Source organism: Simiduia aestuariiviva, assembly GCF_014192475.1.
Taxonomy (GTDB): domain Bacteria; phylum Pseudomonadota; class Gammaproteobacteria; order Pseudomonadales; family Cellvibrionaceae; genus Simiduia; species Simiduia aestuariiviva.
In genome coordinates this window covers 173015-403700 of the sequence record NZ_JACHXZ010000003.1, presented here as the reverse complement: position 1 = coordinate 403700, position 230686 = coordinate 173015, and the positions used below count along the sequence as shown (strand labels likewise).

206 protein-coding genes, 1 other RNA gene and 1 riboswitch (2 of these 208 cut by a window edge) are annotated in these 230686 nt (G+C 53.4%); of the genes, 116 read left to right on the top strand and 91 right to left on the bottom strand.

Going from position 1 to position 230686, the window contains the following annotated elements; translation table 11 throughout:
* The 5 genes from petA to FHS30_RS11500 all read left to right on the top strand — a co-directional run.
* Window positions 1-451 carry the 3' portion of a ubiquinol-cytochrome c reductase iron-sulfur subunit gene (gene petA / locus FHS30_RS11520; protein WP_183910627.1) on the top strand. 143 nt of this gene lie to the left of the window's left edge, so only the last 451 of its 594 coding nucleotides appear in the window; its start codon lies off the left edge, out of view; the stop codon is at window positions 449-451.
* A gap of 4 nt (window positions 452-455) precedes the next feature.
* Window positions 456-2510 carry a ubiquinol-cytochrome c reductase gene (locus FHS30_RS11515; RefSeq protein ID WP_183910626.1) on the top strand — a complete coding sequence of 685 codons (2055 nt, stop codon included), beginning with the start codon at window positions 456-458 and terminating at the stop codon, window positions 2508-2510.
* 82 nt (window positions 2511-2592) lie between these two features.
* Window positions 2593-3237 (top strand): glutathione S-transferase N-terminal domain-containing protein, encoded by a 645-nt coding sequence (locus FHS30_RS11510; protein WP_183910625.1) that lies wholly within the window; start codon window positions 2593-2595, stop codon window positions 3235-3237.
* A gap of 85 nt (window positions 3238-3322) precedes the next feature.
* Complete coding sequence (locus FHS30_RS11505; RefSeq protein WP_183910624.1) at window positions 3323-3739, top strand: ClpXP protease specificity-enhancing factor; 417 nt, start codon at window positions 3323-3325, stop codon at window positions 3737-3739.
* Window positions 3740-3805: 66 nt separating this feature from the next.
* Window positions 3806-4672 carry a CvfB family protein gene (locus FHS30_RS11500; protein ID WP_246341291.1) on the top strand — a complete coding sequence of 289 codons (867 nt, stop codon included), beginning with the start codon at window positions 3806-3808 and terminating at the stop codon, window positions 4670-4672.
* Window positions 4673-4695: 23 nt separating this feature from the next.
* Here FHS30_RS11500 and cysK read toward each other — a convergent pair whose 3' ends face one another.
* Window positions 4696-5664 carry a cysteine synthase A gene (gene cysK / locus FHS30_RS11495; RefSeq protein WP_183910623.1) on the bottom strand — a complete coding sequence of 323 codons (969 nt, stop codon included), beginning with the start codon at window positions 5662-5664 and terminating at the stop codon, window positions 4696-4698.
* 305 nt (window positions 5665-5969) lie between these two features.
* On the opposite strand from cysK, the gene FHS30_RS11490 reads away from it, so the two are divergent.
* Window positions 5970-6587 (top strand): Yip1 family protein, encoded by a 618-nt coding sequence (locus FHS30_RS11490; RefSeq protein ID WP_183910622.1) that lies wholly within the window; start codon window positions 5970-5972, stop codon window positions 6585-6587.
* 76 nt (window positions 6588-6663) lie between these two features.
* Here FHS30_RS11490 and ilvC read toward each other — a convergent pair whose 3' ends face one another.
* The 3 genes from ilvC to FHS30_RS11475 are packed head-to-tail and all read right to left on the bottom strand — an operon-like array spanning window position 6664 to window position 9967.
* Window positions 6664-7689 carry a ketol-acid reductoisomerase gene (ilvC, locus tag FHS30_RS11485; protein WP_183910621.1) on the bottom strand — a complete coding sequence of 342 codons (1026 nt, stop codon included), beginning with the start codon at window positions 7687-7689 and terminating at the stop codon, window positions 6664-6666.
* 53 nt (window positions 7690-7742) lie between these two features.
* A complete protein-coding gene (ilvN, locus tag FHS30_RS11480; RefSeq protein WP_183910620.1) occupies window positions 7743-8234 on the bottom strand; it encodes an acetolactate synthase small subunit in 492 nt (163 codons plus the stop codon).
* Window positions 8234-9967, bottom strand: coding sequence for an acetolactate synthase 3 large subunit (locus FHS30_RS11475; protein ID WP_183910619.1), 1734 nt, complete (start codon window positions 9965-9967; stop codon window positions 8234-8236). The genes ilvN and FHS30_RS11475 overlap by 1 nt, the downstream gene beginning before the upstream one ends.
* A 416-nt stretch (window positions 9968-10383) precedes the next feature.
* Here FHS30_RS11475 and FHS30_RS11470 point away from each other — a divergent pair, with 416 nt between their 5' ends.
* Window positions 10384-10836, top strand: a complete 453-nt coding sequence (locus FHS30_RS11470; protein WP_183910618.1) for a DUF4124 domain-containing protein — start codon at window positions 10384-10386, stop codon at window positions 10834-10836.
* A gap of 77 nt (window positions 10837-10913) precedes the next feature.
* Here FHS30_RS11470 and clpB read toward each other — a convergent pair whose 3' ends face one another.
* The 3 genes from clpB to rluD all read right to left on the bottom strand — a co-directional run bounded on the left by clpB (window position 10914) and on the right by rluD (window position 15344).
* The gene (clpB, locus tag FHS30_RS11465; RefSeq protein WP_183910617.1) at window positions 10914-13508 is read right to left on the bottom strand and encodes an ATP-dependent chaperone ClpB; all 2595 of its coding nucleotides are present in this window, start codon (window positions 13506-13508) and stop codon (window positions 10914-10916) included.
* A gap of 119 nt (window positions 13509-13627) precedes the next feature.
* Entirely contained in the window at window positions 13628-14386 is a 759-nt protein-coding gene (pgeF, locus tag FHS30_RS11460) for a peptidoglycan editing factor PgeF (protein ID WP_246341290.1), read from the bottom strand.
* Window positions 14370-15344, bottom strand: coding sequence for a 23S rRNA pseudouridine(1911/1915/1917) synthase RluD (gene rluD, locus FHS30_RS11455; RefSeq protein WP_183910615.1), 975 nt, complete (start codon window positions 15342-15344; stop codon window positions 14370-14372). Before rluD ends, pgeF begins: the two co-directional genes overlap by 17 nt.
* Before the next feature lie 167 nt (window positions 15345-15511).
* Between rluD and FHS30_RS11450 the strand changes: the two genes are divergently transcribed.
* On the top strand, window positions 15512-16429 hold the full coding sequence (locus tag FHS30_RS11450; RefSeq protein WP_183910614.1) for an outer membrane protein assembly factor BamD: 918 nt from the start codon (window positions 15512-15514) through the stop codon (window positions 16427-16429).
* 65 nt (window positions 16430-16494) lie between these two features.
* Here FHS30_RS11450 and FHS30_RS11445 read toward each other — a convergent pair whose 3' ends face one another.
* Both FHS30_RS11445 and FHS30_RS11440 read right to left on the bottom strand, forming a co-directional pair.
* Window positions 16495-18396, bottom strand: coding sequence for a M48 family metallopeptidase (locus tag FHS30_RS11445; RefSeq protein ID WP_183910613.1), 1902 nt, complete (start codon window positions 18394-18396; stop codon window positions 16495-16497).
* 57 nt (window positions 18397-18453) lie between these two features.
* Complete coding sequence (locus FHS30_RS11440; RefSeq protein ID WP_183910612.1) at window positions 18454-19050, bottom strand: LemA family protein; 597 nt, start codon at window positions 19048-19050, stop codon at window positions 18454-18456.
* Between the two features lie 280 nt (window positions 19051-19330).
* Here FHS30_RS11440 and FHS30_RS11435 point away from each other — a divergent pair, with 280 nt between their 5' ends.
* Entirely contained in the window at window positions 19331-20512 is a 1182-nt protein-coding gene (locus FHS30_RS11435) for an acetyl-CoA C-acyltransferase (RefSeq protein ID WP_183910611.1), read from the top strand.
* Window positions 20513-20603: 91 nt separating this feature from the next.
* Here FHS30_RS11435 and FHS30_RS11430 read toward each other — a convergent pair whose 3' ends face one another.
* From FHS30_RS11430 to FHS30_RS11415, 4 genes are read right to left on the bottom strand one after another with little or no spacing between them, the layout of a single operon-like run.
* Window positions 20604-21179 carry a BON domain-containing protein gene (locus tag FHS30_RS11430; RefSeq protein ID WP_183910610.1) on the bottom strand — a complete coding sequence of 192 codons (576 nt, stop codon included), beginning with the start codon at window positions 21177-21179 and terminating at the stop codon, window positions 20604-20606.
* Window positions 21179-21766, bottom strand: coding sequence for an SIS domain-containing protein (locus tag FHS30_RS11425; protein WP_183910609.1), 588 nt, complete (start codon window positions 21764-21766; stop codon window positions 21179-21181). The genes FHS30_RS11430 and FHS30_RS11425 overlap by 1 nt, the downstream gene beginning before the upstream one ends.
* A 34-nt stretch (window positions 21767-21800) precedes the next feature.
* Window positions 21801-22148, bottom strand: a complete 348-nt coding sequence (locus FHS30_RS11420; protein ID WP_343049078.1) for a YraN family protein — start codon at window positions 22146-22148, stop codon at window positions 21801-21803.
* The gene (locus FHS30_RS11415; protein ID WP_183910607.1) at window positions 22138-24027 is read right to left on the bottom strand and encodes a penicillin-binding protein activator; all 1890 of its coding nucleotides are present in this window, start codon (window positions 24025-24027) and stop codon (window positions 22138-22140) included. The genes FHS30_RS11420 and FHS30_RS11415 overlap by 11 nt, the downstream gene beginning before the upstream one ends.
* A gap of 43 nt (window positions 24028-24070) precedes the next feature.
* Here FHS30_RS11415 and rsmI point away from each other — a divergent pair, with 43 nt between their 5' ends.
* Window positions 24071-24907, top strand: a complete 837-nt coding sequence (rsmI, locus tag FHS30_RS11410) for a 16S rRNA (cytidine(1402)-2'-O)-methyltransferase (RefSeq protein ID WP_183910606.1) — start codon at window positions 24071-24073, stop codon at window positions 24905-24907.
* A gap of 68 nt (window positions 24908-24975) precedes the next feature.
* Here the strand turns inward: rsmI and FHS30_RS11405 are convergent, their stop codons facing one another.
* Entirely contained in the window at window positions 24976-27636 is a 2661-nt protein-coding gene (locus tag FHS30_RS11405; RefSeq protein WP_183910605.1) for a TonB-dependent receptor, read from the bottom strand.
* A gap of 322 nt (window positions 27637-27958) precedes the next feature.
* Here FHS30_RS11405 and FHS30_RS11400 point away from each other — a divergent pair, with 322 nt between their 5' ends.
* A complete protein-coding gene (locus FHS30_RS11400; protein ID WP_183910604.1) occupies window positions 27959-28849 on the top strand; it encodes an LOG family protein in 891 nt (296 codons plus the stop codon).
* A gap of 62 nt (window positions 28850-28911) precedes the next feature.
* Here the strand turns inward: FHS30_RS11400 and FHS30_RS11395 are convergent, their stop codons facing one another.
* Complete coding sequence (locus FHS30_RS11395) at window positions 28912-31293, bottom strand: TonB-dependent receptor (RefSeq protein WP_183910603.1); 2382 nt, start codon at window positions 31291-31293, stop codon at window positions 28912-28914.
* 209 nt (window positions 31294-31502) lie between these two features.
* Here FHS30_RS11395 and rnpB point away from each other — a divergent pair.
* The 21 genes from rnpB (at window position 31503) to FHS30_RS11290 (ending at window position 56592) form a co-directional block, all read left to right on the top strand.
* Window positions 31503-31845: RNase P RNA component class A (gene rnpB / locus FHS30_RS11390), an RNA gene on the top strand.
* 322 nt (window positions 31846-32167) lie between these two features.
* A complete protein-coding gene (gene mraZ / locus FHS30_RS11385) occupies window positions 32168-32611 on the top strand; it encodes a division/cell wall cluster transcriptional repressor MraZ (RefSeq protein WP_183910602.1) in 444 nt (147 codons plus the stop codon).
* A gap of 12 nt (window positions 32612-32623) precedes the next feature.
* Window positions 32624-33544 (top strand): 16S rRNA (cytosine(1402)-N(4))-methyltransferase RsmH, encoded by a 921-nt coding sequence (gene rsmH, locus FHS30_RS11380; RefSeq protein ID WP_183910601.1) that lies wholly within the window; start codon window positions 32624-32626, stop codon window positions 33542-33544.
* 41 nt (window positions 33545-33585) lie between these two features.
* The gene (gene ftsL / locus FHS30_RS11375; protein WP_183910600.1) at window positions 33586-33888 is read left to right on the top strand and encodes a cell division protein FtsL; all 303 of its coding nucleotides are present in this window, start codon (window positions 33586-33588) and stop codon (window positions 33886-33888) included.
* Window positions 33885-35597 carry a peptidoglycan D,D-transpeptidase FtsI family protein gene (locus FHS30_RS11370; RefSeq protein ID WP_183910599.1) on the top strand — a complete coding sequence of 571 codons (1713 nt, stop codon included), beginning with the start codon at window positions 33885-33887 and terminating at the stop codon, window positions 35595-35597. The genes ftsL and FHS30_RS11370 overlap by 4 nt, the downstream gene beginning before the upstream one ends.
* Complete coding sequence (locus FHS30_RS11365; protein ID WP_183910598.1) at window positions 35597-37087, top strand: UDP-N-acetylmuramoyl-L-alanyl-D-glutamate--2,6-diaminopimelate ligase; 1491 nt, start codon at window positions 35597-35599, stop codon at window positions 37085-37087. The genes FHS30_RS11370 and FHS30_RS11365 overlap by 1 nt, the downstream gene beginning before the upstream one ends.
* Window positions 37084-38481, top strand: coding sequence for a UDP-N-acetylmuramoyl-tripeptide--D-alanyl-D-alanine ligase (locus FHS30_RS11360; RefSeq protein ID WP_183910597.1), 1398 nt, complete (start codon window positions 37084-37086; stop codon window positions 38479-38481). The genes FHS30_RS11365 and FHS30_RS11360 overlap by 4 nt, the downstream gene beginning before the upstream one ends.
* Window positions 38481-39563, top strand: coding sequence for a phospho-N-acetylmuramoyl-pentapeptide-transferase (gene mraY / locus FHS30_RS11355; RefSeq protein ID WP_183910596.1), 1083 nt, complete (start codon window positions 38481-38483; stop codon window positions 39561-39563). Before FHS30_RS11360 ends, mraY begins: the two co-directional genes overlap by 1 nt.
* Window positions 39564-39574: 11 nt before the next feature.
* Window positions 39575-40918, top strand: a complete 1344-nt coding sequence (gene murD, locus FHS30_RS11350) for a UDP-N-acetylmuramoyl-L-alanine--D-glutamate ligase (protein ID WP_183910595.1) — start codon at window positions 39575-39577, stop codon at window positions 40916-40918.
* The gene (ftsW, locus tag FHS30_RS11345) at window positions 40915-42186 is read left to right on the top strand and encodes a putative lipid II flippase FtsW (RefSeq protein WP_183910594.1); all 1272 of its coding nucleotides are present in this window, start codon (window positions 40915-40917) and stop codon (window positions 42184-42186) included. The genes murD and ftsW overlap by 4 nt, the downstream gene beginning before the upstream one ends.
* The gene (gene murG / locus FHS30_RS11340) at window positions 42179-43252 is read left to right on the top strand and encodes an undecaprenyldiphospho-muramoylpentapeptide beta-N-acetylglucosaminyltransferase (RefSeq protein WP_183910593.1); all 1074 of its coding nucleotides are present in this window, start codon (window positions 42179-42181) and stop codon (window positions 43250-43252) included. The genes ftsW and murG overlap by 8 nt, the downstream gene beginning before the upstream one ends.
* Entirely contained in the window at window positions 43245-44666 is a 1422-nt protein-coding gene (gene murC, locus FHS30_RS11335; protein WP_183910592.1) for a UDP-N-acetylmuramate--L-alanine ligase, read from the top strand. The genes murG and murC overlap by 8 nt, the downstream gene beginning before the upstream one ends.
* 6 nt (window positions 44667-44672) lie before the next feature.
* Window positions 44673-45620: a D-alanine--D-alanine ligase gene (locus tag FHS30_RS11330; RefSeq protein ID WP_183910591.1), complete on the top strand. Its 948-nt coding sequence runs from the start codon at window positions 44673-44675 to the stop codon at window positions 45618-45620.
* Window positions 45617-46369 carry a cell division protein FtsQ/DivIB gene (locus FHS30_RS11325; protein WP_183910590.1) on the top strand — a complete coding sequence of 251 codons (753 nt, stop codon included), beginning with the start codon at window positions 45617-45619 and terminating at the stop codon, window positions 46367-46369. The genes FHS30_RS11330 and FHS30_RS11325 overlap by 4 nt, the downstream gene beginning before the upstream one ends.
* Window positions 46370-46447: 78 nt before the next feature.
* Complete coding sequence (ftsA, locus tag FHS30_RS11320) at window positions 46448-47680, top strand: cell division protein FtsA (RefSeq protein WP_183910589.1); 1233 nt, start codon at window positions 46448-46450, stop codon at window positions 47678-47680.
* 85 nt (window positions 47681-47765) lie between these two features.
* Window positions 47766-48932 carry a cell division protein FtsZ gene (ftsZ, locus tag FHS30_RS11315; protein ID WP_183910588.1) on the top strand — a complete coding sequence of 389 codons (1167 nt, stop codon included), beginning with the start codon at window positions 47766-47768 and terminating at the stop codon, window positions 48930-48932.
* Window positions 48933-49347: 415 nt separating this feature from the next.
* Window positions 49348-50259, top strand: coding sequence for a UDP-3-O-acyl-N-acetylglucosamine deacetylase (gene lpxC, locus FHS30_RS11310; RefSeq protein WP_183910587.1), 912 nt, complete (start codon window positions 49348-49350; stop codon window positions 50257-50259).
* A gap of 282 nt (window positions 50260-50541) precedes the next feature.
* On the top strand, window positions 50542-51474 hold the full coding sequence (locus FHS30_RS11305) for a M23 family metallopeptidase (RefSeq protein ID WP_183910586.1): 933 nt from the start codon (window positions 50542-50544) through the stop codon (window positions 51472-51474).
* Between the two features lie 97 nt (window positions 51475-51571).
* Complete coding sequence (gene secA, locus FHS30_RS11300) at window positions 51572-54268, top strand: preprotein translocase subunit SecA (protein ID WP_183910585.1); 2697 nt, start codon at window positions 51572-51574, stop codon at window positions 54266-54268.
* Window positions 54269-54398: 130 nt separating this feature from the next.
* Window positions 54399-55619, top strand: coding sequence for a bifunctional glutamate N-acetyltransferase/amino-acid acetyltransferase ArgJ (argJ, locus tag FHS30_RS11295; protein ID WP_183910584.1), 1221 nt, complete (start codon window positions 54399-54401; stop codon window positions 55617-55619).
* Window positions 55600-56592 carry a Nudix family hydrolase gene (locus FHS30_RS11290; RefSeq protein WP_221197263.1) on the top strand — a complete coding sequence of 331 codons (993 nt, stop codon included), beginning with the start codon at window positions 55600-55602 and terminating at the stop codon, window positions 56590-56592. Before argJ ends, FHS30_RS11290 begins: the two co-directional genes overlap by 20 nt.
* Window positions 56593-56608: 16 nt before the next feature.
* On the opposite strand, the gene FHS30_RS11285 is transcribed toward FHS30_RS11290, so the two are convergent.
* From FHS30_RS11285 to pilB, 5 genes are read right to left on the bottom strand one after another with little or no spacing between them, the layout of a single operon-like run.
* Complete coding sequence (locus FHS30_RS11285) at window positions 56609-56818, bottom strand: DNA gyrase inhibitor YacG (protein ID WP_183910583.1); 210 nt, start codon at window positions 56816-56818, stop codon at window positions 56609-56611.
* Between the two features lie 40 nt (window positions 56819-56858).
* Window positions 56859-57473, bottom strand: coding sequence for a dephospho-CoA kinase (gene coaE, locus FHS30_RS11280; RefSeq protein WP_183910582.1), 615 nt, complete (start codon window positions 57471-57473; stop codon window positions 56859-56861).
* 1 nt (window position 57474) lies between these two features.
* A complete protein-coding gene (locus FHS30_RS11275; protein ID WP_183910581.1) occupies window positions 57475-58359 on the bottom strand; it encodes a prepilin peptidase in 885 nt (294 codons plus the stop codon).
* The gene (locus FHS30_RS11270; protein ID WP_183910580.1) at window positions 58359-59591 is read right to left on the bottom strand and encodes a type II secretion system F family protein; all 1233 of its coding nucleotides are present in this window, start codon (window positions 59589-59591) and stop codon (window positions 58359-58361) included. The genes FHS30_RS11275 and FHS30_RS11270 overlap by 1 nt, the downstream gene beginning before the upstream one ends.
* A 5-nt stretch (window positions 59592-59596) precedes the next feature.
* Complete coding sequence (pilB, locus tag FHS30_RS11265; protein ID WP_183910579.1) at window positions 59597-61327, bottom strand: type IV-A pilus assembly ATPase PilB; 1731 nt, start codon at window positions 61325-61327, stop codon at window positions 59597-59599.
* A gap of 338 nt (window positions 61328-61665) precedes the next feature.
* Here pilB and FHS30_RS11260 point away from each other — a divergent pair, with 338 nt between their 5' ends.
* The 5 genes from FHS30_RS11260 to FHS30_RS11240 all read left to right on the top strand — a co-directional run bounded on the left by FHS30_RS11260 (window position 61666) and on the right by FHS30_RS11240 (window position 66790).
* Entirely contained in the window at window positions 61666-62097 is a 432-nt protein-coding gene (locus tag FHS30_RS11260; protein ID WP_183910578.1) for a pilin, read from the top strand.
* Window positions 62098-62160: 63 nt separating this feature from the next.
* The gene (locus FHS30_RS11255; RefSeq protein WP_183910577.1) at window positions 62161-64029 is read left to right on the top strand and encodes a tetratricopeptide repeat protein; all 1869 of its coding nucleotides are present in this window, start codon (window positions 62161-62163) and stop codon (window positions 64027-64029) included.
* A gap of 4 nt (window positions 64030-64033) precedes the next feature.
* Window positions 64034-64882, top strand: coding sequence for a glycosyltransferase family 2 protein (locus tag FHS30_RS11250; RefSeq protein ID WP_183910576.1), 849 nt, complete (start codon window positions 64034-64036; stop codon window positions 64880-64882).
* A gap of 32 nt (window positions 64883-64914) precedes the next feature.
* Window positions 64915-65679: a methyltransferase domain-containing protein gene (locus FHS30_RS11245; RefSeq protein WP_183910575.1), complete on the top strand. Its 765-nt coding sequence runs from the start codon at window positions 64915-64917 to the stop codon at window positions 65677-65679.
* Window positions 65651-66790: a glycosyltransferase gene (locus FHS30_RS11240; protein ID WP_183910574.1), complete on the top strand. Its 1140-nt coding sequence runs from the start codon at window positions 65651-65653 to the stop codon at window positions 66788-66790. The genes FHS30_RS11245 and FHS30_RS11240 overlap by 29 nt, the downstream gene beginning before the upstream one ends.
* Here FHS30_RS11240 and FHS30_RS11235 read toward each other — a convergent pair.
* From FHS30_RS11235 to FHS30_RS11225, 3 genes are all read right to left on the bottom strand, one after another.
* Window positions 66779-67690: a lysylphosphatidylglycerol synthase transmembrane domain-containing protein gene (locus FHS30_RS11235; RefSeq protein ID WP_183910573.1), complete on the bottom strand. Its 912-nt coding sequence runs from the start codon at window positions 67688-67690 to the stop codon at window positions 66779-66781. The two genes, FHS30_RS11240 and FHS30_RS11235, sit on opposite strands and share 12 nt — an antisense overlap.
* Complete coding sequence (nadC, locus tag FHS30_RS11230) at window positions 67687-68550, bottom strand: carboxylating nicotinate-nucleotide diphosphorylase (RefSeq protein WP_183910572.1); 864 nt, start codon at window positions 68548-68550, stop codon at window positions 67687-67689. Before nadC ends, FHS30_RS11235 begins: the two co-directional genes overlap by 4 nt.
* A 61-nt stretch (window positions 68551-68611) precedes the next feature.
* Complete coding sequence (locus FHS30_RS11225; RefSeq protein WP_221197262.1) at window positions 68612-69127, bottom strand: retropepsin-like aspartic protease family protein; 516 nt, start codon at window positions 69125-69127, stop codon at window positions 68612-68614.
* A 217-nt stretch (window positions 69128-69344) separates the two neighbouring features.
* Between FHS30_RS11225 and FHS30_RS11220 the strand changes: the two genes are divergently transcribed.
* The 3 genes from FHS30_RS11220 (at window position 69345) to ampE (ending at window position 73175) form a co-directional block, all read left to right on the top strand.
* A complete protein-coding gene (locus tag FHS30_RS11220; protein WP_183910571.1) occupies window positions 69345-71663 on the top strand; it encodes a DUF1631 domain-containing protein in 2319 nt (772 codons plus the stop codon).
* Between the two features lie 85 nt (window positions 71664-71748).
* Window positions 71749-72303 (top strand): 1,6-anhydro-N-acetylmuramyl-L-alanine amidase AmpD, encoded by a 555-nt coding sequence (ampD, locus tag FHS30_RS11215; RefSeq protein WP_183910570.1) that lies wholly within the window; start codon window positions 71749-71751, stop codon window positions 72301-72303.
* A 2-nt stretch (window positions 72304-72305) separates the two neighbouring features.
* Window positions 72306-73175, top strand: coding sequence for a regulatory signaling modulator protein AmpE (gene ampE / locus FHS30_RS11210; RefSeq protein ID WP_183910569.1), 870 nt, complete (start codon window positions 72306-72308; stop codon window positions 73173-73175).
* Here ampE and FHS30_RS11205 read toward each other — a convergent pair.
* On the bottom strand, window positions 73150-74118 hold the full coding sequence (locus FHS30_RS11205) for a hypothetical protein (RefSeq protein ID WP_183910568.1): 969 nt from the start codon (window positions 74116-74118) through the stop codon (window positions 73150-73152). The genes ampE and FHS30_RS11205 overlap by 26 nt on opposite strands.
* A 112-nt stretch (window positions 74119-74230) precedes the next feature.
* On the opposite strand from FHS30_RS11205, the gene FHS30_RS11200 reads away from it, so the two are divergent.
* Entirely contained in the window at window positions 74231-74713 is a 483-nt protein-coding gene (locus tag FHS30_RS11200) for a YajQ family cyclic di-GMP-binding protein (RefSeq protein WP_183910567.1), read from the top strand.
* Between the two features lie 12 nt (window positions 74714-74725).
* Here FHS30_RS11200 and FHS30_RS11195 read toward each other — a convergent pair whose 3' ends face one another.
* Window positions 74726-75697: an ABC transporter permease gene (locus FHS30_RS11195; protein WP_183910566.1), complete on the bottom strand. Its 972-nt coding sequence runs from the start codon at window positions 75695-75697 to the stop codon at window positions 74726-74728.
* A 4-nt stretch (window positions 75698-75701) separates the two neighbouring features.
* Window positions 75702-76583, bottom strand: coding sequence for an ATP-binding cassette domain-containing protein (locus FHS30_RS11190; protein ID WP_183910565.1), 882 nt, complete (start codon window positions 76581-76583; stop codon window positions 75702-75704).
* Window positions 76584-76680: 97 nt separating this feature from the next.
* Between FHS30_RS11190 and FHS30_RS11185 the strand changes: the two genes are divergently transcribed.
* Window positions 76681-77940: an AmpG family muropeptide MFS transporter gene (locus FHS30_RS11185; RefSeq protein ID WP_246341288.1), complete on the top strand. Its 1260-nt coding sequence runs from the start codon at window positions 76681-76683 to the stop codon at window positions 77938-77940.
* Here FHS30_RS11185 and FHS30_RS11180 read toward each other — a convergent pair.
* Window positions 77909-78220 (bottom strand): MGMT family protein, encoded by a 312-nt coding sequence (locus FHS30_RS11180; protein ID WP_183910564.1) that lies wholly within the window; start codon window positions 78218-78220, stop codon window positions 77909-77911. The two genes, FHS30_RS11185 and FHS30_RS11180, sit on opposite strands and share 32 nt — an antisense overlap.
* Before the next feature lie 64 nt (window positions 78221-78284).
* On the opposite strand from FHS30_RS11180, the gene FHS30_RS11175 reads away from it, so the two are divergent.
* The gene (locus tag FHS30_RS11175) at window positions 78285-79304 is read left to right on the top strand and encodes a DUF481 domain-containing protein (protein WP_183910563.1); all 1020 of its coding nucleotides are present in this window, start codon (window positions 78285-78287) and stop codon (window positions 79302-79304) included.
* A gap of 66 nt (window positions 79305-79370) precedes the next feature.
* On the opposite strand, the gene FHS30_RS11170 is transcribed toward FHS30_RS11175, so the two are convergent.
* Complete coding sequence (locus tag FHS30_RS11170) at window positions 79371-80138, bottom strand: SDR family oxidoreductase (protein ID WP_183910562.1); 768 nt, start codon at window positions 80136-80138, stop codon at window positions 79371-79373.
* 125 nt (window positions 80139-80263) lie between these two features.
* Here FHS30_RS11170 and FHS30_RS11165 point away from each other — a divergent pair, with 125 nt between their 5' ends.
* The 6 genes from FHS30_RS11165 (at window position 80264) to FHS30_RS11140 (ending at window position 86816) form a co-directional block, all read left to right on the top strand.
* Window positions 80264-80683 carry an FxsA family protein gene (locus tag FHS30_RS11165; RefSeq protein WP_183910561.1) on the top strand — a complete coding sequence of 140 codons (420 nt, stop codon included), beginning with the start codon at window positions 80264-80266 and terminating at the stop codon, window positions 80681-80683.
* 176 nt (window positions 80684-80859) lie between these two features.
* Entirely contained in the window at window positions 80860-81153 is a 294-nt protein-coding gene (locus FHS30_RS11160; RefSeq protein ID WP_183910560.1) for a co-chaperone GroES, read from the top strand.
* A 47-nt stretch (window positions 81154-81200) separates the two neighbouring features.
* Window positions 81201-82841 carry a chaperonin GroEL gene (gene groL / locus FHS30_RS11155; protein WP_183910559.1) on the top strand — a complete coding sequence of 547 codons (1641 nt, stop codon included), beginning with the start codon at window positions 81201-81203 and terminating at the stop codon, window positions 82839-82841.
* A 163-nt stretch (window positions 82842-83004) separates the two neighbouring features.
* Window positions 83005-83691 carry a hypothetical protein gene (locus FHS30_RS11150; RefSeq protein WP_183910558.1) on the top strand — a complete coding sequence of 229 codons (687 nt, stop codon included), beginning with the start codon at window positions 83005-83007 and terminating at the stop codon, window positions 83689-83691.
* 73 nt (window positions 83692-83764) lie between these two features.
* Window positions 83765-85267 (top strand): succinylglutamate desuccinylase/aspartoacylase family protein, encoded by a 1503-nt coding sequence (locus FHS30_RS11145; protein WP_183910557.1) that lies wholly within the window; start codon window positions 83765-83767, stop codon window positions 85265-85267.
* Window positions 85260-86816: an alkaline phosphatase family protein gene (locus tag FHS30_RS11140; protein ID WP_183910556.1), complete on the top strand. Its 1557-nt coding sequence runs from the start codon at window positions 85260-85262 to the stop codon at window positions 86814-86816. The genes FHS30_RS11145 and FHS30_RS11140 overlap by 8 nt, the downstream gene beginning before the upstream one ends.
* Here the strand turns inward: FHS30_RS11140 and FHS30_RS11135 are convergent.
* Complete coding sequence (locus FHS30_RS11135; RefSeq protein WP_183910555.1) at window positions 86813-87493, bottom strand: GGDEF domain-containing protein; 681 nt, start codon at window positions 87491-87493, stop codon at window positions 86813-86815. The genes FHS30_RS11140 and FHS30_RS11135 overlap by 4 nt on opposite strands.
* A gap of 757 nt (window positions 87494-88250) precedes the next feature.
* Here FHS30_RS11135 and FHS30_RS11130 point away from each other — a divergent pair.
* Window positions 88251-90743, top strand: a complete 2493-nt coding sequence (locus tag FHS30_RS11130) for a hypothetical protein (protein WP_183910554.1) — start codon at window positions 88251-88253, stop codon at window positions 90741-90743.
* A 103-nt stretch (window positions 90744-90846) separates the two neighbouring features.
* Here the strand turns inward: FHS30_RS11130 and FHS30_RS11125 are convergent, their stop codons facing one another.
* Both FHS30_RS11125 and FHS30_RS11120 read right to left on the bottom strand, forming a co-directional pair.
* Window positions 90847-91650: a pirin family protein gene (locus FHS30_RS11125; protein ID WP_183910553.1), complete on the bottom strand. Its 804-nt coding sequence runs from the start codon at window positions 91648-91650 to the stop codon at window positions 90847-90849.
* A gap of 23 nt (window positions 91651-91673) precedes the next feature.
* Complete coding sequence (locus tag FHS30_RS11120; protein ID WP_246341287.1) at window positions 91674-92255, bottom strand: FMN-dependent NADH-azoreductase; 582 nt, start codon at window positions 92253-92255, stop codon at window positions 91674-91676.
* Window positions 92256-92364: 109 nt separating this feature from the next.
* On the opposite strand from FHS30_RS11120, the gene FHS30_RS11115 reads away from it, so the two are divergent.
* From FHS30_RS11115 to FHS30_RS11105, 3 genes are all read left to right on the top strand, one after another.
* Entirely contained in the window at window positions 92365-93291 is a 927-nt protein-coding gene (locus tag FHS30_RS11115) for a LysR substrate-binding domain-containing protein (RefSeq protein WP_183910552.1), read from the top strand.
* Between the two features lie 103 nt (window positions 93292-93394).
* Complete coding sequence (locus tag FHS30_RS11110; protein ID WP_183910551.1) at window positions 93395-94597, top strand: alkane 1-monooxygenase; 1203 nt, start codon at window positions 93395-93397, stop codon at window positions 94595-94597.
* 11 nt (window positions 94598-94608) lie between these two features.
* On the top strand, window positions 94609-95133 hold the full coding sequence (locus FHS30_RS11105; protein ID WP_183910550.1) for a DUF4124 domain-containing protein: 525 nt from the start codon (window positions 94609-94611) through the stop codon (window positions 95131-95133).
* A gap of 49 nt (window positions 95134-95182) precedes the next feature.
* On the opposite strand, the gene FHS30_RS11100 is transcribed toward FHS30_RS11105, so the two are convergent.
* Window positions 95183-96016: a choice-of-anchor L family PEP-CTERM protein gene (locus FHS30_RS11100; protein WP_183910549.1), complete on the bottom strand. Its 834-nt coding sequence runs from the start codon at window positions 96014-96016 to the stop codon at window positions 95183-95185.
* A gap of 202 nt (window positions 96017-96218) precedes the next feature.
* On the opposite strand from FHS30_RS11100, the gene FHS30_RS11095 reads away from it, so the two are divergent.
* On the top strand, window positions 96219-96662 hold the full coding sequence (locus FHS30_RS11095; protein ID WP_183910548.1) for a group II truncated hemoglobin: 444 nt from the start codon (window positions 96219-96221) through the stop codon (window positions 96660-96662).
* Window positions 96663-97011: 349 nt separating this feature from the next.
* The gene (locus tag FHS30_RS11090) at window positions 97012-98463 is read left to right on the top strand and encodes a pectin acetylesterase-family hydrolase (protein WP_183910547.1); all 1452 of its coding nucleotides are present in this window, start codon (window positions 97012-97014) and stop codon (window positions 98461-98463) included.
* A gap of 68 nt (window positions 98464-98531) precedes the next feature.
* Here FHS30_RS11090 and FHS30_RS11085 read toward each other — a convergent pair whose 3' ends face one another.
* The 10 genes from FHS30_RS11085 to mobB all read right to left on the bottom strand — a co-directional run bounded on the left by FHS30_RS11085 (window position 98532) and on the right by mobB (window position 106509).
* A complete protein-coding gene (locus FHS30_RS11085) occupies window positions 98532-99206 on the bottom strand; it encodes a hypothetical protein (protein WP_183910546.1) in 675 nt (224 codons plus the stop codon).
* Between the two features lie 27 nt (window positions 99207-99233).
* Window positions 99234-100538, bottom strand: a complete 1305-nt coding sequence (locus FHS30_RS11080; protein ID WP_183910545.1) for a DSD1 family PLP-dependent enzyme — start codon at window positions 100536-100538, stop codon at window positions 99234-99236.
* A 9-nt stretch (window positions 100539-100547) separates the two neighbouring features.
* The gene (locus FHS30_RS11075) at window positions 100548-101909 is read right to left on the bottom strand and encodes a D-arabinono-1,4-lactone oxidase (protein ID WP_183910544.1); all 1362 of its coding nucleotides are present in this window, start codon (window positions 101907-101909) and stop codon (window positions 100548-100550) included.
* A gap of 2 nt (window positions 101910-101911) precedes the next feature.
* Entirely contained in the window at window positions 101912-102265 is a 354-nt protein-coding gene (locus tag FHS30_RS11070; protein ID WP_183910543.1) for a c-type cytochrome, read from the bottom strand.
* Window positions 102266-102442: 177 nt separating this feature from the next.
* Window positions 102443-103066: a TetR/AcrR family transcriptional regulator gene (locus FHS30_RS11065; protein WP_183910542.1), complete on the bottom strand. Its 624-nt coding sequence runs from the start codon at window positions 103064-103066 to the stop codon at window positions 102443-102445.
* Window positions 103053-103952: an MOSC N-terminal beta barrel domain-containing protein gene (locus tag FHS30_RS11060; protein ID WP_183910541.1), complete on the bottom strand. Its 900-nt coding sequence runs from the start codon at window positions 103950-103952 to the stop codon at window positions 103053-103055. The genes FHS30_RS11065 and FHS30_RS11060 overlap by 14 nt, the downstream gene beginning before the upstream one ends.
* 8 nt (window positions 103953-103960) lie before the next feature.
* Entirely contained in the window at window positions 103961-104272 is a 312-nt protein-coding gene (locus FHS30_RS11055) for a DUF1244 domain-containing protein (RefSeq protein WP_183910540.1), read from the bottom strand.
* Window positions 104269-105465 (bottom strand): molybdopterin molybdotransferase MoeA, encoded by a 1197-nt coding sequence (locus FHS30_RS11050; protein WP_343049067.1) that lies wholly within the window; start codon window positions 105463-105465, stop codon window positions 104269-104271. The genes FHS30_RS11055 and FHS30_RS11050 overlap by 4 nt, the downstream gene beginning before the upstream one ends.
* Entirely contained in the window at window positions 105462-105974 is a 513-nt protein-coding gene (moaB, locus tag FHS30_RS11045) for a molybdenum cofactor biosynthesis protein B (protein WP_183910539.1), read from the bottom strand. The genes FHS30_RS11050 and moaB overlap by 4 nt, the downstream gene beginning before the upstream one ends.
* On the bottom strand, window positions 105967-106509 hold the full coding sequence (mobB, locus tag FHS30_RS11040) for a molybdopterin-guanine dinucleotide biosynthesis protein B (protein ID WP_183910538.1): 543 nt from the start codon (window positions 106507-106509) through the stop codon (window positions 105967-105969). Before mobB ends, moaB begins: the two co-directional genes overlap by 8 nt.
* Before the next feature lie 194 nt (window positions 106510-106703).
* On the opposite strand from mobB, the gene dnaX reads away from it, so the two are divergent.
* The 7 genes from dnaX (at window position 106704) to FHS30_RS11005 (ending at window position 112236) form a co-directional block, all read left to right on the top strand.
* Complete coding sequence (dnaX, locus tag FHS30_RS11035; RefSeq protein WP_183910954.1) at window positions 106704-108899, top strand: DNA polymerase III subunit gamma/tau; 2196 nt, start codon at window positions 106704-106706, stop codon at window positions 108897-108899.
* Window positions 108900-108966: 67 nt separating this feature from the next.
* Window positions 108967-109290 (top strand): YbaB/EbfC family nucleoid-associated protein, encoded by a 324-nt coding sequence (locus tag FHS30_RS11030; protein ID WP_183910537.1) that lies wholly within the window; start codon window positions 108967-108969, stop codon window positions 109288-109290.
* 26 nt (window positions 109291-109316) lie between these two features.
* A complete protein-coding gene (recR, locus tag FHS30_RS11025; protein WP_183910536.1) occupies window positions 109317-109910 on the top strand; it encodes a recombination mediator RecR in 594 nt (197 codons plus the stop codon).
* Window positions 109910-111085 carry a ribonuclease D gene (gene rnd / locus FHS30_RS11020; protein ID WP_183910535.1) on the top strand — a complete coding sequence of 392 codons (1176 nt, stop codon included), beginning with the start codon at window positions 109910-109912 and terminating at the stop codon, window positions 111083-111085. Before recR (FHS30_RS11025) ends, rnd begins: the two co-directional genes overlap by 1 nt.
* Complete coding sequence (locus FHS30_RS11015) at window positions 111078-111374, top strand: YcgL domain-containing protein (protein ID WP_221197261.1); 297 nt, start codon at window positions 111078-111080, stop codon at window positions 111372-111374. Before rnd ends, FHS30_RS11015 begins: the two co-directional genes overlap by 8 nt.
* Before the next feature lie 3 nt (window positions 111375-111377).
* Window positions 111378-111827, top strand: a complete 450-nt coding sequence (locus FHS30_RS11010; RefSeq protein WP_183910534.1) for a YcgN family cysteine cluster protein — start codon at window positions 111378-111380, stop codon at window positions 111825-111827.
* 43 nt (window positions 111828-111870) lie between these two features.
* On the top strand, window positions 111871-112236 hold the full coding sequence (locus tag FHS30_RS11005) for a hypothetical protein (RefSeq protein ID WP_183910533.1): 366 nt from the start codon (window positions 111871-111873) through the stop codon (window positions 112234-112236).
* Window positions 112237-112386: 150 nt separating this feature from the next.
* On the opposite strand, the gene FHS30_RS11000 is transcribed toward FHS30_RS11005, so the two are convergent.
* Together FHS30_RS11000 and FHS30_RS10995 are read right to left on the bottom strand one after the other, a co-directional pair.
* Window positions 112387-117573: an AAA domain-containing protein gene (locus FHS30_RS11000; RefSeq protein WP_183910532.1), complete on the bottom strand. Its 5187-nt coding sequence runs from the start codon at window positions 117571-117573 to the stop codon at window positions 112387-112389.
* Window positions 117566-118873 (bottom strand): M48 family metalloprotease, encoded by a 1308-nt coding sequence (locus FHS30_RS10995; RefSeq protein WP_183910531.1) that lies wholly within the window; start codon window positions 118871-118873, stop codon window positions 117566-117568. Before FHS30_RS10995 ends, FHS30_RS11000 begins: the two co-directional genes overlap by 8 nt.
* Window positions 118874-118974: 101 nt before the next feature.
* Here FHS30_RS10995 and recR (FHS30_RS10990) point away from each other — a divergent pair, with 101 nt between their 5' ends.
* Together recR (FHS30_RS10990) and FHS30_RS10985 are read left to right on the top strand one after the other, a co-directional pair.
* Window positions 118975-119454 (top strand): recombination mediator RecR, encoded by a 480-nt coding sequence (recR, locus tag FHS30_RS10990; RefSeq protein WP_183910530.1) that lies wholly within the window; start codon window positions 118975-118977, stop codon window positions 119452-119454.
* Window positions 119454-120122 carry a ribonuclease D gene (locus tag FHS30_RS10985; RefSeq protein WP_183910529.1) on the top strand — a complete coding sequence of 223 codons (669 nt, stop codon included), beginning with the start codon at window positions 119454-119456 and terminating at the stop codon, window positions 120120-120122. Before recR (FHS30_RS10990) ends, FHS30_RS10985 begins: the two co-directional genes overlap by 1 nt.
* 116 nt (window positions 120123-120238) lie before the next feature.
* On the opposite strand, the gene FHS30_RS10980 is transcribed toward FHS30_RS10985, so the two are convergent.
* The 8 genes from FHS30_RS10980 to FHS30_RS10945 all read right to left on the bottom strand — a co-directional run bounded on the left by FHS30_RS10980 (window position 120239) and on the right by FHS30_RS10945 (window position 127954).
* Window positions 120239-121321 carry a HupE/UreJ family protein gene (locus tag FHS30_RS10980; RefSeq protein WP_183910528.1) on the bottom strand — a complete coding sequence of 361 codons (1083 nt, stop codon included), beginning with the start codon at window positions 121319-121321 and terminating at the stop codon, window positions 120239-120241.
* Complete coding sequence (locus FHS30_RS10975; RefSeq protein ID WP_183910527.1) at window positions 121318-122415, bottom strand: tetratricopeptide repeat protein; 1098 nt, start codon at window positions 122413-122415, stop codon at window positions 121318-121320. The genes FHS30_RS10980 and FHS30_RS10975 overlap by 4 nt, the downstream gene beginning before the upstream one ends.
* A gap of 67 nt (window positions 122416-122482) precedes the next feature.
* On the bottom strand, window positions 122483-122965 hold the full coding sequence (locus FHS30_RS10970; RefSeq protein ID WP_183910526.1) for an Ig-like domain-containing protein: 483 nt from the start codon (window positions 122963-122965) through the stop codon (window positions 122483-122485).
* Window positions 122966-122976: 11 nt separating this feature from the next.
* Window positions 122977-124557, bottom strand: a complete 1581-nt coding sequence (locus tag FHS30_RS10965) for a DUF4331 domain-containing protein (RefSeq protein ID WP_183910525.1) — start codon at window positions 124555-124557, stop codon at window positions 122977-122979.
* 139 nt (window positions 124558-124696) lie between these two features.
* On the bottom strand, window positions 124697-125368 hold the full coding sequence (locus FHS30_RS10960; protein WP_183910524.1) for an anti-sigma factor: 672 nt from the start codon (window positions 125366-125368) through the stop codon (window positions 124697-124699).
* The gene (locus FHS30_RS10955; RefSeq protein ID WP_183910523.1) at window positions 125365-125910 is read right to left on the bottom strand and encodes a sigma-70 family RNA polymerase sigma factor; all 546 of its coding nucleotides are present in this window, start codon (window positions 125908-125910) and stop codon (window positions 125365-125367) included. Before FHS30_RS10955 ends, FHS30_RS10960 begins: the two co-directional genes overlap by 4 nt.
* 797 nt (window positions 125911-126707) lie before the next feature.
* Window positions 126708-127523: an OmpA family protein gene (locus FHS30_RS10950; protein WP_183910522.1), complete on the bottom strand. Its 816-nt coding sequence runs from the start codon at window positions 127521-127523 to the stop codon at window positions 126708-126710.
* Entirely contained in the window at window positions 127520-127954 is a 435-nt protein-coding gene (locus tag FHS30_RS10945) for a DUF4398 domain-containing protein (protein WP_183910521.1), read from the bottom strand. The genes FHS30_RS10950 and FHS30_RS10945 overlap by 4 nt, the downstream gene beginning before the upstream one ends.
* A gap of 148 nt (window positions 127955-128102) precedes the next feature.
* Between FHS30_RS10945 and FHS30_RS10940 the strand changes: the two genes are divergently transcribed.
* The 4 genes from FHS30_RS10940 to FHS30_RS10925 all read left to right on the top strand — a co-directional run bounded on the left by FHS30_RS10940 (window position 128103) and on the right by FHS30_RS10925 (window position 130346).
* Window positions 128103-128249 carry a lmo0937 family membrane protein gene (locus tag FHS30_RS10940; protein ID WP_183910520.1) on the top strand — a complete coding sequence of 49 codons (147 nt, stop codon included), beginning with the start codon at window positions 128103-128105 and terminating at the stop codon, window positions 128247-128249.
* A 1-nt stretch (window position 128250) separates the two neighbouring features.
* Window positions 128251-128469, top strand: a complete 219-nt coding sequence (locus FHS30_RS10935; protein ID WP_183910519.1) for a hypothetical protein — start codon at window positions 128251-128253, stop codon at window positions 128467-128469.
* A gap of 277 nt (window positions 128470-128746) precedes the next feature.
* A complete protein-coding gene (locus FHS30_RS10930; protein WP_183910518.1) occupies window positions 128747-129502 on the top strand; it encodes a Crp/Fnr family transcriptional regulator in 756 nt (251 codons plus the stop codon).
* A 163-nt stretch (window positions 129503-129665) separates the two neighbouring features.
* On the top strand, window positions 129666-130346 hold the full coding sequence (locus FHS30_RS10925) for a Crp/Fnr family transcriptional regulator (protein WP_183910517.1): 681 nt from the start codon (window positions 129666-129668) through the stop codon (window positions 130344-130346).
* 29 nt (window positions 130347-130375) lie between these two features.
* Here the strand turns inward: FHS30_RS10925 and FHS30_RS10920 are convergent, their stop codons facing one another.
* From FHS30_RS10920 to FHS30_RS10905, 4 genes are all read right to left on the bottom strand, one after another.
* Window positions 130376-131032: a GGDEF domain-containing protein gene (locus FHS30_RS10920; RefSeq protein WP_183910516.1), complete on the bottom strand. Its 657-nt coding sequence runs from the start codon at window positions 131030-131032 to the stop codon at window positions 130376-130378.
* Window positions 131033-131035: 3 nt separating this feature from the next.
* Window positions 131036-131725 (bottom strand): Fe-Mn family superoxide dismutase, encoded by a 690-nt coding sequence (locus tag FHS30_RS10915; protein WP_183910515.1) that lies wholly within the window; start codon window positions 131723-131725, stop codon window positions 131036-131038.
* A 122-nt stretch (window positions 131726-131847) separates the two neighbouring features.
* A complete protein-coding gene (locus tag FHS30_RS10910) occupies window positions 131848-132690 on the bottom strand; it encodes a BON domain-containing protein (RefSeq protein WP_183910514.1) in 843 nt (280 codons plus the stop codon).
* Between the two features lie 415 nt (window positions 132691-133105).
* Window positions 133106-133924, bottom strand: a complete 819-nt coding sequence (locus FHS30_RS10905; protein WP_246341286.1) for a polysaccharide deacetylase family protein — start codon at window positions 133922-133924, stop codon at window positions 133106-133108.
* A 60-nt stretch (window positions 133925-133984) separates the two neighbouring features.
* Here FHS30_RS10905 and FHS30_RS10900 point away from each other — a divergent pair, with 60 nt between their 5' ends.
* A complete protein-coding gene (locus tag FHS30_RS10900) occupies window positions 133985-134950 on the top strand; it encodes a sodium-dependent bicarbonate transport family permease (protein WP_246341285.1) in 966 nt (321 codons plus the stop codon).
* A 33-nt stretch (window positions 134951-134983) separates the two neighbouring features.
* Here the strand turns inward: FHS30_RS10900 and mobA are convergent, their stop codons facing one another.
* The gene (gene mobA, locus FHS30_RS10895; protein ID WP_183910513.1) at window positions 134984-135598 is read right to left on the bottom strand and encodes a molybdenum cofactor guanylyltransferase MobA; all 615 of its coding nucleotides are present in this window, start codon (window positions 135596-135598) and stop codon (window positions 134984-134986) included.
* 72 nt (window positions 135599-135670) lie between these two features.
* Between mobA and pdxH the strand changes: the two genes are divergently transcribed.
* Window positions 135671-136303 (top strand): pyridoxamine 5'-phosphate oxidase, encoded by a 633-nt coding sequence (gene pdxH / locus FHS30_RS10890; RefSeq protein WP_183910950.1) that lies wholly within the window; start codon window positions 135671-135673, stop codon window positions 136301-136303.
* 4 nt (window positions 136304-136307) lie between these two features.
* Here the strand turns inward: pdxH and FHS30_RS10885 are convergent, their stop codons facing one another.
* Window positions 136308-136958, bottom strand: coding sequence for a hypothetical protein (locus FHS30_RS10885; RefSeq protein WP_183910512.1), 651 nt, complete (start codon window positions 136956-136958; stop codon window positions 136308-136310).
* 161 nt (window positions 136959-137119) lie between these two features.
* Between FHS30_RS10885 and FHS30_RS10880 the strand changes: the two genes are divergently transcribed.
* The 6 genes from FHS30_RS10880 (at window position 137120) to ggt (ending at window position 143748) form a co-directional block, all read left to right on the top strand.
* Complete coding sequence (locus tag FHS30_RS10880) at window positions 137120-138103, top strand: NAD(P)H-quinone oxidoreductase (protein WP_183910511.1); 984 nt, start codon at window positions 137120-137122, stop codon at window positions 138101-138103.
* A gap of 8 nt (window positions 138104-138111) precedes the next feature.
* Window positions 138112-138600 carry a TIGR00645 family protein gene (locus FHS30_RS10875; RefSeq protein WP_183910510.1) on the top strand — a complete coding sequence of 163 codons (489 nt, stop codon included), beginning with the start codon at window positions 138112-138114 and terminating at the stop codon, window positions 138598-138600.
* Window positions 138601-138622: 22 nt separating this feature from the next.
* Window positions 138623-139822, top strand: a complete 1200-nt coding sequence (locus FHS30_RS10870; RefSeq protein WP_343049064.1) for a CaiB/BaiF CoA transferase family protein — start codon at window positions 138623-138625, stop codon at window positions 139820-139822.
* A 442-nt stretch (window positions 139823-140264) separates the two neighbouring features.
* Window positions 140265-140900 carry a hypothetical protein gene (locus FHS30_RS10865; RefSeq protein ID WP_183910509.1) on the top strand — a complete coding sequence of 212 codons (636 nt, stop codon included), beginning with the start codon at window positions 140265-140267 and terminating at the stop codon, window positions 140898-140900.
* Between the two features lie 86 nt (window positions 140901-140986).
* Window positions 140987-141844, top strand: coding sequence for a hypothetical protein (locus FHS30_RS10860; protein ID WP_183910508.1), 858 nt, complete (start codon window positions 140987-140989; stop codon window positions 141842-141844).
* Between the two features lie 164 nt (window positions 141845-142008).
* Complete coding sequence (gene ggt, locus FHS30_RS10855) at window positions 142009-143748, top strand: gamma-glutamyltransferase (RefSeq protein ID WP_183910507.1); 1740 nt, start codon at window positions 142009-142011, stop codon at window positions 143746-143748.
* A 207-nt stretch (window positions 143749-143955) separates the two neighbouring features.
* On the opposite strand, the gene FHS30_RS10850 is transcribed toward ggt, so the two are convergent.
* The 5 genes from FHS30_RS10850 to FHS30_RS10830 all read right to left on the bottom strand — a co-directional run bounded on the left by FHS30_RS10850 (window position 143956) and on the right by FHS30_RS10830 (window position 151616).
* Window positions 143956-145443 (bottom strand): ice-binding family protein, encoded by a 1488-nt coding sequence (locus FHS30_RS10850; RefSeq protein ID WP_183910506.1) that lies wholly within the window; start codon window positions 145441-145443, stop codon window positions 143956-143958.
* Between the two features lie 812 nt (window positions 145444-146255).
* On the bottom strand, window positions 146256-147116 hold the full coding sequence (locus tag FHS30_RS10845; protein ID WP_183910505.1) for an HDOD domain-containing protein: 861 nt from the start codon (window positions 147114-147116) through the stop codon (window positions 146256-146258).
* A 14-nt stretch (window positions 147117-147130) separates the two neighbouring features.
* The gene (locus tag FHS30_RS10840) at window positions 147131-147988 is read right to left on the bottom strand and encodes an HDOD domain-containing protein (protein ID WP_183910504.1); all 858 of its coding nucleotides are present in this window, start codon (window positions 147986-147988) and stop codon (window positions 147131-147133) included.
* 103 nt (window positions 147989-148091) lie between these two features.
* Complete coding sequence (locus FHS30_RS10835) at window positions 148092-150269, bottom strand: M3 family metallopeptidase (RefSeq protein ID WP_183910503.1); 2178 nt, start codon at window positions 150267-150269, stop codon at window positions 148092-148094.
* A gap of 141 nt (window positions 150270-150410) precedes the next feature.
* Entirely contained in the window at window positions 150411-151616 is a 1206-nt protein-coding gene (locus FHS30_RS10830; protein WP_183910502.1) for a dipeptidase, read from the bottom strand.
* A gap of 173 nt (window positions 151617-151789) precedes the next feature.
* Here FHS30_RS10830 and FHS30_RS10825 point away from each other — a divergent pair, with 173 nt between their 5' ends.
* The 3 genes from FHS30_RS10825 (at window position 151790) to FHS30_RS10815 (ending at window position 154786) form a co-directional block, all read left to right on the top strand.
* Window positions 151790-152323: a GbsR/MarR family transcriptional regulator gene (locus FHS30_RS10825; protein ID WP_183910501.1), complete on the top strand. Its 534-nt coding sequence runs from the start codon at window positions 151790-151792 to the stop codon at window positions 152321-152323.
* 64 nt (window positions 152324-152387) lie between these two features.
* Entirely contained in the window at window positions 152388-153788 is a 1401-nt protein-coding gene (locus tag FHS30_RS10820; RefSeq protein WP_183910500.1) for a cytochrome ubiquinol oxidase subunit I, read from the top strand.
* Window positions 153785-154786 carry a cytochrome d ubiquinol oxidase subunit II gene (locus FHS30_RS10815; protein ID WP_183910499.1) on the top strand — a complete coding sequence of 334 codons (1002 nt, stop codon included), beginning with the start codon at window positions 153785-153787 and terminating at the stop codon, window positions 154784-154786. Before FHS30_RS10820 ends, FHS30_RS10815 begins: the two co-directional genes overlap by 4 nt.
* Window positions 154787-154947: 161 nt before the next feature.
* Here FHS30_RS10815 and FHS30_RS10810 read toward each other — a convergent pair whose 3' ends face one another.
* Window positions 154948-160404, bottom strand: coding sequence for a PKD domain-containing protein (locus FHS30_RS10810; RefSeq protein ID WP_183910498.1), 5457 nt, complete (start codon window positions 160402-160404; stop codon window positions 154948-154950).
* Window positions 160405-160908: 504 nt separating this feature from the next.
* The gene (ilvB, locus tag FHS30_RS10805; RefSeq protein WP_183910497.1) at window positions 160909-162777 is read right to left on the bottom strand and encodes a biosynthetic-type acetolactate synthase large subunit; all 1869 of its coding nucleotides are present in this window, start codon (window positions 162775-162777) and stop codon (window positions 160909-160911) included.
* A 174-nt stretch (window positions 162778-162951) separates the two neighbouring features.
* Between ilvB and FHS30_RS10800 the strand changes: the two genes are divergently transcribed.
* From FHS30_RS10800 to FHS30_RS10720, 17 genes are all read left to right on the top strand, one after another.
* Complete coding sequence (locus FHS30_RS10800; RefSeq protein ID WP_183910496.1) at window positions 162952-163623, top strand: YEATS-associated helix-containing protein; 672 nt, start codon at window positions 162952-162954, stop codon at window positions 163621-163623.
* 16 nt (window positions 163624-163639) lie between these two features.
* Entirely contained in the window at window positions 163640-165670 is a 2031-nt protein-coding gene (locus FHS30_RS10795; protein WP_183910495.1) for a VWA domain-containing protein, read from the top strand.
* A gap of 265 nt (window positions 165671-165935) precedes the next feature.
* Window positions 165936-166436, top strand: a complete 501-nt coding sequence (locus FHS30_RS10790) for a protein tyrosine phosphatase family protein (RefSeq protein ID WP_183910494.1) — start codon at window positions 165936-165938, stop codon at window positions 166434-166436.
* Window positions 166429-166731 carry an ArsR/SmtB family transcription factor gene (locus FHS30_RS10785; RefSeq protein WP_183910493.1) on the top strand — a complete coding sequence of 101 codons (303 nt, stop codon included), beginning with the start codon at window positions 166429-166431 and terminating at the stop codon, window positions 166729-166731. The genes FHS30_RS10790 and FHS30_RS10785 overlap by 8 nt, the downstream gene beginning before the upstream one ends.
* Window positions 166732-166752: 21 nt before the next feature.
* Window positions 166753-167265, top strand: coding sequence for a rhodanese-like domain-containing protein (locus FHS30_RS10780; RefSeq protein WP_183910492.1), 513 nt, complete (start codon window positions 166753-166755; stop codon window positions 167263-167265).
* Window positions 167265-168098, top strand: coding sequence for a sulfite exporter TauE/SafE family protein (locus FHS30_RS10775; protein ID WP_183910491.1), 834 nt, complete (start codon window positions 167265-167267; stop codon window positions 168096-168098). Before FHS30_RS10780 ends, FHS30_RS10775 begins: the two co-directional genes overlap by 1 nt.
* Window positions 168099-168119: 21 nt before the next feature.
* Window positions 168120-168806: an MBL fold metallo-hydrolase gene (locus FHS30_RS10770; protein ID WP_183910490.1), complete on the top strand. Its 687-nt coding sequence runs from the start codon at window positions 168120-168122 to the stop codon at window positions 168804-168806.
* An 84-nt stretch (window positions 168807-168890) separates the two neighbouring features.
* Window positions 168891-169736 (top strand): AAA family ATPase, encoded by an 846-nt coding sequence (locus FHS30_RS10765; protein WP_183910489.1) that lies wholly within the window; start codon window positions 168891-168893, stop codon window positions 169734-169736.
* Window positions 169736-170911, top strand: a complete 1176-nt coding sequence (locus FHS30_RS10760) for a vWA domain-containing protein (protein ID WP_183910488.1) — start codon at window positions 169736-169738, stop codon at window positions 170909-170911. Before FHS30_RS10765 ends, FHS30_RS10760 begins: the two co-directional genes overlap by 1 nt.
* 208 nt (window positions 170912-171119) lie before the next feature.
* On the top strand, window positions 171120-171539 hold the full coding sequence (locus tag FHS30_RS10755; RefSeq protein WP_183910487.1) for a hypothetical protein: 420 nt from the start codon (window positions 171120-171122) through the stop codon (window positions 171537-171539).
* 78 nt (window positions 171540-171617) lie between these two features.
* Window positions 171618-175526, top strand: coding sequence for an ATP-dependent RNA helicase HrpA (gene hrpA / locus FHS30_RS10750; RefSeq protein WP_183910486.1), 3909 nt, complete (start codon window positions 171618-171620; stop codon window positions 175524-175526).
* 226 nt (window positions 175527-175752) lie between these two features.
* Entirely contained in the window at window positions 175753-176163 is a 411-nt protein-coding gene (locus tag FHS30_RS10745; protein ID WP_183910485.1) for an HvfA family oxazolone/thioamide-modified RiPP metallophore, read from the top strand.
* Window positions 176164-176177: 14 nt separating this feature from the next.
* Complete coding sequence (locus tag FHS30_RS10740; RefSeq protein ID WP_183910484.1) at window positions 176178-177068, top strand: HvfB family MNIO-type RiPP peptide maturase; 891 nt, start codon at window positions 176178-176180, stop codon at window positions 177066-177068.
* Window positions 177065-177805, top strand: a complete 741-nt coding sequence (locus tag FHS30_RS10735) for an HvfC family RiPP maturation protein (RefSeq protein ID WP_183910483.1) — start codon at window positions 177065-177067, stop codon at window positions 177803-177805. The genes FHS30_RS10740 and FHS30_RS10735 overlap by 4 nt, the downstream gene beginning before the upstream one ends.
* A gap of 235 nt (window positions 177806-178040) precedes the next feature.
* Entirely contained in the window at window positions 178041-178958 is a 918-nt protein-coding gene (locus tag FHS30_RS10730; RefSeq protein ID WP_246341284.1) for a porin, read from the top strand.
* An 89-nt stretch (window positions 178959-179047) separates the two neighbouring features.
* Window positions 179048-179482: a hypothetical protein gene (locus tag FHS30_RS10725; RefSeq protein WP_183910482.1), complete on the top strand. Its 435-nt coding sequence runs from the start codon at window positions 179048-179050 to the stop codon at window positions 179480-179482.
* 101 nt (window positions 179483-179583) lie between these two features.
* Complete coding sequence (locus tag FHS30_RS10720; protein WP_343049060.1) at window positions 179584-180321, top strand: MlaA family lipoprotein; 738 nt, start codon at window positions 179584-179586, stop codon at window positions 180319-180321.
* Window positions 180322-180402: 81 nt separating this feature from the next.
* Here the strand turns inward: FHS30_RS10720 and FHS30_RS10715 are convergent, their stop codons facing one another.
* On the bottom strand, window positions 180403-180708 hold the full coding sequence (locus FHS30_RS10715) for a PilZ domain-containing protein (RefSeq protein ID WP_183910481.1): 306 nt from the start codon (window positions 180706-180708) through the stop codon (window positions 180403-180405).
* 317 nt (window positions 180709-181025) lie between these two features.
* Between FHS30_RS10715 and FHS30_RS10710 the strand changes: the two genes are divergently transcribed.
* Both FHS30_RS10710 and FHS30_RS10705 read left to right on the top strand, forming a co-directional pair.
* Window positions 181026-182228: a SpoIIE family protein phosphatase gene (locus FHS30_RS10710; RefSeq protein WP_183910480.1), complete on the top strand. Its 1203-nt coding sequence runs from the start codon at window positions 181026-181028 to the stop codon at window positions 182226-182228.
* A complete protein-coding gene (locus FHS30_RS10705; protein ID WP_183910479.1) occupies window positions 182221-182706 on the top strand; it encodes an STAS domain-containing protein in 486 nt (161 codons plus the stop codon). The genes FHS30_RS10710 and FHS30_RS10705 overlap by 8 nt, the downstream gene beginning before the upstream one ends.
* A gap of 4 nt (window positions 182707-182710) precedes the next feature.
* Here the strand turns inward: FHS30_RS10705 and FHS30_RS10700 are convergent, their stop codons facing one another.
* Both FHS30_RS10700 and dusA read right to left on the bottom strand, forming a co-directional pair.
* Window positions 182711-183145, bottom strand: coding sequence for a TerB family tellurite resistance protein (locus tag FHS30_RS10700; RefSeq protein ID WP_183910478.1), 435 nt, complete (start codon window positions 183143-183145; stop codon window positions 182711-182713).
* The gene (gene dusA, locus FHS30_RS10695; protein ID WP_183910477.1) at window positions 183142-184116 is read right to left on the bottom strand and encodes a tRNA dihydrouridine(20/20a) synthase DusA; all 975 of its coding nucleotides are present in this window, start codon (window positions 184114-184116) and stop codon (window positions 183142-183144) included. The genes FHS30_RS10700 and dusA overlap by 4 nt, the downstream gene beginning before the upstream one ends.
* A gap of 174 nt (window positions 184117-184290) precedes the next feature.
* Here dusA and FHS30_RS10690 point away from each other — a divergent pair, with 174 nt between their 5' ends.
* The 3 genes from FHS30_RS10690 to fadA all read left to right on the top strand — a co-directional run bounded on the left by FHS30_RS10690 (window position 184291) and on the right by fadA (window position 188344).
* Window positions 184291-184782, top strand: coding sequence for a GNAT family N-acetyltransferase (locus FHS30_RS10690; protein ID WP_183910476.1), 492 nt, complete (start codon window positions 184291-184293; stop codon window positions 184780-184782).
* Between the two features lie 226 nt (window positions 184783-185008).
* Window positions 185009-187156, top strand: coding sequence for a fatty acid oxidation complex subunit alpha FadB (fadB, locus tag FHS30_RS10685; RefSeq protein ID WP_183910475.1), 2148 nt, complete (start codon window positions 185009-185011; stop codon window positions 187154-187156).
* Window positions 187157-187168: 12 nt separating this feature from the next.
* Window positions 187169-188344, top strand: coding sequence for an acetyl-CoA C-acyltransferase FadA (gene fadA / locus FHS30_RS10680; RefSeq protein WP_183910474.1), 1176 nt, complete (start codon window positions 187169-187171; stop codon window positions 188342-188344).
* Window positions 188345-188543: 199 nt separating this feature from the next.
* Here the strand turns inward: fadA and FHS30_RS10675 are convergent, their stop codons facing one another.
* Complete coding sequence (locus tag FHS30_RS10675; protein WP_183910473.1) at window positions 188544-190523, bottom strand: S9 family peptidase; 1980 nt, start codon at window positions 190521-190523, stop codon at window positions 188544-188546.
* 138 nt (window positions 190524-190661) lie between these two features.
* The gene (locus tag FHS30_RS10670; protein ID WP_221197259.1) at window positions 190662-190961 is read right to left on the bottom strand and encodes a transposase; all 300 of its coding nucleotides are present in this window, start codon (window positions 190959-190961) and stop codon (window positions 190662-190664) included.
* 289 nt (window positions 190962-191250) lie between these two features.
* Between FHS30_RS10670 and FHS30_RS10665 the strand changes: the two genes are divergently transcribed.
* Entirely contained in the window at window positions 191251-191709 is a 459-nt protein-coding gene (locus tag FHS30_RS10665; RefSeq protein WP_183910472.1) for a hypothetical protein, read from the top strand.
* Window positions 191710-191993: 284 nt separating this feature from the next.
* Here FHS30_RS10665 and FHS30_RS17455 read toward each other — a convergent pair whose 3' ends face one another.
* A complete protein-coding gene (locus tag FHS30_RS17455) occupies window positions 191994-192404 on the bottom strand; it encodes a transposase (protein WP_221197258.1) in 411 nt (136 codons plus the stop codon).
* Window positions 192405-193177: 773 nt separating this feature from the next.
* Between FHS30_RS17455 and FHS30_RS10655 the strand changes: the two genes are divergently transcribed.
* Together FHS30_RS10655 and FHS30_RS10650 are read left to right on the top strand one after the other, a co-directional pair.
* On the top strand, window positions 193178-193516 hold the full coding sequence (locus FHS30_RS10655; RefSeq protein ID WP_183910471.1) for a tRNA-binding protein: 339 nt from the start codon (window positions 193178-193180) through the stop codon (window positions 193514-193516).
* An 88-nt stretch (window positions 193517-193604) separates the two neighbouring features.
* Entirely contained in the window at window positions 193605-193841 is a 237-nt protein-coding gene (locus FHS30_RS10650) for a DUF2789 domain-containing protein (RefSeq protein WP_183910470.1), read from the top strand.
* An 85-nt stretch (window positions 193842-193926) separates the two neighbouring features.
* On the opposite strand, the gene FHS30_RS10645 is transcribed toward FHS30_RS10650, so the two are convergent.
* From FHS30_RS10645 to FHS30_RS10630, 4 genes are all read right to left on the bottom strand, one after another.
* Window positions 193927-196731 carry a valine--tRNA ligase gene (locus FHS30_RS10645; RefSeq protein ID WP_183910469.1) on the bottom strand — a complete coding sequence of 935 codons (2805 nt, stop codon included), beginning with the start codon at window positions 196729-196731 and terminating at the stop codon, window positions 193927-193929.
* A gap of 73 nt (window positions 196732-196804) precedes the next feature.
* Complete coding sequence (locus tag FHS30_RS10640; RefSeq protein WP_183910468.1) at window positions 196805-197785, bottom strand: hypothetical protein; 981 nt, start codon at window positions 197783-197785, stop codon at window positions 196805-196807.
* 21 nt (window positions 197786-197806) lie between these two features.
* Window positions 197807-198226 carry a DNA polymerase III subunit chi gene (locus FHS30_RS10635; RefSeq protein WP_183910467.1) on the bottom strand — a complete coding sequence of 140 codons (420 nt, stop codon included), beginning with the start codon at window positions 198224-198226 and terminating at the stop codon, window positions 197807-197809.
* Entirely contained in the window at window positions 198226-199704 is a 1479-nt protein-coding gene (locus FHS30_RS10630) for a leucyl aminopeptidase (protein ID WP_183910466.1), read from the bottom strand. Before FHS30_RS10630 ends, FHS30_RS10635 begins: the two co-directional genes overlap by 1 nt.
* Window positions 199705-199920: 216 nt before the next feature.
* Between FHS30_RS10630 and lptF the strand changes: the two genes are divergently transcribed.
* Window positions 199921-201045: an LPS export ABC transporter permease LptF gene (gene lptF / locus FHS30_RS10625; protein WP_183910465.1), complete on the top strand. Its 1125-nt coding sequence runs from the start codon at window positions 199921-199923 to the stop codon at window positions 201043-201045.
* A complete protein-coding gene (lptG, locus tag FHS30_RS10620) occupies window positions 201038-202114 on the top strand; it encodes an LPS export ABC transporter permease LptG (RefSeq protein WP_183910464.1) in 1077 nt (358 codons plus the stop codon). The genes lptF and lptG overlap by 8 nt, the downstream gene beginning before the upstream one ends.
* A gap of 65 nt (window positions 202115-202179) precedes the next feature.
* Here lptG and FHS30_RS10615 read toward each other — a convergent pair whose 3' ends face one another.
* From FHS30_RS10615 to purM, 4 genes are read right to left on the bottom strand one after another with little or no spacing between them, the layout of a single operon-like run.
* The gene (locus FHS30_RS10615; protein ID WP_183910463.1) at window positions 202180-202668 is read right to left on the bottom strand and encodes an FKBP-type peptidyl-prolyl cis-trans isomerase; all 489 of its coding nucleotides are present in this window, start codon (window positions 202666-202668) and stop codon (window positions 202180-202182) included.
* A gap of 56 nt (window positions 202669-202724) precedes the next feature.
* Complete coding sequence (locus tag FHS30_RS10610; protein ID WP_183910462.1) at window positions 202725-203528, bottom strand: DUF3108 domain-containing protein; 804 nt, start codon at window positions 203526-203528, stop codon at window positions 202725-202727.
* 10 nt (window positions 203529-203538) lie between these two features.
* On the bottom strand, window positions 203539-204198 hold the full coding sequence (gene purN, locus FHS30_RS10605; protein ID WP_183910461.1) for a phosphoribosylglycinamide formyltransferase: 660 nt from the start codon (window positions 204196-204198) through the stop codon (window positions 203539-203541).
* On the bottom strand, window positions 204198-205247 hold the full coding sequence (purM, locus tag FHS30_RS10600) for a phosphoribosylformylglycinamidine cyclo-ligase (protein ID WP_183910460.1): 1050 nt from the start codon (window positions 205245-205247) through the stop codon (window positions 204198-204200). The genes purN and purM overlap by 1 nt, the downstream gene beginning before the upstream one ends.
* Window positions 205248-205448: 201 nt before the next feature.
* Here purM and FHS30_RS10595 point away from each other — a divergent pair, with 201 nt between their 5' ends.
* From FHS30_RS10595 to FHS30_RS10585, 3 genes are read left to right on the top strand one after another with little or no spacing between them, the layout of a single operon-like run.
* Window positions 205449-206534, top strand: coding sequence for a DUF2066 domain-containing protein (locus tag FHS30_RS10595; RefSeq protein ID WP_183910459.1), 1086 nt, complete (start codon window positions 205449-205451; stop codon window positions 206532-206534).
* Window positions 206531-207265 carry a DnaA regulatory inactivator Hda gene (hda, locus tag FHS30_RS10590; protein ID WP_425502369.1) on the top strand — a complete coding sequence of 245 codons (735 nt, stop codon included), beginning with the start codon at window positions 206531-206533 and terminating at the stop codon, window positions 207263-207265. The genes FHS30_RS10595 and hda overlap by 4 nt, the downstream gene beginning before the upstream one ends.
* Before the next feature lie 44 nt (window positions 207266-207309).
* Complete coding sequence (locus FHS30_RS10585) at window positions 207310-208020, top strand: 2OG-Fe(II) oxygenase (protein WP_183910458.1); 711 nt, start codon at window positions 207310-207312, stop codon at window positions 208018-208020.
* An 8-nt stretch (window positions 208021-208028) separates the two neighbouring features.
* Here FHS30_RS10585 and FHS30_RS10580 read toward each other — a convergent pair whose 3' ends face one another.
* From FHS30_RS10580 to FHS30_RS10550, 7 genes are all read right to left on the bottom strand, one after another.
* Window positions 208029-208484 (bottom strand): Lrp/AsnC family transcriptional regulator, encoded by a 456-nt coding sequence (locus tag FHS30_RS10580; RefSeq protein WP_183910457.1) that lies wholly within the window; start codon window positions 208482-208484, stop codon window positions 208029-208031.
* An 83-nt stretch (window positions 208485-208567) separates the two neighbouring features.
* Complete coding sequence (locus tag FHS30_RS10575; RefSeq protein WP_183910456.1) at window positions 208568-210037, bottom strand: bifunctional hydroxymethylpyrimidine kinase/phosphomethylpyrimidine kinase; 1470 nt, start codon at window positions 210035-210037, stop codon at window positions 208568-208570.
* Window positions 210034-210828, bottom strand: a complete 795-nt coding sequence (locus FHS30_RS10570; RefSeq protein ID WP_221197257.1) for a thiazole synthase — start codon at window positions 210826-210828, stop codon at window positions 210034-210036. Before FHS30_RS10570 ends, FHS30_RS10575 begins: the two co-directional genes overlap by 4 nt.
* Complete coding sequence (gene thiS / locus FHS30_RS10565; RefSeq protein ID WP_183910454.1) at window positions 210825-211028, bottom strand: sulfur carrier protein ThiS; 204 nt, start codon at window positions 211026-211028, stop codon at window positions 210825-210827. Before thiS ends, FHS30_RS10570 begins: the two co-directional genes overlap by 4 nt.
* Window positions 211009-212094, bottom strand: coding sequence for an FAD-dependent oxidoreductase (locus FHS30_RS10560; RefSeq protein WP_183910453.1), 1086 nt, complete (start codon window positions 212092-212094; stop codon window positions 211009-211011). Before FHS30_RS10560 ends, thiS begins: the two co-directional genes overlap by 20 nt.
* A 1-nt stretch (window position 212095) precedes the next feature.
* Window positions 212096-213940: a phosphomethylpyrimidine synthase ThiC gene (thiC, locus tag FHS30_RS10555; protein ID WP_183910452.1), complete on the bottom strand. Its 1845-nt coding sequence runs from the start codon at window positions 213938-213940 to the stop codon at window positions 212096-212098.
* 80 nt (window positions 213941-214020) lie between these two features.
* Window positions 214021-214140: riboswitch (TPP riboswitch) on the bottom strand.
* Between the two features lie 160 nt (window positions 214141-214300).
* Window positions 214301-214783 carry an Lrp/AsnC family transcriptional regulator gene (locus FHS30_RS10550; protein ID WP_183910451.1) on the bottom strand — a complete coding sequence of 161 codons (483 nt, stop codon included), beginning with the start codon at window positions 214781-214783 and terminating at the stop codon, window positions 214301-214303.
* 503 nt (window positions 214784-215286) lie between these two features.
* Here FHS30_RS10550 and FHS30_RS10545 point away from each other — a divergent pair.
* Window positions 215287-216264, top strand: coding sequence for an NAD(P)-dependent oxidoreductase (locus FHS30_RS10545; RefSeq protein ID WP_183910450.1), 978 nt, complete (start codon window positions 215287-215289; stop codon window positions 216262-216264).
* A 20-nt stretch (window positions 216265-216284) separates the two neighbouring features.
* On the opposite strand, the gene FHS30_RS10540 is transcribed toward FHS30_RS10545, so the two are convergent.
* Entirely contained in the window at window positions 216285-216779 is a 495-nt protein-coding gene (locus FHS30_RS10540; RefSeq protein WP_183910449.1) for a GNAT family N-acetyltransferase, read from the bottom strand.
* Between the two features lie 147 nt (window positions 216780-216926).
* A complete protein-coding gene (putA, locus tag FHS30_RS10535) occupies window positions 216927-220091 on the bottom strand; it encodes a bifunctional proline dehydrogenase/L-glutamate gamma-semialdehyde dehydrogenase PutA (RefSeq protein WP_183910448.1) in 3165 nt (1054 codons plus the stop codon).
* A 154-nt stretch (window positions 220092-220245) separates the two neighbouring features.
* Between putA and FHS30_RS10530 the strand changes: the two genes are divergently transcribed.
* The 3 genes from FHS30_RS10530 to FHS30_RS10520 all read left to right on the top strand — a co-directional run bounded on the left by FHS30_RS10530 (window position 220246) and on the right by FHS30_RS10520 (window position 222798).
* On the top strand, window positions 220246-220734 hold the full coding sequence (locus FHS30_RS10530) for an Lrp/AsnC ligand binding domain-containing protein (RefSeq protein WP_183910447.1): 489 nt from the start codon (window positions 220246-220248) through the stop codon (window positions 220732-220734).
* Window positions 220735-220839: 105 nt separating this feature from the next.
* Window positions 220840-222003, top strand: a complete 1164-nt coding sequence (locus tag FHS30_RS10525) for an acyl-CoA dehydrogenase family protein (RefSeq protein ID WP_183910446.1) — start codon at window positions 220840-220842, stop codon at window positions 222001-222003.
* 18 nt (window positions 222004-222021) lie between these two features.
* Window positions 222022-222798 carry an SDR family NAD(P)-dependent oxidoreductase gene (locus FHS30_RS10520; RefSeq protein ID WP_183910445.1) on the top strand — a complete coding sequence of 259 codons (777 nt, stop codon included), beginning with the start codon at window positions 222022-222024 and terminating at the stop codon, window positions 222796-222798.
* A gap of 56 nt (window positions 222799-222854) precedes the next feature.
* Here FHS30_RS10520 and FHS30_RS10515 read toward each other — a convergent pair whose 3' ends face one another.
* From FHS30_RS10515 to FHS30_RS10505, 3 genes are all read right to left on the bottom strand, one after another.
* Window positions 222855-225236: a putative bifunctional diguanylate cyclase/phosphodiesterase gene (locus tag FHS30_RS10515; RefSeq protein WP_183910444.1), complete on the bottom strand. Its 2382-nt coding sequence runs from the start codon at window positions 225234-225236 to the stop codon at window positions 222855-222857.
* 76 nt (window positions 225237-225312) lie between these two features.
* On the bottom strand, window positions 225313-226527 hold the full coding sequence (locus tag FHS30_RS10510) for an MFS transporter (protein ID WP_183910443.1): 1215 nt from the start codon (window positions 226525-226527) through the stop codon (window positions 225313-225315).
* A gap of 129 nt (window positions 226528-226656) precedes the next feature.
* Window positions 226657-227961 (bottom strand): metal-dependent hydrolase family protein, encoded by a 1305-nt coding sequence (locus FHS30_RS10505; protein ID WP_183910442.1) that lies wholly within the window; start codon window positions 227959-227961, stop codon window positions 226657-226659.
* Between the two features lie 264 nt (window positions 227962-228225).
* Here FHS30_RS10505 and fabV point away from each other — a divergent pair, with 264 nt between their 5' ends.
* From fabV to FHS30_RS10490, 3 genes are all read left to right on the top strand, one after another.
* Window positions 228226-229416 (top strand): enoyl-ACP reductase FabV, encoded by a 1191-nt coding sequence (fabV, locus tag FHS30_RS10500; RefSeq protein ID WP_183910441.1) that lies wholly within the window; start codon window positions 228226-228228, stop codon window positions 229414-229416.
* A 134-nt stretch (window positions 229417-229550) separates the two neighbouring features.
* Window positions 229551-230432 carry an MBL fold metallo-hydrolase gene (locus FHS30_RS10495; protein ID WP_246341283.1) on the top strand — a complete coding sequence of 294 codons (882 nt, stop codon included), beginning with the start codon at window positions 229551-229553 and terminating at the stop codon, window positions 230430-230432.
* A 41-nt stretch (window positions 230433-230473) separates the two neighbouring features.
* Window positions 230474-230686, top strand: partial view of an NADP(H)-dependent aldo-keto reductase gene (locus FHS30_RS10490; protein WP_183910944.1) — the 5' end (the start) only. Its footprint extends 831 nt past the window's final position; the window shows 213 of its 1044 coding nt (coding positions 1-213); the start codon lies at window positions 230474-230476; its stop codon lies off the right edge, out of view.

Here is a 230686-nt window from a genome sequence, read left to right as displayed (position 1 = left end):
GCCGGTTCGGGCTAATGTATCCAAGCTCGAGCCCGGTCAGATGATCGTTGTTGAGTGGCGCGGTAAGCCGGTTTACATCGTCCGTCGGACCGAGGAGACGTTGCAATCTTTACCTGGCATGGCCGATCAGCTGCGCGACCCAGAGTCGATCGAGCAGCAGCAACCCGCCTATGCACAAAATGAACATCGTTCGATTAAGCCAGAGTTCTTGGTGTTACTCGGACTGTGTACGCATTTGGGTTGTGCGCCAATGTATCGCCCCGATGTGGGTGCTCAGGATTTGGGTGGCGACGAATGGCTGGGCGGCTTCTTCTGCCCTTGTCACGGTTCTAAGTTTGATTTGGCCGGTCGCGTATACAAAGGCGTTCCCGCACCGATTAACTTGGAAGTTCCACCCTACACCTTTGAAACCGATTCAGTGGTACTGATCGGCGTAGATCAGGAGGCTTAAAAGAATGAAAAATTGGCTCACAGGTCTATGGGGTTGGGTTGACGAGCGCTTGCCCGTGCAGCGCGCTTGGGACACCCACATGGCGAAGTACTATGCGCCCAAAAACTTTAACTTTTGGTATTTCTTCGGTGTCTTGTCGATTCTGGTGTTAGTCAACCAGCTGCTGACCGGTATCTGGCTCACAATGAGCTACACGCCTACCGCCGAAGGTGCTTTTGCCTCCGTTGAATACATCATGCGTGATGTAGATTTCGGCTGGATAATTCGCTACATGCATTCCACCGGCGCCTCGGCGTTTTTCTTGGTGGTGTATCTGCACATGTTCCGCGGCTTGATGTATGGCTCTTACAAGGCGCCACGCGAGCTGGTGTGGATTTTCGGTATGACCATTTACGTTGCCCTGATGGCCGAAGCCTTCATGGGTTATGTGTTGCCCTGGGGCCAGATGTCCTACTGGGGTGCGCAGGTGATCGTATCGCTGTTTGGTGCAATTCCCGTGGTGGGCGACGACCTGGTACAGTGGATTCGCGGTGACTACCTGATTTCGGGTATTACCCTGAACCGCTTCTTCGCGTTGCACGTGGTGGCACTGCCCATCGTGTTACTGGCGCTGGTTGTACTGCATATTCTCGCGCTGCACGAAGTGGGTTCAAACAACCCCGATGGCGTTGAGATTAAAAAGAACAAAGATGAAAACGGTATCCCCCTTGACGGCGTGCCTTTCCATCCGTTCTACACAGTGCACGATCTGGTGGGTGTAACGGTATTCCTGTTTGCCTTCTGCTTTGTGATTTTCTTCATGCCAGAAATGGGCGGCTTCTTTTTGGAGTACGCAAACTTTGAAGAAGCGAACAATCTGAAGACACCACCTCACATTGCGCCTGTTTGGTATTTCACACCGTTCTACGCGATTTTGCGTGCGGTGACCTTCGATATTGGGCCGTTGAGCTCCAAGTTCTTGGGTCTGATTGCCATGGGTGCCGCAATAGCCATCCTGTTTGTGCTGCCTTGGTTAGACAAGAGCCCAGTAAAATCCATGCGCTACAAAGGCACCTTTAGCCGCGTTGCGTTGATCGTGTTTGCGGCATCTTTTGTGATCTTGGGTTACTTGGGTGTTAAGTCACCTACCCCAGGTCGCACGGCGCTGGCGCAGATTTGTACGATTATCTACTTCGCCTATTTTATTGGTATGCCGTTCTGGACCGTGCGAGAAAAATGCCAGCCTGAGCCAACGCGAACACAGGCGAAAGGTTTGAGCGCAGGTTTAGTGTGGGGCGGTTTCTTCCTGTTCTTGGCGCTGACCATCGTGCCCATCAAGGCGGTGGGTGCCGAGGGGCAGTACGCCTGTGGCAGCATTGAGTGTGATGTGATGGTGCCCGACTTGGAGAACAAGGAATCCCTGCAGCGCGGTGCGCAATTGTTCACCAACTATTGCATGGGTTGCCACGCCGCCAGTTTCTCACGCTTCGAGCGCGTTGCAGATGACTTGGGTATTCCGCATGACGTGATGCAGGAAAACCTGGTGTTTGGAGATCGCCGCATTGGTGAGTTGATGACCATTTCCATGGATCCAGACAAGTCCAAGGCTTGGTTTGGTGCAACGCCACCTGATTTAACACTGGTGGCTCGTGCTCGCAATCCCGAATGGCTCTACACCTATCTGCGCAATTTCTACAAAGACGATACGCGGCCGACCGGTGTCAACAACCGAGTATTCGACAAGGTGGCAATGCCCCACGCGATGCTGGAGCTTCAGGGCTTGGCGGAGTGTGCTCCCGGTCCTCGCTACGAGCATGGCCGCCCCGTTCGCGACCCTGTGACGGGTGCTGTGATTGCGGATGATCCCTGCGGTAGCCTGAAAGTGGGCGAGCAAAAGGGCACCATGAATACTGAAGAGTTTGATCAAGCTATCTATGATCTGGTGAACTTTTTGGAGTATATCGCCGAACCCTATGCGCTTGATCGCGAGCGCATCGGTGTGTATGTCCTGTTATTTTTACTAGTGCTGTTTGTGTTTGTTTTCCTACTTAATCGTGAGTATTGGAAAGACATACATTAATTGCATGCACGGCTTGGGCGGCCTGTGGTAACACAGAGCCGCCCTTGTTTATTACTGAATTGATAAAACTGAGGTGAATCCAATGGGTGCAGTCGCTAAGCGATCATCTATGACCTATTTTTCTGACGCAAGTGACCACTATAGCCATCGTGTGCGCATAGTTCTGGCAGAGAAGGGGGTAACCGTAGATGTCGAAGACATAGATCCTGAGGCCAAGCCTGCTGAACTCGCAGACCTGAATCCCTACAATTCGCTACCGACTTTAGTCGATCGCGATCTTGCGTTGTATGAAACCAAGGTCATGATGGAATATCTAGATGAGCGTTTTCCGCATCCGCCGTTGCTACCGGTTTACCCAGTGGCGCGCGCGCAAAGCCGTCTGTGGATGTATCGCATTGAGCGCGATTGGTGCCCGTTAATTAATGTGATTCTAGAGAACTCCAGCAAAGATGCAGTGACTAAAGCACGCAAAGAACTGCGTGAAAGTTTCACCGCCATAGCGCCAATTTTTGCCGAGATGCCGTTCTTCATGAGTGAAGAGTTCACCTTGGTTGATTGTTGCTTAGCGCCTATTTTCTGGCGTTTGGATGACTTGGAAATTAATATCCCACAAACCAAGGCGACCAAGCCTTTGTTTGATTACATGGATCGACTGTTCGCGAGAGAGTCTTTCCGTGAGAGCCTGACTGAGCTTGAAAAAGATATGCGCTCAGGTAAAAAGAAGTAGAAATCCAAAGGGGGCTTGGCCCCCTTTATATGTTGGCGCTGCCCTAGGGCGCCATACACGTAACACCTGTAGGAGTTCTTCCAGCATGGCAATGACGTCCAGTCGGCCTTACATGATTCGCGCGCTCTATGAGTGGATTGTGGACAACAATTGCACACCCTATATTTTGGTGGATGCTCAAGCGCAGGGTGTTGAAGTGCCCCAGCAGCATGTAAACAAAGATGGGCAAATTGTCCTTAACATCTCGCCAGGCGCGGTGATGAGTTTAAGTCTCGATAATCAGGCCATTAGTTTCAATGCCCGATTTGGCGGAATTCCTACGGATATTTATGTGCCAAGTCGAGCCGTGCTGGGTATTTACGCCCGTGAAAACGGTCAGGGCATGGTGTTTGAGCCCGAGTTGGAGCCTGAGCCAACGCCGCCGGAGCCGTCTCCGAAGAAGCCCAAGCCTGTGGCCAAGCCTGAACCGGCGGGTCGACCCAGTTTACGGGTGGTGAAATAGCGCTAGACTGTTTCGATCGGGGGCTAAGGCCCCCGTTTTTATTCCGCCACTAGGCGGTGACTATCGATGATTGCAGAGAATACCAGCATGAAAGGATTGGGGCAGTTTCACACTTTGCCAGTGGCTAAATTGTCGGATTTCGGTGCTTTTTTAGCATTGCCAGATGGCGGAGAGATTTTATTGCCCCGCCGCTTCGTTACCGATGCCCTGCAAGTGGGTGAATTTATTCGGGTCTTTGTATATTTGGACTCTGAAGATCGGCCTGTGGCCACCACGGAAACGCCAAAGGTACAGGTCGGCCAATTCGCACTATTGGAGGCGAGTGCGGTGACGCGTGTAGGCGCCTTTTTAGATTGGGGGCTCGGCAAGGAATTGCTGGTGCCGTTTGCAGAGCAACAGCGCCCAATGGAGGCGGGCCGTCACTATCTCGTGTACGTCTATGTGAATGAGCACGATGGACGCATAGTGGCGAGTTCAAAAATAGATAAGTATTTGGACAAATATCAGCCGCGCTATAAGGTCGGCCAATCAGTGGATTTGATTGTCGCCAATTCTACCGATTTGGGCTTCAAGGCTATTATTAACCACGCTCATTGGGGCGTGCTGTTTTCTTCTGAGGTGTTTCAACGGCTAAGCTTTGGCCAGCAAATCCAAGGGTTTATCAAGCGCGTGCGGCCTGATGGCAAGATCGATCTCACCTTGCAAAACAAATCTGTTCAGCGTGATCAGCTGGCTGAAAAAGTCATGGCCTATGTGGCTCGCCAAGGTGGTTTTGCGCCGCTGCATGACAAGTCAGATCCCGCTGAAATTACCCGCGCGCTAGGAATGAGTAAAGCGGCCTTTAAGCGCACCATAGGCAGCTTGTATAAAGCGGGCGAGCTTGAGCTGGAGTCCAATGGCATTCGCAGCACCAAGGATTCCGACGCCGAGTAACCTGTTCGGCGCCGGCCTTGGCGTTATTGTTGGGTTTCGCGTTCGCCAAACTGCCCTTCAAACAAGGCGCTCGATAAGTAGCGTTCGCCTGAATCGGGCAGTATGACGACAGTTGTTTTGCCGGCGTTTTCGGGTCGCTCGGCAATTTTAAGCGCCGCTGCGGTGGCTGCGCCACAGGAGATGCCGGCGAGTATGCCTTCCTCTTTCATAAGTCGATGAGCCATGGCAATGGCCTCTTCGTTACTCACCTGCACGGTATCGTCCACAAGGCTCAAATCCAAGTTGTCGGGCACGAAGCCTGCGCCTATTCCCTGAATTTTGTGGGGCGCCGGCGTGATTTCGGCCCCCGACAGTGTTTGACTGATGACGGGGGAGTGGCTGGGCTCAACAGCCACCGTGCACAGCGCTTTGCCGCGCGTAATTTTAAAATAGCGCGATACCCCGGTTATGGTACCGCCCGTCCCAACACCGGCCACTAGAATGTCTACATTGCCCTCTGTGTCGTTCCAAATTTCGGGGCCGGTGGTGGCCTCGTGAATCGCCGGATTGGCAGGGTTGGAAAATTGCTGAGGCATGAAGTGGGCTTGTGGGTTTTCTGAGGCGATGGCGCGTGCTTTTTCCATCGCGCCTTTCATGCCGAGCTCGGGTGGCGTTAGCTCTAAGTGTGCGCCAAGCGCTTTAATCAACTGGCGTCGCTCAAGGCTCATGGAGCTCGGCATCGTCAGTATTAATTTATAGCCCCGAGCCGCACAGACGTAAGCTAGCGCAATGCCGGTATTGCCGCTGGTTGGCTCTACAACCGTCATGCCTGGTTTAAGCAGCCCCTGCTTTTCTGCCTCCCAGATCATATTTGCGCCTATACGGCACTTGACGGACCCTGCGGGGTTGCGGGATTCAAGTTTGGCCAACACGCGGTGCTCTGTTAACCGGTTCAGTTGTACCAAGGGGGTATTGCCAATGGCTTGCGAGTTGTCTTGATGAATCTTTTGCATTGTATCCGTTCCCTGTTGCATTGGTATTAGTGTGTGCCCCATAGGTTTAGGGGTTAAATGCGTCTAATAATCTGTAGTGTCGCTTAAATTCGTCCAAAAACCGCTATTGGTTGTTTTTGTGTCCTGAATGAGATCAATTGCTTATATCATCACAGCATTATAATGACTATTTACATAGCGAATTCTTATTGGTGCTGTTCGACCGCCTCCTTAATACTGAGGGTGCTTCTGGTTATTGCATACCGGCCTAAAGACCGTGGCGATAGTCAGAGATGTAGCCAAAAATAAATAAAGAAGGAGGCTCTATGGCCATTTTGGAGCATACACTCGGTATTCTGCTGCACCCTGACAGTGAATGGAAAGCCATTCGCAATGAGCGCCACTCGTTTGCTCAGGTATTTTTAAGTCACGTTCCTTTTCTCGCACTTATTCCTCCAGTTGCCGCCTATTTTGGTGTGACTCAGGTTGGCTGGACCGTTGGCGATGGCGACGTGGTGAAGCTGACCGCCGAATCGGCCCTGTCTCTTTGTGTGATGACCTATTTTGCGCTTATTGTGGGCGTTTATGTACTGGGCGAATTCATTAATTGGATGGCCAAAACCTACGGCGTCACAGATTCTGCAGAGCAGCGTCACTATGAGGGCACTGCACTTGCGGTTTACATAACCACTCCCGTGTTTTTGGCGGGCATCGTAGGTGTCTACCCTGAGTTGTGGCTCAATGCCGCGGCCACCATTATTGCGGCTTGTTACGCAGTGTATTTGGTGTACGAGGGTATTCCAATTTTGATGAATATCGATAAAGAGCGCGCTTTTATGTATGCGACCTCAGTGGTGACCGTGGGATTGGTCATGCTCGTTATCGTTCGCGTCGGTACCGTTATTGTGTGGGGGATGGGTATTGGCCCCGTCTACGCGGACTGACGACGCCTAGTAACCACAATAAAAAACCCCGCTTGTGCGGGGTTTTTTATTGGCTAAAGATATTCGGGGTGGGGCATCAATTATTGCCTTCCGTTTTATCAATGATCTTATTGGCTTTAATCCAGGGCATCATCCCGCGCAACTTGTGACCGACTTGTTCAATTCCGTGTTCACCGGCAATGCGGCGCTTGGCTTTCATCACGGGGTAGCCTGCTTGGCATTCCAAAATAAAATCTCGCACAAAGCGCCCCTCTTGAATGTCCTTCAGCACGCGTTTCATCTCGGCTTTAGTTTCTTCCGTAATGATGCGCGGGCCCGTGGCATAGTCACCGTATTCGGCGGTGTTGGAAATGGAGTAGCGCATGTCGGCGATACCACCTTGGTACATGAGATCGACAATAAGTTTCAGCTCGTGTAAGCATTCAAAGTAGGCCATTTCGGGTGCGTATCCGGCTTCCACCAGTGTTTCAAAGCCTGCTTCAACCAGCGCAGAAGCGCCACCACATAACACGGCTTGCTCACCAAACAAATCCGTTTCAGTCTCTTCGCGGAAATTGGTTTCGATAATGCCAGAGCGACCGCCGCCATTAGCTGAGGCGTAGGACAGGGCCAGATCTTTAGCTTTGCCCGTTGCATCTTGATAGATCGCGATGAGCGTGGGAACTCCACCGCCCTCTAAATAGGTAGAGCGCACGGTGTGGCCTGGGCCCTTAGGGGCAACCATGATGACGTCCACATCTGTGGGTGGCTGAATCAATTGAAAGTGGATGTTCAAACCGTGGGCAAAGGCCAGCGCTGAGCCGGGTTTCAAATGAGGGCCGATTTCATTGGTATAGATCGCCGCTTGATGTTCATCCGGGCACAAGATCATTGTGACATCGGCATCTTTTACCGCATCGGCAATTTCAGCGACTTTTAAGCCGGCTTTTTCTGCTTTGGCCCAATTTGAAGAGCCTTTTCGAAGTGCCACCACAACGTTGGCAACGCCAGAATCCTTCAGGTTTTGAGCGTGGGCGTGACCCTGTGAGCCGTAACCCACGATCGCAACATTCTTTCCCTTGATGATGGAAAGGTCGCAGTCTTTGTCGTAGTAAACTTGCATGGCTAAATCCTATAGTAATGTTGCATTGGAATATGTTTTTTAGTGTTGCGTGCTTAAAGGCTCAACACCTTTTCTCCGCGGGCGATACCCGATACGCCTGTGCGCACCACTTCGAGAATGGCGCTTTCTCCAACAGACTGTACAAAGGCATCGAGCTTGTCAGAGGTGCCGGCCACCTGCACGATATAAACGCTGGGTGTGACATCGACAATTTGGCCGCGGAAAATATCTACGCATCGCTTCACCTCTTCGCGTTGATTACCGATGGCCTTGACTTTAATCAGCATCAATTCGCGCTCAATATGCGCACCTTCTGTTAAGTCCACCAACTTGACCACATCGATTAATTTATTGAGGTGCTTAGTGATCTGCTCAATTTTGTGGTCATCGCCAATAGTGGTCAAAGTTAATCGTGACAGGGTGGCGTCCTCAGTGGGGGCAACCGTCAAGCTTTCGATGTTATAGCCGCGCTGTGAAAACAGGCCAACGACCCGTGACAGCGCGCCAGGTGCGTTTTCCATCAGCACTGAAATAATCCGTCTCATTATGTGCGCTCCGTCTTACTTAACCACATGTCACGCATAGTGCCTGGCGCGATCTGCATGGGGTAAACGTGTTCGGCGGGGTCAACTTGAATGTCCATAAAGACAAGGCGGTCTTTCATGGCGAAGCATTCTTCCATCTTTGCTTGCAGCTCATCTTTGCGTTCGACGCGTATACCGACATGGCCATAGGCCTCGGCTAGCTTGACGAAATCTGGGAGCGAATCTTCATACAGTGATTCGGAGTAGCGACTGCTGTATTGCATGTCCTGCCATTGTTTCACCATGCCCAGGGCTTGGTTGTTTAAACAAATTATTTTTATGGGCAGGTGATATTGCGTGCAGGCAGACAACTCTTGAATGCACATTTGAATAGAACCTTCACCGGTTACACAGGCCACGGTGGCATCGCGGTGTGCCATCTGTACGCCCATGGCGGAGGGCAGGCCGAAGCCCATGGTGCCCAAACCGCCCGAATTGATCCAGCGGCGCGGCAGGTCGAAACCGTAGTATTGGGCCGCAAACATTTGATGCTGACCAACATCGGAGGTGATATAGGCGTCGCCACCGGTAACTTTGTGCAGCGTTTTGATCACATCTTGCGGTTTAATTAATTCGCTGCTGATGTCGTAGCGAGGCTCAATGAGAATGCCGTGACGCGCACGCCAATCTTCGATTTGCTGCCACCAGTCACCCAGCATTTTGGCATCGGGGCGCTCACTAATTTCATTGAGCAGGCCCAGCATATCTTTCATTACGCTGCCAACGGAGCCCACGATGGGGATGTCCGCAGACACGGTTTTGGAAATCGACGCGGGATCTATATCGATATGAATAATTTTCGCCTGCGGGCAGAATTTATTGGGCGTATTTGTAACGCGATCATCAAAGCGCGCACCCACGGCCAAAATGACATCGGCGTGGTGCATGGCCGTATTGGCCTCGTAGGTGCCGTGCATGCCGAGCATGCCGAGCCAGCGGCTATCCGATGCCGGAAATCCACCCAAGCCCATCAGTGTGGTGGTCACGGGAAAGTTCAGCGTGCGCGCGAATTGCGTCACGAGTTCGGAGGCGTTGCCTTGCACGACACCGCCGCCCGCATAAATGACTGGACGGCGCGCACCCATTAATAATTGAACGGCTTTGCGAATCTGCCCGCTGTGCCCCTTTTCAATGGGCGTGTACGAGCGAAGTTTGATTTTTTTTGGGTAGCTATATTCAAACTTTTCGTACGGATTGGTGACATCCTTGGGTAAATCCACAACGACGGGGCCCGGACGACCGGTCGCGGCGATGTAATAGGCTTTTTTTATGGTGGCCGGAATTTCGGCGGGATCCTTTACCAAAAAGCTGTGCTTTACGATGGGCCGCGACACGCCCACCATATCGGTTTCTTGAAAGGCATCTTCACCAATCTTATCCGATGGTACTTGGCCGGAAATGACCACCATGGGAATGGAGTCCATATAAGCCGTGGCAATACCGGTAATGGCATTGGTGGCGCCGGGGCCAGATGTGACGAGTACAGTACCGACTTTCCCGGTCGCGCGCGCATAGCCATCAGCGGCATGGGTTGCCGCCTGCTCGTGTCGCACGAGTATATGTTTAACCTTTTTCTGGCGGAAAATTGCGTCGTATATGTGCAGGGCTGATCCACCGGGATAGCCAAATATAGTGTCTACGCCTTCGTCTTGAAGTGCGCGAATTAACATGTCGCCGCCGGAAAGCAGTTCCACTTCGTTCCCCTTTTAGAATTTGCATTAATCTACGCTAAATGCGCCACTGGGCACCCATCCATACAGGTATGCCCTAACTCAATGCTGAATTAGCTTCTGATTAACCAGTACCTACGCGCTTTTAACGCTGCAGGGGCTGGAATAAGATGGCGTCGGTGGACGCATCTTCGCAACTCTGGATGGTGAGGCGGGTGGTTGACCTGCCGGGGTAGAAAAGAACTGGGTTTACCAGTATGTCTATAGCCATCTAGCGAACCAGCAATTCTGGCAATTTAGCAAATAATGTCAAGTAGCTGGCCTAAAAAGTAGCAAACGTATCGTTTTAGGCGGGTTTTGTGAGGTGCTTGGTAGGTTTTATTGCTAACAGGTAGTATAGTCTTATACTGATACCGCAACTTTGGAGTATGGATCTCGTCATGCGTATTTTGTTTCTGGCCAGTATTTTAATGATTGGCATCGCAACCTCAGACAGCGTTGTGGCTAAAGAATTTTATAAATGGGTCGACGACAATGGCGCGACCCATTACACCGTCACCCCCCCTAAAGATCGCCCATCAACGCGTGTGAATACACAGGTTGGCGGTTCAGGCGGCAAGGGCAAAAGCAATGCGATCCCCACAAGCCGCGTGCTGCCAGGTGACGAAGCAGGCTCAGCTCCCAAAGTGCCGAGCCCTAAACAAGCCCAAGCGGCTGCGGCGCCAGTGGATCCCCAGCGCTGTCAGGTGGCGCAGTCAAACATTGCCACGTTGCAGAATAATGCGCGTGTCAGAGTGACTGAACCCGACGGTAGTATCCGCTATCTTTCGGAAGCTGAGCGCAATGAAAAGATGATGGAAGCGGAAGCCGCGATGCGGGAAAGCTGCAACTAGCGCAGTAACCGCACACTAAAAAAGGCGCCTAAGGGCGCCTTTTTTAGTGCTTGCTGAATTGGCCCTTTGGTCGCGCGTTACTCGGCAATTGAGCCGCCGCTGAAATGGATTTGCTCATTGACCAGTTGGGTGATTATCGTGTCTCCCGGCGCAAACTGCCCCTCTAAAATTGCCTGGGCCAGAGGGTTTTCGACGATGTGCTGGATGGCACGCTTAAGCGGGCGAGCGCCGTACACAGGGTCGTAGCCCGCTGCCAAGATTTTTTCCATTACCTCGTCCGAGAGCTCCAGATGCAATTCTCGCTCTTTCAAGCGCTTTTCTAGCAGTGCCAGCTGAAGTTGTGCAATGCCGCGTATTTGATCGCGCCCCAGTGGGTGGAAGACCACGGCCTCGTCTATACGATTGATAAACTCGGGGCGAAAGTGTTGACTGACAACCTCCATGACCGCGTTTTTCATAACTTCATATTGGTCGTCGCCAGCTTCTGCCAACGCTTGAATGCGATCTGAGCCCAAGTTGGATGTCATGACAATCACGGTGTTGCGAAAATCCACCGTGCGACCTTGTCCGTCCGTCAACCTGCCGTCGTCCAGCACTTGCAGCAAGATATTGAATACATCGGGGTGCGCTTTTTCCACTTCATCCAGCAGCAGTACGGAGTAGGGTTTGCGCCGCACGGCCTCGGTCAAATAGCCGCCTTCTTCATAACCCACATAGCCGGGCGGCGCGCCGATCAACCTTGCGACTGAGTGCTTCTCCATAAATTCCGACATATCGATGCGCACCATGGCCTCGGGCGTGTCGAATAAAAACTCTGCCAATGCTTTGCAAAGTTCGGTCTTACCTACACCCGTCGGCCCTAAAAACAGAAAGGAGCCGTTGGGCCGATTCGGGTCGGAAAGCCCCGCGCGTGAGCGGCGCACTGCATTGGCGACGGCATTTACGGCCTCCGCTTGTCCGATAACTTTCTTATGCAGCGCCGCCTCCATTTTCAGCAATTTTTCACGCTCGCCTTCGAGCATCTTGCTAACTGGAATGCCTGTCCATTTGGAAACGACTTCGGCAATTTCTTCCTCTGTTACCTTGTTGCGCAGCAGTTTCATTTCCATCATTTCGGCTTGGCTAGCCATGTCGAGCTGCTTTTCAAGCTCGGGAATAATGCCGTATTGCAGCTCTGACATGCGGGCTAGGTCGCCCGCGCGTCGCGCTGACTCCATGTCGAGGCGCGCTTGCTCTAAGCTGCTCTTGATATCTTGTGAGCCACTTAACGCGGCTTTTTCGGTGCGCCAAATTTCTTCGAGGTCTGCAAACTCGCGCTCTACTTTGTCAATTTCGCCGTCGAGCATTAACAATTGTTTTCGGGCTGCATCAGTTTCATCTTTTTTGACGGCCTCGCGTTCAATTTTCAATTGAATGAGGCGACGTTCGAGGCGATCCATCTCCTCCGGTTTCGAATCGATTTCCATACGAATGCGGCTAGCGGCTTCGTCCACTAGGTCGATGGCTTTATCGGGTAATTGCCGGTCGGTAATGTAGCGCTGTGACAATTTGGCGGCTGCGATGATGGCTGAATCAGTAATGTCGACGCCATGATGGACTTCGTAGCGCTCTTTTAAGCCTCGAAGTATAGCGATGGTGTCTTCTTCGCTGGGTTCGTCAACGAGGACTTTCTGAAAACGCCGTTCTAAGGCGGCATCCTTTTCTATAAATTGACGATATTCATTGAGTGTGGTGGCGCCGACACAGTGCAGCTCACCGCGCGCCAGTGCGGGTTTTAACATGTTGCCCGCATCCATGGCGCCCTCTGCTTTCCCTGCACCCACCATGGTGTGTAATTCATCTATAAATAGAATGATGCGGCCTTCCTGCTTGGCCAGTTCATTCAATACATTTTTAAGTCGTTCTTCAAACTCGCCTCGAAATTTGGCGCCGGCCAGTAGTGAACCTAAGTCTAAGGAGAGTAAGCGTTTATTTTTCAGCCCCTCTGGCACTTCTCCGTTGATTATGCGCTGAGCCAACCCTTCAACGATTGCGGTTTTACCCACGCCCGGTTCACCGATAAGTACGGGGTTGTTCTTTGTGCGACGTTGTAAGACTTGAATGGTGCGTCGAATTTCATCGTCGCGACCAATCACTGGGTCGAGCTTGCCGGCTTCTGCGCGGGCGGTGAGATCGATGGTAAATTTTTCCAGCGCTTGACGGTTGCCTTCGGCGTCGGGACTTTCAACAGTTTCACCACCACGGACACGATCTACCGCGTCGCGCAATCGTTTGAGGTCACCAAATTGATTGAGCATGGTGGCCATTTCACTGCGGCCTTCTTCCATGGCGGCGAGCAATAGTGTTTCACTGGAAATAAATTTGTCGCCCGCTTTTTGCGCGTGTTTGTCGGCCAAATTTAAAAGTCGACCAAGCTCGGGTGACATGTGGACATCACCGGTCGGGTTTTGAATGCGCGGTAAGTGGTCCAGCCGTTTGGCCAACTCATTGCGCAAGCCAGTGACATCAAAACCTGCCTGTGCCAGGAGTGGGCGAATCATGCCCCCTTGCTGATCCAGTAAGGCCAACAGCAAGTGGCTGGGCTCTAGGTGCGGGTGGTCGCGGCCAACTGCCAGCGACTGGGCGTCGGACAGCGCGATTTGCAATTGGTTTGTCAGTCGATCAATGCGCATGGCTAACCTCAAAGATGATTGCACTTACCATAATAGGTGAGGGTAGCAGTCAGAGAATTCAAGCGTGGTGCGATTGTCACTCGATATTTTAGTGGCGCCCGGCTTTTTACGTGTCCGGTTTACCGGCGCCAAATTAAACTGGCCATGCGCCCGGTGGTGCCATCGCGGCGATAGGAGTAAAAATGCTCAGCGTCTGTAACGGTACAAAAATCGCCGCCGTATACTGCGTGCACGTGACTTTGACTCAGTGCTAGGCGCGCCAATAGGTAGAGGTCGGCGAAAAATTTTAGTGGCTTATGCGCCGGTATAAATGCGGCGGCAATGGCGTCTGCGGCTTCGGCGGAGGCGGCGAGCTCAAAAAAGGCCTCTAACACGTCTACGCCCACTTCAAATTTTTGGCTGCCGATGGCGGGCCCGAGGTAGGCCAGCAGTTGATCTGCCTGCGCATCAAATTGCGCGACTGCCTTGGCTACGATGCCCTTGGCGAGCCCGCGCCAGCCGGCGTGCACGGCGGCGACCTGATGGCCATCGCGGTCACACAGTAAAATCGGTAGGCAATCGGCGGTGAGCACGGCACAGGCTAGCCCGGTTTCCGTGGTCGTTGCACCGTCGGCGGTGCGGGTGAGCCCGTCACTGGCGGCATGGACAATATCGGTGCCGTGGACTTGCTCAAGCCATTGAATGTGCTGGATATTTAGTTGTTGGGCCAAGGTCGAGCGGTTGGCCTGTACTGCGTCAAGTTGGTCGTCCACATGCAACCCGAGGTTGGCGGAGGCATAGGGCCCGCGACTGGCGCCGCCCACTCGGGTGGAGATGGCCGCACCGATATTGGCCGGTGCGGGCCAGTCGGGTGTGATGAGTTTAATGTCCTTGGCCAAGACCATCCTCCTGCGACAATTGCGTGAGCAGCGCTTCGAAGTCAGCTGGCCGGGGGGCCTGCCACTGCATGGGTTCGCCGCTGGCGGGGTGCAGTAGCCCCAGTTGCGTTGCATGTAAGGCCTGACGAGGGAAGGCCAGTAACGCTTCGCGCATGTCGCTGCTCAAGCCCGCCGCCAATTGTCGGCCCCCTGCGTAGGTTTGATCGCCCACCAACGGATGCTTTAACCAAGCCATATGGACTCTAATCTGGTGGGTGCGACCGGTGGCGAGCTGGCAGCGCACGAGGGTGTAATGTAAAAACCGCTTTTGAATACTGTAGTGGGTAATCGCCTCTTTGCCGTGTTCGACCACCGCCATTTTGGTTCTTTGGGTGGGGTGGCGGCCGATGGGCTGCTCCACGGTGCCGCCGGCAATCATCCGGCCGAGCGTCAGGGCGTCGTATTCGCGCTTGACAGTGCGGGCCTGCAGCTGGGCCACCAAATCAGTCTGTGCTGTTAGCGTTTTGGCCACCACCATGAGCCCCGTAGTATCTTTATCAAGCCGGTGCACAATGCCTGCTCGGGGGATGTTTTGCAGCGCTGCGCAATGGTGGAGCAGCGCGTTAAGCAGGGTGCCATCGGCGTTGCCCGCACCCGGATGCACAACCAGCCCGGCGGGCTTATTGAGCACCAGCAGGTGTTCATCCTCGTACACAATGTCCAGATCCATGGCCTGGGGTGCCCAGTCGCCAGCGGCCTCAAGTGTGGCTTGTAGGCTGAGCGTTTCGCCGCCGTAGCACTTGTCTTTGGGTTTACAGACCTTGCCATCTAGGCGCAGGGCCCCTGTTTTTATCCAGCTCTGCAGGCGCGAGCGGGAGTAGTCGGGGAAAAGATCACTGGCCAGGGTATCTACCCGGGCACCACCGGCGCTGACGGGGACGCGGGCTTCTAGTTGGATTTGTTGGCTATCCGTTGACATGGGGGTTTGGTATCTTGTGCGGCTGTGTTTAAATGGCTGCCTAGTTTACGCGCTGTGGCCCAATAACCCTAGCATCAGAGGGCGTTGTCGGATCACCCGCCATGGTGCAGTGGCACTCCATAGGCCCCATGCTTAATAAGATTAAAGACGCTTCCAAGAGTAGTAACATGACCTTCCGTCTCATTTCTGTTTTAGCGCTGCTGACAGCGCTGTTCGTGACTGGCTGTTCCAGTACCGATGACACGCCCAAGCACACCACTGAAAAAGAGTTTTATGACGCTGCCCAACGGATGCTGAACAGCAGCCAATGGGACACCGCCATTCGCAATTTGCAGCTGCTCGAGGAGAACTTTCCATTCGGTGCCTATGCAGAGCAAGCCCAGCTCGAGCTGATCTACGCCTATTACAAGAGCAATCAGCCCGAAGCTGCTATCGCTGCGGCTGATCGTTTCATTCGATTGCACCCGCAGCACCGCAACGTCGATTACGCCTATTACATGAAGGGGCTCACCTCGTACACGCAAAATCAGGGGTTGATAGAGCGCTTCCTGCCAACGGACCTCACCGATCGCGATCCGGGTGCTGCGCGGGATTCATTCGCGCATTTTGCCCAGTTGTTGGCGCGTTTCCCCGACAGCCAATATGCCAGCGATGCACGCAAGCGCATGGTGCATTTGCGCAACCTGTTGGCGCGCTATGAAATCCATGTAGCCAACTATTATTTTAAGCGCGGTGCCTATTTGGCGGCGGCCAATCGCGGTCGTTATGTGGTGGAAAATTTCCAGCAAACCCCCGCTGTGGCAGACGCCTTGGCCGTAATGGCGCAGGGCTATCATCTCTTAGGTATGGATGATCTGGCCGAAAGTGCAGTTACCGTACTGCGGAAAAACTTTCCCGATTACCCAAATTTTGCCGCAGATGGGTCGTTTAATTACCAGTACAGCGTGGACATTAATGAGCGCAGCTGGGTGAACATGCTGAGCTTCGGCATGTTCGATAAACAAGAGTTGCGAGGATTTGATACGCGCAAGCAATACAATCCGGCTGTGGCAAAGTTCGAAGCCCCGGAAGATGTAGCGCCCTAAGCGAGATTACAAAATAAAAAGCCCGCAGATGCGGGCTTTTTTTATGGCGAGTGTATAGCTGTTGTTCAATGCAGTATGGGCATGGGGCAATCGAGCGAGTCGGCGATGACCCGCAACAGCTCGTATTCGGCGGGCTGCACCTTGCCATCGGTTTGCAGTGTCAGCATCAAGGCTTTCAGCAATTGAGGCTTTTGAAGCGGTTTCAGGCGCCGCAGTTGGGCCAGATGACGGTCGATCACAGGATAGGAGTCTGGCTCGGGCAACAGTGGAGCGTGGGGCAAGTCGAGCGCCGTTAGGCCGCGCTCGTACGCCGTCTGCTGCTGCGCGAGATCCCCCTGCCGAGCCATCAAACACAGCAGACTGCGGCAGGCCTCCGCGCAGGACGCCAGTGTTACTGCTGGACTCGATCGGTATTTAGGCGGGAATAGATTGTGTTGCAGCATTCGGTAGACGCACCATTCGCCAAGGCTTAAATGTTGATCCGCTTTGATAAGTGCAATTAAGTTGCGTTGGAATTGTTTGAGTTGCTCGCCAGAAAGAGATTTTAGTGCGGGTAGGCACAACTCGATAATGGGCATGCGATGGTTGACGGGCAGGCCCACCAATTCGGGGAGCAATTGGTGGTACAGCTTCGCCACCGAAGCCGGTGCATAATCTGCCAGGAGCTTGCGCTGCTCATCCGCGACTTTTTCCGTGAACAATAAGCCGTAGATAAGTGCCATGGCACTGGCAGTGTTGTGGGTGGCGTCAAGTATTGATGCGGGTAATTGCGCTAACGTCGTGTGGGCTTGCGCCAATGCCTCGGGGGCGGGGTTGCCCATTTCGGCGATGATGCTGTCGGCGTTGATGGCGACCCCAGCGACGGCGCCTGCAGCAGCAAAAGCAGCGGCAGCCTGATTGGGCTGTGTCGATGTTGTTTCAGTATCACGGCCATCGTCGGCGCCAGCGTTGGGCGGCGTCAACTCGCCCTGCCAACGTGGATCAATGCGCTTTATCCGCTCTGCCAGTGGCGGGTGCGTGGCCATCATCCCTCCGAGCCAATTCGTTACCCCGTTGGCGAAATAAAAATGGCTGTATTCCGCGGCATTGGCCACCTCAAGTTGGGAGCCCGCGGGAAATCCGCCGATGCGTTTAAGTGCACCGCTAATGCCCGTTGGGTTGCGAGTAAATTGCACGGCGGAGGCATCGGCTAAAAACTCGCGTTGCCGGCTCACCGCAGATTTAATTAAGTTGCCAAAGAATGTGCCCGCGTAGCCGATGATCAGTAGCCCCAACCCAAACAGCAGAATACCGCCGCCATTTTTACGGGAGCGACGCCCCGAGCGCATGAGTATTTCACCGACTAAGCCAATTAATAAAATACCGTGTAAAACGCCCACCAAGCGCAAGTTAAGGCGCATATCGCCGTGCAAAATATGGCTGTACTCATGCGCGATCACACCTTGCAATTCATCCCGTGAGAGCTGTTCGATACAGCCGCGGGTCACGCCAATGACCGCGTCTTTGGGGTGATAGCCGGCGGCAAATGCATTAATACCGGGCTCATCGAGTAGGTAGACGGGCGGCACGGGTACGCCTGCTGCAATAGCCATCTCCTCGACCACGTTGAGCAAGCGCTTCTCTTTAACGTCGCACATGCTGACGTTCAACAGCCGACCGTTGAGCGATTGCGCCACCGCATCGCCGCCCTGTGACAGCTGCGATAATTTGTACAGGCTGCCGAGTCCGACGAGCACCAGCACCGCAATGCTCACCATTAGCACCAAATGCCAATCAAGTAGTGAGAAAAAGTTGTGCCAATAGTAACCCTGTTCCGGGCTTGGTACGGCCGCGCCTTGCGTGTAGTGGATCAGCAGCGCCGTGAATAAACTCGTAATGGCAATCAGCGCTATCACCGCCAGTCCAAACAAAAAAACCAACCGCTTAGTTTGTGCGCGCGCCTGATCTTGGTGTTCAAAGAAATTCATAGTCACCGTCCGTGAGTGAAAAGGCCCCGCGTGGAGGCCGTGTCGGAGAGAATGGCGTTAGAAAGCCACTTTAGGGGCGGCCTGAATTTCGGCGCTATCGGCAAATTCAAGCAGACTGGCATCTTGGCCGTGGCCGAACATGCCCGCAAACACTACGGGAGGGAAACTCTGCTTGTAGCTGTTGTAGGCGGTGACCGCATCATTGAACGCTTGACGGGCAAATGACACTTTGTTTTCGGTGGAGGTAAGTTCCTCCGAGAGCTGCATCATGTTTTGATTCGCTTTCAAGTCTGGATAGGCTTCGACAACCACACTCAGCTTGCCCAGTGCTTGCGACAACATGCCTTCAGCTTGATTCAATTGCGCCACGCTACCGGCATCGCCAATCTGACCCGCCATGCCTTGCAGTCCAGCCATTGCTTGATTGCGTGCGGCGATAACCGCTTCCAGGGTTTCGCGCTCGTGTTTGATATAGCCCTTAGCGGTTTCTACCAAATTGGGAATGAGGTCGTAGCGCCGTTTTAGCTGTACTTCAATTTGCGCAAAGCTATTTTCAAAGCGATTTTTAAGTGCCACCAATTGGTTGTAAATACCAACGATGTAAAACACCAACAGCGCTAAGATAACCAGTGTGACAATGGCAGATGTGCCCATAGTGTGTCCTCCTTGAATGAAGCGTTCATGTTAGCACGGGGCGTTGGGGTCGGCATCTGGGCGGTGCCAGGTTCCCGCTCCTTCAGGGGCAGGCATTCATTTGATCGGGGTGCGACTCTGGTATACTGGTGGGTCTGCGCTGCGGCGCCTTAATCAGACAGAGGCCATCAGGCGGCGCACAGGCGTCACCTCGCAAGGGCCCAGTAATCATGTGCGGATGGATAGCCTCTAGATTTAGCAGGCGAGCGCCTTGGGCGCACTACCGTTGAGGAATTGAGATATGAGTGATCCGATTGTAATTGTGGGCATTGCCCGTACTCCCATGGGTGGTATGCAGGGCGCCTTGAGTGGCATGACTGCACCCGAACTCGGCGCAGAGGCCATTAAGGGCGCGCTGGCTGATGCGAAGGTCAATGCCAGCTTGGTGGATGAAGTGCTGATGGGTTGTGTATTGCCCGCCGGTGTAGGGCAAGCGCCCGCGCGACAAGCTGCACTTAAGGCAGGGCTGGCAACCGCCGTGCCTTGTACCACGGTCAATAAAGTGTGTGGCTCCGGCATGAAAACCGTGATGATGGGGGCAGATAGCCTGGCCGCGGGTAATGTTGATGTGGTGGTAGCCGGCGGTATGGAGAGCATGTCCAACGCGCCCTATTTGTTGGCCAAGGCGCGCGCGGGTTACCGCTTAGGTCATGGCGAACTGCTGGATCATATGTTTTTAGACGGCTTGCAGGATGCCTACGAAGGCGGATTGATGGGCAACTTTGCTGAGGTATGTGCCAGTAAATACAGCTTCACGCGCGAACAACAAGATGCCTATGCGCTGGAGTCATTAGCGCGTGCCAAGCGCGCCATTGAAGAGCAGCGGTTTACCCGTGAAATTTCGCCGGTGACTTTTGCCACCCGTAAAGGTGAGCAAACGGTAGCGGTTGATGAGCAACCCGGCAATGCGCGCCCCGACAAAATTCCACAGCTTAAGCCTGCCTTCAAAAAAGATGGCACGGTAACCGCGGCAAATGCCAGTTCCATTTCAGACGGCGCGGCGGCCCTTGTACTGATGCGACAGTCCACTGCCGAAGCGCAGGGATTGAAGCCCTTGGCGGCGATTCGCGGCGCTACACAGCACGCCCATGAGCCCGAGTGGTTTACCACTGCGCCCGTTACCGCCATGAAAAAACTGCTTGAGCAGGTGAGCTGGAGTGCGGCTGACGTCGATCTATGGGAAGTGAATGAGGCCTTTGCCGTGGTCGCCATGGCTGCCATGGCTGAACTCGAATTGGACCACAGCAAAGTAAACGTCAACGGCGGTGCCTGTGCACTAGGCCACCCACTGGGTGCTTCGGGCGCGCGCATTATTGTGACTTTGCTCGCGGCTCTGGAGCATCGGGGGGCACGTAAAGGCGTTGCCTCCTTGTGCATTGGCGGTGGCGAAGCGACCGCCATTGCTATCGAGCGATTGGGTTAGTCTACTAGCTGGCTTGATCGCTGAAAAAAGCGCAATAAAAAAGGGCAACGTAAGTTGCCCTTTTTTATTGCACAGATGGTGGTGTGAAAGATTAGTCGATGTACTCGACAATTTTGACCACTTTTTGCACGCCGCCGGTATTGCGAGCGATGTCTGCTGCACGATTGGACTCTGCTCGCGTGAGTAGGCCCATGAGATAGACTACGCCGGCCTCGGTGACAATTTTGACCCGGCCACTTTCTAGATTCATGTCCGCGATCATTTTGGTTTTGACCTTAGAAGTCAGCCAAGTATCACTCGTGGCGGTAAGTAACGAGGCATTGCCTCGCACGGAGAGTTCATTGTGGACTTCACGAACTCGATGAATTTTTTTGACTTCCTGCTCGGCCAGCATTTTCAAGTCGGCCGCGTGCACTTGCCCTGTCAACAGCACAATGCCATTGAAACTGGTGGCGGAAATGTTGGCGCCTTCGAGTAGCGGGGAGGCCTTGCGAATATTGACCAAAGCGGCGATCTCTATTTTTTCGTCGTCAATGGCCGCGCCCAGGCTTCGTGTGCTGCGGTCTTGTGCGACCGGTTCTTCAGATGCAACGCCAACAACATGGCTACAGCCGCTGATTATGGTCAGCGTGGAACATAAAACTAAACACAGTGCAGGGAAACGCATCAGGCGTAACCTCCAAATAATTGTCGATCGATTAAATCACATAGGCAGAATACACTGAGCAAGTGCACCTCCTGAATACGTGCAGATTGCTCCGCTGGTACGCGCAGCTCAATGTCTTGGGCGTCCAAAATGGCAGCGGTGTCGCCCACGTTTTGACCGGTAAAGGCCACTACAGTAATTTCCTTATCGTGCGCCGCGCTGACGGCCTGTACCAAATTGCTGCTGTTTCCACCCGCGGCAAATACTACCAATATGTCACCCGCGTTGCCCAGTGCCCGAATTTGTTTTGCGTAAACATCGTTGTAACTGGTTTCGTTGGCGATGGCATTTAAAACGGTTGCATCACAACCCAATGTCATTGCCGGCAGGCTCGGACGCTCCTGCTCAAAGCGGTTAACGAGACAGGCCGTTAATACTTCAGCGTTGGAGTGGGCGATACCATTACCGCACACCAACAATTTACGCTCTTGAAGTAGGGCGTTGACGATTAATTGACTCGCATCGACCAGCAGCGGCGCAAACAGTTCGCCCGCATTCATGGTGGCCTCGATGCTTTCGTGAAACAGTTGGATAACACGCTGTTCCATAATTAAACGAATTCCTTTGAAAAAGTGGGCCGAACTAGTTGAATGCCGCTTGCAGCCACTCGGGCTGTTGTGCCAAATCGGCAAAGGCAATGACATCAAATCGGCAGGGGGTGTGTTGACGTTGCGTAAACTGTGCCAAATAGTGTTGGGCTGCGTGCTGCAATTTTTGTTGTTTGCTGGCGGTGACCGACTCTAATGGGCTTGCAAAGCGGCGGTTAGCACGCAATCTCACTTCCACGAACACCGTGGTGCCTTGGTGATCCATTACTAAATCAATCTCTCCGCCACGCACGCGGAAGTTGCGGGTCAATACCGTTAAACCCTGTTGGCACAAATATGCTTCGGCTAAAGCCTCCGCTTCATCGCCGCGCTTAGCTCCCACTGAGTTTGGCTTCATTGGAGATAACAGTGGGAAGTGGTTGAGCAAGACCGCGGCGGATTTGCGCCCACATTTGTTCGCGCTGAATGTGTCCCTCTGGCGTGAGCTGCAAATTACCTGTTGCGCCGAATACCGTGGCGTTGGGGATTTCACGCAATTGGCGCAATCTGGGATAGAGGTGGTAGGCGTCGACGCCCATAGCGTACAGGCGATTGAATGCTGGGTCGTTTGAAAAGCGCTCGATGGCCTTCTTCTCTTCGCTCTGTTGATCGAAAATCCAAGGCAAGGTGCTAAAGCGAATGCCATTCAAATCGCTGTCGAGCTTGGCGTCGGGTTCTCCAGCGTACACGTGGCTAGTGGCGAACACGGGGATGTCACTGGCTTGGTGGAATTTTAACGTTGGTTTGAGTTGGCGCGCTTGGTTGGGCAGGGCAGTGACAAAAATCATGTCGATGTCCTGCCTGCGGCGCGGTTCAAACTCCATGGAGCGGCCGAGAATGTTGCGCACATTGGCGGCACGCTGATTGGAGTGGTCGATTAGGAGCCCACGTTGAACCACTTTGGAATAATCGGCTTTACCTGTGAATTTTGAATACTCCACTACGGTGCCACCGAGTGTCTGCCATTCGTTGATAAATGCCAGCGCCGAGCGATCCGCCCAGCTGGCGTCAACGGCGACCACCATGGCCAGTCGATGGCCTTCGATCCACGCGCGCTGTGCGGCCTGCCGGGCTTCATCTTCCGCAGCCAGTCCAAATTGCACGAGATTTTGTGTAGGTAGCAGTCCTGCGGGTTGCTCGATGCGATTGAGCGCGAGCGTGGGCACCGGCAGCGCTGGCATTAGCGCTAGCTCGGCAACTTTGTCTTTGTCCAGTGGGCCAATAATTAATTCGGCGCCGGCGTCTACTGCTTGTTGGTAAAGGCTTTGAACGTCGCCCAAATTGGTGTCGTAGAGACTAATCCGGCCCGCGGGGCTGCCCGCTTGCACGGATTGGTAGTGGGCTGCAAAAAATCCGTCGCGAATGGCGCGGCCTGCACGGCCTAATTTGCCACTGACGGGCAGTAGTAAGGCGACGTGTTGGGGTTTTTCTTCAATCAGTTGCCGTAGCAGTTGCAAGTCGCGCGGCAGGCGATTGGCGGCAGGATGGCCAGGCCAGCGCATCAGCCAGTCGTCCACACCGCGTAGCTGGGATTCGAGTTGATGTTGATTATTTTTTGAAAGGGCCGCCAGTTGATACCAGCCTTGCTGCTCGCGATCGTCGCTTAGGCGGGCCAGTGCCTGCAGTTGCTCATGGGGTTGATTCATTAAGGTTTGCCAGAGCGCATCTTGATTTTGGCTCTGCTGTTCAGCCGGTAGGTTGGCGTGATCTAAGGCGATGTACTCTTGCACCGATTGTGCGGTTTCGCCCAACTTGGCCAACAACTCAGCGCGGCGTAAGCGCAGGTCCACATAGGTCGCCTTGGGCATCAGCTCCCATTGGGCGGTTAGTTGGGGGTTCATCAAGACGCTTTGGGCGAGGAAGTAGGCTTCTTGTTCGAGCAGCAAGTCGCTGTATTGACGGGTATAGATCCAAAGGTCTTCGGGGGGCAGCCGGTCGGGTTCGATGGAGCCCAGTAGGTTGCGCGCCCAGTCCTGATCGCCCAGCAGATATAGCTGTTCGGCGGATTTGATGAGTAATTGTTCTTTGCGCGGTGATTCGGCCACGCGCGCTTCCAGCAGCAGTGCTTGTACCGTTTCGAGAGAGTAGCTGGGCAGTGGCGCCGCCGCGTCGATATCGGTCTTTTTAACGGGTGCAGAACAGGCTGCTAGCCACAGGCACAACAAGGCCACAACGGCCTGAGATTGCCTAGGTAGCCTGCATAAAGTGTTGCTAAGTATCATGTTATGATCCGGTTCCTACCAAAATGTCGCCAAGCTATAGCCCATGAATGAACCCGCTTTGTATGTCGTCGCCACGCCCATTGGCAATTTAGGCGATATGGTACCGCGAGCCGTTGAGACTCTTCAAACGGTGGACGTAATAGCCGCTGAGGATACACGTCATAGCGCTAAACTGCTGGAACATTTTCACATCGAGACACCGCTGGTGGCCTATCACGACCACTCTGACGCGCAGCGGACCCTGCAGCTGGTGGCGCGCATTCAGGCCGGCCAGAGTGTGGCTCTGATCAGTGATGCCGGCACGCCGCTGGTGTCGGATCCTGGCTATCAGTTGGTGGCGGCCGCGAGGGCAGCGGGCGTGCGAGTGGTACCTGTGCCCGGCGCTTGTGCCGTAATTGCCGCGCTATCGGCTTCAGGGCTGCCCTCGGATCGGTTTAGCTTCGAAGGTTTTTTGCCCGCAAAACAGGTGGCCCGCAGTAAGCGGTTGGCAGATTTGGCCAGTGAAACCCAGACATTGATTTTTTATGAGGCGCCGCACCGGATTCACGCCACTCTCACGGATGTGGCGGAGATTATGGGCGCGGATCGGACCGTGGTTGTGGCGCGCGAACTCACAAAAACCTTTGAGACGTTTCTGTCGGGCAGCGCAGAAGCGGTACTCGCTAAGGTGGCGGCAGATAGCAATCAACAGCGTGGCGAAATCGTCCTGTTGGTGGCCGGTGCGCCCAAGCAGCAGTTGGTGGAGCTGGACGGTGATGCGCAGCGGATAATGAGCTTACTGGCAGCCGAATTGCCGCCTAAGCGCGCCAGTGCGCTGGCGGAACAAATCACCGGCGTGAAAAAGAAAGTGCTCTATCAATGGTACGTCGATCAGCAGTAACGCACGCTTGCGCTAGAAGTAAAAGGCCCGCACTTGGCGGGCCTTTTTGATTGCAGAATGCCTGCGGCTTAGAAGGTGTAACTGCCTTTTACGTAAAAGATGCGACCGCGAGGGTCGTGGTGTTTAGGGTCATAACTGAAGTTGGCGCCATCCACGACGAATGGGGGTTGCTCATCAAACAGGTTGATAGCACCCACACTTATTGTGGCTGTGGCGTCGTTTAAATCCATGGCGTATTGGTACTGCAAGTCCACGGGCGCAAAGCTGTCGACGGTGTCGTCGTCATTTTTGTAGCTGGCGGTGTAGTTCACCCGCGCATACAAGCTGTGTGCGCTGCTTTGCCAGTGGGCAGACAAATTACCTTTGGTTTTAGGCATGGAGCGCGCAAAGTTGCCGCGGTTAAATTGGCCCGAAACATCGGTCAATTCACCATTGATTGGGATTTCATACTCGAGGTAATGAGACAGACCTAAGCCCAGTGTTAACTGGCTGTTATCCCAAGTGAAGTTGTAGCTGGTTTCTGCATCGATACCGCTGGCATTGATGGTGGCGGCATTGAAATAGTTGGTTGAAATTCCACCCAGCTCGCTGTTGGGATCGTTCGGGTCCAGACGCTCAATGTCTGGGCCATCGGGATCGGCCAGCAATTTACCTTGGGCATCTTCGATGGTGATCACGTCTTTATAGTCAACGCGCCAGTAGTCTAAGCGCGCATCTAGCGCATCGCCTACCCAAATTACACCGAGGTTATAGTTGGTGGCCTGCTCTGGTTCCAAATCTGGGCTGCCGGTGGTGGCTCGTCGAATAAATAGCGAACCGCCTTTGGCGATTGGTTGGCCGTTGCCATCGAGTACGAGGTTGCCATCGGGAGAGACTTCGTAATCCTGTACGTTCAGCGTGCTGACGGTATCCGCGTAAAATTGCGACAGCGATGGCTCGCGGAAGGAGGTGCTGGCCGAGGCGCGCAGCATTAACTTATCGGTGGCTTGGTAGAGGAGTGCAAGCTTGGGGTTTAAGCTGCTGTCTTGGCTTAAACGCTCGTAGCGCAAGGCGGCGTTGACGGTAAAATCCTCGCTTAAGGGCACTTCAACTTCGGTGAAGAGCGCACTCACATTGCGGGATTCATCAACTGCGTTGACGCCACCTAAAAAGATAAAATCGGCGCGCGAGTTGATGCCGGTGACCGGATCAGGGCTGATGGTGCTTGCCTCGTTGGGGTCGACGTTGTAGCTCTCTGTGCGCACGTGGGCGCCCACGGCCATATTTACTGCGCCCGCACTGGTCTGCGCTATTTCACCATTAAAAACGGCGTCTAGGGTGAGCAGTGAGGTCTCGGTGGTGGAGCCAAATGAGGTCTTCAGCCAGTCCAGCATTTCGGGGCTGTTGGCGGTGGGATCAAAGGGGTTTAAGTATTGATCGCCACTGGGGCCGCCGGTGCCAGCTAAGCCTGCATTGATGCGCTCAATGGACATTTCTGGTTGCACGATGGTGTAGGCGTTTTGGCTGTAGGACAGAGCAGTCAGCCAGTCCCAGCCATTGCTAAAGCCGCCATTAAGGCTCATTTCGATGCGCGCGGTTTCATTGTCGCGCGGCGCCGCAGGCGATTGTGCGGGGTCCAATGTGGGGTTGATGCGGCCCAGGTAGGTTACCGGCGAGCCAAAGGGGTTATCTGGATGGTCGGCGGCGATAGTGGGGAATGTCAAAATGGGGTAGGCGGGTACTGTGTAGTTATCGATGATGCGATAGTTGCTGTAGAAGCCTTGTACCTTGCCCTCGGTGCCATTGCCGAAGTCGTGTGTCACGCTGGTGTAGTACTGTTCGCGCTCTTCTTCATTGACGATGTTGTAGTGCAAGCCATAGGCAAAGCCGCAGCGGTTGCCGTTGTCGCCGCGGTCGATTACCACGCCGTTAATTTCGCCTTCACACTTGGGGTTGCCCACGTTGTCACCGGCGCTGTAGCTACCGGCCCAATCGCCAGAGGCAACCACAACATCTTCAGACATAACAAAGCTGGTGCCGAGGCTGCTGACGGCGGCACCTACTAGCTCTGGGCGTTTGCGCGCGTTCAGGTTTGAGCGCCGTAGGGCAGAGGCGGCGAACACCAGATGGGTATCGCCAGAGGCAAAGCCTGCCATCACGCTAAAATTCTTATCAGTTTGTGAATCCTTGGCGGTGCTCTGCCAAGAGCCATCCAGTTTGATGCCTTCAAAGTCATCTTTAGTGACGAAGTTCACAACACCCGCAACGGCGTCTGAGCCGTAGGCCGCTGCAGCGCCTTCTTTGAGCACGTCGATGCGTTCGATGGCAATGGCGGGAATGGACGCTGTGTCCACGAAGGTACTACCGTCCTGCGCCTTGGCGCCACTGATGGTTTGGCGCTTGCCGTTAATGAGCACCAGCGTTGAAGACAGGCCAAGACCGCGTAAATTGACGTTTGAAGTCCCCTGAGAATAAAAGCTGGTGAAGGTATCCGGGCGATTCTCTGCCCCGCTATTGACGGACAACATGTTGATCATGTCGGTGACATCGGTGGCGCCGGCATATTGCATTTCATCGGCGTTAACTACGGATACGGGGTTGGCTGCGGCGGTATCGGTTCCGCGAATGTAGGAGCCCAGTACTTGAACTTCCTCTAAGGTTTCGGTTTGTTGAGCCTGGGCTGGCAAGTAGACGCCGCTGCCTATTAAGGCAATGGCCAGTGCCAGTGGATGGGGTTTAATCGCTCTCATGTTGCACCTCTATTATTGTCAATTATGGAATCTTGGCTATGCATGGCCCAGCGGTACATCTGTCCAGTATCGTTCTGGGCGCGGGCCAGTGTAGAGAATCGGCGCCGGTAAATAACTGCGACCTAGGTCGTGCGACTTTAGTCGGATGGGGTTTAGTGCGGTCTTGCAGTGCTCTAATGCGGAGGGGCTGCATTGGCAATCGCGGCTGGTTATCGTTGCATTGGTGCCTGAGCGCAATAGGTATAGGATGATCTTCTTGGGCCGCTGGCACCCTCACATGTCTTATGTGGAGGACTATCGGCAATCAATACCGGAGTTCACTATGGATCGTAGAAAGGCCAATAAACGTCAGCACCTTTTTAACAGTGCCGCAGATGATGTTCAGCATGCGCGCGACATGGATCGGGAGGTGCAGACCCACCCGCTTTTGCAGGCTCCTGCGTATCGGCTGGCGTTTACCGACGAAGACTATTTGCTCAGTGAAGAAATGCGCGCGGTGCGGCTAATGCTTGAATTGAGCAAGCCAGAGTCTGAACTGCGGGCCAACGGCATTCAGCAAACGATTGTTATGTTTGGCAGTGCGCGCACCATGAGCCGTGAAGACGTGGCCGCACAGCTGGCTGAATTACCTGATTCAGAGGCGGGTAGAAAAAAGGGCGAGGCGCTGAAAAAAGGCGCAGCTTACTATGAGGAGGCGCGCACCTTGGCTGGCCTCATTGCCAGAGAATCCCCCAGCAGTAAATACGGCGAAATGCATGTGATAACCGGCGGTGGCCCAGGTGTTATGGAAGCCGCAAATCGCGGCGCCCAAGAGCAGGGCGCAAAATCTATTGGATTGAATATTGTGTTGCCCCACGAGCAGTTTCCCAACCCGTACATTACGCCTGAGTTGTGCTTTCGCTTTCATTATTTTGCCATACGTAAAATGCATTTTTTGATGCGGGCAAAGGCCTTGGTGGTTTTTCCCGGTGGCTTCGGCACGCTGGATGAGTTGTTTGAAACCTTGACCTTGGTACAGACCAACAAGATAAAACCCTTACCCATTTTGATTTTTGGTAAAGAGTATTGGTCGCGGTTGCTGAACTTAGAGGTAATGGTTGAGGACGGCATGATTAGTCCAGAGGATGTCTCTCTGTTTCGCTATGTGGATACCGCGCAGGAGGCGTGGCGTTTGATTCAGGAGGGGCTAGATGAGCTTTCGGAATTTGATTGATGCGGATAATTGGTGGAAATAAAAAAGGAGAGCAATGCTCTCCTTTTTTATGTTGCGTTGCGTTAAAAACGCATGGTGCCCTGTAGTGCAATACTTCTAGGTCGGTCGAAAAAGCTGTAGTAGGCCGTTCCCGTGCCGCTGGTTAGGGCGGTCGATACCGGCAGCTGGTTGCCAAAAGTGGCAACTTTTTCGTCGGTTAGGTTTTTACCCACTAATGCTACTTCCCAGTCGCCATCTGCGGAGCCTACTGCGAACCGTAAATTCAGTTTCGCGTAGGCGTCTTGCTCAAGGTTGGGGTCCAAGGTTGGCGATGTAAAGTAGCTGTCACTAAAGTTGATGTCGCCAGTTACGCGCCACTCCATGTCATCGCCCAGCGCGCGGTTGTAGTCCGCGGATAATGTGCCTTGATATTCGGGCGCGAACTCGCGGGTTTTACCTGAGAGGTCGCACAGGCCTGGATAGTCAGTACTGTTAGGTGTTTGGCCAAAGTAGCACTGGCTGTTGGGAAAGCTGTCAAATTGGAAATCTAACATTCCCACTGAGCCGCTCAAAGTTAAGCCTTCAGCAACTAACCAGCGGCCGTCCAGCTCTATACCTTGGGTAGTGGCTTCACCGGCATTGGTGACATTGAAGCCAAGCTTGCCATCAAACTGTGACGTTTGGAGATCGGTGTAATTGGTGTGAAATAGCGCGACATTTAATTCAGCTGCGCCATCGGCCAGTGTCATTTTGCTTCCCAGCTCAAAACTGGTGGCCTTTTCTTCTTCGTACTCAAACACTCCCGGTGCAAATCCGTAGGTGTTGGACGTTTGGATGATCACCAGCGGTGATGGGTTGGCAATAATATTGACGCCGTAGGCCGGATCTGGATGCGCATTCGAACGCACGTCAAAGCCACCTGCTTTGAAACCTTCGGTATAAGTGGCGTACACCATCATATCTTCTGTGGCGTCCCACTGTAATGTGACTAACGGCGTAAACGCCGCTTCGGAGCGTTTGTCCTTAATTTCGCTATAGGGTTCAATCAGAAACGCGGTGAATACGGTGTTGAGCAGTGCATCGCTACTACCTACATCGGCGCCAAGAGAATTGGTGTGATGCTGTGTGCGCGTAGCTGTTTTGTCTTCGCTGGTGTAGCGACCGCCAACGGTAAGGCGCCAATCGGTATCAATATTCCAGGTTGCCTGTGCAAAGCCGGCCCAAAGAGTGGAGTCTTGCGTGAAGTCCCGTTGCGAGGCAGTGCCAAGTAGTGACGTTGAAAGCACACCAAGAACACTTGTGGCAGGTACGCGAATGGCATCGTCAAAGGTCATGTCGCTAGATTGATAGAACAATCCGCCAATGTAGTCGATGGTTTCGCCCTGTGGCGAAGCAATGCGAATTTCTTGGCTGTATTGATTGAAATCTTCACGGCTGTCCGCGGTGAAAATGGTGGCACCAGTAAAGTCGCAATCACAGATTTCTTCATAGTTATACGCGTTGTAACCGGTGACCGCCGTCAGGGTGTGATCGCCCAGCGCGTAATCGATTGTCAGTGTCGCATTTTTAGTATCATTTTCCGAAGAGTCGCCATTGGATTGCCGTTTAAAGTCTTGATCGGTATCCAGTACAAAAGCGCCGCCAGTGGTGGCGAGTAGCGCTGTGGCGTAGGGCAGACCGCCGGTCGTTTCAATGGGATTTATCGGTTCTAAAAAACGCCCTTGCGTATTAAATGAGCCACTCTCTATTTTTAAATTCATCGACAAGTCGTCGGAGGCATCCCAGCTCAACTGGCCGCGGATAACGTGCTCTTCCTCGGCAGATTCATCGCGATTGAGTGTTGTATTTTCATAGTAGCCATCGATGTCGCGACCTAAAACAGACAGGCGCCCGCGCAGTGAGTCCGTTAGCGGGCCTGATACCACAACGCGCACATCCTTTTCGCCGTGGCTGGGTTCATACAGCGCGGTGACTTGACCTTCAAATTCTTCGGTGGGCTTGGCGGTAACCATGCTGATGGCGCCAGCGATGGAGTTTTTGCCAAACAGGATACTTTGTGGGCCGCGCAGTACTTCAACGCGCTCTAAATCCATAAAGGGCGCACGTGCCAGCTGAGAGCGACCATAATAAACGCCGTCGACATACTGGCCGACCGATTGTTCGAAACCTTGGTTGATGCCGGAGCTGATGCCGCGAATGGCGATGATGGTGCCAATGCCCGTTTGGTTCATGGTCAAATTGGGAACGTAGGCGGTCATACCTTCAAGATTGGTAATGCCGGCCTCGTCCATTTTGGCACCAGACACAGCGTTGACTGAAATTGGCACGTCTTGCAAGCGTTCAACCCGCTTCTGCGCGGTGACCACCACTTCCTCCAATATCAGGTCAAAATCTTGCGACCAAGCTTGTGTGCTCAGCGTGGCACCAATGGCCAAGGGCAAAAGTGATTTCATCATTTTATTCATGGTTTGCTCCGTTTTGTCTTTATTCTTTCGGGCTTGCATCCGCATACCTCTGGGTCGCAGCTGATCAGAGTATGGCCGGATTGGCGCTATTTGACTACAGGCGTTAGTGTCAAAAGATAGTCTATTTATCGCGCACTTTGCAGCGCTATGTTCGCACTGCTGTCGCAAAAGAAGGTTGAATTGTGGAGGGCGGTCGATTATCGTTGCCGCGAGCCAACTAGACAGTCGCTCCCGCAAGGGGGAGGAAAGTCCGGGCTCCACAGGGTAGAGTGCCAGGTAACGCCTGGGAGGCGCGAGCCTACGGAAAGTGCAGCAGAAAATATACCGCCTAAGCGCGCAAGCGCCGGTAAGGTTGAAATGGTGCGGTAAGAGCGCACCGCGCAGCTGGCAACAGTCTGTGGCAAGGTAAACCCCACTCGGAGCAAGACCAAATAGGCCTTCTATGGTGCGACCCGCACTGAAGGCGGGTAGGTTGCTTGAGGCAGATGGTGACATCTGTCCCAGATGAATGACTGTCCACGACAGAACCCGGCTTATCGGTTGGCTCATTCAATTTTCACTGCACGGTATTTACTGGGCAGTTTTCTGTAAAAACGGTTATATCCCACACCCTTATTAGCCTGATTAGTTCTCACACTTAAAGTATTACTTTAAGTGTTGGTGCTATGTGTCTGTAATTCATAGATTTCCTGCTTTTTTTTTGCATTGCTTTTGTCAACATGCCGACCTGTTCGCGGCTAAATCACTGATTTTGCTAGCAAGTTCGCGTCACTTCTCTTGACTTTAAGGGGCGCGGATTTATAGTGTGTCAATGTGGTAAAAAGTGGGTAAAAGTGGAATTTAGTGGTATGAACAGCAAGGTGAGTGGGAAATAGTGTTCCTCGGAAGCCATTCCATCAGCATGGACGCCAAAGGGCGTCTGGCCATTCCAGCGCGCATTCGCGAGTCGCTGATGGAGTTGTGCGCCGGAAAATTAGTGATTACGGCCCACACAGAGGAGCGTTGCCTGCTGGTTTACCCAGAGCCGCAGTGGCTCGACATTCTGCCCAAGATAGAAGCCTTGCCCAGTTTTAATAAAGTTGCACGTCGCACCCAGCGGCTACTGATTGGTTATGCCACGCCGCTGGAGGTGGATGCTAATGGTCGCGTACTGCTGCCGCCGACACTGCGTGAATACGCTCAGCTAGACAAGAAGCTGATGTTGATTGGTCAGGGCAAAAAATTAGAGCTGTGGAGTGAGGCAAGTTGGGCGACTTGGCTTGATTGCGATGACGATGACGGAGAGATGCCCGATGAAATGCAATCTTTGTCGTTGTAAGGCGAGTGCAACATGATGCAGTCGGCGCACTACAGCGTCTTGCTGCAAGAGGCGGTCACCGCGTTGATCACGGATCCCGGTGGGCGATATGTCGACGGTACTTTTGGTCGCGGTGGGCACAGTCGGGCAGTCTTGGCGCAATTGTCAGCGGATGGCGCCTTGCTGGGTATTGATAAAGACCCGCAGGCCATTGAAGTGGCCAATGCGCTGGCGCAGGAAGATGGTCGATTTTCAATTCAACATGGCTCGTTTGCGAATCTGCTCGATTGGGTGGAGGCGGGGTCATTAGATGGTGTGTTGTTGGATTTGGGTGTGTCGTCCCCGCAGCTGGATCAGGCTGATCGCGGGTTTAGCTTTATGCAAGATGGCCCGCTCGACATGCGAATGGACACAACCCGCGGGCAGAGTGCCGCCGATTGGTTGGCGCATGCGGACGCCGAAGATATTGCCTTTGTTTTGAAAGAGTTTGGTGAAGAGCGCTTCGCCAAACGCATGGCATCTGCCATCGTTCGCGAGAGGGAGTTGGCGCCTATTGTCACCACGGGTCGGCTGTCACAGATTGTAAAAGAGGCCAATCCTGCGTGGGAAAAGGGCAAGCATCCAGCTACTCGTGCATTCCAAGGTATCCGGATTTTCATCAATAGCGAATTGGATGATTTGGAGCTTGTGCTGAACGCTGCGCTGGAGGCGCTAAAGGTTGGCGGTCGGTTGGTGGTAATCAGTTTTCACTCGCTCGAAGATCGATTGGTGAAGCGCTTTATTCGCAACCACGAGCGCGGCCAGCAGCTCCCCAAAGGGCTGCCGGTGATGGATAAAGATTTAAATAAACGGCTAAAAAGCCTGGGTAAAGCGGTGAAGGCCGGCACCCAAGAGCTGGCAGAGAACCAGCGATCGCGCAGTGCAGTAATGCGTTGTGCAATGAAGTTGGCTTAGGTCAACGAAAATTAGCTAACACAATAAAATAGGGGCCCAGAGTGCAATCAACACTTGCAGTCAAGTCGCAGCCCGGCACCACGCTAACGGTTTTAACTGTGGCATTGTGGTTGCTGGTGGTTGCGTCTGCGCTTTTGGTGGTAGATACCACTCACGGCGCTCGGCTGTCTTATTTTCAGTTGGAGTCATTGCGCCGTGAGGCCGCTGAGCTTGAAGTTCAGCGCGGCCAGTATTTGTTGGAGCAGAGTACTTGGGCAGCCTATAGTCGCGTTGAAAAACTGGCTCAAACTAAGTTGTCGATGCGCGTGCCGGAACCCGCTGAAATTATCATGGTGGCGCCATGAAACGCGTAGCGAAAACATTTCAGCTGGCTGCGTGGCGCTTCTATTTTTCCACGTGTGTTTTGATTGCATTGGTGCTGCTTTTGATTTGGCATCTTGCCCGCGTGCAAGTGCTGCCGGGCGAGGAGAAGGGATTTGAGTTTCTTCAGCACCAAGGTGAGGCCCGGTCTGTTCGAGAGGAGCGCATCGCGGCCTATCGTGGCGTTATCACTGATCGCAACGGCGAGCCTTTGGCGGTAAGTACACCGGTGCAGTCACTGTGGGCGAATCCGCAATTGCTTCCACCCCATGAAGTGCCGCGCTTGGCGAAGTCGCTTGGCATGAGTGCTGACGCGCTGCAAAAGCGCATTGCTGCTCACAGTACAAAAGAATTCATGTATTTAAAGCGTCACTTGCCTCCGCAAGATGCGGAATCCGTGCTGGCGTTAGACATTGCCGGTGTGAGCGCTGAGTTGGAGTACCGTCGCTATTATCCCGCCGCGGAAGTGACTGCGCATTTGGTTGGTTTTACCAATGTCGATGAGCGAGGCCAGGAGGGGCTGGAGTTGGCCTACGATGAGTGGCTGGTCGGCAGTGCGGGCGCTAAACAAGTGCAGCGCGATTTGCGCGGGCGCAACATTAAAGAATTGCAGCTTTTGCGAGCTGCCAAGCCGGGCAATGATTTGGCTTTGAGTATTGATTTGCGATTGCAGTATTTGGCGTACCGTGAATTAAAGGCAGCAGTTCAGGCACATCAGGCGCGGGGCGGTTCACTGGTTGTGGTGGACGTTTCAACGGGTGAGGTGTTGGCCATGGCAAACCAGCCAAGCTACAACCCGAATGATCGCGCCAATTTAAAGCCAGCGGCAATGCGCAACCGCGCTATGACCGATCAGTTCGAGCCGGGTTCGACCATGAAGCCGCTCACCATCATGGCGGCACTCGAGGCGGGTCGAGTGCAGTCGCATACACCCATAGAGACTTCGCCTGGCTACATTCGCGTCGGTAAAAAAACATTGTTAGATCCAGTCAATTACGGGCTCATCGATGTCACGAAGGTGATTACTAAATCTAGTCAGGTGGGTCTTACCAAAGTTGCTTTGAAGATGGATCCGCAAGAAATTCGCGACATGTATGTGCGCCTTGGATTCGGTCAAACATCTGAGTCTGGCTTTCCGGGGGAAAGCGCTGGGCTGTTGCCTAATTACACCAAGTGGCAGCCGATCGTGCAGGCTAATTATGCATTTGGTTACGGTTTAACGGTGACCGCCGTGCAGTTGGCACAAGCCTACTCGGTGGTGGCCGGCGGCGGTGTTAAGCGCCCTGTCTCATTGTTGAAAATGGATGCGCAGTCCGAAGGGAAGCAGGTTGTTGCAAACGCCTTTACCCATGCGCTAGTGCGCATGTTGAAGACGGTAGTTGAGCCTGGTGGCACCGCGACCCGTGCCAAACTCGATGGCTATACCGTGGCTGGGAAAACCGGTACCGCTCATAAAGTGGGTCCCAATGGTTATGAAGCAAGTCGCTATCGCTCTTTATTCGCGGGCATGGCGCCTGCTGATGATCCGCGGCTTGCGATTGTTGTGGTTATTGATGAGCCAGGTGCGGGAAAATATTTTGGCGGCGACGTAGCGGCACCCGTTTTTGCGCGAGTTACTGAGGGTGCGTTGCGCATGTTGCAAGTTCCCCCTGAGCCGAAGGCGCTCATTGCTGCTCGTGGAGGTGTTCGCTAATGCTATCTCTTCCATTGCGCGCCCTTTTACCTGAATTAAATTTGCCATCTGCGTGGGCTGGAACATTGATTTCCGGCGTGAGTCTCGATAGCCGAAAAGTGCGTCCTGGCTACTTGTTTCTGGCGGTAGACGGGTTGGAGCACAAGGGCAGAGATTTTTTGCCGCAGGCGTTTGCTGCAGGTGCAGTGATTGCAATCACAGAGAGCGAGCAGCTCGAGTTGGCGTTGGATGATCCGCAGGGCGCGCGCATCGGATTGCCGTCACTCAAAGGCAAGTTAAGTGAGATCGCAGCGCGTTTTTATGGCTTGCCCGGGCAGCATATGAATATCGCGGGTGTCACGGGAACTAATGGCAAGACCACCTGTTCGCAACTGCTTGCGCAGCTTTATTACGCGCTCGGTCGGCGCAGTGGTGTGCTGGGCACCTTGGGCTATGGCGCAGTTGCTGGCGCGCTAATTGATACTGGTATGACCACGCCCGACGCCGTTGAGCTGCAAAGAATTTTGCGTGAAATGTACGATCAGCAAGTTGAATTCGTAGCGATGGAGGTGTCTTCCCACTCATTGACGCAGGGGCGTGCCGCAGCGGTGCCGGTGCGAACTGCGCTGTTCACTAACCTTACCCGAGATCACCTCGATTACCACGGCACTATGGAGGCCTATGGCGCCGCCAAGTTGTCGTTATTTCACCACTTGGGGTTGATGCGCGGCGTCGTCAATTTGGACGATCCTTTTAGCGCGGAAATAGTCGCAAAGGCCCCCAAAAATATTGCGCTATTTACCTATGGCGTAATTAATGCTGATGCGGACGTGCACGTCACAAAAGTGGAATACCTGGATACTGGTATTCAGGCTCAGCTAGTTACTCCTTGGGGGCGCGGCGAATTGCGCGTGGGCCTGCTGGGAGAATTTAATCTATCGAATTTATTGGCCGTGGTCACAGCGGCTTGCGCAGACGGCTTCTCATTGGCTGAAGTCTTGGCCGCGGCGGCGACGTTTGTGCCAGTGCCTGGGCGCATGGAGCGCATTGCTATTGATGCAGATGTGCAGGTTCTTGTGGACTATGCCCACACGCCAGACGCGCTGCGTGCAGTCCTGGTGGCGGCGCGCGTGCACTGTAAGGGCGCGCTCTGGTGTGTTTTTGGCTGTGGTGGTGATCGGGATGCCGGCAAGCGGCCTGAAATGGCGAAAGTTGCAGAGCAATTGGCGGATCGCTGCGTCGTAACCAGTGACAACCCCCGCACGGAAGCGCCCGAGCGAATCGTGGCTGATATCGTGGTGGGCTTTGAGCAGCCACAAAATTGCACGCAACTTGTGGATCGCGCCGCGGCAATTGCCTTTGCCGTCGATGCGGCGCAAGCGGGCGATATGATTATTATTGCCGGCAAGGGCCATGAAGATTACCAAATTGTCGGTGTGGAAAAGCGCCAATTTAGCGACAAGTTGCACGCGCAGGCTGCATTGCAGCGCCGCATGGAGGTCGCTCCATGATGACGATTACGCTGGGTCAGCTGCGCCAACGATTTGGTGGTGAAATTTGTGGCAGTGAAGACGCTGTATTGGGTCCAATTGTTACCGATAGCCGTGCGGTTGTAAGTGGCGATACCTTTGTTGCTCTGGTGGGCGATCGCTTTAACGCACATCAATTCATCGCGGATGTCATTGGGCGCGGTGCGCAGCTTGTGGTGGTCTCTCATGACTGGGCGACAGCCAATGGCGAGTTACTCGATGGGCGTAATGCTTGGCGAGTGAGTGACACCAATGCGGCATTGGGCCAGATAGCCCAGTTAGCGCGGGAAGCTTTTACCGGTCCATTGGTCGGCATTACAGGCAGTTGTGGTAAAACCACCGTCAAAGAAATGTTACTCGCTATTGCCACCCATGTTTATGGTGGCGATGCAGTGCTTGCTACACAGGGCAATCTCAATAATCACTTTGGCGTGCCGCAGACGCTCCTGCGATTGGCTCCCGAGCACCGCTTTGCCATTGTTGAAATGGGTGCGAGTGGTCCAGATGAGATTTCCTATTTAGCCAATATGGCGCAACCCACTGTATCGGTAGTGAATAATGTCATGGCCGCCCACGTCGAAGGCTTTGGCAGTTTGGCGGGTGTTGCCACAACCAAGTCCGCTATCTACGACGGCCTAGGTGACGATGGCGTAGCGGTCATTAATGTAGATGACGCATTCGCGCCGCAGTTTCAGCAACAAAACACCCATAGAGCCAGCGTTACATTTTCCCTTGAGCAGGTCTCTGCAGATTTTTATGCCAAAGATGTGCGTGTGCAGGAGACTGGATCACAGTTTCAGTTGTGTGCAGGCGAGCAAAGTTTTGCCGTAACGCTACCCATCACTGGATTGCATAACGTGCGAAATGCACTTGCGGCCGCTGCATGTGCGCATTCGGCTGGAGTGCCATTGTCGGCGATTGCAGAGGGTTTGACTCAGGTAAAGGCGGCAAAAGGACGGATGAACAGTGAGCGTTTAACGCCACAATTAACGCTCATTGATGACACCTACAACGCGAACCCAGACTCTACGCGTGCAGCAATCGACGCGTTGTTGGCATTTGAAGGCGACAGTTGGTTGGTGTTGGGCGATATGGGTGAGTTGGGGCCGGACGCTCGCAAGCTGCATGCTGAAATCGGTGATTATGCAAAAGCTGCTGGTTTGGCGGCTGTAATTGGCGTAGGGCCACTCAGTGCTGACGCTGTTCAAGCGTATGGGGCTAGCTCGCAGTTCGACGATCACGCTGGTGCCGTTGCACATATTCTGCAGCAACTCGAGCGCCAGGCTGGGCGTATCAATATTTTAATTAAAGGGTCTCGCAGTGCACGCATGGAGTTGGTTGTGCAGGCCATAAAAGACCAAGTGAGGACCGCCTAATGTTACTTTGGCTCGCAGATTTTCTTCAGCAGTGGATAAATGCATTTGGGGTTATTAACTACCTGTCTGTGCGTGCGATTTTAGGCGTGTTGACCGCCTTGGGAATTTCGCTGTTGGTGGGCCCTTGGATGATTCGCCGATTGAACTATTTGCAAATTGGTCAATCGGTTCGAGATGACGGTCCGCAAAGTCACTTGAGTAAATCAGGTACGCCGACCATGGGTGGCACGCTAATTTTAGCCGCCATTTTTACCAGTGCATTGCTGTGGTCAGATTTAAGTAACCGCTATGTTTGGGTGGTTCTTTTGGTCACCTTGGTTTTTGGTGCCGTGGGCTGGGTAGACGACTACCGCAAAGTCGTCGAGTCAAACTCGAAGGGACTGCCGGCAAGATGGAAGTACTTTTGGCAGTCGGTGGGTGGCTTGGGCGCCGCTGTATTTTTATATCAGAGCGCCGTGCTACCGGCAGAAACCCAGTTGTTTGTTCCTTTCTTTAAAGACGTTGCGATCACCATGGGCCCTTGGTTCATCTTGTTGACCTATCTCGTTGTTGTGGGTTCGAGCAATGCAGTGAACTTAACGGACGGGTTGGACGGCTTGGCCATTATGCCGTCTGTGATGGTGGGCGGAGCGCTGGGCATTATCGCGTACCTGGCTGGGCACGTTGAGTTTGCCAACTATCTGCATATTGGCTATGTCCCGGGTGCCGGGGAGTTGGTGGTATTTTGCGGTGCTCTGGCTGGCGCAGGCCTTGGTTTTCTCTGGTTCAACACTTACCCAGCACAGGTGTTCATGGGTGATGTGGGTGCGCTGGCGCTGGGCGCCGCACTGGGTGTGATCGCTGTAATCATCCGCCATGAAATTGTGTTTTTCATTATGGGGGGCGTGTTCGTTATGGAGACGGTCTCCGTTATTTTACAGGTTGCATCCTTCAAGTTGACAGGTCGCCGAATATTTCGCATGGCGCCGCTGCACCACCATTTTGAATTGAAAGGCTGGCCCGAGCCGCGCGTGATCGTGCGCTTTTGGATTATCACCGTCATGCTCGTGCTGGTGGGCTTGGCAACGTTGAAGTTACGGTAGCGGAATAATTAATGTTAATCGCGAAGAGTAAAATAACCGCTGTGATTGGTCTGGGTGTTACCGGCCGGTCTGTTGCGCGTTTTCTTACCCGTCAGGGCAGCCCTTTTGCGCTGTTCGATTCGCGTATGGCCCCAGCGCAATTAAAAGAGTTCGAATCAGAATTTCCCAATGTCGAAATTCACCTTGGTCCTTTGGATGAAAATTTGCTCGCACAATTTGATGAAATTGTGTTGAGTCCCGGCTTGTCCCTTAAATTGCCGCCGATACAAGCCGTGATCAGCAAAGGTGTGCAAGTTATTGGTGACATTGAACTGTTTGTGCGTCACGCCAAGGCACCTATTGTGGCCATTACCGGCTCCAATGCCAAAAGTACGGTAACTGTCTTGGTTGGCGAGATGGCAAAAGCCGCGGGGGTAAACGTCGGGGTGGGTGGCAATTTGGGAACTGCCGCATTGGACCTGCTGGATGATGATATTGAACTCTATGTGTTGGAGCTTTCGAGTTTTCAGCTTGAAACCACACAGCGTATCGGCGCCAAGGTCGCAACTGTTTTGAATATCAGTGAGGACCATCAAGATCGATACGACAATATTGCCGCCTATCACGCCGCCAAGCAGCGGATCTATTTTGGTGCGAGCAATGTAGTTGTCAATCGGGATGATCCGCTGACTCAGCCACCACTCACAGACGCGATGCAGGTGTCGAGCTTTGGGTTGGGTAAGCCGGATTTTAATGAATTTGGCATCATGCGTAAGAATGGTGTTGATTATCTGGCGTATCAATTTGAGCCTTTGTTAGACGCGGCTGAATTAAGAATTCGTGGGCGACATAATTTAGCTAATGCATTGGCTGCCTTGGCTATCGGTAAAGCCGCGGGTTTCGAAATGAAATCCATGTTAGCAACCTTAAAAACCTTTAGCGGATTGCCGCATCGATGCGAGTGGGTTGCTGAGGTGCGCGGAGTCACATATATCAATGATTCTAAGGGTACCAATGTTGGCGCTACGCTCGCGGCAATCGAAGGCTTTGCAAACGAAGACTACAAGTTGGTGTTGATTGCGGGTGGCGACGGTAAGGGTGCGAATTTTGCACCGTTGCAAGCGGTAATGAAGCGTCATTTGCGCGCGTTAATTGTGATCGGAAAAGATGCAAAGGCACTGGCTGCATTGGCCGGCAATCATGTCCAGGTAGGATTTGCCAGCGATATGTGTGACGCGGTATCTCAGGCACATAGCTTAGCTCAGCAGGGCGACAAAGTGTTGTTGTCACCGGCTTGTGCTTCGCTTGATATGTTTAAAGGTTACGCGGATCGCGGTGAGCAATTTATCGCCGCTGTTCGAGGGTTGCTAGCATGAGTCTGGCAGCGGCCATCAAGCCCATGTTGGGCGCCCAGTGGCAGCCAGATTTGCTGGCTCAGCTGCGTCCAGATGTGATGCAATTATTGTCGTCGCGCTTAGTGTTTATCTGGCTGGCACTGCTTACCTTTGGCGTCGTGATGGTGGCGTCATCGTCGATTGGATTTGCCGATACGGTCTATGGTGATGGCTGGTATTTTGCGCGCCGTCATCTCATTTTTTTATGCATGGGGCTGACGCTTTGCACTGGCGTTGCATTAGTGCCGTTAATGGTTTGGCAAAAGTATGCATGGGTATTGTTGTTGCTCGCATTTCTATTGTTGGCCTTTGTGCTGGTGCCAGGTATTGGTCGGCGCGTGAATGGTAGTCAGCGGTGGCTGGTGGTGGGGCCACTGACGCTGCAGGCCTCAGAGGTGGCAAAGTTTTGTTTGCTGGTATTTTTTGCGAGCTATCTCACCAAGCGCGCACAAGAATTGAGTCAGCAAAATAAAGGGCTTTTGCGTGCGTTGTCGATCTTAGGGGTTTTTGTCGTACTGTTGTTGTTAGAGCCGGACTTTGGCAGTTCGGTGGTAATTGTTGCCATGGTTATGGCGATGTTGTTTTTCGTTGGACTGCGCTTATGGGTGATGTTGGCATTGTGTTTGGTGGGGGGCGGATTATTTACCTCAGTCGCGCTTCTATCACCCTACCGATTGCAGCGTTTGGTGACTTATTTGGACCCATGGGCCGACCAGTTTAATACTGGGTACCAGTTAACCCAATCCTTAATTGCATTTGGCAACGGCCAATGGTTTGGCCAGGGGTTGGGCAACAGTATTCAAAAAATGATGTACCTGCCTGAATCGCATACGGACTTCGTTTTTGCAGTTGTCGCGGAAGAGTTCGGATTAGTCGGTGGCGTCGTTGTCATCGCCTTTTTTGGTGCCTTGATAGTGGAGCTGTTGCGCCGTTGCAAGCAGCGTATGGCGCACAATGATTGTTTTGCCGCTTTATTGATGTTCGGTATCTCCGTGTTATTTGCTGTGCAAGTTTTGATTAATGTCGGCGTCGCCTCGGGTTTCTTGCCAACTAAAGGGTTGACGCTGCCCTTCGTCAGCTACGGCGGCAGCAGTTTAATGTTGTGCTGTGCACTCATGGGGTTAGTGTTGAGGGTAGATTGGGAATCCGAAGTGCAGGTGGTTCGCTCTACGGTCAAAACGGCCAAGCGTCGCGCAACAAAAGCAGTGGCCAAACCCGCAAAAAGAGCGATAGGGGGAATGAATGACTAGCCCCATTGCATTATTAATGGCCGGAGGTACCGGTGGTCATGTGTTTCCCGCATTGGCAGTGGCCGAGGTGTTACGCGAGCGCGGCTTTGAGGTTCAGTGGTTGGGAACTGCGCGTGGCATTGAGTCCCGTCTAGTACCCGCTGCGAACATAAAGCTCCACACAATCCAAGTCGAAGGCTTGCGCGGCAAGGGCTCTTTGCAACTGTTGCTCGCACCGTTCAAATTGTTGTTGTCATTCAAGCAGGCACTGTCCGTGTTGCGGCAGGTCGATCCCGCGATAGTGTTGGGCTTTGGCGGCTTTGCATCTGGGCCGGGTGGATTGGCCGCGCGCCTGCTTGGCAAACCACTGGTTATACATGAACAAAATGCGGTTGCAGGTACGACCAACCGCTGGCTTGCGCGCGTGGCAAGCCAAACCTTAGAGGCATTTGACTCGGGCTTGGCCAACGCCGAGCGAATCGGTAATCCCGTGCGTGCACAAATTGCCGCGTTGCCCACACCCGTTGAACGGTTTACAGAGCGCGCCGGTCCTTTGCGCGTGTTGGTATTAGGCGGCAGTCTAGGTGCACAGGCAATCAATGAAACAATGCCTGAGGTCTGCAAGCAATTGCCTGCGAAAAGCGTGGAAATTAGGCATCAGTGCGGTGAGAAAAACCTGGCGAGCTGTCAACAGGCCTATGCAGAAGTTGTGGAGCAATCAGTGCAGATCACCGCCTTTGTGGAGGATATGGCGGAAGCCTACGGCTGGGCTGATTTAGTGGTGTGTCGTGCCGGTGCACTAACGGTTTCGGAAATCGCGACGGCTGGTTTGCCCGCAATTTTTATTCCATTTCCCTACGCAATTGATGACCACCAGTCGGCGAATGCTCAGTGGTTAGTCTCTGTTGGTGCCGCTTGGTGCTTGCCTCAAGCTGATCTGTCAGCGGCGCGCTTGAGTGAAATTATTCAGTCTCAATTGGGTAATCGTGCAAGGTTACTCGAAATGGCAAACAACGCACGTGCTCAGGCAACACCTGACGCGGCTGAAGCGGTAGCAGATGTCTGCCAGGAGCTACTTAATGGTTAAGTCGAAGGTGTATCAGATTCCGGAGATGCGCCGAATTCGCCGCATCCACTTTATTGGTATTGGCGGTGCTGGCATGAGTGGTATTGCCGAAGTGCTCATTAATATGGGGTACCACATTTCGGGTTCTGATATGCGTGAATCAGATACCACACGCCATTTGGTGGCCAAGGGAGCACAAGTGGCTATCGGTCATCATGCGGCGAATGTGATGGGCGCAGATGTGATTGTTAATTCAACCGCCGTTAAAGCTGACAATCCCGAAATGGTGGCTGCTAAAGAGCAGCGTATACCTATCGTCCGCCGCGCGGAAATGTTGGGTGAACTCATGCGTTATCGGCATGGCATTGCCATCGCAGGCACCCACGGTAAAACGACGACTACGAGCCTTATGGCCTCTGTATTGGCAGCAGATGGCAAAGATCCAACGTTTGTTATTGGTGGATTGTTAAACAGTGCAGGCAGCAATGCCAAGCTGGGTGAAAGCCGATATTTCGTCGCAGAGGCAGATGAAAGTGATGCCTCCTTTTTACACCTACAGCCCATGGTGTCGGTGGTTACCAACATAGATGCCGACCACATGGATACATACGGCGGTGATTTCAACGTATTGAAGAAAACGTTTATCGAATTTTTACACAACTTGCCATTTTATGGGTTGGCGGTTTTATGTGGCGATGATCCGATTATTCGGGAGTTGCTGCCACAAGTGTCACGCTCTGTATTGACCTATGGGCTGAGCGAAGACTGTGACGTGCGCGCGATTAATATCCGACAAGATAAGATGAATACATCGTTTGATGTTGTACGCGTCGGTCAGGATGCAACGCTGCCGGTAACCGTTAACCTGCCCGGTGAACACAATGTGTTGAACGCGTTAGCTGTCATCGCCGTCGCCACTGACGAAGGTGTAGCGGATTCGGCAATTCAGGCTGGTTTATCTGGCTTTGAGGGTGTGGGTCGTCGTTTTCAAGTTTATGGCGATATGCCCGTCGGTCAGCAGGGTGCTGCAATGTTGGTGGACGACTATGGCCACCACCCGCGGGAAGTTGGAGCAACGATTAAAGCAGTACGAGAGGGCTGGCCTGAGCGAAGGCTCGTTATGGTTTATCAGCCGCATCGCTATAGCCGAACCCGTGATCTCTACGAAGATTTTGTCGACGTTTTAAGTGGAGTTGATTCCTTAATATTGCTCGAGGTTTATGCTGCAGGTGAAGAACCAATTCCAGGCGCGGATGGGCGTAGTTTAAGTCGCAGCATTCGAACGCGCGGTGTTGTCGACCCGGTATTTGTAGAGTCGGTAGAGGATGTGGCTCAAGCGCTGCGTCATATCATCAAGCCCAACGATATTGTAATTACTCAGGGGGCCGGCAACGTTGGCCAGCTGTCTGCAGAATTATCGACGGTAAAGTGGTAATAATTTATGAATAGCAAAGTCGCCAAAAGCTCAAATGCTTTGCCAACACAAATTGGTCGTGTGGGCGTTTTGTTGGGTGGCAACTCGGCTGAGCGTGAAGTAAGCCTGCGTTCGGGGGAGGCGATTTTTCAAGCGTTGCTAGCCAACGGCGTGGATGCAATAAAAATCGATACCGCTGGGTCGGCAATCGACAAGATACGCGCGGCAAATTTGGATCGCGCATTTATCGCTTTGCACGGCCCTGGCGGTGAGGATGGTCGAATTCAGGCGCTTTTGGAGTATCTCGCCATTCCATTTACGGGCAGCGGTGTTCAGGCGTCGGCCATCGCCATGGATAAATGGCGAACCAAGCAAATTTGGCGGGGTGAAGGCTTGTCGACACCAGAGTATGTCGTGGTAGAAGACAGCACAGATCTTGCGGCGTCATTTGCTGCATTGGGTGGCAAAGTCATGGTCAAGCCGAGCCACGAAGGCTCCAGTATTGGCATGTCCAAAGTTGAAACTTTGGCTGCGCTAGGGGACGCCATCGAGCGTGCGAGTGCACTAGACACGACTGTAATTTTAGAGCGTCTAATTGAGGGCCCTGAATACACAGTGGCAATTTTAGGTGATCAGGTCCTGCCACCCATTCGACTGGAAGCGGCCAATACTTTCTATGACTACGATGCCAAGTACCACTCGAATGAAACGCGCTATCTGTGTCCGTGTGGATTGCCAGAACAGCAGGAGTCGGAATTAAAAGCACTGGCCTATGCTGGCTTCCAATCAATCGGATGCAAAGGCTGGGGTCGCGTAGATGTTATGGCAGATTCAGCAGGTAAATTTTACATGCTTGAAGTCAATACGGTGCCGGGGATGACCGACCATAGTTTGGTGCCAATGGCCGCTAAAGTGGCAGGCTTGAGCTTTGATCAATTGGTGATGCAGATTTTAGAAGGTTCGTTAGCGTCATGAGTAGAAATCGTGGCGCACAAAAAGCTGAGTTGGCGCCTGCGCGCCCAGGCTTAATTCGTCGCAGCTTAATGCTTGTAACGGTGATTGGGTTGTTGGTTTGGCTATCACCAATGATTGTTAATCAAGCAGTGACCCTTTGGGATCGGCCGGTTCAAGAAGTCGCTATTGAGGGTTCATTTAGTTTGGTAACTCGGGCGCATATTGCGAACCTGTTGGCGGACAACATTCACACCGGGTTTTGGAAAATTGATATTCAGGCGCTGCAGCGGGAATTGGAGCAAGATCCCTGGATCAAGACCGTATCGATTCGCCGGCGCTGGCCAGATCGTTTAATGGTCGAAGTGCAAGAGCAGACGCCTATTGCGCGCTGGGGCGATAGGGGCTTCGTTAATAATACGGCAGAGCTCATATTGGTAGACAATTTGGGTGAGGCATTACAAAACTTGCCTCGGTTAGACGCTGAAGACCGCGCGCTAGGCAAGTTAATGCAGAATTATCAAACTATTGCCGAACTGATGGGGGCTAGAAATTTAAAGTTGGCTCATATTGAGCTCGATAGCCGCGGCAGTTGGCGGGTTACGTTAAGCGACGGAGTGAAAATTGTTTTTGGGCGTCATAGGTTACAGGAGCGGATGCGTTTATTTGCCAAAATCTACGACGTTAAGCTGGCAGAACATTGGCAAGATGTCGCTAGCGTAGATGTCCGATATAACAACGGCGCGGCAGTGGGATGGCGTGCAAAAAGTTAGCATTATGTTTCAGGAAGAAGCGAATACAACAGGTAGCGTGATCATGAATGAACGAATGGACAAAATGAGGTTAAGACTATGCCACCGGTGAACGAAAGCCGCATGATAGTTGGCCTAGATATTGGCACTTCGAAGGTGGTGGCAATAGTGGGGGCAGTATCTGGCGACGGCGAGCTGGAAATAGTAGGTATTGGCTCACACAAGTCCATTGGGCTGAAGAAGGGCGTGGTTGTAAATATTGAATCCACGGTTCATTCCATTCAGCGTGCGGTCGAAGAAGCTGAGTTGATGGCTGGCTGCCAAATCGATTCTGTGTATGCAGGCATTGCTGGGAGTCATATAAGCAGCTTGAATTCTCATGGCATTGTGGCGATTAAAGATCGTGAAGTGTTCAATCAGGATGTCGATCGCGTAATTGATGCGGCGCAGGCGGTCGCTATACCAGCAGACCAGAAGATTCTGCATATATTGCCGCAGGAGTACCTCATTGATAATCAGGAGGGTGTGCGCGAGCCCTTGGGTATGTCCGGCGTTCGGTTAGAGGCCAAGGTGCATCTAGTAACCTGCGCGGTAAATGCGGCGCAGAATATTGAGAAATGTATCAAGCGATGTGGTCTAGAAGTGGACGACATCATTCTTGAGCAGTTAGCTTCCAGTTACGCTGTGCTAACAGATGATGAAAAAAGCCTGGGCGTTTGCCTTGTTGATATAGGTGGCGGTACCACGGATATTGCGATTTTCACTGATGGCAGTATTCGTCACACCAAGTCGATTCCCATCGCGGGGGATCAGGTTACCAATGACATCGCTATGGCGTTGCGTACCCCGACCGCTCACGCCGAAGAGATTAAGATTAAGTACGCTTGTGCATTGGCGAAATTAACAGGTGCTGATGAAACCATCAAAGTGCCAAGTGTGGGCGATCGGGAACCACGGGAACTGTCACGCCAAGCGTTAGCTGAAGTGGTGGAACCTCGTTATGACGAATTGTTTACCTTGGTACAGGCCGAGTTACGACGCAGTGGCTATGAGGATCTTGTCGCAGCGGGCATCGTACTTACGGGAGGCACTTCCAAAATGGAAGGCGTAGTCGAGCTTGCAGAAGAAATTTTTCACATGCCAGTGCGCTTAGGTGCGCCACAAAATATTCGTGGTTTGAGCGATATTGTTAACAATCCCATCTACTCCACGGGTGTGGGATTGTTATTTTATGGAATGAAACAGCAGGAAGGGAGGTCTATGCAAATGCAACGAAATCAGGGCGCAACTTGGTGGACCAAAGCCAAGGCGTGGCTGGCTGAAAATTTTTAGGGTGATATGTCAATGATACAAATAGTTGATGTGCACGAATTGAATTGGATAGATTTGGAAATCGCTACAATAGAGGGGATAAACCATGTTTGAACTAGTCGATAGCGTACCGCAGAATGCGGTGATTAAAGTTGTTGGTGTCGGTGGCGGTGGCGGTAATGCCGTTAAACATATGATTGCCAGTGATATTGAAGGCGTTGAGTTTGTGTGTGCAAACACCGATGCACAAGCGCTTAAAGATGTCGATGCTAAAACTGTGTTACAGCTTGGCAATTCGATGACCAAAGGTTTGGGTGCAGGCGCTAATCCCGATGTGGGTCGTCAAGCTGCCATGGAAGACCGCGAGCGCATTGCCGAAATTTTGGAAGGTGCCGATATGGTTTTTGTTACCGCAGGCATGGGCGGCGGTACAGGAACTGGCGGTGCCCCAGTGGTTGCGGAAGTTGCGCGTGAAATGGGAATCTTAACGGTGGCGGTCGTCACCAAACCGTTTCCTTTCGAGGGCAAGAAGCGCATGGCGATTGCGGATGCCGGTATTCGCGAATTATCTGAGCGCGTTGATTCATTAATCACCATTCCCAATGAGAAATTACTGTCGGTCTTGGGGACTAAGACGAGCTTGTTGGATGCGTTTAAAGCAGCTAACAATGTGTTGCTGGGGGCGGTACAAGGCATCGCTGATCTGATTATTCGCCCCGGTATGATCAATGTCGATTTTGCGGATGTGCGCACGGTTATGTCAGAAATGGGCATGGCTATGATGGGTACAGGTGTCGCTTCTGGAGAGAATCGAGCCCGTGAAGCCGCAGAAGCGGCGATTCGCAGCCCGCTGCTTGAAGATGTCGATCTACAGGGCGCACGCGGTATATTGGTTAATATCACCGCGGGTATCGATCTGTCGCTGGGTGAATTTACCGAAGTGGGCGATACCGTCGGTGAATTTGCTTCAGCAGATGCTACGGTTGTAGTAGGTACGGTAATTGATCCTGAGATGAAAGATGAGCTCCGCGTCACGGTGGTTGCCACGGGATTGGGTCCAGTCGTGAAGGAAGAGGCGCCAAAACCTAAGGCGTCAGTAGTCGTGGATAATACGGCGCGTCAAAAGGTCGGTTCACCGGAAGATTTTGATACGCCCACCTATCAGCGCCGCAAGCAAGCGGCCGCGGGTGGTGGTGCTACCGCCGTCGCGGCTCAAGAGAAGGATATGGAGCTGTTCGATATTCCCGCATTTTTGCGTCGTCAGGCTGATTGAACGGGTGAGAAGTGAATATTGGCTAAATAGGATTTGGAACTTAAGTGTTGGTTTAAGTGTCCTATTTTTGGTAATATTCGCCGCTTTCCAGAGAATTTGGGCTGTTTGGCCGATTTGCCAAGATTAATTGGCCAATTACCAAGGGTCTGGAGCGGATTTCTCATCAGGCTTTGGCTATTTAGCGTGAGTGCTGGCCACTCAAGTTGAATGGCGGGCTTGAATGCCGGAATTCATTGGCCTTAAGCGGGCAGCGGCAGTGCTGATTGGCTCTTTTGTCCCCTCTATATATAGAAGGGCCAGCAGTGCTAACTGCAAATTAACCGCACATAGGGGTGGAATTTACCCCGATAGGTATGGATTTCGGCGCCCGTGCGAAATGGATGCGCCATCAACACTTTTATAGACACGGTGAAATATGATCAGACAGCGCACTTTAAAGAACCCCATTCGAGCGACAGGCGTGGGCCTGCACACGGGTGAAAAGGTTTACCTCACGCTGAAACCCGCGCCAATTGACACGGGCATTGTATTTCGCCGTACCGATTTAAACCCTGTGGTTGAAATCGAAGCCAAAGCGGCCAATGTGGGAGATACCACGCTGTCCACATCTTTGGTGAAGGGCGATGTGCGTGTGTCGACCGTTGAGCACTTGCTTAGCGCCATGGCGGGTCTCGGTATCGATAATGCCATTGTGGAAGTATCGGCGCCTGAAGTGCCTATTATGGACGGTAGTGCTGGCCCCTTCGTCTTTTTAATCCAGTCTGCAGGTATTGAAGAGCAAAAGGCGGCTAAGAAATTTATTCGAATTAAACGCCCTGTTGTGGTGAAAGATGGCGATAAAGTCGCTTCTTTTTTGCCGTTTGATGGCTTTAAAGTAACCTTTAGCATCGATTTTGATCACCCAGTATTTAACGGTCGCACCTTAAATGCGAGCTTGGACTTTTCTAGTACTTCTTTTGTTAAAGAAGTGAGTCGCGCCCGCACATTTGGTTTTATGCACGAAATCGAATACCTGCGCTCGAAAGGCTTGGCTAAAGGTGGCAGTGTTGATAACGCGATTGTGGTCGACGATTATCGCGTGGTGAATGAAGACGGCTTGCGTTACGAAGATGAGTTCGTCAAACACAAAGTATTGGACGCCATTGGCGATCTCTATTTGCTGGGCAATAGCCTAATCGGCGAATTTAAAGCACACAAATCTGGGCACGCATTAAATAATAAATCTTTGCGTCAATTGATTGCGCAAGAAGATGCCTGGGAAGTGGTGACCTTTGAAGATGAGAAGGCGGCACCTATTTCTTACATTAAGCCTATTTTGGCCATGTAAGCAATTAAGGTTGTTTGTTTCTTATCGTTGGTAATTCCTTGATTTATATGCCATATTTCAATTGATCGTTGTTGGAATGTGGTGCTTTGGGCGCTTCATCTCGTACTTTAGTTGCGGCGTCTGCGGTGATTGTGATGCCATAGACGGAAGTCTGGCCGTTAGGCGCATAGAATGCGCTGGTCTCGGCGAATAGCTGAGTAAATGTGCTTAACTTGCTTTATAGGCCATCGACCCATAACAACAAGTAAACTCACCGTTGTTTAATCAAACCAAGTAGGCCCGATGAAAGTAATTCTGGTCAGTCAACGTCACGGAAGCACCCGCAGCTTTACGCTGGGTGGGTGGACGCGTGCGTTACTGTCTGCCTGCTTAATCGGATTGCCCGCCGGGGTTGGTGTTGTTGCGGGCCTAGAGTGGGCGCGCGGCGATGGCGCAGATCTATTTACCGCGGACACGGCCAAGACTTGGAATCAAGGCTTGACCGAGCAAAAAGAGCAAGTAGCGCAAACGCGCCGCCATGCGCAGCAGCAGTTAGCCGCAATCACTTTGCGGATGGCAGAGCTACAAGCCAGGCTCGTTCGGCTTGATGCGCTTGGTGAGCGGCTGACAACCATTGCCAAACTGGATGAGGGCGAATTTGACTTTAGCCAACCGCCCGCGCTGGGTGGCCCAGAGTCAGCCTCACTCGGCGACGCCTTTGCCGCGCCCGAATTTCTTGAGGCGATCGATCAGCTGACAGACCAAATTGAAAGCCGTGAACAGCAACTGGAAATACTTGAGGCGTTGCTGGCCAAGCGGAAAATTCAAAACGATGTATTTCTTGCTGGCCGGCCCGTTACCAAAGGCTGGATGTCTTCTCGTTACGGGCGCCGAACTGACCCGTTTACTGGGCGTGTAGCTTGGCATTCAGGTGTTGATTTTGCCGGTAAATTAGGCTCAGACGTTATCTCGGTTGCGGCTGGAGTGGTTACTTGGGCGGGCAAGCGCCATGGCTATGGTGATTTGGTCGAGATCAACCACGGCAACGGATTCTCTACTCGCTACGCACATAATTCAGATGTGAAAGTGAAAGTTGGCGATATCGTTAAAAAGGGCCAAGTCATTGCTCTGATGGGCACTAGCGGCCGGTCAACCGGTCCGCACGTTCATTTTGAAGTATACAAGCACGGTCGCCCTGTCGATCCAGCAGCTTATATCCATCGCGCGGCCCGCTGAGGCCTGCCAGCCCTTGCGTTCGCGGGCTCCTTTCTGTTTACTTGTCACCCTTTAACTGCCGGCTGGCGGAAAACCTGTACGTACTATCGGAATTATCATGATTAGCAAGATGCTAAAGGCCATTTTTGGCACAAAAAACGATCGCGAACTTAAGCGAATGGGCAAGGTTGTTAAGAAAATCAATGACCTGGAAGAAGGGCTAAAGCAACTCGACGATGTGCAGTTAGCTGCAAAGACCGAAGAATTCAAACAGCGCCACGAGCAGGGCGCAACCTTAGACGACCTATTGCCTGAAGCTTTTGCTGTGTGTCGCGAAGCATCTCGACGCGTTATGTCCATGCGTCATTTCGATGTTCAGCTGATCGGTGGTATGACATTGCACGAAGGGCGCATTGCCGAGATGCGCACAGGTGAAGGTAAAACCTTGATGTCTACACTGGCGGCCTACTTGAATGCTATTTCAGGCAAAGGCGTTCATATCGTTACTGTTAACGATTACCTCGCCGCCCGTGACGCCGCATGGATGGCACCGCTATACAACTTTCTAGGCCTTTCGGTAGGTGTTATCCGCTCCATGCAGGACGCAGAAGAAAAGCGTAAGGCTTATCAAGCAGATATTACCTACGGCACCAACAACGAATTTGGTTTCGATTACCTGCGCGACAATATGGCATTACGCTTGGAGGATCGTTTTCAGCGTGAGCTGAATTTTGCGGTAATCGATGAAGTTGACTCGATTCTTATCGATGAAGCGCGTACCCCGCTGATCATTTCCGGCGCGGCTGAAGACAGCTCCGAGCTTTACCGATTAATGAATGGCTTGATTCCCAAGCTGCAGGCGCCTACCGAGGAAGAGCCGGGCCATTATCAGTTAGATGAGAAAGCCCGTCAGGTCGAGCTCACGGAAGATGGCCATCAGGCCATTGAAGACATGCTGATCAAGGCCGGAATGCTGCAGCCAGAAGACAGCCTTTACGCTGCAACTAATTTGAGCTTACTGCATCATGTGCACGCAGCGCTTAAGGCCCACACCCTCTTTCAAGCGAATGTGGATTACATTGTGCAAGACAATCAAGTGGTCTTGATTGATGAGCATACCGGCCGCTCAATGCCGGGTCGCCGCCTTTCCGAAGGATTGCATCAGGCGTTAGAGGCCAAAGAGGGGGTGAATATTCAGAACGAAAGCCAGACACTGGCGTCGATCACCTTCCAGAACTATTTCCGCCTGTATTCCGGGTTGTCGGGTATGACCGGTACTGCGGATACTGAAGCATTTGAATTCCGTCAAATTTACGGTTTAGACGTCGTCGTAATCCCCACCAATAAGCCCATCCAGCGAAAGGATTTAAACGACCTAATTTTCTTAACTGTCGCTGAGAAGTACGATGCCATTGTGGAGGATGTGAAGTCCTGCATAGAAAAAAACGCTCCGGTTTTAGTAGGTACAGCCTCAATTGAAACATCAGAAATGATGTCGGCGCGCCTTAAGCAGGCAGGTATTCCCCACAAGGTGCTAAACGCAAAGTTTCACGAAAAAGAAGCTGAGATCATTGCACAAGCTGGACGCCCCGGCGCCGTCACCATCGCCACCAATATGGCTGGCCGAGGCACCGATATTGTACTGGGCGGCAACTGGGAAGCAGAGCTGGCAGCCTTAGATAATCCATCGGAAGATCTTGTTAACACGTTGAAGGCCGACTGGCAGAAGCGCCACGATCAAGTGATTGAGGCAGGTGGTCTGCATATTATTGGTACCGAGCGACATGAGTCCCGCCGTATTGATAATCAGCTCCGCGGCCGTGCTGGTCGTCAGGGCGATCCGGGCATGTCGCGCTTTTACCTATCCTTGGAAGATAGTTTGATGCGAATTTTTGCATCGGACCGCGTGCGAAACTTCATGAAAGCGCTGGGCATGGAAAAAGGTGAGGCCATTGAACACCGCATGGTGACCAATGCGATTGAGAAAGCGCAGCGCAAGGTTGAAGGGCGCAATTTTGATATTCGGAAACAATTGCTTGAATACGATGATATTGCCAACGACCAGCGACAAATTGTGTATCAACAGCGCAATGGGTTGTTAGAGGCCGATAATATTACCGATACCATAACCGCCATTCGTGGTGATGTTGTGAACGATATTATTGACGGATTTATCCCACCGCAAAGCATGGAAGAGCAGTGGGATATCGCTGGTTTAGAGTCTAACCTCGATGTTGAGCTGGGTTTAAAGTTGACCATCCAGCAATGGTTGGATGAAGATAAAAGCGTACATGAGGCCACCATACGTGAGCGTGTCTTAGAGGCAGCGCAAAAGGCATACGACGAAAAGTCTGCGCGAATTGGCGAGGTTATCAAAGATATTGAACGCCAAATCATGCTGCAAGTACTGGATATGCAGTGGAAGGAACACTTGGCGTCCATGGATCATCTTCGCCAAGGTATTGGGTTGCGTGCCTATGCGCAGCGCAATCCAAAGCAAGAATACAAACGTGAAGCCTTTGAATTGTTTCAGAGCATGCTCAACACGATTAAGCTGGAAGTCATCAAGATTCTCGCCCGTGTAGAGCCAATTACCCAGGAACAGATTGATGAAATGGAGCGTCGCCGTGCAGAGGCGCTGGCCAAGCAAAAGCTGCAATTGCAGCATGCTGAGATGAATGCAATGGGAGAAGCGCCGCAATCACCAGAGCAAGCGCAACCCTTTGTGAGGCCTGGTCAGAAAATTGGGCGAAATGATAACTGCCCATGCGGATCAGGAAAAAAATATAAGCAGTGTCATGGTAAGTTGACGTAACACTGCAAAGTGACAAAAAAGGCTGCCTAGTGCAGCCTTTTTTGTTGTAAGAAGTGCCTGTTGCCACTGGGATTGCCATAGAGTTACGGTACACTAAGTCCTTCTATTACTGTTTTCATGGGTGAGCGTTATGGCAATAGGTGAAGCAAGATTTCCCAAAATGTACTCGGTTCCTGGCTTTAAGTTGGGCGTCGCAAGTGCGGGTATAAAGCGCCCCGGTCGCCGTGATCTAGTGATTATGGAGGCCGCCCCTGAGTCAACCATAGCGGGTGTATTTACCACCAATGCATTTTGTGCGGCCCCTGTTACGCTGTGTAAGCAACGACTTGCTGAGGGTAATCCCCGCTATTTAGTAACCAATACCGGCAATGCCAATGCGTGTACTGGCCAAGCAGGGCTGGGTGATGCGGAAACCGTATGTAAGGCTGTTGCAGAATCGGTGGGCTGTGCGCCGAGTGATGTTTTGCCCTTTTCAACGGGCGTTATTGGCGAACCACTGCCGGTGCAAAAGATTTTAGCGGCTTTACCTACAGCGACAAGTGGCTTAGCTGAAGACCAGTGGGAAAATGCCGCCCATGGTATCTTGACGACCGATACTCGACCTAAAGGGGCCAGTGTTTCCTTTAGTTATTTAGGTGAAACCATTGTCGTCACAGGTATAGCCAAAGGATCGGGCATGATAAGGCCAAATATGGCAACCATGCTGGGCTATGTGGCCACCAATGCGCGCGTTGAAAAGCCGATATTGCAGGCACTATTGCGCGAAGCCACTGATCTCTCCTTTAATCGCATTACCGTAGACGGTGATACGTCTACAAATGATTCGGGCGTCTTAATTGCCACCGGACAGACGACTTTGCCAACTGTTTCTGATCAGGTCTGTGAGCTCTATCAATTATTGCGAACCGCCGTTATTGAGGTGCATCAATCGTTGGCAAAGGCGATTGTTGAAGACGGCGAAGGTGCAACGAAATTTGTAACAGTTGAAGTGACGGGCGCACGCGAACGTTCAGATGCAACTAAAATTGCCTACGCCGTTGCACACTCGCCGCTCATAAAAACGGCACTGTTTGCGAGCGATCCAAACTGGGGTCGCATCGTGGCTGCAATTGGCTATGCGGGTGTAGCTGATCTGGACGCCGAAAAAGTTAGGGTGCATTTGGGTGACGTACTAATTGTTGAATCTGGTGGTCGTGCGGCTGGATATACCGAGGCGCAAGGGCAGGCGGTTATGAACGAAGTGTATATTGAAATTAAGATTGATTTGGGAATGGGGCAAGCAAAAGATACCGTTTGGACCACAGATCTTTCCTATGACTATATAAAAATAAATGCAGATTACCGGAGCTAAGGTTTTGGCGAGTGTCATTCATGTTGCGGCGGCGGTTATTCGCGATTCACATGGACGTATTTTAATCGCTAAGCGGCCAGCGCATGTACATATGGGAAACCTGTGGGAGTTTCCCGGTGGCAAGTTAGAGGCTGGCGAATCGGCGCGCGATGCGCTGGTGCGGGAATTGCGTGAAGAGTTGGATATTGAAGTGACCGACGCTGAGCCACTCATTCAAATTCATCACGACTACACTGACAAATCGGTTCGATTGGATGTTTGGACCGTCAGCGAATTTACTGGCAATGCATCGGGGCGCGAGGGGCAGGAGGTTCGCTGGGTGGCGGCTGCAGAACTTATAAACTATTCATTCCCAGCGGCCAATTACCCGATCGTCAACGCGGCGATGCTGCCTGATCAATGCTTTATTACTGGCGGCGGTAATTCCGTAGATGAGTATATTGCGCGTATTGTGCGAGCGTCGGAGCTGGGTGCCAAGCTATTTATATTGCGACCGCTAGCAGTGTCCTGCAGAGTAGAGTTGATTCAGCAACGTCTTGACGAGCTCGAGATTCTAGATTCTGTGCATTTGCAGTGGCATTCGGACTGGTTCGAGGGCGACCTAGAGAGCGCGCTGGCATTTGCAGGGCGCAAGCCGCATTACGGAGTGCACTTTCAAGCGGCTTTCTTGAGCTCACTGCTAAATGCTAAGGCGGAGTTTCAAAAAGGCAGTTGGATCTCGGCATCTTGCCATGGCTCTGATGAAGTGCAAATGGCCGCCCGTTCGGGCTTAACCTTTGCGCTCTTATCACCCGTAAAGGCGACGAAGGAATACTTGCCGGAGCAATTGCTGGGGTGGTCTGGTTTCACTCAAATAGCTGAGCCTGCGGGATTACCGGTGTATGCGCTGGGTGGTTTGACTGCCAGTGATACAGCTCGCGCGAAGCGAGGCGGTGCTCAGGGTGTGGCTTTTGTTAAACACTGGTGGGCTTAGTATTCTGATTGCGTGTCTAGTGCAGCTTGCCTTCCAGATCATCACTCATGAGATCGTCAACAACAGGGTCGCCAGCAATGCGATGGGACTCAGTGGCCCAGTCGCCTAGATCAATAAGTCGGCAACGCTCTGAGCAAAAGGGGCGGGCAGGAAAGTCCTCGGTCCACAATACTTGTGATTTACAAATTGGGCAGGCTAAAGATGTCGGTTTTTTGGGAGTATCCATAGTGTTGAAGTGTGTTCTAGTGCAGTAATGGACCGTTAGCTTAATCGCCTTGGCCAGTGGCTACAAGTTGTGTATGTAACGCAGTCACTTCATTTAACAGCGCTTGCTCGCTGCCTTCATTGTCGAGCACGAAATTTGCTAGCTCCAGTTTTCGCTCTCTGGAAAGTTGGCTATCGATAATCGCTTCAATTTGGGCTTGGCTACTGTTGTCTCGAGCCATTGCCCGCTGCAGTTGCGTATTTCGCGCAACATCCACCAAGATCACCGCCTCTACGAGTTGATGTTGATTGGTTTCCAATAGGAGCGGGGATTCAAGCAGGCGGTAGGGCGCATCTGTCGGTTCAGAGAGCCGCGTTTGCGTTGCCGTGCGAATCAATGGGTGTAGCAGATTCTCGAGCCAAGATTTTTCTGCGGCGTTATTGAAAACGATGGCTCGCAATGCCTTTCGATCTAATTGGCCGTCGGGCAATAGGATATCAGCCCCAAAGTGGTCTGCAATGGAGGACAGTGCGAGGGTGTTCGGTGCCACAACATCGCGGGCAATTTGGTCGGCATCAATGACAGGGATGCCTAGATCTCGGAAAAATTTGGCGGCGGTGCTTTTCCCGCTGCCAATTCCACCAGTCAATCCGTAGACAGGTACATGATTGTTCATTCTACTGGCCGGAAATCCCCGAGGCCGCCAAATAATAGGCGGTAATTTGGTCGCCCCACATCATCGCAATCCAGCCGGCAATGGCGAGGTAAGGGCCGAAGGGTATTGGAATTTGTTTATCTTGGCCGCGGAGCATAATCATGCTGATACCGATTACAGCGCCTACTAGCGACGATAATAGAATAACCAGTGGCAGCGCCTGCCAGCCTAACCATGCGCCCAATGCCGCCAGGAGTTTAAAGTCGCCATAACCCATACCCTCCTTGCCTGTGACGAGTTTAAATAACCAGAACACAGACCAAAGCACACCGTAACCCAGTACGGCTCCCCAAAACGCGCTTTGAAAATCGGTAATCCAGCCAAAACTATTAATTATCAAGCCCGCCCAGAGCAGAGGCAGTGTGATGTCGTCCGGCAACAGCATGGTGTCGGCGTCAATCATCGTTAAGGTAATTAAGGCCCAGGTAAATGGCAGCATTACCAGCATTTCGAGGCTGGCGCCAAGGTGCCAGGCCACCGCAAGGCTCAGCAGCGCCGTAGTAAGCTCAATCAACGGATATCGAATGGATATTGGGTTTCTGCAAGCGTGGCATTTGCCGCCCAACACTAAGTAGCTAATGATAGGAACGTTATGCAGTGGGCTAATGGCCGCCTTGCATTGAGGGCAGTGAGAATTTGGAAATGCGAGATTGAAATCTTGAGGTTGTTCGGCAGGCTGGGTGCCCATCAATTCGCAACATTCCGCCTGCCAATTGCGTTTTAACAGCAGTGGCAAACGGTAAATTACCACATTTAGGAAGCTGCCAATCATCAGCCCCAAAACAGTGATGGCAGGAATATAGAGCCAAGGCTCTTGTAGTGCATTTAGAAAGTCGTTTTGTGGCATTAAACAACTTGTCCAATTTGGAAGATGGGAAGGTACATGGCAATCATCAAACCGCCAACCAATATGCCCAAAACAGCCATAATCATGGGCTCCAAAAGCGACGTTAAGTTGTCTACCATGTTGTCGACAGCGTCTTCGTAAAACTCGGCGACTTTGTCGAGCATGTCGTCCAGCGCGCCCGATTCTTCGCCGATTGCTGTCATTTGAATGAGCATTGCGGGAAACATTTTAGACGCGCGCAATGAAGTATTTAGCTGAATACCGGTGGATACTTCCTCACGAATTTTAAGTACAGATTCCTTGTAAAGAATGTTCCCTGTAGCACCAGATACCGATGTTAGTGCGTCGATTAACGGTACGCCGGCGGAAAATGTTGTGGAGAGAGTGCGCGCAAAACGGGCAATGATTGAGTTGTATAAAATTGCTCCCACAATAGGGAGTTTTAGTGACATTTTATCAACTTGATAAGCAACGGCCTCTGATCGAGCGATCGCTTCTTTAAAGAGAAAAACGGCTACCACCACGCAAATAACCATTATTAGCCACCACTCTTGAACCATTTCGGACAAATTGAGTACGAATAATGTGAAGGCAGGTAGATCGGCGCCAAATGAGCTAAACGTTTCGGCAAACTGCGGAACTACTTTTACCAGTAATATGCCGGTTACGATAAACGCAACGACAAGTACCGCAATAGGGTAGGTCATTGCTTTTTTGATTTTGGCTTTAATTTTTTCCGTCTTTTCTTTATACGTGGCAATGCGATCAAGCATTGTTTCTAGCGCACCGGACTGTTCGCCCGAATCGACAAGGTTACAAAATAGCTCATCGAAGTATTTTGGGTGCTTTGTGAGCGCAACTGCAAAGCCATTACCCGCGGCAACTTCCTCTCTGATGGCCAAAATTAGGTCTCTCAAAGCAGGATTTTCCTGCCCGTCCGCTACGATCTCAAAGCTTTGTACCAATGGCACACCGGCTTTCATCATGGTCGCCATTTGGCGAGTGAATATAGCAATATCTTGCGGGACAATTTTCTTCTTGCCGCCACCGAGTAAAGGCTTTGGTTTTTTTCTAACCGTTGTTGCTTTAATGCCCTGTTTGAGCAACTGTGCCTTTACTAGAGCAGCGCTGCTACCATCAACTTCGCCTGAAATTTTCTGCCCTTTCCTATCCGTTCCCTTATAAATGAAAACTGTAGGTTTAGTTTGTGCTGAGGCCTTTGCCGTTGCCATAGTGATTAGTCCTTGGTAACGCGGTTTGCTTCTTCCAGACTGGTAACACCCCAGGCTGCTTTACGAAGTGCTGAAATTCTTAAATTATTGAAGCCTTCTGCTTTGGCGGCTTTGGCAATATCAATAGAGTTGCCGCCCTCCATTATAATGCTGGAAATCTTTGGGGTTATGCGAACCACTTCATATACACCCACACGGCCCTTATACCCGTTGTTGCATTGGGCGCAGCCCACCGGGTGGTGAAGCTCAAATTCACTGCGTGGAATGCCGATTTCGTCAAAGCCTTCTTCAGTTAATATTTCATCGGGAATATCGGTTGCGGGCTTCTTGCAGTTACTGCATAGCCGACGTGCCAGTCGTTGAGCAATAATAATGCTCACCGTGGTGGCCACGTTAAAAGCTGGCACGCCCATGTTTAAAAGGCGTGTCAGGGTTTCTGGCGCACTGTTTGTATGCAAAGTGGACAGTACCAAGTGGCCGGTTTGAGCCGCTTTGATACCGATTTCGGCCGTTTCCAAATCTCGAATTTCACCGACCATTACAACATCCGGATCTTGACGCAGAAATGAGCGCAATGCCTCGGCAAACGTTAGGCCTACCTTGGTATTCATTTGAACCTGATTAATGCCTTCTAGGTTGATTTCTACGGGGTCTTCCGCCGTACTAATGTTAATCTCTGGGGTATTTAAGATATTTAGGCCGGTGTAAAGGGAAACCGTTTTTCCGGAGCCCGTGGGCCCTGTCACCAAAATCATGCCTTGTGGCTGCGCCAGCGCATCCATGAAGATCTTTTTCTGTGCATCTTCGTATCCGAGGGCATCGATACCCAGTTTCGCAGACGAAGGATCAAGAATACGCAATACAATTTTCTCTCCGAATAGCGTTGGCAGCGTATTCACACGGAAATCGATTGCGCGGCTTTTGGAGATTTTCATCTTGATGCGGCCATCCTGTGGCACGCGTCTTTCGGATATATCCATTTGAGACATGACTTTTAGGCGTGCGGCCAGTCGGGTGGATAGGTTGACTGGAGGTCGTGCCACTTCCTGAAGTATGCCGTCGGTACGAAACCGGACGCGATAGGCTTTCTCGTAGGGCTCAAAGTGGATGTCAGATGCTCCGCCTTTAATGGCATCAAGTAAAACTTTATTTATGAATTTAACGATCGGGGCTTCATCGGCTTCTTTTCCGGAGCCGTCGTCCTTTGCTCCATCCTCATCGACTGCCTGAATGTCAAGATCTTCTAACGCTTCATCATCTAGGTCGCCGAGAGCATCGCCAATGGACTCTTCCTGAGCGTTTAAAAATTTATCGATGGCAATGCTGAGCTTGTCGCCGTGGACAAGTATGGCCTCAGTGCTACAGCCAGACTGGAATTTTATTTCATCTAAGGCATGTAGATTAGTGGGATCCGCCATTGCCACAAAAAGTCTATTACCCCTGCGGTACAAGGGCAGCGCTTGATGTTTATTGATTAGTTTGCGGTCTATGGAGTCTTGAGGGATAGACTCAACATTTAGGCTTGCCAAGTCAAACAGTGGGGTACCAAACTCTTCAGACGCAGCATTAGCAATCGCGTCTGCATCTACAGTTCCCCCGGCAATCAAATATTGTACCAGTGGCTTTTTTTCCTTGGCGGCTTGGCCAATGGCGTTTTTCGCCAAGTCCTCCGTAAGGAGCCCATCTTTGACTAGCCTTCTTGCGAGGCCACTAATCTGGGGTGAGGGTGCATTCATGGATTTGGATCGCCCTAGAAATGACTTAACTGTGAAGTGAACTTTGGCTTATAAGTGACTGTAAAACAAGCCTATTCCTATTTCTGATGCTTTAATTTACATCTGATCCTACATTATAGGTGGCGTCACAGATACTGCAGCGACAAAAATTGTCACTTTTTGACTCTGCAGAGCATCTGTGGCGTTGATATGCTATGTCCCCGGCACCAAGCTAGGTTGGCTTTTTGTAGGTTTAAGCTAGTATTGCTAAAGGTTTGCTACGTATTGCTTAAATGCTGGCATGCTCATTGCTAGAGTATTTATACCTTTTCCCGTATACAAGTCTGTGGAGACATTTTATGAAAAGCGTACAAAAAGGTTTTACCTTGATTGAATTGATGATCGTGGTTGCGATTATCGGTATTTTGGCTGCGGTTGCACTGCCTGCATACCAGGATTACACCATTCGTGCAAAGATGTCAGAAGTCATTGGTATGGCTGCTGCAGCTAAGACCACTGTGTCTGAGTACTATGTATCCATGGGTAGCATGCCCGCTACTGCAGGCCCTGCAGGTGTTAACACTGCGACGGCCCAAAGCACTTACGTGAGCGCAATTACATACACTGGTACCACGACTGTGGGCACCATTACTTACACAATTACCAATTTAGACCCAGCAACAGGTAACTTGGTGTTTGTGGGTACTGGTTCTGCGAATGGCGTTCAGTGGGCGTGTAATACTGCAGCGACTACCATCCCTGACAAGTACCTGCCTGCTAACTGCCGTTAGTAGTTAAGTCTTGTAGTTCTTAAGGCCTCCCATTGGAGGCCTTTCTATTTTGTGGGGTGAGATTTGCAAAAACAATCAGCCGAAATCACAGTATTTGTGGTGCTTGCAACAGTATTAATAGCAGTAACCTCGTGTTACTGGTTTGGTTTAAGCGGCCCATTTTTGCTGGATGACTATCATAATCTTGAGCCCATGGCTGTCTATGGCGGCGTGGAATCAATGCAGGACGCGTTACGGTATATCTTTGGGCAGGATGGATTGCAGTGGGAGCGATCATTTGCCCGCGCAACTTTTCTGCTCAGCGATCAATATTGGCCGTCCTCTCCTTATGGTTACAAGTTGGTAAATCTCGCGCTGCATATAGTGTCCGCGCTGTTACTATTTTGCGTAATTTTTGTATTTCTCGGTCGTACTTCAAGTGCGCTGGTGAAGGCTGGCGGTGTGAGCATTTTATGGGCTCTCTTGCCGATGCATGTGACCACCGTGCTTTATGTGGTTCAGCGTATGACGATCCTAGTGGCGCTACTATCGCTCTTGGCACTCTATTTTCTGCTTATTGCGGCATCAGCTAGACGTGTTTTTACTCGCTACTGCTGTTTGGGCCTAGGCGTTATTGCATCAATCTTGGCGCTATGTGCCAAAGAGAACGCTGCAGTGCTTTTGCTTTTGGTGCCTTTGATTTACTTTTATAGAGAGAGTGCGACTAATTTTATTGCACGCTGGCAGAGTGGGTTTATAGCTATATTGCCGCTGCTATTTGTCGCCTTAATGGTAGTGACAGCTTGGGTAACGTGGGGGCAATACGAGGGGCGAGAGTTTAGTGGCCTGGATCGTTTGCTGTCGCAGGGCCCAATTTTATTCTTCTATGTGTTCCAAACCTTTTGGGTGTTTGATAGCTACACGTTATTTCATGATGGCGACTGGGTGGCTAGTTTGCCGTGGTATATCGGTGCGATAGCTTGGATTCTGCATGCGTGGGTGGTTAAGCTTTCTTTGGATAAGCTGTCTAAAGGCAATTTGTTGGCCGTTGGCATATTATGGTTTTACGCTGGGCACGCAGTAGAATCGACAATAATACCTTTAGAGTTGATGTTTGAGCACAGAAATTATTTGCCTGCTGTTGGCATAGTGATGTGCTGTGTCCATGTAATAACTGTGTGCTATGCAAAAATTAGATCCAAGGGGTTCAGTGCTTTAGTTGCACTTGCCATGCCGTTAGTGGGCGGCCTGATAGCCATTCTTGCTTTAATCTACCAGTGCGCGATTTGGTCAGACTATCGTGTGCTGAGTTCTAAGTGGGCCGCCGACCATCCCAACTCTATTAGGGCTCAATCCTATTTCGTTGCCATGCTAGATGAAAATGGATTGACGCCTATGGCGTATGACAAGTTGGAAGAGGTTATAGCGCGCAATAAAGAGCCATCACTCCTAATGCGGCGATACTATTTTGGGTGCAAGTTGTCTTTAAACAATAATTCACTAGATTTAAAAGTTTTAAGTGCTATGAATTTTACAACGGGAGTGCTTTTTGAAACTAAAAGGATTTTAGAGTCGGGAGACCCGTGTTTGATGAGCGGAATACCCGGTGGATACAGTGCTCTAATCAAGACTGTGGAAGGTATGCCATTGTTGGCGGGCAGAAAAAACTACTACGCCAGCTTTAACGATATCGCGGCATCAGCATTCATTAAACATGGGAATTACAGCGCAGCGGTGCGCGCGCGAGAGGCGGCCTGGCAGTTGCAGCCAAGTGTGCCTACCGCGCTAAAGCTGGCAGAGCTTTTCATATTGGGTGGTGACCCCGATAATGCTTCGATTTATTTAAATGCGGCGGTAGATTTAGATCGCGCGAGATGGTTTTCTGACGATGATACGCGCCAGAGTATCGTGCGATTGGTGGAGCTACTTAGCACCCAGAAAGGAGTAAATTAAACTAATGATTTTCTCTATTGTGATTCCTGCTAAAAATGAAGAGGCGGGTTTGGCCATTGTTTTACCAAAGCTGAAATCCCTGGCGCCTTTGGAAATTATTGTTGTCAACGATGGGTCTACAGACAATACGTCAAAGATATGCAAGGAAAATGGTGTTATAGAGCTTAAACACCCATATTCCAAGGGAAACGGTGCGGCCATTAAATCTGGTTTGAGGGCCGCCAGTGCAGATTATGTGTTATTTATGGATGCCGATGCCCAGCACGATGTCTCCAACGTTACTAGAGTTCTGGATGCTTATCGGTCAGGCGATGACATGGTGGTTGGTGCTCGGTCTTTCAAGCATCAGGCGAGTGTGGGCAGGGGGGTTGCTAATGGTTTTTATAATTGGTTCGCAAGTACAATAGTTGGCCATAAAGTGCAGGATCTAACATCTGGGTTGCGCCTAGTCGACCGGAAAAAAATGCTGGAATTCATCCACCTTTTGCCGAATGGCTTTTCGTATCCAACGACTATCACGATGGCATTTTTTAGAGCAGGTTATTCCGTCAAGTATGTCCCTGTTGAGGTTTTTGAGAGGAAAGGAAAAAGCCATTTGAGACCATTTTCAGATGGCGTCAGATTTTTGTTGATTATATTCAAAGTTGCAAGCCTGTACTCCCCACTTAAAATATATTTTCCGGCTAGCTTGCTTATGTTTTTAATGGGGGCGGGTTACTATCTTTATACGTATTTGTTGGAGCAGCGATTTACGAATATGGGAATGTTGCTTTTCTCTACTTCGATAATAGTTTTTTTCATCGGGCTTGTATCTGAGCAAATTACAGCTCTAAATTATCAGCGGCGAGGTTAAATTAAAGGGTGAGGAGACGTGACAGCAAGTTGGTGAACTATTATAAGTTGATAAAAGGGGTCAGCTCCCCTGCGCCAAGATACTTGCTTCGGCTTGCGGCACTTGTTGATTTAGGGTTGCTTGATGTCGGCAGTACGCGGTTTCAGTTAGCTGAAATTGGGCCCGGTTCCGGTGATGTGTGCGAGTATTATTTGGCGCAAGATGAGTGTGCTAAGGTTTTTGCAGTTGAATTTTCTGAGCAGGCTGCGAAAGGGTTAGTGCAACGATTTTCTGATCATTCAAAGTTCACGCTGTATCAGGATGATGTATTCAGTATCCCGGATGAGTATGTGTTTGATGTGGTGTTGGCCTTTGAGGTCTTTGAGCACATTGAGGCTGATAGAAAGGCGTTTTTGAAAGTTTTTGATATGCTAGCGGGTGGGGGACGATTGATTCTGTCTGTGCCAGCTTATATGAAAAAATGGCAGGCGCAGGATGTGTATTCCGGTCATGTTCGGCGCTACGAAAAATCAGAAATAATAGAAAAGCTGCAAGGCGCCGGCTTTGTCGACGTGCAAGTCTATGATTATGGATTTCCGCTAACGGCCATCATGTACCCATTTCGAGAGTTTTTTTACCGCAAAGATGAATCGGTAAGCAATGAAGTAAAATCAAAAAGAAGTGGGGTGGATCGGCCGCTGATATCAAGGGTTTTCTTTATATTCATGGTGCCGATTGTTTGTGCATTCGCATTTGTACAAAGATTTTTTTATCGCTCAGAGTATGGGGATGGCTTCATTGTTTGCGCCAAAAAATAGTGTTGCATTGTTGTTGGTGGGAGAAGATGAGGAAGCCTACCCCAACAGTGTAATCAAGGTGCGTGGTTTGCATCGCTGTTTTGAGGGTCGGTCTAGGCTTTATGTTGTTGGGGTGGACTGGAGGTCTTTGGGAGGTTTTAGAAAAAAATATTACACGCTTCTTTTGTGTATTTTAAAGTCTTTCCTCACAGCTATAAAAATTATTTTGGGGCGACATAAAGTCGTGTATATCTCATACCCAGGATATTTTGTCGCTTTTTTTCTTTGTTTGTGTCCAAGAGTTTTTCGGCCGGTACTGGTGCTCGATTACTTTTTGAGTATATATGACACGGTTGTAGTAGATAGAGAGTTGGTGTCCTCGCGATTCTTGCAGAAAATAATAAAAGCTTTTGATAGGTGCTTGCTGCTCAATGCGCGATTGGCAGTGGTAGATACTGCCGAGAATGCAGATTATTACGCAGCTCTTTTTGGGGTGAGCCCTGGAAAATTTATAATTTCCAATCTTGCCATCTCATCAGTAAAGTTGGTGGAGCCAAGGTGTCAGGCGGCGCCGAACGAGAGGTTTCAATGTCTTTTTGTTGGAACAATGGTGCCGCTTCAGGGAGTGCAGGTTATCGTCGAAGCGAGTCGAATTTTGTCTAACCTAGATCAGCAAGTGCAATTTTTGGTGGTGGGGGATGGGCAGGATGGTCATTGGCTTAACGATGCACCGTCAAATGTTTCGTGGAGATCAAGTTGGGCGAATTCTTTACAGTTGGCGGAATACATGTCTGAAGCTGATTTGTGCTTGGGGATATTTGGTTCGGGCAATAAAGCCGCAAGAGTGTGGCCGCTGAAAAACTATATGTATATGGCAGCGGGTAAGGCTTTTCTAACTGTAGATTCGCCATGTGCGAGAACAATCTTAGGAGAAGCGGATGTTATGGGTCAATATTTGGTGCCTGCCGGAGATCCTGAGGCGTTAGCTGCAAGAATACTAGCTTTAAAAAATAACCCCAAATTGGTTAATAGTATGGAGATGGCATCAAGAAGAATATATGACACGCAAATGCAAAATCAACATTCGATTTCTGCGCTATATGCTGAGCTTAATAAGTACCTAGATAGCTAGTTTTTTTCTTACAGAGTAGTAGCTGTAGAGCGACGTTAATGTAAGAAGCGTAATAATTCTAAGTGTGAATGCCAGTGTAATGGCATGGGCTATTGTGAGTCCGTGATTCTCGAGATGGTAGATGTAAAGAACCTCATTGACACCTATTCCTTGTATTGATATCGGAAGGAGCGCGCTCAGGTGTACGGTGATAATGCTCGCAAGCGTAGGCAGGGTAGGTATGTCAAGATTCATGGATTTTAATAGAAGTAACGTGCCGGCTAGGGTGAATCCTAGGCGTAGTATTTTAATCCCAATTGCAGCGGTCAGCTTTGTGTTTGGTGTCTTGTCGAGTGAGGCAAGCTTTTTTTGCAGAAATGTTAATAGTGTTTGTGCTGCCGGTGCTGAGGATTTTCGCTGACTAAAGTAGGTCAGGGTGAAATGGAGGAGTGCGGTGCATATGAGTATCAAAAGGCAGGTGGTTGCAAGTGTCAGATTGTCCAGCAGTAAGAATGTGATTGTACCGCAGCCACCAAACACACTAACTGTCAGTAATTTGTCCTTGATGACGGATGCTGTGGCTTGTGTTTTTGAAGTGATTTTTGAGAGCATGAGTGCAATCGAAAAGTCGCCAACTCGCCCTGGTAGCGCCAGTCCAATCAAGTTGGATAAATAAAATGCGCTGTAGAATGTCAGCCTATTATTTGGTGAGACTTCACTGTTGGGGGTTAGCTTTAGCAGAGACATTGCGCCTAGAACCATGCTGCCGTGAATAAAAAGATAGCCTAGTAGAAAATATTTGATGTCCAGTGATGTAAAAATCGATCTATAATTTTCAAGCTCTGTTTGGCTTAATAGGAAAGCAATTAGAAATAAAGACGCTGCAGATTTTAGATAGAGTGAAGCGTTTTTTTTGTTCAATGTTCCACTCTCATGGAAAGATCCACAGCGCGGCAATTTTTAGTAAAGGCGCCGATGGAGATGTAGTCGATGCCTGATTTGGCGTGATGCTCTAAATTTTTAAGTGAAATCGATCCTGATGCTTCGATCTTGGCTGGTTTTCCGATTTGGCGATTCAGGGCTATCGCCTTCAAAGTGTCGTCTCCCGTAAATTCATCCAGCATAATAATATCTGCACCTGCATTAAGTGCAGTGCTGAATTCTTCAAGGTTTTCTACCTCTACTTCAACAGGTTTTCCTGGCGCAATTTGGCGTGCAGCGGCAATTGCTTGTTGAATCCCGCCGCAGGCCATAATGTGATTTTCTTTAATGAGAAACGCGTCGTATAGGCCGATGCGGTGGTTGTAGCAGCCACCGCAGGTGACCGCGTATTTTTGGGCGGTGCGTAGGCCGGGGATGGTTTTGCGGGTATCGAGTAGCTTGACGCCTGTGCCTGCGACCAGATCGGCGTACTCCCTGCATTTGGTGGCCACGCCAGATAACAATTGTAAAAAATTGAGGGCGCTGCGCTCGCCGGTCATCAGGGCGCGGGCATTGCCGGACAATTCGAACAGTAGGTCGTTGGCGCTGGCACGATCGCCGTCCTGAACGTGCCAACTTACCTGAACGCTGGGATCGAGCTGTCGAAACACTTCATTGACCCATTCGGCGCCCGCCACGACGCAATCTTCGCGAGTGATGATGCGCGCGCGTGCCGTTTGATCAGCAGGAATTAGCTGGGCGGTAATGTCGCCGGTGCCGATATCTTCTGCGAGTGCTTGGCGCACGGATTCGATGCGGTCTTGGGCGATTTGTTGAGCGAGTTGTTCGGGAATGATCATAGCGGCCTACCAGTTATCTGGGCGCATTGTACCAGCATCTTTCACTGCGGTGTCAGTGAGGCTAGTGGTGTTGAATGAGGGTGAGGGTATCGCCTTTTTGGCGGATTTCCAGTTGCTTTAGCGCGCTCATGCCAAGTAGAACCTCATTGCCGGTCATGCCGGGGTTTAGGGCGCCTCTGAGATTTTCCAGCGTGATATCACCGAGTGAAAGCTGTGCAATGTTGGTGGCGTAGACGGTGATGTTGCCATTGGCTGTCTGCGATGTCATGGGGCTGCCTCGCTGCAGCCCTAAGGCGGGCGCGAGGTGTGCCGGAACAGAGACGTGCGTTGCTCCGGTGTCCAGTAGAAAAACAACCGATTGGCCGTTGATGCTGCCATTGGCGATATAGTGATGTTGCCGGTTGGCTTGCAGGATAACCTGGGTGCTTGTCAGCGAGCGTTGGCTATTCGGGTCTTGGTTGGGGTTTATCTGGAGGCTCTCCCAGCGGCCGAAAATAAGGGTCAATAGGCCTAGCGCCACAACCCAACAGAGGGTCAGCATGGTGCGGCCCATGGGTGCAGTTGAAGAATAGGGCATGGTGGCTGTATTTCCTGACGTTATAGCCCAGAGGTAGCTTGATCCACTTCCACTAGGGACTTTAGTTCTGATAATAGCGAATACTTATAACACGATGTGATGGATTTCTCGAAGTCGGCAGTCGCCACTAGGTAAGTTGCTAGGGTTGATTATACTAGGATTCCGCTGAATTTCGGATTCAGCAAGTTCACAGCGCCATCCATAGTGGAGTGCAACCATGTCGACGGGACCCCAAGGGGCAAATGTAGTGCCGTTAAAGCCAGATTCCAAAGCGGACGCCAAGCGCTTAGATCGCGCCTTGTTGGCTCGTCTGCCGGCACCGGTGCACGCCGTTCAGCTGAAGGGGAAGCAGGTGATTGCGGGCCTGCTGCGAACCCTGTTCGACAAGGCCGATGACTCATTGTTTGAGCTTGCCGATCGCGCGGTCAACAACCAAGATCAAAACCTTTTCTTCGAATCTATGCGTGAAGTTCGGCTCAAGCGCCGCACCGTGGAGACGGGTTTTGCCGACCATATTGATGCCGCTTTTGCGCGTTTAGCGTCCTCTGACGCGCCGCGCGCTGAGCAGGACGATATCTATGCTGGTGAACTGTCTATCGACAGTCTTTCGCTTGTGCAGAACGACGAATTGGAAGAGTTGGTGGCGACGGATTCAATGATCCAAAAAGCCAACGAGCGTTTTGCCGAGCCAATTCAACATGTGGCTATTCGGCTGGACAGCCTAGTGCCGGTGAAGGTGTACCAAAAAAACAATCCGCTTGGTCCTGATACGCTGTGTGAAGGTTTTGTGGCGGCTACTGGCTGCATGACGCTGGACATTAAAGCGCGACTCGTATTGTTTAAATTGTTTGATCGTTTAGTCGTGACGCAACTTGGTAAGTTGTATGAGGACGTTAACAAAACCTTGATCGAACACAATGTACTGCCTTCCTTAAAAGGTCCACAACGCCCACAACGGCAAGCCCGAGCGCCTGCCGTTGCAAGCTCAAAGGCGGGTGGCGTGGCAGCGTCTGGTGCAGACAATCGCACGCAGGATGCCGGTGGTGGCGAGAGTGAAGTGCTATCGACGCTGCAACAATTACTTGCCGAGCAGCGCGGCGAGCAGAGCGCAAATGGCGATCTGCTCGGCACCGATTTTTCCGGTGATACTATCGGCACTACTGACGTCATGCGCTTGTTGTCTCAATTACAGCATCGCGAATTACCCAGTGGGCAAAGTAATATCAAATCTGTGCTCGACCACGTTTTACGCGCACGTGATGACGGTAAAAAACTGGGCCAACTGGACGACGACATCATCAACCTTGTCAACATGATGTTTGAGTTCATTCTCGACGATCGCAATCTAGCTGCGCCTATGAAAGCATTGCTGGGGCGCTTGCAAATCCCTTTGTTGAAAGTTGCCATTGCTGATAAAACGTTTTTTAGCAAGGGCGGACACCCTGCACGGCGGCTACTTAACGAACTCGCTACGGCCGCTTTGGGTTGGCAGGGCGATGGCGGTGAAAAAGATACACTGTTTAAGAAAATCGACGGCATTGTTCAGAAGCTAATCACAGACTTTGATAGCGACGTGTCGATTTTTGGCGAAATGCTCACCGATTTTGTCTCCTTTATTGAAAAAGAAAAACGAAGAGCGTCCATTTTAGAGCAGCGCACATTAGATGCTGAAGATGGCAAGGCCAAGTCTGAGCGGGCGAGGGCGTTGGTTAATCAAAGTATTTTGACTTTAATTGACGGTAGGAATTTACCCGCACCGGTGTTGACCTTGCTGCAGGAAGCTTGGGGTAACGTGCTATTTTTGATTTGTCTAAAGCATGATACCGACAGCGATGAATGGAAGGAGGCTTTGCAGACCGCCGCTGACTTGGTGTGGAGCGTGTGCGCAACCTTAGACAAGGAGGCGCGCGCACGCATGTTGCAGTTGGTGCCTGACTTGCTAAAACGATTGCGCACGGGGCTTGAGAGCGTCTCCTATAACCCATTCGAAATGACGCAACTGTTTAAGCAATTGCAGGCGGTACATCTACAGCGGTTAAAGGCGCCGGTTGTTGTGCCCACTGTCAAAGATGCACCTGCGGCCAATGAAACGCCTGCAGCGGCTATTGAAGAGTCTGTACCACAGGCGACTGAGGCCCTGACTTCCACTGCGGCCGACGAGCCGCGTGCGGTAGATCCAACACCTCAGGCTATGGTGGAAACGGTGATTGCTGCACTGCCGGAAGAACCTAGCGCGGAACCAACCGCGCAGGCAGACAATCCCTTTCTTGCCCAGGTGGCGCGCATGTCTCCAGGTTGCTGGTTTGAGCATCACGATGAAGGGCAGCAGTATCGGTGTCGACTGGCGGCCATCATCAAAGCGACGGGCAAATATATCTTTGTTAATCGCTCGGGTATGAAGGTTGCGGAAAAGACCGCCGCTGAATTTGCCGACGCCCTGCGCGATGGAAAATTGCAGTCGCTCGACGATGGTATGTTATTCGATCGCGCGCTCGAAGCGGTAATCGGCAATCTGCGTTCAACTCGTGGTCGTTAAAGGCCGCGTTTCTTAATATACTCTCCTGCTTGGGCCCCAAGATATACTGCTTGGGGCGCGGTTTGTTCGAGCAGGAACGCCTTCGATGCACACAGACTCATCACCCGATGTTTGGCTGTCTTCTGCCAGACGCTGCCCCTCGCCTAATTTTAATGAGCGACCTGCGGGCGCGGACATCTCATTGTTAGTCATTCACAATATTAGTTTGCCGCCGGGACAATTTGGTGGGGACGCCGTGGAGCAATTGTTCTGTAATGCCCTCGATTGCTCTGCGCATCCCTATTATCAGAAGCTCAAAGGTTTACGGGTTTCGTCCCATCTGTACATACGAAGGTCGGGCGAGTTAGTGCAATTTGTACCGCTCAACCTACGGGCGTGGCACGCGGGTGAGTCGTCCTTTGAGGGCCGGCCAAATTGTAATGATTATGCGATCGGTATTGAGCTGGAGGGTACCGATGAAACCCCCTATAGTCAGTCACAATACGATGTTTTGGCGGTTGTGACGAAGGAGCTCTTACGGAGGTACCCCATGCTTATGCCTGAGCGTATCGTGGGCCATTCTGATATCGCGCCAGAGCGAAAAACTGACCCTGGGCAAGCCTTTGACTGGGCTTACTACACATCCTTATTGGGGGCATAGCAATGGGTTTTCTCAGTCTTTTGTGTGTGTTGCTGTTGGTGCAGCTGTGGGGCTCGGGTGGGCCGCTGCAGCAGGACGGCTTATTTGTAAGTGGAACCAAACGTGTGGCCAATTGGGGCGGGGCGTTGGTGCAACTGCTGTTACTGGTGTTTTTGCCCGTAGTTATCCTGTTTGGCGTGTGCCTAGTGTTGCAGTACCAATTGTCATCGCACTTGCTATTGGTGATTAATATCCCTGTGTTGCTGTACGCGCTCGGGCGTGGTCGGCTCGATGCTCTGGTGCAGAATTACCGCGATGCTTGGCAGGATCAAGACAAGGCCGCCGCCTGCGAAGCGGTGGACGCGTTGCGTTTGGATGGTGAGGCCTCCTGTCAAACCGATGGTCGCTGGGAGGGCGTGCATGCTGAGGCTTTCCAAGCCGTGAGCTACCGTGGCTTTGAGCGGATGTTCGCAGTGCTTTTTTGGTTTGCAGTACTCGGTGCGCCGGGGGCGCTGTTATATCGACTGGCGGCACAGGCAGCCCGTGCGCCTGAACTCGCCAGTGAGACCCGTGGGCTGAGTCATCGCCTGCTGTGGATCTTAGAGTGGCCGGTGGCGCGCTTGTATTACCTATCGGTGGCCGTAGTGGGGGATTTTGTGGCCAGCGCCGAGCGCTGGCGAGTGCTTGGGCTCTGTATGAAAAGCCCGACGCCCATGGTAGTGGAGGCCTTTAATCGCGGCGCCTTGAGTCTGGACGGTGCGCTAATTCGCGAGGTGGCAGCCGGTGATGCCGCGGCCTTAAAAGAGATTGATCAGTTGGTCAGTTTAATGGGGCGCGCGTTGATATTGTGGGTTTGTGCTGCCGCCCTTATCGCTCTGTTAGTGGGGGGCTGATATCCGTTCGCTCGTCAGCTGCCAAGCCAATGAGGCCCGTGAGGTTAAACGGGTCGCGTTGCTCCAGCGCAAGGGATGCATCGGACGAGTTATTTAAATAGGGGCTTCTTGGGAGCCCCGTCATTATATAGTCGCCCAGAGCATTTCCAGTTTGGACAATATATTGACTGTGGTTGCGGCTCGCGCTGCGCGCTAAGGCATCGATATCTTCCCTCGGTAATCCAAAGGTTGTCTCCAGCGTGGGCAGTGCGACGTCATACATGCCCATGTACGCACAAATGGCGGCAGTTATCCCCGCCAGCTCTGTACGCCTACGCCGCATGCGTGTTTGCTGCAATTGGGTGAGCGTAACCCCGTAGGTTTCGAGCACCTGATCAATGACGGTGTTGGCGTTGCAGCGTTGCGTACAGTGTGCAGCCCCAATTGTTTCCGCAAGCGCTTGACTGGGCGCTTGTGACTTGTCTAGAAATGCACTGTAGGCGCGGGTGCGACCGTGCTGGCCAACATTTAATGCGCGCCAAACACTTTCGCTTGCTAGCCACGGTGAGATGGCCTGCGAATGCGCATAGTGAGCGTGGCTGCACCATGGGTATACGTCGGCATTGGCCACTAGGCCGAAGGTCACAGCGAGTTGGTGTACATGGAGGAGCTGAGGTAATAGTTGCTGGGCGGGCAGAGACCGATACTCACACTGGTCCAGCAAGGGGTGATCTGCCTCGCCGGTGAGGGCCTGCAACAGCGAGTTCATTAGGTTTTTCGCACTCGCCGCATCGCCTGCCACCAACAGGTGAACTTCGTGTTCAAAGAGTGCATAGGCCAAAACGGGGTATTTAAGGGCCAGTGGAGCAAGTGCTGATAAGCAGCTGCGGTAGTCCGCTGCGCCGCTAAACAGTGCATCTGAGTAGTGCAGCTGGAGGTAGGTAAGCTTTTGATTGTTATCCATTACAGGGTCTCCGCCTTAACCCTAAAAATAGCTCAGATTGCGATGATCGCAAGTGAGCCGCACCAAGCTTCTGGTATTATCGCGCCCTTCAATCCCGTGGAGCCCAAATACTATGCCTTCTTTTGATATTGTGTCTGATGTCGACAAGCAAGTACTCACTAACTGTGTAGATCAGTCTAGCCGGATTATTACTACCCGTTTCGATTTTAAAGGTGTGGACGCTAAATTCGAACGCCAAGATTATGTGGTTACCTTGGTGGCCGAGGCGGAGTTTCAGGTACAGCAAATGCTCGACATTTTTCAGGGCGCGCTACACAAAGCTGGGGTCGATATTGCCTGTCTGGAGGTGGGCGCCCCCACCATGAGCGGCAAGTTGACGCGTATGCCGGTGACCGTGCGCACTGGGCTTGAAACTGAGTTGGCGAAAAAGATCGTCAAAATGATCAAGGATAAGAAGCTGAAAGTGCAGGCGCAAATACAAGGAGATCAAGTGCGCGTAACCGGCAAAAAGCGAGACGATTTACAATCGGTCATTGCGATGCTGCGCACGGCAGATATCGAAATGCCTCTGCAATACGATAATTTCCGCGACTAAAATAGTGGCGCATTAAGGTTGCCAGCGAAACAGCTTTGCGGAGCAGGCCAGTAGTACCGCCGACATAACCAGTAGTGCCACTATGTGATCGCTGACCTGCCAGAGGTTAGCGCCGTCCACCATGATCGCCCGCGCCGCCTTAACCATGTGGGTGAGCGGGCTAAAATTGGACACCTGAATTAGCCAATTGGGGGCACCATCGAGCGAAAACCAAACTTCGGAGACCATTAATAGCGGGAAGCTTATAAAGTTGAGCAAGCCATTGGCGAACTCTTCGCTGGTGATGCGGGCGGCCACCACTAGACCCAAGGCGAGCATACTTAGATTGCCTACGATGGCCACGATCAGTAAATCCACATAGCTGCCGAGCATCATAAAATCTAAAAAGGCGTCGCAAGCGAGATAGACGATGCTGCTCACCAGTAACATGATCACCATGCGCGAGATCAATTGGGCGCCTAAAAATTCTAGGGGTCGGGTGGGGGTGGCCTGCAGGCGTTTGAGTACGCCGTTTTTACGATACCGGACGATGACATAGCCGATGCCCCACAGCCCGGAAAACATCAGATTCATGCCGAGTATTCCCGGCACTACCCAGTCCACATAGCGCACCGCTCGACCAGCGACTTCATTGCGGGTTAACGGTTGTGTGAGCAGCGCTTCAAGTACTTTGCCTTTTTGGCTATTGGGATTAATCCAATAATTCGGCGGTGCTACCAGCATGTCGAGCTGGTGGTGGGCCACGCGCAATTGCCCGTATTTAGTGTCGTCAATGGCAATGGATTGCACCAAGTCGGGATCGAAAAAGCGCTCGGGTGCGGTGTCAATGAGCCCCACTTTAAACATCGGTTGGCCGCCAGCACTGAAGGCGAGCGCCACTAGGCCAATAATGAGTGGCGGCATGATAAAGGACCACACGAGCGAACTTCTATCGCGGTAGTACTCTTTATTGCGTGCGATGAACAGTGTGAGTAATCGTTTCATAGGTTTACTCGCGCAGGCTGTGCCCGGTCAACTTTAAAAATAAATCGTCCAGTGTGGGCGGGCGAATTTGTAGGCTGGTTAGACACACATCGGCAGCCATCAGGTCAGCGAGGGTTTGCTGTACGTCATTTGACGCCAGTTGCCATTGGTCGCGCACGCGCTCGGCTTGAAATCGCGTGGCCAGATCAGAGTTCAAAGCACCGGCTTGCAAGCACACAAAGACTTCATCAAAGTGCTGGTTGAGCAGTGCATCGGGCGTGCCCTGCGCAATGATTTTCCCGCGATCCATGATGACTAATTGATCACAAAGGTGCTGGGCCTCATCCATGTAGTGCGTGGTCAGTACAATGGTTTTGCCCTGTGCCTTAATGGTTCCAACCAACTCCCAAAAATTGTGTCGTGACTGAGGATCGAGTCCAGTGGTGGGTTCGTCGAGAAACACCAGTTCTGGGTCGTTAATTAACGCCAGCGCTAGGAGTAATCGCTGGCGTTGACCACCAGACAATTTTGCAGCATCGCGGGTTAGAAATTCGCCAAGCTGGCATTGCGCCACCAGTGCATCGATGGGTTGAGGCTGAGGGTATAAGCCGGCAAACAGTGCCAAGACTTCATCTACTGTCAAATAATCCATCAGTGCGGTGGACTGAAACTGAATGCCAATTTCCCGTTTAAAGGTCTCATCACGCGGCTTGCCGCGATAGGTAATCACACCGCTAGACGGATTGACGATGCCCTCGATCATTTCGATGGTGGTTGTTTTGCCCGCGCCATTCGGTCCCAGCAGGCCAAAGCATTGCCCGGCTGGAATGCTAAAACTGATGCCATCTACGGCGGTGTGGGCTCCGTAGCTTTTGCGCAGTTCGTGTACTTGCAGAAGATTTGTCACGCTGTCCCGTCCCGTGCGCTGTTTAGCGCTGCAGTATAACAACTGGCAGGTGGCTGTGTGATTCTGTTACCGTGCAGCCAGCGCTAATGGGGGAACTATGGACTGGAATTACTACCGCAAAGCCATTTTCAATCGACGCATGATGGTATGTGTCTGTACGGGCTTCGCCTCGGGCATGCCTTTGTACATCTTGATTCAGTTGGTACCTGCTTGGCTGCGCTCTGAGGGAGTGGGGCTGGCGGAAATTGGTCTCTTTGCGTTAATTGGATTTCCCTACACGTGGAAATTTATGTGGGCGCCGCTACTGGACCGCTACGCGCTGCCATTTCTTGGGCGCCGTCGAGGTTGGATGTTGGTCACACAACTTTGCCTGTTGGTATCGATTGGTGCGCTGGGGTTTATTGATCCCATTGCGTCCTTGGGGTGGGTAGCGGCCCTGAGTGCAGCGGTGGCATTTTTTAGTGCCACGCAAGACATTGTGCTAGACGCCTACCGGAGGGAGATTCTGCCCGATGCGGAGTTAGGGTTGGGCTTGTCTATCAATGTGCAGGCCTATCGCCTGTCGAGTTTAATCCCGGGATCGCTGGCGCTGATTCTGGCCGATCAACTGCCCTGGGGGCCGGTGTTTGGCATCGTAGCGGCATTTATGGGTGTAGCTATTTTATCGACCTTTTGGTTTCAGGAGGCTCCCACGAACAACGCGGTGGCGCGCTCTTTTACCGACTCCGTTCTGGCGCCCTTCAAAGAATTCCGGCAACGCATGGGTTGGCGGGGCGGTTTGCTGTTGTTGCTGTTTATGTTGCTCTACAAATTGGGCGACAACATGGCCACCGCACTGTCGACGCCGTTTTATATTGATATGGGCTACAGCCTGTCCGACATTGGGTTGGTGGCGAAAAATGCGGCTTTGTGGCCCGCCATTATTGGTGGACTATTCGGCGGACTGCTGATGTTGCGCTGGGGAATTAATCGCGCACTCTGGATATTTGGCGTGGTGCAAATGCTAACCATACTGGGTTTTGCTTGGTTGGCGTTGCAGGCACCTAACCTCTGGTATTTGGCGTTGGTAATTGGTGCAGAGTATTTGGGCGTGGGTTTGGGAACCGCCGCCTTTACTGCGTTTATGGCCCGAGAATCGAGTCCGTTATTTGCTGGCACGCAGTTGGCATTGTTTACTGCTTTGGCGTCCTTGCCGCGCACTTTTGTGAATGCGAGTACGGGCTGGCTGGTAGAGCAGTTGGGTTGGTACCCGTTCTTTTTAGTGTGCGCGCTGGTGGCATTGCCGGGCATGGCGCTGTTGGTCAAGGTAGCGCCGTGGCGCGCACCTATGGTTGCCAGCCAAACACCTTCAAGTTAACGCGTGCGCCTGCGAACACCACACCCTCAGCCTCCAGTAAGCCCTTTTGTTGGTTGAATGCGTCGCTCCCAGCGGGAAAAGCCGGTTTACCGCTGGCGGTGACGACGCGGTGCCAAGGTAGATGTGAGCCCGGTGGCAAGCGCCGCAGTATCGCGCCTACCATGCGGGCTCGACCCGCGTGTCCGGCCATGGCAGCGAGCCCACCGTAGGAGGTCACGCGGCCTGCGGGAATGGCGTGCAGAAGGGTGTAGACCCTGATGGTAAAGTCATCTGTTTTCATTTTGATACGTATATCGTCTAAAATTCGCCGCACTAAAGATATTTAAAGAGAAAAGGAAATAGGTATGAAGTGGTTGGTCCCCGTGCTGATGCTGATAGTGACGCAGTCGGCTGCAGCTGGCAAATTGACACTCAAAAATGGCGACAGCTTGGCCGGCGAGATTAAAGGGATGGACGCCGAAAACGTGGTCTGGGTATCCGATGCTTTGGGTGAAATGATCATCGCTAAGTCTAACGTTGATAACATAGAAAGCAGCGTACTGGTGAAAATCGACGGTCATGAGGAGGCCTGTGCCATTGTCGGCATGGATGGACCAAAAGTTAATTTCAGCTGTGCCGGCGGTAAGACCGGCGACGTACCGTTGCTGACCATCAATAAAGTGGAGCCCTATGAGGCGTTTTTGCTGGGATCTTCTACCTATACAGGCAAAATTAGCCTGACAGGGTTCCAAGATCGGGGTAATAAAGTCGAAGATACTTGGGTGCTGGATGCCTTCAACGAATACCGTCGAGGCGATTACCGGCACGGCAGTAAAATTCAATTTGATTCCAAATATAAAAAACCTGAACCCAAGCAGGAGCGCGCGCTTCTGGAATACCAGTTTGATTGGTTTTTTGCGGAGCGTTGGTTCTGGAGTAATACCCTGGGCTATGGTTTCGACGATGCCAAAGCCATTGAGACTAAGTACCGTGTCGGTAGCGGGTTGGGTTATCAGTTTTGGGAAAACGATATCACGGCATTATCTCTACGTGGCGGCATCAGCTACGTAGATGAACAATTTGAGACCCCGGCAATTGTGACTCCGGATTTTGAAGCGCGCGATAAGCGCATGGCGTGGACTGCTGGATTGAATTACCGACACAAATTTGGTTTTGGGGCAGAGTTTTTCCACAGTTCCAATTACGTGGTCTCAAATGAAGACAACGCCAATTGGCAGTTGGACGCCGACACAGGCATTGCCATGCCATTGGTGGGCGGTATCTTTGGCGAACTGAAGCACGAGTATGATTTCAACAATCAGCCGCAACCTGGCAAAGATAAGTTGGATACGCGTATCACTGTGGGGGTGGGGTACCAGTGGTAATTTTTGCCGCCGCATAAAAAAAGCCCGGTAACAGCCGGGCTTTTTTTATGCGGATTAAACGGCGTATTAAATACGCAAGCCTGCATCCACTTCAATGGTACGCCCTGAGAGGTAATCGTTTTCAAGAATAAACTGTGCTGTTTGAGCAATATGGTCGGGCTGCCCCATACGACCTAGGGGCACGGCCATGCGAATTAAATCCAGCGCCTCGGGCTTCATGCTTTGGGTCATTTCTGTTTCTACAAAGCCGGGGGCGATGGCCATAGCGCGAATTTTGTAGCGCGCCAGCTCTTTTGCCCAGGTCACAGTTAACGCCTCGACACCGGCCTTGGCGGCCGCGTAATTGCTTTGCCCCACATTGCCGGCGCGCGAAATGCTGGCCAAATTGATGATTGCGGCATCGTCATTGGCTTGCAGCGCCATGATCGACGCCGCCTCTCTGCCACACAAAAAGACGCCGGTCAGATTGACGTCAATCACCTGCTGCCACTGATCAAGCGCCATGCGTTTGTCAATTTTTCCGTCCTTGACCTTCAGCAGCATGCCATCACGGGTGATGCCGGCATTATTGATCAGTCCGTCTAGGCGATCGAAGGATTGCGCGATAGTGGCAAAGGTGTCGATCACGTCTTGCTCGCGGGCCACGTTGCAGGTGAGTGCGAGGGCTTTTGGACTGCCGGCGGATTGACAGGCGCTTGCCACCTCCTGCAGCGCGTCTGCGTTGACATCAAGCAGGGCAAGATTGGCGCCCTGTTGGGCTAGGCGCAGGGCGATGCTTTTGCCAATGCCCTGACTGGCACCGGTAATCACAAGGTTAGATGCTGATAATTTCATGGGTTCCTCTGGTGTGACCAGGCAAATGTATTTCTGGGCTCAAAAGTCTACCATGGGGCTAGCCAAGCGCCGCAAGCTTGAAAAAAGCAAAGTTGACGCCATTAAAGGGGTAAAAAGGAGGCCTCATGCCATTGCTATTGATATTCATACTGCTCCCCATGCTCGAATTGTGGCTCATGATCAAAGCGGGGGGCGTTATTGGCGCACTGCCGACCGTATTGCTTGTAATTGCCACTGCCGTGCTGGGGTTGGCTTTGCTCAGGCACCAAGGTCTCAGTGCATTGATGCGCGCCCAGGCGCGTATGCAGGCCGGGGAATTACCTGCTGAAGAACTCGTGCAGGGGGTCTTTTTAGCTCTGGGTGGCATGCTGTTACTGGTGCCGGGTTTCTTTACCGACGCGATCGGATTTTTGTGCCTGACACCGGGCCTCCGCCAAATCTTGGTTGCGGCGCTCTTGCGCCGGGTTCAGGTGCGCAGTTTTCACACCGGTGCCGGTAGGCCCGATCCCGATGTCATCGAGGGCGAATACCGTCGCGATCGCTAATTTTTTTACGATAGGGTGTTGAAATCCAGTTTCAGGCCCCCATTTACCCCTCACGAAATAAAACCGTTTGTTGGTTGCAGCCCTTGAAAATGTGTTGAAAGGCACTATTTGAGAGGTCGGGCCGGCAGGCCAGCATTAATCATTGTTTAGCAACGCTAAATTTGGAGACAAAATCCATGAAAATCCGTCCATTGAATGACCGTGTAGTGGTTCGCCGCAACGAAGAGGAAGCCAAATCTGCAGGTGGCATCCTGTTGGCTGGCGCCGCTAAAGAAAAACCCAATCAGGGTGAAGTGGTTGCTGTAGGCACCGGTAAGGTTTTGGACAATGGTGATGTGCGCGCACCTTCAGTCAAGGTGGGCGACAAGGTTGTGTTTGGTCGCTACGCCGACAGCAACACCCTGAAGGTGGATGGCGAAGAGCTGATCATCATGAGCGAAAGCGAAATTTACGGTGTGATGGAAGACTAAGTTTTTCTGTCACCGACCTGTAATCACTAATTTTTGAGGAATTTAACATGGCTGCAAAAGACGTAAAATTTGGCAATGACGCCCGTCAAAAAATGCTTCAGGGCGTGAACATTCTGGCTGATGCCGTAAAAACCACGCTGGGTCCAAAGGGCCGCAACGTTGTGCTAGAGCGATCTTTCGGCGCGCCTACCGTCACTAAAGATGGTGTGTCCGTGGCAAAAGACATCAACTTGGAAGACAAGTTTGAAAACATGGGTGCGCAAATGGTGAAAGAAGTGGCTTCCAAAGCCTCTGACGACGCCGGTGATGGCACCACCACTGCTACCGTTTTGGCACAGGCTATCGTCAACGAAGGCTTGAAGGCCGTTGCTGCGGGCATGAACCCCATGGATCTGAAGCGCGGTATCGACAAAGCCGTAATCGCCGCCGTTGAACACGTAAAATCCATCGCTCAGCCTTGCACCGACAGCAAAGCTATCGCCCAGGTGGGTACCATTTCTGCCAACTCTGACGACTCCATCGGCGGCATCATTGCCGAAGCCATGGAAAAAGTCGGCAAAGAAGGTGTGATCACCGTTGAAGAAGGCAACAGCTTGGAAAACGAGCTGGACATCGTAGAAGGTATGCAGTTCGACCGCGGTTACCTGTCGCCCTACTTCATTAACAACCAAGACAACATGATCGCCGAGCACGAGAGCCCCTTCTTGTTATTGGTTGACAAGAAAATCTCCAACATTCGCGAGTTGTTGCCCGTATTGGAAGCCGTTGCAAAAGCCGGCAAGCCTCTGATCATTGTTGCCGAAGACGTTGAAGGCGAAGCGCTGGCCACACTGGTTGTGAACAACATGCGCGGTATCGTTAAGGTAGCCGCTTGTAAGGCGCCAGGTTTTGGCGACCGTCGCAAAGCTATGCTGCAAGACATCGCCATCCTGACTGGCGCCACCGTGATTTCTGAGGAAGTCGGTCTGGAGCTGGAAAGCACTACACTTGAGCACTTGGGCAGCGCTAAGCGCGTGACCTTGAGCAAAGAAAATACCATCATCGTTGACGGTGCCGGCAATGCAGACGACATCAAAGCGCGCGTTCAGCAGATCCGCGTTCAAATCGAAGACACCAGCTCCGACTACGACCGTGAAAAGCTGCAAGAGCGCGTAGCCAAGTTGGCTGGCGGTGTTGCTGTAATCAAGGTTGGTGCGGCCACCGAAGTTGAAATGAAAGAGAAAAAGGCGCGCGTTGAAGATGCCCTGCACGCTACCCGTGCTGCGGTTGAAGAAGGCGTTGTGCCTGGCGGCGGTACTGCACTGCTGCGCGCTGTTGAAGCGATCAAAGATTTGGTGGGCGACAACGACGAGCAAACAGCGGGTATCAATTTGGCCCGTCGCGCAATGGAAGCACCGCTGCGCCAGATCGTTGCCAATGCCGGTGAAGAGTCATCAGTCGTGGCTGACAAAGTGAAAGCCGGTTCTGGTAACTTCGGTTACAACGCGGCCAATGGCACCTACGGCGACATGCTGGAAATGGGTATTCTCGACCCTGCGAAAGTCACCCGTACTGCGCTGCAGGCCGCTGGCTCAATCGCTGGTTTGATGATTACCACCGAAGCCATGGTTGCGGACAAGCCCGAAGATAAGGCTGCACCTGCAATGCCAGACATGGGCGGCATGGGTGGCATGGGCGGCATGATGTAATTTGCCAACCGCATAAAAAAACCCGCCTGTTGGCGGGTTTTTTTATGGCTAGCGTTTGAGCGTAGATGGTTGGCGGTAAAGCATCAGGTTGAACTCTACCCACCGCACCAATGTCCAAAGGGGCATTCGCAATATTGCCGCCCGAGGATTAAAGACGCGTATGGTGAGCGACAGGTACGTTATTGCTCGGCGCAAGCTAGCGGCGGGTTTATCCTTGGCTGAGGTGCGCCGCTACCATCGGGAACGCCTAGTGACTGAGACCAAACTTGCCCGCAGTGATTGGGTTTGGCTCTTAGTAATGATCTCCGTTGGTGGTTGCTTTTGGTTGGGAATCACGGTGACGGCTCCGCAACCTGTGTCGACGACAAACACACTGCGCGTGACGCTCCTCAGCGCCGTGCGGGACAATTCGACGAGCGCGACAGCGACATCCGTTGAGACGCCCGAGGATTCGCAGGTAAGCTCGTTACCCAGCGTGGACGATTCCCCGCCCACATCCATACCCCAAGCCGTCACCACACCACCACGCAGTCTGCGGCAAAGCCGCGATCGAATTCTGTCGGAGTGGCAGGCCAGCGAAGCAACGGAACCGCAAAACCGCAGAGTGTTTAATCCACAGTTTGCGGAAAAGCTACGGAACGCGCCGCCCCCGAAAGCCCCGGTTGAGCCCATTGAACTGTCGCCGGATGCCTTTGGGCGGCAGGCGGTGGTGCTGGGTGATAAATGCTTTCGTGTGAGCAAATTGGATGATCAGGCTATGCGCGGTATGGCCACCTGGGAGCCCGTAAGTTGCCATCCGGGGCGCCGGCCCGCCAATGAAATTCGACTTGGAAAATTGCGGTCTAATTAACATTGGCGGGGTTTGCATGTTGCCTCTAGGGCCAGCACAATAGTGACACTTTTTCTTAGGCCATGTTGCTCTTATGCCGATCAATAGACTTGTATTCGTGGCGATGCTGAGCGCCTTGATCTCGGCGCCGCTATTGGCACAAACCGAGGTGGATGAAACGGTGCAGCCGTCCGAACTAGAGGGGCAGGCAGTTGCATCACCATCGGACGCACCGGCTCATCGGCGGGATGGTGCCCCCTTGGATTCGACAGCCGGAGGCTTCAACTCAACTCCCGAGACGCTCTTAGAAAGTTCGTCGGGCACCGAATCAATCCAATCGGAAACGCACCGCGATGCCGCCCCCACAGCCGCCAATATCGATCTGCGTGATGTCGTGGACTCGCCGGTGGCAGACGAGTTGTTTGCCCCAGCGGCGGGCGATGCAGTGCAGGAGCAGGAAGCACTGGCTGGGGCGGTGAGATTGAGCGCGGTAGAAGAAACCCGAGTGCCCAATCGTGTGCGCCAATTACTGGGCGTCGATGTGCCGCCGGGCACCACGACCCGTTTGGATTGGACGCCCTCTAAGTCCTTTAGTGGCATGGCCGTAGATACGCCCGTGCTCGTGGTCAACGGCGCTTGGGATGGCCCCACTTTGTGCTTAACTGCCGCCATTCATGGCGACGAATTAAACGGCATCGAAATGGTTCGCCGAGTGCTGTACGACCTTGCGCCAGAAAAATTACACGGCATGGTGGTGGGCGTGCCGATCGTCAATTTGTTGGGCTTTTCCCGAAATTCTCGCTACCTGCCTGATCGCCGCGACCTGAATCGCTATTTTCCGGGTAATCCCCGCGGCAGCGTAGCCTCGCGTTTGGCGCATGCATTTTTTCAGGATGTGATTCAAAAATGCGATGCCTTGGTGGATTTACACACGGGCTCTTTTTACCGCACGAACATCACCCAGTTGCGCGCCGACATGCGCAACCCCAAGGTGGCGGAGTTTGCGAGTTTATTTGGTGATATCCCCGTATTAAATACCGGCGGTAATGGGAGCTCCCTCCGCGCGGCCACGGTGCGCGCGGGTATTCCGGCGGTAACGCTGGAGGCGGGCGAGCCCATGCGCATGCAAGTGAGGGTGGTTGAGGAAGGGGTCAAGGCTATCAACACTTTGTTGGAAAAAAATGGCATGTACCCGAGCTTCAGTCTATGGGCTAAGCCGTCGCCTGCGTATTACCGCTCAGCCTGGGTGCGTGCGAATGCCTCAGGCATTTTATTTAGCAAGGTCAAACTGGGTGGGCGCGTCAAGAAAGGCGATGTCCTTGGTGAAGTCATCAATCCGGTTACCAACGAAAAAAAACTCATAGAGTCGACCTATGAGGGGCGCGTGCTAGGCATGGCGCTCGATCAATTCGTCTTGCCAGGCTTTGCTGCTTATCACATCGGTATCCTCGAGCCCCGAGCCGCGGCCGCGGCCGCTTCCACCGGTGACGAGGAAGCTGATACCGATGATGATGGCCAACTTGAAAGTGAAAATAAGCCCACCGTTCTTGAAGAGCCAAAACCACTGTCACCTGAGGAAGAAGGTTTTGATGATTAAAAAGTGTGCCTTGGCCATGGGTCTCGTGGCTGGGTTGAGCATTTCGATGGCTGCCACTGCTGAATCGCCTGAGCAGTGGTATGCCGACGGGCAAGCCACATTGAAAGCGGCGCTCGCAATGCAACCCAATACTCGTCGCGCAAAGAATGTCATTTTATTCGTGGGCGATGGCATGGGCATTTCCACCGTGACCGCGACGCGCATTTTTGACGGTCAAAGCCGTGGCGAAACCGGTGAGGAAAATCGCCTCGCCTGGGAGCAACTGCCTTATGTTGCGCTATCAAAGACCTACAACACCAATCTGCAAACGCCAGATTCTGCGGGCACTATGAGCGCCATGATGACCGGCGTGAAAACTGATTATGGTGTCATTTCTGTCAATCAGCATGTGCAAAAAGGCAATTGCAACAGCAGCAAAGGCAACGCTGTGGTTACGTTGCTAGAGCAAGCTGAAGACGCGGGTTTGGCCACAGGTATCGTCAGCACTGCGCGCATTACCCATGCCACGCCGGCGGCCACCTATGCCCATGCGGCCAGTCGCGATTGGGAAAGTGATGCGGATCTACCTGCAGCCGCTAAAGCCCAAGGTTGTAAAGACATAGCCAGCCAGTTGATGGATTTTTCACACGGTGATGGGGTCGATGTGGTGCTCGGTGGCGGGCGGCGCAATTTTTTACCCGTACAAAGCGTGGACCCAGAGTACCCCGATCAAACCGGAGTGCGCACCGATGGTCGTGACTTAATCGCGCAGTGGTTGCGCACGAAAGGCAGCGCCTTTGTGTGGAGTGGCGAACAACTTTCCGACCTGGTGTCACAGGGCAAAACCAGTAAGATTCTAGGCTTGTTTAGTCCCTCGCATATGGCCTTTGATGCGGATCGAATGAGTGAACCCCATGTCGAACCGTCACTCGGCGACATGACTGAGGCCGCCATCGGTGTGCTGCAGCAACGTGGCGCAGGCTACTTCTTAATGGTGGAGGCGGGGCGCATTGATCTTGCTCATCACGCGGGCAATGCAGCACGCGCGCTGGCGGAAGGTCAGGCTTTAAACGAAGCGGTTGCGCGTGCGCTAGCGATGGTCGATTTAAACGAAACGCTGGTTATTGTTACCGCCGATCACAGTCATGTATTTACCATCGGGGGCAATCACGCAGTGCGGGGTAATCCAGTGCTGGGATTTGTCTATGAGCCGAACGCCGACGGCCGCCCACGAACTGAGCCAACCCTAGCAAAGGACGGTAGACCCTACACTGTATTGGGTTACAACAATGGTAAAGGTTTTGCTGCTCGGAAAGGCTTGGCGGAGCGTTGGGCCCAGGCGCCCACGGCTGGACGCCATGTCACCGTTAAGACGGATACCACGCAATTGAATTACCACCAAGAAAGTCTTGTGCCACTGGATTATGAAACTCACGCGGCCGAAGATGTGGCCATCTATGCCGGCGGTCCTTGGGCGCATTTGTTTCACCAAACCCACGAACAAAATTATATCTATCACGTCATGCGCCACGCGCTTGGGCTTGATTCCCAGGCGGTCAACAAGCGTTAAGATTTCTTATCGGTGCTGCGAAAGGCGTCCGAAAGAGCGGCCTTTTCGTCGGCGCTGATGTGGGTATCTACGCGCACATCGGTGATGCCGTGCACCACACAATTGCGTCCTGCAGCCTTGGCTTGGTACACCAACTTGTCTGTGCGGGCGATAAATTGTTCGGCGGAATCTGAATCTGAGTGCCGGTAGGTATCGATTCCGATGCTTGCAGTAATGTGCAGCGGCCCTGTCTCCAGCGCCACTGGGCTTTGTGCGAGTTTTTCGCGCAATCGCTCGGCCACAAAGCGCCCAGTGAACAGATCGGTGCCGGGCAAAATGACAACGAATTCTTCGCCGCCGTAGCGGCAGGCCACGTCCAGCCGGCGCAAATTTTCCTGCAGTAATTTTGCTAAGTGAACCAGCGCAAGATTGCCCGCCTCGTGTCCATACTGGTCATTGACCCGCTTGAATAAATCTAGATCAATGAACATCAGACTCGTGGGGTTAAACGATCGCTGCGTGCGCTCCATTTCCTGCGCCAATGCGTCGCGGAAGTGGCGTTGATTAAACAGTTTTGTGAGGCCGTCGGTGCGCGCTAGCTCCCGCAGCTGCCGCAATTCGATGATCAGCGGGCAGTCGTCATCGCCAGCGGGACAGGAGGGTTTGGGGCACTGGCTGGTGTCCGGCGACGTTTTCATGCGGTAGCTTGGCATCCGATGCATTGAAGATTTGGGTATAAGTGTAGGCTTATAAGCCCCCTTGTGTGAATAGCCTTATTTTCCACTGGTGTCGGCTTTGCCGGAGAGTTTGGCGAGTGCAGGCGTCGCTATGACAGGGCGCAATGGCGCTCTATTGGGCCGAACGGGTAGCCTGTGGACAGATAGATCCATCCTCAAGGCGCTTGGTCCCACTCCTTGAAGACTGTGCGTTAATGCCCAAATAGATTTTCTTTTGATAGCTACATACAGGTTTCGTGACGCAGAGAGATGGCCGCCTGCGGTGTCAATGATTGTGCGAAATCACGCTCAACAGGGGCGTTCGATATCGATTCATCCCAACACTAATCGGCCGGTATCAGGGCCGAATGAGTCCCTGCCCCCACTCTACTGATAACCATTGGTTTCTAGCCCAAGCTGTCTTTAGCTCGTTAGGTAATTAATCGTCGATTTTTCACGTGTCGCTAGTGTCGTGCACGTAATTTTTTTACGCTGTTTTTAAATCAATGTGTCATTAAGCATGCTTACCTGTCTAACCTGCCGTTCCTAAAGGGGCCTTAATGGGACTCATTCGTATTTGATATTCGCAATAGTTATTATGAGGCTAAAAGTGTGCGATTCCTATTCTGTTTTGTTATTAAAACTGCGCTACAGTGTTTCTGCCCACGCAAATTGGATTGGGCGGCGACAGTGGCAGTCGAATTCCCTAATTGAGCACAGACTCGCGGAGCGTTAACAGATGACAAATTCACGCATTTTCCCAACCCTTGGTGTTTGTTCGACCTTGGCCATTTTGGCCGCTTGCGGTGGCGGTGGTTCCTCTGCCCCTGAAGCTATTGTTGAAACTGTGGTGCCGAACCCTGAGCCCACCCAAACCGTCCAGACAACTGAATCCTTGGTGCTACCGGAAACCTTGCAGGTAGTGAGCGCCAATGGCAGTGGCCCGGCCACATTCCGTCAAATTTCCAGCAAAGGTGTCATGGCTGGCGTGCAAACCTTAGCGAGTGACGCCGGTACCGATTACACCTTGGCACCGCAAAAAATTCACACGTGGGTTGAGGCCCTAGAACCCGTAGAAATGGTAAACAGCATTCTGTGCTTTGCGGGCAAATTGAAAGCCAACGAATTCGTCAACGAAGGTGCCTATTTGGCGCTGGTGGATGAGGGGCAGTGTTTTAACGAAGAGGGTGGTGAAACGCAGCTGGGCGAAAATGGTCAGGCGCAAAGTAGTGATTCAGGTAAAACATTTATCAATGCTGTGGTAAACGCTACCCGTGAAGACGACACCTCGCCATTAATTGTTGAGGCGTGGATTAAGGACGTAGCCGGTGATGGGCCAGAAGGCGCCATGTCCGTCAAGATGCGTGCAGTTATCACCGAGGGTGCGAGCGATGATAGCCCCTTTGGCAAGTTTTCGTTTAGCTGGAAAATGGTTGATACCTTGGTGGGGTCTGCCAATGAATTCGGCGGTGGCGAAATTTTAACAGTGGATGCGCTCGACGGTTTTACAGGCTTTACGCTCTATGAAGAAAATAGCATGGGCGAGGGCGAATTTGCGTTTTCGAGCGAGCAGATGGCCAGCGTGGTTATGCGCAATGACATGAGTGATGGTGTTGCATTAACGGGCTACAGCGAAGCCAGTTCATTTTTTACCGGCGGCAATACCTTTGCGTTGTCTTTTGACGAATCAAACGTCTTGGTGCAAACGGCGGAAGACTTCGACAGTCTGCCCTACAAGTCTGGCGAAAACAGTGCGGGCGAGTGCTTAAGTCGAGAAAATTTTGATGAAAATGTTTGGCGTTATGATTTATTTGATGCTGACTCTGGCGACCGTGTAACCATTAATTCTGGCTTCCCAATCCGTTACGACTCCGATGATGATGGCACGTTCGATCGCCACGGTTATGTGGGTTACCACGGCGTGTGGGTTGATGGCGGTGAAGGGCTGGCCAGCGGCACTGTTGTGCAGCGCGAAACATTTGGTGATAGCAATAGTGCGGCGCAGCAATACACAGTGCAATCTGCGCCGGGTCGCTTGGTGCAGTTCCAAATGGAAAGTTTAGCCTTGGCTGATGCGCGCGGCACTGACTTAATGTACTGGGATGATTCCGCTAATTCAGCGGGTTACGACCAATGGGTTGTGCGCTACTTGACGGTGGCCGAAGATAGTGCCGACACTGATGGCTTTTACAAAGTTGCGGGTATGACCTTCGGTGGGCAGGACGATACCGGTGTAGCTTCTTCAGGCCCGACCCGAGAAGAGCTGAATACTCCGGTCGCGTTGACTGCAGTGAATGACTGGGATGTGTTTAATTTCTGGTCCAATCAGCTGGGCGGTCAGGTGCGTTACAAGGCTGGTGCGACCACCTTAAAGTTCTACAAAGAAACCGTTTTAACGGGCGCAGAGGCGGACGTTTTTGGCGATGGCGACCTCTCACTGGTGTGCTTATTTGATTGCCCTAAAGGCGAAATTACTGACAGTCTCCTAGGCGACTGGGGCGCAGAGAATAGCCCGCTATTCAATCCGGATACCATGGGCGCTGCGCCAAGCTACAGCTTTTCTACGGCGGGTGATAACAGTATGACCTTGGTCCGTACATCCAATAGTGAAGCTGTGGTATTTGCCGATACCGTGACAAAGGAATCCCTGCAATCCGCTAACTTGCCCTGGGCGTGGGGCCTGCGCTCCGGTGCCATGGTGCTGCCTGCAGATGCCGCGCTGTTGACCAATGTTTGGGATATTCATGACTCGGAATTAGTGACCACCTACTACCAGTGGGAAACCGGCTTCGATCAATGGCAGCGTCAAACCAGCTTGGTTGACAATAGCACCGGAGAATTGGTGGGCTTCGATCGCCCCATCAACTTTAGCTATCGCCACACCGATGCCAACGATCGCAGCGGCGATGCTGGCTCACGCGACGGTCAAACGTTCCAGATTCATTATGGCGGCAAGGGTGATTTCGGTGGCATTCCGCATCAACAAAATGGCGATCGTTGGAATCCCGCCTTCAGTATTGCCGATGGCGTGAGCATGGGTGGCGACAATCAATATGTCATAAAGGCGCGCGACATCGAGCGCCAGATGGCAGAGGACGCCAACGGTTGCGGTGATTTGGTGGCCAACGATCCCGCCGCGCCACTGCCTTCGGAAGTGACCCTGGTCAATGAAATGGGTGATATGCCAACAGTAGACGGCGCGCCTGCAGTCATCGACGGCGAGGTGCAGTAATGTGAATGTGATGAAGAAAACCCTTCGATGACTTCCTCTCGGTTTTAATGCAGTTGTCATCATTAGCCCGGCTTTGCCGGGCTTTTTTTATGGGGACATGTGGCTAGCCGAACTGACCCGATTGGTAGTCTTCAAAGGCGCGCATCAATTGCTCGCGGGTATTCATTACAAAGGGGCCATGTCGCGCAATGGGTTCGTTTAACACATCGGCACCAAATACCAGCGCCTTGGCATTGCCTGTCATAGTTAGCGAAGATTCTTCGGACAGTACTGCCAATTGTTGCGCTCGCGCGGTTTGCTCGCCAATAGTCAGTGCGCCTTCGTAGACATACAGCAAGGTGCGAGGTGGCAGCGTCAGGTTCAGTTCGCCATCGAGATGCACATCGAGCAGTGTTGGCCGTGTGACTATGTCAGTTACCGGTCCAGTGTGATTGTGCACTGTGCCTGCCATAACGCGCACCTGTGCGCCGGGAAAATTAACTACGGGTATTTCTGCGGCTTTGATGTCTTGGTAGCGAGGCGACATCATCTTGTGCTCCGCCGGTAAATTGACCCACAGTTGAAAGCCCCACAATCGCCCTTCGGATTGCTCCGGCATTTCAGAGTGCACGATGCCACTGCCCGCCGTCATCCATTGCACGCCGCCTGATTCAATCACACCCTCGTTGCCGCGGCTGTCGCGGTGGCGCATTTTGCCATCGAGCATGATGGTCACCGTTTCAAATCCCCGGTGCGGGTGTGATGGAAACCCCGCTAAATAGTCACTGGCCTCGTCGGCGCGAATTTCATCGAGCATCAAAAACGGGTTCAGCTCCGGCAACAGGTGAGTGCCTAACGAGCGAAATAATTTGACCCCCGCTCCGTCCTGCGTGGGTTGTGCTTGGATGATCTTGACAATGCTTTTCATGGTGCCTCCCTAGATGGCGATGGCTATGCGGCTGCAATGACCGAGCGCGCCGAGGCCAGCACGTCGTCGCGCTGTGCCGAGGCCAGCGTTTCGGCGTAAATGAAGTTTACGTTTTTCAGCCCGATGAATCCCAAAAACTGCGCGACAAAGGGCGCCTGATGATCGTGTGGCGTGTCGGCATAGGCACCGCCGCGCGTGGCTAACACCGTGACCGGTTTATCGGCGAGCAAGCCCTTAGGCCCCTGATCGGTGTAGCGAAACGTGCGGCCTGCGCGCGCTAGGTGATCCATCCACGCCTTCACCTGTGACGGCACGCCAAAGTTGTACATGGGCAAGCCGATTACGATGGCGTCAGCGCGTTCAATCTCGGCAATCAGTTCATCGGAAAGCGCTTGAATGGGTGCCTGAGTCGCGTTGGGTTCCGACGCGTTAATGGCAGCAAAGCGCTCGCCGTCGAGGTGGGGAATGGGATCGGCGGCAAGGTTCCGTTCGATCACGTGGCTGGGTCGATGTTCGGCTATCCAATGATCAATTAATTTGTTCGAGCTGGATTGATCCCCTAAAATACTGGTTCTGATGACAAGTAGCTGCATATTTGACGACATTTTTTGGCTCCAATTTCACACTGAACGATGATGTGGTGACTATAAAACCGGAGAATACGTTTAAAAAGCGGTATATTTTGAGCTCATTAATCAAAAAAATTGAATGGTGGTGAACTTGCTGACCTTAGAGGCCCTACACGTATTGGATGCCATCGACCGCAAGGGCAGCTTTGCGGCGGCGGCGCTAGAGCTGCATAAGGTGCCTTCGGCGCTGTCGTACACGGTTAAGCAGTTGGAGGACTATTTGCAGCTACAACTTTTCGATCGCTCTGGCCAGCGCGCGGTCATGACCGAAGCCGGCCGGCAGGTGCTAAAACGGGCCCGCCGTCTACTCGACGGTGCCGAGCAGCTCACAGTTGAGGCCCGCCAATTGGCCACCGGCTGGGAGCCGCGGCTGCGACTCGTGGTTGAGTCCATTCTGCCCATGGCGCCCTTGTGGCCAGCGATCGCACGCTTTGCAGAGCTGCAACCCAACGTCGAAATAGATGTTCGCGAAGAGGCGTTGAGCGGCAGTTGGGAAGCCTTGGCAGATCAGCGAGCCGACCTGTTGATTGGCGTCTCAGAGCATCCGCCCACGGATCTCAAGGTGCAGCAATCGCCCTTGGGCTCTTTGGCCTTCCGCTTGGTGTGTGCGCCAACGCACCCGCTGGTGAACCGGCGCCGTAAATCGCTCGCGCAATCGGACCTAGCCTGCCATGCGCAAATAGTCTTGCGCGATTCGGCCCGGCGGCTGGCGCCGCGCTCGGTGGGGCTGTATGAGGTGCGACGTCAAATACTGGTGGACCACTACTACGCTAAAGAGCAGGCAATTGTGGCGGGCTTGGGTTTTGGCTTTTTGCCACAGGGGCGCGTACAGGCCTTGATTGAGCAGGGTGCGCTCGTCGCGCTAGATGCGATCAAGCCCAGCTATCAGGTGCCGCTCTATCTCGCCTGGGATGAGGCACGCAGTGGGCGTGGTGTGCAATGGTTTTGTGAGGTTATTCAGGCCGACGGGCTATTTGCGCAATACCTGGAATCCGACAAGGTCGCCCGATAGCTGTTGCCGTGGGCGCCCTTGCGTGGATTGGTGCGCCAAACATTGCGCCTACTGAGTTATTGGCAGATTATTGATAACACATCCATTGGGCGAGATTGCACACATGCGTTGGTTAAATCACACTTACTGTGCCCTAGACGCGCACGGGCAAACCATTGAATACCGTGATGGAAAGCGTTGGGCCTGGGCTTGGTCGGTCATTAATCCGCTGTTTTGTTGGATCGGAATCGGCCTTTATATGCTCACCGATCTAGAGGTTTTGTTGTGGTATCCGTTGTTGCAGGGCTATGTGATTTTTCCGCTGTTGGATTGGTGGATTGGTGAAGATACCAATAATCCGCCGGAAGCGGTGGTGCCACAATTGGAGCAAGATCGCTATTATCGCTGGCTCACTTACTGGGTGGTGCCGGTGCACTATCTCGCGTTTATCGGGGCGGCTTGGTGGCTGGCAACTCACGAGGTGAGTGTTTGGGGCTATTTGGCGGTGAGTATGTCGGTTGGGCTCGCAGCCGGCTTGGGTATAAATACCGGGCACGAGTTGGGGCATAAAACCCGCAGCCTGGATCGATGGCTGGCAAAGTGTGTGTTGGCTGTGCCGTTCTACGGACACTTTTGGATTGAACACAATCGCGGTCACCATCGTCACGTGTCGACGCCAGAGGATGTGGCGTCCTCGCGCATGGGGGAGAGCATCTACCGCTTTGCTCTGCGCGAAATGCCGGGTGCCCTAGTGCGGGGCTGGCAATTGGAAGCGCAGCGATTGGCGAAGCAGGGGCGCGCTCCGTGGAGTATTCACAATGAAATTTTACACTCCTATGCAATATCAATCGTGCTGCAGGGTGGCATCCTGGTGTGGTTGGGTTGGCAGATGCTTCCCTTTTTATTGATCCACAATGTGCTGGCTTGGTGGCAGCTCACCAGTGCGAATTATATTGAGCACTATGGCTTGCTGCGCGCGAAGCGTGACAACGGGCGATACGAGCCCTGTGCGCCGCACCACTCGTGGAATTCGAACCATAAGCTCACCAATCAAATACTGTTTCATCTGCAGCGCCATAGCGACCACCACGCCAACATGGCGCGCGCTTATCAGTCGCTGCGCGATTTTCCCGATTTGCCGCGTTTGCCCAATGGGTACTATGGGATGTTTTTAGTTGCATATTTTCCGCAGCTTTGGTTCAAAGTGATGGACCCTCGATTGTTGTCTCTCGGCCACATTCAAGGTGATTTGTCGAAGGTCAACATAGATCCCGCCAGCCGCGCGGCATTGTTGCAGCGTTACGGCAGTGCGCCTGTTGGATCCTAATGGAGAAATAGATGTTTGGTTACATGGGTAAATGGATACTTAAAAGTCTGGTGATGAGTGTCTTAATGTTGAGTGTGAGCAGCTATTTGTTGTACTTGCGCACAGGCCATACGCCCTGGTCGCTGCTGGGCATAAATAGCTGGTCTGATGCCACCACTCGCGTTGCACCCGATCTCAGCGTTGATCAAATGGCGGCAACCGTGGCGCGAACCTTGCAATCGGCCAAGCAAGCCACCTTATCGGCTACTGATTCTGCCGCCGATATATTGCCTGACGCCATGACGGTGGATTCCAGTGGCGCCACACACGTGTATCGCTGGGTTGACGCACAGGGTGTGACGCATTTTGGCGAGGCGCCGCCTGCGGGGGTTGATGCGGAGGCTATCGCATTGGAACCCAACCGAAATGTTATTGGCGGCATCCAGTCTGAAAATGAAAAAGACAACGCTAATAACGATCCGGTAACGAGCACTCAAGAAATGGTGGATCGGATAAATCGCGAGCGCAATGCAGCGCTGTCTGGGGCAGGAGAGTGATCGGCAACAACTCCAGTGCGAGTTGCCGCCGATCCTTCAAGTTGGGCGATTAGGTGTTTGCGCGTTTACGAGCGAAGCCTAGACCAATTAAACCAAGTGATAGCAGTAGCATAGGCGCTGGCTCTGGCACATCGGTTGGCGTATCAGAGAAAGAGCCGGCTTGAATAAATATCCCGGAATCCCAAGCAAAGTCGGTGCCGTCAGCGATTGCGAATTTCATCGTGTGTAAACCTGCGGAAAGACCCTTCATAGAAACACTGAGCGATTTGGTAAAGCCATCGTACTGAATGTTGTGCGTGCCAGCGGCATTGTCGTTGAAGTAGGCTGCATTGCTGGTGTTATTCACATTGTTGATGGTGACGGGAGTGGTGTCCGGTAAAAGCGCGATATTTGTGCCATTTACAAAAAGTCCAAACACATCGTTGTAGGTTGATCCCACATACTCGTTGTATTCTTCAGAGGCAAAAATAAAGTTAAAAAAGATATCTCCGCCGCTGCCGCCGTCGAATTCAAAGTCGAACGATAAGCTAGTGGCATCGTTAGTCGTAACACCAGACAGGCTATCTAAATCGCTGTCTCCGGCCATGCTGTTATTGACGCTGTAATTGCTTACATTATTGGGCCCCACTGCGCCTGCCGCAGAGCCTGTCGTAAGTAGTACCCCTGTATCAAATCCAAGGCCAGAACTCAGCCCATCTGTAAATAATCCCGACGCGCCGGATGCACCAATGTAATTTACATTGCTAATGGTAATCCCACTGCCGGCAATATTATTGGCAAGCAGATTTGCGTCGCTTTCAGGGGTGACGACCAATGCTTGCGCAGCATTTCCGCATAAAAGTGCGCAGGCGGTAAGAGCTGAATAGATGAGATTCCTTTTCATCGTATGTTCCTTTGTTGCTGTTTATAGAGTTTTTCATAGCCTCTACTGAGGCGCTTCCAAAATCAGCAATGGATGTGCCATTTGCCGTGTTTTTTGATGGGTTTAATGCCTTAGTTCAAATGGGCTTGAGGCAGCGTTTGCTTGCTGAACAAAAGTGTGAACCGTATGATGGACGACCGCCTAAACACCCAGAGTTAACACGATGTTTGCAGCTAAAAAGCCCTTTGGCTTGATGGATAATTCTTTTCAAAGCGCTGGTAAGTACGAGGGTATCAAGCAACTTGTCGATTATTTTTACGATGCCATGGCCGAGCAGTCCGTGGCGCAAAAAATCCACGCCATGCACACGGACGCGGACCTGGTGCGGCGCGATAAGCTCACACGATTTTTGTGTGGTTGGCTGGGCGGCCCTCGACTGTTTGCCGAGTCCTATGGGCCCATCAACATCCCTAAAGTGCATGCGCATTTAAATGTGACGGAATCGGAGCGCGACGCCTGGTTGTTTTGTATGCAAAAGGCCCTAGAGCGGATGCCCTACGATGAAGAATTTAAGGTGTATTTGCTCGACCAGCTGAAAGTCCCCGCTGAACGCATTCGGCAGATGTCTCAGGTGGCACGCGAGCAGCGCAGCCACACAGCAGATTAGGGATTTCTACTAAAAACGAAAAGCTAGCTAGTACTATTGTTTGATATTTCTGGCGGCTATGTGACCCGTGAGTCGCATGAAGAAACAGTTCTGGACGCCCCACCTACCGCTGGCTAGGCTGCAATCAACCTTTGTCGAGGGATGGCTGTGTGTCGGCCTGCTGGGGTAGCTGCGTGCAGTGCTGCGCACTACTGTTCGATGTGTAGGTTTTCACGGTCTGGCATGCCTTGTTTGATATTGTCCGCTTCGGCTAGTGCTTAGCTTGCGCGGTCTAGTCTTCCCGCTGTTCGACAATTGTCGCCGCCGCAATGGGTGGCGCTTTCGAATAATTATGAACAGGGGCAAGACAATGAAAACACTGCGTTTCGTGCTGTTGTGTTCAATGGCGATGGTTTTACTACCGGTGCAGACCGTTCAGGCCGAACCGGGTGACTATGGCTTTTGGAAAACACTGAGTAATCTTTTCTATCCAGAATCCGCAAATGACCCGGTGACTTTTTCCGAAACGCAGGGGATGTATCCACTGCAGCAAAAAGTGGCGGGTTTTAACGATGGCTTTAACCCCGGCAATTATGACAATTGGCAGAAGGTCGATGTGCCGCTGAGCAGTGGCGCCATGTGTGGCAATGGCTCGCCGTTCAAATTTTTTGTTTATCGAGTGCCAGATACCAACAACACGGTGTTCTATTTCGAGGGCGGTGGCGCGTGTTGGGACTATGCCAGTTGTTCTGGCCAAGCGGGTATTCGCGGTGCGCGCAATCCGAACGGCATTCCCGATAACTATGTTCAAAATATCAACCTTTTGGATTTCCAAAATTCGGCCAACTTGGGTACAGCCGCGGCATCACCGATAATTTATACCCATCATCCCTACAACCAGTTTAAAACTGGCGAATGGAACATTGTGTATGTTCCCTATTGCACCGGTGATATTTACGTGGGTGATAAAACTGTGGTTTACGAAGACCCCGCGGGCCAAAACGAAGACTTGGTTTGGCACCACAATGGCTTGCGCAATGTGCAGGCTGTGACCTCCTGGGTTAAAAACAATTTGAAAAAGCCAACCCAAATGGCGGTGACGGGCTGCAGTGCGGGCAGTATTGGAGCGTTGCTAAATTACTCCAAGTTGCGGGGTCATTTTGAAAGCAGTTATGGCTATCTAGTGGATGACTCGGGCCCTTTGTACGATGCTCCGCTAACAAGTACGGACAATGAACGCTACCCATCGCTGCCACTGCATCGCGAAGTGTTGAGTTCGTGGACTATGTTTAGCCCATCGGGCAATCCCGCAGACGAAAACCCTATCAATATGCTGCGCGAAATCACCCCGGGATTTGACACTAACCGCTTGGCGAGTTTGTACGGCGGTTTATCGGCTAAATTCCCAAGTGATCGACTTGGCATAACGCACTTTCTTGCCGATGGAAACTTCAGCTCCTATTCCTATGAGCGCTTCTACGACGACATCCAAAATGAGCCGGACGCCAACGAAAAGCTCAATAAATTGCGGGCCAAGTGGCAACAGGATACGGCGGATAATTTAATTCCCCAATTGGCGGCGACAGGAAATTGGAGTTATTACTTCCCCATGTACCGCGACTTTAATGAAAGCCACTGCACCACGGTATTGGACTTCCGCTATGGTGAGATTGAGGAGTTGGGATTGTCGCTATATGACTTCATGAACAATGTGGTGAATTACCGAGGCGGCGCACCAATACGCGCGGTGGAAACGGACAATAGTTCAGACTTTATCAATAATCACGATTGGTTTTACGATTTAGTTGAAGGCCTGTTGTAGGGGCTAGGTAAAACTAAAAGTAAATTGATAGGAAAAGTTAAGTATAAGCGACTGGCAGGCGTTGCCTGCTAGTCGTCATCATCGTCGTCAGTAGCGCTGTTTGCGTTAGTCTCACCTTGATAGGCATCCATGCGCGCCTCCAGCAGCCGCTGGCGCAAGTAGGCCTGTTGAGTCATACCGTCGGGAAATGACGTCATATTTTGTACTTCAGCCACAATGGCCTTTTCCTGCTGTTTATAGTTTTTAAACTCAGGGGTGTTTTCTGGATTGTATTTCGCCGCACTCGCATGAGCCTCGCGTCGAAATTTATCCATCAGCTCGGTTGTGCGGGTTTTAAACTCCTCTTCCGATGCGCTGTTTTTTTCCAGCCATGCCATCTTTAAATGCAGTGCTTCAAAGCCCATCACCGCATTGCTTTGCTCCAGTGATTCAATGTAATCCCACATGGCCTGCGCCTGTTCAGGATCATTGTCGTCACTGTTGAAGTAGGCGCGCATTGCATCTTTATCGGCCTGACGCTTTAAGTAGGCCTGCACTTGGGGATGTTGTAACCAAGGGTGTGAATTCTCGGCGGCGGCAGAGGTTTTTGTGAGCTCATTTGCGGGTTGCTCTGGTGCAGTGCTCTGTGGTCTCAGTTTATGATTGGCGACGCTATTGGGTGCATCCTGCACCTGCATTAATTTGCCAGCGGCTATGGCGATGGCGACGGCGAGTGGAAATCCCCAAACCCATTTTTTATTCACAAAAGCCTCCTGCTATTCAAGGTGCGGCTATGCCGCCGAAGCGTGTGCGCTTAGTATGGGCCAAAAGTGCGATTCCTGCTCGGCATCGATGACGACGAGATCGCCAAACTGTAAAAACACGAATTCACTTTGTGTGGGGCGCAGGAAAATCCAGTCATCAACATTTAATTGCACGCTGTTTGAGCCATTTAACAGGTCTTGATTGGTGGACCGGCCGTAGAGTGCGTTGTAGCTTAAACCCCGTGGAGATTCTGGATGCGCTTTCCAATAGCCGCCATAGGTAAAAAAGCTTTGTGCTTTATTCGGGTCCCAGAGCGCTTGTAGCTTGCCGAGATTAATGCCGGGAATGCGAGTTTCATGGAGCTTTTTCAATACTGGTGTGGCGATAAAGCAAGCGGCGCGGTGGTCTGACAGGGTGGGTAGATCAAAATCCGTAGGTTTGACTAGACAGGAGCCAGCGGCCAATTCGTTAAATGCCCAATGGCCCTGGTTGTAGAGCTGGTAAGTCGGACTGCCGCCGCAATTGAAGGTCATGGTTTCCATCGTCTCGCTGTTGCAATAGTGCGCGATACGTTGCATGGCAGCCCGATAGTGTTGGTGGGCCTGTTGCTGCCAGTGGTGCACTGATCCAGGCAGTTTAACGATGTGCGGCTCATAACCCATGAGCCCGGATAACCGCAACAGCGGGTGTGCATTGATGCGCTCAATCAGAGCATTCAGAGTGTCGAGGTGTGACACGCCGCCGCGATGCAACCCAATATCCAGTTCAATATTGATCCGCATGGGTTGGTGTAATTCATCGGCCAAGGCGGCGTAGGCAGCTAAACGTTCGGGAGAATCGATGAGCCATTGCAATTGCAGGCTAGGGTTAAATGTACTGGTCGAGGCGTGATGAATGCGGTAAAAGTTTTTTGCGGCCTGCACCGGCATGGGTTTGCCCATGAGCACGTCCGCATGGGGCAGTTCGCGCGCAACTTCGTTTAAAAAGGGTTGGTGAAATACCATGAGGCGATGACTGTTGGCCCGCGCCATGACATGCGCAAGCAACGCAGTAGATGGCAGGGATTTGGCAACAATGCGGTAGTTAAAGCGCGATCCAACGTGGTGTGTTAATCGATCAATGTTGTGATTGAGAAGCTGTTTATCGATGATTAACCGCGGCGTTGCCAACGCTAGCTGGTTGAGCTTGGCGCTCAGTTGTTCATAGTAGGGAGTGTGATTGGCGCCGCGATCGTTCGGTTTGATCAGCCAAGCACCCAGCCCGGCGAGGGCGCCTGCGGTGAGTAATTTTCGGCGCGCCAGCAAGGGCGGTTTGTTACGGCGCTCGTCCATGGTGCACTCCTAGCCAAATAGGCCGCGCAAGTAGGGGTTTAAAAATTTTCCCGTGGGATCCAATGCTGCACGCACATCGCAGAAGTCCTGCCAGTGTGGGTAGCGTTGACGCAATTGGTGGCGATCGAGATTGTTCAGTTTGCCCCAGTGTGGGCGGCCACCGTGTTTTATCAGAATGGGTTCAACGGCGTTGAAATAGGGCCGGTAGTCTTCGCTGAAAAAACGGTGTACGGCAATGGAAATACTGTCTTGCTGGTGGAAGGGGCTCAGCCAGATGTCGTCGCCTTTGACGAAGCGAACTTCAATGGGAAAAAACACCTCGGGAAAATGTCGCTCGAGCACCGCGCGAATTTCCGCAACGGCGTTTAGCCCCGTGGCGCGCGGTAGGTGATATTCCATTTCGTTAAAACGCACGTTGCGCTCGGTGGCATAGTTTTGCCAGCTGGGTGCAACGCTGACTTCTTTGTCGAGCGATTTCATGTAGCTGCTCAATACCAATTCGCGTATGCGGGGCGTGGCGCTTAGCCAGTCGCGGATTTGTTTGAGTGTTTCTGCGCCATCGTTTTGATCGAGCTTATCGGTACTGCTGGTGTGCGCATCGGTGATGTCTTGTACATCGGTAAAGCCCATGCCGGAAAAGGGAATGTAGTAAAACTCAACATTGCGATGTCGATCGGCAAGGCCGTCGATGGTCGCCAGAATGTCTTCTATGGGGCGCCATTCGGTGGTGCGTACGAGGTGGTAGGGCTGGGTGTTTTGCAGACGAAAGTCCGTCACCAAGCCCAGGGCGCCCAAATGTACCCGCGCCGCATTAAAAATGTCAGGCTGCTCGGTGGCGCTGCATTGCAGAAGCTCGCCGTCGGCTTTGACTAGGGTCAGGCGTTGGATAAAGCTCGACAGGCAGCCGATAGTGGCGCCGGTGCCGTGGGTGGCCGTGGCCAGCGCGCCGGCCAAGCTTTGCTCGTCAATGTCGGGCATGTTAATGAGCGCCTGACCCTGTTCGGCCAGGGGTGCGCCTAGATCGCCGAGTCTGCTGCCGGCGCTAATGGTGGCGCTCCCGTCGGCGTGGCAATTGACGAATTGCGGCAGTCGCGCGAGTGAAATCAGCGTGTCGTCTGTAGGCACTAAAGCTGAGAAAGAGTGACCGGATCCCACGGGCCGAAGGGTGCCGCGGGCATCGGCCACTAGCTGCTGCAGCGCGACAATAGTGTCGGGCGCTACGCGTCGCTGCGGCAGGCAGGATTGTGAACCCGACCAGTTTTTCCAGCCGATGGGTTTGCGCGCCTGCGCGAGCTGCCACGGTGCTAGGCTCGCTGCCAGACTTAGATGCACCAATTGTCGCAGTAGCGCGCGGCGGCCGAGGGAACCCACAGCTATTCCGCCCCCGTGGCCATAAATTCAATTAGCCGTTCAAAATCTTCCGCAGAGCAATCCATGCACAGCCCCATGGGTGGCATGCCGCGATAGCCTTCCACGACGTGATCAATCATCGTGTCCATACCTTGCGCCATGCGCGGTGCCCAGTTGTGCAGGTCGCCAGTTTGCGGCGCGGTGGGGTTGCCGGTGCCGTGGCAGGCAAAGCAACTGCGCTGGTACAAAGTGGCGAGGTCGGGATCTTGGGGCTGTAGCTTGCGCGGCGCAGGTTGGTTGGCATTGTCGCAGGCGCTGAGTGAGATCACGCAGAGGATTACTGGGAGGATTTGGCGCAAGCCTAGCTGTCGTTGCATGGTTTTTCTCCATTTTGTGCGCCTCTTTGTGCGCTTCCGCTCATGTGGGTCAGCGGTGATAGTAACTGAGCAATTTAAAAAGATAGTCATGATTAACTTTTCGAATACTAGCGGGCAATGAGGCCCTTTGGCAATGGCCATGAAATATCGGTGGGCGATGGGCTGGAATGCGCTGCGTTATATTTGCTGGCGCCAGTAGCTCTGCAGCATGGTCGCGGCTTCCCGCAGGGCGAACTCTGCCGGCATGTCTGGATCTTCCAAAGCCAGCTCGATCGCGCTTGTGGCCATCTGCAGCGTCAGGCGCAGGCGGCGCAGGTTGTCTTTGGCGCGGGTCAGGGGCCAGTGTGCCAGTGCCCATTCACTCATGGCGCGGTGGGATTCCAGCAGTACATCTTGCATCACCGGCAGGGCGCGCAAGGCGCGCATCAGTACCAGCCCCGCCGGCGTATTTGCAGTGACCGCGTAGGTTTCCTCCAGCAGTGGCAGCATATGGTCAATCAGCGCTGTTTGATGGTGTTGATGCCGTTCAGACCAAGCGATCAGCACTTGATTTTGTCGGTCCATGAGGCGCGCGCCCAAGGTATAGAGCAGGGCATATTTGTTGGGAAAGTAGCGGTACAGCGCGGGCGCCGTAATGCCCGCTTGTTCGGCGATGAGATTGGTAGAAATGTTGTCCACACCGACCTCGCTAAGCAACTGCGCCGCCGCTGCCAAAATGCGCTCATAGGTGGCAATGGCGCGCGCCTGCTGGGGTCGATTTTTTTCCAGCAGCAGGGGCGACAGCGGATTATCCGAGGGCATTGGGCGGGGACTCAAGAGTGCGCAGTTCATCCACCCACAGGCGATCGCCCACCATCAGCAGTCCGCGTTCAGCGCCCGTTAAATAGGCGTTTTCGGCAAAGGCTGGGGCCTTGAGATTGGCCGGTTTGGCGTGCGCGCCGCTGCCGTAGGCGGGCATGGGGTTGAGGCGGGTGAGGGTGGGGAAGGGCTCGCCCTGCGGGTGCCGTTGCCCCGTCGTTTGATCCACGGTAGTGACCACGCAGCGTTCACAGGGATAGGCCAGCGCGAGCGAAAAATCACTGTGGCGCAAGCGCGCAATGCGGTGCTCGCTAAAAGCGTTGAGGCCCGTGAGAACGATGTTGGGGCGAAACCGATCCATAGGTACCGGCGCTTCAGTGCCGTCGACGAGGGCGTGATTTAGCGCATCGAGGCTTGCCTGATTGGCGATGAGCAGCGGCGCCATGTCGGCGAACACGGTGTGCGCCGGCCCTAAGTACTCGGGTTTGGCGCGCGGTCGCGGTTGGTCGCTCAGGCGCACCAATCGCAGCGGCGACGTGTGCTTGAGTACCTCGGTTAACCACTGGCCGACGGCGGGGCCCTCGTCCAGCACCTGCACCTCGTCAGACCAAATGTGGGCGGTGATAGGGGTCGGGTCGCCCGAAAAAATTTTCGAAACGCGACATTCACTGTCAGGACTTTGCAGCCAAAGGCCATCGTCGGTGAGGTGCGTGTGTATGGTTACCAGCGCAGGCAGTGTGCGCTGGGTGACGAAGCGCTGGTGTTGGTCGATGATCATCCAGCGGCGATCGTCAGCTAGTCCGCGAATATCGAGGCTGGCGCGTTCGAGTCGCAGGCCGCGCAAACTTTTGACGGGGTAGATGAACAAGTCGGTGACAGTGATGGCCACGGGTGCAATCAGCCTTTGGATTTATTGTCGAAGGCGGCGAGCTGTTCGGCACTGGCCGGTTGCTGGTGCTTGGCTTTCCACTCGCTGTAGGGCATGCCGTACACGCGCTCGCGGGCCTCGTCATAATCGATGTTAATGCCCTTTTCCTCGGCAGCTGCGGCATACCATTTACTTAAGCAGTTGCGGCAAAAGCCCGCCAAATTCATCAGGTCAATATTTTGGGCGTCTTTGCGCTCATCCAAATGTGCCAGTAGGCGGCGAAAGGCGGCGGCTTCCAATTCCAATTGGGTTTGGGCGTCGAGGTCAGTAATTTTAGTCACGATAACAACTCTGAAAATAGCAGGGTGTCCAGTGTATCACCCTCGTTAATTTGGGTGTGCGGCGGCACGATGGCGAGCGCGTTGGCCCAGCTGGTGGACGACAAGACACCGGAGTTTTGATCGGGGTAAGCGGTAATGCCGTTGTCCGTTTGGAGACGCACGCGTAGATATTCTTGGCGAACATTTGAGGCCGGGCGCGTGAAGTTGGTGCGACCTTTTATGCACAGGGGCTGCACGTTGACCTGGCCCTGCTGGCGTTTAATAAACGGCCGCACAAACAAGAGGAAGGTCACAAAAACCGCCACGGGGTTGCCCGGCAGGCCAAAGAATGGCGTCTCGCCAATGCGTCCGAAGGCCAGCGGCTTGCCAGGTTTGAGGGCCAGCTTCCACACGGACAACTCACCCAGCTCAGCAATGCATTGTTTAACGTGGTCTGCCTCACCTACGGACACGCCACCGCTGGTAATGACGAGATCCGCTGATTGTGCCGCCGCCTGCAGGCCCGCGCGAATGGCGGCCGCATCGTCGGGCAGCTGAGTGTGACGCGCGGCTATGCCCAGCTTTGCCAGCAACCCTGTGAGCAGTGGGCCGTTGGAGTTATAAATTTTACCTGGCGCGAGCGGCTCGCCGGCAGGCGTCAGTTCATCGCCAGTGGAAATAATGGCGACTGAGAGCGGGCGCACCACCTCGGCATGGGTTAAGCCAAGGGATGCCAGCAGCCCCAGATCCTGTGGCTGCAATGTGTGGCCGGCGGCCAGCACCCGCTCGCCGGCGCGCAAATCAGAGCCCGCTCGGCGAATGTTGTTGCCCGGCTCCACCTGCAGTGGAAAGCGCACGCGCTCGCCCTCGGTTTCACATTGCTCTTGCATGACCACCGCATCGGCCCCCTCTGGAATCGGGGCGCCAGTAAAAATGCGTGCACAACTGCCGAGCGCCAAGGGTTGTGCGGCTTGGCCGGCGGCGATGCGCTGGCTAATTGCCAGCGGTGATTCCAGCAGGTCGCGGGTGTTGATGGCATAGCCATCCATGGCGCTGTTGTCTTCGTAGGGCACGTTGATGGGGGCGTGCAGATCGCCGGCCAGCGTGCGGCCAAGACAACTGGCCAGCGGGCGCGATTCACGCTCGGTCAAAGGCAGTGCGTGGCGCAGTATGCGGTCGAGCGCGACGTCTACGGGCGTCAGATCGGCCCTCACAGTGGGCTCGCCTTTTGTTGCAGCAACGCTACAAAATTGCAGGGCTTGTGGCGGGCGTCCAATTGCTCGGCAATGAGCTGCCAGCCCGTTTTGCAGGCATTGGTGGAGCCTGGCAAACAAAAGATCACCGTATAGTTGGCCAGCCCAGCCAGCGCGCGCGATTGTATGGTGGAGGTGCCAATATCGCGGTAAGACACCTGCCGAAACAGCTCGCCAAACCCGGTCACTTCTTTATCTAACAGCGGCGTCACCGCTTCGGGGGTGGAGTCGCGCCCGGCAAATCCTGTACCGCCGGTAATCAAAATAGCGTTGACCTCCACCTCGGCGATCCAGGCTGAGCAGGCGGCGCGAATTTGATAGATGTCGTCTTTGACAATGGCTTTGTGGGCCAGCTGATGGCCGGCAGCAGTGAGTTGATCCACCAGGGTGCGCCCCGAGCTGTCAGTATCTTCGGTGCGCGTATCTGACACTGTGAGTACGGCAATGTTGAGAGGGTGGAAATCAGTCATGGGGGTGTCCTTGGGTTAACGGGGCCGCAAGGCCTGTGTGGGCCAGTACAAAATCCGCCACTTGGCCAATGTCGTCTATGGCCAATCGGGGCCCTTCACAGCCGTAGTCGGCGGGCACCAGGGCGGGGTCGTCGGTGGCGATGGCCACTAAATTTCTTGCCTGTTCGGGCAGAGGGGCTAGGGTGTTGGCAGCCCGAATCACCTGAATTTTAGGGTGCTGGGCCAACTTAAAGCCCTCCACTACGACGATATCCACCGGCGCCAAATGGGGCAGCAGATCGCCCAGTTCTGGCTCCGGTTCGTCGCGCAGTTCACGCATCAAGGCCCAGCGCTTGCCCGACGCCAAAAGCACTTCGTGCGCACCGGCCTCGCGGTGCTGGTAGCTGTCGCGCCCCGGTTGATCCACATCGCAGTTGTGGTGGGCGTGCTTCACCGTAGAGACGCGCAGGCCGCGGGCGCACAGTTCGGCCACCAAGCGCGTCACTAAGGTGGTTTTGCCACTGTTTTTCCAGCCGGTAATGCCGATGATTTTCATAGGGTTAGAGGCTTCGGTATCAGGTGGCCGAAGTTTACCAGATAGCGGCACCCTGACGCCGTGACACCGATCAATTTGCCCCGTGTGGTGCGCCGTCAGTGTTTCTGTGCGGGCACTGGGATATACTAGTTCGTTTGAATGAATTGGTCGGCAATTCAGCCACTTATAACGACGACACAGGCAGTTTAGCGCCCATGAGCTATCAGGTACTCGCCCGCAAATGGCGGCCCCGCATCTTCCGAGAAATGGTGGGCCAAGAGCATGTGCTACAGGCATTGATCAATGCCCTGGACCACAACCGCTTGCACCACGCCTATTTGTTCACCGGCACCCGCGGTGTGGGCAAAACCACCATTGCGCGCATTTTGGCCAAGTGCCTGAACTGTGAGACGGGCGTCAGCTCCGAGCCGTGCGGTCAGTGCGGCGCCTGTCAGGAAATTGCCGAGGGTCGCTTTGTTGACCTAATCGAAGTGGATGCCGCCAGTCGCACCAAGGTGGAAGACACCCGCGAATTGCTGGAAAACGTGCAATACGCGCCCACGCGCGGCCGCTACAAGGTCTACCTCATCGATGAGGTGCACATGCTATCTACCAGCAGTTTTAACGCGCTGCTCAAAACCCTGGAAGAGCCGCCGCCGCACGTTAAATTTTTGTTGGCCACCACCGATCCGCAAAAGCTGCCGGTGACGGTCTTGTCGCGCTGCTTGCAATTTAATTTAAAAAACATGAACCCAGAGCGCATCGTGGGCCACTTGGCCTTTGTGCTCGAAAAAGAGCTGGTGCCCTTTGACGACAGCGCGCTCTGGCAGCTGGGACGGGCCGCCGATGGCTCCATGCGCGATGCGTTATCGCTCACCGATCAGGCCATCGCTTTTGGCAACGGCAAGGTGCAAGACGCCGATGTGCGGGCCATGCTGGGCGCCATCGATCAGGGCTTGGTGTACGACATGCTCAACGCACTGGCCGCCAGTGATGGGCCGGCCTTGTTTGCCGCGGTGAATCATTTGGCCGAGCATGCGCCCGATTATCAAGGCGCGTTGGCGGAAATCTTGTCGGTACTGCACCGCATTGCCATCGCGCAGGCCATGCCTGAAGCCATCGACAACAGCTTTGGCGATCGCGAGCGCATCGTGGCGTTGGCGGCACAGATGCCCGCCGAGGATGTGCAGCTCTTTTACCAAACGGCATTGTTGGGGCGGCGCGATTTACCCTTGGCGCCCGACCCGCGCTCGGGCTTCGACATGGTGCTGTTGCGCATGATGGCCTTTAAGCCCCAAGGTGTTGCCGACCTGCCAAAAGCGGCCCTAAGTGCGCCGCCCGCCGGCACCCCAGCGTCTGCCGCGCCGGCACCGGTTGCAGCAACTACTACATCTACGCCTGCTACCGCATCTGCGCCTGCAGCCGCGCCAGCACCCGCGCCGATACCGCCACAGCCCGCGGCTCCCGAGGCTCCCGAGGCTAGCCAAACTGCGGCTGTCGCCTCGGCAGCGATGCCGTCGAGTGAGCCTCAGCAACCTGTTTCACAAGCCGCTCCTCCACAGCCAGCAGCCATGTCGGCAGAGCCTACTGCTGCGCCCGCGCAACCTGTCGCTCAAGTGGCAGAGGTAGCGGTGCACGAAAATACGTCTGTTGAAAATCTTGCCCCTGCGAACGCAGCGGAGTGCCAGGCGCCCGCGCACGACACGCCGCCGTGGGCAGACGACGATGAGGCAAGTTCCAACCTGTATGCCGACGATGAACCCGCGCCTTCGGTGGTTTCAGAGCCTCAGCCCAGCCTGTCACAAGAGCCTCAGCCTAGCCTGTCGCAAGAGCCTCAGCCTAGCTTTTCACAAAAGCCTCAGCCGCGCCCGTCCGCGGTTGAACCTGCTGTTGCGGCGCAAACACCAACTGCCAAAGTCCAATCAGCGCCGCCCGCACCGCAGGTGTCCGCCCCAGAGCCTGCAGCTGTGGTGGCCCCGCAACAGCAAGCTGCGCCGGCCGAGTCACCGCCAAGCATGAATTTGTCTTCGCTCACACCGGAGCACTGGGTGGAATTGTATTTGGCGCTCAAGGTGGGGGGCGTGTTGCAAAGTACCGCCGCCAATAGTTGTTTGGACGCGGTGTCGGGCAACCATTTGCGCTTCACACTCGATCAAGCCAATGCCAATCTGTTTGATGTCAGCCATCAACAGCGCTTGGCCGATGCGCTGACTGCGTATTTTAATGAGCCGGTGACGGTGGAAATCAGCGCGGGCACCGTCACCCGCGAAACGCCCTCGGCTACCGCCATTCGACTGCGGGCAGAAAAGCAGGCGCAGGCGCTCGACAGTGTCAAAAATCATCCGCTGCTCAAACGCCTAGAGGCCACGTTTCAGGCGCGGCTCGATGAGTCCACGGTTGAGCCCCTTTAACTACACGAGTAATGATCTGCACCGGCGAGCAGTAGCAAATCGGTGCACGTAACAACGAGGTAATACGATGTTTGGCAATATGGGCGACCTGATGAAACAGGCGCAACAAATGCAAGAAAAAATGCAAAAGATGCAAGAGGATTTGGCCAGCGCCGAAGTGACGGGCGCCGCCGGTGCCGGCCTTGTGTCGGTGGTTATGAATGGCCGTCACGACGTGCGCAATGTGACCATTGATCCCAGCTTGCTGAGCGAAGATAAAGAAATGCTGGAAGATCTATTGGCCGCCGCTGTGAACGATGCGGTGCGCAAAGTCGAAGAGAAAAACAAAGAAATGATGGGCGCAATCACCGGCGGCATGCCTATGCCACCCGGTTTTAAGATGCCCTTTTAATTGAGCCTGCCCGAGTTGCTGTCTGAATGTTTAGCCCGCTAATTGACGAATTAATGAGTGCCTTGCGCTGTTTGCCCGGCGTCGGGCCCAAGTCGGCCCAGCGCATGGCGCTGCATCTACTAGAGCGCGACCGCGAGGGTGCCGATCGATTGGCTAAGGCCTTGTCGGCGTCCGTCGCCGGGGTGGGCGAGTGCAACCGCTGTCGCACCCTTACCGAGCAACATCAATGCAGTATTTGCAACAACCAGCGGCGCACCAAATCCATGTTGTGTGTGGTTGAGACGCCCGCGGATGTGCTCGCCATTGAGCAGGCGGGCACCTATCAAGGCACCTACTTTGTGTTGCACGGGCACTTGTCACCCATCGACGGCATTGGCCCCAGCGATCTCGGCTTAGATCAGCTGCAAACACTGTTGGCCGAGGGCGATATAGAAGAAGTCATTTTGGCCACCAACCCCACCATTGAGGGTGAGGCCACGGCCCACTACATTTCCGAGCGCGCCAAGCGAGCCGACGTGTCCGTGTCGCGCATTGCCCACGGCGTGCCTTTGGGTGGCGAACTCGAATTTATTGATGGCGGCACACTGGCGCACGCCTTTTCAAGCAGGCAAAAAATTTAATGACCATTGCAACGACACCCATCTGGGTGGATACACAGGCAGAGTTGGAATCACTGTGCGCACGCTGGCAGCAACAGGCCGCCATTGCCATTGATACGGAATTCATGCGCAGTCAAACCTATTATCCACACGCGGGTTTGATCCAAGTGGGCGATGGTCAGGGGTGCTACCTCATCGATCCTCTGGCCATTGATGATTTGTCGGCGCTGGCCACGTTAATGACGCACCCCGGCACCGTCAAAGTGATTCACTCCTGCTCTGAAGACTTGGAAGTATTTCGCTACCTGTTAGATGTTGTACCCAAGCCGATGTTCGATACACAAATTGCCGCGGCGTTTGCGAATTTTGGTTTTTCGCAGGGCTATGCCGCGTTAATTCAGCAGTTGCTGTCGGTGGGCTTAGAGAAAGGTGAGACGCGTTCCGATTGGATGCAGCGCCCGCTGAGTCAGTCGCAATTGCACTACGCGGCACTCGATGTGGCCTATTTGCTGGTGGCCTACGGAAAAATTTTAGCCGAGTTAAAGGCCTTAGGTCGCCTGGAATGGGTGCGTGAAGAGTGCGCCATACTGGTAGCGGCTGCAGAGCAGCCAACAGAATTTGATGACGCTTACACCAAAATAAAGCTCGCGTGGAAGTTGTACCCCGATCAGTTGGCGATCTTGCGGGACGTCTGTGTGTGGCGTGAGCGCACGGCCCGCGAATTGGATATTCCGCGCAATCGGCTAATGAAAGAGGGCGCCGCTTGGGAATTGGCGCGCCGCAAGCCAACCAGTGCAAAGCAGCTTGCAAATATAGAGGGCATGGGCAGCCGTGCTCTGCGCGAATACAGCGACACCCTGTTGGCATTGATAGCCAAGGCCGAAGCCAACGGCCTGCCGGACCGGATGCCCAAACCCTTTACGCCGCGTCAGGGTGAAGTCTTGAAACGCTTTAAGGCCATTGCACAATCGGTGTCGGACGCCCAGCGCATCACTCCGGAAATATTGACCCGTAAAAAAGATTTAGAGGCGTTGGCGCGCTCAGTGTTGGCGGGGCAGCCGCAATTACCTGACAGTTTCACCGGCTGGCGCTATCCTATTATCGGTGAACTATTGCACAGTGAGGCACAGGCTCTGGTTCCCGAATATGCTCCTGATTATGCACCCGAAGATCAACAAGAGACCCCACATGTCTGATGCCATTCAAAACCTATGTGACATCTATCGAAGCCCAAAGGATTCGGAGATGTATTTGTATGTGCGAAAAACCGAGGGGTTGGCGCGAGTGCCCGAGGCGTTGTTGGAAAAATTTGGCAAGCCCGCACACGTGATGACACTCCTGCTGCGCGACGGTCGGAAATTGGCACGCGTGGATGTGGATAAAGTGCGCGAAGCGCTCACTGAGCGTGGTTACTATTTGCAATTGCCGCCGCCGAAAGAGGGTTACATGACAGATATCAACCAACAAAACTCAAAGTTGGTTTAATCCTTGGCCTGGCATCGAGACTACTGGCGAGAAATCCCGCTGGCAGACATGAGCGACAGCCAGTGGGAGGCGCTCTGTGATGGCTGTGGCAAGTGCTGCTTGCAAAAATTGGAAGATGACGACGACGGCGAGGTCTATTACACGCGATTGGCTTGCAATCTATTAGATTTGCATTCCTGTCGCTGTACCGACTACCCCAACCGAGTGGCAAAAGTGCCCGACTGTTTGCAGTTGCGCGCTGAAAAAATTACCGAGTTTCATTGGCTACCCGTGACCTGCGCTTACCGGTTAATTGCTGAAGGGCAGGACTTGCCCGATTGGCACCCGCTGATTTCGGGCTCGCCCGAGTCTATTCACGCCGCCGGTATCTCGGTGCGCGGTCGCGCTCAACCACTGCACACTGTGCCCGAAGATGATTGGCAAGAAGAAGTCGTGCACTGGGTCGATTTGTAAGCGCGAACGTTGTGCTGATTAGATAAATGTTTGGAGAGAAACAATGCAAGATCCAACGATTCCCCTGATGTGGTACGCCTACTTGGTTGGCGTGGTGGGGTTAATGATTTCAACTTGGTGGATGTTTCGACAGCGCAGCGAGTTGGCGCAGTTCGCCACGGTCACAGTGGGCGCTTGGTTGCTCACGCCCGTGGCGCTGACGCCGGACATTCCCCAATGGGCACCGGCCTTTTTTGTGTTGGTGCTCGATGGGTTGTTTACCGATCAGCCTGTCATGCGAGTTTTATGGCCGATGGCATTTGTTTGGGTAGCGGCACTGATATTGAGTTTGTTAGCTCGCTTTGCTTGGCAGAAGTGGCGCTCTGGCAAAGTGCCTACGCCAGAACCAGAGCCAGAACTGGAAAGCTAAACCAATTCCAATTTAGTAAAAGCACTGCCTGTTAAGGGATGGGTAGCGCCTTTAATATCCCTAGCAAACACACCCCAAACAGTGCTTATGATCGGGTTAGGCCGATTGCGTTGTGCGCCCCCATTGACCAAAGTTTGTGTCACTTGAGTATCAAGATTCGCGATCAGTTAGGCTCGCAAGTATGCGAGCGATGACTGCGTCGGCATCTCGATACCAATCTTTGGCCAGCACAAAACAAATATTCCAGCCAAACGCTTGCAGAACGCTGGCCGGTGTATGGTAGCGTTCAATTAAATCCTCTGTGGCGTAATGTTGGCGGCTGTCAGTTAAGATGCCTAGCCTAAAATGTACGTCTTGTTTGCGCCGCACGGCTAGATCGCAAGTGAGTTCAGACTGCCCGTAACCGGTTTCAACCACTAGCCCTACGCCTCGTAATCGTTCGGCGATCACCTGTACCAGCGCGCGATCTTCTTGAGTTTGCTGGGGTTGTGAGTAGCCGTATTCCAGTAGCGCTGTTTGCATGCCGGTGGTATTGCCCTCAGATACAGCCCGTGCATAGCGTAAATACTGGCGCAATGCGTTGGCGCCCGTGTTGTAGGTGTTGGTGATTTGCGAGGCTTCGATGGAAGTGACCACTACCATGTGCTTTTTTGCCCGTGAAAAAATTACGTTCAGTCTTTTCTCGCCGCCGTTTTGATTGATGGGTCCAAAATTCATCAACATCTTGCCCTGAATATTCGGGCCGTAGCACACGCTGAGAATGATGATGTCGCGCTCATCACCTTGAACATTTTCAAGGTTTTTAACAAATAAACCGACAAACTGATCTTCGTCCTCGCGTTCTTCCTCTGCTTCTAGTGCCTCTGCGAAACGTTTATCGTCGCTCGCAAGACGCGCGAGCGCTGCCTCGATTTCCGTCTGTTGCGCTTGTGAAAATGCCACAATACCTACGGTTTCTCGGCGCTGATCCAGCAGCAGTTGGCGCACCAGCTGGGCAATATAATTGGCCTCACCGGTGTTGCGTTGTTGGCTGTAAGGGCTGTTTTCCAACTTGTGATAGCTGATTGGCCGCTGGTAAACCTGTGCTTCGACGGCAAGCGTTTGACCGGATGATTGATCGTCGCTATCGCTGGGATTTACCACAATAGGTGGCTGTGGCAATAGCGACTGAGTGCTGGGCACCGTCTGCAGTTGACCGCTGTAGAATGCCTGATTGCAAAACCCAATCAAACTCTCGTGCCGGCTCCGGTAGTGCCAGCTAAGTAGGGTGGTAGGCAGCGCGCCGGAGGCACGGTTTAGAAAAGAGTCGGCGTTTAGATTATAGATGTGCAAATTTTGCGTTTGTTCATCATCATCTGCAGATTGGCTGGCAAAGAACTGAGACGGTGGCAATTGCATTTCGTCGCCCACCACAATCATTTGCCGTGCGCGATAGAGCGTTGGCACGGCATCTTCTAAGGGTATTTGGCTCGCCTCGTCAAATATCACCACGTCGAACAAAGTTTCGCTAAGCGGTAAAACATCTGAAACACTGAGGGGGCTCATCATCCACACAGGCTTTAGATTGCGAAGTAATTCACCCGCCTCTGAGGTGAAGAGTTCCCTAATAGATTTGTAGGCGCGGGATTTTTCGAATTCACGCTCTAATAGTTTTCGGCCTCGGTTAAAGGCTCTGCGCCAATCCTTTTCTTCCTGTGTTGTATTTGCCATTGAGCCTGAAGCGCGCTGTATATTTGCTAAGAATTTCGATCTCGTGGTATTGGTAATGGCTTCGGCGTTAGCTTCGCGCAATTGAGCTAATTTTGCATCGAGCTCACCAAACAATTGCTGTAGGCGGTTGCCATCAAAGCGCGATAGGGTGCGATTTCGGCGAAATTTCTGGTTGAGTGTTTCGGTGGTAATGGCGTTTTCAATATCGATGAGTGGTAGCGGTAGGCAGCGCAGCGTTGTGCCTATTGGTGTATCAAGGTTGTCGAGTTGTACCAGCAGGTCGGCTACTTCATAGGCCAGCTGGCCCTGACCCTTGAGTGCATCTATTGCTGCGCGAATTTCTCTGGGTGACTTTAACTGGTACGCCGTTAGCCAGCCCGCTAGCTCTACTTCTGTAGACTGTAGGTGGTTGCTTTGTGCGATTTTTGCCAGCAGCTCAGGGTTGCTGGCCTCTGCGATACAGGCGCGATAAATTTGCCGTTCTAACGCCAGCATGGTTTTTGGTGGGCGCCAAGCGTTTGCTAGAATGGGCGCTATGGCGCCAAGATCGTCCACGCCAAACTGGCTCTCTAGTGCGAGCTGCTTCTCCGAAAAATGTTCGGCTGCGCTCAGGGCGTCGGCTGCGTGTTGCAGTGTAAGGGTGTAAGAGTCGAATGTTTTTGGCCCAAAATCGCGCACCAACTGCTTGGCTTGACGCCACCGGCCACTTAAAAATAGCCACCATTTTCCTTCGCAATCCCGGGCTGCAGCGGCAGCATTGTGGACGGATTCTAGGCTCACCTTGTCAAGTTGCCAGCCGGTGGCGAGTGCGCGTGTGCGCTCGGCATCCTCGGCTAAAGTTTGCCATAGCGCTAAGTGCTTCTTAAGTTTTTGCGCACCAATGCTGTCTGGGTCTAGCAGCTTTACTTGATCGTCCAAAATTAGCGGCGTCAGCGGCTTTATCAGTGTGTGGGCGGTCAATAGGTCTTGCCAGCTTGAGTTATCAAGGTTTAAAAGCTGGCCCAATCTTTCCGCATCGGACATGGTTTCGGGCCACGCTTGGATAATTCGCGCGCAGAAATTATCAAGATCTGCCTCGGGGTTTACGCTATCGGCAAGGTTACCTTTCAGACACCATAGCGGTGACTCTGCCAAGGAATTAGCGCCGCACGATTGCGATAAGGTGCTGTTAAGACTGTCAATAATGTGAGATAGGATTTTACGCTGTTTTTCGTAGCTTTCTAAGCTTGGTAATTGCGCCCGTTGCTGTGTGGTTAGTTGTGTATTGCTGCCGCCGGCCGCCACCCAGCGCTGTAGTAGTTGACGTAAGCTGGGGCCAGCAATGGATGAATCCTGTTCGGCCGGTGTGTCTAACGACGTGTCCGGATTTTCTTGCGCGTCGTAGACTGGCAATTGCATCGCGTTGGCAAAGGACTCCAGTTCGGTCAGCAGCGTTGCGATGTCTGCAAGCAGCGAAGATCTGTGTGGGTCATCTTTGTGGTGGTCGGTGGTCTGCCAGCGCAGATACAGCGTTTCCAAGTCGTCGATGAAGGCCTTCTTATCGCCTTGCGAGTCATGTATCAAAGCGCATAGGTCTTCAATGCCCACTTGCTTTAGGCGATGGTATACCACGTCCAATGCCACGCGTTTTTCGCACACAAATAACACCGATTTATTGCGCGCCATATAGTCTGCAATAAGATTGGTAATAGTTTGCGATTTACCGGTACCTGGCGGGCCTTGAATTACGTAGCTTTGGTTGCTTCGGCTGGTCCATACCGAAGCAGACTGACTTGGATCAGCTGGTAGTAAATGAAATTGGTCCGCTAGCGCTACCTGTTTATCTATTTGCAGTACAGGTTTTGCCTTGTGGCTAAATAGGGCGTTGAAATTTTCGCCGCTATTGTTAGCTTGTAAAAGCTCTGTGTAGTCGCCTACCAAGGTCATTTTTCGGTAGCTAAAATTAGCTAGCGTAAGCGAGCATAAGTCTAGCTCCCAATGGTTTTCGCCGCCCTGTTGACCTTGATCAATGGCATAGAAGTCTTGCTCCACGCTGGTTTCTTCGTCAACCATAGCTTTAAACACTGCGCTTCGATTGACAGCGGCAATGGTGTCTCTCGCCGGCGCTTCGGCCAACCTGACATTGCGGGTAAAGATTTGTACGCCCAGAGGCTCAAATTTATCGCGATTGTAGCTGTAGGGAATGCCATTGTAGTCACTGATGCCGCGACCGGTAATTCGCCTTTTGCGTTTAAAATCATCAAGTTTGCGCTTAGCTTTACGGGCAATCAGCTGTATACGTGGACGGTCTACCAGTGTCAGCTCTACACCGCGTGCCGATTGATTTATCTGCTGCTGCAGATGGGTGTGTAAATTAACGATGGCCGAAGCATCTGTGGCATCAATACGTTCGGGTAATCTAATATCGAATACTTGTTGTAATTGGTAGCGAAGTACGGGGTTGATTTCTGCCTGACTTAAGTCTGCCGTTAGGGTGTAGCTGTCTTTCACACCTTTTTTCTTTTGGACTTTCGCGGGTACGAGAATCAACGGGCTATTGATTCGCTCTTGCGGTGTCTCTTTTAAATTGTGCCAGCGGAAAAAAGCCAGTACCAGTCGTAGCTGTGAAAAGCCGTATTCTTTTTCGTCGCGCCCCGCTTGCAACCTGATTTTATCCAGTTGATTGCTCAAAAAGGGGTAGTCTTCAAAACGCAGCCAGCGCGACAGAGCGACCGGTTTATCACTCGAAAATGTCCGCACTAAATATTCATTGCACAGCATTAATTGCTCAATGCGAATATTTCGGTAATCTAATACGTGCGGTACTGATGCCAGTGTCAGATTTGCACTGCTGCCGGTATCGCGAAAATATAGTAGCCGGTTGCGCCGACTTATTTCAAAAAGCTTGTTGCGTAGATGTTTTTGAATGGCCTGTTGGTCACCGTCCGCTTCTATCAAATAATCTTCGTTTGTTGTGTCTTGATCCTGTTCGCGATAGTGGCGTAGGGTTTGCAGTAATGTCTGTAAATCCTGTGGTCGCCTGTGGCGTTCAAGCGCAGTCATTTCTGTAATGATTTTCGAAACTAAGGGATGCAACCTTGGGTTCAATCGAGACAGATCATCCCGCTGATTAACAAACTGTGCCAAAGACTCTGGGTCGGTGAAGTCGAGACCAGTGGCGAGGCTTGCCATGATTAACCCTAAGACGTGAACATCGGTTAATGCATCGTGGTGGTCACACTTTTCTTCCCATGCACAGTAATCTGGGTAGTAGGCCAGTCGGGCTGGCTCATCACGCTGGGCGAGATGTTTGTTAAATGTTGCAATTCCATGGTCTGTGCGCATTTCGCTGTAGTGACCGGTAATTGCCAATGCAGAATTAGCGTCGTGAACATCTATGTCTTTTAGCGCGGCTGTTTGAATTCTAGGGTCGCAGGCGTCGCCATTAAAGAACCACAGATGGCCCATAGAAACCGATAGCGCATCTACTCCGTTGAGCGGAGCAATCAAGCCTTGTGCGTGCAATTCGGCAGTCTGTTCCACCAAGGGCAGCACCATACCTAATAAATCGTCGGTGCTTATGTGCCCCAGGGTCTGCCACTGGGCCAACTGCTGGAAAAAGGTTTGGGTATCCGATTGCTCACTCATGATCGTCTGCTTCTTCTGCCGTGGATATAGAGTTCGCGAGTAATTTGGCAACCTCTTCTTTTTTCATTTTAAGTTCTTTGCGAAACAGCGGTTCGAAGTTGTTCTCGAAGCCTAGTTGTTGAGCGAGACGTAAAGCGTGGCTATAGCTGTCGGGTTGGCAGTCGGGGTCTGCGCAAGCAAAATCCAGTAGTACAAACGACAGATACTCACGGGTGTTGTCGCTGCAGTGGTCGAGTACCTTTGTTAGCGTATCGCGATAGGATGGCTCGGAGTTGCTCGCTTCGACGGTGTCGAGTGCTTGCTTTAACGCTGGTGTTGGCCACGTAAATTCTGGAAAAAATTCTTGTGCCAGCGCTTCGATTGTATCGGTTTGGAAACAGGTGTTTGCGGTATACAGGTTTATCAGCTGTAAGCTTGCCTCTGTGAGCAGCTGTTGATCTAACAAATCCAGACTCACAACGTCCAGTGGTCCAATAACTAGCTGTTGAGTTTCTGTCTGCCATGCTTTGGCGTTCCAGCTATTCTTATGTTGTGCTTGGTGTAAACTGTGTAAAATTTTTGCGCGCAGAAAAATTTCTGGATGGCTGGTTTGCTGCGAGCCAATCTTGTGTTTGGCGAGTACCTCGTCGGCTTGCGCCACATAGTCGTCCACGGATACTTCACTAACGCCCGTGGTGACTTTGATTAAATTCGCCACGCTTGATTGCCATTCTCCGGTCACCACCTGTGAACCTAAATCGGCGTATACCTCGGTAAACAGTTGGTAGCGCCGGTAGCTTTCCACATAAGGTGCGGAGCAATCTGGTTGCTGCTGGCACCAAGAGAGAATGCGCATGGTGGTGAAAAATTGGCCATCTTGTTCAGTGTAGAGTTTATGGTGCGCGATCTCGTGGCCGAATACGGCTAGCAGTTCTTGCTCGCTGTGATGTTTGGCCCAATCTCCCTGTAGTACGATGACGAGCTCGTTTGGGAAAAACGACAACATGGCATTCAGTCCGTTGCCGCTGGCTTGTGCTTGGTACAGGGTTAAAGGTAGCGAAATGCCCAAGGCGTCTCGCGCTTGTATGGCGCGCGCATACAATTGCGGGTGGTTGTCTGATGAAAGCCGTACGGTTGATTTAAGAAGCTCTAGCTTTTGTGACTCGATCAATTGGTCGCTATAGTTGTCTGAGGAAAACCATTTCCATAAATCTGGCTCTTGCGCTTGCAAGAATTCGCAGATAGCACGATGGTAGGGAAGCGGCGCCAGTGCGCGGGCAGTTTGATCGCTCCGGTCCAAAATTAACTCCACTTTAGCCACTGACAAGAATTCCAATGAATCGAAGAGTGTACCTAACCTTTGCAGTACTGTTAAGGATCTTATGAGAATGAATTCCTAGGTGCTGATAGTCTCAAAAGTGGGTGCAGCGGCGGGATGTTCGGGAAACGTTGAATCAATCTTCAGTGGGCGAGTGCAGCCGCTGTCGCACCCTCACCGAGCAACATCAATGCAGTATTTGCAACAACCAGCGGCGCACCAAATCCATGTTGTGTGTGGTGGAGACGCCCGCGGATGTGCTCGCCATTGAGCAGGCGGGCACCTATCAAGGCACCTACTTTGTGTTGCACGGGCACTTGTCACCCATCGACGGCATTGGCCCCAGCGATCTCGGCTTAGATCAGCTGCAAACACTGTTGGCCGAGGGCGATATAGAAGAAGTCATTTTGGCCACCAACCCCACCATTGAGGGTGAGGCCACGGCCCACTACATTTCCGAGCGCGCCAAGCGAGCCGACGTGTCCGTGTCGCGCATTGCCCATGGCGTGCCTTTGGGTGGCGAACTCGAATTTATTGATGGCGGCACACTGGCGCACGCCTTTTCAAGCAGGCAAAAAATTTAATGACCATTGCAACGACACCCATCTGGGTGGATACACAGGCAGAGTTGGAATCACTGTGCGCACGCTGGCAGCAACAGGCCGCCATTGCCATTGATACGGAATTCATGCGCAGTCAAACCTATTATCCACACGCGGGTTTGATTCAAGTGGGCGATGGTCAGGGGTGCTACCTCATTGATCCTCTGGCCATTGATGATTTGTCGGCGCTGGCCACGTTAATGACGCACCCCGGCACCGTCAAAGTGATTCACTCCTGCTCTGAAGACTTGGAAGTATTTCGCTACCTGTTAGATGTTGTACCCAAGCCGATGTTCGATACACAAAATGCCGCGGCGTTTGCAAATTTTGGTTTTTCGCAGGGCTATGCCGCGTTAATTCAGCAGTTGCTGTCGGTGAGCTTAGAAAAGGGTGAGACGCGCTCCGATTGGATGCAGCGCCCGCTGAGTCAGTCGCAATTGCACTACGCGGCACTCGATGTGGCCTATTTGCTGGTAGCCTACGGAAAAATTTTAGCCGAGTTAAAGGCCTTAGGTCGCCTGGAATGGGTGCGTGAAGACTCCGCCAATGGGCACCGGCCTTTTTTGTATTGGTGCTCGATGGGTTGTTTACCGATCAGCCTGTCATGCGCGTGGTCTGGCCGATGGCCTTTGTGTGGGTGGCGGCCTTAGTGCTGAGTGTGCTGGTGCGCATCGGTTGGCTTAAATGGCGCCAGGCAAAAAACAGCGCGGCTGAAAGCCCAGGTGAGACTGGCGCTTAGTGGCGCCGGGTGCAAATCCGGCAACCGTCACACGCGTTGCACAATCCATTGAATGGAAATGGCCGCAATGACAAGCGACACTGCGTTGTAGCTCAGGCGCGAACTGAGCCGCGTTTGTTGCAGGCCATACAAGATCGGTATCAGTAACGCCAGAAATAGTAACTGGCCTACTTCCACGCCTAAGTTAAAGGCCAGCACCGTAAGCAATTGGTGCTGCGGGTCTAGCCCGATTTCTTGCAAAACGCTGGCAAATCCCATCCCGTGAACTAGTCCAAAGCCGAACGTCAGCCAGCCAAGACGGGTGACCATGGGCCACACGTTGTTAAGTGCTGCCAGCAAGACAGAGGCGGCGATGATCACTTCTACCCAGCGGGTAGAAGTGCTGAGTAATCCCAAGGCAGTGGCTGTCAAGGTGATGGAGTGAGCCAGTGTAAAACTCGTCACCAGCCACGCCGTGCGCGCGAGTAGCGTGGGCAAACTGGCGTGGTTTGAACCGGGTTGGCGCAGCGCTAGAATAAAAATGCTCATCAACAGGGTAACCAGAAATAACAGGTGATCCCAACCCATCCAGATATGGCTAACCCCAAGCCCTAAGTAGTTGACCGCAGTGCGCCACAAGTTGTTCTCACCCAGCAGCAAGGTACGTTGTTGATGGCTGGCAACTTGACTGCTGATTTGGCCGGTGACAATTAATTTGTGGTGCGAATCTACGTCAAACAATGCTCGATAATTAATTGAAAGTAGGTCTGCACACTGCACCTGTAGCGGCAGGTGTAAATAGGTTTCGTTAAAATAGTTGTCGAGCGAAAATTGTTCTGACGCCTGCCAAGGGCACTGGCCATTTTGGTTTTCAAATGTCAGGCTACTTTGTAAATACTGCAATAAAGCAGGGCGCCGAAGCAACAGTTCCTGCCAGGTTAAGGCGCCGTCGTTGTTTTGATCTAGACCTATGGCTAGGTGTAAATCGTAGAGCCGCAATTGCAGCACGCCTTGGGTGCTGTGCTCCTGGCTATTAGATATTTGTAGATAGCCAGTAGAAAGTTGGTGTGCACTGCCAGCGGGTGAGTTCAAGCACAACAGCAGGGCCACAAGAAAAAACCACAGTTTCATTCTGACCTCCGGGCCGGTGGCAAACCAAGTGCTAAGGCCCGTTGCATCAGTTGCTGGTCAGCGGCTTCGTTGGCGGATTGCAAATTAACGCCAGCCCAGTGCAGAGCCTTGTTGGGGTTTGGTGCAAGGTAAATAAAGTAATAGGCCAAGTCGCTGGCGTGTTGTAGGTCAGATCGGGTCTCGCGCAGGGCCATACGGGCCTCTACTAACGACTGCCAGCTGAGCTTATTTAGCAACTGGCCAGCGTGAGCCAGACGCAACAACAGGCCGTCTTCCAAAGATAACTGTTGGGCCGCTAGCATCTGGGCAAGTTGGTCAAGGTGGCGATACACAGTGGCTGGATCTTGCAGCGCAAAGTGCAGGTCAGCCCACTGACTCAGCCAGCTGACGCTAGCGGTTGTGGTGGGTGCACCGAGCCACTGAACCGCTTGCTCAGGCCTGTTTAACTGCATCGCCATTTGTGCCATTAACTGCATGATCCAGCTGCGCTTGGGTTCTGCCGGCAAGCCGTGTGAATCGATCAATCCGCTGAGGTGTTGGTAGTTGGCCGCTAGATTGTCGGGCGTCGCCTCTAGCGTGCAGGCCGATAACGTCAGCAGGTCTGTGATGCCAACCAAGGATAAACAGGATTTTTGTGCCGCGCGGGTATTGCCCTGAGTCAAAAAAATACGCGCCCGCATGAGTTGCGCTGATTCATATTCGGGTGCCGGGCTGGTAATTTCTTGCAGCGCCTCAAGCGCGGTGTCGAATTCGTGCTGTTGTTGTCGAATTGTCGCCCAGATATACCAGCCGGCTGTAGTAATGGCTTTTTTTTCAGCAAGATTGTTTACTACCGGTGCGACTAGTGCTTCTGCAAGACCGTAGCGAAACGACTGACCTGGCTGGTTGGCTGTTTGTAACAGTTGCTGTGCCTGTGCCAGTCTGTCTTCGCTTGAGAGCTCGTGCTGCCGTATCGCCACTGCGGGCCAGCGTGCAATAACCTGATCGGATTGCGTCGGTTGAAAGGGCTCGGCAAAACAGTCAGCGATAAGCGTCGAAAAAGTGAGCAGCAGTGTGCCGATGCGGGTATAAAATGGTGCGTACATTTTTGTCATTTAAAAATTCCGGTCATAGCCAGGTTACGAAAGCGCTGCCGTCCATGGCAGCTTGCCGATGACAGTCCTAGTTGCTCAGCAAGTCGTCGTAGGCCTGCTCTGAAACAACATCCTGCTCAAACTCCCGGCCGTTGGTAGACAGCGGTTTAGCGTCAGCGCTTTGTGAAAAAGCACTACGGCTGTAGCTGGAGAACAGCACCTGCTGTGGATTGATCTCGATCGAAACAATAGCCTTAGTTGATTCCACTTTGCCGTCCGAAACGCTGAAGCTGAAGCTATCTAGGCCAGTGTACTCAGCCTTTGGCGTGTAGCTAAAAGCACCCGTTGATTCGAGTATTACAATTCCTTGTGTGGGTTCTGTTGTCAGCCTGTACATCAGCATGTCACGATTCTGATCGCTAGCGCTGAGTTGGCCGGTTAAGGTTGAGTCGACCTCTGTGGTAAAGCTTGAGCTGGTGGCGACGGGTGCTCGATTTTTGGTTTTCTCGCTCCCGCAACCTACCAACAGTCCAGCTGCAATCACGAAAATTATAATCGGTTTAATTTGCATAACTGCGCTCCTTACTCTGAGCCCGGCAGCGGCGCTGCAAGGTAGGGAAAGCTGTCGCCCATATCGGCCGCACTGATTGGTGCCCCGTCGGTAAAGGCCACTTCACCTGTGTTCGCATCTTCCGGAGCGCATAAACCTAAATCCGTGTTAGTACCATTAATGGGTATCGGATAGCACAGACGACCCATCACAACTCGCAAGGCAATGTCGACTACATCATCACCGGGGCGTCTGCCATTGGGAAAGCCCGCCAAATCATCGCCGACTACGCCGAATGTGGATTGCGAATCCAGCGGTGTGGCCGCTATGGCGGTATTTAAACGCAGCATTTCAGACGGCGTCACTGTGGCGAGCTGATTGACACCTGCAAAACCTGTTAGAAACGCCGTGATTAAATCGTTGCGAGGAAAGTGGGTGGGCGCCAATGTGTCGAAGCTGGTGCCGAGCGTAGAATTAACCGCATCTTTAAACAAAATGTTCAACAATTCTGGCAGGGCAGGATGACTTACATAATCTAAAAACTGGCCGTCATCTTTTGGCTCCGCCGATGAAAATCGGTCTTTATCTTTTAAACCAATAACCAATTCGTTCACCAGTGGATTGCCCAGGCGCGACACCTGCGTCAGTGCGCCACCGTTGACCTCAGTGTTATTAAAGCCGGCATTGGGATTTAAAATACGCGCTTGCGGCAAGCTGGCGGTGGTCCAGGCTCCGATGCTGCCGCTACCGGCTCCCGTCAAGCAGGGTTTTGGGATTTCCAGTGCCAAAGTGGTGACGTTTTTGTCCTGCAAATCATCGTTGCCAGGGTTTTGAGTGATACCGCCAGGGAAACCACCACCATCGCCCGCGCTGGCGCTGCTGTCACCTTCAACCGGCACATAGTTAACTAAATCGAAGGTTTTTCCCAGGTTAACCACAAAGGGGTCTTTGCGCTGGCCGACGAAAGCACGACCATTAATGTTGCAACCCGGTATGCTGATGTCATAGATAAACGACTGCGCATAGGTTGCATAATCCGCCCGCGAGCTGAAAGATTTGGTGCCAATAAAGTCAAGTGGCTTGGCAAAACTGTCAGCGCCGCTGGTGGCGTTGGTCACTGTTATGGACGAGCCGCTTTTACGATCCCCTGTCACTAAACTTAGCTTGTAGCTTTCACTAAAATTGGCGTTGTCTTGGTTGGCGGCGGAAATGCCACCTACATTTTTAAGCGGTACGGCAACTTGTCGTTGGTTGTCGCTGGGGCCGACGCTGAGTTTAATGCCTTCACCGCCGGCCAGACTTTGGCTAAAGCGAAATTCGAAGGTTAAATCTTCTTGTGCATCACCGTCATTGTCGACGTGGATGCTGTAAACCGCGGCTGGATCCATCGCAAAATAGTTGGGACCGCCGTAGGCATCTTGAAGCGGAATATAGTTGGCTATTAAAGTCACAAATTCGGCGCGGCCGGGTTGATAGCTGTTAAAGGCATAGAAATCGGTGGAGTCGAGAGTCGGTAGACGCGTTACGTTGGGTGCTTCCCGATGGCTTGAGGCATGGCTACTGGCGCACAGCAAGCTGCTACAGATCATCAAAGCAAGGGTGCTTCTTTTCATGATAAAACCTTTTGTGAATGAGTACGTTCACTCTACTAACGCCGCTGCCGATGATTTGGATGCATTTTTTTACAGATCAGGTAAAAAAAAGCCCTCAAGTGAGGGCGCAAAGGGTGTTAGGTTTTTTAGGTTTCGGCGTCTAGATGGCCACCAGCTGGGCCACGTACAGCACTTGAGTAGGTTGACCCGTTGGCGAGCCGCCCGGCGGCTCTTGGCTAATGGCCAAGGCGTTAAAGGCGACGTTGACCAACCTGTGTGCGCTGAGTAGCTCCCGGCTGCCGGACTCGGGCAGAAGGCCCAGAGAGATCGGCGCCGATCCGTCGCTCGGCACCATCCACAATTCAAAGTCGGCGGTTAAGCTGGGCGTCACGTTGGGTGTGGCGCGCGCTTTGATGAGATCGCTTTGTAGCTGCACCAGCCAGAGTGGTTGCGAGTCTGCGTTTTGGAACAGCGCCAGCTGACTGGGCATCGGTTGGTGCTGGTTCGGCGCTACGAGAACGGCCAGCACCAGAGCCGCCGCGACTATCGCCCCCGAAAGCCAGCGCGCAAGGGACCAATGGGACTTTTCAGATTTGGCTGGCACAAAGCCCAGTCGTTGAGCGATACCTTGCCACACATGTGCAGCGGGCGTTTGTTCGGGCAGCGTCGCGCCTAATTCATTGAAATAATTTTCCCAGCGCCAAACGGCGCTGCGAAGCTCGGCATGTTGCATCATCAGGCGCTGAAAGCGAGCACGCGCCAGCCCCGACAGTGTTCCCAAGGCGTATTCTGCAGCGAGTGCCTCGCGGCGTTCAGGCAGTAAGTAATTCATGCGCCAAGGCACCTCTTTAATTTTTCCAGTCCTCGCCGGACCCAGCTTTTCACCGAGCCCAATGGCGAGGCTAAGTAGTCACACATTTCGTGGTGGGTGTAGCCGTTAAAATAGGCTAGGGCGATGGCTTGTCGCTGTTGCTGATCCAAGCGCTCCATGCAGTGATCGATGCGCGCCTTATCTTGCCGCTGAGTGAATACCCCATCCGGTGAGCTGTGGTCGGCGATCTCGGGCAACAAAGTGCTGCTGTCTTCGCGCCGGCGCTTGCTGGCACGCAGCATATCCAGTGCACGGTAGCGGACGATGCTAATCATCCAAGCCAGCACGCATCCCTTTTGGTGGTGGTACTCGCCGGCGTTGTGCCAAATTTTAACGAAGGCCTCTTGCACTGCGTCATCGGCCTTGTCGCGCTGGCGCAATAGCTGCAGTGCCACGGCGTAAAGACGACCGCTGGTGAGTTGATAAAGTTGCTCGAAAGCCCGTCTGTCGCCCAGTGAGGTGGCGCTCAGTAGTTGTAAATGTTGTTCTTCTGTAGTCTGCATAGCGGCTCAAGTAAGGTGGGTACAGGTACGGTGTCCTAGTTTTACGATTGAACCAGTATTTTGGATGCAACTTTTTTCATTTATTTTCGGCGGCCCAGAGTAGGCCGCGCGGGGCTGTCTAAGAATGGTCACTGCAATGCTAGGAATTAGGGTGGTTTCAGTGGCCGATTGCCGCAATGTCAGGCTGATTTTAGAAGCGGGCGGCAAGGCGTCAGCAAATCTATACCAGTCTTTGGCGAGCACAAAATACATTTTCCAACCAAAGCCTTGCTGAACACTAGCGGGAGTATGGTAGCACTCGATGACATACTGAGTGGTGTAGTGTCGGTGGCTGTCGGTTAAAGTCCCAAGCCTAAAGTACAAATCCTCCGTGCCGCGAACGGCTAGGTGCTGGTGAGTTCGGATTGATCGTAACTGGCCTCAACAACAAGGCCGGCGTCGGTTATCCGCGCGGCAATGGCTTGAATAAGCGCCCGATCCGCTTGGGTTGGCTGGGATGCAGGTAGCCGTGTGCAAGCAGTGCCGTCTGCATGCCCGCGCTGTTGCCCTCAGACAGAGAAATTCCTGTCGCTGTGCATTGCGTGGCGGAAGTGGCGGTGCAGTCAGCAAGTCGCAGTAAAGGGTGAAGAGTAGCGCATAAAAAAGCCGGTGAGCTTTTATCAATCACCGGCGTTACGCTTTCAGTTTTTATTTAACTATTTAGCCGCAGCGGCTCACATTGTTTCAGCTTCTATCAGTACCTAAAAGTCTGATGGCATGGCCTCCTGAGTAGGCTGCATTAGGTGGCATCCAGATTTTCAGTAGGCCTCGTTTGGAATAATAATTTCTACGCGGCGATTTCTCTGGCGCCCTTGCGCAGAATCGTTGCTGGCGATGGGCGTGCCTTCCCCTTTGCCTGATGACTGCATGCGATAACTCGCGATGCCCTGTTTTAGCAGATAGGATTTCACTGAGTCGGCGCGATCCTGTGAGAGACTTAGATTAAAGGCGTCACTGCCTATGTTATCTGTGTAGCCCTCAATGATCAGTTGGCGATCTTGGTTTTGATTGAGAAACAGTGATAGCTTGTCGAGATTATCTGCAATGCCAAACTTTAAATCTGATTTTCCAGTCTCAAACAATAGATCGCCGAGCGTCAACACCATACCTCGGTCGCTTTTTTTCGCATTGAGGTCGGCCAGCTCCTGTTCGAGTTTGGCATTGCGTCGCTTTGCATCCTGCATTTTTTGGCGGGCGAAATTGGCCTCTGTTGTGCGGGCGCTCAAGCGCGATGCGTCCCGTTGATCAATCAGCGCTTTGCGTTGATCTTCCAGTAGTCGGCTTTGCGCAATGGCAATGGCAATCTCAACCTTGTGATCCGCCATATATATTCGGTGTTGCGCGACGGCCTGCTCCCGCTCTGGCCGCTCTGCCATGCGCGTGGCGGATTCTGCTTCCTTAATGGCCAGCTGTGCGCGGCTGGCAAGCTTTTGATCCGATTGCAAGTCTGTGAGTTTTTCACGCACACCGACTGCGCCATCGGGTTTGGTTGCCGGGCTAGAGCAGGCCATGGTGAGTAGAATTACGGCTGTGGGCACCGCCAATTTCGAGTATTTTAGCAGTGGTGTATTCATGGGTTGTCTCCTTGGTTGCGCTGCATTTCTTGTTCTAACATGTCTATGTTTTGGATCATGTCATCGTTGACCAGACTGGCTTTAATCTGTGTCGCTCGCGCAGAGGCTAATTGCGCACTCACTTCTGATTCATTGGCAAGTCGCTTAGCTGCTGCCATATCTTTTGCTTGAGCAGCTGCACGCGCTTCGGTGAGTTTTTTGCGCGCCTGACTGAGCTCGGGCAGTGCATAATCTGACACTCGTTCCTGATCTGCGTTGCCAATGGCGGACTCCGCGTTGTGCAATGCTTGGTAGGGATAAGGTGAGCTTGCTGTACAGGCAGTCAACGCCAATGCGGTTGCAATGGTCGATGCCCCCACAAAAGTTGTAAGCGAGCGACGCAACTTGGGTGATAAAACACACTTGAATTGCGAGTTCTCTAATCGTTTCATTTTCAATGCCCCTTCTGACGCTCTATTAGTGAGCTGCTGGTAGAGCGGGAATATAACCTAGTGTGGTGTCTTCGTCGGTTGCATAGCGTACAGACCCTTTTGGCATGCGCTGGATACACTCGATTTTTAATTGAAAAAGGAGAGGGTGATGTTAGATATTCTAGCGATTACATTGCTATTGCTTTGGGCGTTGGGGTTGGTTTCTTCTTATACCATGGGTGGGTTGATTCACATCTTGGTGGTTGTGGCGATCGTGGTGCTGGCGATTAGAGTTATTGAAGGCAGGAGGCTTTAGCATGAGTCCACTAAAACTACTTGCCGTCATTCTAATTGTACTGGGTGTGTTGGGGCTAGCTTACGGAGGGTTCAGCTATACCAGTGATGTGCACGACGCAAACATAGGCTCCCTGCGCATGTCATTTTCAGAAAGTGAACATGTCAATATTCCAATATGGGCGGGTATTGCCTTTATTGTGGTGGGTGGCCTATTGCTAACTGTGAAGAAAAAATTCTAGCGATTGAGTGGGTCATTACCATGGGAAGGCTATGTGATCTATAGGGCCTTCCCGTGGTCGACGTTGGAGATTGCCACTGTGTATTTCAGCAGCTGCCTTTTATTAACATGCGGAGTGATGGCTATATTCTTTGCTTCGTTAAATTCAAATTGCTGTCGCGTCAATCATTAAAGCGTGGTGTTTTTCGCTGATTGGATAACTGCCGTGGCTAAATGAGCGTATGATTTACGCTATGTGCGCGTTAATTCATCGATATGGCCCTTTAGTTAATAACGCTATGACATTCATCGACACATCAGTGCAGCACTGCCCAACCGAAAATCATCTTGTTGCCGCGCTGCCGCTGGACGTTCAGCGGCGTTTGACGAAAAATCTGGAGCTGGTTCATTTGCCCCTGGGCAAGGTTCTCTATGAATCGGGGGATACACTGCGCTACGCCTATTTCCCCATTGATTGCATTATCTCCATGTTGTACGTCATGGAGGATGGCGCTTCGGCGGAAATTTCCGTGGTGGGCAATGAGGGTATTCTAGGCACTGCGTTATTTATGGGGGGCGATAGCACGCCCAGCCGAGCGATCGTGCAGAGTGCCGGCTATGCGTATCGCATGGTGGGTCACCGATTTAAGGACGAGTTCGATCGGCACACTGAAATGCTCATGTTGTTATTGAGATACACCCAGGCGCTAATTACCCAGATGGCGCAAACGGCGGTGTGCAACCGTCACCATTCAGTGGATCAGCAGCTGTGCCGCTGGATGCTATTGTCACTAGACAGACTGCCCAGCAACAACCTCATTATGACGCAGGAGTTAATCGCCAATATGTTGGGTGTGCGTCGTGAGAGTGTGACCGAGGCCGCTGGCAAATTGCAAAAGCTTGGTGTCATCGCCTACCATCGCGGCCATATTAAAGTGTTGCATAGAAATAAATTGGAGGCGCTGTCGTGTGAATGTTACGCGGTAGTGAAAAAAGAAACAGACCGATTACTGCCGCGGCAGGTACCAAGAAAAAACGGGCATGTGCTTAACTAAATCAGCAAAATGGGGCCAGTAAAACGGCGCCAGTAAAACGATGGCTGGGAGAGGTGTGCCATCGTACAGATGCCCTTGTATCGGTAACGCATACTGAATCTACATTCCTTGTATGAAAATGTTGAATTCCTTGGGGTTCAAGTTTTCTATGTATAGGCTCAGTATGGAGAATTTAATACCCCCAGCAAACAATCATTTAATCGATGCACTGTCGCGAAAGGTAAAAGATCGGCTGCTAACCCAATGCGTTCGAGTGACGTTGGTGCGAGGCACTGTGATCTACGAGCCCGATACTCCCTATCAATATGTGTATTTTCCCCTCTCTGGCATGTCCTCCTTCAATGCGACAGACGCTGACCATCGGCCTATGAGTATTGAACTGATCGGTCGGGAAGGTATGTTAGGTGCCGCTGTGGTATTGGGAGTTTGCGACGCGCGCTTTCAATGCATTGCCTTGGTTTCTGGAGAAGCCATGCGTATCTCAGTCAGTCGCTTTAGGAAAACGTTGCTCGAAAATTTTGGCTTAGATAAATCAATAAAGCACTACATTTCTCAATTGATGAATGAATTGGGTCAGTCAATCGTATGTGTTCAGTATCACAGTGTAGAGGCTAGGTTCGCTCGGTGGTTGCTTGAAGCCAGTGATCAGTGTCCAGGTGAGGAGTTGCATTTTACCCATGTGGCAATTGCTCAATTGATGGGTGTTAGGCGCAGCGGCGTGAGCATTGCTGCACACAATTTTAGATCCCAGTCACTCATAAGTTACGCTCGCGGTAAGCTGCTCATTCTTAATCGGAAGGGTCTTATTGAAAAGTCATGCGACTGTTACCTGGCGGCGGCATGATTGATAATTTCCTAAAACGGCGTTTCATTCTAGTGTGGTAGATTCTGTAGTTTTCCTTTCCCGTCAGTTTTGGCGCAGTACATGTTTTCATCCGCGTGTTTGATCAGTTCTTTTTGATCCTTTCCATCGGACGGGTACACGGCTATGCCTATGCTTGCCGACGCTGAAATTCGGCGCATGCCAATCCTATACAGTCTGGTCAATTTAATATTGAGCTTGCTCCTTAATTCGTTGGCACCACTCGTGCCATCTACTTCGGGCAGTAGTATCACGAACTCATCGCCGCCGTACCGATAGGCGGAGTCCTCTGCACGAATGCACGATGATAAGCGCTTTGCGACCTGGATCAGTATCTCGTCGCCAACGTTATGGCCATGGGTATCGTTAATGGATTTAAACCCATTTAGATCGAGTATCAGTAGGCCAACCTGCTTGTGTTGTCGATTGGCCTGATGCATTGCTTGCAGTAGTCTATCTCTCAGTAGGCTCCTATTGGCAAGCCCGGTGAGCAGGTCGTGATTGGCAAAGTGGAGGGCTTTCAATAACTCTCTTTCTAGGCCCAGCACTTTGTGGGTAAGTATTTTTATAGTATCGCGCAGGAGATCTTCCTTATAGCGCGAAGTTGTAGATCCATTAATTGTGGGCCGTGTAGTGTTGACGTTGAATTTTTCAAATTTTAACACCATGGTTTACATCCTCATTGTTGTCTGTATGTGTTCGACACTACTCGATGGGGAGCGTTTGACCTGCGGTCTTTTGGTAGCCGCTGTGCGATAGGCGCTTGGGTTGTGATAAAGGCCTTGTTCATATTTTTGTTCAATGCTGGCCCAGCTTACGACCTGCCACCAAGCGCGTATGTATAACAGTTGTCGACTAGCGGTTTGAGAGGGTGAGGATGTTTCACAAATATCAATCGCTAATAGAGTCTCGCAACCAAAGATTGACGGATCCATATGGCGGGGTGTCGTTATCAACTGCACGGAATTATCGGTGTTGGATACTAGCCAAACGCAACTTTCGTTGTCAGACTTTGCATTTTCTTGTTCTAGCCGTTGTTTGAATTGATCAAAACTACCGAAGCATTGAGCAATGGCATCAAATAGCTTGCCGTTTGGAATGTTTGATTTCGCTTCGAGCGCGGGTGCGGTTCCGGCCTTGTGGTCAGGTGATGTAATCCAAGGTGCAGTTGCGGGTCGATGTGCTGCGGGGCTGTGTGTGCTGCTATGTTGCGCGGCATATTGATTGTGGTAGAGGATAGCCGCTGATCGCAATGTCTCTAGCAGGCGTGCTAATTGTGGTGCCAGGATGCGGGCGCTATTGCTGACTAGTTGCCATGGGTCTAGCAGGCGACCTCTTTTAGAATTTATCGCGGCTTTCATGTCATCTACACCTGTACTGTTGGTGCATGCAGTGCAGCATCAAGGCTGCAACAGCGGCCTCGGGTTGTGTGCGCGGAAAAAAATGGCAGCGATCAGGCTGCCAGCAAGCACAATTAGCTGCTCTATTTAAAGGTTAATTCTTCCGTTTGGACGCGTTTAACGCCGCGAATATTTTGTGCCAGTTCGATGGCGAGTTCCCGCTCCGCGCCACTGCTCACTTTGCCTGTGAGTGTGACGAGCCCTTCCTTGGTGGTGACTGAAATGTCCGAACTGTCGACGTTACTAGAGTAGATGTAGGTTGATTTTACCTTGGTCGTTATCCAGCTATCCGATACGGTGGTGCCTGATTTGGCAGCGATCGCTTTACCGCTTTCGAGCATTGGCGTGGTTCTTTGTTCTTTAACAATAAGTTGATTGTTGACCGATTTTACGCCCCGGGTATTTTTTGCCAAACGCCCGGCAAGTTCCTTGGCTGTAGCAGAATCGGAATGCCCAGTGAGCGTTACCTTGCCAAATTTCGTGATGACATTGGTGGCAAGGCCGTCAGAATTTTTACTCCACAATAATTTTGATTTGACCGCCGCAGTGATTGATGCATCATCAATGTATTGTCCATAGCTTTGGTCGAGCTGAGCGTCACTCTTAGGTTTTTGTTCGGCATTGACGGTAATTTTGTTGTCGACGGATTTAATGCCTTCAACACCCAGCGCAATTTGCTTGGCTAGATCTTTATCGATGTCTTCGGCAACGCCGCCGGTGAGTGTCGCCGTACCGTTGTCAACGGATACCTGAATGTCATTGGATCGCAGGTAGGGGCTTAGGGCATAGGTGGTCCAGATTTGCGTTTCCTGTCGCGCTTCTAAAATATCCTGTGACACAGAATCTTTTGCCAGCGCGCTGCCAGTTACCGCAATAGCTGATAAGAGCAACGCAAAGGGAAGAGCCTTGCCGATAAAATTTTTCATGGTATTACTCCAGTCATGTCGGCGCACTGTTTAAACGTTGGGAGTGCTAATGCGCTAAGCAATGGTCGCCAAATCAAAGTGAAGTGGCGAGTGATTCGTGAGCTTGCTGTTGGCGCCAGATTTCGCACCTTTGCGCGTCATTGCAATTCAACGGAGCATTCACGAATGGCAACCTTAAAGAAGCGGGCGTTTGGGGTCGGTACGCTATCTCACATAGCTATCATTGCACCCATAGGTAGCTAATAAATAGGTAGATAAGTAAATAGCTGGATAGGTACAGAGGCCGTGGGAATGTCGATAGCAGAAAAAGTGACTGTACGCTGGCGCACAGACATTAGTTGTTGCCGCCACAATCGTTTAGTGACTTGATGTGCATTAGCACCTTGACCTATACGAGTGAGCTGTAAGTGGCGAGTTAAAAACCTCGGGCAAGCTCTTGGTAGGTGGCAACATAGAATTTATCGGGATGCGCTGCCAGGTAACGCAGCAGTTGTTCGTGAGCTTCCGACGATATTGATAGATAGTCGCCGCCCACGCCGTGGAATGTCAGATTTATCAACAAACTCCCTTGCGCGTGCTGTTGCACTAGCGTTATCAACGCCGCGCCATCCACATTCGTGGGTGATAACCAGACGGCATTTAGGTATTTCGGTTCCTGCCCTTTAATGGCGAGCAGGTGCGGGCGAATCAATGGCAAAAAATCTTTGCCACCCGCCTGTGTGTCGCCACAGGGTGGTGTAAAGGTGCGCTGGCGGCGCCCGTCTATGGCCGTCAGAAAATGGTTGGCGGTGATGATTTCGTCACGTAGTTGTTCCGGGCTGCGCTGATCTAAATCTTGATGAGGCGCCACCCAGTCGCGCTCGGCAAGGGATGCGCGGCAGTGGTGAAATAGCGTGTGGTTGCCCAGCTCGTGACCCTCAGCCGCCAGTGCGCGCCATTCGGCGATGCGCTGCGCAACTACGGGTGACGATAGTGTGAGGTAAAAGCTGGCCTTGTGGTTGAAGCGATTGAGCGCTGGCAGCGCATTGTCTAACTGGCTATTTAAAGCGTCGTCGTAGTTCAGGCTAATGGCCACCCGATGGTCTTGTGGCCAAGTTTCATCGGCACTGGCGGTGTTCTGGGCGAGCGCAAGCCCCAGTGTGAGCATCAGCGCCAGTGCTTTGAGGGGAATTGTGAACATAAAAAACGGCATAGACAGGCGCGCGGCTGCGAAGAGGGTGGCGATATTGTGCATCGCAGGTCTTGGGGCGTCAAAGTGCACCTGGCCCTGTGATTTTTTTGCGTTGTCGCTACAATGCCCCCATCAACCTTGGGAGTGAATACCTTGCCAGATATCGTCGTGATGTTTTTTCTGTTGGGCATGATTGCCGGTTTGGTGCGTTCCGATCTCACTGTGCCGAAAGCCGCCTACGAAACCCTGAGTTTGTTACTTATGCTCACCATCGGCCTCAAGGGCGGCATGGCGCTGTACGGCAATCTCCATTGGCAATTGGTGCCCGAGCTATTAACGGTGATGGCCTTGGGCGCGGTTATTCCCCTGGTGTTGTTCCCGCTGCTGCGCAAGCTTGTGGGGTTAAATTTGGCCGACAGCGCCAGCATTGCGGCGCACTATGGCTCGGTCAGTGCGGGCACCTTTGCCGTGGCGCTGGCCTATGTGGAAACGCACGCACTCGTGGTGTCGCCGGAAGTGACGCTCTATCTGGTGGCCATGGAGCTGCCTGCCATTGTGGTAGGTTTGCTGCTGTACCGTCGTTTTCAGACTGACGGCACAGTGCAGCCCACCATGGGTAAATTGTGGCACGAGGCGTTCACGAATCAGGGTGTCATTCTGCTGCTCGGTGGCGTCATCATCGGGGTCATGTACGGGCCCATTCAAGGCGCGGCGGTAACCGATCTGTACACGGGCGCCTTTAAGGCGGTGTTGGCCCTGTTTCTATTGGAGATGGGCTTGATGGCGGCAGCCACCTTGCGGCCTTTTCCCTGGGTGCATTGGCGCTTGTTGAGCTTTGCCTTGATCGCGCCGCCGCTGCTGGCGCTGGTGGGCATTGCCGCCGGTAAATTTTTGGGTATGAGCGAGGGCACTCAGGTGATTCTCGCGTCACTGACCGCCAGTGCGTCTTATATTGCTGCACCCGTGGCCATTAAAGGGGCTATACCCAAGGCCGATATTGGGCTTGCGATGTTGGCGTCTCTGGGGCTGACCTTTCCGCTCAACGTGTTGTTAGGTATTGGCTTTTATCACTACCTGATTTTGCTGTAGCTAGCACTGTAGGCAGCCATCTTTGCGTTGGTGTTAGTGCATCAGCGCCTTGGCGCGCGCTAAATCTTCGGCCGTGTTGATGTTAAAAAATCCATGGCCAGCATCGGCAATATCCACCTGTATGCCACCTAATTCGCGCACCAAGTGTTGCAGCTTGTGTTGATCGTCGCGGTAGGCCTCTTGCAGTGCGGGCAGTAGGCTTTTGTGCCACAGGCCAAACAGTGGGTGCATTTGCCCCTGTTCAGAGGCCACCGCCAGCGTCGATTTCATGCCCAGGCCCGCACTCAAGCGCGCTGCCAGATCGTCTGGAAAAAAGGGTGAATCGGCGGGCGCGGTCAAGAGCCAGCAGTGAGGCAGGCTTTGCAGCCAGGTCAAGCCGGCGATGATGCCACTTAATGGGCCGGCACTCGGCGGGCTGTCGGGCAGCATCGGCATGAGCGGCAAATCTGCCAGCGCGTGGCTAAATCGGTTTAGTGAACCGTTGGCATTGAGCGCCAGTGTGTCCACTTGGCTCGCGAGCCGTTGGTGGCAGTAATGCAAGAGTGGCTTGCCCTGCAACGTCAGCAAACATTTGTCGACGCCGCCCATGCGCTGGCCGGTGCCGCCGGCAATGATCAGGCCGGCAATATTTTCCTTGGGGATGTTCATGGTCAGTCGTCTGTTGCCGAGAGATGGCCGTATAATAGCCCGAAATGTCTTACGCAGAGTTGCCCCATGAGTTTGAATTTGGAAGATTTGCGGCGCGATTATTTGATGGGTGGTCTAGATCACGCAGATTTGGACGACGACCCCATCGCCCAATTTGAACGCTGGCTGCAACAGGCCATCGACTTGCAGTTAAAAGACCCCACCGCCATGACCGTGGCCACGGTAGATGCCAGCGGCCAGCCCTCACAGCGCATCGTGCTATTAAAAAAGGTGGACCACGGGTTTGTGTTTTACACCAACTACGGTTCGCGTAAAGCGCAGGAGTTGGCCGTGAACCCCAAGGTGAGCCTGCACTTTCCATGGCATGACATCGAGCGGCAGGTGAAAGTGTGCGGCGTGGCAGAAAAAATTAGCGCCGCGGAATCGGCCAAGTATTTTTTATCGCGCCCCAAAGAGAGTCAGTTGGCCGCTTGGGCTTCGCACCAAAGCCACCCGGTATCTACGCGGCAACTGCTGATGCAACAGGTGGCGCGCATGAAAGAAAAATTCGCCAATGGCGAAATGCCCGCACCAGACTTCTGGGGTGGCTTTCGCGTGGTGCCCACGGAAATTGAATTTTGGCAGGGCGGCGCCAACCGGCTGCACGATCGCTTTCAATACACGCGCACCGACAGCGGTTGGGCGCGCACGCGGCTCGCGCCCTAGGCGGTTACTGGTCCTTGGCCGAGGTTGGCGGCGCGGGCAGCTGGGGCTTGCTGATCTCAAGGGTGCCGGCCTCGGTGTCCGGCACCTGTACCAGCGCCAACAACACGCCGTTTTCTTCCCACACAGTTACCTGTAAGCCGCGCGCAAAGCGCAACAGCGGCCGCTCATCCACATGGATATTGCCAAGAATCGCAAAGCCGCCTTTGTGAAAGGGCAGCTGGAACAGCGTGCGCCATTGGTTCCCTTGGGCCAGTCGCAACTGCGCGGCGGTGTGACCTAGGACGTCGCTGTAGCGACCGCCCAGCAGTTGATCGTTCAGGGCGGGCAGCTGAATGCTGTCCACCAAGGTGAAGTCCAATTGGGCGAACTGTGGGTCCAGTTCATCGAGACTGTTGGCGGTAAATTCCAGCGGCTGCTGCGCAAGGTGCAGTGCCACTAGCTCGGTGGTGAGCGCCTCAGTCAGCTGTGCGCGTTGCCAGTTTTGCCTCAGGGCGTAACCCATCACCGCCAAACCCACAATCAAGAGCCCGCAAGCCGCTTTCTGCCAGAAAGACAGCGTCACTGCGCGCGCGGTTGCAGCCTGTGTCGACGCCGATGCACAGCCGTTGTCGGCGCGGCAGGCTGGGTTCACCTCCTGCGGGTGTTGTTCACTCATGGTGTTTCCCATCAAGAAATAGCAATGGCCGCAATTTTCGGCGCTGCGGGGGGCGTTTGGCAAGTCGTGTCCGACTGCGCAAGGGGTGAGCGTGTAAGCTGGGCGCAATCCTATGCCATACTGCAGCTTTCAATTGGCAACCCCTCAACAGGTGATTCGCGATGAAATACATTGACCTGCCTCAGTATGGCGACGCCAGCGTGATGACGCTGGCCCTGGGCACTGCGCCTCATCCCGCTGCCGGCGAGGTGCAAATTGATGTGCGCGCCGCCGGTGTCAATCGACCGGACGTGGTGCAGCGGCTGGGTCGCTACCCTGCGCCCAAGGGCCACTCCACCATTTTGGGATTGGAAGTGGCGGGCGTGATCACAGCCCTCGGTGAGGGCGTAACCGAGTGGGCGGTGGGCGATCAGGTGTGCGCCCTGTGCAATGGTGGTGGCTACGCCGACACCGTGTGCGTACCGGCCGGGCAGTGTTTGCCCAAACCTGCAAACCTTTCCTTTGTGCAGGCCGCCGCGCTGCCGGAAACCCTGTTTACTGTGTGGGGCAATGTGTTTGTGCGCGGGCGCTTGCAGGCCGGTGAAAGCTTGTTGGTGCACGGTGGCAGCAGCGGCATTGGCACCACGGCCATTCAATTGGCGCGCGCCTTGGGAGCCACTGTGTATGCCACCGCCGGCAGCGATGAAAAATGTGACGCCTGCGTCGCGCTGGGCGCGCAAAAGGCCATCAACTACCGCACCGCAGATTTTGTGGCTGAACTCAAACACGCCACAGAACAGCGCGGTGTGGATGTGATTTTAGATATGGTGGGCGGCGATTACGTGGCCAAAAATATCGACTTGGCGGCTATGGAGGGGCGCTTGGTGAGCATCGCATTTTTGCAGGGGCCAGAGGTGCAATTGAATTTACTGCCGGTCATGCTCAAGCGCTTAACCCTTACCGGCTCGACGCTGCGCGCGCAATCCGATCAGGCGAAAGCCGCGCTCGCTCAAGGTTTGCGCGAACAGGTGTGGCCGCTGATCGAGTCAGGTAACATAGCGCCCGTGATCGCCGCTGAATTCCCCCTCGCGGAGGTGGAGGCCGCGCACCGGCTCATGGAGTCGAGTGCACACATCGGCAAAATTGTTTTAACGTTTGATGAATGAGGTTTTAAGTGGAACGTTTTATTGAGACATTGATGTACCGCTCGCGCTGGTTGTTGGCGCCCATTTACCTAGGCTTGAGTTTGGCGGTGCTGGCGCTGGGTATCATGTTTTTTCGGGAGTTGTTTCATCTCATCGTAGAGATACCCACTATCGCCGAAGCCAACATGGTGTTAATGGTGCTAAGCCTCATCGACTTGGCCATGGTGGGCGGCCTGCTGGTGATGGTGATGATGAGCGGCTACGAAAATTTTGTATCGCAACTAGACATTGCCGAAGACGAAGAAAAATTAAATTGGCTGGGCAAAATGGATTCGTCCTCGCTCAAAGCCAAAATTGCCGCCAGCATCGTGGCGATTTCGTCGATTCACCTGCTCAAAGTATTCATGGGTGTGAAAAACTACGACGACATGCAACTGATGTGGTACGTGCTGATTCACATGACCTTTGTGGCCTCGGCATTTGCCATGGGTTATCTGGATAAAATCACCAAGCACTAAATCGGTTGCACGGGAGACTACTGTGACCAAGCCGCTCGCAGGAATTCGCGTCATTGAAATGGGCCAGCTGCTGGCGGGCCCGTTTACCGGATGCCTGCTCGGCTACTTCGGCGCCGAGGTTATTAAAATTGAAGCGCCGGGCGGTGGTGATCCGCTGCGCAATTGGCGCCAGCTCGATGACACTGGCACCTCGTATTGGTGGCGCTCGCTGGGTCGTAATAAAAAATCCGTGACCTTAGATTTACGGCAGGTGCAGGGCCAAGCCTTGGCCGCCAAGCTCATCGATAGCGCCGATGTGTTGATAGAAAACTTTCGACCGGGCGTGATGGAGCAGTGGGGCTTGGGACCCGAGCAGTTTACAAGCTGCAACCCCAAGCTGGTGTATGCGCGCATCTCGGGCTTTGGTCAAACCGGCCCCTACGCGCACAAACCTGGCTTTGCCTCGGTGTGCGAGGGCATGAGTGGCTTTCGTCACCTCAATGGCTTTCCTGGCGAAGCACCGGTGCGCCCCAACTTATCCATTGGTGACACCATCGCCGGCATCCACGCCGCGCTCGGTATTGCGCTAGCGCTGTTGGCGCAACGCAATGGCGACCAAGCGGGGCAGGTGGTGGATGTGTCACTGGTGGAATCCATGTTCAATTTAATGGAGGGCGTAGTGCCCGAGTTTTCCGGCGCCGGCTTGGTGCGCGAGGCCTCGGGCACCACCGTCACCGGCATTGTGCCCACCAACACCTACCGCTGTGGCAACGGCAAATTTGTGGTTATCGGCGGCAACGGCGATTCCATTTTCAAACGCTTAATGACCGCCATCGACCGCGCCGACATGGCACATGACCCGCGCATGGCCGACAATGCCGGCCGCGTCGAACACCAAGTGGCCATCGACAACGCCATCGCCAAGTGGTGTTTAGATCGCGATAGCGATGCGGTAATCGCGCATCTCGAAGCCGAGCGCGTACCGGTGGGCCCTATCTACAATGTCGCCGATCAAATGACCGACCCCCACTTTCAAGCGCGCGGATTATTCGAGCGCGTCGAAATCAACGGCAAGCCCCTGGATATTCCCGCACTCATGCCCAAGCTCACCGGCACGCCGGGTGCTACCGAATGGCCGGGTGGGGCAGTGGGCAGTCACAACCAGGAAGTGTTGGCGGAGCTGTTGGGGTTGTCTGCGGATGAGATTGCAGAGCTGTCGCGGGCTGGCGTAACGTCACTGTGAAACGGCTGCCTAAAGTGAGGTTGCTTAACTCACGCTGCGAATAGCCCCTATCTCGCTAAAACTCACACGGTTTTAGTGCAGCCATTAACCTAGCAACAATTGCTCAGTGCAATAGCTGTTTCGATGCTGGCTCCCTAGCAATAACGCTTTCAAATTTGCTGTGCGGCTATCCAAAAAGATCGACTGAAAAATACACAGCGGGTCTATATTTAGACATGCCTAGATATGGGTATGCCTAGGTGTGTACTCAACGAAAGTCTGAGTGGCTAGATATAGACTTGCCTTCGGCTAGATATAGACAAGACCTAGTCTAGATGTGGCATTATTCAGGTTTGAAAGGGGGGCATGTCTAGACGTAGGCACTGGCATGTCTAGATATGGCCAGCGAGACAGATATAGACTCGCTGTTTAATAAGACTGTTAGCCAAAAGAGGAAAAAATCTTGCCGGATCCAGAACTCAAGGAATGGATTGCATTGCTCAAAGATGCCCTGCTGGGGTTGGCTGCAATCGTGACGATCTTCGTTGGCGTTTACGGGGTGAGGGCTTGGAAGAGGGATTTGGTTGGAAAGGAAGTCTACGCAGCGGCAAGAAAGCTCGTGAAAGAAAGTCATCTAGTCTGTAGGGCCGCCCGCACACTCCGGCAACCCCTTTGGGCTTACGACAAGCGTCAATTCACAGATGAAGAAATCGAGCACACCACAGAAAGTGAAAGGTGGCGTCTATCCGAAGCAGAAGGTTATAAGGCAAAAATCGAAAAATTCGCAGAGGAATTAAAACGCTATGAGTCAGCTAAGCTTGACCTTCGTGTCTTGGTAGGATCAAAAATCTACGAGGGTTTTTTGCCTTTTGGTCGGTCTCTTGCCGAATCGATAGAACGCGTCAACGCTTATTTAGACCTGCTTCAAGACTTCTCCAATACGTACTTTCCAGATTCGCCGCAGATCATTGAGGCACAGCGACAGCTTTACCCATCCGATAATCTTGATGATGATTTGTCACAAAATCTTGCCGATTCGCGTGAAGAAGGAGAGGTCTTGCTGCTATCGCATCTTCATCGCAAGAGCATTTATGGCTAGCAAGGCCGTCAACGCGGACGTATATTTCGTTCGCGCTGCTCACTACATATATGCCGGTTACGGCTGGCGTTAGGGCCTAAAACCAGATGAAATCGAGAAATATATTTAACAAACTCTGGATAATTGAGTCCTTATCTGATGGAGAATTGAAAACTGGATTACACCTCTATGAAGGCCTATTTCCAAGCATCAAAAAGGAGCAACCAGAATTAATTGTTTCACTTGAACAGCCAAACTCGAAAGACGAGTTTCTGTATTGTCTGGAAACTATTTATAAAGATGTAGTTGAAAATAGGAACTATCCATTGATTCACCTAGAGTGCCATGGATGCGAGAAAGGCCTAGGCCTTGCAAATAAGGAAATTGTTGAGTGGAATGAAATTAGAGATTTACTTATCCAGATTAATTTTGCTTGCGAAGTGAACTTACTTGTTGTGGTTGCCGCTTGCAAGGGAGCTTATTTAATTCACACTGCAACTCAGTTAGATCGAGCTCCATTTTATGCAATAGTAGGTTCCGAACAAGAAGTAAAGGCCGGAGAATTACAAGCTGATTTTACTGAATTCTATAAATCATTTTTCCTGTCATTAAACGGCAATAAAGCAATCGAATCACTCAATAGGCAAGCTAAAAAAACAAATCGACTTTATCATTTTGTTGGAGCAGAAGTTCTATTTCTAAAGGCATTTAGAAAATATCACCGGGATCATTGTATTGGAAAAGCCAAACAATCTCGCTTAGAGGATTTAGTCACTAAAGCAATGGTCATGCCGGAGGTGAGCCGAAATGGCGTCAACTGGGCAAGAAATCAAGCAAAAGAATGGTTTAAAAATGAACAGGAGCCTGCTTTTGAAAGAATGAAGGCAAGATTTTTTTGGCTAGATGAGTATCCCCACAACCAAGAACGGTTTACTGTTAGCTACGTTGATGTGCTCCAGCAATAGCTCTAACAAACCGCTGCTGTCGGCAAATTTTCCGCTGCGCTTCAAATTTGCCGCAGAGCGCGGCGTTCGCAAGAAGGTAAATAGAGCCTTACAGCTTTCGAAAATTCCACGCCTTTAGAATCTAAAGTGCTAACTTTAAAAAAATATACGTGTATTGAAAGTTTATGACTGCAGTGATTAGGTTTTTCAAGTGGATGCTAGCCGTTGTGTCGGTGGTTGCCGTTGTGTCGCTTGTGGCGGGGCTTTCGTTTCGAACGGGTTTAGGTACACCAACAGCTGAATTTAAAGAAAAAGCAGTGTATGCACCGCATGGCGTATTGGCCACCAGCCAACCTTTAGCCAGTCAGGCAGGGTTGGCCGTATTGCAAAACGGTGGAAACGCGGTGGATGCTGCAGTTACCGCCGCAGCGGTGTTGAGTGTTGTAGAACCTTATATGTCTGGTATTGGTGGCGATATGTTTGCGATGCTCTGGTTGGAGCGTGAGCAGCGTTTGATCGGCATTAATGGCAGTGGGCATGCCGGTGCGCTAATGGCACTGGACAAAATGGCGAAACGCAGTCGTGTGCCAGATGACGGCGCTCAATCTATTACCTTGCCTGGGGCGCTTAGTGGTTGGGCGAAGTTGTTGGAAACCTATGGAACTATCAGTCTGGCTCAAGCGCTGGCACCGGCGATTGAGTTGGCTGAAGAAGGATTTCCAATCTCGAAAACAACGGCGGAGGAGTGGGGTCTTTTTGAAAGTAAAATCAATTATGATTCTGGTGCAAAAAACACGTTCCTAATCGATGGCAGCCGGACTCCCATTGCCGGCGAATGGTTTGTTAATCCAGACTATGCTAACACGTTGAAACTAATAGCCGCGCAGGGGCCAGCGGTTATGTATGGAGGTGAACTGGGTAAGAAAATTGCTGCAAGCGTGCAGCAGTACGGTGGTTTTTTAACCCAGAGCGACTTTGCTAATTATCAGGCAGAATGGGTTGAACCGATGGCGGTTTCCTACAAAGAGTATCGTTTGTGGGAGTTGCCACCGAATGGCCAAGGGATTGCTGCGCTTGAAATGCTGAAGATCCTAGAGCCTTATGATTTAAAAGCAATGCAACATAATTCACCAAACTATTTACATCATCTTATTGAAGCTAAAAAATTGGCTTATGCTGACCTCGAGTATTTTGTCGGTGACCCTGAGCTCATGCAGATAGAAGCTGAACAGTTGCTAAGCGACACGGTTATCGCCAAGCGGCGCGCTTTGATAAATCCCGATCACGCTATGCAGCGAGCTAATCCAGACGCGTCATTAAGCGCTAGTGACACCACTTATTTAAGTGTGGCGGATAAAGACGGCAATATGGTGTCTTTAATTAACAGTATCGCAGGACCTTTTGGTTCAGGAGTTGTTGTTCCCGGGACTGGATTTGCGTTACAAAATCGCGGGGTTGGTCTTTCTATGCAAACAGGCAGGGCTAACACTGTGGCCCCTGGCAGAAAACCTTTTCATACTATCATTCCCGGTTTTGTCACCAAAGCAGACGCTCAAGGAAAGCAACAGCCTTGGTTGAGTTTTGGTATTGTCGGCGGCCCGCAACAGCCTCAAGCACATGTTCAGATGTTTTTGAATATGGTGGTGTTCGGGATGGATGTGCAGGAAGCTATTGACGCGCCGAGGTTTCGGCATTGGGAAGGAAATAGAGTGAGCTTTGAACAAGGTATTCCGAAAAGTACGGTGGACGAGCTTTATGCACTCGGACATGCACCTCAAAACCCAGTAATGGCTACTGTACAGGGTTTTTTTCACGGCAATAACCCTGGGCTAGTATTTGGTGGTGGACAGGGCGTTATGAAATCTTCCAAAGGTTATATCGCTGGTTCAGACTCCCGGCGCGATGGGGTGGCAGCGGCACATTAAAAATAAAGTGATAAAGAGGAGAGATAGAAAGTACGCCCACTCTATTGCCGACGCAAAATAAAGTAAATAAAGAGGACATCCACTATAGCGTCGACGCAGATTAATAAACGCAAAATAAAGAGAACATCCACTGTAGCGTCGATATTTAGCCACAAAAAAGGGCCCTAATGGGGCCCTAAAAGTGTATTTTTAGTATATTACGTATTTCTATGGAGCTGGTTGAGTCACCGCATTTTGGTCTAGAGTAACCGCAGTTTGAGAAAGCAAGCGGCCATCTACTGAAGCGCCAGTATTCACGGTAATGCCTTTCTCAGCGAGAATAATGCCCGCGAAATGTGCGGTTGTTCCTATCGCAACACCAGTGCCGCCACCTACTTGCCAGAAGATATTTTTCGCCAAGGCACCACCGGCAAGCACAATACTGCTGCCGTCGGCCTGAGTGATATCACCGGCCACTTGGAAAATCCAAACGTCATTTGCACCGCCAGACAGGGTTACATCGGTAGAGATCAGCACACCCGTGCCCCACTTGTACAAACCAGGCGCCAGTGTTTGACCACTGATATCACCCGCGTGCAGTTCGGTAAAGTCAGGGGTGGTACGACCCGCAGCATCGGTATAAGCAGTGCCCATGTCGAGAACAGCGTTAGCCACTAAAGTATTGTCTGGCGCTGCGCCAGCAAAACAAGTGATTGCGCCACTGCCAGTATAACCAGCGTCAGAGCCATAAATGGTGCCAACAATTTCGCTACAAAACACATTGTCCATCGCCGCAGCGGTGATCGGGCTGGCACCTATGTTGCCGGTAATGGCCGATGTGTGTACGTTGGTAATGCCGGTTTTGGTGAGAATCACAAAATTACCAGCGGTACGCAGGTTAACGGCCGCAGGACCTTGTGCTGCAGACTCACCAGTTGTAAAACTCCAAACCACTGTTGCCAGGGTATTGGCTGGCGACGCTAAATCAGCAATCGCAGTGGATAACGTTGCGGTATAAATCGTACTCGCGAGCAAGTCAGTATCAGGATTAAAAGTTGCAGTCTTGTTACTGTAAGTTACTATGCCATCGACTGCGTTTGTGCCATCGCTCAGACTGAAACTAGTCCCATTAACAGTATCTGGATTTAACTCCTCGCTAAAGTTCGCACTGACGCTGCGGTTTAGTGCAAAAGCTGTCGCGCCATCGAGTGGATCAGTCGAATCAACCGTGGGCGCTGTGGTATCAGCTGTCGCTGACGTAGTAAAGGTCCACACGAAGTCAGCAGCAAGTGCCGTGCCCTCGATATTTGTTACCGCTGTAGTAATGGTGGCGGTATAAGCCGTTGTCGCACCAAAGTTGCTACCGGGAACAAAAGTTGCCACATTACCAGCGCTGTTTAACGTCACAGTACCCACCACCGCGGCTTGTGCAGCGCCGGTTACGGTAAAGCTAGAGGCAGTCACTGTAGCAGCGTCAACGGCTTCGCTAAAAGTGGCAGTGACGGTGGAATTAATTGCTACACCAATAGACGCGTCGATGGGAAAGCTAGACACTACCGTAGGTGGTGTCAGCACCACGGGATCAGGGGCCGGCGATGGTGTGGGTACAGGTTGGCTAGATCTGCTATCGTTTTTACTACAGCCGGCTAAAGCGGTGAGCAACAGAAATGTACTCAGCCATAAAAATCGACTGATGGTTTGTTTGGTAATATTCATTTTTTATCCAATTAGTAGGGCCACAGATAAACATAGAGGCGGCCGTCAGCACGTATAAGAAAATACTTATGGTGTGCGCTTTACTCTTCGATTTTGTTACTACAACTTGAGCTGGGATTCACTTGACGGTTCAGCGGGTTAAACACTGCGTCATATATCCATCGGAGGAGCTGACAAACTACGTTTTACGACGAGTACTGGGATACTTACTGCAAACGGTTACGCCTTGCGCTTGACCTCAGGCGTGAGGAGAAGAGGCCACTATGCGCTTAATTGGGTCAATTGGGTGAAATATTTCGTGATCTGTCAGATTAAAGCGTCTGACTTACAGCACGGTCAAAGTGGGCTGCTAATATAATGCTGAGCATAAACAGGGACTTGCACACGAAAATAGGCTAGTTAAATGAATTAAAAATAAATCAGCCAAACTCTCTACTTTTTCAATAAAAAATGAAATGTCGCCCTTGCTAGTGTCGGCGAGATTAAAAACACCCACTGTAGTGTGACACAATGTAAAGAGTAGCAACCATAGTAGAAGGCTCATTCTGGCGGTTGTCTTGGTAGCGCTGTTTGGAAAGATTGGATGTTTTCTGGATCTAATGCCAAAAAAACGTGATTCGAACCACCGTAAAGCTTTTCGATTACAGTGACGAGCATGAGTTTGCAATTAGGGCCTCAAGTCAGCTAAGAAGTTTTGCTTGCGTAAGCCCTGGGCTGCGACGATATCCCAATGATTCACACACTTGTTTCAGTCAATGTTTGTGCATCTACGTTTCAGGATATTCCCATCACTCCCTTTGCATGCTTCCCAACTAAACCTGCCCAAGGTACTCGCGAATCGCATTTTCGCGTTCACTGACACAGGCGAGCAAGCCCTTTTTATCGAGTGGTTTTAAGGCGTCGGGCAATTTCTCGTAGGCTTGCATGGCGGTGAGGGGCGGTAGGTCGTCGACTTTGCTAAACAGTGACAGCGCGTGGTAGAGCGCTAGGTGCACTAAATCTTGCGGTGTGAGCACGGGCCCGGTATTGAGAGTCCAGTCGCCGGTTTGACGAGTAATGTCGATGTAGAGTGTGTCGAGTTGCCATTTGCGCATGAGCACGGTGGCTAGGGGTTTGTTAAATTCTTTACACAGGGCAATGTAGTCGGTCACATTGGGTACTTGTGCTTGGTCTTTGAAGGCTGAGAGAACTGCCAGTGAACCCAGTTCACCTAAAAAGCAGGCGGTTACGGGTAAGTAGGCGGGTTTAAAGTGGGTGAGGTGCGTGAGCAAAATACACACAGCGGTTTTTTGCGCTTGGCGCTGCCAGCCCAGTACAAATAGTTTTTTGAGCCCGGGTGTGCGCATCACAAACAAGCTTTTCACACTGTGAAACATGACCAGGTCGTGCAGCGTTTCGGTACCGAGCATGCGCATGGCATCGCTCAGTGTGTGCGCCTGTGCTGGGCGGGTGTAGAGCGCGCTGTTGGCGGTTTTCATGATCATTGCAGCAAGGCTAGGGTCTTGCATCACCATTTGCGTGAGCCGTGCGGGCGAGCAGTTTGCATCGCGCAGCGCTGCGCGTAATTGCAGGGTGATGGAGGGCAGGCTGGGCAGTTGCTCTTGGTTCTGCATGACCTGCGAGATCACCTGTCGGTAAATTTGATAGTCGGAACCGCGTGCGGAAGTTTCCATGGCTGTGGGTGCGCTTAACGCAGGGTGTCGATGTATTCAGCAATGGCATCTTCGTGCTGGCTGATCAATTGCAGCAGGCCATAATCGTCTAGTTGTTGATATTTTTTTGGTAAATTTTTGTAGGCCGGTAGCGCCGGTAGTGGCGGCAGGTCTTCGGCGTGCGAAAAAATCACCAGCGAGTGATAGAGCGCGAGGTTGATAATTTCCATGGCTGAAATAGTGGGTGCTTGCGGCAGTTGCCAATTGCCGGCATTTCGAATCATGTCGGTGTAGACGTCGTCGAGCTGCCACTTTTTGATCAGAATTAGGCCTAGCGATTTACTGTAGCTTTTGCACAGTTTGATGTAGTCCTGTTCCGAGGGTTCTAGGGGTTGATTGTTAAAGGCGGAGAGAATTGCCAGAGTGCCTATTTCACAGAGGAAACACCCCGTAACGGGTTGAAAGGTGGGTTTAAATTGGGTGGCTTGGGTGAGCAAAATACAGATGGCGGTTTTCACGGCCTGGCGCTGCCAACTCATCATAAACAGGCGCTTAAGGCCCGCGCTTTTCATCACGAATAAACTTTTCACACTGTGCGACATGACGATTTGATCAATGATTTCACGGCCCAATAGGCGCACGGCGTCGTTCAGTGTTTTGGCGGGGGCCACGGTTTTGTAGAGTGCTGAATTGGCGGTTTTCATCACCAGTGCGGCCAAGCTCGGGTCTTGCATGAGCAGGTTGGCGAGCTGGTTGTGGCTAGTGTGCGGGTCGGCCAGTGCCTTGCGAATGCGCAGCGTGATGGCAGGTAGGCTGGGCAATTGTTCTTCGCCTTTCATCACCTGCTGAATGACGTTGCTGTAGATGGCAAATTCCGGCGACTGTACCGTCATGGGGGCTCTATCGTTCGTGCTTGGGGTGTAATAGAGCTTAGCAGAAACAACACAGCCGGCTGGCGCCGGCTGTGAGGGATCGAAAAACTGCAGTGCGCGGGGTTTAGTTCAAACCGCGACGCTCCAGCAGTGGTTCGATATTGGGCTCTGCGCCACGGAAGGTTTTGAACACGCGCATGGCGTCTTCGCTACCGCCGCGAGACAGCAGGGTTTTACGGAAGTGATCGCCGTTTTCACGCTTCAGACCGCCGTTTTCCTTAAACCATTCCACGGTGTCGGCATCCAGAACTTCACTCCAAATGTAGGCGTAGTAGCCCGCGGAGTAGCCGCCCATGATGTGCGAGAAGTAGGTGGAGCGATAACGCGGGGGCACGGTATCGAGCTTGGCGCCAGCCTTGGTCAGGGCCGCGGCTTCAAAGTCGGTGACTTTGTCGGCTGCGGGAACCTGCTCGGGCGTGAGTTGGTGCCAGGCTTGGTCGATCAACGAGGCCGCCAAGTACTCGGTTGTGGCGAAGCCTTGGTTGAACTTCTCGGTGGCCAGCACCTTGTCTAGCAGTGCTTTTGGCATGGGCTCGCCGGTTTTGTAGTGCTTGGCGTAGTTGGCCAAAATTTCCGGATCAGAGGTCCACATTTCATTGACCTGTGAAGGGTACTCTACGAAATCACGGGGCACAGAGGTGCCGGAGAAGTAGGGGTACTTCACGTCTGAGAACATGCCGTGCAGCGCGTGGCCAAACTCATGGAACATGGTGTTGGCTTCGTCGTAGGTGAGCAGCGTGGGCTCGCCCGCGGGTGGCTTGGGGATGTTCTGGTGGTTGGCTACCACGGGCTTGGTGCCCATGAGGTGGCTCTGTGACACGTAGGCGTTCATCCACGCACCGCCGCGCTTAGAGCTGCGCGCATAGGGGTCGAATAGGAACAGGGCCAAGGTGTCGCCGTTTTCTTCAAACACTTCGAAGATGCGCACGTCCGGGTGGTAGACGGGCAAATCTTTGCGCTCTTTGAAGGTGATGCCGTACAGCCGAGTGGCGGCGTAGAAAACACCGTTTTGCAGCACGCTGTCCATTTCGAAGTAGGGCTTCAACTGGTCGGCGTCAAAGTTGTAGCGCTGTGAGCGCACTTTTTCGGCGTAGTGGGCCCAATCCCATGCGGCAACACTGAACTTGCCACCTTCTGCCGCTACCATCTTCTGTAGGTCGGCCTGCTCGCGCTTGGCGTTTGCTACGGCTTTAGGGGTTAGGGTTGCCAAGCGCTTGTTGACCGCAGCGGTGGTTTGCGCTGTTTGCGTTTCTAGGCCATAGGCTGCGTGGTTGGGGTAACCCAGCAGCTGAGCGCGTTCGGCGCGCAGCTTAACCACTTCTGCCAAAACGGCGCGGTTGTCGAACTCACCGCCCCGTGAACCGCGTGCCAAGGACGCTTTCATGATGCGCTCGCGCACGGCGCGATTGGTCAATGAAGTCAGTGGCGGTTGGCCGCTGGTGTTCATAAGGGTGATGACGTACTTACCTTCCAGGCCGCGGGACTTCGCCTCTTCGGCGGCACCGGCGATGGCGCTGTCAGACAGGCCGGCCAGCTCTTCGGCGGTGTCTACCACGACGGCGGAGTCATTAACTTCTTTCAGCACGTTCTGGCTGAAGGTAGTAGACAGGGTGGCTAGCTTGCTGTTGTAGGCCTTGAGCTTTTCTTTGTCGGCATCCGACAAGTTGGCACCGGCGCGCACGAAGTCGCGGTAGTAAATCTCAACTAAGCGCAGTGATTCTGGATCGAGGTTCAAATCCATGCGCTGCTCGTACACAGCCTTCACGCGCTGGAACAGTTTGTCGTTCAGCAGGATGGCATCGTTGTGCGCCGACAGCTTGGGTGCAACATCGGAGCGGATGGCTTCCAGCGTATCGTTGGTGTTGGCGGAGGTCATGGCGAAAAAGACCCGAGCCACGCGGTTCAATATGTCGCCGCTGCGCTCCATGGCGACCAAGGTGTTTTCAAAGGTGGGCGCTTCGGTGTTGTTGGCGATCGCCTCGATTTCAGCAAGATTGTCGGCCATGCCACGCTCGAAAGCGGGTGCATAATCGGTGTCTTGGATTTTGTCGAATGGCGGCAGCTTGAAGTAGAGGCTGCTCTCTGTGAAAAACGGGTTGCTGGCTTCAGCGGGCGCCTTGGCGGGCATTTCTGCCTGGGTTTTGGCCATAGCGTCGTCGGTGCTAGGAGCGTCTTTTTGGCTGCAACCTGCGGCCAGGACTGCGATGGCCGTGGCCAATAGCAGGGGAGATCGGGAAATCATGGTCGAATCCTCTTCTGTCTTATTGTTTATGCGCCGCCCCAGCGTGTCCTACTTGGGCGTACGGGTGACTATTAGACGGCTGGTGGGTGCAAAGCCCCAATGCGGGGCGTTGGTTTGATCCCGATTATCCGTCGTATCAGCTTACTGCGCGGGTAAGTTAGCCATAAAAAACCGCAATTGATTGCCACCCATCACCTTGGCGATTACCGCTTCGGGCACTCCTTTATCGAGTAGCGCTTGAGTGATCAGCGCCAGTTGGCTGGCGTCGATGCGGGTTTGCACAGCGCCATCAAAATCGGAACCCAGGGCCACGGCGTCTTCACCCAGCAGCGCCACGGCGGCCACAATGGCGCTGGCGATACCGGCGGGTGTGTCGTCGCATACCGCGCTCTTCCAAAAACCAATGCCGATCAAACCACCCTTGGCCGCAATGGCTTGCATGAGCTCATCGGACACATTGCGCGGGCTGGGGCAGTGGCCATAGGTGCCGGTGTGGCTCACGATCAATGGTCGAGTGGCGATGGCCAGGGTGTCGCGCACCACTTGCGGGGCCGAGTGCGAGACGTCAATCATTATATTTAGCCGGTCCATTTCTGCGAGGGCCCGGCGTCCAAACTCCGTTAAGCCACTGCCGCTATTGCCGTGCAGTGAGCCGCCCAGAGCGTTATCAAAAAAGTGTTGCAAGCTCATCATGCGGAAGCCTGCATCGTAGAGGCGTTGAATATTGGCGATGTCGCCGTCGAGCGCGTGCGAGCCCTCGGTGCCTAAGAGGGCACCCACCACGGGCTCACCGGCGTTGCGGCGTTCCTGCAGGGTTTGCAGATCCGCTTGGCTTGTAACCAGCATGGCCTGCTTGGGCGCGCGCGCAATGAACCCGTTCAGTTTGTCGGCTTGGTAGAGCGCGCGGGCGGTGAGGCTGTGCCACGTGGCCGGCGGCCAAGCCTGTGCCAGTGCCAGCAGGGTGATGTTGTCGCGAGCATCGGCAGGGTTTTGGTGATAGTTGAGGCCGGCCGGGGTTTTGGTGACCACGGTAAACATCTGCAGTGCCACATTGCCCGCCTGCAAACGGGGGAAGTCCACATGGCCGCGCTCACTGCGCTCCGTTAAATCGCGTTGCCATAGGAGCGAGTCGGCGTGTAGGTCGGCGACCCACAGGCGCTGGTGTAACCGCTGGGCGTCTGCGCTAAGGGAAGTATCTGCCAGTGGTTTTACGGTGTTCATGCCGCGCTCGGCAAGCCCGGGGGCCAGTAGCAACAGCACGCCCAGTGCTATGGCGAATGTGAGCGCGGTGCCCAGCAATAACACCTTTAAGATGGGTCGTTTTGGGTGGGTGTGGCCGGCCGTCATGGAACATCCTTTTTAGCTATTTTTGGGGCCCCAACTATTGCACGTGCCTTATTCAGAGGCCACATTGGCGGTGATTTTCCCCGACAAATAAGTGATTTTCACTGGCCAGCATTGCACTTTGAGTAACACTATCATAAACTTTCAGAAATTATTGAAAGTTTAGAAGTTGACCTATGAATAATCCCCACCTTAAAGATTGTGTTCTGCATTTTGGCGAAATGGCCAGCCGCTGGGGCTTTAACCGCTCTGTGGGGCAGGTGTTGGCGGTGATTGTGTTTAGCGAAGTACCGCTAAGCGCCGACGATATCAGTGAATCGCTGGGCATCTCGCGTGGCAATGTCAGCATGGCCGCTAAAGAGTTGCAGAGCTGGCGCTTGATTCGCGTGGTGCGTGAGCCGGGTGATCGCAAGGACTACTACGGCCCGAACGGCAGCTTGTGGGATTTGGCCCAGCAGGTGCTCAGTGAGCGACGCAAGCGCGAAGTGGACCCCACCTTGAGCGTGTTGCGCAGTCAGTTAATGCAAGTGGATGGACAGACGCCCGATTACGCCACCGAGCGCATGCAAGAAATTCACGATTTACTGGAGCTGTTTACCGGTTGGTTAGACGACGTTCAGCGACTCAAGCCCGAGCAGTTAAAAGCATTGCTAAAACTCGGTGCTGGGGTGGGCAAAGTCTTGGAACTAAAGGGCAAGATTTTTAAGTAGCCCGATTTGATCAAACTCTCGGCCCGCAGAGGCGGGCATTTTCCATCCCGCATCGGAGGTTGTCATGCAGGAGGTTTTAGAAAGCACGTTAGTCCTGTCACGTATTCAGTTTGCCGCCAACATCAGTTTCCATATTTTATTCCCCACGATCACCATCGCACTGGCGTGGTTGCTGTTCTTTTTTAAGTGGCGCTTCCAGCGCACGCAACACCCGGTGTGGATGCGGGTGTATCGATTTTGGGTGAAAATTTTTGCACTGACCTTTGCGCTCGGAGTGGTGACGGGCATCACCATGAGCTTTCAGTTTGGCACCAATTGGCCGCTGTTTATGGAGCGGGTGGGCAACATTGCCGGACCACTGCTGGGCTACGAAGTGCTAACGGCTTTTTTTCTAGAGGCTACCTTCTTAGGGATTATGTTGTTCGGCATCAATCGCGTGCCCCAATGGGTGCACACGCTGGCGACCTTATTGGTGGCCGTTGGCACCAGCATGTCGGCCTTTTGGATTATTGCGCTCAATTCTTGGATGCACACGCCCGCTGGTTTTTATCTGGAGCACGGCGTAGCCATGCCCGAGAGCTGGTTGGCCATTATCTTTAACCCGTCGATGCCGTACCGATTGGCGCACATGATGTTGGCATCATTCTTAACCGCAAGCTTTTTTGTGGCGGGCATCTCGGCCTATCGGATATTGAAGGGTGATAGCAAACGGGCACCGCGTTTGGCGCTAACAACCGCTGTTGTGTTAGCGGCTGTGGTGGCGCCACTGCAAATGTTCGTGGGCGATCTGCACGGATTAAATACCCTTGAACACCAGCCGCAAAAAATCGCCGCCATGGAGGGGGTGTGGGACACGGAGCGGGGCGCCCCCTTGTTGCTATTTGCGTGGCCCGATGAAACAACCCGTGCAAATCGGTACGAAGTCGGTGTGCCGAAATTGGCGAGTGTGATTTTAACCCACGACCCAGACGGCGAAATTGTCGGTTTGAATGATTTTGCCCTGAACCATCCACCAGTAAAGCCGTTGTTTTTTGGTTTTCGCATTATGGTGGCTGTGGGGTTGTTGATGTTGACGCTGGCGTGGCTGTCGGTGTGGCACCTTTGGCGGAGGGGCAATCTTCCGGCTTGGCTGCTCAAAGGGCTAGTAGCTATGACATTTTCTGGCTGGGTGGCCACTCTGGCAGGCTGGTATGTGACCGAAATGGGGCGTCAACCCTGGTTGGTGACCGGGGTGTTGCGAACAGCCGATGCTGTCACCACTCAACCCAGCGCGCATGTGGCCCTGTCGTTGGCGGCGTATTTGATCGTTTACGCATTTTTGTTGTGGGCCTATTTACACACAGTTTTTCACATGGCCAAAAAGTCGGTGGCGGTGGAGGAATACGAAACCAAAAGTTTGCAAGAAATGTCGGCCATTGCCAACGCACCTGTCGTTAAACCTGCGCACTCTGGAGCCATGCTATGAATTTATCACCGGACATGTTGGCGTATATCTTCCTTGGGCTTTTAGGGCTGGCCGTGATGATTTACGCCGTGCTCGATGGTTACGATTTGGGTGTGGGCATGTTGTTGCCTATGAACGATCTTGAGCAGCGCAACACCCTGCTAGCATCTATCGGCCCGTTTTGGGATGCCAATGAAACTTGGCTGGTGTTGGCGGTGGGCATATTACTCATTGCATTTCCCAAGGCTCATAGTTTGGTGTTGTATGAGCTGTACCTGCCGGCGTTGATACTGCTCATTGGTTTGATTGCCCGCGGCGTGGCCTTTGACATGCGCGCCAAAGCCATTAGCGATTACCAGCGCGCATGGGATTGGGCCTTTAAATTTGGCTCGCTAACCGCGGCTTTGGCGCAGGGCTATATGTTGGGTCGCTTCGTTACCGGTTTTTTGCATACCGGCTTTGCCTACGGTTTTGCGTTATTAAGTGCACTTTGTGTGGCCGCGGCCTATGTGTACATCGGCAGTGCCTGGTTGGTCATGAAGACCGAAGGTGAACTACAAAGCCGTGCACTGGGTTGGCTGCGGTTGGCGGGCGCGGTGACCTTGCTGGGTTTGGTGTTTGTGTCGGCGGCCAATTTAACCCTGGTGCCGGAAGTGGTCAGCCGTTGGTTTACGCCTACAGGCAAAGCGCTTTTAGTGTTAATTCCGATGATTGGTGCGGCCGCTTTGTACTACATAGAACAAACAGTGCTGCGGCTCTACCAAGGTGAAGAACATTTATCACGCCGCCCTTTTATAGGCGTAGTTGTGCTGTTTTTACTCAGCTTTGTGGCCTTGGCGTTCAGTTTCTTTCCCTACGTAGTGCCCGGCAAGATGCTGGCCACCGAAGCCGCCAGCGCCGCGGCATCTTTGGAATTTATTTTAGTGGGCGTGATTTTTGTGTTGCCGGTGATACTGGCATACACGGTGTATTCTTATCGGGTGTTTTGGGGCAAGAGCGAAGGGTTGCGTTATTACTAAATTTGATCTTTTGTAGGCTTTTGAACCTACAATTGTGGTGCATTTCAAGGTCGGTGGTTATTAACGTGTTTCATTGCGCAATGCATTGCTTAATAGGTTTTCCGAAGACCATAAAAAAGCCCCGAATTAACGGGGCTTTTTTATGGAGCATGTGAACAAATTTATTCAGTGACTACCTGCTCATACACATAGGTAGCACCACTTTGTCTGATTACGTAAACAATTCCATCGAGTTCAAACAATCCCGTGGCGTTGGTATAGGCAACGCTACTTGAGTGCAGGCTGAAGCTCGAAGCATCGTAACGTGACACCACATTATTGCTATCAAGTACCCACAGGGGCGCACTGCTTGTGGTGTTTACGGCCGACTTAACGCTAACGCCATTGGGCGTTAACCCGAACACGTAAGACATGTCTGATGCGAGGAACACGTCGCCACCACGGGTTAGCAGATGCACACCGGTGGCCAAGGCCCAGACATTACCCGACATTCTGTGGTGGCCGTGGTAGGGTGAATCGACACCACTGCCAATGCCTGTGCCGGAGATATCGAACTTTTCAATATCTGATGGCGAGCTATCTGTATCGGCGGCAAAGACCCAGTTTCCACTCGGGTGCAGCGACAGGCGAGATCTTTGCCGTATAAACGATTGACCCAATACTGTGCCAGTATCAGCAGCGTACGCAAAAATATCTGTCCACTGGCCGGAGCCTGAAGCGACTACTAGCTTGCCACCAGCGGTTACCACCATGTCATAGGGGTCGGTGCTAATGCGATACACAGAAACAAAAGCAGATGTTTCGAGATCAAAGGTTCCGATAAAACCAAATTGGTCTTCCTCCCACCAGTAGGAACTGTGCTCTTGACCGAGTAATGCCACGTACAGTTTGCTGGAGTCGGCCGACAACGCCAGTGACTCGGGCGCATAGGGGAAATCAAAATATCGCTCCGTTAGACCGGTATCTAAATTCACTTTATAGACGCGCTTGCCGCCTTTGTCGGACGCCCATAGCGAATTTCGGCTAGCGTCTACAACGTGATCGGTTACCACAAAATTCAATACATTGGGCGATGAGCTCGTGACTGCTTCGCCCGTGTCGATGCCCTGGGTCACCGCGATTGTTTGATTGGTTTCGTGATAAAGACCGCCGCTGTCTTTTACCTGCAGGCGAATGACATAGTTGCCGGGCAAGAAAAAGGTTGATTCAGTGATGGCATTGGTGGTGAACACACTGTCCCATTCGCCGTCGTTATCCATATCCCAGCGGTATTGCAGGTCTGCAAAATCTTCAGCGTCAGAAGAAGCAGATGCATCAAACGTAAATACATCTGATGTTTCGTTGTTGTCTGAGCTGAAGCTAAAGCTAGCAACTGGCGCAGTATTCTCACCGCAAGTTGAGCAGGGGTGGGCCGGATATTGCAGCTGCGCTGAGCCATCGGACTCCGAATACACAACCAAGCTATCGTTAATGACAAACAGTGCGCGTGCATTCGCCGATACGGTTGCCACGCCAATGTATTCCAGCGTGCTGGCGTTGTAATAGGTTAAGCTGCCGGCATCATCGAGCGTGAAAAGTAAATTTTCTTCTGCATCGTAGGCGACATCGTGGAGATTACCTGAATCGTACAGATTGCCTAAATGGCTGAGGTTCAGTGTGTCGTACAGATCCCCGCGCGCGCCCACTAATATTGTGCCGTTGGCCACTAGCCACATGCGCCCAGCAGGACCGTTGTTATTGCCGTAGCCATAATATTGGTAAGCGACTTGAGATAAACCTACACCGCTCGTGGAATATTTATAGCTATAGGCGTATCCGTCGACGCTTGTGCCGGTGGCATACACCACATTGGTGGCTGCATCCAGGCTTAAGGTGCAATGATAGCTGCAGCTTAGGTACTCAATGATCATGCCATCTACTGTGCTAATGGCATAGATGCGGCTGCCGTAGGCGCCAGAGCCTGAGCTGACTATCAATTTGTCTGCACTGGCTTCCACAAGATCAAAGGGATCAAACGGCGCCGGCAGGGTTTGAGTGTGTGTGAAACTAACCAAATCAATGCGGGCAATAAAACCGCCTTGCTCTGCAATGGCACGTGTATCACTAAAGGGTTGCGTGATAAGGCTTACATAAAGCGATGCACCGTCCTGCGAGAGCGCCATGCGTACGGGTTCATAGATGAATGGAATAAAGGATTCCGTTAAGCCCGTTGCCTGATCCGTTTGATAAAGCCTTTTGGCTGCACTATCGAGGCTGTAAAACTTTCCGGTAGTGGAGTGGTAAAGCGTTTGAACCGCGGTGAAGTTAAGTGCATTGGCCTCGGTATCTGAGACGGCTTCAGCGGCAACAATTGCCTGTGACACGGTAAAGCTAACCGTGGAGGTATTCGTTAAACCACCCTCGTCTTTTACCTGCACCGAGACATCATAGTCACCCGGCACATAGAATCTGCGATTTACAACACTGGTGGCACTGAAGTCGCCGTCCCATTGACCGTCGCCATCCAGGTCCCAACGAAACAACAAGGCATCCGTTGTTTCAGTATCACTGCTGGCGCTGGCGTCGAAAACATATAGGTCTTCAGTGTCACCACTGGCATCGGGTGAAACACTAAGTTGTGAGGTGGGTTGAGTATTGACACCGCAGGTATCGCAGGGGTGATCGATTAGCTCTAGTTGATGCAAATAATCCGATTGTGCAATGCGCACAATGAGATTGCCTTCGTGCAATATCACATCGCGAACCGTGCCCGTTACTGGAATGTTGCCAATGAATTCCAGTGTTTCTAGATGGTAATAGCTCAGCGATCCCGAGGTTGATAACACAAAAATCAATTTTTGGGTTTCATCGATTAGCGCTTTTGCAATGGTCCCTGACCAGCCGGCAAGTGCCCCGGTTTTAACCAGGGTAGCGGGGTTGTAGGTAGCCCCTCCGGCACCCAATATATCCTTGCTGGCGCCCAGCGACCAAACTCCACCTTTTGGGCGGCTGTAATAGTCATAAGGACTGCTTAATGTTTGAACGGGCGTAGATCCCTCTAGGGTATAGAGGTGAATATAATTTTCATCCACAGTATAAAAACCGTTGCCCGTATCGCTCAGCAATAAATTCACGGTCCCGTAGTAAGAGATACTGCCAAGTAGGGCGCCGGAGCCAGCGTTGTAGGTAGAAAGATGGCGATTCCAGCCTCGACCTGGGCTTACAATTAACTTGTCGCTAGCAGTGACTTTGATATCCCAAGGGTCATTTTTGATGCGGTAGGTATTGGTATGCGTTTGCGACTGCAGGTCAATGGTTCCAATCAGTCCGGCGATCTCCGATTCATCGCCACTAAAATAATTAGTGCGTGGTTGGGACAGCAGGGCAACATAGAGTGTGTTGCTATCTGCAGATAGAGTCATGCGCTCCGGATCGAAGGCGAACTGAAAGTATTTTTCAGTTTTCCCGGTTGCAAGGTCAACGATATAGAGTCGCTTTTCCGCCGCGTTAGTTAGGTAGAGTTTGCCGCGACTGGCGTCGTGCACGGTAAAGCCAATGCCATAGGCTAATTGATTCGCTGCACCGCCTGTGTAGGCAATTGGCAGGCCGACTCCGTGAGCTACGTCGAAATTTCGAGTAACACTGTTGACGAGTCCTTGTGGATCTTTTACCTGTAGCCGTACGTGCTTTTTGCCGGGCACGTTAAACTGAAATTCAATCGCCGCGGTGGTAGAAAATTCGGTATCCCACACGCCATCTGCTTGAAAATCCCAGCGGTAAGAAAGTTGCGTGCCATCCTCGCTGTCTATGCTAGACGCTGCGTCAAAATAATAGGGGGATTGAATATTTCCGTCGTCTGAGCTAAAAGAAAAGCTTGCTTTCGGGGGCGTATTGGTGCGGCACTCTAAACAGGGGTGGGGCTGCTGGCTTTTTATTATCTGGCCAGACAATTCCGAATACACATGCAAATAGCCATTGTACACTTCCGCATGTACCAACGAGCCGATCGGCGCTAATTCAGAAATTATCTCCATACTGGTTAGGTTGACTGTAAGTATTCGGTCGTCATTGAGGCTAATCACAGCCAAGTTATAGGCTTCGTCGAAAGTGACTTGTGTAATTCTGGCGCCGGTTACTAAGGTTTTGAATAATGTGACATCCGACAACTGCACCACATGTCCCCAACCGGTAAAACTGTATTTACCATCTGGCGTTATCCAGCTATCACCTTCGGCGTGGTAATCCAAATAACTTGAGTGTGAAATCTGGGTAATTGTGTCGCCTTCTAAACGGTAAATCTGATAGGAGTTGGCTGAGGAGTCGGTGTCCGTTGCGTAGATGGTTTTTCCATCGGGACTTAGCACCAGCAAAGACGCATGGCGAATACCTGCGCTATCGAGAAATTCTCCGGTGCTCGCGCGGTACAGATTAATATTGGTCCATTGCCCGGATCCGGACGCCACCACCAGTCGGTCACTGCTGGTTACCACTAAGTCATAGGGGTCAGTAGCCAGCTCGTAAGTTTTATCTACGGCCAGCGTAGCGAGATTGATTCGAGCAACTTTGCCGGTTTGATCCTCATCCCACCAGTAGTAGCTATGCGCTTGAATTGGCAGCGCAACGTAAAGGTGCTGGCCGTCGGGGCTTAGATTCATTCGCTCTGGAAATGCGTCAAAGCTAAATGACGTTATCAATTCCCCGGTGCTTAGGTCGAGCACATCGAGTTTTTGCGCATTGCGATAGGTCAGGAACAAATAGCCATAATCCGAGTGAGAGAGCTTATCAAATGCACCAATGCCCACATCAGGCAGCTCGGACAGCAATTCCAATATTGAATCTTCTACATCGGGAATACCGTCGTTGTCGTCGTCGGTGTCTGCGTTGTCGCCTACGCCATCGTGGTCAAAGTCAAACGCTTCGGTGGCATCCCAAGGGAAGGCATCGAGTTCATCGGCAACGCCATCATTATCATCATCGGGGTCTAATGCATTTACGACGCGGTCGCCATCGCTATCTATGGCATTGGAATTGGCCAGTGTTTTAGCAAAATGTGCGAGCGCCTGATGCTCTGGCAGCAGTGAAGTGATTCGAGTCAGGGCGGTAAACAAAGTGCCAAACTTCGTTGACTGCTCAAATTCTTTGGTGGGCAGTTGCAGGTCGGCTAGGGTAAAGCCGGCGGCGTCCAGGGCATCGATAGATGCGCTATCGAGTTCAATGCCATTGTCTGGGTTTTGGTCGGCGTCCAAGGTTTGGAGCAGGCGCACAAAATTACTGACGGCCGGAGTGCGAATATTTTGGGTGGCGAACAAATCTAAGGGTGTCAGCACACTGTAGGCAGGCACTTCAGGTAGTTGGAGCGCGCCCAAAGAAAATGTTATCCGCGCATCTTCCTGATATTGAAATTCTCCAGTGGCGCCGGTTTTCCCTGTTTCGCCGGTGCTGGTAGAAAATGCCAGCCCCTGTACGGGGGAATCTACGAAAATGCCCGTAAAGCCTTCCGGTGTTGGTTCTGGCGCGGGCGTTGGCGTCGGTGCCGGTGCTGTAATTGGATTGACAGGCGTGTCAGCCGAACCACCGCCCCCGCCGCCACATGCGGTTAGAAATAACCCCAAAAACAGCCAAATTGAATAAGATTTCATAGCACCCCCCAGCGCCCTAAACGAATATAAAATGGTTATGCAAGGAGGCTGTGGAGGTTAGGAGGTGTACACGAAAGGTGGCCCTAAATTAGACCTGTTGTTCATCCTGAACCAAGCGACATCCTTGATTGCGCGAATATTGGCGAATTTGTGCATGCGGTTCAATATATTTTCATACTATTTAACCAAGGCTGATCGTTTTTTGATCGCCTTGCCGTCACTCACCGTGATGCGTAACCCTGCGAAAGGGTGACCCGTCGGTCTAGAGGAGGAAATCAATTAAGTCAGTGGCACAAAGTTTTTTGAGGGAATGCCAGTGTATCGTCATCAGCGTGGATGCCCATTGTGGCATTGATGTTTACCCACCCGGTGCAGTTCCGGTTGGGGCTCGGCAGAGGTATTACTCGGGCTTTTACTTTGGTTGTGGGCTTGGTGTCGCTGCACCAGTGGCCCACCTCCTTCGCGGAAACTCTCAAGGTCTCACATCGAATTACATGTGAACTGTTAAATATTACTCCCTTGCTGTTCGCGCTTAACGCCTTTTAAATCCGCATCCGACATTAAAATATCTTGGTAGCTGCCGCCGGCGGGGATCATGGGATAAACATTTTCTTCACGCGCGACGATGACGTCTAACAGATACGGCTGGTCGGGATCGGCGAGCATGCGCTCGAAGGCGGCGGGCAGGTCTTCCTTTCTAACCACCCGTTCGGCGGTGACGCGGTAGCCGTCGGCGATGGCGAGAAAGTTCGGGTAGATGTCCATGTCGCTATCGGCTTTAACGCGAGTGAGTGGGTCTGACAGCGACGAGCCGGCGCGATTCTTGTTGTAGATCATGTCTTGCCACTGGCGCACCATGCCCAACCATTGGTTGTTAATCACCACCACTTTGACACCGAGTTTAAAACGGTGACAGGTGGCGAGTTCGTGCACGGTCATGTTGAGCGAACCGTCGCCGTCGATATCGATGACGGTGCGCGCCGGGTAGGCGGCCTTGGCGCCGATGGCGGCAGGCAGACCGTAGCCCATGGTGCCAAAACCGGAGCTGCTTAAAAAGGAGCGGGTTTTGGTGCTTTGGTAATGCTGCATGGCCCACATCTGGTGTTGGCCCACACCCAAGCTCACTATGGCTTCACCTTTGGTCATGTCCGAGAGCAAGCCGATGGCGTGTTGCGGGCTGATGGTGTCGCAATCGGGCGTGGGGTAGGGCCACGCGGTTTTCCATTGTTGAATTTGATCCACCCACGGACGGGCGGTGACACTCGCACAGGCAGACAACAATTGTTCTAAGGCCAATTTAATGTCGGCGCACACCGGCAAGGTGACGTCTTTGTTTTTGTTGAGCTCGTCGCGATCAATGTCGATGTGAATGATGCGCCCGTGCTTGATGAATTCGCTCACCTTGCCGGTGACGCGATCGTCAAAGCGCACGCCGGCGGCAATCACCAGGTCTGCCTCGTTGATGGCGACGTTGGCGTATTTGGCGCCGTGCATGCCCAGCGTGTGCAGCGCCAAGGGGTGCGCGGGCGGGAAGCAGCCGTGGCCCATGAGCGTGGTCGTCACGGGAATTTGCGCGCGCTGGGCCAGGTGCAGCAGTTCATCGTGGGCGCCGGCGGCGACGATACCGCCACCGGCATAGATGACGGGACGCTCAGCTTCGTTCAATAAGCGTAAAGCCTGTTCCAGTTGGTTGGCGGTCATGCCGCTGGCCGGCGGTTCGGGCGGCTCGATGACGGCGGGCACGCGCGGCGGGGTGTAGTTGCCCTCGGGGTCGCGCGGGTAGTGTTGTTGGATATCTTTCGGGATGTCGATCAGCACAGGGCCCGGCCTACGGCCACCGGCCAGTGCGAAGCTCTCGCGCACAATTTCAGGAATGTCAGTGACCTTATGCACCAAATAGTTCTTTTTGGTGATGGGCTTGGTGACCGCCACTATGTCCACTTCCTGAAAGGCGTTTTTGCCGAGCAGGTGCGAGGGCACATTGCCGGTGATGCAGACAATGCCGATGGAGTCGCTCATGGCATCGGCGATGCCGGTGACCAAATTGGTGGCGCCCGGGCCGGAGGTGGCCAAGCACACGCCCACTTTGCCCGTGGCGCGGGCATAGCCTTGAGCCGCGTGCACGGCGCCTTGCTCGTGCTCAGTGCGGATGCAGCGGATGCCGAACTCTGCCAGTACATCAAAGATTTCTAGATTGGCGCCGCCCGGGTAGCCAAACAGCAGTTCCACGCCTTCGGCCTGCAGTGCTTTGGCGAGCAGCTGCGCGCCGCGCAGGGCACCAATGCGCTGGGACTCAATAATGTCAGTAATCGCGCCGCCAGATACTGTGCCTTTGTTGGCGTAAGTGACGTTATCGACAGATTGGCGATTCATGACATTGGCTCCTTGAATATTCATTAATAGGGTTATTGGTCGCCATGTGACGGCGATTAAAGCATCTTCGCAAAATTGCGCATAAGGCGATAGCTGCTATAACTAAAGTGACTAACTGCTGCCTTGTCGTAGATCAGTGAGCAGCCGTTGGCAACCATAATCAGGGAGAGCGTCATGGCCAACCACATCTTTATACTGGCTTTTGTCATGTTGTTCGCTGGGGTATTCGGCGGACTGATCAATTTTTATCAAATGAATCAAAACGATAACGACCCAGCGAGCTTGCCGCGCTGCATTGTCATGGGCGTGGGCGCAGCATTTTTGGTGCCGGTGGTCTTGAATTTGGTCAACAGTGATTTGATCTTGGAAATTCAGGGCGACCCCTCGCGGCTGCTCATCTATACCGGCTACTGTTTGATTGCCGCGGTGGCGTCGCGGTTGGTTATCGTCAACATGGGCGAGCGCATACTGCGTGAAGCGGCACAGGCGCGCGCCATTTCGGACAATGTGCACCACGACCTGCGCATGATGCAGGAAGAGTTGATGCCGCTCATTGCCACGGAAACCGAGCAAGACCCGGAGGCCGATGGCAACCAGGGGCCCATGGAGGCGGAAATCGAATTGGATGTGACCTCTGCCAAAGTGTTGAAGACGCTGGGGCGCGGGCGCTACATCTTCCGGTCAATGGCGGGTTTGTGCCATGAGGCCACCGCCGACGAGACCACCATGGCCAAAACACTCAATGTGTTGGTGGCGCGCAATTTGGCCGGCAAGGTCAGCGGGTCAAAAGGGGTGCGTTGGTACGTGACCGAAAAAGGTCGCCGCGTGATGGACATGATCGTCTAAATCGGGCGCCACACTTATGAAGCAGATGCCGGTACTTTGGTTGTTGCTGGCGGCACTCGTGTCGCCGGTTGCGCAGGCCCAAATCGAAACGCAGCAGGCGGATGTGAGAGTCATTATCGACATCTCCGGCAGCATGAAGCAAAACGATCCAGAAAACCTGCGCAGGCCGGCGTTAGAGTTGTTGATCAACATGATTCCCGCCGGTAGCAAGGCGGGCGTTTGGACCTTTGGTCAGTACGTGAACATGTTAGTGCCGCATCGCGTCGTCGATGATCAGTGGCGCAAAGATGCCACGGCAAAGGTCGCGCAGGTCAATTCCGTGGGGTTGTTCACCAATATTGGCGGCGCACTTGAGCGGGCGGCAAAAGATGGTGGTAAGCCAGAACCGGGCTTTAAAACCAATATCATTTTGCTCACCGATGGCATGGTAGACGTATCGCGCGATCCTGCAGAAAACGCCAAAGAGTGGCGCCGCATCGTGGATTTAGTGCTGCCGTCACTCAAGGGCGAACAGGTGAAAATCCACACCGTTGCGCTGTCTGACAATGCCGATCAGGAGTTGATGAACGCACTCTCGCTGGGCACCGACGGCATTGCCGCGGTGGCCAATAACGCCAGCGAGCTCACCAAGATATTCATGCGTGCTCTAGCACAGTCTGCGCCGGCAGATGAAGTGGCGCTGGATGAAAATAAATTTCTCGTGGATTCTAGTATCGAGGAATTTACCGCGTTGATTTTTCGGGCGGTGCCCGACCAGCAAACCCAATTGCTCTCACCCGACCAAAAATTTTATCAAGCCGATACGAAAGACCCGTACATCGCGTGGTATCGCGCGAGCGATCACGACCTGGTCACCATTAAGCAGCCTATAGAGGGCGAATGGCTGGTGCGCGCCGACTTAGATCCCGACAGTAAAATCACCATCGTCAGCAACCTAAAGCTGTTGGTGAAGCCAATGGTGAATAATTTGTTTGAGGGCGAGCAAGCCGAGCTGCAATTTTTGTTGCAGGACACGGGCAAAACCTTGTCGGACGCGCGCTTCTTGCGGCTGTTAAATATTGAAGCGGAGTTAACCCAGGGCGATCAATCGCTGTGGCGCGAAAAATTATCGGACGCACTGCCTCCGGGCAATGGGATTTATCGCCGCAGGCTGGATCAGTTTAATTCGGAAGGGCAGTACCTGCTGCGCTTGAAAGTGGATGGAAAAAGCTTTAGTCGTGAATTCACCCACAACTTTGCCGTGCGCCCGCCATTTCGCGTGGCCCGTGAGCGACAAGACAACGGCGACCAATTGATTTCAGTTAGCGCTAACGGCCAGACCCTCGACAAAACCCGAACCGTGGTAGTGGCCAAGGTGCGCGAGCCGGGAGGTCGTTCGAGTATTCAGCCACTGGTACTAACGCCCACGGACAATTGGGAGTTGTTACTCAGTCCTGATCGAGACGGCGACTACGAGGTGGACCTGCGCATCAGTGCCGTGGATACGGAGGGTGGAAAATTTGACCACCACCCCGACCCCGTGAAGTTCCAACACCCTGAAGGTGGCGATCCTTTTGCGCAGAAGACGCCGGTGGTGGAGCCAACGCCAGAGCCCACTGTTGAGCCGGAACCCGAACCCGAACCTGAACCCGAGGTGGCTGAGGCGCCTGCACCAGAAGCTGATACAGGGCAAACTAAAAAGTGGTTGCTTTATGGCGCACTCGCCTTTGGCAATCTATTGGTGCTTGGTTTGGCGTATTTTGCGTGGCGCGCAGTGATGGGTGGCAAAAAGGTCATAGAAGACGATGACATTGAGGATGAGTCCTTAGACGCTGAGATCGAGGCGGAATTGAGCGAGGCGCCTAAGTTGGAAGATTTGGCGGAAGAGGCGCCGGCCATGTCGATGGAAGACACCCCTGCAGTAGACCTGGAGAGCGAGTCGGCCGCTGAAGATTTGGCCAGCGCAAGTGAGGCGCCCACGGAGCCCGCCCCTGAGTTTACGCTCGACGATCTAGCCCCAGGCAAAGATGCCGACGATGAGCCCTCGGAGGGTGAAGAGAAAACTTAGAGGCGTCTGATTTAGTGGCGTCTGATATTGATATCTCGGATGTTTAATTACGCCGGCACTGGCTGTTAAATCTGGCGGCCACTGGCGACCCATCACTGACCCATATCCTGCTTGAGAAACAGTGCGACCGCCTTGGTCGCGCTCAGTTTTTATATATTAGTCTTGACTAAATTAACTAAATCTAATTTAATGGTTACTCTTAGTGGGGTGGTATGGCGTGTGCGGTAGTGTGAACCCCCTTAACGATCATGTGCAGGAGAGCTATATGTCCTTTAAATACTTAGGTTTTGCATTGTTCGGGTTGCTGTTTGCGTTGTCCTCGACTGCGGCTGAGCCCTTGGTCGGTATTAAAAACTTCCACCAGCACAGTGCGATGTTAGCCACTGGAGGGCTGGTAGAGCCTGATGCCCTGAAACAATTGAAGGCGCAGGGATACACCCAGATTATCGATCTGCGTGGGCTAGACGAGGGCGTTGAAACAGAGCAACAAGCGGCAGACGCCTTGGGGTTGAGCTGGCACAACCTGCCCACGGGCGGTGAGCTGCCTAGTGCTGCGCGCATTCAGGCATTCGGTGAATTGTTGCAAGGCGGTAAAACCTTAGTGCATTGCCGGTCGGGCAATCGCGTGGGCATGACCTGGGCCCTGTGGCAGATCTCCCAAGGTGTGGATCTCGAAGCGGCCTTAGCCGAAGGGCGCGCAATGGGTATGAAGGCGGGCTTTGAGCAGGCGATTCGCGCGCGAGTGCAGGGCGAGGCCAATGAATGATGCCGATTTAGCGGCGCTGGCACGCCATGCCGGTGACGCAGCGGGGTTGCTCAAACAGCTCGCCAATCCGCACCGGTTGATGATTTTGTGCACCCTCATCGAGGGTGAGTTGTCGGTGGGCGAGTTGAATGCCCGCGTGCCACTCAGCCAGTCTGCGCTGTCGCAGCACTTGGCGGGTTTGCGGGAGGCTGGCCTCGTGGCAACGAGGAAGGAGCGGCAGTCGGTGTTTTATCGACTGCAGGGCAGTGAGGCCGTTCGCATTATTGAAGTACTAAAACAGTTGTATTGCAGTTAATTTAATTTTTGAGGTGGTCCTATGAAACGCATGAGTGCACAAGAGTTTTCCCAAAAGTGGGCCGCAGATTCATCCCTGTGCGTGGTGGATGTGCGCACCCCTGCGGAATTTAATTCAGTGTTTTTGCCTGGCAGCACCAACGTGCCGGTGAGTGACATCACCGTTGAGGCGGTGCATTCGGTGGCTAAAGACGGCCCCGTTTATTTGATGTGCCGCACCCAGAAACGCGCCGAAATGGCCTGCGAAAAAATTGGTGATCAGGTCACCTGTGATCTGGTGGTGATTGAGGGTGGTATTGAAAATGTCGATCCCAAATTGCTCAAGCAGGGCGAACGCAAAACCATCGCACTCGATCGTCAAATGCGCATCACTGCGGGTTTAATGGTGCTGATTGGGGTATTGGGTGGTTTCTTTATTCACCCTGCGTGGTTTGGTTTAAGCGGTTTTGTGGGCGCGGGCTTGATGTTTTCTGGCATTACCGATGCCTGCCCGATGCTGATGGTTTTAGCGCGCATGCCGTGGAATAAAGCCTAATGCTAACGCCATTGCTCATCGGTGCAGCTGTGGGGCTGGTGCTTGGCTTGACCGGTGCCGGCGGTTCGTTGTTTGCCGTGCCGCTACTGATGCTGGGCTTGGGTTTGGCCACCGGCGAAGCCACCGGTTTGGCGCTAGGGGCAGTGGCGGTGAGCGCCATATGGGGCGTGGTGAGCCGCTTGCCACGCAAAGAGGTGGTGTGGTTGCCCGCCATCGTCTTGGCACTGAGTGGGGCGCTCTTTGCGCCCGCTGGCCGCTGGCTGGCAGTGCAAATTCCCGACCACCTTTTGATGCTGGGTTTCGTCGGTTTGGTTATTTGGGTGGCTGCGCGCATGTGGCGCCAAGCCCAGCGTGAGCCGGATTCTGCCAGCGTGACCCGCGCGCGCGTAGGCGGCGCAGTGGCGACCGGTGAGCAGCCGTTGTGTCAATTCAGCGACAGTGGTCGCATGGAATTGCGGCCCACGTGCCTTATGGGTGTGCTATTGGGCGGCGCCATCACCGGCATATTGTCGGGCCTGTTTGGCGTGGGCGGCGGGTTTATTATCGTCCCATTGCTGGTCTTGCTCACGGGGCTTTCGATGGGGGCGGCAGTGGCCACTTCGCTAGCGGTGATTGCCGTGGTGAGCACCAGTGGTTTTGCCAGTTACCTCTGGTTTGGCGCGGCCGTTAATTACGAGCTGTTGCTATGGCTTTCTGGTGGTGGTGTGCTGGGCATGATCGCGGGTTCACTGCTGGCGCAGCGCTTGGCGGGGCCCAAGCTGCAGCGGCTATTTGTTTTCATGATGCTCATTTTGACTGCTTGCGCACTGTGGTTGCAGTGGCGCGCGGTTTAACCGATGTTGCGAGGTGATACCATGATTTTTCGCCAATTATTCGAGCATAAAAGTTCGACTTACACTTATTTGCTCGCCGATGCGGAAACCCGTGAGGCGATATTGATCGACCCTGTGTTGGAGCAAACCGATAGCTATTTGCGGTTGTTGAAAGAGCTCGATTTAACCCTGAAATATGCGCTAGACACACATGTGCACGCCGATCACGTTACGGCCTTGGGGCGCTTGCGCGACGTCACAGGGGCAAAGTCTATGATGGGTAAACAAAGCGATGTTGCCTGCGCCTCGGGTTGGTTTAGCGACGGTGACACACTCGTGGTCGGTGGCCTGCGCGTGACGGCGCTGTTCACGCCGGGCCACACTGACGACTCCTACTGTTTTTATCTACCTGAACAGAAGATGTTGTTTACAGGCGATACACTGCTAATCCGGGGTACAGGGCGCACGGATTTCCAAAACGGCGATGCGCGCGCTCAGTACCAAAGTTTGCAACGCCTGTTGGCAATGCCCGGTGATACGCAAGTGTGGCCTGCGCACGACTACAAGGGCTGGACGTCGAGCAGCTTAGCGGAAGAGCAGGCCCACAACCCGCGTCTGCAGGTGAGCGATGTGGAGGCCTACGTAGAACTCATGGCCAATCTCAAGCTCCCCAACCCGAAAATGATGGATGTGGCCGTGCCGGCCAACAAAGGCTGCGGGGTTAGCTGACTCGCGAGTCCGGCGGCGTCGTACACAGGGCCGCCGTCGATTGTTACACTGGGCGTTTTGAGAAGTTAACGCTTGGAGTAAGGCATGGCCTTTAAAGGTACTGATCAATACGTTGCCACCGATGATTTACGCATGGCGGTTGATGCCGCCGTGACGCTGCAGCGCCCGCTGCTAGTGAAAGGTGAGCCGGGCACCGGCAAAACCATGTTGGCCGAACAGGTGGCGCAAAGTTTGGGTCTGAAGTTGATCCAGTGGCACATAAAATCCACCACCAAAGCCCAGCAGGGCCTCTACGAATACGACGCCGTATCGCGCTTGCGAGATTCGCAGCTGGGCGACGATCGCGTGCACGATATCAAAAACTACATCAAAAAAGGCAAACTCTGGGAGGCCTTCGATGCCGACGAGCAGTTGGTGCTGTTGATCGACGAAATCGACAAGGCCGATATCGAATTTCCCAACGATCTGTTGGTTGAAATCGACAAAATGGAGTTCTTTGTTTACGAAACCGGCGAGACCATTAAGGCCAAGCACCGGCCCATCGTCATCATTACCAGCAACAACGAAAAAGAACTACCGGACGCCTTTTTGCGTCGCTGCTTCTTTCACTACATTACGTTTCCCGATCGGGAGACCATGCAGAAAATCATCGATGTCCACTTTCCTAACATTAAGCAGGAACTGGTTAAAGACGCCATGGATATTTTCTTCGATGTGCGCAAGGTGCCGGGTTTGAAGAAAAAGCCGTCCACCAGTGAATTAGTGGACTGGTTGAAGTTGTTGTTGGCCGATGATATTCCCGATGAAATTTTGAAAAACCGCGATACCACCAAGGCCATTCCCCCACTCTACGGCGCACTGTTGAAGAACGAGCAGGATGTGCACATGCTGGAGCGCTTGGCCTTTATGAGTCGTCGGGAAAACCGCTAATGCTGCTTAATTTTTTCAGCGGCTTGCGGGCGCACAATGTGCCCGTATCCCTCAAGGAACTACTGGCTTTGTTGGAGGCGCTACAGCATCGTTTGGCGTTTGGTTCGCTCGACGACTTCTATTTGCTGTCACGCACAATTCTAATAAAAGACGAGAAGTACTACGATCGCTTCGATCGTGCCTTTGGCGCTTACTTTAAGGGTCTTGAAAGTATCGACGATATATTCGAGGCGCTGATTCCCGACGATTGGATTCGCAGTGAATTTTTAAAGCAGCTCACTGATGAAGAAAAGGCGAAAATCGAATCCTTGGGTGGGCTGGAAAAGTTGATCGAGGAATTCAAAAAGCGCTTAGAGGAGCAAGAAAAACGCCATCAGGGCGGCAATCGTTGGATTGGCACAGGCGGCACCTCGCCCTTCGGCAACAGTGGATACAATCCAGAGGGAATCCGCGTGGGTGGCGAATCGCGCAATAAAAGCGCGGTGAAAGTATGGGATAAACGCGAATTCAAAAACCTGGATGACAGTGTTGAACTGGGTACGCGCAACATAAAAATGGCGTTGCGCAAGCTGCGAAAATTCGCGCGCACTGGCGCCGCCGATGAGCTGGACCTAAACGATACTATTCGATCGACCGCGCGCAATGCGGGCTTATTGGATATCAAAATGGTGCCCGAGCGTCACAATGCCGTCAAGGTGCTACTGTTTTTGGATGTGGGTGGTTCTATGGACCCCTATATCACGCTGTGTGAGGAGTTGTTCTCCGCCTGTAAAACGGAGTTTAAACATCTGGAATATTTCTATTTCCACAATTTTATTTACGAGCGCGTGTGGCAGGATAACCAGCGGCGTCACCAAGAAACGCTTTCACTGTTTGATGTCATGCATAAGTACTCCAGCGATTACCGGGTGATTTTTGTGGGCGATGCGTCCATGGCACCCTATGAAATTGCCAGTCAATACGGCAGTGTCGAGCACATGAATGAGGAGCCGGGTTACAAGTGGATGCAGCGCTTAACCGATACCTTCGAAAAGGTGATTTGGCTTAATCCTGTAGCGGAAAAATATTGGGATTACACCCAGTCCATTGGCATGACGCGCGAATTGATTGATGACAAGATGTACCCGCTGACGCTCGACGGATTGGATCGCGGCATTAAGTATTTAGCCAAATAGTGGCGTCTAAGGCGGTCGGTAATTGTCGCCTAGAATTTTATTTTAGAATAATCTAAGTACTTCTCGTTTTGCATCCAATCTCTCTTTAATTTAAATCTATCTATTGAATAGTTGCTTGAGGCAATTAAATTATTTCAGTGCGCAAAAGTAGTACGCTAGTATAAATACCCTATTGGAGGAATGGCATCACGGAGGATAGGGACTTTCTATGGAAAGCCATCTAGCGGTATTGGCAGGGATGTGGGGTTTGTCAGTGCAATACTACGCCCTGTATTTTTTTATAAGTGCTTCGCAGTTCGCCGAAAGGCACCCTCAATTAGACGGCAACTGCCCGTCGTTTTATAGCATTGACACACAAGTGAAAGAAGGTCGTCGAGACGGCGCAAAAATATTGTGTGTTATTGGCAGGAAAGCGGTACCCAGTGTCGATGAACTTCCGTCGGCCGGTGCAGGCGCCAGTCTACGCAATGGTAAGAGTTCTGGTGTAAGCGGCGATCGACCAAAACGGGTAACGCCTGCAAAACCCGGCGCGCGCCCCGTTGACGAGGGAATCATGCACAATCCGCCGATTCTTTCTCGTAGCGAATTGATGTGGGTCACCACCAATTGCAAATATCAATATAGCTGACCATTAGCCTGCGGCGAAACTATCGCGATGCTGGGCTAGCACTTATAATTCGGCCACTTTTACCCACTGGTCGAATTGATGTCTGCACCTGATTTTTCTGCAATGTATGCCGAGCTTGATCAATTAATGATCGCCGACGCCATGGCCTTGCGCAAACGCTTGCGCGCTGTGCGCCGCCGCCAAGAGCGCAAGCAACCGATTGATAAGCTGCTGGCGGAGATTCAGCAGAACTTGGACGCAGCGCAAGTGCGCCGGCAATCGCGCGCGGCGTTGGTGCCCGACATTCAATTGCCCGAGGCGCTGCCCGTGAGTCAGCGCGCCGACGAAATCGCCAAACTGGTAGCGCAACATCAAGTGGTTATTTTGGCGGGTGAAACGGGTTCTGGAAAAACGACACAATTGCCGAAAATATGCCTGCAATTGGGGCGCGGGTTGCGCGGATTGATCGGCCACACTCAACCTCGTCGGCTGGCTGCACGCACTGTGGCTGCGCGCATAGCGGAAGAGCTCAATACCACGCTGGGTGACCGCGTGGGTTATCAGGTGCGCTTCAACGACCAAAGCAGCGACAGTACACTCATTAAATTAATGACCGACGGCATACTGCTGGCTGAGATTCAGCAGGACCCCTTACTCAGTCGCTACGATACCTTGATTATCGATGAAGCCCACGAACGCTCGCTAAACATCGATTTTTTGTTGGGCTACCTTAAGCAGCTGCTGCCCAAGCGGCCCGATTTAAAATTGATTATCACCTCGGCCACCATTGATCTTGCGCGCTTTTCTGAGCACTTTAATCATGCCCCGATTATTGAAGTATCGGGCCGCACCTATCCCGTAGAAATTCGCTATCGCCCCGCTGAAGATGAAGAGGGCGATCTGGCCGATCAAATTGCAGACGCCGTCAATGAGTTGCTGGCGGCAGAAAAGGGCGGCGGCCGACGCGGTGGCGATATTCTGGTGTTCTTGGCCGGTGAGCGAGAAATTCGCGAAACGGCGCAGGCACTGCGCAAAGCGAATTTGGCCCATGTGGAGGTGCTGCCACTCTACGCGCGCTTGAGTTTAGCGGAGCAAACGCGCGTGTTTGCGCCACATGCGGGGCGCCGTATTGTGCTGGCCACCAACGTGGCGGAAACCTCCATCACCGTACCCGGCATTCGCTATGTGATTGATCCTGGGTTGGCGCGAATCAGTCGCTATTCCTATCGCACCAAAATTCAACGCCTGCCCATAGAGCCGATCTCTCAGGCCAGCGCTAATCAACGCGCGGGCCGCTGTGGTCGAGTGAGTGAAGGAATCTGCATTCGGCTCTACAGCGAGCAAGATTTTATGGGCCGACCCGCCTATACCGATGCAGAAATATTGCGCACCAATTTGGCGGCGGTGATTTTGCAAATGCTGTCCATGCGCATGGGGGATATCGAACAATTTCCGTTTGTCGATGCGCCAGACTCGCGCCTGATTAACGACGGTATGCGCTTGCTCGAAGAGCTGCAGGCGATTGATGGTCAGCGCAACCTCACGGCCATGGGGCGGCAACTGGCGAAATTGCCGGTAGACCCCACATTGGGGCGTATGTTGGTCGCCGCAGCAGACGCCAATGCATTGGATGAAGTGCTAATTATTGTTTCTGGCTTATCAGTGCAAGACCCGCGTGAGCGTCCGGCGGAAAAACAGCAAGCCGCCGATGAAAAACACCGCCGCTTTCGCGACGACAATTCAGACTTTGTGGCGTGGGTTAATCTATGGCGCTATATAGAAGAACAGCGACAAGCGCTATCTAGCAGTCAGTTCGCCAAGCTGTGCAAGCGCGAATTTCTATCTTGGCTGCGCATTAAAGAGTGGCGCGATATTCACTTGCAATTGCGATTGGCGCTGCGCGACCTGAAATTTACCCTAAACAAAGCACCTGCTGATTACGCGGCGGTGCATCAGTCGCTGCTGCCTGGTTTGCTAAATAATCTGGGCACCAAGGCGGAAGATCGCGAATACTTGGGTGCGCGTTCACGTAAATTTCAAATATTTCCGGGCTCCGGACTCGCCAAAAAATCACCCAAGTGGCTGGTGGCTGGCGAGCTGTTGGAAACCTCTAAGCTATTTGCGCACACGGTTGCAAAAATAGAGCCCGAGTGGGTGCTCAAGGTGGCTGGTCACTTGGTCAAGCGCGAGCATTTTGAGCCCCACTACCACGTCAAAAGCGGCCAGGTCATGGCCTTCGAAAAGATCAGTCTTTATGGGTTGGTGCTCATTGAGCGCAAGCGCGTGGCCTACGGCACCATCGACCCGATAACGGCGCGCGAGGTGTTTATTCGCAGCGCCTTGGTGGAGGGAAATTACCGCGGCAAGGGCGCGTTTTTTAAAGCCAATCGCAAACTCATAGACAGTCTGGGAGAACTGGAGGCGAAATCGCGCCGACGCGATATTCTGGTGGACGACGAAGCGCTGTTTCGGTTTTTTGATGAGCGCTTGCCAGAGGGTATGGTCAATTTGGCGGGCTTTGAGCACTGGCGCAAAGCAGCGGAACAAACAACACCGAAATTGCTGTACCTCACCCGCGACTATCTTATGCAGCATGACGCCAGTGCGGTTACCGAGGCCCAGTTTCCCGATCTATTGTCGGTCGGCGGTATGGAGCTGCCCCTGCAATACCACTTTGAGCCGAACCACACAGACGATGGCGTCAGTGTGTTGGTGCCGGTGAGTATTTTGCACCAGTTGCCAGAGCATCGGTTGGAGTGGTTGGTGCCAGGCATATTGAAGGAAAAGTGCGTGGCCCTGGTCAAGGCGCTGCCGAAGCAGGCCCGAAAGCAATTTGTGCCGGTGCCCGAATACGTGGATAAGGCGCTGGCGCGGATGACGCCCGCCAATGAGCCGCTGGCACTGACGCTCGGCGAACAGCTGTTTCGCACCTCAGGCAACCGCATCGCCCCCGAGCTGTGGCAAGAAGTACAGCTGGATGACTACTACCGCATGAACATTATTGTGCTGGACGAGCAGGGCAAGCGGTTGGACAGCGGTCGAGATTTACCGCAATTGCGCGAGCGCTATCGCGACCGCCTTCAGGCCAGTATTGAATCCGCTGGCCCCGACCTCGAGCAGACCGGGATTACCCAGTGGACGCTGGGGGAGCTGCCTGAGCAAACCCAGTTTAAGCGCGGCGGTATCGCCATTCGCGTCTATCCCTCGCTGGTGGATGAGGGTGACAGTGTGGCGTTGCGCATGCAGGATAACCCCGAGGCCGCGCGTTGGCTGCACCGTACAGGGGTGGCCCGCTTGGCGCTGTTGCAAATGGGCGAGCCAGTGCGCTATTTGCACAAGGAGCTGTTGCGTGGCAAAGACATCGGTTTGACCATGGCGAGCTTAGGCAGTCGCGAGCAGGTGGCCAGTGATTTAACGCTGGCGGCCATGGTGCAATTGATGACTGAGCAGTGGCCGGATGCCAATGTGCGCAATCAACAGGCCTTTGATGCGCTGGTGGAGTCGGTGCGCACGGCACTGGTGCCGCGCGCAACGGATTTGGCCGATCAACTCTACAAAGCCTTGGTGCTGTTAGTGGAGGTGCGCAAGATCCTCAAAAGTAATCGCAACGCGTTAATGCTGGCGTTCACGCTGTCGGACATAAAGCAGCAGCTCGATCAACTGTTTGGTAAAGGCGTATTGGTTCATATGCCGGTCGACACACTCAGGCACTATCAGCGCTACCTAAAGGCGATCTTACTGCGTTTGGAAAAGGCCCCGCAAAATGTCCAGCGCGATAAGCTGGCCATGGCGGAGTGGTCGGCGGTGGCGGAACAGTGGCAGGCCCTGTGTGAACAAGCCGGCGAGTATCGGGCGCTACTGACGCCGCAGTTGAGTGATATGCGCTGGTTGCTCGAAGAGTTTCGCATTTCACTGTTTGCACAGACCATCAAAACCCTGACGCCCGTGTCAGCTAAGCGCCTGCGCAAACAGCTGCAAGATGCAAAGCAGGCATTGGGGTTGCACTAGGCTGCATGCGGCTTGGATTAGCCCAAGCGGTAACGCGGCGCACTTGCCGCGCTTGAGCGTTTAAAAGACTCCATTGATCGCAGCTGTGATCGGCGCCGCTAAAAAACTTGTGTCTATACTGTAACGTCGATGAGTGGCAGAGCTCTAAGTCACTGATTCAACACGGGCGGCACCAGTTGGCGTTGTCCACAATAAAAGCAAGTAAGGGCTCGTTAAGGAGAATCCTATGTCCAAATCAATGAAAACCCCGTTCGCAGCGGCCATTGGTGCTGCGGTATTGGCATCGGCGGCAATGTCTGGTTCTGCGTTTGCTGCTGACAATCCATTTTCTGCACAAGAATTAAGCACTGGCTACAATTTGGCCGACAACCACGGCGAAGGAAAGTGTGGCGAAGGTAAGTGCGGCGATAAAGCGAAAGACAAAGCCAAGAAAGATGGCAAGTGCGGCGAAGCCAAGTGTGGTGCCGACAAAGCCAAGCACGATGGCAAGTGTGGTGAAGGTAAGTGCGGCGGCGAAAAAGCCAAGCGCGACGGTAAGTGCGGTGAAGGCAAGTGCGGCGGCGAGAAAGCTAAAAAAGACGGTAAGTGCGGCGGTGACAAGGCCGATAAAGAAGGCAAGTGCGGTGGCGTAGCCTAAGCAGGATTGCATTCATGACCGTGCAAACTGATACCGATGTATCCCGACCGGCGCTTGGCGCCGGTTTGGGTTTACGGCGCAGCGAAATGCAAACCTTTAACGCGCTGACCCATGAACACATCGATTTTATGGAAGTGGCTCCCGAAAATTGGATTGGCGTCGGTGGCCGATTTGGCGACCAGCTGCGTGAATATACGCGGCGCTTTCCACTTTTTTGCCATGGCTTGTCGCTTTCCATCGGTGGCCCATCACCACTGGATACGCAGCTGGTGGGCAATATCAAACAATTTTTAGATGCGCATCAGGTGTGCGCCTATAGCGAACACTTAAGCTATTGCAGTGACGACGGCCACCTCTACGATCTCTTGCCCATCCCCTTTACCGAAGAGGCCGTACACTACGTAGCGGCTCGCGTGCGGCAAGTGCAGGACCAACTTGAGCGACGCATTGCGCTGGAGAATGTCTCCTATTATCTGACCGCGGCTCAGGACTTAACCGAGAGTGAATTTATCAATGCGGTGCTGGCAGAAGCCGACTGTGATTTGCTGTTGGACGTTAACAATATTTTCGTGAACAGCATCAATCACGGCTATGATCCCCACGAATTTTTGCGCGCGCTGCCCGGCCACCGGACCCGCTATTACCACGTTGCTGGCCATTACGATGAGGCCGAAGACTTAAAGGTGGACACCCATGGCGCCGATGTTATCGAGCCGGTTTGGGAACTGTTATCAGAGGCCTATGATTTATACGGTGTCCGGCCGACCTTGTTGGAGCGGGATTTTAATATTCCGCCGGTGGCCGAGCTGCTGAAGGAAGTGAATCAAGTAAAACAAATTCAGGCACAGGCCTTGGCGCAGGGGGCGCAGGATTATCGTGGCGCACTGTTGGCGGTGCCATCATGAACTCAGTGGCCGAGCAGCAATTTGCATTGACGCGCCATCTGCGCGATCCCGAGCAGATTCCCGCACCCACGGGTGTGGAAATGCGCCGACTCAAGGTGTACCAAGAGCTGGTGTTCAATAATATTGAAGGATTTCTGAGCAGTGGTTTTCCAATCATGCATAGCCTGCTCAACGAGGCGGAGTGGCTGGCATTAGTGCGTGCATTTGTGCGCGAATACCGCGCCCAGTCGCCATATTTTTTAGAAATCGGGCAGGAGTTTTATCAGTTTGTCAGTCAGGCGGAGCATCTCGCCCTGCCCGAATTTACACTGGAATTAATGCACTACGAATGGGTGGAGTTGGCGCTCGACGTGGCGCCCGACCAACTGCCACCGGCAGTTGATGGCGTGGTTGCCGAAGCCACGCGCTTGCAGCGTTCACCCCTGGCATGGCCGCTGGCCTACCGCTTTCCGGTGCACCGCATTGGCCCCGATTACCAGCCCACTGCGGCACCCGAGGCGCCCAGTTTGTTTGTCGTGCACCGCGATCGCCAGCAGCAGGTGCGATTCATGGCGCTCAATTCCATGAGCTACGCCTTGTTACTGCGGTTTGATGAAGTGGAGCAATGGACGCTGGCGGATTTAGCCGCGGCGTTTGCGGCCCAAATGCCGGAGCCACCCTCGCCGCAGTTTGTGGAGCAGCTGCGCGTCACCCTACAGCATTTTGTGGATCAGGATATTCTGCTCATTTGCGTATAAGCCGCGCCCGTCTATGCTTGTTTTTTAGCAGTAATGCTACAGAAAAATGACACTTTGGCGGTTTCTTGCGTTCAGTTGTGTACTTTTGAGTATTAGTGAACAATTTTTAATTATAAATAATTATTTTCTCGATCTCCCTGTCATTTTTCTGCAATATTTCGCCGCCAGAATGCAGCGCATCCGGTGAACGAGTCACCCGATGAACTGAATAGCCTATAACGCCAAGGGGACACACATGAAAACTCCAATGAACAAAATGCTGCCGTTTGCCATTGCAGCCGTATTGCCAGTTGCCGCTCACGCCGAAGGCCCCATCGACGGAACTGTGTACGGCAAAGTGAACGTGACCGTTGAAAGTCAAGATGAAGGTGACGGCAACGTCATGGCGCTGGAAAGCAACGCGTCGCGCTTGGGTTTCAAAGGCAAGACAAAGATCAATGATTCGCTGTCAGCCATTTACCAGTTGGAGTATGAAGTTGCCGCCGACGATGGCGATGCAGTGTTTAAGCAACGCAACATCTATGTGGGGCTAGCAGGTGACTTTGGTGCCGTCATTGCCGGTAAGCACGATACCCCCACCAAATTGCTGCAGAATAAAATAGACCTGTTTAATGACCTGCAAGGTGACATCAAGCATGTCATCACTGCCAACGAAAACCGTGAAAGCAACATGGTGATGTACTCCACGCCAGACATGGGCGGTTTCTTCGCCAAAGGCGCCTACATCATGAGTGAAGACAGCGAGGTAGATAATGCGATGTCACTGTCTGCCGGTTGGCAGAATGACGTGATCTATGCGGGCCTTGCCTATGATGACGCCGTGCGAGCAGAAGATTCCAACGTTCTGCGCGGTGTCGTGCAGGCCAACGTGGGTGACTTTCAAATTGGCGCGCTCTACGAAACCGATGATACCAACGGCGCCACGAATGATGGCTGGATGTTGAGCGGTCAGTACAAAATGGGCAGCTGGGCGTTTAAGGCGCAGGCCGGGCAGTCTGATATCAAAAAGGATGGCGGTGAAACCTTTTCGCTGGGTGCCGATTATAAATTGGCAAAAAATACCAAGGTGTTTGGTTTTTACACCGACAAGTCCGCTGACGACAACGCCATTGAGGGCAGCTACTTAGGCTTGGGCATGGAGCACAAGTTCTAAGCGTATGCCTTGAGGCAGTTTTGCGAAAAGGGTGCATCGGCACCCTTTTTTGGTTTTGCGGTGTAGGTATTGCAGTGGAGAGGGAGAGAATGATGCGTTGGATAGCGTTGCTGTTGGCATTGATGGGCAGCCAAGTATTTGCGGAAACACAGCTGGATGATGAGGGTAAGCCCTGCGAATCCCTGGTGGATTTATCGGAAGCTGGGGATTTTCATCGGCTGCATTTTGAATGCGATAAAAAACCAAAGGTGGTAACCGCCTATGAGGCGCAGCCATCCGGTGCATCTACGCCCGCTGGGCAAAATAAGGTCGCAACCCATGACCGCGCCCAAGTGGCCACCGGCGCCGGCACCGAAGTGTTAATTCGCGCACCGCTACCTGAAACAGGCAGTGTCCTTAAGGCGCTCGACCAGCTGTACCAGCAGATGCGCCAGCACTGCCCCAATGGTTGGGATAAAAATAACGAGTGGGCGGCGCGTGATCAACAGCAGTTGTATCTGCATATTCGCCTGACCTGCAGCTAGCAAGGTTTATTGGAAACCTAGCCTTAAGTAGCTGACGCGACGCCAGTGGGCACGTACAATGCCGCCATTTACTCGCCCCACGGCTTGCAAGGGAGATTACCGTGAGACTTATCTATTTATCAGTGCGTCAAGGATTGCTGGCTTTGGCGCTCTTGATGTCCACCCCCGTTCTGGCCGCAGACGATGCCACTTCGGAAGATCCCTGGGAGGGGTTCAACCGCACAATGTTTACCTTTAACTCGACCCTAGACCGCTATTTTATGCGGCCCTTAGCCATTGGCTATACCGCAGTGTTGCCCGACCCTGTGGAAGTGGGGGTCGATAATGTGTTCGCGAATCTGCGTGAATTGACCAACGTGTTTAACGATGTGTTGCAATGGAAGTGGGATGCGGCTGCCAACGATACGGCGCGCTTTCTCATCAATTCCACCGTCGGGCTAGCGGGCGTATTCGATGTGGCGGGCCATTTTGGCTTGCGCCGCAGCGACGGTGAGGACTTTGGTCAAACACTGGCGGTGTGGGGTGTGCCGGAAGGTCCCTATGTGATATTGCCCTTTTTAGGACCATCTACAGTAACCCGCACCCTGTCGATACCCATGGATTTAGATACGGTGCCGGTGGCACAGATTGAAGATGCCGGTGCTCGCTATGGAGTGCTTGGTTTGCGTTTGGTGTCGATGCGGGCGCAGTTGTTGCCGTTGGAGAAATCCATGAGTGGCGATCACTATGTGTTTATACGTTCCGCATATCTACAGAACCGCCAGTTTTTGATCAACGATGGAGTCGTCGAAGATGATTTTGGTGGAGCGTCGGACGATTACGGCGATTACGATTATTAATCACCGAGTGTGAGGATGGAAGCCTGCGCAAGTTGCGCGGGCTTTCACAATTCAATAAAAAGCCCGCAATTGCGGGCTTTTTTAGTCGAGCAGTTCGTCGATTTCTAGGCCTAACTGACAGCGTTCATTGGGACCGGACAACACCCGTGCGACGTGTGCCTTAGCGCGCAACATTGGGTTGTGGCCATGGCTAGAGCTGAGGCTAATGGTCAACTGGGTGCCCACGGGCAGGGCGCGGTCCACTTCTACTGCCATGCCGCCGCCACTGAGGTCGCAGCACAGGCCGTTGAGGGTTTGATCTTCGTCCAGGGTAATTTCCACCGGCGTATCGATCCGCATGCGAATGAAGTTACGCTTTTCACTGTAGGCGCGGTTGGCAAGACTCATAATGTGCTTCCTGTGTAGTTTGTATCGCTCAAACGGCGTGTTTAGGCGTTGTTATTATGGTGGATTGCCGTTGGCTTGAGCGTTGTGCGGGCCGGTGGCAAACCCCGATCAGGTGCATCTAGCGTTGTGTGAGTTAATGGCAGGCGCGGGGTCGAAAACTCGGTGCGCCAAGTGCACAATACGTGCAACTTGGACATAAAAGATACGCCAATTCAGAGGCTTTGAACAGCTTGCAGGAGCAACTTTATGGGAGTAGGGTTAGCGGTTCACAGGCTAAGGTTTGACTGGGCATCTTGCACAGTGTTTTAAGGGTGGAAATGCACAACGCCGAGAGCCGACGCCGGCTTCTAATCATTGACGATGACACCATCGTTCGCCAGAGCATTGTGGTGTACCTCGCCGACAGCGGATTTGACGTGTTGGAGGCGAGTAATGGCCAGCAGGGCCTAGACCTCTTCTTCCAAGAAAAACCCGATATCGTCTTAACCGACTTGCGCATGCCCGGCATCGATGGCTTGCAGGTGCTCGGCCAAATCCACGAAGTCTGCCCCGACACCCCCGTTATGGTGATCTCCGGTGCCGGCGTCGTAACCGATGTGGTAGAGGCCCTGCGCCTTGGTGCCAGTGATTACATGATCAAGCCGGTGGTCGACATGGAGATGTTGGTACACTCCATCGACAAGTCGCTGGAGCGACAGGCGTTGTTGGCCGAAAATCAACGCTATCGGCAAGAACTTGAGGCCGCCAATCGCAATTTGCGGGAGCACTTGCGCGTACTTGAGCGGGATCAGCAGGCCGGGCGCCAAGTTCAGCGCCGATTGTTGCCGCAATACCCGCAAACGCGCGGTGAATATCACATTGCGCACCATATCGAGCCCTCATTGTTTTTGAGCGGCGACTTTATTGATTACGCCTATTTGGGCCAACGCTATCTGGCATTTTATTTGGCCGATGTCTCAGGCCACGGGGCCAGCTCGGCCTTTGTGACGGTTTGGCTCAAGCATCTAGTGACGCGGCTGGTGCGTGAAGAGGGCCTATTCGCCGACGCCGGTTCATTTGAGCAGGGGCCGGCGGAGTTATTGTCGGTTATCAATCGCGAGTTGCTGGATACCGCGCTCGGGCATCACCTGACGCTTTTCACTGGGGTCATCGACACGGACACCAATCAATTGCGCTACAGTGTTGCGGGCCACCTGCCCATGCCCGTCATGATAGATGAGGATGGCGCGCACTTTATGCCCGGTGAGGGCAAAGCCGTAGGCATTTTCAAGGAGGCAACTTGGCAGGTGTGGTGTGCGGATCTACCACCCCAATTCAGCTTATTCGCGTTTTCAGACGGCGTGCTCGAAGTATTGGAGGCTGACAATTTGGCAGATAAAGAGGTTGAATTGCTATCAAGGCTCGGTAATATGCCGCGCACTGTCGAGGCTGTGTGTCAGGCGTTGAACTTGGATCAAGTTGAAGATGCGCCAGATGATATCGCCGTCTTGTCGATTTCTCGAGGATTAGCGGGTGCGTGAAGGGCAAATCCTGGTGGCTGATCACCAGGGGGTATACGTTATTAAGCTGGTGGGCGATGTGCGCCTGACCCTGTGTATCTCGTTCGACGCCTTTATCGATCGAATGTTTAGCGACGCCAACTTTATTTCGGTGGTATTTGATCTCACCGCCGCTGAGGCTATCGACTCAACTACGCTCGGTTTAATGGCCAAGATTTCACTGCTCGCCCAAGAGCGGCACGGCTTAGTGCCCACGGTGGTGAGCAACAATCCCGGCATTGACCGCATCTTACAAACCATGGGGTTTGCGGAAATTTTTTGTATCGTGAAAGACGGCGATACCGACGTCCCAGAGGCCGAGGCGCTGTGCGTGGATTGCGCCGATGAAGGCGATGTGAAAGCGCGAGTGCTGGAGGCCCACCGCATTTTGGTTGGGCTCAACGCCGCCAATCGCGATGCCTTTAAAGATTTGATTGCCACCCTAGAGCAAGATTGCTAGCCGCTCACCCTTGGCGCACGGACAATTTCGCCCGAATAAACTCACTGTGTGGCAGGTGAATTAAATCCGCCAGTTTGCGGATGGTGTGCTCTTCGTATTTGTCCAGATTGCCATCGGCATAGGCGACCGCCCACATCGCTTGCACCAGCTCAAATTTCTCTGCTGCAGTAAATTCATCATTGATAACCCGCGTGAATTCGTACACCGATGTGGCTTCACGCTGCTGGCGTGTGGCGCGCTCAAGCAACTGACCGACGGCGGCTTCGCTCATCTGCTGGCTGCGAGCAATGGCAGTCTGCAGTTCGGCTCGCTCTGTCGAATCCATATGACCATCGGCCATCGCCACCTCTACCAGCAGCGCGATACCTGCCAATTGTTGGCAGGGGCGAGCCTCAATGGTGGGGGCGTCAAACAGATTTTTGAGTAACTCAACTATCACATGCGACTCCTGATTTCGTCGAGTGCGCGGTCTACCAATTCGGCACCGGCGCCGGGCTTGTGTGCTTCAGCGCTGATCACGCGACGAAATTGCTTGCCGCCCGGCTGGCCGTGAAAGAGGCCTAGCAGATGGCGCGTAATGTGGTGTAGCCGCATACCCTGACTCAGCTGCTGATCAATATAACTCAGCATCTCGTTCATAATGGCGAGTCGGTCGCGCGGCACCGGCGCCTCACCGTAAAGGGCGCTGTCCACCTCAGTGAGCAGCCAGGGATTGTGATACGCCTCGCGCCCTACCATGACGCCGTCGACGTGATCGAGTTGCGCTTGGCATTCGGCCAGCGTGGTCAGGCCACCGTTGAGGATAATTTCCAGCTCGGGGTGCTCCTGCTTTAGGCGGTGCACGCGCCCGTAGTTGAGCGGCGGCACTTCGCGATTCTCTTTGGGGCTGAGCCCCTGCAACCACGCTTTGCGGGCATGCACAATAAACGTGGCACAGCCGGTGGCGGCAATAGGCGTCACAAACTCGGCGAGGCCGGCGTCGTCGTCCATGTCGTCGATGCCAATGCGGTGTTTTACGGTGACCGGAATGCTAACGGCATCTTGCATGGCCTTGATGCAATCGGCCACAAGCTGGGGGTGCCCCATTAAGCAGGCGCCAATCATGCCGCTCTGTACGCGGTCGGAAGGGCAGCCGCAGTTGAGGTTGATTTCATCGTAGCCCCAGCTTTCTGCCATCTGCGCGCAGGCGGCCAATTCTTTGGGGTTGCTGCCGCCCACCTGCAGTGCGACGGGGTGCTCCTCGGGATTGAAGTTTAGAAAGCGGTCTCTATCGCCGTGAATCAGGGCGCCGGTGGTCACCATTTCGGTGTACAAGAATGCGCGCTTACTGAGCAGGCGCCAAAAGTACCGGCAATGGCGATCCGACCAATCCATCATGGGGGCCAGGCTGAAACGGCGGGGGCTGTACATCGGTGGCAACGTCTAATCTCCTTAAAAGTTCGCTATTTTAGCGGAGCTGGCCACAAAAATCTGAAATAGTGCTTTCGGCCGTTTTTAACTTGCGAGCAGACTGGGTACACTGCACGATTGCGCAGTATCTTGGTTGTATTACTCTTTATGATTCGCTCTGTAGTTGCCTCTTCTATGTCCATTGACACGCTAAAACCACAAGTCATCAATCACCGTGCCAGTCGCACGGCTGAACAGTTGTACTTCTTGTTTCAAAATGCGTATCGGCAGGAGGCGCGCTTAATCGGCGGTGCTGCAAGCAGTTACTTTTTGCCGCTTCAACGGGATGCCGCGGCCATTCGATTGGCGCCGAGCCGCATTTTAGGGCTGCAAAGCCGGCGCGGAGAGGTGCTGGCCGCCATTGAGCTCATCGAGCCCAATGCTAACCAGCGCTGGTGCCAGATCGACGGGCTCTGTGTTGACGCCCAAGCTCAGCGCAAGGGCTATGCGAGCCAGTTGATTCATACCGTGGTAGATCTGTATACCAAGAAAGGCGTTTCCGTGCGGGTCAAGGTGGCCAAGGCTAATGGCCCCGCGCTGGCCCTATACGATCGCTTTCAATTCCAGCCCATTGGCACCGAAACACAACACGGTGTTGAGTTGTATCTCCTTGAGCGGTCTGCCTGACCGTCCAGTCTGCCCCAAAATCCTCATCGCGCCTGAGCACATTTGCAAGCAAATGTGGTTTGTTTTGCTATTGAGCGTACGGCGGCTTTGCTTGAGTCTATAGTAAGTCTGGGCACCGCTGCCCGGCGCTGCACCGTAGGCTATTCCCATCTAGCCAGACGGTCGTGGACTGAAAGCGCAAATAACGAATGACCCGCCAACGGCTGGCATCCAACGAGGAACCCCCATGATCTATTCAGGAAAGGCGATTACCGTTCGCGCGTTGGATCAGGGCATAGCTGAGCTATGTTTTGACCTGACTGACGACTCCGTTAACAAATTTAATCAGCTGACGCTCAATGAACTCAAGGATGCTACTGCAGCCATTCAGGCCGATGGCCAGGTCAAAGGCCTGCTAGTCACCAGCGGCAAAGATGGTTTTATCGTGGGCGCAGATATCACTGAATTCGGTGCGAATTTCGGTCGCTCTGAAGAAGAGATCGCCGCGGGCGTATTCGAGACCAATAAAATTTTTAACGCCGTTGAAGATTTGCCGATGCCCACCGTATCGGCCATCAATGGCGTTGCCCTCGGCGGCGGTTTGGAAATGGCGCTAGCCACCGACTACCGCGTGATGGCCGAAGGCGCCAAAATCGGTTTGCCTGAAGTTAAATTGGGCATCATGCCGGGCTTTGGTGGCACTGTGCGCCTGCCGCGCGTGGCCGGTGCCGATAACGCCATCGAGTGGATTGCCGCCGGTAAAGAGCAGCGTGCAGACAAAGCGCTTGCAGATGGTGTGGTCGATGCTGTCGTGCGCGCAGATAAATTGCGTGAAGCCGGTTTGGACCTACTGGCGCGCTGCATCAGCGGCGAGCTGGATTACAAGGCTAAGCGTCAAGAAAAGTTGGAAAAATTAAAGATTAACGACATCGAATCCCTGATGGTATTCGAAACTGCCAAGGGCTTTGTGGCCGGTCAAGCGGGCAAGCATTACCCGGCACCTGTCACTGCGGTTAAGTCGATGCAGAAGAACAGCACCTTTGGCCGCGACGACGCGCTCAAGGTTGAAGCTGCCGGCATAGCGAAGTTGGCCAAGACACCCGTTGCCGCCAATTTAGTGAACTTGTTCTTGGGCGATCAGATGCTCATGAAAAAGGGCAAAACCCAAGCCAAGGCGGCCAAAAAAGTGGAAAAGGGTGCCGTACTGGGCGCGGGCATCATGGGTGGTGGCATTGCCTACCAGTCTGCCTACAAGGGCACGCCGATCATGATGAAAGACATCGCGCAGGCGGGTCTGGATTTGGGTATGGGTGAGGCAGCGAAGTTGTTATCTAAGCTGGTTGATCGCAAGCGTATGACCGCTGGCGAAATGGCGGGCGTGTTAACAAAAATTTCCCCCACCTTGTCCTACGACGGTATCGATAGCGCCGATGTGATTGTGGAAGCCGTGGTGGAAAATCCCAAGGTCAAGCACGCGGTGTTGGCCGAGGTGGAAGGCAAGATGCGCACAGACGCCATTTTGACGTCGAACACCTCTACCATTTCAATCGACTATTTAGCTCAGCCCTTGAAGCGCCCAGAAAATTTCTGCGGCATGCACTTCTTTAACCCCGTTCACAAAATGCCGTTGGTTGAAGTGATTCGCGGTGCGAAAACGTCGGATACCGCCGTTGCGGCGACAGTCGGTTACGCCTTGGCCATGGGCAAAAAGCCCGTGGTAGTGCGCGACTGCCCCGGCTTTTTGGTCAACCGTATCCTGTCGCCCTACATGGGTTGCTTCATGCAAATGGTGCATGAAGGCGCAGACTTTGCGGCCATTGATAAAGTCATGGAAAAATTCGGCTGGCCCATGGGCCCCGCCTATTTGTGTGACGTAGTGGGTATCGACACGGGTGTACACGCCGGCGCGGTAATGAGCGAAGGCTTCCCCGATCGCATGAAGTACGATTACAAAACTGCCAGCGAATTGCTGTATGACGCGAAGCGTTTGGGTCAGAAAAATGGCAAGGGTTACTACAGCTACGAAACCGACAAGCGCGGTCGCTTGCAAAAAGTGGCTGACGAATCCGTGTGGGATTTGTTGAAAGGGCACGTAGCTGATCGCAAAGAATTCTCAGACGAAGAAATCACCGAGCGCCTGATGGTCTCACTGTGCTTAGAGTCTGTGCGCTGTTTGGAAGACAACATCGTCGATTCTGCCACCGAGTTAGATATGGCACTTATTTACGGCATAGGCTTCCCGCCCTTCCACGGTGGTGCAATCCGCTACATGGAAAGTTTGGGCTTGGCCAATTTCGTGGCCATCGCCGATAAATATGCACATCTGGGCGGTCTTTACACCGTTACCGATCAATTGCGCGCCAAGGCGGAAGCCGGCGAAAGCTACTTTGCCTAAGGGGTATTGAACATGAAACTTAATCCAAGAGATGCAGTTATTGTCGATTGTGGCCGCACGGCCATGGGTCGCTCCAAGGGCGGCGTATTTCGCAACACCCGCGCTGAAGATTTGTCGGCTGATTTGGTCAATAGCATTTTTGCGCGCAACCCAAAGTTAGATCCTGCCGAAGTGGAGGATGTGATTTGGGGCTGTGTGAACCAAACCAAAGAGCAGGGTTGGAACATCGCTCGCATGATGAGCTTGATGACCGTGGTGCCCCACTCAGCTGCGGGTCAAACCGTGAGTCGTTTGTGTGGCTCCTCCATGAGCGCGCTGCACACAGCGGCGCAGGCGATCATGACCAACAACGGCGACATGTTTGTGGTGGGTGGCGTTGAGCACATGGGTCACCTGCCCATGGATCACGGTGTCGATCCCAACCCGCGCCTTTCCAAGCACGCGGCCAAGGCGGCGGGCATGATGGGTTTAACGGCTGAATTTTTGGCGTTAATGCACGGCATTTCGCGCGAGCAGCAAGATGAATTTGGTGCGCGCTCTCATCGTTTGGCCCACCAGGCCACCGTTGAGGGCAAATTTGCCAATGAAATTTTGGCCCGCGAAGGCCACGATGCCAACGGTTTTAAAATCATGGTATCTCAGGACGAAACCATTCGCCCCGAAACTACCGTGGAAGGTTTGTCGCAATTAAAGCCTGCGTTTAACCCCAAAGGTGGCACCGTGACAGCGGGCACCTCATCGCAAATTTCAGACGGCGCCAGCTGCATGATCGTGATGAGTGCCGAACGCGCGCAAGCTCTGGGTGTAACTCCCATCGCGAAAATTCGCGCCATGGCGGTGGCCGGTGTCGATCCATCCATCATGGGTTACGGCCCTGTGCCCTCTACGCAAAAAGCCTTGCAGCGCGCAGGTCTGACCATGGACGACGTCAACTATTTAGAGCTGAACGAAGCCTTCGCCGCTCAGGCATTGCCCGTGTTAAAAGATTTGGGTTTGCTCGATAAAATGGACGAAATGGTCAATCTCTACGGTGGCGCCATCGCCCTCGGTCATCCCTTCGGTTGTTCGGGCACGCGCATCACTACCACCATGCTCAACGTCATGCAGCAAAAAGATTTCACCATTGGTGTTTCAACCATGTGCGTAGGCTTGGGGCAGGGTATCTCTACGGTGATTGAGCGCATCTAGCGCTTTACAACTTTTTTCGTTTGACCTCTAAAACCGGCGCCCTAAAAAGCGCCGGTTTTTTGCCTACAGGATGTAGGGCCTAAAAATGCTCCTGCATTTTAGGCACTACCGCCATCCTTGGCGGGCGTATCGCGGCCACCTCGACAATGTGCTGCGACGGCCCGGCGCTAGACCATGGGGCCTGCTAGGCACCCAAGTTTTAATCCTTCAATAAATGTTCATTGAAAAACATGACCACGACTTGCTGGTACAGGTCACGGTTTTCTTTTTTTCGATAGCCGTGGCCTTCGTTGAGCGCGTTCATATACCAAACCAGTTGGCCCTGTTCCCGCAGAGCTTTAACGATTTGTACCGCTTCTGAAACGGGAACCCTGGGGTCGTTTTCACCTTGCACCACTAGCATAGGGACTTTTATTTTCTCGACGTTATTGCTGGGTGAAATGCGTTGCAGGAAATCGTGCATTTTGGGATCGCGTTCATCGCCATATTCTACGCGGCGCAGATCCCGACGGTAGCTCTTGGTGTTTTTAAGGAAGGTGACAAAGTTGCTGATGCCGACAATGTCAACGGCCGCTTTCAATCGGTCGCTGTAGTACATGGCTGATGCCAATACCATGTAGCCCCCGTAACTGCCGCCAAAAACGGCCACGCGAGACGCGTCGAGATCGGGCTGGGTGGCGATCCAGTCGAGCAGGGCACCGATGTCCTTCACCGAGTCTTCACGCTTATAGCCGTTGTCTAGATTGATGTAGGTATTGCCATAGCCGGCAGAGCCTCGCACGTTGGGTGCGATAACGGCGGCGCCCAGTTTTTCCAGCCACAGTTGGTAAGTGCTGGAAAAAGCAGGGCGGTACTGGCCTTCAGGGCCACCGTGAATAGAAATGATCACCGGGTGCGGGCCCTTGGTCTTGGGCTTATAGACGAACGCGGGAATTTCTCGGGGTTTGCCGTCCACTTTGTCGAAGGTTGGGTAGTGCACCAGTTCCGGTTCGATAAAGGCGTCGGTATTCAGGCCGCCAACTTCGGAATGTGTCCAGCGTGTAAGTGCACCATGTTTGGTTGGGTTTTGTTTAAGGTCCAGCACAAAGGTGTCGCTTGGCGTTTGTGCTGTATTCAAGGTTAGACTCAGCTTTTTGCCATTCGGGCTAAACTTCAGGCCGCCCACCAAACCTATGGGCAAGCCCTTGACCTTCTGGAACTTGTCTCGCGTTGTGTCGAGCAGGTAGATGGCGTTATAGCCGTTTTCATTCACGCTAAATGCTGCGCGCTTACGGGAGTTGTCCATGGAAAACTCCCGCACATCCCAGGCAATATCTTGGGTTAGAATATTGCGATAGCTTTTACCGATGCCCTGATGCACCAAATGTGCAAATTCGAAACCGTCGTTGGATGACAGGTAAAAACCGCTGTCATCGCGGTTATATTTATGGGCGAAATTCAGCGAGGGTTTGCTCGGCGATCCCGCCAACAATGTTTTTTCACCCGAGGTCAGATTTAATTCATACACGCGAGAGTCGGCAATGCTGACGTAGTTCTGTACCAGCAGGCGTTTGCCGTCGGCGGAAAAATCCACCGGGCCCCACCAACTTCCATCGGGACTCTCCAAAATCATCCGGGCAATGTCCGGAGTGGATATGTCCATGACCCAGATATCGTTAGAGCGGCCGTTGCGACGGGTGCTCTGAAACGCGATGTGCTTGCCATCACGGCTCCAAACGGGCGGGCTGTTGCGCGATTCACCATCGCTGAGCATGCGGTGTTTGCCGGTGGCGGGATCAAACAGAAAAATCTGCGCGTACTCATTGCCGCCGGCATCCATGGTAAATGCGATCAGGCTACCCTTGGGCTGGCGCGATACACCTCCCAGTGGCTCTTCGAAAAACGTCAGTTGATGGCGCGCTCCGCCTGGCTTGTCGACGCGGTGTAATTGATCGACATCGCCAAACCGAGTGGCGATATACAGGGCTTTGCCGTCGGCCGTCCAGGTCAATACCGGCGCCGATCGCACATTCTGGTAGCGATTGAGGTCCTCGACGATCGATTCGGGTACAGCGGGGATGTCTTCTAGAATCACCTGGCCGTTATTGGCTGTGCGCGTTGAGACCTCTGCGAGGCTCACCATGCTGGTGACAATTGCAGCCACCATGCAGGCGATTTGGGTTAACAGCGTTCGGTTCATATATTGGCTCCTTGGTTATAGCGATGCAGTCTTGTTGTTAATGTACCCAACGATACAACGGTGATTGGACTTTACGCGATTAATTACGCTGACAAAACCCAAGGTTCCGTGGCAAAGCCGCTTAGGTTGGGTGTGCTGTTAGTTGTCGCTTAGGGTGGGTGTCCCGTTAGTTCTTATGATTCGCACGTAAGTTCGTCCCACGTCTTGCATGACATTCGATATACCCTGAGAATCGCAAGGTGTCATTAGTAGATGGACGTGGTTAGTCATTAGCACGAAGGCGTGTAGCTTGACTTGATGTTTGTCCAACGCTTCCGACAACGCATTAATATAAAGGGCAAAATCTGACGGTGCGAAAAAACAGGCTGATCGATTATTGCCACGTTGAACGATATGGCATGGAATGTTGGGAGCATAGAGGCGAGGTTTTCTAGGCATAGTCCATCCTTGGGCAATTGCTAGTCGGCAGAGCGTACCATGCTTCGGGCGGTAATTCACTCCGACCCCTTTATCACGCTTTCTCAGCGGTCTATATCGAGACACCGATGATAATATTGAAAGAGATCGAAAATTTAAAGAAAGTAATTTCAGGGATTACAAAAAGACAACAAAAACTAAATGACTGGTATAAAAGTAAACTTGATGAAATTGGCAGAGATTCAACACTTTCGGAATTAACTTGCCTATTATTAAAGCCACATGTCATCCCTGGGGAAAATAACAATATATGAAGACACAAAAATTTTCACTAATTGCAATCTGCTTAGTATTTCTAAGCGCATGCGAGAGTGACAAAAACATCAGCGAGCCATTAAGCCGCCTGAAAGAGTGCGGCAGCATTAAAGTAAGAATTAAAAATTTTAAGAGTGATCATTCTTATGTATTTTCTATCACGACAAGGCTTGAGGAGTTTGATATTAGCCAACAGAAAGAAACCCTTGCAGATATTAAAGAATTGAAAAATATAGCTCTTGACTGCTATACACAGGCTTACTTTTCAGGCGCTCCTGAACTTAAGTATTGGGAAATTATTCATGCTGGGTTTCAAGCGTATTCATCGGTACTTTACTCTTCTATTGGCGATAATTTCAGCCAGAAGGTATTCGAATACCATCACAGTGAGGGGCATTTTTTGGTTTTTGATGAGGTTCTTAATGCTTCTGATAAAGGGGTCGGAGTGAATTAGAATTTTACTATTCTTTCGACCATGGCCTTCCTGGCTTTAGTTGTCCAATTTTACGTTGCAGTGCGGCTTCTATTTCAGCCTTAAAGCGATCGTTACCCATGGGGTAATTATGTTGCAAGCAGTTCCTCAACGTGTGTAATTGTTGCGAGGGTATTGCTACGTCGAAGAGTGCACGGTAGGCATGCTGCCGATCAAGTGCTGAAGAGCCAAGCGCGAGATAAGTCGGGTGCGGTGTTAGGCATTGAATAGTCTTACCGACGCCATTGGCTTGAAAGCTTGACCATCTATTCCCCTGGATGCTCCACCATCTTGGCTCGCACTGGATTGAGTTCAATATAACGTTGGCATACCAAGAGATATTCTTCACTGCAAATAGGGCTCGCTTTGTGTCTGCCTTCCCACAGTGTGCCTGTGCGGCGATATATGCCGTTAATGATTCGCACGTAAGTTCGTCCCACGTCTTGCATGACTTTCGAAATAGCCTGAGAATCGCAAGGTGTCATTAGTAGATGGACGTGGTTAGTCATTAGCACGAAGGCGTGTAGCTTGACTTGATGTTTGTCCAACGCTTCCGACAACGCATTAATATAAAGGGCAAAATCTGACGGTGCGAAAAAACAGGCTGATCGATTATTGCCACGTTGAACGATATGGCATGGAATGTTGAGAGCATAGAGGCGAGGTTTTCTAGGCATAGTCCATCCTTGGGCAATTGCTAGTCAGCAGAGCGTACCATGCTTAGGGCGGTAATTAACTCCGACCCCTTTATCGGATTTTACTTGAACTTGAATGATTTTAGTCAGTTGTCCGCTGGACAAGTCAAATCGAAAAGCTCGGGATCCACAAATGCCGAGATTAGCAAGATGTTAGATGTGAAACTGTTCTTAAGTATTGCGTTTGGTGCGTACAAAGGAAAATATGATGTCGGTATTGAGTCGGTGTTGAGGTCAATGCAAGTTTCACTATATCTGCATTGGCTTTTTATGATTTTGTTTTTTTCTTATGTTTTGCGAGAAAATATCATTCTCTGGATGGGAAAAGTTGTCGGGGTCGTGTTGGCCTAGTAAGAAAAAGAGGGAAAAGGGGAAGAAGGGGGGCGGAGTTAATTAATTTAAAAAAGAAAGGGGAAAAAGGGGCGGAGTGAACCTGCTACAGTTTGACGGACACTTTTAATCGGCGACAATGTCGCAATTAAGGAGTGTTCTATGGATCACGGGGTCTGACATCTTGAAACTCAGAGCACTACTGGGACTTTCACCGTAAGACTTTATAGTTGAGAGTTTAGCGCCAGTATAAAAACTCCCCCAAGCAGATTCGATAGCAACGGCCACCACGGCCGACGTCGCCACGCGCCGCCACAGGCTACACCTACGATGCCCGCGGCGCGCTAGAATCCGAGAGGTGCCCCGATGGCGCTGTATTGGCCAAGCAGTATGATTCGATGAAATTGTGAGTGAGGACGTTGGCTATGACGGAAATTAGTTGGCAAGATTTTCAAAAGGTGCAGTTGTGCGTGGGTACAGTCGTGGCGGCGGAAGTGTTTGCGGAGGCGCGCAAACCTGCGTACAAATTGCGCGTTGATTTTGGTTCTGAAATCGGTGAGCGAAAATCCAGTGCCCAGATCGCTGATTTGTATGACCCGGAGGCGCTGGTGGGTAAGCAGGTGGTGGCGGTGGTGAATTTTCCGCCTAAGCAAATTGGACCAATGATGTCGGAATGTTTGGTGACGGGTTTTCATCGTGAAGATGGCAGTGTGGTGCTGGCAGTACCGGATCTGGATGTGCCAAATGGAACGAGATTGGCTTAGCAGCTGGGTGCTTATGCCCTATTACCATAAAGCCCAAGGGGCTGATCGGCTATGATGGGGTAGATTTCAACGCAGACGGAGGTCGCCGATGGATCTACACCACACCCATAATGTAAAGGACTTGTTCCAGCAGCTTGGTCTGGAGGACGGCGATGCCGCCGTGGAGCGGTTTATTGCCAGCCACAGACTGCGCCCTGAAGATGGCGAGTTGTACCGCGCTATTTTTTGGTCGCCTTCGCAGGCGAAATTTATCAAAGAGTCCATTGAAGAGGATGCCGAGTGGGCCGAGGCCGTGGATCAGTTGGATGCTCGCTTGCGGTCCTAACCGGTACAAGGCCTGTTAAAAATAGCCGCCCATAAAAAAGCCCCGACCAGCGGGGCTTTTTTATGGGCGCGATAGCAATCGCGCTTTACAATGCAGCCATTTTTTCCTTTTGCACTTGTAGCTTGTCGGCCTGCTCCTTCAGCGCGGTTAAGTGATCGCGTTCTTTGGCGACGACTTCGGCGGGTGCCTTGTCCACAAATTTCGGGTTGTTCAATTTTCCCTCTGTTTTCTGGATGTCTTTGGTGAGCTTGTCGAGCGCTTTATCGAGGCGTGCGATTTCTGCATGTTTGTCAATCAAGCCCGCCATGGGCACTAGCAATTCCATTTTGCCAATCAGCGCGGTGGCTGAAAGCGGCGCTTCTTCGCCCGCTAGCAGGGTAATGGACTCGAGGTTGGCCAGCTTGGTGATGAAGGTGCGGTTGTCATCGATACGGCGCTGTTCCTCGGCGTCGGCAAGATTGACTAAGAGCGGAATCGCCTTGCCCGGACTGATGTTCATTTCGCCGCGAATATTGCGCACGCTCTCGACAACTTTTTGAATCCATTCCAAATCCACGATGGCTTGCTGATCAATTTTGGTTTCATCGGCCAGCGGGAACTGCGCGTGCATGATAGTGTCACCCGTTTGGCCGGCCAGGGTTTTAACCTTTTGCCAGATTTCTTCGGTGATGAACGGCATCATGGGGTGCGCTAAGCGCAGGGTGGTTTCCAGTACGCGAATCAGCGTGCGGCGGGTGCCTTTTTTCTGTGCAGCGCTGGCACTTTCATCCCAGAGCACCGGCTTGGACAGCTCTAGGTACCAAGCGCAGTACTCGTTCCAGATGAAGTCGTACAGCGCCTGTGAGGCAAGGTCTAAACGGTAGTTGTCGATGCCGTCTTTCACGGCCTGCTCGGCCAGTTGTAATTTTGAAATAATCCACTTGTCGGCCAGCGATAGTTCGAAGTCGGTGGAGTTGTCGCCACCGCAGGCGGCGAGCGTGGCGGCATCGGGTGCCGTGCTATCAGTGCCTTCGGGTACGCAGTTCATCAACACGTAGTTGGTGGCGTTCCAAATTTTGTTGCAGAAATTGCGGAAGCCTTCGATGCGGCCTACATCAAATTTAATATCGCGGCCGGTGGAGGCGAGTGAGTAGTAGGTGTAGCGCAGTGCGTCGGTACCGTAGGCGTTGATGCCCTCCGGGAATTCCTTGCGCGTTTGCTTTTCAATTTTTTCGCGCAGGTGTGGCTGCATCATACCGGCGGTGCGTTTGGTCACCAGGGTTTCCAAATCGATGCCGTCGATGAGGTCGATGGGGTCTAACACGTTGCCCTTGGACTTGGACATCTTCTGGCCCTGACTGTCGCGCACCAAGCCGTGTACGTACACGGTGTGGAACGGAATTTCTTTCCTGAAGTGCAGCGTCAGCATGATCATGCGCGCCACCCAGAAGAAAATAATATCGAAGCCGGTCACCAGTACGTCGGTGGGGTGGAAGGTGCGCAGCTCTTCGGTGTCCATGGGCCAGCCCAGAGTGCCGAAGGTCCACAGGCCGGACGAAAACCAGGTATCCAGTACGTCGTCGTCTTGCTTTAGGGCAACGTCGTCGGGAATGTTATTTTCGGCGCGCACTTCGGCTTCCGAGCGGCCCACAAAAATGTTGCCCTCGGCGTCGTACCACGCAGGAATGCGATGGCCCCACCAGAGTTGGCGCGAGATGCACCAGTCTTGAATGTCGCGCATCCAAGAGAAGTACATATTTTCATATTGCTGCGGCACAAATTTAATTTGGCCGTCTTCCACCGCTTTGATGGCCTCTTCGGCCAAGGGCGCGGTTTTTACGTACCACTGATCTGTGAGGTAGGGTTCGATCACCACGCCGGTGCGATCGCCGCGCGGCACTTTGAGCACGTGATCGTCGATTTTTTCTAGCAGGCCGAGTGCTTCAAAGTCGGCCACAATTTGTTTGCGGGCGGCGAAGCGCTCCATGCCGCGGTACTTTTCTGGCACCTCGTCGTTGAGGTCGGCGTCGTCGGTGAGGATGTTGATGATGGGCAGGTTGTGGCGCTTGCCCATTTCGTAGTCGTTGAAATCGTGCGCGGGCGTGATTTTAACGCAGCCGGTGCCGAAGTCTTTGTCGACGTAGTCGTCGGCAATGATCGGGATTTCACGGTCGGTGAGCGGCAGCTTGATCATCTGACCCACCAAATGTTTGTAGCGCTCATCCTCTGGGTGCACGGCAACCGCCGAATCGCCCAGCATGGTTTCTGGGCGCGTGGTGGCGACAACTATGTGGCCTTCACCGGAGGCGAGCGGGTAGCGGAAGTGCCACAAAAAGCCTTTTTCCTCTTCACTGACCACTTCCAAATCCGACACGGCGGTGTGCAGCTTTGGGTCCCAATTAACGAGGCGCTTGCCGCGATAGATCAATTTGTCTTTGTAGAGCTTAATGAACACTTCTTGTACGGCTTTGTAGAAGCCGTCATCCATGGTGAAGCGTTCGCGCGACCAGTCGGGGCTGGCGCCCAGTCGGCGCAGCTGGCGAGTAATGGTGCCGCCCGATTCTTCTTTCCACTCCCAGACCTTTTCCAGGAATTTTTCGCGGCCCAAATCGTGGCGCGATATGCCTTGGGCATCGAGCAAGCGTTCAACCACCATCTGGGTGGCGATGCCGGCGTGGTCGGTGCCCACTTGCCACAGGGTATTTTTACCCAGCATGCGGTTGTAGCGCACCAGGGCATCCATGATGGATTCTTGGAAACCGTGCCCCATGTGTAAGCTGCCCGTGACATTGGGCGGCGGAATCATGATGCAGTAGGGGTCACCCTTACCGGAAGGTTTGAAATGGCCCTCGGATTCCCATTTCTGGTACCACTGAGTTTCGATGTTGGCAGGTTGGTAAGTCTTATCCATCTGGCTCTCAACGCGTTGGGCCCCAGAGCGGGGCTGGCAAAAGCGGCGATTATACCTGATGCGGGGAGGGTGGTCAGTGCTCAGTTGACGCTTGTTGAGTCAGTTTGGCGATTAGCTGTTCGCGCAGTTGTTGTTCGATTTTGGGCAGGTGTTCGGCCAGCAATTCGTCCACCAGCTGCATGACCTCGTCGTTGCTAAGGGCGGGCTGGGCTGCGGGCTCAGGGTCTGTGGTAGCGGGTGAAGCCTCGGGTTCGGCTGGGGTTTCCGGAATATCCACCTCAGTGGCGACCTCTGCTGTGCTCACGTCTGGTTTAGCATCCTCCGGTTTGGGGAGGTCAGACAGGTCGAGATGCGCCGGTGGCGTGGCGGGCTGAATGAATTCGCCCTTGGGTAGCGGTTGATTGCCCCGCAGCCGCTCGCGGATGTGTTGCGGCAAAAAGGGATTTTCGCCAGACGCCTTAGTGACTTGGGCTGGGCGCGGGCTAATGGAGCTGTGGTGAGACGGCTTGGCTGGCCCGTCAAACAGGCTCTGCTGGCCGGGCAGGGGCGCCGGCGCGGCGGGGTCTGAATGGGGCGCTACAGATCCATGTCTGCCGAGTTGATCCTCGTGCGCACCAGGATGGTCTCGATCTTCGGGCTCATCTGCACTCGGTTCAGCATTAAGCAGCGCATGCGCAGGCGCTTCGATTGCTTGTTGAGCGTCCGATGGCGCATCTGCGCTTGCAGTTGTTTCTTGCGGGTGCAGCGACTTTTGGGGCGGCTCTGTGGCCTCTTCATTGTGGTTGTCCTTTTCGAGAGCGCTGTGCGCGTCGATATCGCCCGTCAGCGCGGCGTAGGCGGCATTGAGGGCGTCCAGTGTTTCATCTTTTTCGTCGTCGGCCGCGAGTGGATGGCTGTGGTCGTCATCCGGCTCGATGAACTCATCGAGAATGGGGATGTCTTCATCGTCCAAGTCGGGCAGGTCATCTGAGTCCTGTTCATCGAGCAAACTTTGTATGGATTGTAGCTCGCGCAGGAGTTCGGCTTTTGTTTTTGGCTGATCCGGGCCGGCCATGGGTGCTTCCGTCAATGGCATTTAGATGGTTTTGAAGTCTAACGGATAGCCCCGGCTTTTGTAATAGCTCCAGTTCGCACGGGTTGACGCCAACACTTCCGGTACTTGGACCACCAATTCAAAGAGGCGTTCAAAGCGAGAAAAATATTGCGGCACCTCGGCGCACAGGTTGATGAGTAGATCGTGATGTTCACCGCAATCCGCCGCTGTGCCCAGTGTGATGGGGGCTGGAGTGTCCTCGTGCAGGGCCCGATGGGGTAGAAAACTTTCTGGCTCGAACGACCAGAGCAGCGGGCTCAGCTGGGCCTGCTGGGTGTCATCCGCGCAAGCGATAAACACATCGGCGCCGCTGCGCAACGCCTTTTGTGCCACCCGACACGCGAGGCGCAAGCGCGCCTCGTGATCGGATTCATTGCTGGAAAGAAAGTCGATCTTGGTCATTAACCGGCCTGATTGATCAGGAACTGGGCCAGCAGTGGTACGGGGCGACCGGTGGCGCCTTTAGCGGCACCGGATTTCCACGCGGTGCCGGCGATGTCCAGGTGCGCCCAAGGGTAGCTTTTGGTGAAGCGCGACAGGAAACACGCGGCGGTGACGCTGCCGCCGGGGCGGCCGCCGATGTTGGCGATGTCGGCAAAGTTGGAATCCAATTGGCTCTGGTACTCGTCCCACAGGGGCATTTGCCAGGCTTTGTCGGCGGCGCTGCGGCCGGCCTCTAACAGTTTGTCGGCCAGCTCTTGTTTGTTGGCGTATAGGCCTGTGGCGTGGTGGCCCAAGGCGATGACGCAGGCGCCGGTGAGGGTGGCGATGTCGACCACGGCCTTGGGCTTGTAGCGCTCGGCGTAGGTCAGTGCATCACACAGAATGAGGCGGCCCTCGGCGTCGGTGTTCAGTACTTCGATCGTCTGGCCCGACATGGAGGTTACGACGTCTCCGGGTTTGGTAGCTTTGCCATTGGGCATGTTTTCCGTGGCTGGAACAATACACACCAAGTTGATTTTCAATTCCAGCGCCAGCACGGTATGCAGGGCACCAAACACGCTCGCGGCGCCGCACATGTCGTACTTCATTTCGTCCATGCCTTCGCCGGCCTTGAGGCTGATGCCACCGGTGTCAAAGGTCACGCCCTTGCCCACCAGCACAATGGGCTTGGCACCGGCCTTGCCATTGTTGTATTCCATCACGATCAATTTGGGCGGTTGATCGGAACCGGCCGCCACTGACAGCAGCGAACCCATGCCGAGCTTCTTCATGTCGGCGGCTTCGAGGATGTTGGTTTTCAAGTTCTTGTGGGCTTTGGCCAAGGCTTTGCCTTGCTCCGCTAAATAAGTTGGCGTACACACGTTGGCGGGCAGGTTGCCGAATTCGCGCGTGACGTTGCTGCCTTCGGCAATAGCGGCGCCGATGGTCAAGCCGCGATCTTTGGCTGACTTGTCTTTTTTATCGGCAGCGTGCAGCTCCACATTGGCCAGCGTTGGGGTGTCGGGCTTTTTGCCTTTGGTGGTGCTGTAGAGGTAGGTGGCCCAGCCAATGCTTTCAGCCAGGATGCGCGCTTGGGTGCCGGCATCGACGGTTTCGATCGGGTCCAGTGCAATACTCGCGGTTTTGGCGTTCAAACCTTTAAGCGCTTCGGCCAATTTGGCGGCGGCTTTGCGCAGGCTGTCGGCGTTTAAATCGGCGGCTTTGCCAAGCCCTACCAGCATTAAGCGCTCTGCGGCTATACCATCGACCTTTGGCAGCAGCAGGGTTTGTCCGCTTTTGCCCGTGATATCTTTGCGTTTCACTAGTTCGCTGATGGCCTTGCTACAAGCGGCATCGACGGCCTGAGCAGCTGGGGTCAACTTGCCCTCGAGCAGACCCACCACGAGGCAGGGTGTTTTGTGAGTGATCAGGTCAAATTGTTTGGCGGAAAATTTCATGGTCAAAATAGTGTCCTTAGCGTCAAGACAAGTATGCCGTAATTGGCGATAATGCCGCGAATCTTTGTACGTATTGTAGGTGCCAGACAGTTTTCTGCCGGCTATTGTGGCGTCTAGTCTAGCAGGCTGCGTTGAAACAATCTGCGCCCACTGCGTTACACCGTTAGTCTAGTCTGACGGTGAACTTAACCACTGCCTCAGGATTGAAAGCAGAACGTGATCATTTTTCGATATTTAGCCAAAGAAATACTCTTCACGCTGATGGCCGTGAGCGGGGTCTTGCTGCTGATCTTTATGAGCGGCACCTTCGTGCGCTACCTGTCCGCGGCGGCGGCTGGCGACCTCTCCCCGCAGGCGTTGTTGGTGATAATGGGCTATCGATTGCCCGGCTTTTTAGAGCTCATTTTGCCATTGGGTACTTTTATTGGCGTGCTGCTGGCCTATGGCCGCCTGTATGTCGAAAGTGAGATGGTGGTGTTGTCGGCCTGCGGTTTGAGCCAGCGTCGCCTGCTGGGGTATACCCTGTTGGCGGCATCGCCGGTGATCATTGCGGTATCGGTGTTGAGTTTATATCTGAGTCCAAAAGGCGTTGCGGCGGTTGAAACGTTAATGGCTGAGCAGCGCTCGCGCGGTGAATTTGAATTGATCATGCCCGAGCAATTTCAACCGCTCAATAAAGGCAATGCCACTTTCTACACCGAACACATCAGTGAAGATAAGGCCGATTTGTCGCAAGTGTTTATCGCCGACAAATCCACATCCAGTGTGGTCACCGGGGGCGAATCCGCTGTGGTGCGCGCCGTGGGTGCCCGACAATGGTTTGATGAGAACTTCCAGCGTCGCTACTTCGTGCTGGACGATGGCAAGCGCTATAGCGGCATTGCCGGTAATTTAGATTATCACGAGGTGAGTTTTACGAGTTTTGGCCAGCTGATGGAAAGCAATTTGCGTCAGGCGCAGGTGCGCTACCGGGTGGATGCCGAGCCCACCGCAAACCTCATCAATTCGAGCGAGCCACTGTTGATCGCGGGGCTCCAGTGGCGCTTAAGCCTGCCAATTTTGGTGGTGGTTGTGTGTTTGCTGGCGGTGCCGCTATCGCGCACCAGTCCACGTCAAGGTCGCTACTTGGGCATGATTCCCGCGATTTTGTTGTACATCATTTATCTCGTGGCGCTCAATGCTGCTCGCGATCAAGTCAAGCTCGCTAAATTAGATCCTGCACTGGGTTTGTGGGTGGTGCACGGGGTGTTTTTTGGCTTGGCCTTGCTGCTGTTTAATTGGGGCAATGTGCGTCGATGGTGGAAGCATCGCGCGAGCGCGGAGGTACAGGCCCATGCGTAAATTAAACAGTTATATTGGTCGCACGGTCATCGGCTCCATCTTGGTGGTTTTTTTAGTCATCTTGGCGCTCGACGTTATCGCAGCTGTGGTTGATGAGATCGACAACCTCAACAATGAATACGTTTTTAACGAGGCGATGGTGTACGTGGCGTTGACGCTGCCGACCCGCGTGTATAACAGTATTCCGCTGGCGGCGTTGACCGGTTGCTTGATCGGTCTTGGGCAGTTGGCGGCCACCAGCGAGCTGGTCATCATGCGCGCCGCGGGGGTGAGTGTGGCGCGTATCGCGTGGGCGGTGATGAAGCCCGTGTGGGTGTTAATCTTTTTAGCTGCCATGCTGGGCGAGTATGTCACGCCCTGGACCGATCAAATGGCGGAGAGTGGCAAGGCCATCGCGAAGGGCAAGCGCCAAGAGCAGGAGGGGCAGTTGGGTCTTTGGTCGCGTGAAGGTGACGAGTTTCTGCATTTCAATGTGGTGATGCCCAACGGAAAAATTTTAGGGGTATCGCGCTTTAGCTACGACCAGGAGCGCAATTTAAAATCCGTTAGTTTTGCGCAGTCGGCCACCTATCAAGGCAGCTATTGGTTGGAAGAGTCGGGGGTGATTACCCATTTCCCCACTGACAACAGTGACGCAGATACGCTCACGCGCAGCGAATTTTTGACGCGCCGCTGGGATACTAATTTGTCGCCCGATTTGGTGAATGTGTTGGTGATGCCGCCGCGCACCTTGGCCATTCAAACGCTCTACGCCTACGCTAATTATTTGGACGAGCACGGACAAAAAAGCGAACCTTACTGGCTGGCATTTTGGCAGAAAAGTTTGCAGCCGCTGGCCACCGCAGGTTTGGTGCTCATTGCCATCTCGTTTATCTTCGGCCCGCTGCGGGAAGTGACCATGGGCTATCGCGTGTTCACGGGAGTTATCGTCGCCATTGTGTTTCGCCTCGCGCAGGATTTGCTGGGGCCGTCGAGTTTGGTGTTTGGGTTTGCGCCGTTTATTGCTGTCATTATTCCTATCGCCATATGCATTGGCATCGGATTTTGGTTGATGGGCCGCACGCGTTAGCGAAAAAATTTCACACCCATAAAAAAAGGCCAGCATATGCTGGCCTTTTTTTATGGGTTGATCACTCAGTGATCGTGGCCGCAGCCGCCTTCGGCGTGAACGTGGCCGTGGGCCAGCTCATCGTCAGATGCTGCGCGTACGCCAACCACTTCGACGTCGAAATGCAGACGCTGACCGGCCAGCTGATGATTGCCGTCGATGGTGACGGTTTCGTCATCAACTTCGATCACTTCAACCACTTGCATACCGGCAGGGGTTTGCGCTTGGAACGCCATGCCTACTTCGATAGTGTCTACGCCTTGAAACATTGTGCGCGGCAATTCTTGCACCATTTCTGCGTTGTATTCGCCGTAGCCGTCTGCTGCTTCAACGACAACTTGTACCTTGTCGCCAGCGGCTTTGCCGGCCAGCGCGTTTTCCAGACCGGGAATAATGTTGCCCAGACCTTGAATGTAATCGAGTGGCGCTTGGCCCTCTGAGGAGTCGAGCACTTCGCCCTCGTCATTTTTTAGGGTGTAGTGAATGCTCGCAACTGATTTGTCGGCAATGTTCATTGGGAATCCTGTTTTGCAGGTGAATGGTGGGGCTACTGGTGGCAGCGCCCTTGAAGTTAGCGACCGGTGATTTTGGTACCGTCAATCCAGCCTTCCTGGATGTCCACAGAAGCACTGTCGCCATTGGGTTCTTTTTGGGTAATGCGCACGAGCACATAGTCCCAGTCTTTTGCGAAGTAGGTGTAGGTTTCGCGTTTTTTATTGCTGCGCAGTCGTTTGACAACCACTGTGTCTAACTTGCCCACGGGGGTGTCGATGGTTTCCTCGCCGTCGATGGCAAATCGAAAGGTTTTGAGCTTGCCGCCATCGGCCACCTTATATACCAGTTTGTCGCGCCCGTTAATGAGGTCGGCGCGAATTTGCATGGTGGCATTGAGTTTGTCCAAGGTGCCGTCTGGAATGCTCATGCTCCAGTCTTCTTCCTTGTTGAGTTTGTTGACTACGCGGTGGGTGTCCCAATTAAATGCCACTGCCACATGGCGATCCGGCGCCAGGCCTGTGCGGTGGTATTCGTAGTGGTGCGTAATGGCGTGGCCCTGCTCGTTCCAATCGAATCGGCTGCGCTCTTTGAGACCGGCAACCCAAGAGTCGATATCAAAGCGTAAAAACCATTGACCATCGTCCAGCTGTTTGAGTTCGCGAGTTGCCGTCAATTTAATGCCGTACAAGCGGGTTTTATAAATCGCTTTAAATGGTTTTGGCAACGCGTGTAAATGGGGTTGATTTTCGATCACGGCGTCCTGCGATGCCGTGCTGGTTTGAATTTGAGCGGCGGGTTCCGCCACGGGTATTGTCTCGGCTACCGTTGTGGAGCCGGTAAGCGCGCAAAACAAGATGCCAATCGAAATAAATAAACGCATAAAAAACCTGTTAGCGACGGCTGTCGATCTGGTAGCCCTCGGCGCCGAGGGGCGCAGCGTCTAGCCACGCTTTGCCATCGCGATAGCTGAGTCGACCCTGCGCAAACCAGTTGACTGCCATGGGATAAATTATGTGTTCCTGCACTTGCACGCGTTTAGCCAGCGACTCGGGCGTGTCGTCGGGTTCGATGGCTACCACTGCCTGTATGGCAGCAGGGCCACCATCGAGTTCAGCGGTGACAAAGTGCACGGTTACCCCGTGGCAGTCGTCGCCGGCTTCCAGCGCGCGCTGGTGCGTGTGCAGGCCCTGATATTTGGGCAGCAGCGACGGGTGAATGTTCAACATTTTTCCAAGGTAGTGTTCGGTGAAGGCCGGCGTGAGGATGCGCATAAAACCGGCCAAGACAACCAGATCGGGTTGGAAGGCGTCGATTTGTTGCATTAATGCCGTATCGAAGGCTGCGCGTGAATCGAAGGTTGTGTGGTCGAGTGTGCGGGTTTCAATGCCGGCTTTTTGCGCCCGCTCTAGCCCCAGCACCGCTGGCCGATTGCTAATAACCGCGACGATTTCGCCACCCAGTTGGGCGCGGGCTTGGGCGTCGATCAAGGCTTGCAGGTTGGTGCCGCTGCCAGACAGCAGCACCACGATGCGCGGCAGAGGGTTAGTCATTACAGGCCTTTCAGTTCCACCTGAGCTTCGCCGTCATTGGCTTCGGCGATGCTGCCGATCACGAAAGGTGCTTCTCCGGCGTTGCGCAGCAAGGTGAGGGCTTCATCTTTGCACTCGGCTGGGATGGCGATCACCATGCCGACGCCGCAGTTAAAGGTGCGGAACATTTCACGGGCTTGCACGTTGCCCTTTTCTTGCAGCCATTGAAAGATGGCAGGCAGCTGCCAGCTGTCCAGGTCGATGACCGCTTTGGTGTTGGCTGGCAGCACCCGAGGAATGTTTTCTGTGATGCCGCCGCCGGTGATGTGTGCCATGGCGTTCACCTGTGAGCCTTTGATCAGGCTCAGCAGGGCTTTGACATAAATGCGTGTGGGGGCCATTAACAAGTCGGCAATGGTACTGCCGTCTAGCTCGGCCTGCACATCGGCGCGGCTCACTTCAATAATTTTGCGAATCAGCGAGTAGCCGTTGGAGTGGGGCCCCGATGAGGGCAGTGCCAGCAGCAGGTTGCCCGCTTTGACCTTGCTGCCATCAATGATGTCAGCTTTTTCCACAACGCCGACGCAAAAGCCCGCCAGATCGTAGTCTTCGCCTTCATACATGCCGGGCATTTCGGCCGTTTCGCCGCCCACCAAGGAGCAGCCTGCCAAATCGCAGCCTTCGCCGATACCGATAACGACTTTTTCAGCGATATCGACGTTCAACTTACCGGTGGCGTAATAGTCCAAGAAAAACAGAGGCTCGGCGCCGGCGACCACCAGGTCATTGACGCACATGCCGACCAGATCCACACCGATGGTATCGTGATTGCCCAGATCCATTGCGAGGCGCAGCTTGGTGCCCACGCCGTCGGTGCCGCTCACCAGCACCGGCTGGGTGTAGCCCGCTGGAATTTCACACAGAGCGCCAAAGCCACCCAAGCCCGCCAATACTTCAGGACGGCGGGTGCGCACGGCCACGCTTTTTATGCGTTCGACCAAGGCATCGCCTGCATCAATGTCGACACCGGCATCTTTGTAGCTAAGGGATTGGGGCTTATCACTGCTCATGAGGGGCTTTCCGCAAATCGAGGGTGGAAAAAAGGCGAGCATTCTAGCAGCTGTGGGCCTCGGTGGCACTAGCTAGGGTGAGGTTTGATTGCCGAGGACCTGTGACCGAGGTCGCCGCGCGGTAAATTTAGGCATTGGTGCGCTGTTCAGCCTTCAGAGGGCTGCTACAATGGCGCGCTTTATCACTGTCCGGAGACCTAGATGAGATCATTGTTAAACGCCGTCATGCTGTTGGTGAGCGCAGCTTGGGTGGCCTTGCCGGCACAGGCAGAGCAATTGGTTGATTTATACAAGGTCAGTCGGCTCGTTGAGAGCCAGGCTGCGGTGGAGCGCGAGCAGGCGGCGTCGGAGGCGATGGCACGGATTCTGGTGCGCGTTACCGGCGACCCCAATATCGCCGCAAATGAAGAGCTGTTGCCCTATCTGCAGCGGGCACAAAATTACGTGTTGCAGTTTGGCTACACCCGCACCGAGCGGCAAATTACGCGCGCGGACGGATCGCAAGTAGCGGCCACCGAGCTCAATTTCAGTTTTTCTGAAGTGGCCATAAACAAGTTGCTACGCAAATTAAAATTGCCGATTTGGCCCGATAATCGGCCCGCCTTGCTGATTTGGTTGGTGGAAGATCAGTGGCCCGATGGGCGCGTGTTGTTGCGCGATGAGGCAACCCAGACGGCGCTGCGCGCACAGGCCTTGACCCGCGGCTTGCCATTGCTGTTCCCTATTTGGGACTTGCAGGATCAAATGGCCATTAACGCCGAGCAACTATGGCAATTTGATCGCGCGGCCTTGCAAGCGGCTTCTGCCCGCTATCAGGCGGATGTTATGGTGGTGGGGCGCTTTAGTCGCACCAGCAGTGGTGAATTGCGCGGGGTCTGGCAGTGGTTGGATGCTGGCCAAACCGAGCTGCTGGATGCGCAAGCCCAATCTCTGGAGGAGCTGGCTGCCCCTATGGTCGATAAAATCGCCGATGCACTGGCGGCGCGCTACACCATCAAGCCCGGTCAAGATGACGGCACTCACCTCCTAATGCAGGTGCATGGCGTGGCCGCATTCGATCGCTACCGCAATGTGCTGAATTACCTAGAGCGGCACGAAGCGCTGCGCGACGTCCAATTGGTGCAGGTTGAAGATGACATCCTGTGGTTGCAGCTGGCGCCAGAGTCCGATTTGGCGCACATGCAGCGGGCGTTTCAATTGGATCGAAAATTGGCGCCACTGCCCACCTTGGTGCCGGCCGACGGCTCGCCCAACAATCCGTTGATGTTTCAATGGGCGGGTGAGTGACGCAGATTCAAATGGCCATACCGCAACAATTGCCTCTGGGCATCGGGCTCAACGACGATGCCCGTTTTGATAACTTCTATTTGTCTGAGCATTCGGCGAATCGCTTTGCGTTGTGCGCGGTGCGCGAGTTGTTGAACCCCGAGGGTGAGCGATTCGTCACCCTGTGGGGTGGCCCCGGCCGAAGTCACCTCGCCCAAGCGCTGTGCGTGGAGTCTGCCGACCTGGGTTGGCAGGTACAGTATTTACCCTTGCGCGCGGTGCGCGACTACGCCTTCGAACCCGATGCCGTACACAGTTTGCTGGCGGGGTTAGAGCACATGGATCTGGTGTGCCTAGACGATGTGGATGCCATCGCCGGCATGAGTGCGTGGGAGTTGGGACTGTTTCACTTATTTAACCGCCTGCGCGATGCCGGTGTGCCGCTGCTGATTACCTCTGAGGAAAATCCAGCGCACTTGAATATTGGCTTAGCCGATTTGCAATCGCGCCTGCAGTGGGGCTTGAGCTGTCAATTGCATGCGCTCACTGACGCAGAAAAAACGGAGGCGCTGCAGCGTCGCGCTGAAGCGCGCGGCCTGCAACTGCCCGATGAAGTGGCCAGCTTTATTATTCAGCGCGTACCGCGGGATATGAATCTGTTATTCAGTGTATTGGATCGACTCGACCGTGCGAGCTTGCAAGAGAAACGCAAGCTCACCATCCCCTTCGTCAAACAGGTGCTTGGGCACTAGCGCCCACAACTAATTCGCCCAACAACAATAACGAGCCAGAGGCCATGACCGATTTCATTCAAATTTATCCCGACATGCTCAGCCGAGGCGATTGCCAGCACCTGATTGAAAAATTTGAATCCGGCGGCTTGGCCACGCCCGGGCAGACGGGGCAGGGTGTCGACGTCACCAAGAAAGACAGTATGGACCTAGTGCTCAATACCGCGCCCGATTGGCAGCCCGAGTTGGCGGCGCTGGCCGGGGCCACCGCGCAGGGCTTGTTGCGCTATGTACGCCAATTTCCCAGCCTCATTTGTGGGGCCATTGCGCCTTCACTAGTGCACCCAAAAACGGGCAAGCCCACGCCCTTGACCGTGGAAAACATGGCCGAGTTTGACGATGACATGTTACTGCAAGTGATTCGCGCGGTGTTTCGGTTGGGCAATATCAACCTGCAAAAGTACCGCGCGGGCAAGGGCGGCTATCATCACTGGCACTCAGAGGTGTACCCGCATCCCGCCGACCCACGGCAGGACAGTCTGCACCGGGTGCTGGTGTTCATGTATTACTTGAACGATGTGGCGGAGGGCGGTGAAACTGAATTTTTGTATCAGGCGCGCAAGGTGCGCCCGAGCGCGGGCAGTTTGGTATTGTTTCCCACGGATTTCACCCACACCCACCGCGGCTGCGTGCCGGCGTCCGAAGATAAGTACATTTTGACCAGTTGGGTGTTGTTTCAGCCGGCCGCGCAACTCTATGGTCGCGCACCCGGCTAGGGGGGAAGTTAAAGCGGCAGTGACGTCGTGTACTTCACTTGCTTGAGCGCAAAGGTCGAGTTGACGGAGGCCACATTGGGCAGGTGCACGATGGTCTTTTTCAACAGTTGCTCGTAGTGTTCAACGCTGTCGACCACCACCCGCAAGACATAGTCTTTTTCACCGCTGGTGGAGTAGCACTCCACAATTTCCGGAATATCTTGTACGCCCTGTTCAAAGCCATTGAGCGAATCTTCATCGTGGCTTTTGATGGTGATGTAGGCGTATACAGTCACGCCTAAGCCCAGTTGTTTGGGATCCAGCAGGGTAACCTTTTGTTTGATGATGCCATCGGCTTCCAGTTTTTTAATGCGCCGCCAGCAGGGCGTGTGCGACAACCCCACGCGGTCACCCAGCTCAGCCATGGAATAGTCTGCGTTTTCTTGTAAGGTCCGGAGGATTTTACGATCAAACTCATCGAGCATGGGGGCTGTCCTAATTGGGGGTTTTTTACGTGATAGATGTCCTAACCGCAGATGGTAACACGCCCCTCTGTAGTGGCAAATGGTTATTCGGTGGCGTTGGCCTTGGCCAGCAGTCGCTGTAAATGGGCCACTTCTGCCTCTGGATTGGCGGCCTCTGTCACGGCGCTGATCACGGCGACGTGACGCGCGCCCCACTGCAAAAGCCTCGGCAGCGTGCTGCGATTGATGCCGCCGATCACCACCACCGGCAATTCCGATTGCAGGAGTGTCAGCCACCGCTGGAGATCGGCCTGCGCCAGTGTGGGCACGGATTTACTTGGGCTGGCAAAGGCGGCGCCCAGGGCGATATAGCTGGGGCTGTAGGCGAGCGCGCGACACCACTCGGCTTCGCTGTGACAACTGATGCCCAGTCGCAAGCCGGCGCGCGCCAGTGCCTTGAGGTCGGCATCGGCCAAATCTTCTTGGCCCAAGTGGACGCCGTAGGCGCCGAGGGCCATTGCTTCGCGCCAGTAGTCGTTGATAAATACCTGGGCTTCGTGGGCGCGACCCAGGGCAACGGCTTCGGCGAGTGCCCGTTTTAAGGGTGCACCCGTCAAATGTTTGATGCGCAATTGCACGGTTTTCACGCCGGCTTTCAGCATTCGCTCAAGCCAGCATACCGAATCCACGAGGGGATAGAGCCCTTGCGGATCGCAGGAGGGAAACGCCGGTGTCTCGGCCCTTGGCGCTCGAATCATCGGGTAGTCTTGGCGGGCCTGCGGCCAGCCCGCCTGTGCCACCGGGCCGGCGCCCTTGGCGACTGGCTGCGCCAATCGCACGCCTTGGTGTACGTAGGCCGAGGCCAGCACGACCGCGTCGGGCAGTGATTTTCCCTGTGCTAGAAATGCCGCTAGCGCACTGCTTAACACGCAACCGGTGCCGCGCCTATGGCGCGTGGCAAGGCGTGGTTTGCGCATCCAAAAGGCGCGCTCAGCGTCGCAAAAGTAGTCGTCAATCCAGCGCGCGTCGGCACCGTGCCCGCCCTTGATCCATATTGCCCGAGCACCCATGGCAAGGCACCGCTGAGCCGCTGCGGCGATGGCGTCTGGGCAGTTGTAACGCTCTGGAGATTCGCCCAACTGTAGCGCCAACTCCGGCAAATTGGGGGTGATGATGGCACCCGTTAACCACTGCGGTCGGCACAGCTGTTGCCGCGCTTGGCTAGCACTGGCGACGGGGTCCTGAATCCACGTTACTTCAGGGTGCTGTTGCTGACAGCGCCGCAGTTCGTCGTATTGCGCAGCATTGGGCACCAATCCCACTTTGACCACCGCAGGTAGGGTGTCGCTGCTCAGACACTGCCACAAGGCGTCAATACTGGGTGTATCCAATGCTGCCGCCCCGTCGCAACGCCGCGAGTTTTGCCGCGTGACGCTGGTGGGGATCGCCATGCCGTGGCAGCCCAAATCCGCCAGGGTGCGCAGATCCGCCAACAGCCCAGCGTGGCCGCTGGGGTCGATGCCGGCAATGGCGTAAACCACTGGCCGCGCTTGGCTGGCAGTGGTGCTAGTCATTGGGGCATCGCTAACAAGGGTTGACCTAAGGTGGGGGTGGACGGGCTCGCCGTCTGGCTCGGTGCCATGATGCCTGCGCAGTAGGCGGTTCGGCCCGCGCTTACTGCGAGTGCAAAGGCCCGCGCCATGGCCACTGGGTCGCAGGCGCGCGCCACCGCAGAATTGAGCAGTACGGCGTCAAAGCCCATTTCCATTGCGTGTGCCGCGTGGGACGGGGCGCCGAGCCCGGCGTCGATGATCAGGGGCGTGTCGGGCAAGCGGTCGCGCAGGGTGCGCAGGTTGTAGGGGTTCATCAAGCCCAGGCCGGTGCCGATGGGCGCGCCCCAAGGCATCAGCGCCTGGCAGCCCACGTCCAGTAATTTGCGCGCCAATACCAGGTCGTCGGTGGTGTAGGGCAACACCTTAAAACCGCGCTCAATCAAGGTCTGGGCCGCCGCCACCAAGCCAAAGGGGCAGGGTTGCAGATTGTAGTCATCGCCGATGACCTCCAGCTTGATCCACGGCGTATCAAACAATTCGCGCGACATTTCGGCAAGGTTGACGGCTTCGGACGCCGAGGTGCAGCCGGCGGTGTTGGGCAGTAGCTTGCAGCCGCTGTCGCGCAGCAGTTGCCAGAAGCTGTCGCCTTGGGCGTGGGCGGGGTTTTGACGGCGCAGGCTTAAGGTCACCCATTCGGTGCCGGAGGCTGCCAGGCTGTCGAGCATGATTTGCGGCGACGGGTAGAGCGCGCTGCCCAGCAGCAGGCGCGCATTAAATTGCTCGCCATAGAGGGTTAAGTGATCCATGTTCATCCTCCGCTCACCGGCACCACCACGTCGATCTGGTCGCCGTCGTGCAAGTGAAAGTTAGAATATTGGTGGCGGGGCACAAACTGGCCATTGACGGCCACCGCGTATTGGCTTGGCAGCGCGGGCCACTGGGCCAGCACCTCGGCCAGCGGGCTCTGCGCGGGGGCCTGCACCGGCTGATTGTTAATCTGCAGCGACAGCATGGTGGCTGATCTCCTCTTGGCTGGGGGTGAGTGGGGCGCGATGAATGTCCAGTTGGTAGAGCATCGCCTCCACCATGGCCGGTGCCAGCAGATAGCCGTGTCGATAGAGCCCGTTGAGACGCACCAGTCCGGGCATCACTTCTAGCCGTGGTCGATGGTCGGTGAAGGCGGGGCGTAGGTTGACGCGGCTGGCTAAGATGCGGGCCTCGGCGAAGGCGGGGTTAAGCGCGTAGAGCGCGCTGGTCAATTCCCACTGCGAGCGCAGACTGATGGCGGAGCGGTCTTCCGATTCGATTTCAGTGGCTCCCAGCACGTAGCGGTTATGGGGTTTGGGTACCAGATACAGTTTGTAGCGCGGGTGCAGGCAGCGCACTGGCCGGCTGATCTGTACCTCTTTGCATTCAATCTCCATCAGTTCACCGCGCTGCCCGCGCAGGCCCGGTAGCGATCCCTTGGCGCCTACACCGCGACAGTCCAGCGCCCAATCGACGGTGTTCTCACCCACGCGCTGGGGGGCGACATCGACGCTGCTGTTGCCGTAGATGTCCACACCCAGGTGCTTTAATTCGATCAGCAGCTGGGCCATGAGCGCGCGGTTGTCGAGATGGGCCTCGCTCGGCAGCAAGAGTGCGTGGTTAAAGCCCGCCAATTGCGGTTCGAGTTCGCGCAACTGCTCGCCATTGAGGGTTGTGGGCGAGCGCTGGTTATCGCTGAGTGTGTTCAGTTGATGGTGCACGCGCCGATTGAACTCCACCAGCAGGCTGCGATCCTGAGGATGGGCCACCACGATAGAGCCTGTCTGCGCGTAGGCCACCGGTTGGCTGAGTTGCGCCAACCATTGAGGCCAGAGCGCTAAACTGTGCTGCCCGAGTTGATGGATCAGCGGTTCACTGTCGGCCAGCTCGGCCAGGGGTGCGATCATACCCGCCGCGGTGACGGCGGCAGCCTGACTCTGATGCAGGTTGCCCGCCTCAAATAATTGCACCCGGTGCCCAGCCAGGGCCAGCCGCCAGGCACACAGGCGCCCGAGTAAACCGGCACCGGCAATTCCCACGCGCAAACTCACCTCAGGCTTCCTGATACAGGGCGCTGCCCGCCTGGCGAAATTCCCGAGATTTTTCCGCCATGCCGGAGTCGGCCTCCTGCGCGGCGGCGTAATCGCGCACCTCTTGAGTGATTTTCATGGAGCAAAACTTGGGCCCGCACATGGAGCAAAAGTGCGCCAATTTGTGGCCTTCCTTGGGCAGGGTTTCATCGTGATAGGCGCGCGCCGTGTCCGGATCTAGGCTGAGGTTGAACTGGTCCTCCCAGCGAAATTCAAAGCGGGCTTTCGACAACGCGTTGTCGCGCACTTGTGCACCGGGCATACCCTTGGCGAGGTCGCCGGCGTGGGCGGCAATTTTGTAGGCGATGATGCCCTGCTTGACGTCGTCGCGATTGGGCAGACCCAAGTGTTCCTTGGGGGTGACGTAGCACAGCATGGCGCACCCCATCCAACCGATCATGGCCGCGCCAATGCCGGAGGAAAAATGGTCGTAACCGGGGCTGATGTCGGTGATCAGTGGGCCCAAGGTGTAAAACGGCGCGCCGCCACAGTGTTTGAGTTGTTCGGCCATGTTGGCCTGCACCAAGTGCATGGGCACGTGGCCGGGGCCTTCGATCATGGTTTGCACGTCGTGACGCCAGGCAATTTCGGTGAGCTCGCCCAAGGTCCGCAGTTCGGCAAACTGGGCCTCGTCGTTGGCGTCTTGCAGGCAGCCCGGGCGCAGGCCATCACCCAATGAAAAGGACACATCGTAGCGCTTCATGATTTCGCAGATGTCTTCAAAGTGGGTGTACAAAAAGTTTTCTTGGTGGTGCGCCAAACACCACTTCGCCATGATCGAGCCGCCGCGCGAGACAATGCCAGTGAGCCGCTTGGCGGTCATGGGGATGTAGCGCAGCAGCACGCCGGCGTGAATGGTGAAGTAGCTGACGCCCTGTTCGGCTTGTTCGATCAAGGTTTCTTTAAAAATCTCCCAGCTCAAGTCTTCGGCTACGCCACCCACTTTTTCTAAGGCTTGGTAAATGGGCACGGTGCCGATGGGTACCGGCGAATTGCGGATGATCCACTCGCGGGTTTCGTGAATGTGTTGGCCGGTGGATAAATCCATGACGGTGTCGGCGCCCCAGCGGGTGGCCCACACCAATTTTTCCACTTCTTCTTCAATGGAAGAGGTGACCGCAGAGTTGCCAATGTTGGCGTTAATTTTAATGTGAAAGTTGCGGCCAATAATCATCGGTTCCAATTCCGGATGATTAATGTTGGCGGGAATAATGGCGCGCCCCTCGGCCACTTCCTGGCGCACAAATTCCGGCGTTATGTCAGGCCCGATGTTGGCACCATAGTGCTGGCCGGGGTGTTGGTGGTCGTACACGGGGTTGTTTTGTTGTTCGGCGCGCGCCATGTTTTCGCGCAGTGCAATGAATTCCATTTCTGGCGTGATGATGCCTTGGCGCGCGTAGTGCATTTGCGTGACATTGGCATTGGCGCGGGCAATGCGCGGCTGGTGCTGGCCGTTAAACCGAAATTGTTCCAGCGCGATATTCTGGGCCCGTTGACGGCTGTAGGGCGCGCTTGGTTCGCTCAGCGGTTGGGTGTCGGCACGCGCATCGATCCACGCCTGTCGCATTTTCGGCAGGCCTGCGCTGACGTCGATGTGGGCGTTTTCATCGGTGTAGGGGCCGGAGGTGTCGTACACCCGTACCGGTGGGTTGTGTTCGACGCCATCGTCTTTAAGGCGTGTGTCACTGAGTGTAATTTCGCGCACCGGTACGCGCAGATCGGGTCGGCTGCCCTGCAAATAGATTTTTTTTGAGCCAGTCAGTGGACCGGTGGAAATGGCGTGGGGGTGGTTGGTGGTGTTTGGCATTACAGCATCCCTCAGTTAGTGTCTGCGCAGGGCAGGGGTTAACTTTCGGGGCTGCTATCAACCACAACAAACGACGGGTGCGTCGTTTATCACTCGATTCCTACGCAGGTTCTAACCTGATCAGGTGCAGCGGGTTCCGTCTATTGGCCTAAGCCATGGTCTCAGCCCTTGCATTTCGCAGGGCACCCCGACAAGTGTGGGCGCAAGGTTAACCACTTGCGTCGAATCGCGCAAGATTATTGTGCTGAGCGGTGTCAGTCTTTGGTTGATAATTTGCGAGGTGCAGAAATAAAAAACGAGGCGTAAGCCTCGTTTTTTTATGACAACTCAAGCGGGCTAGTGGCGCCCATAAGATGCGATTTAGCGCGGCATAAATTCCAGCGGCAATTCGGTTTTATAGCGGACTTGCTTGATCGAAAAGCTGGACTTGATGTGATCGATACCAGGCATCTGCGTCAATTTGTCGTCTAAGAAACGCTGGTAGGTTTGCAGGTCGGGCACGACCACGCGAATCAGGTAGTCGAAGTCACCGGTCATCAGGTAGCACTCCATGACTTCCTGCCATTCATTGACGGTGTTTTCGAAGGTTTCCAATTCACTTTTGACTTGATGGTTCAGGGTCACCTGAATGAAAACACTGACCGGCAAACCCACTTTGGCGGGTTCCAACAGCGTCACAGCTTGTCGAATGAAGCCTTCATCGCGCAAGTTTTTGACGCGGCGCGAACAGGGTGAGGGCGACAGACAAACTTTGTCGGCGAGTTCAATGTTTGGAATGGTGGCATTACCCTGAAGGATGTCCAGGATTTTGCGGTCGGTTGCATCGGGAGTGTAATTGGCCATAGTGCGACTTTTGATCGTTAGTGTTATGAGAAAGCCCCTGATGTTGATCGCGCTTGGAATTGCCCACTGGTCGCGAGTCAAGGTGTTGCCTGCGCGGAGGGGCTCGGCCATTGTGGGGCCGGCAAGCATCGATCCATGGGTGCCAAGCGGGCAACTTTAGGCGTTTTGGCGAACGAAATAAAGCGTTCTAGCTAAAAATTTAGTACAAAATGTTGAAAAGCGCCTCAGTGGTGCAATAAATGAATTATTAGTCAGATATGGTCGCAGCGGCCAATCCGCCAATTTTGTCAGCTTTTGCCCCCCAGATCGTGTCGTTTCAATGCAATCTCTTAACTTTTTGGTCAAGTTTTTTAATTGCTGGTGACGCACCCTAGCGGGGCAGTGTGCCCGCCCAGCGTTCATTTGGACTTGGGTACTGGTAGTATTTCGAAGCCTGCCACGGCAGGCTTAGGCGTAAATCGCGATGTGCATGAAATGCAAGATGTTATTGGAGTCCTTTTGTTGTGAATAGCACCCCGTCAATGGAATCCGTTGGCTTGATTCTCGCGCGCGATGCGCAATCCATCGCCGAGGCATTGCCTGACGCGTTTGCGGCGTCGCCTGTGGCCATGCCTGACTTGCTGTGCGCCTCTACACCGACCGCAGCAATGGCCCATATTGGCCATGTCGACTTCATGCTTGCCCAGCCGTCGTTGGCGGCCCCCTTGCTCGCCGGTGCGACCCGATTGCGATGGTTGCAGTCCACCTTTGCTGGCGTGGAGCCCCTGATGGCGCCGGATTTGCGGCGCGATTATCAGCTCACGGGCGTCAAGGGAATTTTCGGCCCGCTGATGTGTGAATATGTGTTTGGCAAACTGCTCGAAATCAATCGTCACTTTGCCCACTATCACGCGTCGCAGTCGCAGCGCCAATGGCAACCCCAGCCCTATCGAAGTTTGGCGGGGCAGACGTTGGCGGTGGTTGGGTTGGGGTCAATCGGTCGCGCAATCGCACAGATGGCCAAGCACTTTGGCATGCGAGTTATCGGTGTCAATCGCAGTGGCGACTCGATGCCGGGGCTGGATCAATGCTTTAGTTTAACGCAGGCGCTGGCCGAGGGCGGCTTAGCCGGAGCGGACGCCGTGGTATTGGCGCTGCCATCGACCCCGGCACTGGCGCGTCGGTGCGATGCCGATTTTTTTGCCCAATTAAAATCGGGGGCGGTGGTCATCAATGTTGGGCGGGGCGCCGTCATTGATGAAGCGGCATTATTGCACGCGTTAGAAAGCGGTAAGTTATCCGCCGCTGTGTTGGATGTGTTTGATCAAGAGCCGTTGCCGCCATCGCACCCATTGTGGCAAGCGCCCAATGTGCACATTACGCCACACATTTCTGCCGTCACCTTTGCCCGAGATATCGCACAGGTCTTCGCCGACAATTACCTGCGCTATGTGTCGGGCAAGCCGCTGTTACACGCCGTCGATTTTACGCGCGGCTACTAGTTTGCTCCCGACCTTGCTCGCTATCCATTTGATGGCGTGTAAAGCATGTCGATGTGGTCGATGCCATCCTCGTCATAAATTTCTGATACGGGCGTGAATCCCAGCGACGCATAAAAGTCGAGCAAATAGTGTTGGGCGCCGATTTTTATGGGGTGATTGGGGTAGTGCTGCGCCATGGCTTCGAGCGCTTTGTGCATTAACTTGCGGCCTAGTTTTAATTTGCGGCCTGTACTCGTTGTCATGACCCGGCCAATTGATGCCTCGGGGTAGCTGACGTTTGGTGCCAGCAGGCGCGCATAGGCCAGCAGTGTCTTGTCATTGGTTTTTGGCTCGGTATGTTTATCGTCGACTCGCCACGCGCATAGATGCAGGGCATCGAAATCTTTGCCATCTACATCTTGGTAGGCGCAGGCTTGTTCTACCACAAACACCTCGCTGCGGGCTTGCAGTAACTGGTACAAGGATTGTATCGATAGCTGATCAAAGCGCAGGCATTGCCAGTGAATGTCGGCCATGGAAAATGCTCGTTGTGTTAACAGAATTAAGCCTACCACTCTGCCTATTTAGAGGGCTATGGTGGGCCGTTAAAAGGGCCCAATAAATCGCGCCCATAAAAAAGGCGGCCCAGTGGCCGCCTGTGACATTGCTAACGATGCTAACGATTACAGTTGCCTTACTGGCAGCGGTGGCTCGTCGCTGCCGGCGACACTGAACAGCGCAATATTGCCGCCAGTGGCCGACACATTGTTGGTGTAGGTGCGCTCCGTGGCAAAACGGCGCACGTACAGCGGGCCGCCCGCTTTGGGGCCAGTACCCGACAGGCCTTGACCGCCGAAGGGGTTGACGCCCACCACGGCACCGACCATGTTGCGGTTGATGTAGGTATTGCCGACGCGCGCCTCGCGGAACACTTTTTTGGCCGTAGCTTCGACCCGTGAATGCACACCCAGGGTCAGGCCGTAACCGCTGGCATTGATTTGCGCCAATACCTTATCCAGCTCACCGGTTTTGTAGCGAATAACGTGCAGCACTGGGCCGAACACTTCCCGCTCCAATTGCGCCAGCTCCTTGAGTTCCACGATGTGTGGACCGAAAAAGGAACCTTCGGTGGGCACTTTTTCTGTTGGGTAGCGATAGAGCACTTTCGCCTCTTGCTCCATGCGCGCCATGTGATCGGTGAGCAGAGTTAAGGCGTCTTGGTCGATTACCGGGCCCATATCGGTATTCAATTCCCACGGATTGCCTAGGCGCAATTCATCGCAGGCACCGGTGAGCAGCTCAAGGGTGCGATCGGCGATATCTTGCTGCAAAAACAGCACGCGCAGCGCTGAGCAGCGTTGGCCGGCGCTTAGAAATGCCGAGGTAACCACGTCATCTACCAGCTGCTCGGGCAGTGCCGATGAGCAGGCGATCATGGCATTCAAACCACCCGTTTCGGCAATGAAGGGCACGATGGGGCCCGGCTTTTGTGCCAGCTGCAAGTTGATTAAGCGCGCGGTTTCCGTCGAGCCGGTAAACGCCACGCCGCCGATGCGCGAATCGCTCAGCAGGTGTTTTCCGATGGCTGCGCCGTCGCCGATGAGCAGGTGGAGTACTTCTTTGGGCACGCCCGCCTGATGCATCAGTGCCACGGTGAAGGCGGCAACCAGTGGTGTTTGTTCAGCGGGCTTGGCAATGACGGCGTTACCGGCCACCAAGGCGGCGGCCACCTGACCCACAAAAATGGCGAGCGGGAAATTCCACGGGCTGATGCACACAAACACACCGCGGCCGTGCAGTGACAGCTCGTTGACTTCGCCGGTGGGGCCGGTGAGTGAACTGGGCACCACGAAGTGCTGGCGCGCGCTGGCGGCATAGTAGTGGCAGAAGTCGATAGCTTCGCGCACTTCGCTGATGCCGTCGTTGAGGGTGCGCCCGGCCTCGCGGCTGAGCAGGCTGATCAACTCGGCGTAGTTGGCCTCGATCAGTTCGCCCATTTTGTTGAGGATCAGCGCGCGGCGCTCGCCGCCTAAATTGTTCCAAGCGGCCTGCGCTTTACAGGCACTGGTAAGGGCGGCGTCGATGGTGTGGGCATCTGCGTCGATCACGTCGCCCACTACGATGCTGGTGTTGGCGGGGCTGACCAGCTTGCGCGCGGTGCCCTCAGCGAACTCACCGTTGATGATGGGCGCCGCTTCGTATTGTTTTTCCACCAACAAGTTGGTCTTTTCGAGCAACCAGTTGCTGTGTTCGATGTGTTCCAGATTAAAACCCGGAGCATTCGGGCGCGGCATTTCGCTTTGCGAAAACAATTGCGCCGGCACCGGAATGGCCGGGTGGCGGTAGGGATTGAAACTGGCCACTTTCAGGGCGATATCCGGCACCAGCCACTCGGCGGGTGTATCGTCGTCCATGAAACGATTCACGAAGGAAGAGTTGGCGCCATTTTCCAATAGGCGGCGCACTAAGTAGGGCAGCAAATCCCGGTGGGCGCCGATGGGGGCATAGAGGCGCACAGACGTGCCGGGGTGGGCCGCTTGCACTTGCTCAAACATCAGTTGACCCATGCCGTGTAAACGCTGGAATTCGAAGGCTTGGCCGGGTTTTACCAGATGCACAATGGTGGCCACTGTGTGGGCATTGTGGGTGGCAAATTGCGGGAAGATGGCGTCGGGTGCATTCAATAAAATGCGTGCGCACACTTGATAGCTCAAGTCGGTGTTGGCCTTGCGGGTGTACACGGGGTAGTCGCTCAGACCCAATTCTTGTGCGTGCTTGATCTCGGTGTCCCAATAGGCACCTTTCACCAGCCGCACCATAAAGCTGCGATGGGTTTCGCGGGCCAGCTCAATCAACCAATGGGCGACGTGGGGTGCGCGCTTTTGGTAGGCCTGCAATACGAAGCCCAAACCATCCCAGGTGGCCAGTTCTGGGTCCCGTGCGAGGGCCGCAAAAATGTCCAATGACAGGTCTAAGCGCTCGGCTTCTTCCGCGTCTATGTTGAAGCCCATATTGGCGTTCTTGGCTTGCAGGGCGAGACTTTTGACCCGTGGCAGCAGCTCGTTAAACACGCGATCGCTCTGCGAGTATTGATAGCGGGCGTGCAGGGCTGAAATCTTGATGGAGATGCCGTCAGCATCGATCGAGTTGTTGGCTTTGTTGTGTTTTGCAATGGCGGTGATGGCTTTTTGGTAGTCGGCGAAATAGCGATCGGCATCCTGTTGGGTGCGCGCACCTTCACCGAGCATATCGAAGGAGAAGCGCGTGGCCGCCGCTTGGCTGGCGCCGCGGTTCATGCCCTCTTTGATTGAGCGGCCCAGTACGTACTGGCTGCCCATAATTTTCATGGCCTGTAACATGGCCGTGCGAATCACGGGTTCGCCCATGCGGCCCACTAAGTCTTTAAACCAGTGAGTCGTTTGACCGGTGATTTCATTGCCCAAGCGGATGACTTTACCGGTGAGCATCAAGCCCCAGGTAGAGGCGTTGACAAACAGGGAGTCGGATTGGCCCTTGTGGTCTTTCCAGCTACCGCTGGCCACCTTTTCGGCAATGAGTTTGTCGGCGGTTTCACCGTCGGGAATGCGCAGTAGCGCTTCGGCCAAACACATCAGCGCGATGCCTTCTCGATTGGACAGACCAAACTCCTCTAGAAATGCATCCAGTGTGCCGCGCTTGCTGCGCTGATTTCTCGATTGCAACACTAGCTCACGTCCAAAGCTCAAAATGCCCTCGCGGGTTTGAGCGGGCAGATCGGCTTGAGCAAGCAATTCCCGCACGCACTGATCTTCGTCGGCGTAGGTGTACAGGCGCGCTTTATCGCGCAGCGCTTCTAGGGTGTGATTCATCGTTGTGGTTCCAATAAAAAGCGGTCAATTTGACCAATAGTTGAGATAGCATATGTCCCGCATTATCGGGACACATTAAGAGTATTAGTCTCCATTTTTTGCCTATTTCCGATATATAATGCTGTAAAATAATCGATTTAAAGAGATAAACACTATGGCTAATAAGCCCGAAAAGCACGATATTGACCGCACGGATCGGAAAATACTGGCACTGCTGCAAACCGACGGCCGAATGTCCAATGTAGAACTGGCTCGGCAGGTGAATTTAAGCCCCACGCCGTGCCTGGAGCGGGTGCGGCGCCTTGAGCGCGACGGCTATATCCGCAACTACGTGGCGCTGCTGGATGCGGAGCGGCTTAACATGTCGCTGGTTGCCTATATTCAGGTCACCTTGCAGAACACGGCGACAGAACATTTAGATCGCTTTAACAAGGAGGCTGCCAGACTGCCGGAGGTTCAAGAGTGTCACATGGTGGCCGGTGGTTTTGACTATATGCTGAAAATTCGCGTATCGGGCATGAACCACTACCGAAAATTTTTAGGGGAAAAGTTTTCCAACTTGCCGGGCGTGCGGGAAACCCACACCTATGTGGTGATTCAGGAAGTTAAGTCTGAAACAGCAATTCCTGTCCCAAAGTCGTAATCAATTAGCGATTGTTTGCGTCATATTAGTATTTTTTGAAGTAATAGGTCGGATATTGCCCTTCAGCTAGGCTATTGTATCGGCCTTATTATCGCGGAGATTGCCATGCATTTTGCGTTGACCGAAGAACAACAGATGATCGCCGATACGGCGCGCGCTTTTGCCACCAGTGAATTAGCACCGGTAGCGGCGGAGCTAGAGGGCCCCAACGGGCGCCGGCTGCTGCTGGGCCACCTGAAGAAGTTGGCTGAGCTGGGTTTCATGGGGCTCAATATCGACGCGCAATACGGCGGTACTGAGGCCGGTGTTACGGCGTTTAGTCTGGCCATTACCGAACTCGCCAAGGCCTGCGCGTCTACCGCTGTCACCGTGTCGGTATCGAATATGGTGGCCGAAGTGATTCAGGCAGTGGGTAGCGATGCACAAAAGCAGCATTATCTGCCCAAATTGTGCAGCGGCGAATTTGCCGCCGGTGGTTTTTGTCTCACCGAGAGTAATGCTGGCTCTGACCCTGCGGGCATGAAAACCCGTGCCGTGAAAGACGGCGATCACTACGTCTTATCGGGTTCGAAGATTTACATCACCAGCGCTGAGTATGCGGGCGTGTTCGTGGTGTGGGCGGTGACCGACAGCAGTGCAAAAAAAGGCAAGGGCATCAGCTGCTTTTTGGTGGACGCAAACACCCCCGGGCTGACCATTGGTAAGGCAGAAGAGAAAATGGGCCAAAAGGCCTCCGCCACTAATGAAGTGCACTTTAATGAGTGTCGAATTCCCGCCAGCCAAATGTTGGGCACAGAAAATGACGGGTTTCGTATCGCCGTGGCTGAGTTGGCCGGCGGGCGTATCGGTATCGGCTCCTTGGCGTTGGGGATCGGTCAGGCGGCCATGGATTACGCGGCGCGCTACATTGCCGAGCGCGAACAGTTCAATCAACCCCTGATTAATTTTCAGGGCCTGCAGTGGATGATGGCCGATCGCGCCACCGAACTGGAGGCGGCGCGCTTGCTGTTAATGCAGGCCGCGTGGCTGAAAGAAAATCAACAACCGTTCGCCAAGGCGGCGTCTATGGCAAAATTATTTGCCAGTGAAAAGGCAAATGATGCCTGCTACACGGCGCTGCAATTGTTGGGCGGTGCGGGCTATATCAAAGAGTATCCACTCGAGCGCATGGCGCGCGATGTGCGCATCACCACCATTTATGAGGGCACCAGCGAGATTCAGCGCATCGTCATCGCGCGCGAACTGCTCAAAGAGCTGGCCCAAGGCTAATCAAAAGGGGACGAAATAATGGAAATGACAAATCGTATCGCACTGGTGACGGGCGGCGGCTCGGGCCTGGGCCGCGCCACCTGTGAACAATTGGTTGCCGCGGGCGCTAAAGTATTTATTTTTGATATGAACGAAGCCGCGGCGGCAGAAACTGTGGCGATGCTGGGCACGGATAACGCTGCCAGTGCGGCGGTAAATGTGTCCGACGAGGCCTCGGTGGCGGCGGGCTTCGCCGCGTTAGAGCAACGCTTTGGCGAGCTACATTTGTGTGTCAATTGCGCGGGCATCGCCACTGCCGGGAAAATTCTCGATCGCGACAATAACCCATTGCCCTTGTCTGACTTTGCCAAAACCATCAACGTTAACTTGGTGGGCAGCTTTAATGTGGCGCGCATGGCCGCGGCGTTGATGGCGAAAAATGCACCCATGGGTGAGGCGGGCGAGCGCGGCTTGATCGTCAACACGGCGTCTGTGGCGGCCTTTGAGGGGCAGTTGGGCCAGTGCGCCTACTCGGCGAGCAAGGGCGGCATCGTGGGCATGACCCTGCCCATGGCACGGGATCTAGCGAAGTTGGGCATTCGTGTAAACGCCATCGCGCCCGGCATTATGGGTACGCCCATGTTGTTGGCAATGCCTGAAAATGTGCAGGAAGGGTTGGTGGCCAACATTCAATTTCCAAAGCGCATGGGGCTGCCAAAAGAGTACGGTGATTTGGTGGTGCACTTGGCCAGCAATAGCTATATCAACGGCGAAACCATTCGCCTCGACGGCGGCATACGCATGCAACCGCGATAGCAAAGCGCCAGAAACAAAAAAGCCGCTCAACGAGCGGCTTTTTTGTGGGCTGCAAATTATTGCCGAATGGGTTGGGCGGTTGAGCCACGCTGACTTTCCAACACAATCATCGCCTTGTGGGCGGGAATGGGCTTGCTGAACAAGTAGCCTTGGGCCAGGTCGCAGTGGTTGGCTTGCAAAAATGCCAATTGTTCTTGGGTTTCAACGCCTTCTGCCACCACTTGGAAGCCCAGCTGCCGCGCCAAAAAGATAATCACCGCAGAGATGTGCATGTCGCTTTCGTCGAAGGGAATATCCTTGATGAATTCCCGATCGATTTTTAGTGTATCCACGGGCAGATTTTTCAAATAGCTGAGCGACGAATAGCCAGTGCCAAAATCGTCGATAGCAATGCTGACCCCGAGCGCTTTCACTTTTTCAATGGTGCGCAGCGCCAACGTGATGTTATCCATCAATAGCGTTTCGGTAATTTCCAGTTCCAGCTGGCCGGGGCGTATGCCGTAGCGGTTGATGGTTTGCTGTAAGAACGGCAGAAAGTGGCTGCTGGAAAAATGGTCGCTGGCCACGTTCACCGACACTTTGATGTCGGGGTAGAGGTTTTGCCAGGTTTTAAGTTGGCGACAGCTCGCCTCCAACATCCAGTTGTCCAGCTCGGTTTGCAGCCCGAGGTCGGCCATCATGGGCACGAATTCGGCTGGATTCAATATGCCGCGATCTGGGTGATCCCATCGGCACAGCGCCTCGAAGCCACGAATGGTGCTGGACATGTCCACTTTTGATTGCAGATACAACCTGAACTCTTTTTGCTCCAGTGCGCGGTGAATTTCGGCTTCCAAGGAAACCTGGCTACGCGATATGGATTTAAATTCCGGTGAAAATTCTAGATAACTGTTGCCGCCTTTTTGCTTGGCGCGATACATGGCGATTTCGGCGTTGCGTAGCAACTCAACAGCGGCGGTGCCGTGCTCAAGTCCAGTCAGACCCATGCTGGCGGTAATGATCAACTTTTGCTGTTTGATGATCATTGGCTGACGGATCATCTCATTGATTTTATTGATGCGGATTTTCAGGTCGGCTGGATTCTGGCAGGTAATCAATACGCCAAACACATTGCCCGCTAGGCGCGCGCAAAAATCTTTGCCGCCAACTGCGGCGCGGATGCGGTCGGCCACTTTAGACAACAGAAGGTCGCCGCTTTGGTGCCCCAAAGAGTCGTTGATGCGTTGAAACTTATCAACGTCGATAACCACCACGGTGGACTTATACACATTGGCGCCGTTTTCGAGCAGCTGTTCGATTTCGTAGATAAATAAATTGCGGTTGGGCAGATTGGTGAGCGGATCGTAGAGCGCGAGGCGCTCCATTTCGCGATTGCGATGATCGGCGGAGCGCGCCGAGGCTTCGAGCTGAAATGTGAGCTCAGAGGCCACATCCGCAAGTAAATCTAATTCATCGCGCGAGCGCTTTGGCTTTTTGGGCAGTCGTTGGCGCGCCACTTCATACTGCTGTTCGGCCAGTAAATGCAGCGTTTTGGTGTGGCTGCGCAAGCGGAACAATTGTTGGCGGCTGATCAGCCAATTCAGGCATAGCAGAGCGATAAGCGCACACGTGGCGATGATGGTCTGCAATTTTAACAGTTCAAGCCGCTGCATTAAGTTGGCGAGTTCATCGCTGATCACCAACCAATGTAAATTTCGCGCACCGCTAATAGGCAATAGTTTGTAGTGGTAGCGCGGTAAATTCCAATTCGTCAGGGTTTCTTTAAGGGTGGCGCGCAAGTCAGTGGCGGCATCGGCGTCTCGAAAGTGTCCGCCATGGCTGAGCACCCAACTGTGTTGCCAGCGGTCTTGAGCGTCTGTCTGGACCATCAATACATGCAAGTTGGGCTGGTTATTAAAATGGTCGACTAAGTTGATCAGTGGTACTTCGCCTACGAGCAGGCGCGTGGGTTGTCCGGCCAGTCTAAAGGGCAGGCCCACATACTGGGCACAGCGTTGTTCACAGGCCAGCAGTGCATCGGCAGAGTCGCTGCGATAGAGGGTGTTGATCCATTCCGCGTCGACCAACGAGGGCCACTTTGGCTCATGGTTCAGTAGCGGTTGACCGTTGCGTTCAAAAATTTGCAGGTTGCTGAATTGACCGGCCGCGTGTAACAAGCTCCAATCATGGGTCAATCGGTAAGCAATGTCTTTGTTGGGTTCAGACGGCAGGTGCTGGGCCCACTCCTGGAGCAAATGTACGCGCGCGCGAAAGCCTTGATCCAAGGTGCGATTGAGCTGCTGGGCAAGGTTCAATTTGCTCTGGGTGAGTTCAGCTTCTGTCAGTTTGTTTTGCTCCTGCCAATGAAAATAGAGGAGCACAAACATCGATAGCACCACGAGGGCACCTAATAACAGTTGCGCTTTGATCGCCAGGCTAAATAGCCGGGTTTTGGACATACATCACCCTTTTTAAGAATGGGCACGAGTATACAGGAAGGGGCTTAATTCAAAAGAGGGGGCTATTCACAAACTGTTAAGTGGGTTCTGCGCGAAAGCGCCACCAGAGCCACAATGCGGCCATAAAAAACAATACGCTGGCACACCAGATAACCCAGCGCCCGCCCAGCAACGCCAGCGCTGCGCCCACCAGCGCCATAATGACGTTGGCCAAGCAGAAGTTTGTGGTCAGCAATCCCATGATGCGCCCCTGACCGTAATGTCCGTAATTTGCCGACATAAAGGCGGGAAAAATTCCGTTTTCCAGGGCGATAGTTGCGCCCATCAGGGTAAAGACCAGCAGGCAGGCCCACGTATTTAACCAGGGCAGCAGTCCTGTGAGCAGCCCCAGCATCACTACGCAGCCGAGAATCATTTGGCGCTCACTGGCTAAGCGACTCAAGCGCGCCACAAAGAATGCACTGGTGATGATCATGGTGAGCGACAGGCTCACCGACAGCCAAGCAATTTCTTGGGGGCCATGACCAAAGGCCTCTACCAGCCAGAGCGGGAAATATTCGTAAAAGGTGTTCAAGGCCAGTGAAAATAACAGGTGGAAAACAATGAGCGGGCGAATGCTGACATCTTTTAATAAGCCAATGGAATTGCTTTGACGCAAGGCGCGCCAAAATCCACTCGGCGCGGGGGTGTTGGTATCGGGGCTTATGCCCACTGCGACAACCACCAGACACAGCACCACCGTGGCCGCCGCTGCGATAAAGCTGACCTCCACACCGTACAACATGAGGTAACCACCGGTAATGGGCCCCACTAGCCAGCCTGCATAGGTGGCGGCGAACACCAGTGACAGGGCGCGTTTGCGGTCTATGGCGGGGTGTAGGTCCACGGCAATGGCGCGGGCAATGGCGATGTTGCCCTCGCACAAACCGGTGAGCAGGCGCATGGCGGCGAACCACAGATAGGATTCTTCGAGCAGCGCCCACACGGTGCCACCGTAACTCAAGGCGGCAATGAAAAGTGTGATGTTTAATACCCGCTTGCGCCCGTAAATATCTGACAGGGCGCCAATGATAGAGCTGCCAATAAGCAGGCCCAATGGGTAGAGCGCCAAGACAATACCCAGCAGTAGTTTCGGGTGCAGGCCGCCAAATTGGGTGAGGCCGGGGCTGCTTGCGGGATCGAGAAAGTAGGGTGCCAGAATTGGATAGGGCAGGGCGATACCCACTGTGCCAATAAAGGATACCAGCATGACGGCGAGGAGCGCCGCTCTAGGCGATGAAATAGGGGTCATGGCAATCCGTCGTACAGCGATTGGTCCTGGTCCAAGAGATCCAGTGCAGCCTTAAAAAAAATAAGCCCGGCGAAAGCCGGGCCTGCAGTGTGCGATAAATTGCCGTGAAATGCGATATCTAGACGCTGCCTATTGGATGACAGCGCGCCCATCGCGCTTGTAAATCCGACCGTCTTTCATCACGAAATCCACCTGCTGTAGCAGGCGAATATCCGCGAGTGGATCGCCTTTGACGGCGATGATATCGGCCCACATGCCAGCACTAATGGCGCCAGTTTGAGACTCAATACCGAGCAACTTAGCCGCCGATACCGTGGCTGACTGAATGGCGGCCATGGGTGGCATGCCGGCCTCTACCATAAACTCAAATTCTCTGGCGTTGTCACCGTGGGGGAAAACACCGGCATCTGTGCCGAACGCGATGTTGACGCCGCTTTTGTAGGCGCGCGCAAAAGTGCCTTGAATCAAGGGCCCAATGGCGGCGGCTTTAGGTGCCACTAGCGCGGGAAAGTAACCGTCGATGGCCGCTTTTTCCGCCACAAATTTGCCTGCGCTGATGGTGGGCACAAACCAAGTGTCATGCTTTTTCATCAACTTGAAGGTTTCCTTATCCATATAAGTGCCGTGCTCAATGGAGTCGACGCCGGCGCGTATCGCCCGTTGCATGCCTTCTACCCCGTGCGCGTGTACGGCCACAGTCATACCGTAGTCCTTCGCCGTTTTTACGATAGCCTCAATTTCATCTGCGAAAAATTGTGGGTTCTGGCCATTTTTAGCCATGCTCAATACGCCACCCGTGGCGGTGATTTTGATGAGATCTGAACCTTCTTTGTAGCGTTGGCGCACCGCTTCTCGGGCATCGGCAATGCCATTGATAACCCCTTCTTTAGGACCCGGGTGCCCCATCAAGTGCTGGCTGTGACCATTGGTGGGATCGGCGTGACCGCCAGTGGTGGCAATAGATTTACCGGCGGTGTAAACGCGCGGGCCGGGCAACAGTCCCTGATTCACGGCATTGCGCAATGACACGGTCACTAAAAAGTTGTCACCCAGATTGCGCACGGTGGTAAAGCCTGCCAACAAGGTTTTATGGGCATAGCCCACTGAGCGGTAGGCGTAGTCGGCAGCATTGAGTTGGAATCCCTCGGAGTAAGCCTTGGGATTCATTTCATGGTCGAGATGGGTGTGCATATCCATCAGGCCTGGCATCACGGTGTGTTCAGACAAATCGATGACCTCATCGCCTGCCTCTGGTGCCTCGAAGCCCGCGGTAATACCGGCAATTTCGCCATCGTGGATGCGCACGGTCTGCTGCTTGAGCACTTTGCCCTGCAGGGTGTCGATCAATTGCCCGGCGTGAATCAATGTGTCGGCCAGAGCGGCACTGGTGGCTGCCATATAGAGCAGTGCAGCGGTTATGGTCGTTTTCAACATGGGTGAGTCCTGTGTTGTCGAGTGATGTTATTGTTCGGGGTCGGCCAGCAGCTTATCTAGTGTTTTGACGAGTACCCGTGGCCCTGCCTCAACGCGCAGCGGCTATTGTGCATTTTTTGTTCGATGCGCGCATTGTGGAAAAAACCATGTTTTATGGCTGGTTGGTCATTATAATAGCCCGCTGAATTTGTGCTCTGTTGTTAGGGCTGCTGTATTCACTGCCAACTATGCTCACTGCTATTTAGGCTAGACAGGAAAAACGCCATGATCATTAAACCCAAGGTACGCGGATTTATTTGTACCAATGCTCACCCACAAGGTTGCGCCGCTCACGTGCGCGAACAGATTGACTTTATTAAAGCGAAGGGTCCCATTGCTGGCGGACCTAAAAACGTATTGGTCATCGGCTGTTCTACCGGTTACGGCTTGGCATCACGCATTACTGCGGCTTTTGGCAGCCAGGCAAAAACCGTTGGTGTGGCCTTTGAAAAAGCGCCAACCGATCGCAAAACTGGCTCTGCGGGCTACTACAATACCGCAGCATTTCACGCCGCCGCCGAGGCCGAAGGCCTGTTTGCGGCCAGCGTGAATGGCGATGCCTTCAGCGATGAAATCAAAGATAAAACCTTGGCTTTGGTGAAACAGCACCTCGGTAAGGTGGACTTGGTGGTTTACTCCTTGGCCTCGCCACGTCGCACAGACCCCAAGACCGGCATCATGCATTCCTCCGTATTGAAGCCCATTGGTGAAGGTTATACCGCCAAGAATCTCAATACCGATACCTTGAAAATTTCTGACATTACCGTTGAACCGGCGAATGAAGAAGAGATTGCCAACACCGTTAAGGTTATGGGTGGCGAAGACTGGGAACTCTGGATCGATGCCCTGCAGCAGGCGGATCTGCTGGCCGATAATTGCCGCACTGTGGCCTACACCTATCTGGGTGAAAAACTTACCTGGCCCATCTACGGTCACGCCACTATCGGCAAGGCCAAAGAAGATCTGGACCGCGCCTCGCGCGCAATCAATGAGCGCTTGGCAGCTAAGCAGGGCCAAGCCAATGTCTCGGTGTTGAAAGCACTGGTAACGCAATCTTCTTCGGCTATTCCGATTATGCCGCTGTACATTTCATTGGTGTACAAGGTCATGAAGGAAGAGGGGACCCACGAGGGTTGCATAGAGCAGCTGTATCGCTTGTTCACGGAGGGCTTGTATACCGACCAGCCGCGCCTGGATGACAGCAATCGGTTGCGCATGGACAATCTCGAGTTAACGCCCGAAACACAGGCGAAAATTGAAGCGCTCTGGCCCCAGGTCACTGAAGAAAACTTGTTCGATATTACCGACTACAAGGGCTATAACGACGACTTCCTCAAGCTGTTTGGGTTTGGGTTGAAGGGCGTAGACTATGACGCTGAAACCGACCCCATGGTGCCAGCGCCCTTCGTGGACTAACGGCGTTCGGTGATGCACCGATTGTTAGCAGACAAGGCGGCCCTGGGTCGCCTTTTTTGTGGGTCTATTTTTACTTTAGAAGCTGCCCATCAGCGCGTAAACTGGGCCCCTGTTAAAAAGGAATTAACGAGTCCATGGCCGCTTTGCCGCAACAGCTTATTGAATTTCCACTCTCCCATGACACGGCGGTGTCCGTGGCCCCCGGTGTGCGCCGCCTCGTATGCAATAACCCCGGCATGATGACAGGGCCCGGCACCAATACTTACATAGTCGGTGAGCGCCGCTTGGCGGTTATTGATCCCGGCCCATTAGACGAACACCATCTGGCGCGCCTGTGTGCGCTTGGCGATATCGGCTGGGTCTTAGTGACGCACACGCACCGTGATCACTCACCGGCGGCCCGCGTGCTGGCGGCACGCACCGGCGCTCGGTTGCTCGGCGCTATCGGCCCGCAGGACGGTCACCAAGATGACAGCATGTGCCCCGACGTGGCGCTTACTGATGGCCACCAACTCGCGACCGATGAGTTCACACTGACGGCGATCCATACGCCGGGCCACGTGGGCAACCACTTTTGTTTTTTACACGAAAATTCCCGTGTGTTGTTTACCGGTGATCACGTCATGCAAGGCTCTACGGTGGTGATCATCCCACCCAGCGGCGATATGCAAGCCTATATTCGCAGCGTTGAACAGTTGGCGCGTCTGCCCTTGCAGGCGTTGGCACCGGGCCATGGTCATTTATTGGGTGACGTACCCGCCTACCTCAGTGAGTTGGTTAAACACCGACTCGGGCGGGAAGAAAAGGTTTGGCAGGCGTTGCTGCGTCAGCGCGAACCGCAAACCATGGCCGCCTTGACTGCATTGGCCTATGACGATGTGGACGCGTCGCTGCACACGTGGGCCATCTATTCGCTGTGGGCACATTTGGTCAAGCTTGAAAAAGAGGGGCGGGCACAACAGTGCCTGCCAAGGCCAGAATCGCTGTCGTCGTGGCAGTGGATTGCATGCAAATGATAAATAAAAATTTCCGGCACAGGAGTGTATAAGCCGTGACTATGCGCTACAAAACATTGGGTCGCTCCGATTTATCGGTCAGTCATATTTGCCTGGGCACTATGACCTATGGCGAACAAAACTCTCAAGACGATGCCTTCGCTCAAATGGATTACGCCGTGAGTCGAGGCATAAATTTTTTTGATACGGCTGAACTCTATCCCGTGCCACCTAAGGCCGATACGCAGGGCAGCACGGAAACCATCGTGGGTCAT

What these genes read in the sequence shown, in the direction of transcription:
- rluD (WP_183910615.1), bottom strand. Translation starts at nt 15,344, where the DNA reads ATGTCAACGGATAGCCAACAAATCCAACTAGAAGCCCGCGTCCCCGTC.
- FHS30_RS10940 (WP_183910520.1), top strand. Translation starts at nt 128,103, where the DNA reads ATGTTAGATATTCTAGCGATTACATTGCTATTGCTTTGGGCGTTGGGG.
- FHS30_RS11185 (WP_246341288.1), top strand. Translation starts at nt 76,681, where the DNA reads ATGGACTGGAATTACTACCGCAAAGCCATTTTCAATCGACGCATGATG.
- FHS30_RS11135 (WP_183910555.1), bottom strand. Translation starts at nt 87,493, where the DNA reads ATGAAAACGTCGCCGGACACCAGCCAGTGCCCCAAACCCTCCTGTCCC.
- FHS30_RS11305 (WP_183910586.1), top strand. Translation starts at nt 50,542, where the DNA reads ATGAAAGTAATTCTGGTCAGTCAACGTCACGGAAGCACCCGCAGCTTT.
- FHS30_RS10820 (WP_183910500.1), top strand. Translation starts at nt 152,388, where the DNA reads ATGCAGGAGGTTTTAGAAAGCACGTTAGTCCTGTCACGTATTCAGTTT.
- FHS30_RS10510 (WP_183910443.1), bottom strand. Translation starts at nt 226,527, where the DNA reads ATGACCCCTATTTCATCGCCTAGAGCGGCGCTCCTCGCCGTCATGCTG.
- FHS30_RS10775 (WP_183910491.1), top strand. Translation starts at nt 167,265, where the DNA reads ATGCTAACGCCATTGCTCATCGGTGCAGCTGTGGGGCTGGTGCTTGGC.
- ampE (WP_183910569.1), top strand. Translation starts at nt 72,306, where the DNA reads ATGGGTTTTCTCAGTCTTTTGTGTGTGTTGCTGTTGGTGCAGCTGTGG.
- FHS30_RS11015 (WP_221197261.1), top strand. Translation starts at nt 111,078, where the DNA reads ATGTCTGATGCCATTCAAAACCTATGTGACATCTATCGAAGCCCAAAG.
- dusA (WP_183910477.1), bottom strand. Translation starts at nt 184,116, where the DNA reads ATGTACAGCCCCCGCCGTTTCAGCCTGGCCCCCATGATGGATTGGTCG.
- FHS30_RS10580 (WP_183910457.1), bottom strand. Translation starts at nt 208,484, where the DNA reads ATGCTCGATGAGTTTGATCGTAAAATCCTCCGGACCTTACAAGAAAAC.
- FHS30_RS10850 (WP_183910506.1), bottom strand. Translation starts at nt 145,443, where the DNA reads ATGAATATTACCAAACAAACCATCAGTCGATTTTTATGGCTGAGTACA.
- FHS30_RS10880 (WP_183910511.1), top strand. Translation starts at nt 137,120, where the DNA reads ATGAAATACATTGACCTGCCTCAGTATGGCGACGCCAGCGTGATGACG.
- thiC (WP_183910452.1), bottom strand. Translation starts at nt 213,940, where the DNA reads ATGCCAAACACCACCAACCACCCCCACGCCATTTCCACCGGTCCACTG.
- FHS30_RS10550 (WP_183910451.1), bottom strand. Translation starts at nt 214,783, where the DNA reads ATGGCCAATTACACTCCCGATGCAACCGACCGCAAAATCCTGGACATC.
- FHS30_RS11100 (WP_183910549.1), bottom strand. Translation starts at nt 96,016, where the DNA reads ATGAAAAGGAATCTCATCTATTCAGCTCTTACCGCCTGCGCACTTTTA.
- FHS30_RS10785 (WP_183910493.1), top strand. Translation starts at nt 166,429, where the DNA reads ATGAATGATGCCGATTTAGCGGCGCTGGCACGCCATGCCGGTGACGCA.
- FHS30_RS10575 (WP_183910456.1), bottom strand. Translation starts at nt 210,037, where the DNA reads ATGACTAGCACCACTGCCAGCCAAGCGCGGCCAGTGGTTTACGCCATT.
- FHS30_RS10745 (WP_183910485.1), top strand. Translation starts at nt 175,753, where the DNA reads ATGTCCAAATCAATGAAAACCCCGTTCGCAGCGGCCATTGGTGCTGCG.
- FHS30_RS10945 (WP_183910521.1), bottom strand. Translation starts at nt 127,954, where the DNA reads ATGAAACGATTAGAGAACTCGCAATTCAAGTGTGTTTTATCACCCAAG.
- FHS30_RS11405 (WP_183910605.1), bottom strand. Translation starts at nt 27,636, where the DNA reads ATGAGAGCGATTAAACCCCATCCACTGGCACTGGCCATTGCCTTAATA.
- FHS30_RS10960 (WP_183910524.1), bottom strand. Translation starts at nt 125,368, where the DNA reads ATGAATTACTTACTGCCTGAACGCCGCGAGGCACTCGCTGCAGAATAC.
- thiS (WP_183910454.1), bottom strand. Translation starts at nt 211,028, where the DNA reads ATGCTGTCGCTGCAGATTAACAATCAGCCGGTGCAGGCCCCCGCGCAG.
- FHS30_RS11450 (WP_183910614.1), top strand. Translation starts at nt 15,512, where the DNA reads ATGACCTTCCGTCTCATTTCTGTTTTAGCGCTGCTGACAGCGCTGTTC.
- FHS30_RS11030 (WP_183910537.1), top strand. Translation starts at nt 108,967, where the DNA reads ATGTTTGGCAATATGGGCGACCTGATGAAACAGGCGCAACAAATGCAA.
- FHS30_RS11365 (WP_183910598.1), top strand. Translation starts at nt 35,597, where the DNA reads ATGCTATCTCTTCCATTGCGCGCCCTTTTACCTGAATTAAATTTGCCA.
- FHS30_RS10710 (WP_183910480.1), top strand. Translation starts at nt 181,026, where the DNA reads ATGCACAACGCCGAGAGCCGACGCCGGCTTCTAATCATTGACGATGAC.
- dnaX (WP_183910954.1), top strand. Translation starts at nt 106,704, where the DNA reads ATGAGCTATCAGGTACTCGCCCGCAAATGGCGGCCCCGCATCTTCCGA.
- FHS30_RS11105 (WP_183910550.1), top strand. Translation starts at nt 94,609, where the DNA reads ATGTTTGGTTACATGGGTAAATGGATACTTAAAAGTCTGGTGATGAGT.
- FHS30_RS11180 (WP_183910564.1), bottom strand. Translation starts at nt 78,220, where the DNA reads ATGAAAACAGATGACTTTACCATCAGGGTCTACACCCTTCTGCACGCC.
- murC (WP_183910592.1), top strand. Translation starts at nt 43,245, where the DNA reads ATGGTTAAGTCGAAGGTGTATCAGATTCCGGAGATGCGCCGAATTCGC.
- FHS30_RS10900 (WP_246341285.1), top strand. Translation starts at nt 133,985, where the DNA reads ATGCCCCCATCAACCTTGGGAGTGAATACCTTGCCAGATATCGTCGTG.
- FHS30_RS11145 (WP_183910557.1), top strand. Translation starts at nt 83,765, where the DNA reads ATGCCGATCAATAGACTTGTATTCGTGGCGATGCTGAGCGCCTTGATC.
- FHS30_RS10815 (WP_183910499.1), top strand. Translation starts at nt 153,785, where the DNA reads ATGAATTTATCACCGGACATGTTGGCGTATATCTTCCTTGGGCTTTTA.
- FHS30_RS11140 (WP_183910556.1), top strand. Translation starts at nt 85,260, where the DNA reads ATGATTAAAAAGTGTGCCTTGGCCATGGGTCTCGTGGCTGGGTTGAGC.
- FHS30_RS11110 (WP_183910551.1), top strand. Translation starts at nt 93,395, where the DNA reads ATGCGTTGGTTAAATCACACTTACTGTGCCCTAGACGCGCACGGGCAA.
- FHS30_RS10920 (WP_183910516.1), bottom strand. Translation starts at nt 131,032, where the DNA reads ATGGTGTTAAAATTTGAAAAATTCAACGTCAACACTACACGGCCCACA.
- FHS30_RS10910 (WP_183910514.1), bottom strand. Translation starts at nt 132,690, where the DNA reads ATGAAAAATTTTATCGGCAAGGCTCTTCCCTTTGCGTTGCTCTTATCA.
- FHS30_RS10525 (WP_183910446.1), top strand. Translation starts at nt 220,840, where the DNA reads ATGCATTTTGCGTTGACCGAAGAACAACAGATGATCGCCGATACGGCG.
- FHS30_RS10935 (WP_183910519.1), top strand. Translation starts at nt 128,251, where the DNA reads ATGAGTCCACTAAAACTACTTGCCGTCATTCTAATTGTACTGGGTGTG.
- FHS30_RS10845 (WP_183910505.1), bottom strand. Translation starts at nt 147,116, where the DNA reads ATGGAAACTTCCGCACGCGGTTCCGACTATCAAATTTACCGACAGGTG.
- FHS30_RS10585 (WP_183910458.1), top strand. Translation starts at nt 207,310, where the DNA reads ATGACCGATTTCATTCAAATTTATCCCGACATGCTCAGCCGAGGCGAT.
- ftsZ (WP_183910588.1), top strand. Translation starts at nt 47,766, where the DNA reads ATGTTTGAACTAGTCGATAGCGTACCGCAGAATGCGGTGATTAAAGTT.
- FHS30_RS11430 (WP_183910610.1), bottom strand. Translation starts at nt 21,179, where the DNA reads ATGCGTTTCCCTGCACTGTGTTTAGTTTTATGTTCCACGCTGACCATA.
- pilB (WP_183910579.1), bottom strand. Translation starts at nt 61,327, where the DNA reads ATGAATGCACCCTCACCCCAGATTAGTGGCCTCGCAAGAAGGCTAGTC.
- FHS30_RS11090 (WP_183910547.1), top strand. Translation starts at nt 97,012, where the DNA reads ATGAAAACACTGCGTTTCGTGCTGTTGTGTTCAATGGCGATGGTTTTA.
- lpxC (WP_183910587.1), top strand. Translation starts at nt 49,348, where the DNA reads ATGATCAGACAGCGCACTTTAAAGAACCCCATTCGAGCGACAGGCGTG.
- FHS30_RS10515 (WP_183910444.1), bottom strand. Translation starts at nt 225,236, where the DNA reads ATGTCCAAAACCCGGCTATTTAGCCTGGCGATCAAAGCGCAACTGTTA.
- FHS30_RS11275 (WP_183910581.1), bottom strand. Translation starts at nt 58,359, where the DNA reads ATGCCACAAAACGACTTTCTAAATGCACTACAAGAGCCTTGGCTCTAT.
- FHS30_RS10930 (WP_183910518.1), top strand. Translation starts at nt 128,747, where the DNA reads ATGACATTCATCGACACATCAGTGCAGCACTGCCCAACCGAAAATCAT.
- FHS30_RS11505 (WP_183910624.1), top strand. Translation starts at nt 3,323, where the DNA reads ATGGCAATGACGTCCAGTCGGCCTTACATGATTCGCGCGCTCTATGAG.
- murD (WP_183910595.1), top strand. Translation starts at nt 39,575, where the DNA reads ATGTTAATCGCGAAGAGTAAAATAACCGCTGTGATTGGTCTGGGTGTT.
- FHS30_RS10735 (WP_183910483.1), top strand. Translation starts at nt 177,065, where the DNA reads ATGAACTCAGTGGCCGAGCAGCAATTTGCATTGACGCGCCATCTGCGC.
- FHS30_RS10640 (WP_183910468.1), bottom strand. Translation starts at nt 197,785, where the DNA reads ATGGCCGGCCCGGATCAGCCAAAAACAAAAGCCGAACTCCTGCGCGAG.
- FHS30_RS10830 (WP_183910502.1), bottom strand. Translation starts at nt 151,616, where the DNA reads ATGACGGCCGGCCACACCCACCCAAAACGACCCATCTTAAAGGTGTTA.
- fadB (WP_183910475.1), top strand. Translation starts at nt 185,009, where the DNA reads ATGATCTATTCAGGAAAGGCGATTACCGTTCGCGCGTTGGATCAGGGC.
- FHS30_RS10615 (WP_183910463.1), bottom strand. Translation starts at nt 202,668, where the DNA reads ATGAACATTGCCGACAAATCAGTTGCGAGCATTCACTACACCCTAAAA.
- FHS30_RS10800 (WP_183910496.1), top strand. Translation starts at nt 162,952, where the DNA reads ATGGCCAACCACATCTTTATACTGGCTTTTGTCATGTTGTTCGCTGGG.
- FHS30_RS11330 (WP_183910591.1), top strand. Translation starts at nt 44,673, where the DNA reads ATGAATAGCAAAGTCGCCAAAAGCTCAAATGCTTTGCCAACACAAATT.
- purN (WP_183910461.1), bottom strand. Translation starts at nt 204,198, where the DNA reads ATGACTAACCCTCTGCCGCGCATCGTGGTGCTGCTGTCTGGCAGCGGC.
- FHS30_RS11250 (WP_183910576.1), top strand. Translation starts at nt 64,034, where the DNA reads ATGATTTTCTCTATTGTGATTCCTGCTAAAAATGAAGAGGCGGGTTTG.
- FHS30_RS17455 (WP_221197258.1), bottom strand. Translation starts at nt 192,404, where the DNA reads ATGCCTAGAAAACCTCGCCTCTATGCTCTCAACATTCCATGCCATATC.
- coaE (WP_183910582.1), bottom strand. Translation starts at nt 57,473, where the DNA reads ATGAACAATCATGTACCTGTCTACGGATTGACTGGTGGAATTGGCAGC.
- FHS30_RS10975 (WP_183910527.1), bottom strand. Translation starts at nt 122,415, where the DNA reads ATGACAAAAATGTACGCACCATTTTATACCCGCATCGGCACACTGCTG.
- mobA (WP_183910513.1), bottom strand. Translation starts at nt 135,598, where the DNA reads ATGAACATCCCCAAGGAAAATATTGCCGGCCTGATCATTGCCGGCGGC.
- FHS30_RS10915 (WP_183910515.1), bottom strand. Translation starts at nt 131,725, where the DNA reads ATGAAAGCCGCGATAAATTCTAAAAGAGGTCGCCTGCTAGACCCATGG.
- FHS30_RS10840 (WP_183910504.1), bottom strand. Translation starts at nt 147,988, where the DNA reads ATGACGGTACAGTCGCCGGAATTTGCCATCTACAGCAACGTCATTCAG.
- FHS30_RS10740 (WP_183910484.1), top strand. Translation starts at nt 176,178, where the DNA reads ATGACCGTGCAAACTGATACCGATGTATCCCGACCGGCGCTTGGCGCC.
- fabV (WP_183910441.1), top strand. Translation starts at nt 228,226, where the DNA reads ATGATCATTAAACCCAAGGTACGCGGATTTATTTGTACCAATGCTCAC.
- FHS30_RS11285 (WP_183910583.1), bottom strand. Translation starts at nt 56,818, where the DNA reads ATGGATACTCCCAAAAAACCGACATCTTTAGCCTGCCCAATTTGTAAA.
- FHS30_RS11400 (WP_183910604.1), top strand. Translation starts at nt 27,959, where the DNA reads ATGGATCGTAGAAAGGCCAATAAACGTCAGCACCTTTTTAACAGTGCC.
- FHS30_RS10955 (WP_183910523.1), bottom strand. Translation starts at nt 125,910, where the DNA reads ATGCAGACTACAGAAGAACAACATTTACAACTACTGAGCGCCACCTCA.
- FHS30_RS11470 (WP_183910618.1), top strand. Translation starts at nt 10,384, where the DNA reads ATGCGTATTTTGTTTCTGGCCAGTATTTTAATGATTGGCATCGCAACC.
- FHS30_RS11070 (WP_183910543.1), bottom strand. Translation starts at nt 102,265, where the DNA reads ATGCAACGACAGCTAGGCTTGCGCCAAATCCTCCCAGTAATCCTCTGC.
- FHS30_RS11290 (WP_221197263.1), top strand. Translation starts at nt 55,600, where the DNA reads ATGCAGATTACCGGAGCTAAGGTTTTGGCGAGTGTCATTCATGTTGCG.
- argJ (WP_183910584.1), top strand. Translation starts at nt 54,399, where the DNA reads ATGGCAATAGGTGAAGCAAGATTTCCCAAAATGTACTCGGTTCCTGGC.
- FHS30_RS10765 (WP_183910489.1), top strand. Translation starts at nt 168,891, where the DNA reads ATGGCCTTTAAAGGTACTGATCAATACGTTGCCACCGATGATTTACGC.
- FHS30_RS11440 (WP_183910612.1), bottom strand. Translation starts at nt 19,050, where the DNA reads ATGGGCACATCTGCCATTGTCACACTGGTTATCTTAGCGCTGTTGGTG.
- FHS30_RS10860 (WP_183910508.1), top strand. Translation starts at nt 140,987, where the DNA reads ATGAAATCGAGAAATATATTTAACAAACTCTGGATAATTGAGTCCTTA.
- FHS30_RS10925 (WP_183910517.1), top strand. Translation starts at nt 129,666, where the DNA reads ATGGAGAATTTAATACCCCCAGCAAACAATCATTTAATCGATGCACTG.
- FHS30_RS10505 (WP_183910442.1), bottom strand. Translation starts at nt 227,961, where the DNA reads ATGTTGAAAACGACCATAACCGCTGCACTGCTCTATATGGCAGCCACC.
- FHS30_RS11435 (WP_183910611.1), top strand. Translation starts at nt 19,331, where the DNA reads ATGAGTGATCCGATTGTAATTGTGGGCATTGCCCGTACTCCCATGGGT.
- FHS30_RS10970 (WP_183910526.1), bottom strand. Translation starts at nt 122,965, where the DNA reads ATGCAAATTAAACCGATTATAATTTTCGTGATTGCAGCTGGACTGTTG.
- FHS30_RS10645 (WP_183910469.1), bottom strand. Translation starts at nt 196,731, where the DNA reads ATGGATAAGACTTACCAACCTGCCAACATCGAAACTCAGTGGTACCAG.
- FHS30_RS11500 (WP_246341291.1), top strand. Translation starts at nt 3,806, where the DNA reads ATGATTGCAGAGAATACCAGCATGAAAGGATTGGGGCAGTTTCACACT.
- FHS30_RS11490 (WP_183910622.1), top strand. Translation starts at nt 5,970, where the DNA reads ATGGCCATTTTGGAGCATACACTCGGTATTCTGCTGCACCCTGACAGT.
- FHS30_RS11195 (WP_183910566.1), bottom strand. Translation starts at nt 75,697, where the DNA reads ATGAAACGATTACTCACACTGTTCATCGCACGCAATAAAGAGTACTAC.
- FHS30_RS11225 (WP_221197262.1), bottom strand. Translation starts at nt 69,127, where the DNA reads ATGCCCTATTCTTCAACTGCACCCATGGGCCGCACCATGCTGACCCTC.
- FHS30_RS10770 (WP_183910490.1), top strand. Translation starts at nt 168,120, where the DNA reads ATGATTTTTCGCCAATTATTCGAGCATAAAAGTTCGACTTACACTTAT.
- FHS30_RS10520 (WP_183910445.1), top strand. Translation starts at nt 222,022, where the DNA reads ATGGAAATGACAAATCGTATCGCACTGGTGACGGGCGGCGGCTCGGGC.
- FHS30_RS10495 (WP_246341283.1), top strand. Translation starts at nt 229,551, where the DNA reads ATGGCCGCTTTGCCGCAACAGCTTATTGAATTTCCACTCTCCCATGAC.
- FHS30_RS10610 (WP_183910462.1), bottom strand. Translation starts at nt 203,528, where the DNA reads ATGCGTTTATTTATTTCGATTGGCATCTTGTTTTGCGCGCTTACCGGC.
- FHS30_RS11240 (WP_183910574.1), top strand. Translation starts at nt 65,651, where the DNA reads ATGGCTTCATTGTTTGCGCCAAAAAATAGTGTTGCATTGTTGTTGGTG.
- FHS30_RS11325 (WP_183910590.1), top strand. Translation starts at nt 45,617, where the DNA reads ATGAGTAGAAATCGTGGCGCACAAAAAGCTGAGTTGGCGCCTGCGCGC.
- FHS30_RS10650 (WP_183910470.1), top strand. Translation starts at nt 193,605, where the DNA reads ATGGATCTACACCACACCCATAATGTAAAGGACTTGTTCCAGCAGCTT.
- FHS30_RS10795 (WP_183910495.1), top strand. Translation starts at nt 163,640, where the DNA reads ATGAAGCAGATGCCGGTACTTTGGTTGTTGCTGGCGGCACTCGTGTCG.
- FHS30_RS10755 (WP_183910487.1), top strand. Translation starts at nt 171,120, where the DNA reads ATGGAAAGCCATCTAGCGGTATTGGCAGGGATGTGGGGTTTGTCAGTG.
- ilvN (WP_183910620.1), bottom strand. Translation starts at nt 8,234, where the DNA reads ATGAGACGGATTATTTCAGTGCTGATGGAAAACGCACCTGGCGCGCTG.
- fadA (WP_183910474.1), top strand. Translation starts at nt 187,169, where the DNA reads ATGAAACTTAATCCAAGAGATGCAGTTATTGTCGATTGTGGCCGCACG.
- FHS30_RS10790 (WP_183910494.1), top strand. Translation starts at nt 165,936, where the DNA reads ATGTCCTTTAAATACTTAGGTTTTGCATTGTTCGGGTTGCTGTTTGCG.
- ftsW (WP_183910594.1), top strand. Translation starts at nt 40,915, where the DNA reads ATGAGTCTGGCAGCGGCCATCAAGCCCATGTTGGGCGCCCAGTGGCAG.
- FHS30_RS10670 (WP_221197259.1), bottom strand. Translation starts at nt 190,961, where the DNA reads ATGCCTAGAAAACCTCGCCTCTATGCTCCCAACATTCCATGCCATATC.
- mobB (WP_183910538.1), bottom strand. Translation starts at nt 106,509, where the DNA reads ATGAAAATCATCGGCATTACCGGCTGGAAAAACAGTGGCAAAACCACC.
- FHS30_RS10635 (WP_183910467.1), bottom strand. Translation starts at nt 198,226, where the DNA reads ATGACCAAGATCGACTTTCTTTCCAGCAATGAATCCGATCACGAGGCG.
- recR (WP_183910536.1), top strand. Translation starts at nt 109,317, where the DNA reads ATGTTTAGCCCGCTAATTGACGAATTAATGAGTGCCTTGCGCTGTTTG.
- FHS30_RS10835 (WP_183910503.1), bottom strand. Translation starts at nt 150,269, where the DNA reads ATGATTTCCCGATCTCCCCTGCTATTGGCCACGGCCATCGCAGTCCTG.
- nadC (WP_183910572.1), bottom strand. Translation starts at nt 68,550, where the DNA reads ATGATCATTCCCGAACAACTCGCTCAACAAATCGCCCAAGACCGCATC.
- FHS30_RS10725 (WP_183910482.1), top strand. Translation starts at nt 179,048, where the DNA reads ATGATGCGTTGGATAGCGTTGCTGTTGGCATTGATGGGCAGCCAAGTA.
- FHS30_RS11360 (WP_183910597.1), top strand. Translation starts at nt 37,084, where the DNA reads ATGATGACGATTACGCTGGGTCAGCTGCGCCAACGATTTGGTGGTGAA.
- secA (WP_183910585.1), top strand. Translation starts at nt 51,572, where the DNA reads ATGATTAGCAAGATGCTAAAGGCCATTTTTGGCACAAAAAACGATCGC.
- rsmI (WP_183910606.1), top strand. Translation starts at nt 24,071, where the DNA reads ATGAATGAACCCGCTTTGTATGTCGTCGCCACGCCCATTGGCAATTTA.
- lptG (WP_183910464.1), top strand. Translation starts at nt 201,038, where the DNA reads ATGCGTAAATTAAACAGTTATATTGGTCGCACGGTCATCGGCTCCATC.
- FHS30_RS10950 (WP_183910522.1), bottom strand. Translation starts at nt 127,523, where the DNA reads ATGAATACACCACTGCTAAAATACTCGAAATTGGCGGTGCCCACAGCC.
- FHS30_RS10715 (WP_183910481.1), bottom strand. Translation starts at nt 180,708, where the DNA reads ATGAGTCTTGCCAACCGCGCCTACAGTGAAAAGCGTAACTTCATTCGC.
- putA (WP_183910448.1), bottom strand. Translation starts at nt 220,091, where the DNA reads ATGAATCACACCCTAGAAGCGCTGCGCGATAAAGCGCGCCTGTACACC.
- FHS30_RS11260 (WP_183910578.1), top strand. Translation starts at nt 61,666, where the DNA reads ATGAAAAGCGTACAAAAAGGTTTTACCTTGATTGAATTGATGATCGTG.
- FHS30_RS11170 (WP_183910562.1), bottom strand. Translation starts at nt 80,138, where the DNA reads ATGAAATTATCAGCATCTAACCTTGTGATTACCGGTGCCAGTCAGGGC.
- FHS30_RS10965 (WP_183910525.1), bottom strand. Translation starts at nt 124,557, where the DNA reads ATGAAAAGAAGCACCCTTGCTTTGATGATCTGTAGCAGCTTGCTGTGC.
- FHS30_RS11175 (WP_183910563.1), top strand. Translation starts at nt 78,285, where the DNA reads ATGAAGTGGTTGGTCCCCGTGCTGATGCTGATAGTGACGCAGTCGGCT.
- FHS30_RS10530 (WP_183910447.1), top strand. Translation starts at nt 220,246, where the DNA reads ATGGCTAATAAGCCCGAAAAGCACGATATTGACCGCACGGATCGGAAA.
- FHS30_RS11000 (WP_183910532.1), bottom strand. Translation starts at nt 117,573, where the DNA reads ATGAGTGAGCAATCGGATACCCAAACCTTTTTCCAGCAGTTGGCCCAG.
- FHS30_RS10730 (WP_246341284.1), top strand. Translation starts at nt 178,041, where the DNA reads ATGAAAACTCCAATGAACAAAATGCTGCCGTTTGCCATTGCAGCCGTA.
- FHS30_RS11080 (WP_183910545.1), bottom strand. Translation starts at nt 100,538, where the DNA reads ATGGACGAGCGCCGTAACAAACCGCCCTTGCTGGCGCGCCGAAAATTA.
- FHS30_RS10665 (WP_183910472.1), top strand. Translation starts at nt 191,251, where the DNA reads ATGAAGACACAAAAATTTTCACTAATTGCAATCTGCTTAGTATTTCTA.
- hrpA (WP_183910486.1), top strand. Translation starts at nt 171,618, where the DNA reads ATGTCTGCACCTGATTTTTCTGCAATGTATGCCGAGCTTGATCAATTA.
- FHS30_RS11065 (WP_183910542.1), bottom strand. Translation starts at nt 103,066, where the DNA reads ATGCCCTCGGATAATCCGCTGTCGCCCCTGCTGCTGGAAAAAAATCGA.
- FHS30_RS10690 (WP_183910476.1), top strand. Translation starts at nt 184,291, where the DNA reads ATGTCCATTGACACGCTAAAACCACAAGTCATCAATCACCGTGCCAGT.
- FHS30_RS11220 (WP_183910571.1), top strand. Translation starts at nt 69,345, where the DNA reads ATGTCGACGGGACCCCAAGGGGCAAATGTAGTGCCGTTAAAGCCAGAT.
- ggt (WP_183910507.1), top strand. Translation starts at nt 142,009, where the DNA reads ATGACTGCAGTGATTAGGTTTTTCAAGTGGATGCTAGCCGTTGTGTCG.
- FHS30_RS10570 (WP_221197257.1), bottom strand. Translation starts at nt 210,828, where the DNA reads ATGAACATGGATCACTTAACCCTCTATGGCGAGCAATTTAATGCGCGC.
- groL (WP_183910559.1), top strand. Translation starts at nt 81,201, where the DNA reads ATGGCTGCAAAAGACGTAAAATTTGGCAATGACGCCCGTCAAAAAATG.
- rsmH (WP_183910601.1), top strand. Translation starts at nt 32,624, where the DNA reads ATGATGCAGTCGGCGCACTACAGCGTCTTGCTGCAAGAGGCGGTCACC.
- FHS30_RS11160 (WP_183910560.1), top strand. Translation starts at nt 80,860, where the DNA reads ATGAAAATCCGTCCATTGAATGACCGTGTAGTGGTTCGCCGCAACGAA.
- ftsA (WP_183910589.1), top strand. Translation starts at nt 46,448, where the DNA reads ATGCCACCGGTGAACGAAAGCCGCATGATAGTTGGCCTAGATATTGGC.
- FHS30_RS10655 (WP_183910471.1), top strand. Translation starts at nt 193,178, where the DNA reads ATGACGGAAATTAGTTGGCAAGATTTTCAAAAGGTGCAGTTGTGCGTG.
- FHS30_RS10780 (WP_183910492.1), top strand. Translation starts at nt 166,753, where the DNA reads ATGAAACGCATGAGTGCACAAGAGTTTTCCCAAAAGTGGGCCGCAGAT.
- FHS30_RS10905 (WP_246341286.1), bottom strand. Translation starts at nt 133,924, where the DNA reads ATGCACAATATCGCCACCCTCTTCGCAGCCGCGCGCCTGTCTATGCCG.
- FHS30_RS11270 (WP_183910580.1), bottom strand. Translation starts at nt 59,591, where the DNA reads ATGGCAACGGCAAAGGCCTCAGCACAAACTAAACCTACAGTTTTCATT.
- FHS30_RS11120 (WP_246341287.1), bottom strand. Translation starts at nt 92,255, where the DNA reads ATGTCGTCAAATATGCAGCTACTTGTCATCAGAACCAGTATTTTAGGG.
- FHS30_RS11130 (WP_183910554.1), top strand. Translation starts at nt 88,251, where the DNA reads ATGACAAATTCACGCATTTTCCCAACCCTTGGTGTTTGTTCGACCTTG.
- FHS30_RS11425 (WP_183910609.1), bottom strand. Translation starts at nt 21,766, where the DNA reads ATGGAACAGCGTGTTATCCAACTGTTTCACGAAAGCATCGAGGCCACC.
- moaB (WP_183910539.1), bottom strand. Translation starts at nt 105,974, where the DNA reads ATGACTGATTTCCACCCTCTCAACATTGCCGTACTCACAGTGTCAGAT.
- purM (WP_183910460.1), bottom strand. Translation starts at nt 205,247, where the DNA reads ATGAGCAGTGATAAGCCCCAATCCCTTAGCTACAAAGATGCCGGTGTC.
- FHS30_RS10540 (WP_183910449.1), bottom strand. Translation starts at nt 216,779, where the DNA reads ATGGCCGACATTCACTGGCAATGCCTGCGCTTTGATCAGCTATCGATA.
- FHS30_RS11395 (WP_183910603.1), bottom strand. Translation starts at nt 31,293, where the DNA reads ATGAATAAAATGATGAAATCACTTTTGCCCTTGGCCATTGGTGCCACG.
- FHS30_RS11515 (WP_183910626.1), top strand. Translation starts at nt 456, where the DNA reads ATGAAAAATTGGCTCACAGGTCTATGGGGTTGGGTTGACGAGCGCTTG.
- ilvB (WP_183910497.1), bottom strand. Translation starts at nt 162,777, where the DNA reads ATGAATCGCCAATCTGTCGATAACGTCACTTACGCCAACAAAGGCACA.
- murG (WP_183910593.1), top strand. Translation starts at nt 42,179, where the DNA reads ATGACTAGCCCCATTGCATTATTAATGGCCGGAGGTACCGGTGGTCAT.
- FHS30_RS10980 (WP_183910528.1), bottom strand. Translation starts at nt 121,321, where the DNA reads ATGAAACTGTGGTTTTTTCTTGTGGCCCTGCTGTTGTGCTTGAACTCA.
- ilvC (WP_183910621.1), bottom strand. Translation starts at nt 7,689, where the DNA reads ATGCAAGTTTACTACGACAAAGACTGCGACCTTTCCATCATCAAGGGA.
- FHS30_RS11200 (WP_183910567.1), top strand. Translation starts at nt 74,231, where the DNA reads ATGCCTTCTTTTGATATTGTGTCTGATGTCGACAAGCAAGTACTCACT.
- FHS30_RS10885 (WP_183910512.1), bottom strand. Translation starts at nt 136,958, where the DNA reads ATGAGTGAACAACACCCGCAGGAGGTGAACCCAGCCTGCCGCGCCGAC.
- FHS30_RS11095 (WP_183910548.1), top strand. Translation starts at nt 96,219, where the DNA reads ATGTTTGCAGCTAAAAAGCCCTTTGGCTTGATGGATAATTCTTTTCAA.
- FHS30_RS11125 (WP_183910553.1), bottom strand. Translation starts at nt 91,650, where the DNA reads ATGAAAAGCATTGTCAAGATCATCCAAGCACAACCCACGCAGGACGGA.
- FHS30_RS10810 (WP_183910498.1), bottom strand. Translation starts at nt 160,404, where the DNA reads ATGAAATCTTATTCAATTTGGCTGTTTTTGGGGTTATTTCTAACCGCA.
- FHS30_RS10675 (WP_183910473.1), bottom strand. Translation starts at nt 190,523, where the DNA reads ATGAACCGAACGCTGTTAACCCAAATCGCCTGCATGGTGGCTGCAATT.
- FHS30_RS11005 (WP_183910533.1), top strand. Translation starts at nt 111,871, where the DNA reads ATGCAAGATCCAACGATTCCCCTGATGTGGTACGCCTACTTGGTTGGC.
- FHS30_RS11165 (WP_183910561.1), top strand. Translation starts at nt 80,264, where the DNA reads ATGCCATTGCTATTGATATTCATACTGCTCCCCATGCTCGAATTGTGG.
- FHS30_RS11510 (WP_183910625.1), top strand. Translation starts at nt 2,593, where the DNA reads ATGGGTGCAGTCGCTAAGCGATCATCTATGACCTATTTTTCTGACGCA.
- FHS30_RS10760 (WP_183910488.1), top strand. Translation starts at nt 169,736, where the DNA reads ATGCTGCTTAATTTTTTCAGCGGCTTGCGGGCGCACAATGTGCCCGTA.
- cysK (WP_183910623.1), bottom strand. Translation starts at nt 5,664, where the DNA reads ATGCAAAAGATTCATCAAGACAACTCGCAAGCCATTGGCAATACCCCC.
- FHS30_RS11415 (WP_183910607.1), bottom strand. Translation starts at nt 24,027, where the DNA reads ATGATACTTAGCAACACTTTATGCAGGCTACCTAGGCAATCTCAGGCC.
- ampD (WP_183910570.1), top strand. Translation starts at nt 71,749, where the DNA reads ATGCACACAGACTCATCACCCGATGTTTGGCTGTCTTCTGCCAGACGC.
- clpB (WP_183910617.1), bottom strand. Translation starts at nt 13,508, where the DNA reads ATGCGCATTGATCGACTGACAAACCAATTGCAAATCGCGCTGTCCGAC.
- FHS30_RS10595 (WP_183910459.1), top strand. Translation starts at nt 205,449, where the DNA reads ATGAGATCATTGTTAAACGCCGTCATGCTGTTGGTGAGCGCAGCTTGG.
- FHS30_RS11445 (WP_183910613.1), bottom strand. Translation starts at nt 18,396, where the DNA reads ATGAATTTCTTTGAACACCAAGATCAGGCGCGCGCACAAACTAAGCGG.
- FHS30_RS11370 (WP_183910599.1), top strand. Translation starts at nt 33,885, where the DNA reads ATGAAACGCGTAGCGAAAACATTTCAGCTGGCTGCGTGGCGCTTCTAT.
- mraY (WP_183910596.1), top strand. Translation starts at nt 38,481, where the DNA reads ATGTTACTTTGGCTCGCAGATTTTCTTCAGCAGTGGATAAATGCATTT.
- FHS30_RS10630 (WP_183910466.1), bottom strand. Translation starts at nt 199,704, where the DNA reads ATGAAATTTTCCGCCAAACAATTTGACCTGATCACTCACAAAACACCC.
- FHS30_RS11205 (WP_183910568.1), bottom strand. Translation starts at nt 74,118, where the DNA reads ATGGATAACAATCAAAAGCTTACCTACCTCCAGCTGCACTACTCAGAT.
- rnd (WP_183910535.1), top strand. Translation starts at nt 109,910, where the DNA reads ATGACCATTGCAACGACACCCATCTGGGTGGATACACAGGCAGAGTTG.
- FHS30_RS10985 (WP_183910529.1), top strand. Translation starts at nt 119,454, where the DNA reads ATGACCATTGCAACGACACCCATCTGGGTGGATACACAGGCAGAGTTG.
- FHS30_RS10825 (WP_183910501.1), top strand. Translation starts at nt 151,790, where the DNA reads ATGAATAATCCCCACCTTAAAGATTGTGTTCTGCATTTTGGCGAAATG.